Annotated in this window: 217 protein-coding genes and 1 tRNA gene (2 of these 218 only partly in view); 112 read left to right on the forward strand and 106 right to left on the reverse strand. The window is 45.7% G+C overall.

All coding sequences use genetic code 11. The features are described 5' to 3' along the window. Nucleotides 1-71, reverse strand: partial view of a quinone oxidoreductase family protein gene (locus tag BKB51_RS13115; RefSeq protein ID WP_085901555.1) — the beginning only. Its footprint begins 913 nt before the window's first position; the window shows 71 of its 984 coding nt (coding positions 1-71); it begins with the start codon at nucleotides 69-71; its stop codon lies off the left edge, out of view. A 55-nt stretch (nucleotides 72-126) separates the two neighbouring features. Next, nucleotides 127-621, reverse strand: a complete 495-nt coding sequence (locus BKB51_RS13120) for a methylated-DNA--[protein]-cysteine S-methyltransferase (protein ID WP_085901556.1) — start codon at nucleotides 619-621, stop codon at nucleotides 127-129. 153 nt (nucleotides 622-774) lie between these two features. On the opposite strand from BKB51_RS13120, the gene BKB51_RS13125 reads away from it, so the two are divergent. The 8 genes from BKB51_RS13125 (at nucleotide 775) to BKB51_RS13160 (ending at nucleotide 8,179) form a co-directional block, all read left to right on the forward strand. Then, nucleotides 775-1,521: a phosphatase PAP2 family protein gene (locus tag BKB51_RS13125; protein ID WP_085901557.1), complete on the forward strand. Its 747-nt coding sequence runs from the start codon at nucleotides 775-777 to the stop codon at nucleotides 1,519-1,521. Between the two features lie 119 nt (nucleotides 1,522-1,640). Then, nucleotides 1,641-1,892, forward strand: a complete 252-nt coding sequence (locus BKB51_RS13130) for a DUF6489 family protein (protein ID WP_085901558.1) — start codon at nucleotides 1,641-1,643, stop codon at nucleotides 1,890-1,892. Nucleotides 1,893-2,089: 197 nt separating this feature from the next. Beyond that, complete coding sequence (gene mnmE / locus BKB51_RS13135) at nucleotides 2,090-3,439, forward strand: tRNA uridine-5-carboxymethylaminomethyl(34) synthesis GTPase MnmE (protein ID WP_085901559.1); 1,350 nt, start codon at nucleotides 2,090-2,092, stop codon at nucleotides 3,437-3,439. A gap of 155 nt (nucleotides 3,440-3,594) precedes the next feature. After that, nucleotides 3,595-3,783, forward strand: a complete 189-nt coding sequence (locus BKB51_RS13140) for a YqaE/Pmp3 family membrane protein (protein WP_085901560.1) — start codon at nucleotides 3,595-3,597, stop codon at nucleotides 3,781-3,783. A 57-nt stretch (nucleotides 3,784-3,840) separates the two neighbouring features. Beyond that, entirely contained in the window at nucleotides 3,841-5,709 is a 1,869-nt protein-coding gene (mnmG, locus tag BKB51_RS13145) for a tRNA uridine-5-carboxymethylaminomethyl(34) synthesis enzyme MnmG (protein ID WP_085901561.1), read from the forward strand. Then, nucleotides 5,699-6,331 (forward strand): 16S rRNA (guanine(527)-N(7))-methyltransferase RsmG, encoded by a 633-nt coding sequence (gene rsmG, locus BKB51_RS13150; protein ID WP_085901562.1) that lies wholly within the window; start codon nucleotides 5,699-5,701, stop codon nucleotides 6,329-6,331. Before mnmG ends, rsmG begins: the two co-directional genes overlap by 11 nt. Nucleotides 6,332-6,347: 16 nt before the next feature. Next, nucleotides 6,348-7,184 (forward strand): ParA family protein, encoded by an 837-nt coding sequence (locus BKB51_RS13155; RefSeq protein ID WP_245813278.1) that lies wholly within the window; start codon nucleotides 6,348-6,350, stop codon nucleotides 7,182-7,184. A 62-nt stretch (nucleotides 7,185-7,246) separates the two neighbouring features. Continuing rightward, the gene (locus tag BKB51_RS13160; RefSeq protein WP_085901563.1) at nucleotides 7,247-8,179 is read left to right on the forward strand and encodes a ParB/RepB/Spo0J family partition protein; all 933 of its coding nucleotides are present in this window, start codon (nucleotides 7,247-7,249) and stop codon (nucleotides 8,177-8,179) included. A gap of 18 nt (nucleotides 8,180-8,197) precedes the next feature. Here the strand turns inward: BKB51_RS13160 and holA are convergent, their stop codons facing one another. The 5 genes from holA to BKB51_RS13185 form a co-directional block, all read right to left on the reverse strand. Further along, nucleotides 8,198-9,232, reverse strand: coding sequence for a DNA polymerase III subunit delta (gene holA / locus BKB51_RS13165; protein WP_085901564.1), 1,035 nt, complete (start codon nucleotides 9,230-9,232; stop codon nucleotides 8,198-8,200). A gap of 29 nt (nucleotides 9,233-9,261) precedes the next feature. Continuing rightward, complete coding sequence (gene lptE / locus BKB51_RS13170; protein ID WP_125911841.1) at nucleotides 9,262-9,786, reverse strand: LPS assembly lipoprotein LptE; 525 nt, start codon at nucleotides 9,784-9,786, stop codon at nucleotides 9,262-9,264. Nucleotides 9,787-9,805: 19 nt separating this feature from the next. Then, nucleotides 9,806-12,367, reverse strand: a complete 2,562-nt coding sequence (gene leuS / locus BKB51_RS13175; RefSeq protein WP_085901566.1) for a leucine--tRNA ligase — start codon at nucleotides 12,365-12,367, stop codon at nucleotides 9,806-9,808. 147 nt (nucleotides 12,368-12,514) lie between these two features. After that, nucleotides 12,515-13,048 carry a DUF3576 domain-containing protein gene (locus BKB51_RS13180; RefSeq protein WP_245813279.1) on the reverse strand — a complete coding sequence of 178 codons (534 nt, stop codon included), beginning with the start codon at nucleotides 13,046-13,048 and terminating at the stop codon, nucleotides 12,515-12,517. 125 nt (nucleotides 13,049-13,173) lie between these two features. Further along, nucleotides 13,174-14,235, reverse strand: coding sequence for a porin (locus BKB51_RS13185; RefSeq protein ID WP_158090226.1), 1,062 nt, complete (start codon nucleotides 14,233-14,235; stop codon nucleotides 13,174-13,176). A gap of 385 nt (nucleotides 14,236-14,620) precedes the next feature. Here BKB51_RS13185 and BKB51_RS13190 point away from each other — a divergent pair, with 385 nt between their 5' ends. Together BKB51_RS13190 and BKB51_RS13195 are read left to right on the forward strand one after the other, a co-directional pair. Further along, nucleotides 14,621-15,448 carry a sulfotransferase domain-containing protein gene (locus BKB51_RS13190; protein ID WP_085901568.1) on the forward strand — a complete coding sequence of 276 codons (828 nt, stop codon included), beginning with the start codon at nucleotides 14,621-14,623 and terminating at the stop codon, nucleotides 15,446-15,448. 55 nt (nucleotides 15,449-15,503) lie between these two features. Continuing rightward, nucleotides 15,504-16,178, forward strand: a complete 675-nt coding sequence (locus BKB51_RS13195) for a YggS family pyridoxal phosphate-dependent enzyme (RefSeq protein WP_085901569.1) — start codon at nucleotides 15,504-15,506, stop codon at nucleotides 16,176-16,178. A 2-nt stretch (nucleotides 16,179-16,180) separates the two neighbouring features. Here BKB51_RS13195 and BKB51_RS13200 read toward each other — a convergent pair whose 3' ends face one another. From BKB51_RS13200 to ribA, 4 genes are all read right to left on the reverse strand, one after another. Then, nucleotides 16,181-16,747 carry a hypothetical protein gene (locus tag BKB51_RS13200; RefSeq protein ID WP_085901570.1) on the reverse strand — a complete coding sequence of 189 codons (567 nt, stop codon included), beginning with the start codon at nucleotides 16,745-16,747 and terminating at the stop codon, nucleotides 16,181-16,183. An 84-nt stretch (nucleotides 16,748-16,831) separates the two neighbouring features. Then, on the reverse strand, nucleotides 16,832-17,359 hold the full coding sequence (locus BKB51_RS13205) for a L,D-transpeptidase family protein (protein ID WP_085901571.1): 528 nt from the start codon (nucleotides 17,357-17,359) through the stop codon (nucleotides 16,832-16,834). A gap of 71 nt (nucleotides 17,360-17,430) precedes the next feature. Next, complete coding sequence (locus BKB51_RS13210; RefSeq protein ID WP_085901572.1) at nucleotides 17,431-18,468, reverse strand: hypothetical protein; 1,038 nt, start codon at nucleotides 18,466-18,468, stop codon at nucleotides 17,431-17,433. A 189-nt stretch (nucleotides 18,469-18,657) separates the two neighbouring features. Next, on the reverse strand, nucleotides 18,658-19,791 hold the full coding sequence (ribA, locus tag BKB51_RS13215) for a GTP cyclohydrolase II (RefSeq protein ID WP_085901573.1): 1,134 nt from the start codon (nucleotides 19,789-19,791) through the stop codon (nucleotides 18,658-18,660). A 645-nt stretch (nucleotides 19,792-20,436) separates the two neighbouring features. On the opposite strand from ribA, the gene BKB51_RS13220 reads away from it, so the two are divergent. From BKB51_RS13220 to BKB51_RS13230, 3 genes are all read left to right on the forward strand, one after another. Beyond that, on the forward strand, nucleotides 20,437-21,132 hold the full coding sequence (locus tag BKB51_RS13220; RefSeq protein WP_047764063.1) for a response regulator transcription factor: 696 nt from the start codon (nucleotides 20,437-20,439) through the stop codon (nucleotides 21,130-21,132). Nucleotides 21,133-21,197: 65 nt separating this feature from the next. After that, nucleotides 21,198-22,037, forward strand: a complete 840-nt coding sequence (locus BKB51_RS13225) for an MBL fold metallo-hydrolase (RefSeq protein WP_218044037.1) — start codon at nucleotides 21,198-21,200, stop codon at nucleotides 22,035-22,037. A 135-nt stretch (nucleotides 22,038-22,172) separates the two neighbouring features. After that, complete coding sequence (locus BKB51_RS13230; RefSeq protein ID WP_085901574.1) at nucleotides 22,173-23,495, forward strand: adenylate/guanylate cyclase domain-containing protein; 1,323 nt, start codon at nucleotides 22,173-22,175, stop codon at nucleotides 23,493-23,495. A 39-nt stretch (nucleotides 23,496-23,534) separates the two neighbouring features. Here BKB51_RS13230 and BKB51_RS13235 read toward each other — a convergent pair whose 3' ends face one another. The 10 genes from BKB51_RS13235 to BKB51_RS13280 all read right to left on the reverse strand — a co-directional run bounded on the left by BKB51_RS13235 (nucleotide 23,535) and on the right by BKB51_RS13280 (nucleotide 35,135). Then, nucleotides 23,535-24,722, reverse strand: coding sequence for an ABC transporter permease (locus tag BKB51_RS13235; RefSeq protein WP_085901575.1), 1,188 nt, complete (start codon nucleotides 24,720-24,722; stop codon nucleotides 23,535-23,537). Further along, nucleotides 24,719-25,717, reverse strand: a complete 999-nt coding sequence (locus BKB51_RS13240; RefSeq protein WP_085901576.1) for an ABC transporter permease — start codon at nucleotides 25,715-25,717, stop codon at nucleotides 24,719-24,721. The genes BKB51_RS13235 and BKB51_RS13240 overlap by 4 nt, the downstream gene beginning before the upstream one ends. Continuing rightward, nucleotides 25,717-27,633: an ABC transporter ATP-binding protein gene (locus BKB51_RS13245; protein ID WP_085901577.1), complete on the reverse strand. Its 1,917-nt coding sequence runs from the start codon at nucleotides 27,631-27,633 to the stop codon at nucleotides 25,717-25,719. The genes BKB51_RS13240 and BKB51_RS13245 overlap by 1 nt, the downstream gene beginning before the upstream one ends. Nucleotides 27,634-27,688: 55 nt before the next feature. Next, on the reverse strand, nucleotides 27,689-28,240 hold the full coding sequence (locus tag BKB51_RS13250; protein ID WP_085901578.1) for a hypothetical protein: 552 nt from the start codon (nucleotides 28,238-28,240) through the stop codon (nucleotides 27,689-27,691). Beyond that, nucleotides 28,228-29,472, reverse strand: a complete 1,245-nt coding sequence (locus BKB51_RS13255) for a glycosyltransferase family protein (RefSeq protein WP_085901579.1) — start codon at nucleotides 29,470-29,472, stop codon at nucleotides 28,228-28,230. Before BKB51_RS13255 ends, BKB51_RS13250 begins: the two co-directional genes overlap by 13 nt. Next, nucleotides 29,472-30,116: a histidine phosphatase family protein gene (locus BKB51_RS13260; protein ID WP_085901580.1), complete on the reverse strand. Its 645-nt coding sequence runs from the start codon at nucleotides 30,114-30,116 to the stop codon at nucleotides 29,472-29,474. Before BKB51_RS13260 ends, BKB51_RS13255 begins: the two co-directional genes overlap by 1 nt. Beyond that, a complete protein-coding gene (locus BKB51_RS13265; RefSeq protein WP_158090227.1) occupies nucleotides 30,109-31,329 on the reverse strand; it encodes a glycosyltransferase family protein in 1,221 nt (406 codons plus the stop codon). The genes BKB51_RS13260 and BKB51_RS13265 overlap by 8 nt, the downstream gene beginning before the upstream one ends. Nucleotides 31,330-31,331: 2 nt before the next feature. Then, nucleotides 31,332-32,519, reverse strand: coding sequence for a glycosyltransferase family 4 protein (locus BKB51_RS13270; protein ID WP_085901582.1), 1,188 nt, complete (start codon nucleotides 32,517-32,519; stop codon nucleotides 31,332-31,334). A 12-nt stretch (nucleotides 32,520-32,531) separates the two neighbouring features. Beyond that, nucleotides 32,532-33,755, reverse strand: a complete 1,224-nt coding sequence (locus BKB51_RS13275; RefSeq protein WP_085901583.1) for a glycosyltransferase family 4 protein — start codon at nucleotides 33,753-33,755, stop codon at nucleotides 32,532-32,534. A gap of 81 nt (nucleotides 33,756-33,836) precedes the next feature. Then, the gene (locus BKB51_RS13280) at nucleotides 33,837-35,135 is read right to left on the reverse strand and encodes a glycosyltransferase family protein (RefSeq protein ID WP_179188216.1); all 1,299 of its coding nucleotides are present in this window, start codon (nucleotides 35,133-35,135) and stop codon (nucleotides 33,837-33,839) included. 377 nt (nucleotides 35,136-35,512) lie between these two features. On the opposite strand from BKB51_RS13280, the gene BKB51_RS13285 reads away from it, so the two are divergent. Further along, nucleotides 35,513-38,230 (forward strand): ABC transporter transmembrane domain-containing protein, encoded by a 2,718-nt coding sequence (locus BKB51_RS13285; RefSeq protein WP_085901584.1) that lies wholly within the window; start codon nucleotides 35,513-35,515, stop codon nucleotides 38,228-38,230. Between the two features lie 64 nt (nucleotides 38,231-38,294). Continuing rightward, nucleotides 38,295-38,759: a cyclic nucleotide-binding domain-containing protein gene (locus tag BKB51_RS13290; RefSeq protein WP_085901585.1), complete on the forward strand. Its 465-nt coding sequence runs from the start codon at nucleotides 38,295-38,297 to the stop codon at nucleotides 38,757-38,759. A 106-nt stretch (nucleotides 38,760-38,865) separates the two neighbouring features. Here the strand turns inward: BKB51_RS13290 and xth are convergent, their stop codons facing one another. Together xth and BKB51_RS13300 are read right to left on the reverse strand one after the other, a co-directional pair. After that, on the reverse strand, nucleotides 38,866-39,663 hold the full coding sequence (gene xth, locus BKB51_RS13295) for an exodeoxyribonuclease III (RefSeq protein WP_085901586.1): 798 nt from the start codon (nucleotides 39,661-39,663) through the stop codon (nucleotides 38,866-38,868). Between the two features lie 543 nt (nucleotides 39,664-40,206). After that, on the reverse strand, nucleotides 40,207-40,962 hold the full coding sequence (locus tag BKB51_RS13300) for a gamma-glutamyl-gamma-aminobutyrate hydrolase family protein (RefSeq protein ID WP_085901587.1): 756 nt from the start codon (nucleotides 40,960-40,962) through the stop codon (nucleotides 40,207-40,209). 166 nt (nucleotides 40,963-41,128) lie between these two features. Between BKB51_RS13300 and BKB51_RS13305 the strand changes: the two genes are divergently transcribed. After that, the gene (locus BKB51_RS13305; protein WP_085901588.1) at nucleotides 41,129-41,926 is read left to right on the forward strand and encodes a sterol desaturase family protein; all 798 of its coding nucleotides are present in this window, start codon (nucleotides 41,129-41,131) and stop codon (nucleotides 41,924-41,926) included. 5 nt (nucleotides 41,927-41,931) lie between these two features. Here BKB51_RS13305 and BKB51_RS13310 read toward each other — a convergent pair whose 3' ends face one another. The 4 genes from BKB51_RS13310 to amt form a co-directional block, all read right to left on the reverse strand. Next, nucleotides 41,932-42,624: a LolA family protein gene (locus tag BKB51_RS13310; RefSeq protein WP_158090228.1), complete on the reverse strand. Its 693-nt coding sequence runs from the start codon at nucleotides 42,622-42,624 to the stop codon at nucleotides 41,932-41,934. 83 nt (nucleotides 42,625-42,707) lie between these two features. Then, complete coding sequence (locus tag BKB51_RS13315; RefSeq protein WP_085901590.1) at nucleotides 42,708-45,092, reverse strand: DNA translocase FtsK; 2,385 nt, start codon at nucleotides 45,090-45,092, stop codon at nucleotides 42,708-42,710. Beyond that, a complete protein-coding gene (locus BKB51_RS13320; RefSeq protein ID WP_158090229.1) occupies nucleotides 45,092-46,393 on the reverse strand; it encodes an aminotransferase class I/II-fold pyridoxal phosphate-dependent enzyme in 1,302 nt (433 codons plus the stop codon). The genes BKB51_RS13315 and BKB51_RS13320 overlap by 1 nt, the downstream gene beginning before the upstream one ends. A gap of 322 nt (nucleotides 46,394-46,715) precedes the next feature. Then, nucleotides 46,716-48,101 carry an ammonium transporter gene (amt, locus tag BKB51_RS13325; RefSeq protein ID WP_085901825.1) on the reverse strand — a complete coding sequence of 462 codons (1,386 nt, stop codon included), beginning with the start codon at nucleotides 48,099-48,101 and terminating at the stop codon, nucleotides 46,716-46,718. 411 nt (nucleotides 48,102-48,512) lie between these two features. Between amt and BKB51_RS13330 the strand changes: the two genes are divergently transcribed. The 5 genes from BKB51_RS13330 (at nucleotide 48,513) to BKB51_RS13350 (ending at nucleotide 57,889) form a co-directional block, all read left to right on the forward strand. Continuing rightward, complete coding sequence (locus BKB51_RS13330; protein WP_085901592.1) at nucleotides 48,513-50,363, forward strand: autotransporter assembly complex protein TamA; 1,851 nt, start codon at nucleotides 48,513-48,515, stop codon at nucleotides 50,361-50,363. A 35-nt stretch (nucleotides 50,364-50,398) separates the two neighbouring features. Then, on the forward strand, nucleotides 50,399-54,805 hold the full coding sequence (locus BKB51_RS13335; protein ID WP_085901593.1) for a translocation/assembly module TamB domain-containing protein: 4,407 nt from the start codon (nucleotides 50,399-50,401) through the stop codon (nucleotides 54,803-54,805). A 212-nt stretch (nucleotides 54,806-55,017) separates the two neighbouring features. Next, complete coding sequence (locus BKB51_RS13340; RefSeq protein ID WP_085901594.1) at nucleotides 55,018-56,268, forward strand: UbiH/UbiF/VisC/COQ6 family ubiquinone biosynthesis hydroxylase; 1,251 nt, start codon at nucleotides 55,018-55,020, stop codon at nucleotides 56,266-56,268. A gap of 310 nt (nucleotides 56,269-56,578) precedes the next feature. After that, nucleotides 56,579-57,277, forward strand: coding sequence for a hypothetical protein (locus BKB51_RS13345; protein ID WP_085901595.1), 699 nt, complete (start codon nucleotides 56,579-56,581; stop codon nucleotides 57,275-57,277). Nucleotides 57,278-57,304: 27 nt separating this feature from the next. Further along, a complete protein-coding gene (locus BKB51_RS13350; protein ID WP_085901596.1) occupies nucleotides 57,305-57,889 on the forward strand; it encodes a TetR/AcrR family transcriptional regulator in 585 nt (194 codons plus the stop codon). A gap of 14 nt (nucleotides 57,890-57,903) precedes the next feature. Here the strand turns inward: BKB51_RS13350 and BKB51_RS13355 are convergent, their stop codons facing one another. The 5 genes from BKB51_RS13355 to BKB51_RS13375 all read right to left on the reverse strand — a co-directional run bounded on the left by BKB51_RS13355 (nucleotide 57,904) and on the right by BKB51_RS13375 (nucleotide 60,876). Beyond that, on the reverse strand, nucleotides 57,904-58,302 hold the full coding sequence (locus BKB51_RS13355; RefSeq protein WP_085901597.1) for a gamma-butyrobetaine hydroxylase family protein: 399 nt from the start codon (nucleotides 58,300-58,302) through the stop codon (nucleotides 57,904-57,906). A gap of 44 nt (nucleotides 58,303-58,346) precedes the next feature. After that, a complete protein-coding gene (locus BKB51_RS13360; RefSeq protein ID WP_085901598.1) occupies nucleotides 58,347-58,529 on the reverse strand; it encodes a Trm112 family protein in 183 nt (60 codons plus the stop codon). 46 nt (nucleotides 58,530-58,575) lie between these two features. Next, nucleotides 58,576-59,277, reverse strand: coding sequence for an LON peptidase substrate-binding domain-containing protein (locus tag BKB51_RS13365; protein ID WP_085901599.1), 702 nt, complete (start codon nucleotides 59,275-59,277; stop codon nucleotides 58,576-58,578). Nucleotides 59,278-59,357: 80 nt separating this feature from the next. After that, nucleotides 59,358-60,272: a thioredoxin family protein gene (locus BKB51_RS13370; protein WP_085901600.1), complete on the reverse strand. Its 915-nt coding sequence runs from the start codon at nucleotides 60,270-60,272 to the stop codon at nucleotides 59,358-59,360. 160 nt (nucleotides 60,273-60,432) lie between these two features. After that, nucleotides 60,433-60,876: a prolyl-tRNA synthetase associated domain-containing protein gene (locus BKB51_RS13375; protein WP_245813280.1), complete on the reverse strand. Its 444-nt coding sequence runs from the start codon at nucleotides 60,874-60,876 to the stop codon at nucleotides 60,433-60,435. A gap of 256 nt (nucleotides 60,877-61,132) precedes the next feature. On the opposite strand from BKB51_RS13375, the gene BKB51_RS13380 reads away from it, so the two are divergent. After that, nucleotides 61,133-61,207: transfer RNA gene (locus BKB51_RS13380), tRNA-Gly, on the forward strand. Between the two features lie 154 nt (nucleotides 61,208-61,361). Here BKB51_RS13380 and BKB51_RS13385 read toward each other — a convergent pair. Beyond that, on the reverse strand, nucleotides 61,362-62,153 hold the full coding sequence (locus tag BKB51_RS13385; protein ID WP_158090230.1) for a substrate-binding periplasmic protein: 792 nt from the start codon (nucleotides 62,151-62,153) through the stop codon (nucleotides 61,362-61,364). Between the two features lie 260 nt (nucleotides 62,154-62,413). On the opposite strand from BKB51_RS13385, the gene BKB51_RS21310 reads away from it, so the two are divergent. The 3 genes from BKB51_RS21310 to BKB51_RS13400 all read left to right on the forward strand — a co-directional run bounded on the left by BKB51_RS21310 (nucleotide 62,414) and on the right by BKB51_RS13400 (nucleotide 68,949). Then, complete coding sequence (locus tag BKB51_RS21310; protein WP_085901603.1) at nucleotides 62,414-62,620, forward strand: DUF2842 domain-containing protein; 207 nt, start codon at nucleotides 62,414-62,416, stop codon at nucleotides 62,618-62,620. Next, entirely contained in the window at nucleotides 62,620-63,015 is a 396-nt protein-coding gene (locus tag BKB51_RS13395; RefSeq protein WP_085901604.1) for a hypothetical protein, read from the forward strand. The genes BKB51_RS21310 and BKB51_RS13395 overlap by 1 nt, the downstream gene beginning before the upstream one ends. Nucleotides 63,016-64,113: 1,098 nt before the next feature. Continuing rightward, on the forward strand, nucleotides 64,114-68,949 hold the full coding sequence (locus BKB51_RS13400) for an NAD-glutamate dehydrogenase (protein ID WP_085901605.1): 4,836 nt from the start codon (nucleotides 64,114-64,116) through the stop codon (nucleotides 68,947-68,949). Between the two features lie 174 nt (nucleotides 68,950-69,123). Here BKB51_RS13400 and BKB51_RS13405 read toward each other — a convergent pair whose 3' ends face one another. Together BKB51_RS13405 and BKB51_RS13410 are read right to left on the reverse strand one after the other, a co-directional pair. Continuing rightward, the gene (locus BKB51_RS13405; RefSeq protein WP_085901606.1) at nucleotides 69,124-69,444 is read right to left on the reverse strand and encodes a YbjQ family protein; all 321 of its coding nucleotides are present in this window, start codon (nucleotides 69,442-69,444) and stop codon (nucleotides 69,124-69,126) included. Nucleotides 69,445-69,539: 95 nt separating this feature from the next. Next, the gene (locus BKB51_RS13410) at nucleotides 69,540-70,322 is read right to left on the reverse strand and encodes a substrate-binding periplasmic protein (RefSeq protein ID WP_158090231.1); all 783 of its coding nucleotides are present in this window, start codon (nucleotides 70,320-70,322) and stop codon (nucleotides 69,540-69,542) included. Between the two features lie 244 nt (nucleotides 70,323-70,566). On the opposite strand from BKB51_RS13410, the gene BKB51_RS13415 reads away from it, so the two are divergent. From BKB51_RS13415 to BKB51_RS13425, 3 genes are all read left to right on the forward strand, one after another. Further along, nucleotides 70,567-71,241, forward strand: coding sequence for a LysE family translocator (locus tag BKB51_RS13415; protein ID WP_085901826.1), 675 nt, complete (start codon nucleotides 70,567-70,569; stop codon nucleotides 71,239-71,241). A gap of 207 nt (nucleotides 71,242-71,448) precedes the next feature. Beyond that, complete coding sequence (locus tag BKB51_RS13420; RefSeq protein ID WP_085901827.1) at nucleotides 71,449-71,997, forward strand: YaeQ family protein; 549 nt, start codon at nucleotides 71,449-71,451, stop codon at nucleotides 71,995-71,997. An 82-nt stretch (nucleotides 71,998-72,079) separates the two neighbouring features. Then, nucleotides 72,080-72,856: a nuclear transport factor 2 family protein gene (locus tag BKB51_RS13425; protein ID WP_085901608.1), complete on the forward strand. Its 777-nt coding sequence runs from the start codon at nucleotides 72,080-72,082 to the stop codon at nucleotides 72,854-72,856. Nucleotides 72,857-72,917: 61 nt separating this feature from the next. Here BKB51_RS13425 and BKB51_RS13430 read toward each other — a convergent pair whose 3' ends face one another. After that, the gene (locus BKB51_RS13430; RefSeq protein ID WP_085901609.1) at nucleotides 72,918-73,226 is read right to left on the reverse strand and encodes a helix-turn-helix domain-containing protein; all 309 of its coding nucleotides are present in this window, start codon (nucleotides 73,224-73,226) and stop codon (nucleotides 72,918-72,920) included. A 103-nt stretch (nucleotides 73,227-73,329) separates the two neighbouring features. On the opposite strand from BKB51_RS13430, the gene BKB51_RS13435 reads away from it, so the two are divergent. After that, nucleotides 73,330-74,157 carry an 8-oxoguanine DNA glycosylase gene (locus BKB51_RS13435; protein WP_085901610.1) on the forward strand — a complete coding sequence of 276 codons (828 nt, stop codon included), beginning with the start codon at nucleotides 73,330-73,332 and terminating at the stop codon, nucleotides 74,155-74,157. Here BKB51_RS13435 and BKB51_RS20640 read toward each other — a convergent pair. Genes BKB51_RS20640 through BKB51_RS13450 form a run of 4 tightly spaced genes read right to left on the reverse strand, consistent with a single transcriptional unit; the run spans nucleotide 74,092 to nucleotide 76,923 of the window. Beyond that, nucleotides 74,092-74,772: a nitroreductase family protein gene (locus BKB51_RS20640; RefSeq protein ID WP_125911842.1), complete on the reverse strand. Its 681-nt coding sequence runs from the start codon at nucleotides 74,770-74,772 to the stop codon at nucleotides 74,092-74,094. The genes BKB51_RS13435 and BKB51_RS20640 overlap by 66 nt on opposite strands. Beyond that, the gene (locus BKB51_RS13440) at nucleotides 74,765-75,358 is read right to left on the reverse strand and encodes a 7-cyano-7-deazaguanine synthase (RefSeq protein WP_085901611.1); all 594 of its coding nucleotides are present in this window, start codon (nucleotides 75,356-75,358) and stop codon (nucleotides 74,765-74,767) included. Before BKB51_RS13440 ends, BKB51_RS20640 begins: the two co-directional genes overlap by 8 nt. Next, nucleotides 75,355-76,584 carry a PfkB family carbohydrate kinase gene (locus tag BKB51_RS13445; RefSeq protein WP_085901612.1) on the reverse strand — a complete coding sequence of 410 codons (1,230 nt, stop codon included), beginning with the start codon at nucleotides 76,582-76,584 and terminating at the stop codon, nucleotides 75,355-75,357. The genes BKB51_RS13440 and BKB51_RS13445 overlap by 4 nt, the downstream gene beginning before the upstream one ends. Nucleotides 76,585-76,593: 9 nt before the next feature. After that, nucleotides 76,594-76,923, reverse strand: coding sequence for a hypothetical protein (locus BKB51_RS13450; RefSeq protein WP_125911843.1), 330 nt, complete (start codon nucleotides 76,921-76,923; stop codon nucleotides 76,594-76,596). Between the two features lie 339 nt (nucleotides 76,924-77,262). Here BKB51_RS13450 and BKB51_RS13455 point away from each other — a divergent pair, with 339 nt between their 5' ends. Next, nucleotides 77,263-77,847 carry a helix-turn-helix domain-containing protein gene (locus BKB51_RS13455; RefSeq protein ID WP_085901614.1) on the forward strand — a complete coding sequence of 195 codons (585 nt, stop codon included), beginning with the start codon at nucleotides 77,263-77,265 and terminating at the stop codon, nucleotides 77,845-77,847. A 26-nt stretch (nucleotides 77,848-77,873) separates the two neighbouring features. Here the strand turns inward: BKB51_RS13455 and BKB51_RS13460 are convergent, their stop codons facing one another. Beyond that, on the reverse strand, nucleotides 77,874-78,944 hold the full coding sequence (locus tag BKB51_RS13460) for an alcohol dehydrogenase family protein (RefSeq protein WP_198946739.1): 1,071 nt from the start codon (nucleotides 78,942-78,944) through the stop codon (nucleotides 77,874-77,876). Nucleotides 78,945-79,190: 246 nt separating this feature from the next. Then, a complete protein-coding gene (locus BKB51_RS13465; RefSeq protein ID WP_338066537.1) occupies nucleotides 79,191-79,541 on the reverse strand; it encodes a rhodanese-like domain-containing protein in 351 nt (116 codons plus the stop codon). 187 nt (nucleotides 79,542-79,728) lie between these two features. Here BKB51_RS13465 and ftrA point away from each other — a divergent pair, with 187 nt between their 5' ends. After that, entirely contained in the window at nucleotides 79,729-80,736 is a 1,008-nt protein-coding gene (gene ftrA, locus BKB51_RS13470) for a transcriptional regulator FtrA (protein ID WP_085901829.1), read from the forward strand. Between the two features lie 312 nt (nucleotides 80,737-81,048). Here ftrA and BKB51_RS13475 read toward each other — a convergent pair whose 3' ends face one another. Further along, a complete protein-coding gene (locus BKB51_RS13475; RefSeq protein WP_085901616.1) occupies nucleotides 81,049-81,441 on the reverse strand; it encodes a GFA family protein in 393 nt (130 codons plus the stop codon). An 88-nt stretch (nucleotides 81,442-81,529) separates the two neighbouring features. Beyond that, complete coding sequence (locus tag BKB51_RS13480; RefSeq protein WP_125911844.1) at nucleotides 81,530-82,435, reverse strand: leucine-rich repeat domain-containing protein; 906 nt, start codon at nucleotides 82,433-82,435, stop codon at nucleotides 81,530-81,532. A 376-nt stretch (nucleotides 82,436-82,811) separates the two neighbouring features. Between BKB51_RS13480 and BKB51_RS13485 the strand changes: the two genes are divergently transcribed. Both BKB51_RS13485 and tdh read left to right on the forward strand, forming a co-directional pair. After that, nucleotides 82,812-84,002 (forward strand): glycine C-acetyltransferase, encoded by a 1,191-nt coding sequence (locus BKB51_RS13485; RefSeq protein WP_085901618.1) that lies wholly within the window; start codon nucleotides 82,812-82,814, stop codon nucleotides 84,000-84,002. A gap of 105 nt (nucleotides 84,003-84,107) precedes the next feature. Next, nucleotides 84,108-85,139 (forward strand): L-threonine 3-dehydrogenase, encoded by a 1,032-nt coding sequence (tdh, locus tag BKB51_RS13490; protein ID WP_085901619.1) that lies wholly within the window; start codon nucleotides 84,108-84,110, stop codon nucleotides 85,137-85,139. A gap of 104 nt (nucleotides 85,140-85,243) precedes the next feature. On the opposite strand, the gene BKB51_RS13495 is transcribed toward tdh, so the two are convergent. Further along, complete coding sequence (locus tag BKB51_RS13495; protein ID WP_158090232.1) at nucleotides 85,244-85,834, reverse strand: OsmC family protein; 591 nt, start codon at nucleotides 85,832-85,834, stop codon at nucleotides 85,244-85,246. A 96-nt stretch (nucleotides 85,835-85,930) separates the two neighbouring features. Between BKB51_RS13495 and BKB51_RS13500 the strand changes: the two genes are divergently transcribed. After that, nucleotides 85,931-86,548 carry a TetR/AcrR family transcriptional regulator gene (locus BKB51_RS13500; protein WP_158090233.1) on the forward strand — a complete coding sequence of 206 codons (618 nt, stop codon included), beginning with the start codon at nucleotides 85,931-85,933 and terminating at the stop codon, nucleotides 86,546-86,548. Nucleotides 86,549-86,744: 196 nt separating this feature from the next. On the opposite strand, the gene BKB51_RS13505 is transcribed toward BKB51_RS13500, so the two are convergent. After that, nucleotides 86,745-87,713 carry a hypothetical protein gene (locus BKB51_RS13505; protein ID WP_085901622.1) on the reverse strand — a complete coding sequence of 323 codons (969 nt, stop codon included), beginning with the start codon at nucleotides 87,711-87,713 and terminating at the stop codon, nucleotides 86,745-86,747. 181 nt (nucleotides 87,714-87,894) lie between these two features. On the opposite strand from BKB51_RS13505, the gene BKB51_RS13510 reads away from it, so the two are divergent. The 7 genes from BKB51_RS13510 to BKB51_RS13545 all read left to right on the forward strand — a co-directional run bounded on the left by BKB51_RS13510 (nucleotide 87,895) and on the right by BKB51_RS13545 (nucleotide 93,768). Continuing rightward, nucleotides 87,895-88,797 (forward strand): LysR substrate-binding domain-containing protein, encoded by a 903-nt coding sequence (locus BKB51_RS13510; RefSeq protein WP_085901623.1) that lies wholly within the window; start codon nucleotides 87,895-87,897, stop codon nucleotides 88,795-88,797. A gap of 345 nt (nucleotides 88,798-89,142) precedes the next feature. Beyond that, nucleotides 89,143-89,778 (forward strand): LysE family translocator, encoded by a 636-nt coding sequence (locus BKB51_RS13520; RefSeq protein WP_085901625.1) that lies wholly within the window; start codon nucleotides 89,143-89,145, stop codon nucleotides 89,776-89,778. A gap of 179 nt (nucleotides 89,779-89,957) precedes the next feature. Continuing rightward, nucleotides 89,958-90,521: a cysteine hydrolase family protein gene (locus BKB51_RS13525; RefSeq protein WP_085901830.1), complete on the forward strand. Its 564-nt coding sequence runs from the start codon at nucleotides 89,958-89,960 to the stop codon at nucleotides 90,519-90,521. 67 nt (nucleotides 90,522-90,588) lie between these two features. Beyond that, nucleotides 90,589-91,074 (forward strand): cupin domain-containing protein, encoded by a 486-nt coding sequence (locus tag BKB51_RS13530; RefSeq protein WP_085901626.1) that lies wholly within the window; start codon nucleotides 90,589-90,591, stop codon nucleotides 91,072-91,074. Nucleotides 91,075-91,487: 413 nt separating this feature from the next. Beyond that, on the forward strand, nucleotides 91,488-92,162 hold the full coding sequence (locus BKB51_RS13535; protein WP_198946740.1) for a helix-turn-helix transcriptional regulator: 675 nt from the start codon (nucleotides 91,488-91,490) through the stop codon (nucleotides 92,160-92,162). A 60-nt stretch (nucleotides 92,163-92,222) separates the two neighbouring features. Continuing rightward, nucleotides 92,223-92,714, forward strand: a complete 492-nt coding sequence (locus BKB51_RS13540; RefSeq protein WP_085901627.1) for a YybH family protein — start codon at nucleotides 92,223-92,225, stop codon at nucleotides 92,712-92,714. Between the two features lie 148 nt (nucleotides 92,715-92,862). Beyond that, nucleotides 92,863-93,768, forward strand: coding sequence for a hypothetical protein (locus BKB51_RS13545; protein ID WP_085901628.1), 906 nt, complete (start codon nucleotides 92,863-92,865; stop codon nucleotides 93,766-93,768). Between the two features lie 139 nt (nucleotides 93,769-93,907). Here BKB51_RS13545 and BKB51_RS13550 read toward each other — a convergent pair whose 3' ends face one another. After that, nucleotides 93,908-94,546 carry a LysE family translocator gene (locus tag BKB51_RS13550; protein WP_085901629.1) on the reverse strand — a complete coding sequence of 213 codons (639 nt, stop codon included), beginning with the start codon at nucleotides 94,544-94,546 and terminating at the stop codon, nucleotides 93,908-93,910. Between the two features lie 81 nt (nucleotides 94,547-94,627). After that, nucleotides 94,628-95,494, reverse strand: coding sequence for an AraC family transcriptional regulator (locus tag BKB51_RS13555; protein ID WP_085901630.1), 867 nt, complete (start codon nucleotides 95,492-95,494; stop codon nucleotides 94,628-94,630). Nucleotides 95,495-95,523: 29 nt separating this feature from the next. On the opposite strand from BKB51_RS13555, the gene BKB51_RS13560 reads away from it, so the two are divergent. Both BKB51_RS13560 and BKB51_RS13565 read left to right on the forward strand, forming a co-directional pair. Further along, nucleotides 95,524-95,931 (forward strand): DUF2000 family protein, encoded by a 408-nt coding sequence (locus BKB51_RS13560; RefSeq protein ID WP_085901631.1) that lies wholly within the window; start codon nucleotides 95,524-95,526, stop codon nucleotides 95,929-95,931. A 165-nt stretch (nucleotides 95,932-96,096) separates the two neighbouring features. Then, entirely contained in the window at nucleotides 96,097-96,435 is a 339-nt protein-coding gene (locus tag BKB51_RS13565; RefSeq protein ID WP_198946741.1) for a hypothetical protein, read from the forward strand. A 399-nt stretch (nucleotides 96,436-96,834) separates the two neighbouring features. On the opposite strand, the gene purH is transcribed toward BKB51_RS13565, so the two are convergent. The 8 genes from purH to BKB51_RS13605 all read right to left on the reverse strand — a co-directional run bounded on the left by purH (nucleotide 96,835) and on the right by BKB51_RS13605 (nucleotide 107,509). Next, the gene (gene purH / locus BKB51_RS13570) at nucleotides 96,835-98,409 is read right to left on the reverse strand and encodes a bifunctional phosphoribosylaminoimidazolecarboxamide formyltransferase/IMP cyclohydrolase (protein WP_085901632.1); all 1,575 of its coding nucleotides are present in this window, start codon (nucleotides 98,407-98,409) and stop codon (nucleotides 96,835-96,837) included. A gap of 182 nt (nucleotides 98,410-98,591) precedes the next feature. After that, a complete protein-coding gene (locus tag BKB51_RS13575; protein ID WP_085901633.1) occupies nucleotides 98,592-99,449 on the reverse strand; it encodes an NAD-dependent epimerase/dehydratase family protein in 858 nt (285 codons plus the stop codon). Nucleotide 99,450: 1 nt separating this feature from the next. Beyond that, nucleotides 99,451-101,403, reverse strand: a complete 1,953-nt coding sequence (locus BKB51_RS13580; RefSeq protein ID WP_085901634.1) for a polysaccharide biosynthesis protein — start codon at nucleotides 101,401-101,403, stop codon at nucleotides 99,451-99,453. Nucleotides 101,404-101,519: 116 nt separating this feature from the next. After that, nucleotides 101,520-102,371, reverse strand: coding sequence for an MraY family glycosyltransferase (locus tag BKB51_RS13585; RefSeq protein WP_158090234.1), 852 nt, complete (start codon nucleotides 102,369-102,371; stop codon nucleotides 101,520-101,522). A 164-nt stretch (nucleotides 102,372-102,535) separates the two neighbouring features. Then, complete coding sequence (locus BKB51_RS13590; RefSeq protein WP_085901636.1) at nucleotides 102,536-104,332, reverse strand: heparinase II/III family protein; 1,797 nt, start codon at nucleotides 104,330-104,332, stop codon at nucleotides 102,536-102,538. A 15-nt stretch (nucleotides 104,333-104,347) separates the two neighbouring features. After that, nucleotides 104,348-105,007 carry a ribulose-phosphate 3-epimerase gene (rpe, locus tag BKB51_RS13595; protein WP_085901637.1) on the reverse strand — a complete coding sequence of 220 codons (660 nt, stop codon included), beginning with the start codon at nucleotides 105,005-105,007 and terminating at the stop codon, nucleotides 104,348-104,350. 117 nt (nucleotides 105,008-105,124) lie between these two features. Beyond that, on the reverse strand, nucleotides 105,125-106,306 hold the full coding sequence (locus BKB51_RS13600) for a diaminopropionate ammonia-lyase (RefSeq protein WP_085901638.1): 1,182 nt from the start codon (nucleotides 106,304-106,306) through the stop codon (nucleotides 105,125-105,127). 30 nt (nucleotides 106,307-106,336) lie between these two features. After that, nucleotides 106,337-107,509 (reverse strand): amidohydrolase, encoded by a 1,173-nt coding sequence (locus BKB51_RS13605; protein WP_198946742.1) that lies wholly within the window; start codon nucleotides 107,507-107,509, stop codon nucleotides 106,337-106,339. A gap of 117 nt (nucleotides 107,510-107,626) precedes the next feature. On the opposite strand from BKB51_RS13605, the gene BKB51_RS13610 reads away from it, so the two are divergent. Together BKB51_RS13610 and BKB51_RS13615 are read left to right on the forward strand one after the other, a co-directional pair. Further along, nucleotides 107,627-108,094 carry an Lrp/AsnC family transcriptional regulator gene (locus tag BKB51_RS13610; protein ID WP_085901639.1) on the forward strand — a complete coding sequence of 156 codons (468 nt, stop codon included), beginning with the start codon at nucleotides 107,627-107,629 and terminating at the stop codon, nucleotides 108,092-108,094. A 377-nt stretch (nucleotides 108,095-108,471) separates the two neighbouring features. Beyond that, nucleotides 108,472-110,607, forward strand: a complete 2,136-nt coding sequence (locus BKB51_RS13615; protein WP_218044038.1) for a methyl-accepting chemotaxis protein — start codon at nucleotides 108,472-108,474, stop codon at nucleotides 110,605-110,607. 29 nt (nucleotides 110,608-110,636) lie between these two features. On the opposite strand, the gene BKB51_RS13620 is transcribed toward BKB51_RS13615, so the two are convergent. After that, on the reverse strand, nucleotides 110,637-112,016 hold the full coding sequence (locus BKB51_RS13620) for an RsmB/NOP family class I SAM-dependent RNA methyltransferase (protein ID WP_085901641.1): 1,380 nt from the start codon (nucleotides 112,014-112,016) through the stop codon (nucleotides 110,637-110,639). A 183-nt stretch (nucleotides 112,017-112,199) separates the two neighbouring features. Between BKB51_RS13620 and BKB51_RS21115 the strand changes: the two genes are divergently transcribed. Both BKB51_RS21115 and BKB51_RS13630 read left to right on the forward strand, forming a co-directional pair. Beyond that, nucleotides 112,200-112,460, forward strand: a complete 261-nt coding sequence (locus BKB51_RS21115) for a DUF1674 domain-containing protein (protein ID WP_085901642.1) — start codon at nucleotides 112,200-112,202, stop codon at nucleotides 112,458-112,460. A gap of 53 nt (nucleotides 112,461-112,513) precedes the next feature. Then, nucleotides 112,514-112,795 (forward strand): chorismate mutase, encoded by a 282-nt coding sequence (locus BKB51_RS13630; protein ID WP_085901643.1) that lies wholly within the window; start codon nucleotides 112,514-112,516, stop codon nucleotides 112,793-112,795. A gap of 7 nt (nucleotides 112,796-112,802) precedes the next feature. Here the strand turns inward: BKB51_RS13630 and BKB51_RS13635 are convergent, their stop codons facing one another. Further along, nucleotides 112,803-113,723 (reverse strand): DMT family transporter, encoded by a 921-nt coding sequence (locus BKB51_RS13635; RefSeq protein ID WP_085901644.1) that lies wholly within the window; start codon nucleotides 113,721-113,723, stop codon nucleotides 112,803-112,805. Between the two features lie 190 nt (nucleotides 113,724-113,913). Between BKB51_RS13635 and pdxR the strand changes: the two genes are divergently transcribed. From pdxR to BKB51_RS13650, 3 genes are all read left to right on the forward strand, one after another. Then, nucleotides 113,914-115,473: a MocR-like pyridoxine biosynthesis transcription factor PdxR gene (gene pdxR / locus BKB51_RS13640; RefSeq protein ID WP_085901645.1), complete on the forward strand. Its 1,560-nt coding sequence runs from the start codon at nucleotides 113,914-113,916 to the stop codon at nucleotides 115,471-115,473. 206 nt (nucleotides 115,474-115,679) lie between these two features. After that, nucleotides 115,680-116,468, forward strand: coding sequence for an HAD-IIB family hydrolase (locus tag BKB51_RS13645; RefSeq protein WP_085901646.1), 789 nt, complete (start codon nucleotides 115,680-115,682; stop codon nucleotides 116,466-116,468). Continuing rightward, on the forward strand, nucleotides 116,468-117,427 hold the full coding sequence (locus BKB51_RS13650) for a LysR family transcriptional regulator (RefSeq protein WP_085901647.1): 960 nt from the start codon (nucleotides 116,468-116,470) through the stop codon (nucleotides 117,425-117,427). Before BKB51_RS13645 ends, BKB51_RS13650 begins: the two co-directional genes overlap by 1 nt. Before the next feature lie 224 nt (nucleotides 117,428-117,651). On the opposite strand, the gene pgsA is transcribed toward BKB51_RS13650, so the two are convergent. Beyond that, complete coding sequence (pgsA, locus tag BKB51_RS13655) at nucleotides 117,652-118,209, reverse strand: CDP-diacylglycerol--glycerol-3-phosphate 3-phosphatidyltransferase (protein WP_085901648.1); 558 nt, start codon at nucleotides 118,207-118,209, stop codon at nucleotides 117,652-117,654. A gap of 209 nt (nucleotides 118,210-118,418) precedes the next feature. Here pgsA and BKB51_RS13660 point away from each other — a divergent pair, with 209 nt between their 5' ends. Continuing rightward, nucleotides 118,419-119,069 carry a DUF2062 domain-containing protein gene (locus tag BKB51_RS13660; protein WP_085901649.1) on the forward strand — a complete coding sequence of 217 codons (651 nt, stop codon included), beginning with the start codon at nucleotides 118,419-118,421 and terminating at the stop codon, nucleotides 119,067-119,069. Between the two features lie 178 nt (nucleotides 119,070-119,247). Here the strand turns inward: BKB51_RS13660 and BKB51_RS13665 are convergent, their stop codons facing one another. Continuing rightward, complete coding sequence (locus tag BKB51_RS13665; RefSeq protein ID WP_085901650.1) at nucleotides 119,248-119,502, reverse strand: DUF1344 domain-containing protein; 255 nt, start codon at nucleotides 119,500-119,502, stop codon at nucleotides 119,248-119,250. Between the two features lie 304 nt (nucleotides 119,503-119,806). On the opposite strand from BKB51_RS13665, the gene BKB51_RS13670 reads away from it, so the two are divergent. The 3 genes from BKB51_RS13670 to BKB51_RS13680 all read left to right on the forward strand — a co-directional run bounded on the left by BKB51_RS13670 (nucleotide 119,807) and on the right by BKB51_RS13680 (nucleotide 122,275). Next, nucleotides 119,807-120,232 (forward strand): GFA family protein, encoded by a 426-nt coding sequence (locus tag BKB51_RS13670; protein WP_085901651.1) that lies wholly within the window; start codon nucleotides 119,807-119,809, stop codon nucleotides 120,230-120,232. 2 nt (nucleotides 120,233-120,234) lie between these two features. Then, on the forward strand, nucleotides 120,235-120,930 hold the full coding sequence (locus BKB51_RS13675) for a DUF2461 domain-containing protein (protein ID WP_085901652.1): 696 nt from the start codon (nucleotides 120,235-120,237) through the stop codon (nucleotides 120,928-120,930). 544 nt (nucleotides 120,931-121,474) lie between these two features. Then, complete coding sequence (locus BKB51_RS13680; RefSeq protein ID WP_085901653.1) at nucleotides 121,475-122,275, forward strand: DUF5677 domain-containing protein; 801 nt, start codon at nucleotides 121,475-121,477, stop codon at nucleotides 122,273-122,275. 18 nt (nucleotides 122,276-122,293) lie between these two features. On the opposite strand, the gene BKB51_RS13685 is transcribed toward BKB51_RS13680, so the two are convergent. From BKB51_RS13685 to BKB51_RS13705, 5 genes are all read right to left on the reverse strand, one after another. Then, nucleotides 122,294-122,752 (reverse strand): phosphatase domain-containing protein, encoded by a 459-nt coding sequence (locus tag BKB51_RS13685; protein WP_085901654.1) that lies wholly within the window; start codon nucleotides 122,750-122,752, stop codon nucleotides 122,294-122,296. After that, a complete protein-coding gene (locus BKB51_RS13690; RefSeq protein WP_085901655.1) occupies nucleotides 122,745-123,683 on the reverse strand; it encodes a response regulator in 939 nt (312 codons plus the stop codon). Before BKB51_RS13690 ends, BKB51_RS13685 begins: the two co-directional genes overlap by 8 nt. Beyond that, nucleotides 123,680-126,187, reverse strand: a complete 2,508-nt coding sequence (locus tag BKB51_RS13695) for a sensor histidine kinase (RefSeq protein ID WP_085901656.1) — start codon at nucleotides 126,185-126,187, stop codon at nucleotides 123,680-123,682. The genes BKB51_RS13690 and BKB51_RS13695 overlap by 4 nt, the downstream gene beginning before the upstream one ends. Next, entirely contained in the window at nucleotides 126,184-127,434 is a 1,251-nt protein-coding gene (locus tag BKB51_RS13700) for a DNA cytosine methyltransferase (protein WP_198946743.1), read from the reverse strand. Before BKB51_RS13700 ends, BKB51_RS13695 begins: the two co-directional genes overlap by 4 nt. A 567-nt stretch (nucleotides 127,435-128,001) precedes the next feature. Beyond that, nucleotides 128,002-128,367, reverse strand: a complete 366-nt coding sequence (locus tag BKB51_RS13705) for a winged helix-turn-helix transcriptional regulator (RefSeq protein WP_085901658.1) — start codon at nucleotides 128,365-128,367, stop codon at nucleotides 128,002-128,004. 213 nt (nucleotides 128,368-128,580) lie between these two features. On the opposite strand from BKB51_RS13705, the gene BKB51_RS13710 reads away from it, so the two are divergent. Beyond that, on the forward strand, nucleotides 128,581-129,525 hold the full coding sequence (locus BKB51_RS13710; RefSeq protein WP_085901659.1) for an SDR family oxidoreductase: 945 nt from the start codon (nucleotides 128,581-128,583) through the stop codon (nucleotides 129,523-129,525). 33 nt (nucleotides 129,526-129,558) lie between these two features. Here the strand turns inward: BKB51_RS13710 and BKB51_RS13715 are convergent, their stop codons facing one another. Continuing rightward, complete coding sequence (locus BKB51_RS13715; RefSeq protein ID WP_085901660.1) at nucleotides 129,559-130,131, reverse strand: histidine phosphatase family protein; 573 nt, start codon at nucleotides 130,129-130,131, stop codon at nucleotides 129,559-129,561. A gap of 25 nt (nucleotides 130,132-130,156) precedes the next feature. After that, on the reverse strand, nucleotides 130,157-130,471 hold the full coding sequence (locus tag BKB51_RS13720) for an antibiotic biosynthesis monooxygenase family protein (protein ID WP_085901661.1): 315 nt from the start codon (nucleotides 130,469-130,471) through the stop codon (nucleotides 130,157-130,159). A 105-nt stretch (nucleotides 130,472-130,576) separates the two neighbouring features. Here BKB51_RS13720 and BKB51_RS13725 point away from each other — a divergent pair, with 105 nt between their 5' ends. Then, a complete protein-coding gene (locus tag BKB51_RS13725; RefSeq protein WP_085901662.1) occupies nucleotides 130,577-131,473 on the forward strand; it encodes a LysR substrate-binding domain-containing protein in 897 nt (298 codons plus the stop codon). Nucleotides 131,474-131,541: 68 nt separating this feature from the next. Here BKB51_RS13725 and acs read toward each other — a convergent pair whose 3' ends face one another. Together acs and BKB51_RS13735 are read right to left on the reverse strand one after the other, a co-directional pair. After that, nucleotides 131,542-133,482 carry an acetate--CoA ligase gene (gene acs / locus BKB51_RS13730; protein ID WP_085901663.1) on the reverse strand — a complete coding sequence of 647 codons (1,941 nt, stop codon included), beginning with the start codon at nucleotides 133,480-133,482 and terminating at the stop codon, nucleotides 131,542-131,544. A 295-nt stretch (nucleotides 133,483-133,777) separates the two neighbouring features. After that, nucleotides 133,778-135,463 (reverse strand): sensor domain-containing phosphodiesterase, encoded by a 1,686-nt coding sequence (locus BKB51_RS13735; protein ID WP_085901664.1) that lies wholly within the window; start codon nucleotides 135,461-135,463, stop codon nucleotides 133,778-133,780. 218 nt (nucleotides 135,464-135,681) lie between these two features. On the opposite strand from BKB51_RS13735, the gene BKB51_RS20765 reads away from it, so the two are divergent. The 3 genes from BKB51_RS20765 to BKB51_RS13750 all read left to right on the forward strand — a co-directional run bounded on the left by BKB51_RS20765 (nucleotide 135,682) and on the right by BKB51_RS13750 (nucleotide 137,784). Further along, on the forward strand, nucleotides 135,682-135,828 hold the full coding sequence (locus tag BKB51_RS20765; RefSeq protein WP_158090235.1) for a hypothetical protein: 147 nt from the start codon (nucleotides 135,682-135,684) through the stop codon (nucleotides 135,826-135,828). A 55-nt stretch (nucleotides 135,829-135,883) separates the two neighbouring features. After that, nucleotides 135,884-137,116: an MFS transporter gene (locus BKB51_RS13745; RefSeq protein ID WP_085901666.1), complete on the forward strand. Its 1,233-nt coding sequence runs from the start codon at nucleotides 135,884-135,886 to the stop codon at nucleotides 137,114-137,116. A gap of 206 nt (nucleotides 137,117-137,322) precedes the next feature. After that, complete coding sequence (locus BKB51_RS13750; protein WP_085901667.1) at nucleotides 137,323-137,784, forward strand: hypothetical protein; 462 nt, start codon at nucleotides 137,323-137,325, stop codon at nucleotides 137,782-137,784. A 64-nt stretch (nucleotides 137,785-137,848) separates the two neighbouring features. Here the strand turns inward: BKB51_RS13750 and BKB51_RS13755 are convergent, their stop codons facing one another. From BKB51_RS13755 to tsaD, 4 genes are all read right to left on the reverse strand, one after another. Continuing rightward, on the reverse strand, nucleotides 137,849-138,265 hold the full coding sequence (locus BKB51_RS13755) for an EVE domain-containing protein (protein WP_085901668.1): 417 nt from the start codon (nucleotides 138,263-138,265) through the stop codon (nucleotides 137,849-137,851). 122 nt (nucleotides 138,266-138,387) lie between these two features. After that, nucleotides 138,388-138,669, reverse strand: a complete 282-nt coding sequence (locus tag BKB51_RS13760) for a YciI family protein (RefSeq protein WP_085901669.1) — start codon at nucleotides 138,667-138,669, stop codon at nucleotides 138,388-138,390. A 41-nt stretch (nucleotides 138,670-138,710) separates the two neighbouring features. Then, nucleotides 138,711-139,715: an NAD(P)H-dependent glycerol-3-phosphate dehydrogenase gene (locus tag BKB51_RS13765; RefSeq protein ID WP_085901670.1), complete on the reverse strand. Its 1,005-nt coding sequence runs from the start codon at nucleotides 139,713-139,715 to the stop codon at nucleotides 138,711-138,713. Continuing rightward, nucleotides 139,712-140,794, reverse strand: coding sequence for a tRNA (adenosine(37)-N6)-threonylcarbamoyltransferase complex transferase subunit TsaD (gene tsaD / locus BKB51_RS13770; protein ID WP_085901671.1), 1,083 nt, complete (start codon nucleotides 140,792-140,794; stop codon nucleotides 139,712-139,714). Before tsaD ends, BKB51_RS13765 begins: the two co-directional genes overlap by 4 nt. Before the next feature lie 324 nt (nucleotides 140,795-141,118). On the opposite strand from tsaD, the gene BKB51_RS13775 reads away from it, so the two are divergent. The 5 genes from BKB51_RS13775 to BKB51_RS13795 all read left to right on the forward strand — a co-directional run bounded on the left by BKB51_RS13775 (nucleotide 141,119) and on the right by BKB51_RS13795 (nucleotide 147,093). Beyond that, complete coding sequence (locus BKB51_RS13775; RefSeq protein ID WP_085901672.1) at nucleotides 141,119-141,985, forward strand: CE1 family esterase; 867 nt, start codon at nucleotides 141,119-141,121, stop codon at nucleotides 141,983-141,985. Between the two features lie 217 nt (nucleotides 141,986-142,202). Next, nucleotides 142,203-143,153, forward strand: a complete 951-nt coding sequence (gene hemC, locus BKB51_RS13780; protein ID WP_085901673.1) for a hydroxymethylbilane synthase — start codon at nucleotides 142,203-142,205, stop codon at nucleotides 143,151-143,153. 20 nt (nucleotides 143,154-143,173) lie between these two features. Further along, entirely contained in the window at nucleotides 143,174-143,902 is a 729-nt protein-coding gene (locus tag BKB51_RS13785) for a uroporphyrinogen-III synthase (RefSeq protein WP_085901674.1), read from the forward strand. 87 nt (nucleotides 143,903-143,989) lie between these two features. Further along, nucleotides 143,990-145,642 (forward strand): COG4223 family protein, encoded by a 1,653-nt coding sequence (locus BKB51_RS13790; RefSeq protein ID WP_085901675.1) that lies wholly within the window; start codon nucleotides 143,990-143,992, stop codon nucleotides 145,640-145,642. After that, nucleotides 145,642-147,093, forward strand: a complete 1,452-nt coding sequence (locus BKB51_RS13795) for a heme biosynthesis protein HemY (protein ID WP_085901676.1) — start codon at nucleotides 145,642-145,644, stop codon at nucleotides 147,091-147,093. The genes BKB51_RS13790 and BKB51_RS13795 overlap by 1 nt, the downstream gene beginning before the upstream one ends. A 38-nt stretch (nucleotides 147,094-147,131) precedes the next feature. Here the strand turns inward: BKB51_RS13795 and BKB51_RS13800 are convergent, their stop codons facing one another. After that, on the reverse strand, nucleotides 147,132-147,332 hold the full coding sequence (locus tag BKB51_RS13800) for a hypothetical protein (protein WP_085901677.1): 201 nt from the start codon (nucleotides 147,330-147,332) through the stop codon (nucleotides 147,132-147,134). A gap of 326 nt (nucleotides 147,333-147,658) precedes the next feature. On the opposite strand from BKB51_RS13800, the gene BKB51_RS13805 reads away from it, so the two are divergent. From BKB51_RS13805 to BKB51_RS13830, 6 genes are all read left to right on the forward strand, one after another. After that, entirely contained in the window at nucleotides 147,659-148,204 is a 546-nt protein-coding gene (locus BKB51_RS13805) for a hypothetical protein (protein WP_085901678.1), read from the forward strand. 456 nt (nucleotides 148,205-148,660) lie between these two features. Next, nucleotides 148,661-149,869 carry a M24 family metallopeptidase gene (locus BKB51_RS13810; protein ID WP_085901679.1) on the forward strand — a complete coding sequence of 403 codons (1,209 nt, stop codon included), beginning with the start codon at nucleotides 148,661-148,663 and terminating at the stop codon, nucleotides 149,867-149,869. A 170-nt stretch (nucleotides 149,870-150,039) separates the two neighbouring features. Continuing rightward, a complete protein-coding gene (locus tag BKB51_RS13815; protein WP_198946744.1) occupies nucleotides 150,040-150,588 on the forward strand; it encodes a carboxymuconolactone decarboxylase family protein in 549 nt (182 codons plus the stop codon). A gap of 15 nt (nucleotides 150,589-150,603) precedes the next feature. Then, nucleotides 150,604-151,521 (forward strand): RNA polymerase sigma factor SigJ, encoded by a 918-nt coding sequence (gene sigJ, locus BKB51_RS13820; RefSeq protein ID WP_085901680.1) that lies wholly within the window; start codon nucleotides 150,604-150,606, stop codon nucleotides 151,519-151,521. Nucleotides 151,522-151,657: 136 nt separating this feature from the next. Beyond that, nucleotides 151,658-152,524 carry a LysR substrate-binding domain-containing protein gene (locus BKB51_RS13825; RefSeq protein ID WP_085901681.1) on the forward strand — a complete coding sequence of 289 codons (867 nt, stop codon included), beginning with the start codon at nucleotides 151,658-151,660 and terminating at the stop codon, nucleotides 152,522-152,524. A gap of 159 nt (nucleotides 152,525-152,683) precedes the next feature. Further along, entirely contained in the window at nucleotides 152,684-154,651 is a 1,968-nt protein-coding gene (locus BKB51_RS13830; protein ID WP_085901682.1) for an acetoacetate--CoA ligase, read from the forward strand. 85 nt (nucleotides 154,652-154,736) lie between these two features. On the opposite strand, the gene BKB51_RS13835 is transcribed toward BKB51_RS13830, so the two are convergent. Next, nucleotides 154,737-156,650, reverse strand: coding sequence for a hybrid-cluster NAD(P)-dependent oxidoreductase (locus tag BKB51_RS13835; protein WP_085901683.1), 1,914 nt, complete (start codon nucleotides 156,648-156,650; stop codon nucleotides 154,737-154,739). A gap of 179 nt (nucleotides 156,651-156,829) precedes the next feature. After that, on the reverse strand, nucleotides 156,830-157,516 hold the full coding sequence (locus BKB51_RS13840) for an SOS response-associated peptidase (protein WP_158090236.1): 687 nt from the start codon (nucleotides 157,514-157,516) through the stop codon (nucleotides 156,830-156,832). Between the two features lie 255 nt (nucleotides 157,517-157,771). Here BKB51_RS13840 and BKB51_RS13845 point away from each other — a divergent pair, with 255 nt between their 5' ends. Continuing rightward, nucleotides 157,772-158,137 carry a hypothetical protein gene (locus tag BKB51_RS13845; RefSeq protein WP_125911845.1) on the forward strand — a complete coding sequence of 122 codons (366 nt, stop codon included), beginning with the start codon at nucleotides 157,772-157,774 and terminating at the stop codon, nucleotides 158,135-158,137. A 408-nt stretch (nucleotides 158,138-158,545) separates the two neighbouring features. After that, entirely contained in the window at nucleotides 158,546-158,956 is a 411-nt protein-coding gene (locus tag BKB51_RS13850; protein WP_085901686.1) for a hypothetical protein, read from the forward strand. Nucleotides 158,957-159,014: 58 nt separating this feature from the next. On the opposite strand, the gene BKB51_RS13855 is transcribed toward BKB51_RS13850, so the two are convergent. Beyond that, complete coding sequence (locus tag BKB51_RS13855; protein ID WP_085901687.1) at nucleotides 159,015-159,314, reverse strand: PilZ domain-containing protein; 300 nt, start codon at nucleotides 159,312-159,314, stop codon at nucleotides 159,015-159,017. Nucleotides 159,315-159,692: 378 nt separating this feature from the next. On the opposite strand from BKB51_RS13855, the gene BKB51_RS13860 reads away from it, so the two are divergent. Together BKB51_RS13860 and BKB51_RS13865 are read left to right on the forward strand one after the other, a co-directional pair. Further along, complete coding sequence (locus BKB51_RS13860; protein WP_085901688.1) at nucleotides 159,693-160,331, forward strand: glutathione S-transferase family protein; 639 nt, start codon at nucleotides 159,693-159,695, stop codon at nucleotides 160,329-160,331. Between the two features lie 244 nt (nucleotides 160,332-160,575). After that, nucleotides 160,576-161,979, forward strand: a complete 1,404-nt coding sequence (locus BKB51_RS13865) for an MFS transporter (RefSeq protein ID WP_085901689.1) — start codon at nucleotides 160,576-160,578, stop codon at nucleotides 161,977-161,979. Between the two features lie 69 nt (nucleotides 161,980-162,048). Here the strand turns inward: BKB51_RS13865 and recQ are convergent, their stop codons facing one another. Beyond that, nucleotides 162,049-163,887: a DNA helicase RecQ gene (recQ, locus tag BKB51_RS13870; RefSeq protein ID WP_085901690.1), complete on the reverse strand. Its 1,839-nt coding sequence runs from the start codon at nucleotides 163,885-163,887 to the stop codon at nucleotides 162,049-162,051. A 187-nt stretch (nucleotides 163,888-164,074) separates the two neighbouring features. On the opposite strand from recQ, the gene BKB51_RS13875 reads away from it, so the two are divergent. Further along, nucleotides 164,075-164,485: an Hpt domain-containing protein gene (locus BKB51_RS13875; protein ID WP_085901691.1), complete on the forward strand. Its 411-nt coding sequence runs from the start codon at nucleotides 164,075-164,077 to the stop codon at nucleotides 164,483-164,485. Between the two features lie 84 nt (nucleotides 164,486-164,569). Here BKB51_RS13875 and BKB51_RS13880 read toward each other — a convergent pair whose 3' ends face one another. From BKB51_RS13880 to BKB51_RS13890, 3 genes are all read right to left on the reverse strand, one after another. Further along, a complete protein-coding gene (locus tag BKB51_RS13880) occupies nucleotides 164,570-165,286 on the reverse strand; it encodes a Bax inhibitor-1/YccA family protein (RefSeq protein WP_047763945.1) in 717 nt (238 codons plus the stop codon). A gap of 113 nt (nucleotides 165,287-165,399) precedes the next feature. After that, entirely contained in the window at nucleotides 165,400-167,934 is a 2,535-nt protein-coding gene (locus BKB51_RS13885; RefSeq protein ID WP_085901692.1) for an ABC transporter permease, read from the reverse strand. A gap of 5 nt (nucleotides 167,935-167,939) precedes the next feature. Beyond that, nucleotides 167,940-168,674: an ABC transporter ATP-binding protein gene (locus BKB51_RS13890; RefSeq protein WP_085901693.1), complete on the reverse strand. Its 735-nt coding sequence runs from the start codon at nucleotides 168,672-168,674 to the stop codon at nucleotides 167,940-167,942. Nucleotides 168,675-168,961: 287 nt separating this feature from the next. On the opposite strand from BKB51_RS13890, the gene BKB51_RS13895 reads away from it, so the two are divergent. From BKB51_RS13895 to thpR, 4 genes are all read left to right on the forward strand, one after another. Further along, entirely contained in the window at nucleotides 168,962-169,612 is a 651-nt protein-coding gene (locus BKB51_RS13895; RefSeq protein ID WP_245813281.1) for an arylesterase, read from the forward strand. A 2-nt stretch (nucleotides 169,613-169,614) separates the two neighbouring features. After that, nucleotides 169,615-170,787 (forward strand): FIST signal transduction protein, encoded by a 1,173-nt coding sequence (locus tag BKB51_RS13900; RefSeq protein ID WP_218044039.1) that lies wholly within the window; start codon nucleotides 169,615-169,617, stop codon nucleotides 170,785-170,787. Nucleotides 170,788-170,803: 16 nt separating this feature from the next. Continuing rightward, nucleotides 170,804-171,844 (forward strand): NADP(H)-dependent aldo-keto reductase, encoded by a 1,041-nt coding sequence (locus BKB51_RS13905; protein ID WP_085901694.1) that lies wholly within the window; start codon nucleotides 170,804-170,806, stop codon nucleotides 171,842-171,844. Nucleotides 171,845-172,004: 160 nt separating this feature from the next. Further along, nucleotides 172,005-172,568: an RNA 2',3'-cyclic phosphodiesterase gene (gene thpR, locus BKB51_RS13910; RefSeq protein ID WP_085901695.1), complete on the forward strand. Its 564-nt coding sequence runs from the start codon at nucleotides 172,005-172,007 to the stop codon at nucleotides 172,566-172,568. On the opposite strand, the gene BKB51_RS13915 is transcribed toward thpR, so the two are convergent. Both BKB51_RS13915 and BKB51_RS13920 read right to left on the reverse strand, forming a co-directional pair. After that, a complete protein-coding gene (locus BKB51_RS13915; protein WP_085901696.1) occupies nucleotides 172,486-173,445 on the reverse strand; it encodes a DMT family transporter in 960 nt (319 codons plus the stop codon). The two genes, thpR and BKB51_RS13915, sit on opposite strands and share 83 nt — an antisense overlap. After that, on the reverse strand, nucleotides 173,442-173,945 hold the full coding sequence (locus tag BKB51_RS13920; RefSeq protein ID WP_085901697.1) for a low molecular weight protein-tyrosine-phosphatase: 504 nt from the start codon (nucleotides 173,943-173,945) through the stop codon (nucleotides 173,442-173,444). Before BKB51_RS13920 ends, BKB51_RS13915 begins: the two co-directional genes overlap by 4 nt. Nucleotides 173,946-174,540: 595 nt before the next feature. On the opposite strand from BKB51_RS13920, the gene BKB51_RS13925 reads away from it, so the two are divergent. The 9 genes from BKB51_RS13925 (at nucleotide 174,541) to BKB51_RS13965 (ending at nucleotide 182,809) form a co-directional block, all read left to right on the forward strand. Next, nucleotides 174,541-176,148, forward strand: a complete 1,608-nt coding sequence (locus tag BKB51_RS13925) for an ABC transporter substrate-binding protein (protein WP_085901698.1) — start codon at nucleotides 174,541-174,543, stop codon at nucleotides 176,146-176,148. 6 nt (nucleotides 176,149-176,154) lie between these two features. Continuing rightward, on the forward strand, nucleotides 176,155-177,222 hold the full coding sequence (locus BKB51_RS13930) for an ABC transporter permease (protein ID WP_085901699.1): 1,068 nt from the start codon (nucleotides 176,155-176,157) through the stop codon (nucleotides 177,220-177,222). A gap of 2 nt (nucleotides 177,223-177,224) precedes the next feature. Then, entirely contained in the window at nucleotides 177,225-178,154 is a 930-nt protein-coding gene (locus BKB51_RS13935; protein ID WP_085901700.1) for an ABC transporter permease, read from the forward strand. Beyond that, nucleotides 178,151-179,011 carry an ABC transporter ATP-binding protein gene (locus tag BKB51_RS13940; protein WP_085901701.1) on the forward strand — a complete coding sequence of 287 codons (861 nt, stop codon included), beginning with the start codon at nucleotides 178,151-178,153 and terminating at the stop codon, nucleotides 179,009-179,011. Before BKB51_RS13935 ends, BKB51_RS13940 begins: the two co-directional genes overlap by 4 nt. Next, nucleotides 178,998-179,792 carry an ABC transporter ATP-binding protein gene (locus tag BKB51_RS13945; protein ID WP_085901702.1) on the forward strand — a complete coding sequence of 265 codons (795 nt, stop codon included), beginning with the start codon at nucleotides 178,998-179,000 and terminating at the stop codon, nucleotides 179,790-179,792. Before BKB51_RS13940 ends, BKB51_RS13945 begins: the two co-directional genes overlap by 14 nt. Nucleotides 179,793-179,907: 115 nt before the next feature. Further along, on the forward strand, nucleotides 179,908-180,963 hold the full coding sequence (locus BKB51_RS13950; RefSeq protein ID WP_085901703.1) for a dipeptidase: 1,056 nt from the start codon (nucleotides 179,908-179,910) through the stop codon (nucleotides 180,961-180,963). Between the two features lie 42 nt (nucleotides 180,964-181,005). Then, a complete protein-coding gene (locus BKB51_RS13955) occupies nucleotides 181,006-181,374 on the forward strand; it encodes a VOC family protein (protein WP_085901704.1) in 369 nt (122 codons plus the stop codon). 125 nt (nucleotides 181,375-181,499) lie between these two features. Then, nucleotides 181,500-182,048, forward strand: a complete 549-nt coding sequence (locus BKB51_RS13960; RefSeq protein WP_158090237.1) for a PAS domain-containing protein — start codon at nucleotides 181,500-181,502, stop codon at nucleotides 182,046-182,048. Nucleotides 182,049-182,224: 176 nt separating this feature from the next. Then, complete coding sequence (locus tag BKB51_RS13965; RefSeq protein ID WP_085901706.1) at nucleotides 182,225-182,809, forward strand: uracil-DNA glycosylase family protein; 585 nt, start codon at nucleotides 182,225-182,227, stop codon at nucleotides 182,807-182,809. 21 nt (nucleotides 182,810-182,830) lie between these two features. Here the strand turns inward: BKB51_RS13965 and BKB51_RS13970 are convergent, their stop codons facing one another. Then, a complete protein-coding gene (locus tag BKB51_RS13970) occupies nucleotides 182,831-183,262 on the reverse strand; it encodes a metallopeptidase family protein (protein WP_085901707.1) in 432 nt (143 codons plus the stop codon). A 186-nt stretch (nucleotides 183,263-183,448) separates the two neighbouring features. Here BKB51_RS13970 and BKB51_RS13975 point away from each other — a divergent pair, with 186 nt between their 5' ends. The 3 genes from BKB51_RS13975 to BKB51_RS13985 all read left to right on the forward strand — a co-directional run bounded on the left by BKB51_RS13975 (nucleotide 183,449) and on the right by BKB51_RS13985 (nucleotide 185,025). After that, the gene (locus BKB51_RS13975) at nucleotides 183,449-183,760 is read left to right on the forward strand and encodes a 4a-hydroxytetrahydrobiopterin dehydratase (protein ID WP_085901708.1); all 312 of its coding nucleotides are present in this window, start codon (nucleotides 183,449-183,451) and stop codon (nucleotides 183,758-183,760) included. 59 nt (nucleotides 183,761-183,819) lie between these two features. Beyond that, nucleotides 183,820-184,194: a YkvA family protein gene (locus BKB51_RS13980; RefSeq protein WP_085901709.1), complete on the forward strand. Its 375-nt coding sequence runs from the start codon at nucleotides 183,820-183,822 to the stop codon at nucleotides 184,192-184,194. A 162-nt stretch (nucleotides 184,195-184,356) separates the two neighbouring features. Further along, nucleotides 184,357-185,025, forward strand: coding sequence for a substrate-binding periplasmic protein (locus BKB51_RS13985; protein WP_218044040.1), 669 nt, complete (start codon nucleotides 184,357-184,359; stop codon nucleotides 185,023-185,025). Between the two features lie 20 nt (nucleotides 185,026-185,045). Here the strand turns inward: BKB51_RS13985 and BKB51_RS13990 are convergent, their stop codons facing one another. From BKB51_RS13990 to BKB51_RS14000, 3 genes are all read right to left on the reverse strand, one after another. After that, a complete protein-coding gene (locus BKB51_RS13990) occupies nucleotides 185,046-185,987 on the reverse strand; it encodes a DMT family transporter (protein ID WP_085901711.1) in 942 nt (313 codons plus the stop codon). A gap of 81 nt (nucleotides 185,988-186,068) precedes the next feature. Next, nucleotides 186,069-187,325, reverse strand: coding sequence for a class I SAM-dependent methyltransferase (locus tag BKB51_RS13995; RefSeq protein WP_218044041.1), 1,257 nt, complete (start codon nucleotides 187,323-187,325; stop codon nucleotides 186,069-186,071). A 129-nt stretch (nucleotides 187,326-187,454) separates the two neighbouring features. Further along, a complete protein-coding gene (locus BKB51_RS14000; RefSeq protein ID WP_245813282.1) occupies nucleotides 187,455-188,507 on the reverse strand; it encodes an asparaginase in 1,053 nt (350 codons plus the stop codon). A 160-nt stretch (nucleotides 188,508-188,667) separates the two neighbouring features. Between BKB51_RS14000 and BKB51_RS14005 the strand changes: the two genes are divergently transcribed. The 3 genes from BKB51_RS14005 (at nucleotide 188,668) to rlmN (ending at nucleotide 191,306) form a co-directional block, all read left to right on the forward strand. Continuing rightward, complete coding sequence (locus tag BKB51_RS14005) at nucleotides 188,668-189,201, forward strand: RNA methyltransferase (RefSeq protein WP_085901713.1); 534 nt, start codon at nucleotides 188,668-188,670, stop codon at nucleotides 189,199-189,201. A 108-nt stretch (nucleotides 189,202-189,309) separates the two neighbouring features. Beyond that, nucleotides 189,310-189,855, forward strand: a complete 546-nt coding sequence (locus BKB51_RS14010) for an invasion associated locus B family protein (RefSeq protein ID WP_125911846.1) — start codon at nucleotides 189,310-189,312, stop codon at nucleotides 189,853-189,855. Between the two features lie 230 nt (nucleotides 189,856-190,085). Beyond that, the gene (gene rlmN, locus BKB51_RS14015) at nucleotides 190,086-191,306 is read left to right on the forward strand and encodes a dual-specificity RNA methyltransferase RlmN (protein ID WP_085901715.1); all 1,221 of its coding nucleotides are present in this window, start codon (nucleotides 190,086-190,088) and stop codon (nucleotides 191,304-191,306) included. Between the two features lie 60 nt (nucleotides 191,307-191,366). Here the strand turns inward: rlmN and BKB51_RS14020 are convergent, their stop codons facing one another. After that, entirely contained in the window at nucleotides 191,367-192,170 is an 804-nt protein-coding gene (locus tag BKB51_RS14020) for a class I SAM-dependent methyltransferase (protein WP_085901716.1), read from the reverse strand. An 87-nt stretch (nucleotides 192,171-192,257) separates the two neighbouring features. Then, nucleotides 192,258-193,154, reverse strand: coding sequence for a LysR family transcriptional regulator ArgP (locus BKB51_RS14025; RefSeq protein WP_085901717.1), 897 nt, complete (start codon nucleotides 193,152-193,154; stop codon nucleotides 192,258-192,260). A gap of 204 nt (nucleotides 193,155-193,358) precedes the next feature. On the opposite strand from BKB51_RS14025, the gene BKB51_RS14030 reads away from it, so the two are divergent. Beyond that, nucleotides 193,359-194,006, forward strand: a complete 648-nt coding sequence (locus BKB51_RS14030; protein ID WP_085901718.1) for a glutathione S-transferase family protein — start codon at nucleotides 193,359-193,361, stop codon at nucleotides 194,004-194,006. Between the two features lie 118 nt (nucleotides 194,007-194,124). After that, complete coding sequence (locus BKB51_RS14035; protein ID WP_085901719.1) at nucleotides 194,125-194,748, forward strand: LysE/ArgO family amino acid transporter; 624 nt, start codon at nucleotides 194,125-194,127, stop codon at nucleotides 194,746-194,748. A gap of 55 nt (nucleotides 194,749-194,803) precedes the next feature. Here the strand turns inward: BKB51_RS14035 and BKB51_RS14040 are convergent, their stop codons facing one another. Beyond that, nucleotides 194,804-197,056 (reverse strand): methyl-accepting chemotaxis protein, encoded by a 2,253-nt coding sequence (locus BKB51_RS14040; protein ID WP_085901720.1) that lies wholly within the window; start codon nucleotides 197,054-197,056, stop codon nucleotides 194,804-194,806. 280 nt (nucleotides 197,057-197,336) lie between these two features. Between BKB51_RS14040 and BKB51_RS14050 the strand changes: the two genes are divergently transcribed. The 4 genes from BKB51_RS14050 to BKB51_RS14065 all read left to right on the forward strand — a co-directional run bounded on the left by BKB51_RS14050 (nucleotide 197,337) and on the right by BKB51_RS14065 (nucleotide 201,984). Next, nucleotides 197,337-198,713: an MFS transporter gene (locus BKB51_RS14050; RefSeq protein WP_085901722.1), complete on the forward strand. Its 1,377-nt coding sequence runs from the start codon at nucleotides 197,337-197,339 to the stop codon at nucleotides 198,711-198,713. A gap of 123 nt (nucleotides 198,714-198,836) precedes the next feature. Then, nucleotides 198,837-199,148: an ArsR/SmtB family transcription factor gene (locus BKB51_RS14055; protein ID WP_085901723.1), complete on the forward strand. Its 312-nt coding sequence runs from the start codon at nucleotides 198,837-198,839 to the stop codon at nucleotides 199,146-199,148. An 87-nt stretch (nucleotides 199,149-199,235) separates the two neighbouring features. After that, complete coding sequence (locus BKB51_RS14060; protein ID WP_085901724.1) at nucleotides 199,236-200,453, forward strand: NADH:flavin oxidoreductase/NADH oxidase family protein; 1,218 nt, start codon at nucleotides 199,236-199,238, stop codon at nucleotides 200,451-200,453. Between the two features lie 163 nt (nucleotides 200,454-200,616). Further along, complete coding sequence (locus BKB51_RS14065) at nucleotides 200,617-201,984, forward strand: DUF3179 domain-containing protein (protein ID WP_085901725.1); 1,368 nt, start codon at nucleotides 200,617-200,619, stop codon at nucleotides 201,982-201,984. Here the strand turns inward: BKB51_RS14065 and BKB51_RS14070 are convergent. Continuing rightward, nucleotides 201,981-202,883 (reverse strand): LysR family transcriptional regulator, encoded by a 903-nt coding sequence (locus BKB51_RS14070; RefSeq protein WP_158090238.1) that lies wholly within the window; start codon nucleotides 202,881-202,883, stop codon nucleotides 201,981-201,983. The genes BKB51_RS14065 and BKB51_RS14070 overlap by 4 nt on opposite strands. Nucleotides 202,884-203,034: 151 nt before the next feature. Between BKB51_RS14070 and BKB51_RS14075 the strand changes: the two genes are divergently transcribed. The 5 genes from BKB51_RS14075 (at nucleotide 203,035) to BKB51_RS14095 (ending at nucleotide 208,544) form a co-directional block, all read left to right on the forward strand. Next, nucleotides 203,035-203,649: a glutathione S-transferase family protein gene (locus BKB51_RS14075; protein WP_085901727.1), complete on the forward strand. Its 615-nt coding sequence runs from the start codon at nucleotides 203,035-203,037 to the stop codon at nucleotides 203,647-203,649. 104 nt (nucleotides 203,650-203,753) lie between these two features. Continuing rightward, the gene (locus tag BKB51_RS14080) at nucleotides 203,754-205,907 is read left to right on the forward strand and encodes a 2Fe-2S iron-sulfur cluster-binding protein (protein ID WP_085901728.1); all 2,154 of its coding nucleotides are present in this window, start codon (nucleotides 203,754-203,756) and stop codon (nucleotides 205,905-205,907) included. A gap of 167 nt (nucleotides 205,908-206,074) precedes the next feature. Next, a complete protein-coding gene (locus tag BKB51_RS14085; RefSeq protein WP_085901729.1) occupies nucleotides 206,075-207,277 on the forward strand; it encodes an argininosuccinate synthase in 1,203 nt (400 codons plus the stop codon). Nucleotides 207,278-207,344: 67 nt separating this feature from the next. Beyond that, a complete protein-coding gene (gene tam / locus BKB51_RS14090) occupies nucleotides 207,345-208,124 on the forward strand; it encodes a trans-aconitate 2-methyltransferase (RefSeq protein ID WP_085901730.1) in 780 nt (259 codons plus the stop codon). A 135-nt stretch (nucleotides 208,125-208,259) separates the two neighbouring features. After that, complete coding sequence (locus BKB51_RS14095; protein WP_085901731.1) at nucleotides 208,260-208,544, forward strand: DUF3253 domain-containing protein; 285 nt, start codon at nucleotides 208,260-208,262, stop codon at nucleotides 208,542-208,544. A gap of 123 nt (nucleotides 208,545-208,667) precedes the next feature. Here BKB51_RS14095 and folD read toward each other — a convergent pair whose 3' ends face one another. The 3 genes from folD to BKB51_RS14110 all read right to left on the reverse strand — a co-directional run bounded on the left by folD (nucleotide 208,668) and on the right by BKB51_RS14110 (nucleotide 210,782). After that, nucleotides 208,668-209,567: a bifunctional methylenetetrahydrofolate dehydrogenase/methenyltetrahydrofolate cyclohydrolase FolD gene (gene folD, locus BKB51_RS14100; protein WP_085901732.1), complete on the reverse strand. Its 900-nt coding sequence runs from the start codon at nucleotides 209,565-209,567 to the stop codon at nucleotides 208,668-208,670. Between the two features lie 238 nt (nucleotides 209,568-209,805). Continuing rightward, nucleotides 209,806-210,441 (reverse strand): bifunctional nicotinamidase/pyrazinamidase, encoded by a 636-nt coding sequence (pncA, locus tag BKB51_RS14105; RefSeq protein ID WP_085901733.1) that lies wholly within the window; start codon nucleotides 210,439-210,441, stop codon nucleotides 209,806-209,808. 41 nt (nucleotides 210,442-210,482) lie between these two features. Further along, a complete protein-coding gene (locus BKB51_RS14110; protein WP_085901734.1) occupies nucleotides 210,483-210,782 on the reverse strand; it encodes a YggT family protein in 300 nt (99 codons plus the stop codon). A 324-nt stretch (nucleotides 210,783-211,106) separates the two neighbouring features. On the opposite strand from BKB51_RS14110, the gene BKB51_RS14115 reads away from it, so the two are divergent. Beyond that, nucleotides 211,107-212,408, forward strand: coding sequence for an SAM-dependent methyltransferase (locus BKB51_RS14115; RefSeq protein ID WP_085901735.1), 1,302 nt, complete (start codon nucleotides 211,107-211,109; stop codon nucleotides 212,406-212,408). A gap of 118 nt (nucleotides 212,409-212,526) precedes the next feature. Here BKB51_RS14115 and astB read toward each other — a convergent pair whose 3' ends face one another. The 5 genes from astB to BKB51_RS14140 are packed head-to-tail and all read right to left on the reverse strand — an operon-like array spanning nucleotide 212,527 to nucleotide 218,872. Beyond that, a complete protein-coding gene (gene astB / locus BKB51_RS14120; protein WP_085901736.1) occupies nucleotides 212,527-213,876 on the reverse strand; it encodes an N-succinylarginine dihydrolase in 1,350 nt (449 codons plus the stop codon). Nucleotides 213,877-213,880: 4 nt separating this feature from the next. Beyond that, a complete protein-coding gene (astD, locus tag BKB51_RS14125) occupies nucleotides 213,881-215,368 on the reverse strand; it encodes a succinylglutamate-semialdehyde dehydrogenase (protein WP_085901737.1) in 1,488 nt (495 codons plus the stop codon). Then, nucleotides 215,365-216,408 (reverse strand): arginine N-succinyltransferase, encoded by a 1,044-nt coding sequence (locus BKB51_RS14130; protein WP_085901738.1) that lies wholly within the window; start codon nucleotides 216,406-216,408, stop codon nucleotides 215,365-215,367. Before BKB51_RS14130 ends, astD begins: the two co-directional genes overlap by 4 nt. Before the next feature lie 31 nt (nucleotides 216,409-216,439). Next, the gene (locus BKB51_RS14135) at nucleotides 216,440-217,669 is read right to left on the reverse strand and encodes a hydrolase (protein ID WP_085901739.1); all 1,230 of its coding nucleotides are present in this window, start codon (nucleotides 217,667-217,669) and stop codon (nucleotides 216,440-216,442) included. Between the two features lie 12 nt (nucleotides 217,670-217,681). Further along, nucleotides 217,682-218,872 (reverse strand): aspartate aminotransferase family protein, encoded by a 1,191-nt coding sequence (locus BKB51_RS14140; protein WP_085901740.1) that lies wholly within the window; start codon nucleotides 218,870-218,872, stop codon nucleotides 217,682-217,684. 387 nt (nucleotides 218,873-219,259) lie between these two features. On the opposite strand from BKB51_RS14140, the gene BKB51_RS14145 reads away from it, so the two are divergent. Next, a complete protein-coding gene (locus tag BKB51_RS14145; protein WP_085901741.1) occupies nucleotides 219,260-219,748 on the forward strand; it encodes an Lrp/AsnC family transcriptional regulator in 489 nt (162 codons plus the stop codon). Between the two features lie 50 nt (nucleotides 219,749-219,798). Here the strand turns inward: BKB51_RS14145 and BKB51_RS14150 are convergent, their stop codons facing one another. The 7 genes from BKB51_RS14150 to ubiE form a co-directional block, all read right to left on the reverse strand. Beyond that, entirely contained in the window at nucleotides 219,799-220,575 is a 777-nt protein-coding gene (locus BKB51_RS14150; protein ID WP_245813283.1) for a HesA/MoeB/ThiF family protein, read from the reverse strand. Nucleotides 220,576-220,647: 72 nt separating this feature from the next. Beyond that, nucleotides 220,648-221,619, reverse strand: a complete 972-nt coding sequence (gene cysK, locus BKB51_RS14155) for a cysteine synthase A (protein WP_085901742.1) — start codon at nucleotides 221,617-221,619, stop codon at nucleotides 220,648-220,650. 35 nt (nucleotides 221,620-221,654) lie between these two features. Then, the gene (locus BKB51_RS14160) at nucleotides 221,655-222,113 is read right to left on the reverse strand and encodes an RrF2 family transcriptional regulator (protein ID WP_085901743.1); all 459 of its coding nucleotides are present in this window, start codon (nucleotides 222,111-222,113) and stop codon (nucleotides 221,655-221,657) included. Between the two features lie 21 nt (nucleotides 222,114-222,134). Then, nucleotides 222,135-222,593, reverse strand: a complete 459-nt coding sequence (gene dut / locus BKB51_RS14165) for a dUTP diphosphatase (RefSeq protein ID WP_085901744.1) — start codon at nucleotides 222,591-222,593, stop codon at nucleotides 222,135-222,137. Between the two features lie 36 nt (nucleotides 222,594-222,629). Further along, entirely contained in the window at nucleotides 222,630-223,844 is a 1,215-nt protein-coding gene (gene coaBC, locus BKB51_RS14170) for a bifunctional phosphopantothenoylcysteine decarboxylase/phosphopantothenate--cysteine ligase CoaBC (RefSeq protein WP_085901745.1), read from the reverse strand. Nucleotides 223,845-223,939: 95 nt separating this feature from the next. After that, entirely contained in the window at nucleotides 223,940-225,508 is a 1,569-nt protein-coding gene (gene ubiB, locus BKB51_RS14175) for a 2-polyprenylphenol 6-hydroxylase (RefSeq protein ID WP_085901746.1), read from the reverse strand. A gap of 21 nt (nucleotides 225,509-225,529) precedes the next feature. After that, nucleotides 225,530-226,306: a bifunctional demethylmenaquinone methyltransferase/2-methoxy-6-polyprenyl-1,4-benzoquinol methylase UbiE gene (gene ubiE, locus BKB51_RS14180; RefSeq protein ID WP_085901747.1), complete on the reverse strand. Its 777-nt coding sequence runs from the start codon at nucleotides 226,304-226,306 to the stop codon at nucleotides 225,530-225,532. Nucleotides 226,307-226,429: 123 nt separating this feature from the next. On the opposite strand from ubiE, the gene mutM reads away from it, so the two are divergent. The 5 genes from mutM to dnaA all read left to right on the forward strand — a co-directional run. Beyond that, on the forward strand, nucleotides 226,430-227,287 hold the full coding sequence (mutM, locus tag BKB51_RS14185; protein ID WP_085901748.1) for a bifunctional DNA-formamidopyrimidine glycosylase/DNA-(apurinic or apyrimidinic site) lyase: 858 nt from the start codon (nucleotides 226,430-226,432) through the stop codon (nucleotides 227,285-227,287). Between the two features lie 103 nt (nucleotides 227,288-227,390). Further along, nucleotides 227,391-227,717, forward strand: coding sequence for a hypothetical protein (locus BKB51_RS14190; protein WP_085901749.1), 327 nt, complete (start codon nucleotides 227,391-227,393; stop codon nucleotides 227,715-227,717). A 143-nt stretch (nucleotides 227,718-227,860) separates the two neighbouring features. Next, complete coding sequence (locus tag BKB51_RS14195) at nucleotides 227,861-228,637, forward strand: enoyl-CoA hydratase (RefSeq protein ID WP_085901750.1); 777 nt, start codon at nucleotides 227,861-227,863, stop codon at nucleotides 228,635-228,637. Between the two features lie 213 nt (nucleotides 228,638-228,850). Further along, entirely contained in the window at nucleotides 228,851-229,114 is a 264-nt protein-coding gene (gene rpsT / locus BKB51_RS14200; protein ID WP_085901751.1) for a 30S ribosomal protein S20, read from the forward strand. Between the two features lie 506 nt (nucleotides 229,115-229,620). After that, nucleotides 229,621-230,686: the 5' portion of a chromosomal replication initiator protein DnaA gene (gene dnaA / locus BKB51_RS14210; protein ID WP_085901753.1), read on the forward strand. The gene runs 365 nt beyond the window's last position; the window shows 1,066 of its 1,431 coding nt (coding positions 1-1,066); the start codon lies at nucleotides 229,621-229,623; the stop codon falls past the right edge of the window.

A 230,686-nucleotide genomic window follows, 5' to 3' on the forward strand; every position in this document is an offset into this window, starting at 1 on the left:
CCAATCTCAATGTCTTCGTAATGTAGAACTTCCGGTCCGCCATATTCGTAAAATTTAATGCCTTTGTTCATAATACACCTGTATGTGTTATTAAAGCTCAGTTTTTTTGGTTTATTTATTTGTTATTTAAAGCCCGGGAAGATTTGGCTGATTATCTTCAAAATGTTTATAACCTTCGAGAAATAAGAGTTCTTTTTTAGATTTTCCACCTTCGCCACCTGAAAAACCACCAAGCACCTGATTTCCTGCAATAACACGATGGCAGGGAATAATGATTGGAATAGGGTTGGCACCACATGCACCGCCTACTGCTCTTGCAACTGAGCTAACCTCATGGGCAATATCCCCATAGGTTTTTACCTCACCATAAGGAATACGGTACAAGGCTTGCCATACATTCTTTTGAAAATCTGTTCCTTTTGGGGCTAACGGAAGGTCATCAAAATTATTCCGTTTTCCGGTAAAGTATTCTTCTAGCTGCTTTTTACATTTTAAAAGTAATGGCGTAGAGGTTTGTTCATAAAAACTTTTATCACTAATCCATTGTAATCGAATGATTTTATTATCTTCTTCCGCTATATCCAAATAGCCTTGTGGCGAAGTAAAGGTTAAGTGATGCATAGCAGTTCCTGGTTGTCAGACGCTTATAATAGGATTAGGAAAAACGTGTGTATTGCATGGTAACGTTTTTTATTGTTTCGCGATATTATAACAGCATATTTGGTGATGTTTGGTAGAGAATACCAACCGCTAAAATAATTAAGGGCACAATAAGTGAAAAATTCTGATCAAAATCTTTCATCATGGAACTTCAAAAAGTTATTTATGGGAAATCTGATTGTTGGTTTAGCGGTTTATTTTTTTATAGACCATGAATTTAAAACGCCTTGGGATGAACAGATATTTTTCTATTTAAACGGTTCTTTACAAGAAGGTCGCACTCTTTGGAATAATTATTGGGCCTTCACCAATAGCAAAATTTTTGACAGTTTAAGCGGTTTATTTCTCGCGTCTCTCTGTCTTTGGTACATTTTGCTGAACAGGGAAACTTCTTTTCAAGAACGTCTTGCCAGAGTTTTTCTTTTAGTCATTTCTGTTGTTATAACGATGATTATAATTTCTAGAGGTTTTGAGCTTTATTATCACCAAAGTCCATCACAGGTTTTAAGCCCTTTTATTAATATAAATGATCTTGTTTCGTGGATAGAAGTCAAAACAGGGACAAGAAAATCATTTCCTAGCGATCATGCCGCTATTTCTTTTATTTCTGTTATTTTCATGTGGCGATATTTTGGAACTTCTTATGGGATTCTCGTAAGTTGTTTTGCGCTTATTAATGCTAGTCCGAGGCTTGTTGGGGGAGGGCACTGGTTTGGCGATGTTGCTATTGGCGGTGTTTTTTTAGCACTTATGGTTACGATCTGGATGATTTATACGCCAATGCTCACTCTAATCCGTAAAGTTGTTCATTGGTTTTTTGTCAAAGAACCCTTAGCTAGTCTTAGTAAAAATTGGAATTGAATTATTTCGCTACAGAAATGTTTCCCGTGAAACAAAAGTTGATATAAAAATTTGTAATTCTTTTCCTGTAAGTAGGGTATGGTACTGGGAACAGTTTGACCTAAATACAGGAAATACCGATGAAAATCACTTTTGATATAGACTGTACTCCAGAAGAAGCTCGTCAGTTTTTGGGACTTCCTGACGTTTCTGAACTTCAAAAAGAAGCAATAGAAGAAGTTAGAAAAAGAATGTTGGAAACTATTCAATCAAGTGACCCCGAAGCTTTAATGAAAACCTGGATGCCAGCTTCTATGCAAGGCTTCGATCAAATGCAAAAGATGTTTTGGTCACAATTTTCACAAGATGGTTCAACAAAAACTACCAAGTAGTTTTCATTATTTTTCCTTTAAATATATTCGTGCTGCTTTGATCCTTTAGTTTTATAGAAGTTCTGCAGTTCTGCTATGTTATAAAGCATTTTGACCTGTTGTTTGTCTGAGGCTAATGTGCGAATTCCTCTTATATGCGAGCTCTGGTATTCGAGCTCTGGTAAATTGAGCATGAAACTCTTATTGGTTTAGACAAGATGGCTTCCGAAACAATTTTTGCCCTATCAACTGCGCCGGGACAGGCAGGCGTTGCCGTAATCAGAATATCAGGTAGCAAAGCTAAAGTTGTTTTGGAAGAGATGTCATCTTCTTTTCCTGAACCACGTGTTGCTGCACTGATAAAGTTGTTTGATCCCGAAGATAAGGCTGAGCTTGATCGATGTTTGGCGCTTTGGTTTCCTGGGCCCGGAAGTTTTACGGGCGAAGATGTTGTGGAACTTCATCTTCATGGGGGACGTGCGGTTGTTGATGGTACTATTGAGGCTTTGGCTAAATTGCCAAATTTTCGCCCGGCTGAAGCCGGTGAATTTACCCGTCGAGCATTTGATAATGATAAACTCGATTTAACAGAGGTAGAGGGTTTATCAGATCTTATTGCGGCTGAAACAGAAGCCCAAAGAAAACAAGCCATACGCCAAATGGATGGCGAGCTTTCCAAATTGGTAGAAGGTTGGCGAGATCGCTTGGTTCGCATGTTAGCCTATTTAGAGGCTGAAATTGATTTTCCAGATGAAGAGCTGGAAGAGGGTATTTCAACCCAGGTAAAGCACAACATAGAGCAGCTAAAGAGTGATATTAAACATCATCTGGATGATAGCCATCGCGGCGAGCGGTTACGAAATGGTATTAAAATAGCCATTGTTGGTCCCCCTAATGCGGGTAAATCGTCACTTCTAAACGCCCTGGCCCGACGTGAAGTTGCTATTGTTTCTGATGTTGCCGGTACAACAAGAGATATTATCGAGGTTCATTTAGACCTATCTGGTTATCCTGTTATTGTCTCTGATACAGCCGGCCTCAGAGAAATAGAAGAAAATACAACAGACGGAATTGAGCTCGAAGGAATAAGACGCGCCAAGTTACATGCTGAATCTGCTGATTTATGTTTGGCAGTTTTTGATATTGAGGATAGAGATAACTTCGATCAAGAAACGCTAAAACTGTTAGATAAGACAAGTAATTTTGTCGTGATTAATAAATGTGACAAAACTGAAGAAAACCCATCTATTCCTGTTTCTGATTTTGATGTTACTAAAATATCCACCAAGTCAGGTGAGGGGATTGATAGCCTATTAGAAAAGCTGAATACATGGGTTATTTCTAATATGGGACAATCAGGTAGTTCTTCCGGTATTACACGGCAGCGTCATAGATCTGCTTTGATAGAATGTTTGGACTCACTTGGTCGATCTCTTGAGACTGATCTTCCAGAACTTTGTGCAGAAGATTTACGTCTTGCTACACGTTATCTTGGTAGAATTACAGGAAAAGTAGATGTTGAAGAGCTATTAGATGTTATTTTCCGTGATTTTTGCATTGGAAAATAGGCTGATTTAGCTTACATAAGTGAAGTGTTTTGCGAATTATGTTTCACGTGAAACAGGCCATATAGTTATGAATATGGCTGAAAAATAAGTTGAGAATAAAATCGCTTATTATTAACTCATCAAAAGTGTGAAGAGATTTCTTAAGGGAAAAGAGAATGCGTTTACTATTGGCTTTACTTATTCCATGGCTTCAGTTTTTCACAATTGGAAGACCATTTGCCGGAATCATCTGTCTTATTTTGCAGATCACTCTAATTGGTTGGCCTGTGGCTGCGATATGGTCTGTTTATGCTTTGAGTCAATACAATACGGATCAAAAAATTAAAGATGCTCTGGGCAAATAATCTTTAACTTAGTTCTGAGTATTTTTTGTATTCAAAAATATAGCAAAGCGATCAGCTATGAAAAACTATGATGTTATTGTTGTTGGGGGCGGACACGCTGGAACAGAAGCTGCTGCTGCTGCTGCCAGGATGGGGGCTGCGACGCTTCTTGTCACCCATAAAAAATCGACTATTGGGGTTATGTCTTGTAATCCTGCCATAGGCGGTCTTGGCAAAGGACATCTTGTGAGAGAAATTGATGCGCTTGATGGGCTGATGGGTAAGGCTATTGATCGGGGTGGCATTCAATTTCGCGTTTTAAATAGAAGTAAGGGTCCTGCTGTCCGTGGACCGAGAGCACAAGCCGATCGCAAGTTATATAAAGAAGCTATTCAGGATCTCTTGGATGATCAGGAAAATCTGACAATTCTTGAAGCACCAGTTGAAGACCTTATTCTTGATGAAAATGATGTTTGTTGTGGTGTAATTATCGCTTCAGGGGAGGAAATTTTTTCCTCAGGGGTTGTTTTAACAACGGGAACATTCTTAAACGGTTTAATTCATCTTGGTAAAAAACAAATTCCTGCGGGGCGGGTAGGGGATGAACCTGCAATTGGGTTATCAAAAACACTTTCGCGATTTGGTTTTGAATTAGGTCGTTTAAAAACCGGTACACCGGCTCGATTGGATACGCGTACAATTGATTATAGTAATTTGATGGTTCAGCCTGGGGATACGCCTCCTGAACCATTTTCCTATATGACAAAGGAAATTACACAGAAACAGGTAGCTTGCCACATTACCTATACCAATGTTGATACTCACGATATTATTGCTGAAAATATTGAGCAATCACCGATGTATTCCGGCCAAATTGAAAGTAAGGGACCACGGTATTGTCCTTCTATTGAAGATAAGGTTGTACGCTTTAAAGAGAAAGATCGTCACCAAATCTTTTTAGAGCCTGAGGGACTGGACGATGTAAATGTCTATCCAAATGGAATATCAACATCACTTCCTGAAGATGTCCAAGAAGATTTTCTTAAAACAATTCCTGGTCTTGAGAAGGCAAAGATTCTTCAACATGGCTATGCGATTGAATATGACTATGTTGATCCGCGCGAACTACGGCCGACATTGGAAACTCTGAAAGTTCGGGGACTTTATTTTGCTGGTCAGATTAATGGGACAACTGGTTATGAAGAAGCGGGCGCACAAGGCCTCATTGCGGGCGTGAACGCTGCTTTGAAATCTCAGGGATCAGAACGAGACTTTGTATTGGATCGTGCTGATGCATATATGGGGGTCATGGTTGATGATTTGGTGAGCCTGGGGGTTACTGAACCTTACCGAATGTTTACCAGTCGTGCTGAATATCGTTTGAAACTTCGTTCGGATAATGCAGATCAACGCCTAACGCCCATCGGACTTGATATTGGATGTATTAGAGAAGACCGAGCTTCTGTTTTTAATAAAAAAATATCAGAGCTTTCAAAAGCAAGAGCTTTTGCAAAAGAACACTCTGCTACCCCTAATGAGTTGATTAGCTATGATATCAATGTAAATAAGGATGGGCAAAGAAGGTCAATTTTTGACTTACTCCGTTATCCAGATGTCACTATAGAGGTTCTAACTAAAGTATGGCCTGAACTTTCGCAATTTGATCAGATTATTGTGGAACAGCTTGAAATTGACGCTAGTTATGCCGGTTACATTGAGCGTCAGGATGCTGACATCAGAGCTTTTAGAAAAGATGAGGCGCTTAAGCTACCTGCTAACTTTGATTATGCATCTGTGCCAAGCCTATCTAATGAAATTGTTCAGAAACTTAATCAATCAAAACCCGATACATTAGGTGCTGCTTCTCGTATTTCAGGTGTTACACCTGCTGCATTGGTTGCTTTATTAAGATATGTAAGAAGATTAGATAAAAATAATGTTGCTTGATACCACTGGAATTGACGCCTTTAAAAAACACATTTCTGTTTCACGTGAAACAGAGGATAAATTGAAATGTTATGCTGATCTTCTTGTAAAGTGGAACAAGGCCATAAATTTGGTGAGTAAAAATACTTTACCAGACTTATGGACCCGCCATTTTTTAGATTCAGCGCAACTTATTAAATACCTTCCAGAGACGAACCATAAAAAAACAATTGTTGATTTTGGTAGTGGTGCAGGTTTTCCAGCTCTTGTTCTTGCTATATTGGGAGTAGGGGAAGTTCATGCGATGGAATCTGATCTTAAAAAATCAATGTTCTTACGTGAAGTTTCACGTGAAACAGATGCAGGGTTAATTGTTCACAATAACCGTATTGAAAAGCTCGAACCCTTTGCTGTTGATGTTTTTACAGCAAGGGCTTTTGCCCCACTTTCTAAAATTTTTGATTTCTCCCAAGCCTTCTTGGATGCTTCAAAGGCTGAAAAAAATCCCGAATTTTTGCTTTTAAAAGGGCGAAATGTAGATGAGGAATTGACCGAAGCAGAGAAAAAGTGGACTATGAAAGTGTCGAGGTACAATTCTTTGTCTGATGATAATGCGACAATATTGAACCTTAAACTTCTATAACTTGGGGGGATTGGTCATGTCAGTACAAGATATGGATTCAATTTCAAGTAAAAAAAAACGTGAAGCTAAGGTCTGGTCCATTGCAAATCAGAAGGGTGGGGTTGGTAAAACGACAACAACTGTTAATCTGGCAACAGCTTTAGCCGCCTGTAAGAAAAAGGTTTTGATTATCGACCTGGATCCTCAGGGTAATGCGAGTACTGGATTAGGTGTAGAACCTGATGCCCGGCAGCAAAGCATTTACCAGGTTATGATTGAAGGCTTGCCTATCACGCGTGCTGTTAGATCAACAGATGTTCCCCGGATGCATGTTATTTCTTCTGGCGTGGAACTCTCGGGAGCTGAACTGGAGCTTGTGAACCTTGCAGAGCGCGAATTCAAATTGGCGAATGCTATCGGGCCTCTTTTGAATCAGTTTGATTATATTTTGATTGATTGTCCTCCAGCACTTGGTCTGTTGACCTTGAATGCGCTGGTTGCTTCTGATGCTGTTCTTGTACCCTTACAGACAGAGTTTTATGCCTTGGAAGGACTATCTCACCTACTTCGTACTATTGATCGTGTGAAGAGGGGGCTTAATCGCCGTCTTCAAATTCAGGGTGTCGTTCTTACGATGTATGACAGACGCAACAATCTTTGTGAGATGGTTGCAGCTGATGTTCGGGCATTTTTGGGGGAAAAGGTGTTTAACACTGTTATTCCACGTAATGTAAGGGTGTCTGAGGCTCCTTCGCATGGGAAGCCTGTTCTTTTGTATGATGTTGCCTGTGCTGGCTCTCAAGCCTATATCAAGTTGGCTGGGGAAATTCTCAGAAATGAACAGGTTCGTATTACGGAACCAGCTGTCGCGTAATAATAATCGGGTTTATATTCCCGGATAGAATAGATAACAGGGTTAGTTGAGAGGGTCGATTGGTGGCTGAAGCTCAGGATAAACGGAAGAACTTAGGCCGCGGTCTTGCTGCTCTTTTTGGGGATGAGACGGAAGATTATGCATCGCTGGACAAGGTACGTTCAACAAAACAGGTGCCAATCGAACATATTCATCCAAATGCGAAACAGCCTCGTCGTCATTTTGAAGAAGAAGCCCTTGCAACCCTTGCTGATTCAATTGAACAATCTGGTTTGTTACAGCCAATTTTGGTCCGCAGACATCCAGAACTCTCTTCAGAATATGAAATTGTTGCCGGTGAACGCCGTTGGCGTGCTTCTCAACGTGCACAGTTACATGAAATCCCGGTCGTTATCCGTGAACTTAATGATGCTGAAGTTCTCCAGGTTGCTATTATTGAGAATGTGCAACGTCAGGATCTCACACCGATTGAAGAAGCAACAAGTTATCGTCGTCTGATGGACGAATTTGGCCATAAACAGGACGATGTTGCTAAAATTATCGGTAAAAGTCGAAGCCATATTGCAAATATTCTTCGTCTGCTTTCTCTTCCTGAAGAAGTACAGGATCTTGTAGAAAAAGGCGATCTAAGTGCGGGACATGCCCGCGCGCTTGTCGGTGCCGAAGATGCTCTTGATCTCGCTCAGGAAATTTCTTCCAAAGGTCTTTCTGTTCGGGAAACTGAGCGCTTGGCCAAGGCGATGAAGAATGAACTGAAAAGTCCAGAAGAAGACCAGACTCAATTAAAGAAACCAATTTCGAGCTCAAAGATTAAGCCTAGTTCGGGGCCGCAAAAAGATGCTGATACACTTGCATTGGAACGTGACTTGTCAAATATGCTTGGCTTAAAGGTTAGTATTGACTTCCACGGGCAAGGCGGAGCGCTTAAGATCGCTTACGATACGCTGGAACAGCTTGATAATGTTCTGCATCGTTTGACTCAATCTTCAGATTAATCACGCTCTAAAGCACAATTAAGAACGACGTCGTGTTGGGGCGTTTGCTGTTATCTCTAGCAGAGTTCTAGCACAAAGTGTTTCTGCGGGAGCACCTGTTTTTTTGCAACTGGCTTCAGTCTCTAGAAGCATTCCCAGTGATTTGGCAAGAGCGGCAGGTGACCACTTTCTCGCTTGAGCTTTAAAAGGGTCTGCAACTTTCCAAAATAAAGGCGGCCGTAGTGTTGAAACAGCTTTGTCCATTGGGATACCTTGTGTGACCAGACCTGCTGTTAAATGTAACCTTTGAAAATGTCTGGTGACGGCTCTCAGGATGGTTATCGCGTTTTGATTTTCTTGTTGTGCTCGTAACAGTGTCTTTTCAAGTTTCTGAATATTTCCTGTTCCGACAGCGATTGCTAAATCATCCAGTGTTAATGTGGCGGTATCACCGATACAGGCTTGAGCATCATCGAGAGAAATAAGTGAGGAATTTATTCCTTTGTATAGACATAATTTCTGTAATTCTCGGCGCGTTAATCGTCTATCGGTACCAAGATTTGCAACGAGGAAGCCGAGAGCGTCGTTTGAAAGAGAAAATCCTTCTTTTTCAATAGTTTGGCGGATTAAACCAGGTAAGCTTTTTTCATCATCTTTGTAACAAGCGATGGCCGCGGCCAGATTTTCCGTTTCGAAAACTTTTCTAAGTTTGGATCGGCCAGGTAAATCACCACCTTCAACGATGATAAGGGCATCCCCAACGGGATCAGAAAAGTAATCTGAAAAAGTTTGGGCTAACCCATCGCTAGCGGACCGTATTCGTATAACGCGTCTACCACCCATCATCGATATTGCGGCTGCTTCATCGCTGATCAATGAAGGTTCTTTTTTTAAAATATCATTGTCGAGGCTGACCACACGAAAAGGATCTTGAGCATCTTCAACGACTGTATGAAGTAAATTTTGGCTTCGTTCTAAAACCAGTCCCTCATCAGGACCATAAACCAATATAGCTTTTATAATGCTGTCTGGAGACTTTGAAAAACTATCAGCTTTGGCAGCAGGTATTTTCACTTACTTTGAGCCTTATAGGGTTAAACTACTTACTGTAATTTATTGAAGTAAGCGCCGAGCTGTAAAGCCATATCATCAGCTACTTGTCGTAAAACCCGGCTACGAGCAGTGTCCTCCGCTACCAGATTGGCATAGGGGTCATCAAGTTTGTCAAAGCTGTTGGTAGATCTTGCTGTAGATGAAAAAACAATATTATTGCTGGATAAACTAACAAGTGAATATTTAACCAAAATAGTCAAATTTGTTCGTGAAGTTGTATTATCCAATCGTACGGCGAGATCTTTTTCTGTCTCGGTAATCGTTGCTTTTAAAAGATAAAGTGGTTTTCTAGGCTGCCCAAGAGGGTTCATTCTGTCCCGTAACAGATTATGAAGAATTTGTCCGGGGCGATCAGGAAGCGGACTAATTCTAATTGTTTGTAAAGCCTGATGCGAAGAATAACCTGTCTCAGTACTCTTCTTATAAACAGGCTGAAATCCACAGGCAGATAGGCTGATAAGACCCAGAACAAAAGTAACAGATAGACAAAGTCTTTTGGTAAGAATGGACATCATCAAGGCCTTAAAAGCTGATTTATACAACAATATTTACGATACGGTTTTTGACAATAATGACTTTACGAATGTCTTTACCGTCAATAGCTCTTTGAACTCCGGTCTCTGATAGTGCAGCTTGTTTAATTTCATCTTCACTTGCTTCAAGAGTCAGGAAAATTGTCGCCCGTAACTTACCATTAACCTGAACGGGAAGTTTGACGCTGTCGTCTACTGTCAGGCTTTCATCTGCAACGGGCCAGGAAACATTGACGATAAGATCGTTATGACCAAGTTGATTCCATAGCTCTTCAGATATGTGAGGCATCATTGGGGAAACGAGACGAACGAGTATTTCAAAAGCTTCGCGCAAAGCCCAGAAGTCATCATCTTTTGTTGCTTTGAATTGGCCAATGCTATTGGTTAACTCATATATTTTTGCGACAGCAGCATTAAAACGGAAGCTTTCAATGTTTTCACTTATAGAAGCGATAGACTTATGAACCGTTCTTCTTAGTTCTAGAGCCTGAGCATTGAATGCAGTTGGTTGTGACGTATTCACATCCGGAAGGTTGTCTAGCTGTGTTGTGATCAGACGCCACATACGTTGGGTAAACCGCCAAGATCCGTCAATTCCGGATTCTGTCCATTCCATATCACGATCGGGTGGGCTGTCAGAAAGCATAAAAAATCTTGCTGTATCAGAGCCATAACTTCCAATAATGTCTGCTGGATCGATAGTATTTTTCTTTGATTTACTCATCTTGATAGATGGACCGACGTTTACGGTGTCGCCATCAAGAGTAACAAATTCACCACTATCATTCTTCTCTATTTCTTCCGGAGAAAGCCATTCGCCCTTACCGTTTTGGTAGGTTTCATGGCAAATCATACCTTGAGTGAAGAGACCCTTGAATGGCTCTTTCGCAGTAACATATCCACACTTCTCAAGCCCGCGGGTGAAGAATCTTGAATAGAGAAGGTGAAGCACAGCGTGTTCTATACCGCCGATATATTGATCTACGGGTAGCCAGTAATCGACATCTTTACGATCAAAGGCATTGTCATCCCTCGGACTACAGAAACGGGCAAAATACCAGGATGATTCCATAAAGGTATCAAAAGTATCTGTTTCCCTGACGGCTGCTTTTCCACAACAAGGACACGCGGTATGTTTCCACGTCGGATGGTGCGCAATAGGGTTACCCGGCTTGTCGAAGGTAACATCTTCAGGCAACTCAACGGGCAGGTTTTCTTCCTTTTCAGGAACAGCGCCACAATCATCACAATAGATAATGGGAATTGGACAACCCCAATAGCGTTGGCGGGATACACCCCAATCTCTCAAGCGGAATTGGATTGTTCCTTTTCCGTGTCCCAGTTCTTCCAAATGATTGATGACTGTTTTCTTTGCTGTACTAATATCTAAACCGTCAAGGAACTGAGAATTAAACAATGTTCCCTCGCCAGTATAGGCTTCGTTCTCGACGGTAAATATGTTCGGATCTTCATCTTTTGGGAGCACAACTGGTGTGACGGTCAGATCGTATTTTCGCGCAAAATCCAGATCACGTTGATCGTGAGCGGGGCAACCAAAAACGGCACCGGTGCCATAGTCCATAAGAACAAAGTTTGCGACATAAACGGGTAACTCAAGAGAAGAATCCAGCGGATGAGTCACTTTTAAGCCTGTATCAAATCCTTTTTTCTCTGCCTTTTCTATGGCTTCTTCAGATGTTCCCATCTTATTGCACTCGGCAACAAAGGTTTTGAGTCCTTCATTATCAGCTGAAAGTTGGTCTGCGAGCGGGTGGTTTGCTGAAATCGCGCAGAATGATGCCCCGAACAGTGTATCGGGACGTGTAGTGTAAACTTCGATATCCTGATCAGAGTCTTTGATCTTAAAGAAGACTCTGGCACCTTCGGATTTACCGATCCAGTTGTGTTGCATGGTACGGACTTTATCGGGCCATCGATCCAGTGTTTCCAGGCCCTCTAAGAGTTCGTCAGCAAAATCGGTAATTTTGAAAAACCATTGGCTCAATTTACGTTTTTCTACTTCTGCACCAGAGCGCCAGCCCTTGCCATCGATTACCTGCTCGTTGGCAAGCACTGTCTGGTCTACAGGGTCCCAGTTCACCCAAGACTCTTTACGCTCAACCAGACCCTCTTTCAGGAAGTCCAGGAACATCTTTTGTTCATGTTTATAGTACTGCGGATGGCAGGTTGCTATTTCTCGGTCCCAATCAATGGAAAGTCCCATGGATTTGAGCTGTTCACGCATAGCCGCAATGTTTTCGTAGGTCCACTTACCCGGATGGACTCCGCGGGCCATCGCCGCGTTCTCTGCCGGTAGACCAAAAGCATCCCACCCCATGGGGTGAAGAACATTAAAGCCTTTGGCTTTTTTGTAGCGTGAGATTACATCGCCAATTGTGTAGTTCCGAACGTGCCCCATATGAATTCGACCTGAAGGGTAGGGGAACATTTCCAGGACATAATACTTGGGTTTGTTTGTATCTGTTTCGACAGAAAAACAGTTGTTCTCAACCCAGGCTTTTTGCCATTTGGTTTCGGTTTCCTTGACGTTGTAACGGCTCATAATGTTCAGACTTACTTATATATAATATGGGCTTGTGAAAAGCTGGTGACTAACAAGGGTAAAAGGCCACAGATGAATGTCGTTCAATTTCTGCGGCCTTGATTACGGATTGTTCCAGTTCTTACTAATTAAAAAACTGGATTTAATTTATTCACTTGATGCAATGCGTAACTGGCGTGCACGGGTAAGAATTGCATCTTCCAACTCTGTCCCGGTTTTAGGGTCGACCTTGGCGTCAATCCAGCTTCCCGTAACGTCGCGTTGTTGTTTGAAAACAGAAGCCCGTACGCCATCGGCGCGAAGATCGCGGCCAAGAATGAATACGTTAACTTTAAAGCGCTCTGGCTTGGTTTCGTCCGGGCTGTACCAGTCTGTAATAATCACGCCACCAAAAGGATCTGCAGAGGTCAGAGGCATGAAAGCGATGGTATCAAGCGAGGCACGCCAAAGGAAAGAGTTTACGCCAACGCCAGCACCACCGTCCTGGGGCTTGTTATTCCCGAGATCCAGAAGGTTAACACCACCTTCACCACCAAGAATTGATCCGCCATATTTGGCGTATCTTTCATCTGAAGGGTTATCGTGAATAAGGTCTGACTCCTTCCCGCCTTCGCAAGAGAAGAGGAAAAGAGCGAACATAGCAATAAAAGCGAAACGAACAAAAGAGGTGAGGTTGGTCATGCTTCTTCCCGGATTATACCTAATCTGAGAATACTTAACCTAATCTTTATGTAGAAGTACAGTAAAAAGAAAGGCCGGTTCGAAACCGAACCGACCTGTCTTTTAAACTATGTGTTACGTATCAATTAGAATGATACTGCTACACCAGCTTGTAGGTTTGTGAAGTCTTCAGCAGCACCTTCGTATTCGCCAACTGAACCAGCAACCCAAGTGCTCAGACCTGGTGCAATCTGGTAACCAACACCAGCAGAGTATGCTGTGTATTCGATATCAGAACCACCGTCTACGTCACGCTCGGACCAAGCTGCACCGATAGAAGCACTCCAAGGACCAGTTGTGTAAGCTAGACCTACGTCAACAGTATCGATTTCGTCTGAATCTTCAAAGTCATCGTGAATGTAACCAACAGCTGCGCTGAAACCAGCATAACCAACCATGATACCACCACCGACGCCGATGTAAGTAACATCGTCAGAACCAGCTGCAGAGCGCTCTTCAGTAGCAGCAACTAGACCAGCATCAATTGAGAAGTCATTGAAGTTACCAGAGTAGTTGATACCAGCATCAAAGTGGTTATCTACGCCAGTACCATTTCCTGATTCAGTGTTACCAGTATCAGAGTCAGGTGCGAAAGAAACACCAGCTTTGAAACCGTTAAATGTTGGTGTGAAGTAGGTGATTTTTGTATCATCTGATGAGTCGTTCAGATCAGAAGCTGTACGAGCACCAGTTGATTTAGTGTAATCATCGTTACCTAGAACAGAACCAGTGTAGTTACCGTACATACCGAACTGGAAACCAACAGAAGAACCGGAAACCATCAGGCGATCAGCTGCAGAATCTTGATCACCAAGTTCAACGCGACCAAAGTCACCTTCTAGGAAGATGTGGTTTTCATCTGAGTTGTTCTCTGTGTTTTGATCAGCTTCCAGCTCGATGTGCAGACCGTAAGTCAGACCATTATCGGCAGTTGCTGAGTAATCAAGAGCGATTTCAGAGTTAGTGTTGAAATCAACGCCTTTGTTTGTGTCACCACCATCACCTTGTGAGTCGCTATCTACACCAGTAGAAGAAACGTGGAACTGTGTCCATGCGGACCAAACGATTTCGCCATCAGCAGCCATTGCTGGTGCTGCGAAAGCTGCGCCAGCTACAAGAGCTGAACTAGCAAGCAGAACTTTTTTCATTATATTCGATCTCCAAAAAAATATATGAGGCACAAAGCCTTCAATTAACGTGTGCTTTTGTAGCATTAGCTGAAAAAGAACTGCAATACTCGAATCTCATCTAATGTTGTTTTTAAGTACTAGTGTGACATTGATGCAACAAAAAGGATGTTTCGAGGAGGAATGCTAAGGAAACCAGCTGATTTAGCCGGGGTTCAAAGTTTGATCCTGTTCAACACATACGTTATTTAAATAAGTATTCTGGCTATAATAATGGAAAAGAAACTGGCTTCTCTGATCTGCTTGCAGGTATTTTCTAGTCCTGCTAGGTAACTACTTAAATATACCAGTTTGACTTCGAGTATATGTATTTGGAGTCCTTAAAGTTTTAAAACGGAGACAATTAATGCCGGGCATACTCTGGATTGCTTCTTATCCAAAATCGGGTAACACATGGGTTCGTGTTTTTCTGGCTAATTTAATTTTGGATGCAAAAGAACCGCTATCTCCGGATAGGGCAAATGAGGTTTGTGTGAGTGAAGCTAACCGTGTTTGGTATGAGCCCTTCTTAAAAGATAAGCCTTGGGATGAACAAAGCGAACAAGAAGTTGCTGATGCAAGAGAACGGGCTCAAAAAAGGGCAGTTGAGGTTAATAAAAGGGTTGTTTTGCTAAAAACGCATAATTTCTTAGGCGAGTTTTTAAATAAACCACTGTGTTCTATGCATTCTACCGCTGCAGCTGTCTATATAGCCAGAGATCCAAGAGATGTTGCTGTGTCCGGTGCGGATCATTTTGGGGTTTCAATTGACGAAACTATTGAATTGATGAGCAAGACAGGTGCACGAAGCGAAGCTGATGAAAACCTAGTATACGAAATATATAACAGTTGGTCCAATCATGTGAAATCTTGGACTCAAGTTAAGCATAAAAATCTGATAGTTCTTAAATACGAAGATATGCTAGCTGATCCCCACACTGTTTTAGGAGGATTTGCTAAGAAGCTTGGTATTACCAAGGACGAAGAACGTATAAAACGTGCAGTTGAATTTTCCTCTTTTAAGCAGTTACAGGCGTTAGAAGCTGAAAAAGGTTTTATTGAAAGATCCCATAAAAGTGAAAAATTCTTCCGTTCGGGTAAAGCTGGTGGATGGCGGGAAGTCTTGACGGATAAACAACGCTACCGCATTGAGAAAGACCACAAAGCACAGATGAAGCGTTTTGGATATTTATAACTTATAATCTCCTAAAGCTTCCAACTGTGTTTTAACTGAAAACGGTATATTATGTATGTCTGTTGATATTGCCCAAAATCTTAAAAACATTAAAGATCAAATAGAATTCTCTCGGGTGGAGTCTTTAATGGCATCTGAGAGGGTGTCTTTGATTGCTGTTAGTAAAACAAAGCCTGTTGAAGATGTCTTGTCAGCTTATGAAGCTGGTCACCGCATTTTTGGTGAGAATAAAGTCCAGGAAGCTCAAAAAAAATTTAAAGATATTGGGCAAAAAAGAAGAGAAATTGAACTCCATCTCATTGGACCCTTGCAAACAAATAAAGCAAAAGAGGCGATTGAAACTTTTGATGTTATACAAACAATAGATCGACCCAAGCTAGTGAAAGCACTGGCCAAAGAGATAGAGAAGCAGGAAAGAAACCCTGAACTGTATATTCAGGTTAATACAGGTGAAGAACAACAGAAAGCAGGCGTTTTACCCGAAGATTTAAAAGATCTTCTTGCCCTTTGTCGTGATCAAGACCTGTCTATCACAGGGCTTATGTGTATTCCCCCAGTAAACGAAGAGCCTTCATTACATTTTTCTTTTTTGTCTAAGCTTGCACAGGAAAATGATCTTCCAAACCTATCAATGGGTATGAGTAATGACTTTGATTTGGCTGTTCGTTTTGGCGCAACCCATGTAAGGGTCGGCTCGGGCATTTTTGGCGCTAGAGACTATTCTGCTTAAGACTAACTACAATCATCAAAGTTTTTACAATCATCAGACCTTTCGGGGTTTGTGGCTGATAATAATTTTTTGCCAATGAGTCCAACAGTTTTGGCGAAATTTTTAGTGCCGGGCTCAGAATGAATTCTGGCTCTTAAACTGGTTAGGGTTCTGTTATTAACGCAAAAAGCGGCTAGGACCACCCCTTTATCTACAGATGTGCTTTCTAGGGTTTTACTATAACTTTCTCGACAGAGTGAAATCGCATTGCCGCCTTCGGAAACATTAAAGGCCCATTTCATTTGATAAGGACTTTTGTTATTTGTTGTTGTTAAGGGGCTATATTGCGCATTTAACCATTTAGGACCATTTTGATTCAGGGCAGATGAGATGGTCTCTTCTAACGTGGTTTGATTTTGTTTTGTAACAACATTTACCTTGATCGTTTGCCCGTTAGCCGCCAACAGGGCGTCACCTTTTGTATACCCCAATGAATAGTATGTTGAACGTAGAGTGTCATGGTTTGAACCACACCCGGCTAATCCTGTAATTAAAAGACCTGCAGCTATCGTTGAAAATTTTAATTTCATTGCTTTAGCTTTCTAATGTTTTCTATCTTGATCTTAAATATAAGAAGACTTTGAGAATAACCGAGTGTTCTCAAGAAAAGTTTATCAAGCTACTGTGATCCTAGTGTCACTTTTAATAAGAGATAGCAACTCTAATAGGTTATCAAGTGCAAGAGCAACACACCCTTCTGTCGGTGCCAAACCAAGTTTTGATACATGAAGAAAGATGGCTGATCCTCGGCCTGGAATTACCGGATCAGAATTATGACTAAGAAGTCCAATTAGATCATAAGTATTCTCCTGCTCTTTCCACAGAGCTTCGTAGCTAGATGTATAGGGAACAATAACAGCTTGATTGTAATAAGGATCTTCTGGTTCATCACACCAGCCATCTCTTTGGCATAAAGGTGCTATTTCAATGGCTTTGCTAATTTCTTTTCTTTGTTCAAGAGATATGCGATCTGCACGATACAGGATTTTGGTTAAATCCCAGCTCCCGACCGGTGTTTTGCCATCACCTTCAATCTTTTCATTGGCTGGAACGATGCCATTTTTACCAATAGCACAGGGCCAGATTTTGTCACCGAAAGATGCCTGCCACTTACCATTAATTGATTGAACGATGATATCCATGTCTGTACCCGAGATCAGTCCTTAAACATTAGCTGGGCCAAACATACATATTCAGTCTGGATTGTCGAGATTCAATTAAGGCTTTTTAACTGCTGGTATTTATCAAGTCCGTTTAACAGATTCTGTGCAAAATCACTTTCGATAGAAGCAATGGTTTCCTCAGTCGATGGTGCATTATCAGTTCTTGGTAATGTCGTTGGGGATTCTACTTGTTGTGACGTAGATTCGGATGGTCTTGCTTGTGGTAGATGCGAAGTCTGTGCGATCAGAACATTACCACCGGATAGAGGAAACCATTTTCCTGGTTTTGAGGTTGCTAACGTTGTCGATCCCCCTTGTGGAACATTTAAGCTCGCATTTGATGCTCTAATTTGCTGTGAAACAGGTTCCGTAGTTGAGGAGGGCGCTAAGTCATTATAAAGAGCTGTCAATGCTGCTTTTCCCTCGAGAGGAGATGCTGAACCAGGATTGTGGGATGTTGCAGCATTTTCTAACTTTGGCTGTTGAATTGGTGCTGGCGGGATCACAGGTGCTAATTGTGAAAATAAAGGTGTTGTTGCATCTTCGGGATAGGCTTCAAGTGCGGCAGTCTGAACAGGGTTTTCATCTTCATCAGACCCCAGAAAAGCTTCCATGATATTTTCGCCAATGTCTTTCCCGGTGGTTTCTTCGACAATTGAGTTGGCTATTGCTGAAACAAAACCAGTAGGACCACCATAAATCATACCGCCAACTACTCGCGCAGCAGGTTGAATTTCATCGCCAGTGATTTCCCTATATAATGTTGAAATAACAGGAATATGTTGTAACGGGTTTATAACATCCAAAAAGTCAAAGAACCCAAAGCTTTGGTCTTCTTGATTAGAAGGCTGGCTTTCAGAGGCTTCTAAGCCCGTTTTTGCCAATTCACTTTTAAATTGGTTATCTTGTGCTGGCTTATTAGAAAAAGTGGTTTTGTTGTCAGCTTTATTTTCTTGTTGAGGTGGCACCACAGGTAAGGATGTTGTTGTATGAGCAACGTTGCCGGTTTCTATATTGGGGCCATGATGATTGGCAGAACGAATTTGTCCTTTTGGGGTGATTTGTTGAGAATAAAGCTGATCCAACATAAGCTTGATAATACCTGATCGTTAATGCAGGTGTATCAATGCAATGATCGGGCCAATTAATTCAGGCTTATTATGTCAACATTTTCTTCAAATTTATGCACTGGCGGGAATACTTTTCCCAGAGTCAGGCAAAGCTTGCCCATACCAATGTTGATATTTATTAATTCAATGCTTTTGAATGCGTTTTTCTCAGAGCTTATGCCCAAAGCGTGTTGCTTTGGTTTTTAAATAAAACTCATTATGGCCGTTTGAAGGAAAATGATGTGGAACCATTTCGATGACTTCTATACCGCATTCAATCAGGGAAGAAGCTTTTTCCGGATTGTTTGTCAGAAGCCTGACTTCGTCATACCCTAACTGACGGAGCATTTCTGCAGCGGGGATATAAACCCGCTCATCTGGGTCAAAACCCACGAGTTCATTGGCATCAGACGTGTCTGCGCCTCTATCTTGCAACTCATAAGCTCTAAGCTTATTCATCAAACCGATGCCGCGACCTTCTTGCGAAAGATAAAGCAGGATGCCACCCCCCTGTTTTTCCATAAGACTAATGGCACCACGAAGCTGATCGCCACAATCGCATCGTAAGCTGCCAAGTAAATCGCCTGTAAAACACTCTGAATGCAACCGGATCAGGGTTGGTTGATTGGGGTCGGGGTCTCCGATCACAAGGGCAAGGTGTTCGGTGCCACCGTCTTTAGGGCGGAAGGCAACAACGGTTGTCTTTTCGGCGGCTTCAAGGGGAACCTGTGCCGATGCAACTTTTTTCAAGCTATAGGCCGCTGTACTGCGATAACTGGCAATGTCGTCAGCAGAAACGACTAGAAGGTTGTGTTCTTTTGCGAGTTCTGCATCGGTACCGTCAGGCAGGTTCACAAACAGAGCCGCAGGCAGTAGGCAGGCCAGTTTTGTCAAAAGGACAGCATTGCGGGCGAGTATTTCCGGAACTTCTGTGGTTAGGAAGTTATCATGACGTAGGTTGATACCGAGGGGATCATGTACTGGATCAGCAAGATAAGCTGCGGCTTCTGGTGACATTCCGTCCAACGCAAAAGCGATAACCTCTGTTGTATTGATAAGAGGTTCTGCTTCGTTGATCCCAATTGCTGCAGCTCGGCGGGCGGTTAAAAGAAGGCAAGGCTCTGCATTGCTGATATTGCGAAGCCTATCAAGGCTTTCATCCGATGACGTTTCTGCAGCTTGAATCAAGGCAGACTGTCCATCCGGGCGCTGTACAATAACGGCTGCTCCACGACGCAATTCTGCAATGGCTCGCTCAACTGCAGGGAGGATCCTTGCGGCATTTTCTTCTAGCGCTGGCACTGATCTGTTCTTTCGTCCGGCTTGGTTACATTGGTAATCGTAGCTTTTGGTAATGTATATCACCTTAAAACAATGACCCGATCATTATTTAGGGAACACTGTTCTGACATTCCAGATAAATGTCTAAAAGCCACTGCTCAATTATAGCAAAGTACAATAGATGGAAAGAGTGAAAATACGAAGCGAGCAGAAGGGTTTGCGACAGAAAAGATCGTTTTTGTATAGATACTGGGTCGTAAGATATACCTTACTCTCTTCTTTGCTGTTTACTATGCTTTTAGGATAATGCATTAAATCCAGATAGTTAGCTTTTAGATATGCATTACACGGATTGTTTATCTGCTTCCATTTGAAATGTTCTGTAGATTTCACGATATATAAAAGAACATGGTTAAATCTGATAGCTAAAGTGTAACTTTCTTTGTTTATAGCCTCTGCCAGAAAGTTCTGTTTCGCAGATTTTGTGGGTGAGCTTGAATGTCGATGGTGCCAGTGCTATCTAAATAAGTGTTATTTTTAGATAAAAGCTGGTTACTTAATAGCTGTAGGAATAATACAATCGGACCATAAAGTCCGGCACAGGAATAAATGTTGTTAAACAAATACTGTGAAGTAAAACAGGGAAACAGATAAGGGGCCTATGGGATGACAACTTCAAACGGCCGTAGAATATTGCTTGTTGATGATGATGATGCGCTGCGTTCTTCATTAAGAGAGCAACTACATCTACATGAAGAGTTTGAAACAACAGAAGCCGTAAATGGTATGGAAGGCCTGGATAAGGCCAAAGACGATTACTATGATGCGATTTTGCTGGATGTTGGCCTTCCCGACATGGATGGGCGTGAAGTTTGTCGCTTGATGAGGCGCGCGGGGGTTAAAAGCCCGATTATCATGTTAACAGCTGCTGAATCTGATGCTGATACCATTTTGGGTCTGGATGCTGGCGCTAACGATTATATTACCAAGCCATTCCGTTTAGGGGTTCTTCTGGCTCGATTGCGTGCTCAGCTCCGCCAGCATGAACAGAGTGAAGATGCTGTTTTCACCATCGGGCCCTATACTTTTCAGCCCAGTGGTAAAATTCTTATTGAAGGTGAAACACAAAAGAAAATTCGCCTGACAGAAAAAGAAACATCTATCCTTAAGTATTTGTACCGTAAGGGATCTCAGGTTGTCGGGCGGGATACTTTGCTTAACGAAGTTTGGGGATATAACGCTGGTGTAACTACCCATACACTGGAAACTCATGTCTATAGATTGCGACAAAAGATTGAAATCGACCCATCGAATGCAAAGTTATTAGTAACAGAGACTGGTGGTTATCGTTTGGTGCCCTAGCGGTACTTCAGCAAGGATCTGTGAATTTTGCATTTGGCTGTGTAGTAGCCGGGAGATTATGAAACGTGTCGGCAACGAGTGATTTTACAGTAAAATTCTGGGGAGTAAGGGGATCAATCCCTTGTCCGGAAAATAGCCACAGGCGCTATGGCGGGAATACGTCATGCGTAGAGGTTCGCTGTGGAGATCACCATTTTATTTTCGATGCGGGCACGGGTATCAGATCTTTGGGGCAAAACATTTGCTCTGCGAGTGATAAACAGCAAATCGATATTCTTTTCTCTCATACCCATCACGACCATATTATGGGTATGCCATTCTTTGGCCCAAACTTTTACCCCAAAAACAAGGTGCGCTTGTGGGCGGGGCATTTATTGGAACAGAAAAGTAATTTACACGAAATTCTATGCCGTTATATGGCGGAACCTTTATTTCCGGTCCCACCGAAAATATTTTCAGCGAACGTGACATTTCATGATTTTCATAGCGGTGAAACGCTGGAACCTTATCCTGGCCTTAAAATACGAACAACTCCTTTGAACCATCCCAATGGAGCGACGGGATATCGTTTGGAATACAAAGGTAAATCTTTTTGTTATATCACAGATACAGAGCACACTCCGGGGGTGCCGGACCGTCAAATAATTGAACTCGTCCAAGGAGCTGACTGTATGGTCTATGACAGCAGCTATACGGACGAAGAATTTCCTAAATTCAAGGATTGGGGACACTCAACTTGGCAAGAAGGGGCGCGTCTGTGTGATCTGGCAGATGTGAAACAGCTCATTGCTTTTCATCATGATCCCTGCCACAGCGATGATTTCCTGGATATTGAGGCAGAAAAGGCAGAAAAAACGCGCCCGGGAACCCTGTTTGCAAAAGAAGGCCTTGTTCTTAACTTGTAAACGTTTCTGCTCTGATCACGGAATTCTGACCACGGCTTGATCAACCTACCTGTAGAATTGAAAACAGCTAAAGCTTATTTAGGCTATAACACAGTTGATTGCGGTGTGATTGATTAGCATTTCGGGATGATAAAAATGAAGTGGTTTAGCTCGGTTAATGAAACAGCTTTGCCAGAGCGGGTTCTTAAGGCCATTCATGAACAGGAAGATAAAACAGAACGGTTGATTGGCTGGATTCAGCTCGCCGTTGTTTCTATTTTTGGTTCTCTCTATCTTATATCCCCAAAGACCTTTAACGAAGATGTGACTTTTGCACCGGTTCCCTGGGCCTTGAGCATTTATCTTGTTTTGACACTGATACGTATCGTTTGGGCCTATAACTTCCATATGCCTGACTGGTCTCTCGCCTTTTCTGCGCTTTTTGATATGACGCTTTTGATGGTTCTGATCTGGAGCTTTCATGTTCAGTATAATCAACCGCCAAGTTTTTATCTGAAAGTCCCGACCCTTCTTTACGTTTTTATCTTCATAGCGATCAGAGCTTTGAGGTTTGAAGCCAAGTTCGTTGTCATTGCAGGATTATTTGCTGCTCTGGGGTGGGGGGTAATGATCATGTATGTTGTTTCCTTTGATTCCATGGATAGCATGATTACGCGCGACTATGTGCACTACATGACCTCAAATTCTATTCTTCTCGGGGCAGAGTTTGACAAAATCATCTCTATTTTGGTTGTGACACTTATTTTGGCTGTCGCGTTGGTGCGTGCCCGGGCTTTATTGATTAATTCTGTTTCAGAACGACAGGCTGCGCAGGAACTTTCGCGTTTCTTTTCACCTGAAGTTGCCAAAAAGATTGCGGATTCAAAAGACAAAATAATGGCGGGAAGCGCCGAAAGACGTGAAGCCGCAATTATGAATTTGGATATGCGGGGGTTTACGAAGTTGGCCGCCGTGGAATCGGCGGAGATTGTTATGGGCACTCTTGCTGAATATCAGCAGCTTTGCGTTCCGATCATCCAAAAGCACGGCGGATCAATTGATAAGTTTATGGGGGATGGCATCATGGCAACCTTTGGTGCTTCTGTTCCCTCTGAAACTTATGCCGCTGACGCTTTAAGAGCTATGGATGAATTGATGGATGTAACAGCATCATGGCAGCGAAACAACGGTGAAGAAGCACCGCTGGTTAATGGGTCAATTGCTGTTGGACCTGTTCTCTTCGGGGCTGTTGGTGATGATACGCGCTTGGAATATACTGTGATTGGCGATGCGGTTAATCTCTCGGCAAAGCTTGAGAAACATAATAAAGATGTAGGGGTGCGTGCTCTTGCTGATCAAACGACCTATAAAAGAGCTGTCGAACAAGGGTATGAACCCTTGTTGGAGCGAAAGGTCCTGGAAAAGAGTCAGGTTGTCGGTGTTTCGGACACCATGGATCTTGTTGTCATTGCAGATTAGCTTGTGCTGAGAAGAACCAATCTTCTCAGCACAAAAGCGTTATTTATAGGGATCTGCTGCATCACGCAGGCCATCACCCAAGAAGTTATAGCAAAGAACAACCAATATGACGGGTTGAACTGGTAAAAGCAGCCATGGATATAGTACGACGGCACTGATGTTCTGTGCTTCGTTGAGCAGCACTCCCCATGATGTGATCGGGGCTCTTAATCCCAAACCAAGGAAAGACAAACTGGTCTCGCCCAATATCATCATGGGAATAGCGAGTGTTGCAGAAGCGATAAGATGACTGCTGAACGAAGGTAAAAGGTGTTTCCCGATAATTCTTGCATGTGAAGCGCCCATTAACTGTGCTGCTGTGGTGAAGTCTTCTTCACGTAGGCTCAGCAATTTAGACCTGACGGCACGGGCTAGTCCTGGCCAGTCCAGAAAACCCTGAATAATAGATATACCAAAGAAGACCCCGAGGGGACTCCATGTAACAGGCAAGAGGGCGGAAAGTGTCATAAACAACGGCAGGCTTGGGAAAGATTTGAGTATCTCAATGGCCCGCAGAACAAAATTATCGACAAGACCACCAAAATATCCGGCCAAACCGCCAAAGAAAGTGCCAAGCACAAAGCTGATAGCAACACCGATCAAACCGATTGTCAGGGAAATTCTTGACCCATAAATGATGCGACTAAAGACATCACGTCCCAAGCGATCTGTTCCCCAGATGAAAAGGGTTCCGTTTTCAGCCGGGCAAACGAAATGGAAGTCTCCGCTGATCAGGCCAAGATAATCGTATTCCTGATCGCTCCGGCAAAAGAAGTTTAACTTCTGAATGTCAGATGTATTTGGTGTGTATTCCCGCTTTAGGTTCTCCATGTTGAGGTTGTAGTCAAAGCCATAGACAAAGGGGCCTATGAACTCGTCTTCATGGAAAAAGTGAATGGCTTGTGGCGGGGCGTAGATAAACTTTGTTTCCCGGTTGTGTAAATTATAGGGGGCAACCAGTTCTGCCAGTATCGCAACAATATACATGCACAACAGAATAACGCCGGAATAAACCGCCAGTTTGTGTTTTTTGAACTTCCACCACATGATCTGCCATTGTGATGCAGTGAAATAGCGTTCTTGCTGTGGCGTCAGCTTTGTTACTGACTGTGGATCAAAGGGCGCTGGATTGACGTAATGCTCCATGGGTCGTCTTTGGGACTGATGATCTGTTGTATTTTTGCTCATTTTTCAGCTCCTCCGCCCAGACGAATTCTTGGGTCAATCGCTGCAAGAATCAGATCTGAAATGAAGACTCCAATAACAACAAGTGATGCCTCGATGATAAGGAATGATCCTGCGAGATACATGTCCTGACTCAGTAGAGAGTCAACAAGCATCGGACCCGTTGTTTCCAATCCCATGACCACAGCAACGAGAACAGATCCGGAAAGCAAGTCAGGTAGAATTGATCCAATATCAGCGATAAAGGGATTTATTGCCAAGCGAAGGGGATATCTCAAGAGGATCTTGAGCGGTGTTTGGCCTTTAGCTTTGGCTGTAATGACGTATTGCTTGGATAGTTCATCCAGCATGTTTGCCCGTAATCGTCTGATCATACCGGCGGTACCGGAAGTTCCAATTACGACCACGGGAACCCATAAATGCTCCAGCACAGACAAAGCCTTATCCATACTCCAGGGTTTACCGATAAATTCATCATCCATCAGGCCACCGATAGAAGTACCGAACCAGACATTGGCAAAATAAAGCAAGACCAGAGCCAGTAAAAAGTTAGGCGTTGCAAGGCCAATAAAACCGACAAAACTGAAAACATAATCACCGACAGAATATTGTTTTACAGCGGTATAGATACCTATCGGGAAGGAAAGAACATAGGTAAAGAGCGTTGCGGCAAGGGCAAGGACAATCGTGAGGGTGATTCTATCGCCAATAACTTCGGTTACCGGTAGTTCATGTTCAAATGAATAACCAAGGTCGCCCTGTAAAAGCCCGAAAACCCAGTCGAAATATTGTTCATACATGGGTTTATCTAAACCGTATTCAGTACGGAGATAATCAATCTTTTCCTGATCGACGTTTTCACCCTGTGCCTGCATTTCGGCTATTTGTGTTTCAAGATAATCCCCGGGTGGTAGCTGAATCAGGGTAAAGATAACTGCTGAAATAATAAGTAGTGTTGGCACCATGGCCAAAATACGATTGACGATATAGCCCAACATTATGCGTTCTCCCTCATACTTTTTTGAGGGATGGCGTCACACTCAGTGCCTTTATGGACGCGTACATAGTGTCCGCCACCTAAATCAACCATGGTCATCTCGTGTTGATCATTTACAGTAAAAGGCGCTGGCCAGTTTTCCGGCACTGAGGCTTTACCTTCCAGTAAATCTTTTAAATCAAGCGGATGGTCGAGGTCGGGGTCTGGGACTGCAGATACCAACGCCCGGGTATAGGGGTGAACGGGATTTTTAAAGAGTAATTCTTTCGGAGCAGTTTCAACCAATCGTCCTCTGCACATGACGATAATCCGATCCGCAATGTAGTCTATAACTGCCAGATTATGGCTGATGAAGATATAGGTCAGGCCCAAAGCTGCTTTTAAATCTTTCAGCAGGTTAAGAACCTGTGCCTGAATAGACACATCTAATGCCGAAACAGGCTCGTCACAGATCAAAAGGTCGGGTTGTAGGGCCAATGCTCTGGCAATCCCGATACGTTGACGCTGCCCCCCTGAAAATGAATGGGGATAACGATTTATGTGCATTGGTGCCAATCCAACTACGTCCATGAGGCTTTCAACGTATCTTCGCCGCTCTTTAGGGTCTTTCATACCATGTATGAGCAAGGGTTCACCAATTAACTCCTGCACAGTCATGCGGGGGTTAAGGGAACTATAGGGGTCCTGGAACATGAACTGGACGCGTTCACGAAAACCAAAGAGGTCTTTTTTCTCCAGCGCCAGAACATCTGTTGGATTATTATTCTGGTCCCGGAAAATAATTGACCCCTGATCGGGCTTCAGAGCACGCATGATGATCTTTGACAGTGTTGTTTTACCGCAACCGCTTTCGCCCACAAGGCCGAGGCATTCACCACGATTGACAAAAAAACTGATGTCATCGACGGCCAATGCCTTTTCCGATGATTTTTGCGAGAAAAAGCCACCTTTTCTGATCGAAAAGGATTTTGAAATATTGTTTACCTCGAGCAAAGGAGGATCATCTTCACAAATTTTTCGTCTTTGTCTCTTTGCCTTGAGAATAGGATTGTCCGGATGGTGCTCTATTTCACGAATTGGTTTTAGTCGTTCATCCGGTTTCATATCAAAGCGCGGAACTGCGTGAAGCAAGGCTTTGAGATAGGGGTGCTCTGCTTTTCTGAAAATATCTTCCAGCGTACCGCTTTCCATAACCTCGCCGTGATACATAACCACGACTTCATCTGCCATATTGGCAACGACGCCAAGGTCGTGAGTAATCATCAGAACGGACATGTCCAGTTCGCTCTGTAAATCTTTGATTAGCTTAAGAATTTGCGCCTGAATGGTTACATCCAGGGCCGTTGTTGGTTCATCGGCGATAAGCAGGGCGGGGTGACACACCAGTGCCATGGCGATAACAGCGCGCTGTCGTAACCCACCTGAAAGTTCAAATGGATAGGTACGCATAGCCCTGATCGGATCGGGGAACCCCACCATACGTAACATGTCGGTTGCAAGTTCGAGTGCTTGAGCTGAGGAAATGGCTCGGTGCAACTCTAACGCTTCACAGATCTGGTTGCCAACGGTATGTACTGGCGATAGCGAGGTCATAGGTTCCTGAAAAACCATGGATATCCGGCCACCACGGATCTGTCTCATCTGTTTGCTATCAGGGGGGATCCTTGCCAGATCAAGAATTTCGCCTTGTTTTTCAGGATCGGAAAAAAGAATTTCTCCGCCTGCTATTTCGGCTACTTTGGGCAAAATTCCCATAATCGCCTGACTGACAACGGATTTTCCTGATCCTGATTCACCGACAAGAGAAACTGTTTTCCCCCTCGGTACACGAAAGGATACGCCTTTGACGGCGTTCAAAGTTCCTTCTGGAAGCTTAAATGCGACACGGAGGTCTTTGACCTGTAACAGATCGTTCACGATTATACTCTGGCCCCGTTGTTAAACCCTGTTGGCTTGATCGTCTTATATATTTTTATATTCCCGACGTTTGTGGATCCGGCATTTCGCTGCTGCCTTCTGGATCAAGTCCGATGTCTAGCATATTGCCAATGGTGCTAGGGTCAAGCGGCAGGTTGCACTCTTTCGCAAATAGTATGGTTGACCAGACAAGGTATTTGAAACCATACAAGTTGGAATCAAAAGTGAACTTTTGTTCTTTGCTCTTTAAAGTCAGGTGCAGAACGCCTTTGGGTTTTTGGTCACTATCTTTGTCTTTCACAGGGCGTCCGTAATAGCGTAACTCAATGTTTTCTATATCCTTGAACAGAATTTTTCGCTGTTTGAAATCTGTAATTTCAACCTGCTGGCTGTCTAGATTTACGCGTGTTCTGTGACGTCTTAGTGAATGGAAGCCAAAGATAATAAAGATAATGAGTATGGCGCTAAAACAGATTTGGGAAAAAGTGTTGTTCAGACCGTAAATCAGTCCGCCGAGACCTATTGATAAGCCAAAAGCTGTTTTCAGATAATCGAGATAAATATCAAAAAGGGGATACTTGAAACTTTGTGGGGCTATTTGGGGCACTGGATGTCTCTCTTTTTGTGTCTTTTCTCAATTAGCTCTTTGATAAACAGTGTTGTCTTGTCCGTACCGTGAACATCGACTTTTACTTTTGACCCGGACTTTGAAGGCCCCGATTTTGAGGACCCCGATTTCGAGAACAAGGGTTTTTGAACAGCTTCGTTTATTTTTTTTGCCAGATTTTCCGGGGTTAAGTCGGCTTCTGATAGCAGAGATAGTACGCCAGCATTGGCAAGCTTTTGTGCTCTATCCGTCTGTTCACTTTGACCATCTGCTGAAAAAGGGACGACTATCGCCGGTGTCTCGGTCATCAGAGTTTCCATAACGGTGTTATATCCGGCCTGACTGATAGAAAGCTGTGTTGTGGACAAAAGCCTACAAAAATCCGGGCGATTTCGTTCAACAATTATACCATCAGGGGAACGTTTGACGATGTCGTTGAATTCCTGATCAGGTAGATTGTTTCCCAGAAGCAATCGCCAGGGAACATTGTTTAAAGTGGAAAGATCCTTGGCTTTGATGACCGCTTCAGCCAAAGGCAGAGCAACAGCACCTCCGCCTGCAGAAACGAGTACACCCTTTCTATCTTCTGGTGAACTGGTTCTATCACTGGGGTCTCGATTTTGGTCATGCTCAACCACGTAGCCAGTATAGATTATTTTATTTTTAATTTTTGCGGCAAGCGGAAAGCTGTCTTCAAGCGGAACAAAATCTGGATCACCATGCACCAGGACATGATCGATATCTTTCTGAACCCGATCAATAATCCACTCACTCTTTCCCGGGGTTTTATGGGTTGTGAGAATATCGCGGATAGAACTGATAACCGGGATATCCATCGATTTGGCCAGCACAATCAAGGGGTCCAGCTCAAAGCGCATCTGGCGTCTGCCAAAGGGAAACATTTCGATCAAGAGAACGTCTGGTTGAGCCTCGCGAAAAGCTGATAACAGGAGCTCTTTTCGTTTTTCTTTCCACTCATCATCAACGATTGATCCGTTAATATCCTTTAGAACCTTAAAACTGTTATCGGCAGCATGAAGGGCTGGAAGCTGAAAAAGTTCGGCGTTACCAACATCAAGATAGGACACAGGGCGTCCACCTGATGCAAAAAGTACGGACATGCCTGCTTTATCCATGGTTTTGGCAAGTAAAGAAGCCCGTCTGAGGTGTCCGATCCCCAAAAGATACTGAACATAGATAAAAACATTAACCGGGTGTTTGTGGATCTTCATTAGGGGGCTTCTTCTGGGTGGTTTGATGATTTTACGGGTCTTGGGAAGCAATCAATAGGTGATAACAAGCTGATATTCATTGTTTTTACACTGATTTTACCTGCTGAGGAAATCTGAAAAAGATGAGCACAGTTATCTCTTATTTTTTCTTTTGGTTTGCCGCGCATGTCCCAGTTTGTTGCGGCGGCATAAAGCGCTCTTAGGACTCCTTTGTGAGCTACAGCAACAACGGATATGTCTGATTTTCCTATTCTACTTAGAAAAGGTTTCAGGCGTTCTTGGACATCTCTTGGACTTTCACCGTCGGGGGGGCACAGATCCAGCCCAAGGGCTTCCATCTTTTCCATTTCTGGTCCCAATTTTTCCCTCAATTCGGGTAGTTTTTGCCCTTCCCAATTTCCCCAGGACATTTCGATCAGCAAAGGATCAGTCGTAAATTTCTCTTGCCCGACTAGTTTGGCGGTTTCTTGGGCGCGTTGCAAAGGACTGACATACCAAGGCATCTCCATCCATTCCTTTGGAAGTTGCCATTTTTGAACCGTTTCGATGCCCTGTTCAGAAAGGGAAATATCAGATCTTCCCTGCATTCTTTTTTCTGCATTCCAAACGGTTGGCCCGTGCCTGAAGATTAATATTTCAGCCATTTTTTAGAAATTTTTGTAATGGTTTATCATCCAGGATATTTGAAAGGATTGTCGCTGTGTTTTCAGCGCCGTTTGTATTCAAACTGGATGGCGGCTTTTGCCTGTTTTGTAGTGTTTTCTCTATGGCTGTGGCGAGCTTTTCTGCTGTCAGTGTTTCTTCATCTACAAAGGTGAGGGCATTTTGTTCAGATAACAGTTTAGCTCTGAGGGTCTGTTCTGTTTCCAGACCACCGGAATAGGGGACAATGACCCGAGGGCATCCGGCACGCAGAACCTCCATAACCGTGTTGTATCCACCTTGGCTTATTGATAGTGCGCAGTTGGCCAATAGAGAGGTGAAATCTGGTCTTGAGCGTTCAATAATCAAGTTGTTATCTGATTGTGCTCTGTATTTTTCGAATAGCTTTTCCGGCAAGCTATGGCCAATGAGAATGCGCCATCGTTTTTCTTTTAAGACACTTTGTTTTCTTGCATTTAACGCAGCTTCGATCAGCCGCTCGCTGACGGCTCCGCCACCGGTTGAAACCAGGACTTCATCAATGCCATCCGTCGGGTGAGGCGTACCGTCAACTTTTTCATCAACCACGTAACCGCTATAAAGAATCGTATCAGCGATATCCCGGGCGGGATGAAAGGTTTTATCAAAGGGAATTAAATTTTGATCACCGTGAATCAAAACGTGATCAAAATGAGTGTCCACCCAGGCAAGCATTTCGGTAATACGTTCCGGTTTTGGGGCCTTGACCAGAATATCGCGAACGGATGAAATTATTTTACAGGAAAATTCAGATGTTTTCGCCGCTTCGAGTAGAGGAATAAGTTCAAAGCGCATCTGTCGACGCCCAAAGGGAAACATTTCCAACAGCACAAGCCGTGGTTTTGTGTCGTGATAAATATCGACAAGATCTCTGGCTCGTTTAGCCTTGAAGGCTTTATCAATTGGCCGGTCGTTTTGATCCAGTAATTTTGTAAAAAGGATACCATCTGCACGAACGGGATCCAGTTGATAAAATTCTGCACTGCCCGTATCTAGCCCAGGGACATCCATACCACCGGAAACAAAAGCAACCGATAGACCAGCTTTATTCATAGCTCGGGTGAGGGTTGCAGCCCGTTTTTGATGTCCGATACCGAGAAGATGTTGAACATAAAAAAGAACGTCAATGCGTTCCTCAGAATTCTTGGTTTCAGATCTCGTGGTTTCAGGTGTCATTGTCATAGTATCTTGTTTTTCTTGGCATAATCCAATAAGGGTAACCCCGGCTCAATATAGTCTTTTCTGGATGTTGAAAGGATTGCGTCCAGACGCTGTCCTGCTGTCACCAGACTATGCATTGCTTCGACCTTTTGTGCGGCAGATTTTCCCATATCCCTACGACGAACGGGGGCGGTTAGCAAACTTCGCAACGCAGCTGCAAAGGCTACGGGATCTCCGGGGGCTGTCAGCAAGCCGGTTTCGCCATCTGCGACTACTGCCGGGACACCTCCTGTATTTCCTGCGATGACAGGTAATCCACCAGCCTGTGCCTCCAGAAAAGCCAGACCATAAGCTTCGTTAACCGCAGGCCAGGTATAGATATCACATGCGGGAATAATTGTTGTTAGCTCCTCGGGATCAAGCTGACCAGTGTAGGTAATTTTGGTTTTTGGTACCCATATAAAGCTTGCTTCTACGTCAGGTCTGGCCTGTCCATCGCCTACGATAATCAACTGCCATGATAAATCAGGAAGGCCGCGCAAAGCTTGCGATAACACTTTGTATGATTCCAGTTTGTCTCCGGGGCGCATCATGGCAATTGCCAGTAACCATTGTTTGTGCGGGTCCAATCCGTATTTCTCCGCAACAGCCTTACGACACTGTGACCAGTTTTCCCGTTTTGTTATAATTGGGTCGGGAGCAATAAAGGGTGGCAGGGTCCAGTTTCTAACAGTATCGGGTAGGCAGTGTGTATCATGTGGGTTTAGGCTGATAACACATTCTGCCTGATTTACCGCAGCGACGACGGCCTGATGGCTTAAGTCCCAAGGTCCGTTGGCTCGTTTGTTGGCGATAGATGCTTCTATGGGAATGTAGGGAATATTAAGGGCGTCACATACAAGGGGGCCGATCCAGTCCGGCGCTTTGTAATAGAGATGGTAAGTGATCCAGACTTTAGGACGCTGGTCTTTTGGCTTGGATTGAATTTTTTTTATGTATCTTGCGGCAAGCTTTTCGCCAATTTTCTTCAATCTGGCCTGACGATTTTTGTCACCGGTTGCATCTCTACTCCGTAGGTGAGAGGCTATGTGGACGTCGTGCCCTTGAGTTTCTAAGGCTTGGATAAGTAATCTGGCAACGTGACGGTCACCCGATGGCGTTGGATGGTGGGGCGATTTTAGAGGGGCGTAAAAAGCGATCCGCATTCTATCGCCTGACTATTGCGCCGTGAACCGGTTGAAAAGCTGATCTATGCCTTGTTTCATGGAAAACTCACCTCTTACGCGTTTTGCTCCGGCTTGCCCCAGCTTTTCCCTTCGTATGGGATCTTCGATGAGCTTTTTGAGTGCATCGGCTAAAGCATCTGGGTTTTCTGGTGAAACCAATATACCCGTTTCATTGTTAACAATAAGCTCAGGTATAGCAGATATATCGGTTGAAAGGCAGGACAGAGCCTGACTTTGCGCTTCCATAAGCACATTCGGCATGCCATCGCGATCACCATCTTCAGTGATTCTGGATGCTAAAACAAACAGATCTGCTTTTCGGTATTGTTCCAGAACAACCTCCTGAGGTTGCGCCCCCATCCAGGTGATTTTATCGCTAATACCGAGTGATTCAGCCTGGCTTTTCAGATCCTTGCTTAATGTTCCGCCCCCGATATGAATAAAGTGCCAATGTAAAGTTGCAGGTAAAGCAGAAAGAGCTTTGAGTAAATCATCATAGCCTTTTTTTGCAACCGCACGTCCGACTGATATTAAAGTCACACTTTTATCTTCAGAACTTCCATCATTCACTGAGTGAGTGTTGGACGCTTCATCAAAACGATCAAAATCAAGGCCGTGGTAGACTAGGTCTACACGGCTTTTATCCGTGGTTAAGCCCCTTAAATAGTCCACGTTGAATTTTGTACATGTTGCTAACCATTTAATATCAGAAAGTTTTTCCCGAAGCTCCCATTCCGGGGATGTCCATATGTCTTTGGCATGGGCCGATCCACACCAGGGGATATCCTGTATAAAAGAGGCGTAGCGCGTTACTGAAGACGGGGTATGTAAAAAGTGCGCATAGAGCCAATCTACATCCTCTGGCAATTCAGTGGCAAGAACACAGGCTTGAGCGAAACGTCTTATTCGATTTGGGGTGCGGTCGCGCTTAAGATCTTTGATGAACAGGGAAAAGGCTTTTTTGTAACCTGCCAGTTTTCGGGCTTTCCACCAGCTTTTCAAGACTCGTAAAGGCTCTTGATAGATATATTCTGGTAGATAGCTAACAGGCGCTTTGATTTCTTGATGGATGGGATGTGTGGATGTATCCGTGGGATGGCGCAGTGAGACCAGTGACAGATCCAGCCCGCGTTTTTCCAACGCAAGAAGTTCCTGTGCAATAAAAGTTTCAGAAAGGCGTGGGTAACCCTTTAGGATTACGGTTATTTTTTTCATACCGTCGAATAATATCTCTTTTGCTGCTGCATGCTTTTAGTGAGAGGTATTTTGGCGTGGCGCACGATCAGGCAGGTGGGGTTAATTTGTGTTTGATAGTTTGTCGATCAGTCCCAGCTTTGAAAGCTTTGCCTTGAAGCAGTTATCAGCAAGCTTGATGACGTTTTTCTGGCCATCCAGCAATCCGGGTACCACAACATCAGATGGGAGATGCTGTTGTGGTAAATTTCTTAAGGCTGTTGCCATTTTTTGTGGATCGCGCTTGTCATCATTTTCCAGCATACAGACCAAACCGAGTTCCTGTGCACGGCTGGCCCGGATGTATTGTTCCATTCTGGGGACAGTTCTCGGTACGATGAGGGCACGTTTATCGTAGGACAGGATTTCACAAAAGGTATTGTATCCTCCCATACCGACGATGCCGATGGCTCTATCAACCAAACTTTCAAACTGGGCATTAAAGGTGATGGCTTCAACGTTAGGTAATTTACTGGCACGAACCTGAAAGTCATGCTGAAGATCACTATTCATAAAGGGTCCAAGAGCAATCAGCGCTGGATAGGGAAGATCCGGATCGCTTTCATAGGCAGAGAGGACCCAGTCAATGATTTCTTCACCATCGCCGCCGCCGCCAACCGTCACGAGTAAATAGGGCGTTTCTTCACCTATTTTCTCAAGTACAGGCATGGGGACATCACTGCCCCCGGTCCGACGCAGATAGCCAGTATAGGTCATTTTTCGCTGAACAGATGGGGGTAAATCAATGCCATCCAGCGGGTCGCAGATTTGGGGAAGACCATAAACCCATATGTCGTCATAGTATTCTGATAAAGCAGGTGCTGTGTTTTTACGCTCCCACTCAGTAGAGAGAAGATCCGGATCATCCATGACATCTCTGAGACCCAGAACGCAAGGGGTGCCTCTACTTTTGAGTAAGCGAAGTGTGTCTTCTACTTCGCCTCTGAGGCCCAAAGGTTCTTTATCGACAATGAAAAGATCTGGATCATAAAATTCTGCAGTGTGCTTGATAATGGATGATCTGATGCTCAGGGTTTGCTCGATATCTATATGCAAATTAAGCGAAGTATAATCGCCATTTCTCAGTTTGATGACCCCGGGGATACGGACAAAATCCACACGTGCTTTAAATCCGAAAGACCCGATGATCGGTGATCCGGATAAAATCAGAACAGATAAGTTTTTATGTTCTTCTACCAGTGTATGGGCAATTTCCCGACAGCGCCGTAAATGGCCCAGACCAAAGCTATCGTGACTATAGATTAGAACACGGGTACTTTTATGATCATCAACAATATGTGTACTGTCTTGTGTAATGGCTTCGCTCCCCTCGGTAGTGTTGGCGACTATGCCACATTTCATTCCTAGGACCCAAGAAAGAATGTGCCAATCAAGCTATTTGGCATGATTTTTTTCAGGTAGTTAAATTCAATTCAATATAACTATATGTTATTAAAAATATTTTTGTCAGAGTGATATATATTATAACTCTGTGTATTCAGTGTTATTAGATTAGCATCATCTGTTTTTTCAAGGGCTACACAACGAATAACAATGTGTTTATCTCCGTGAGTTTACCTCTATCGGCACTTCGGCTAGGGTGGTTATATCAAGCGTTAAAATTTGTGGGTAGTTTACTCAATAGAATTTAGGACTTATCTTGTAACCTGTTTGAAATACATATGTATTGGACGTGGCTTTAGTTTTATTAAGGCCGGGTACGGGGGATTTGGGGCGCAATGGAACAAAGACTTTTCAAGTATATTTGGAAGCACAGTAAAAAGGATCAGATCAAAATTCTTTTCCTGGTGCTTGCATCCATGCCCTTTTATTTCCTGTCATTGGATTTACCAAAAAGCATCATCAATCGTGCTGTCGACTCTCAGAACTTTGCAGACATAAATTCTACCCTGTCTTTCATGCGGTTTGAGCTTCCTTTTGGGGAAGCAATCTTTGGGCATAAAGTTATTTTATTTGAAGGGTTTGACTTAACGCAAATCTCATTATTGTTCGCATTGTGCTTTGCTTTTCTGGGGCTTGTACTGGTCAATGGGCTCTTCAAGTTTGTTATTAATACTCTAAAAGGCCAACTGGGCGAGCGGATGCTCCGAAGATTGCGTTTTGAGCTGACGGATCGCATCCTTCGTTTTCCTGTTATGCATAGTCGCCGTGTTAAACAGGCGGAAATTGCAACGATGCTCAAAGATGAAGTTGAACCTCTTGGCGGCTTTATCGGTGATGCGATTGTTACCCCGTTCTTTTTAGGTGGTCAGGCCCTGACGGCATTGATCTTTATCATGGTCCAGAACGTTTGGCTGGGCGTTGTTGCGATGAGTATCGTCCTCGTACAGGCTTTTGTGATCCCCAAGCTTCGTAGGCGTATTCTCGATCTTGGACGTCAACGTCAAATGACAGCCCGCGCCTTGGCTGGACGCGTGAGTGAATTGGTCGAAGGCGCTGTTGAAATCCAGTCTCACGATACCAGTAATTATGAACGTGCAGAGATATCAAGCAGACTGGGTAAGATTTTCAAGATCCGGTATGAGATCTATCAGCGAAAGTTTTTTGTTAAGTTTTTGAACAATTTGCTGGCACAGATAACACCTTTTATTTTCTATCTTGGTGGCGGGTATTTGGTGATAACCGGGCAGTTTGAGATCGGTACACTTGTTGCCGTTCTCGCTGCTTACAAAGATTTACCCCCTCCGATCAAAGATCTCATTAATTGGGATCAACAACGAAATGATGTTCAGATCAAGTACGAACAGGTTGCCGAACAGTTCCAGCCAAGCGGTATGATCGATGCTGAAATGCAGCGGCTTGAAGAAAAACATAGCCCGCCGCTGGAAGGCGATATTGTTGCCAGCAATCTGGGTCTTGTAGATGAAAATGAGAACAAACTTCTGGAAGGCATCACCTTCACAGTTGGCGTTGATAAGAAAATTGCCATTGTTGGCAATGCCAGCAGTGGTAAGGAATATCTAGGGTTGCTTCTGGCCAATTTGGTTAAATCGTCTTCGGGGTCGATGAAAATAGGCGGTAAGCCGATGGCTCAATTGCCTTCTGCGATAACCGGACGTCGAATTTCCTACGTTAGCTCCGAAGCTTACCTCTTTCCCTTGTCTGTTATGGACAACCTTTTTTATGGGTTACGAAACTGGATGATCAAAGACTCATCCTGTCTCCCTGACTCAGAGGCTGAATTGCTTCGGGAAAAACAAGAAGCCCTTCGAACGGGGAACATTGCTTTAAACCCAAATGGTGAATGGATTGATTTTACGTCTGCTGGGATAAATGATCCGGCCGAATTGGTTCCCCGGGTAACAGAAGTATTACGCGCTGTTGATTTTGAAGAAGATGTCTATCTTTTTGGCTTGAGTGGAATCGTGGACAGTGAAAATCGCCCGGATATCGCGGAGAGTATTCTCGGGGCGAGAATTGCATTGAAAGAGCATTTGAAAGCGACTGGTGAAGAAGATCTTGTTATCGCTTTTGATCCTGAAAAATACAATAATAATGCAACTTTACGCGAAAATCTTTTGTTCGGAACACCGCGTAAAAAACAGTATGCAGGCAATAATCTTCTGGCGATGCCAATTTTGCGCGAGTCAGTTGAAGAGGCTGATTTAAGAGACAGTATCTATAATATGGGTCTTTCTATTGCCCGTACTATGGTTGAACTCTTTATGGGTCTTCCACCGTCTCACCAGTTCTTCGAACAATTCAGCTTTATCTCTGCTGACGATCTTCCTGAGTTCGATAAGATTGTAAAGCGAGCGGATAAAAGTAGCTTCTCTGAAATATCAGATTCTGATCGGGAAGCCTTGATGTATTTGCCTTTTGATTATGTAGAGGCCCGTCATCGTCTTGGACTTGTGACAGAAGATGTTGAGGCCAAAATTTTGAAGGCCCGTACGATCTTTGCGGAGAAGCTGGAAAGCCGTGATCCGGATGCTGTGGAGTTTTACGACCCGGATAATTATAACTCAGCGGCAAGTATCCAAGATAACATCCTCTTTGGTCGCCTGGCCTATGGACGTGCCGAAGCAGGTGCGACAATCGGGCGGGTGATGACAGAGCTTCTGGATGATCTGGGGTTACGTTCAGAAGTGATCGAAGTTGGACTTGAATTTAACGTCGGTATTGCTGGAAATCGTTTGAGCAGTGTTCAGCGGCAAAAGCTGGCTCTGGCTCGTTCGCTGATCAAGCGACCGGATCTTTTGATTTTGAACGAAGCTGCAGCGGTTATGGATTCTCAAAGCCAAAACAGACTGGTACCGTCTATTATGGAGGCACAGGAAGATCGCGGCATTTGCTGGACATTGCAGAGGGCGAGTCTGTCTCAGCATTTTGAATATGTTATTGTCATGCAGAATGGAAAAGTTGTCGAAAGTGGCCGTTTCGATGAGTTAAACAAAGATGGTAAGGTTTTAAAAAGTCTGATTGATGACGAATAAAGTTACCAAGTAAGCCTAAAGAACCTAACCACAGAGAAACAGATTAAGCGGGGAAGCAGGGTAGATGTCGATTGAACAAGAAGTTGAAGCGTTAAAAAATATTCCGCTTTTTGCGAATATAGATCCTTCCAGGCTAAAGCTTATGGCCTTTGCCAGTGAACGCCTGATTTTTAAAGAAGGTAAAGAGCTTTTCCATCAAGGTGATGCCGGGGATGCTGCTTATATATTCATTGACGGAGAAGCGGATGTCATTGTTGATACAGATGACGGGCCTCTTGTTGTTGCTTCTTTTGCGAAAAATGATTTTGTAGGCGAGATTGCTATTCTCTGTGATGTGCCAAGGACAGCAACCATTAAAGCCAAGTCGGAACTGGTAACATTAAAAATTACCAAGGAACTCTTTTTCAATATGGTGATGGACTTCCCGGAAATGGGTGTTGAAGTTATGCGAGTACTAGCGCATCGCATCGATCACACAACAAGTCAGTTAACCGAAGCTAGAAACGCATTGGCTGACAAAGCGAGCTAAAACTGCACATTCCCTGTTTCTTAGTTTCTCTCGTGCCTTCGTTGATGACATCCTTGCTTCAAGGCCGTTTTCAAGCTGTACTCGGAGAGCTAAAATTAATCTGAGATTAGATGTCAATGTCCACGACGTTTGGGACATGGTCAGAGGGCTTTTCCCAACCGCGTGTATGCCTGACAACTTCAAAGCTCTTCAACGCAGATTTCAAGCTTTGAGTGGCTAGTATGTGGTCCAATCGCCATCCGTAATCTTTTTCAAAAGACGGTTTATAACGGTACCCCCACCAGCTATAGAGAGGTTGATCATCCGGAATAAAGTGACGGCCAACATCAATTAAATTCCCTGATTTTTTGAGATTTGCCATTAACTCACTTTCCAAAGGGGTATGCCCAACGGATTTTAGGAGCTTTTTGTGATTCCAGACATCTTTTTCCAAAGGGGCGACGTTAAGATCGCCAACAAGGATGAGTTTTTTGTCTTTAACGTCCGGTTGTGCGGCCCATTTTGACATTTCTTTAAGAAATTGAAGCTTGTGAGCAAATTTGTCATTTTGTTCCGGGTCCGGAATGGGCCCGCCTGACGGAACATAGAAATTATGAACTTCCAGACCATTATTTAGTGCAACTGATAGATGTCTGCGGTCATCTTTTTCGCACCAAATTATTTTTTCGTGGCTTTCAACGGCATTTTTACACAGGATGGCGACGCCGTTGTAGCTTTTTTGTCCGTGAAAAATAACATCTTCGTAACCCATTGATTTTATATCTGATAATGGGAATTCGCTATCTTGAACCTTTGTTTCTTGCAGGCAGAGAATGTCTGGATTATGGCTATCAGTAAAGTCTTTGAGGTGGCCTAGACGCTGTCTGACAGAATTGATATTCCAGGTAGCAATACGAAGGGACATTAGTTTATTCCATATACGAAACAATTTTATTCCGTATTCGATATGAATTTGTTTCGTATATGGAATAAACGATTATTTTTATTTCTGATGCGAAATGAGATGGGTGTTTATTGAAATTAGTGTCTTTAATTATGCTTTCCGACAACTTTAGCATATAGATTTCTTAAATAAAAGAAAGGAACACCTGATTGGGGGGATAACCAGGTGTTCCCGCTTCTTCGCAGAGTTTCAAGGAACCAGAGGGGGGATTCCAGTTCCTTTAACGTCGCCAGGAGTGAGGTAGGAGGCGACGTGATTCTAAGATAAGCCATCCAGTGGGGATTTCAATGAGCCTGTGGATAAAATTTAAGTTACAGGATTTTATTCTTATGAATGAGTGAATAATTGGAATATAAACCTAAATTAGTAGATGATTCGTGGGTAAAATTGAAACTATCGTTGGGGACTCCACAGGAAACAAAGATTTTTATGACAAGTCAGGCCAAAGTTTATAAAACCAGAAGTGTCTGAAGTTTTGGAAACTGGTTTGGAGATAAGTTAAAATTATTTTGCCCTGTGGCTTACTGCATCTCCAAAGGCTTTGAATATAGCTTTTGATGTTGTGTTATCATTGGCTTTGTATTCTGGGTGCCATTGAACGCCCAACACAAAAGACTTTTGTCCAGGCATGGAAATCGCTTCAACAGTACCATCCTTTGCAACAGCATCGGCGATCAGTCCTTCACCGAGTTGATTTACAGCTTGATAGTGGAGTGAGTTTACGTTTGTTTCGTCGCTTTTAAGTATTTGAAACAAGCATCCTTCCTTTGAAATAGAAATCGTGTGATTTGGACCGTAATCGATTTCCATGTTCTTTGTATCGGGGCTGCTGTGATCCATGCGTCCCGGTATATCTCTAATCTGTGGATATAAACTGCCACCTAGGGCGACATTTAATTCCTGAAATCCTCTACAGATAGCGAGAAGAGGCACTTCCTGTTTAAGTGCTTCCTGTATCAAGGCAAAGGTAGTCTGATCCCGCATTGGGTCATAGGGCTCTGCTTCACGAGAAGGAGCTGTATTATAGCGATCAGGGTGAACATTGCTGGCACTGCCGGTTAGCATAATACCATCCAGTTTTGAAACCAGTTTGGGTATATCCAATAAATCACCAAGCGCTGGGATGATTACTGGCATTGTATTTGATGAGACAGCCACGGCACGTAAATATTTGTCATCGACGGCATGGTAAGGTTTAGGCGTATCTGCTTTGTAAAGGCAGGCTGATACACCGATAATTGGCAGTACTGAATTGGTCATTGGATGTGCAGATCAAATATGTTCATGAAAACTTGATTTGCGATGGTACTGTTTACGCTATTGAGTGCAAGTCCCATATGCCGCCAGACAATAAATAGTATAATAATAGGCAAGAGCAATTTTGATGGAGAGTTAAGGAATGGATATTCAACTGTATGATGTATAAATGGAAAATTTAGTAGAAGTAATATTGGCTTATAAAGCAGGGCTTGTTTTTTTATGGCTCTTATTTCTTTTTGTACTGGAGAGAGCTTTCCCTGTAGCGCCTTTGATAAATAGCGGGGGATGGTTTGAAAAGTATTTCCCGATAAGAGTCAGACGAAATATAGGTCTATGGTTTTGTAATCTAATCCTGTCCCCATTGGTTGTCATTCCGATGACCGCATGGGCAGCAGCGCACATTGTTGGCTGGCGGCCGGAATTTTTATCTGGGAGTGCTGGGCTCATATTTGACCTTATTCTTTTGGACTGTCTGATCTATTGGTGGCATCGCCTGAATCATGAACTCCCTTTTCTCTGGCGATTTCATGAAATACATCATTTGGATATGAATTTGGATACGACCTCAGCACTACGCTTTCACTTTGGTGAGGTTCTTCTATCCGCTTTCATGAGAGTATTTGTTGTTATTATTTTTGATATCACTTTGATATCTATCATTATATTTGAGGTTATTTTACTGATTTCAACGCTTTTCCATCATTCTAATGTGCGATTACCCGATCAGTTTGAGAAAGCTTTATCGCTTGTCATTATTACGCCGGCTATTCACTGGATACATCATCACGCACTTCGGAATGATACGGATAGTAATTATGGGACAGTCTTCAGCTTTTGGGATAAAATCTTCCGATCAAAAAGTAGCACTCAAAGGGTGAGGAAAATGCAAATAGGTGTAGAAGGAGCGCAAGATAAGATCTTCGCCGAACTTCTGAAAAGGCCCTTCAAAAAAAGAAATCTTTAAGGCTTTTATTTCTCAAGTTTTTTCTTCTTTAAATCTAGGTCGTCTGTTTTGAAAACAGATTCATCTATTGCAGCATCATAAACCGGATTTAAAAGCGATACCTGCGTAGTAATGCCTTGGGCGTCAATAACTTCCCATTTTCTAAGTGAAATAGGATTGTCGCTGAATAGCAATGTCATCTGTGTGCCGTCTGACTCACCTTCAGCCCTTATTTCCAACTGAATAGTACTGTCCGCTTCTTGTGCGCTGAGGATTTGAATATCTTTGTGTAGTTCAACTTTTTCACGAATTAGAAACCACAGTGGTGTTTTCCAAAGGGGGAGATAGGTCGACTGTTTAAGCTTTTTATCGAAATAAAGTAGTGTGACCCCATTCGCGATCATGACAATAGGAACGGGCTCGTCATATTCAAAACGCATACGACCTGGGCGTTGGATGTTAACATTTCCTTCGGCCAAACTACCATTACTGGAAATTTGTATAAAGCGTGCTGAAACAGATTTCAGCTCGTTTAAATAGCCTTCTATGCGGCGGACGATAGACACTTCATCGGGGGAAAGTCCTTCCAGCCCGTTGGGTTCATTTGAATCGGCATAGGCTATTGATTTGGTAGACAAGGATGCTCCCGTGAACAGGAGCAGTGTTAAGACAGCTGTCACCAAGGTTTTAACTGAAAATATTTGGGCGATCTTGATCAAAGTTTGATCCTTATAAACCAATAGTTCGATAATACGTTTGTGCGTTGTGTCGCGATTGAAAACAAGACGTATCTCTACGTATTTTATTCATCTCTGTCCGGGACAAGAACTTCGCGTTTCCCCACGTGATTGGCGGATGAAATGACGCCTTCATCTTCCATCCGTTCAATGATTGTAGCGGCTCGGTTATATCCGATTTGAAGGCGTCGTTGAACATAGCTTGTGGATGCTTTTCGGCTTTTAATCACCTCAGCAACAGCTCTGTCGTAAAGTTCATCAGCCTTGCTGCTATTCCCACCACTACTGGATGGAGCTGCTGCGTCGAAATCAGGGCTTTCAGAGTCTTCGGTCGTTACTGATTCGATGTAGTTTGGCATGGCCTGTTTCTTCAGCCAGTTTACGACTTCCTCGACCTCTTCGTCAGTTACCAGTGGGCCGTGGACACGCTGAATTCTTCCGCCTTGCCCCATGTATAGCATGTCACCTTGTCCAAGAAGCTGTTCAGCGCCCTGTTCCCCAAGAATCGTACGGCTGTCAATTTTTGACGTCACGTGGAAGCTGATACGCGTCGGGAAGTTTGCTTTGATTGTACCGGTGATAACATCAACAGATGGTCGCTGTGTCGCCATCATAATGTGGATGCCCGCAGCACGGGCCATTTGTGCAAGCCGTTGAATCGCAGCTTCAATGTCCTTGCCAGCCACAAGCATAAGATCGGCCATTTCATCGACAACAACGACGATATAGGGCAGGGCATTCATATCAAACGGCTGTTCTTCGTGGATAGGCTGCCCGGTTTCCGGATCAAAGCCTGTCTGAACCTTACGTGTCAGAATTTCACCGTTCTTGCGTGCTTCTGCCATTCTGGCGTTGTACCCGTCGATGTTCCGGACACCCAGCTTGGACATGGCACGATAACGGTCTTCCATTTCACGCACGGTCCATTTTAGGGCAACGACTGCCTTTTTCGGTTCGGTCACCACGGGTGCTAACAGATGTGGAATATTATCGTAGACGGACAGTTCCAACATTTTGGGATCGATCATGATGAATTTACATTCATCTGGCGTAAAGCGGTATAAGAGTGAAAGAATCATGGCATTTACGGCCACTGATTTACCAGATCCCGTCGTACCGGCAATCAGCAAGTGTGGCATGCGGGCAAGATCCACAATGGATGGGATGCCGCCGATATCTTTCCCCAGGATAATGGGGAGCTTGCCTTTGTCTTTGTCGTAGTCGCTGGATCCCATCAATTCTTGCAGATAGACGGTTTGCCGTTTGCTGTTTGGCAGTTCTATACCAATTGTCGTTGATCCGGGAACAACGGCGACACGTACCGAAATTGCTGACATTGATCGGGCGACATCATCGGCAAGACCAACAACCCGGCTGGTTTTGGTGCCGGGGGCGGGTTCCAGCTCATAGCGTGTAACGACTGGACCGGGGCGGATTGTGACGATCTCTCCTTTGACACCAAAATCGTCAAGAACCGTTTCAAGCAAGCGTGCGGTTTTCTCCAGTGCGTCTTTGCTAAGACTGTTTTTACCTGAATCACTAGGGGGGTCGTTGAGTATGGAAATCGGTGGCAACTCATATTCGCCATCAACGGTTTCCAGGTTGAGGCGGCCTTGTTCTTCTGCCTTGATCCGTTTACTTGGTTTTGTAGTTTTTGCAGATGTTTCAACGCGGGCGTTGGTAATTTTTTCGTCTTCCAGGGTTGGTTCAATCCGATCTTTCTTTGCCCGCCTGCGGATGGCTTGATCTCTTTTTCCGCGAATATCAGGAGTCTCATCCTCTTCATCGCGATTTCTTTTGAAGGGATTGGGGGCGTTAAAGATATGTTTGATCTGACCTGCTGCGGAGAAGCCAAACTTTAACCCGCGTCCAATCGTTTGCCATTCGTCCTTTCTGAGGGCGACGGCATAGAGGAAAAGAGGGATGGCAATGAGGAATGAAATCAGAGAGAGCACCCAGGATAAATTACTTAAATAGGGTTGTGACTCGTTAAGTGCCAACTGCCCAAATGTGCCGCCCAGATTGGATGTGTGTCCTTGTCCCAGCCATCCTTCTGACTGTGGTAGGCCAGCAAAAGCAATGAAGAGCGCGATGATTAAGAGAGGGATAGTTAAGGTTCTGATCCATGGGTGGCTAAGGCTGTGATCTTTAAAACATCTCCAGCACCAGGCAGCGAGTATAAGTGGCAGGCAATATACGGATAAGCCCACGAAGGGCAGCATGAAGCTGGCGATCTGTGCCCCGTATATACCGAGTAAATTTTCTGCAATATCATCAGTAGCCCTGTTAAATCCGGGGTCTGTAGGGCTATAGGTCGCCAGAGACAGGAATAGCGCGCCCCCTGTAAGAAGTAGTATGAAGCCGAGGCATTCCATAAGGCGTTTTTGGAAAAAGACGCCTGTGCCCTGAGGAAGAAGTTGTACTTTATCTGATTTGGCTGACCGTGCCATTAATTACGAACTCCCAAATCGTTAGCTTCAGAGTTTTTTATACTGGCGAGTAGGTTGCGAATACTTTCAAGAGCCTTTTCCGTAAATCCGGGATCGTACACTAGAGCAAGTCGAATATACCGATCTCCGGGGGATGATCCTGTATTGTTGGCGTGGCTCATATAAGCGCCAGGCATGACACGGATGCCTGCTTCCTGCCAAAGCCGTTTTGTAATCTCTATACCATCACCGACTTCTAACCATAGGCAAAACCCACCGGCAGGAATCTCTACAGGAACGCTTTTCCCGAGGATTTTTTGTGCAAGATCGAAGTTTTTCTTATAGAGCGCACGGTTAACCTCTACATGCTTCTCATCTTGCCATAACCGTGTTCCTGCGGCTTGTATGGGGATGGGAACCCCTGCGCCACCAACTTGACAGGTTGTGTTAATCATAGAGATCCATTTCTCATCTCCGGCAATAAAGCCGCAACGAAGACCAGCAGCGCTTGATCGTTTAGAAAGGGAATGAAAAACCAAAATATTGGCCAAGGGATCAGGGTGAGAGTTGCCTGGAAAACTTGTTTCCAGTTCGGCCGCTATTTCTCCGGCTATTTCTAAAGCTGAATGAGGGGGCGTATCAGTATAGATTTCAGCGTAACATTCATCAAAGACGACAACAAAATTGTACTTTCGAGCCAGAGAAATCAGATCTTTGATTCGCTGGGGATCTGCAACTGCTCCCTCTGGGTTAGAGGGGCTGCAAAGCACGCAAAGCTCGGTTCGCTTTAAGATATCTTCGGGAACTGTCGTGTAATCAGGCAGATAGCCGCTTTCTTTGGTTGCGCTGACGGTTACAACTTCTGCCGCCGCTGCGGCTGCGGCACCAGTATAGACATGATAACAGGGATTGGGAGTAAGGAACACAGGGGATTCTTCACCTTTTTTAGGTGTTGAAAGCACTGTGAGGGCTGTCATAAAAAGCCCCTCTCGAGTGCCGGGAACAGCTAGAACATGTTTGGCTGGATCTATAAAGTTTTCTGGCAGTTTGTAGCGTTGCTGCAGCCAGTTAGCGCTGGCAGAAAGATATTCAGGCGCCCCTTTTGATAGCGGGTATTTTGACCAGCTCTTTGCAGCTTTTTCTATTTCTTCGGCAACAAATGCGGGTGGTTGTGTCTGGGGTTCGCCGATAGAAAGATTGATCACCTCTCCATCTTTCAGGCATGAGCGACCGGCGGGAATATCTTCGAGCAAGGCACGAAGACGAGTAAAGGGATGAAATTCCTGTAATTTTTGGCGGTCAACAAACTGTCGTGTAATCACGTGAACTCTTAACCTCAGACTCTTTAATGTTTTGATCAGCATAAATTAGGTTTTAATTAATGTAACTAAATACCAATTCGGGCAAGAGCGTGGCTAGAGAAAAGAAAATTTTTTGCGCGTTTATTAATCTACTTAATAAAAAGACCGCCTATCACGGGGATGTGATAGGCGGCAAGTTAAGACCCTACTAGGAAAGAGCTCGGATAGCGGTCTGTAGGGCCTAAGGAGGATGAGACGTACCGGAAAAGGGATTAACCGGATGTCTCAGGTGATTTCACGATAGGCTGTGAAATCACCAACTTCAGTGGGGAGACTGAAAACGTTAGACGAGTTTCTGTGAACCTCGTCCAAATTCTGGGTAGGCTTCCAAACCTAGTTCGCTGACATCAAGACCGTTGTATTCGTCTTCTTCGGAAATTCGAATGCCAACAGTTATTTTGAGTAGGATCCAAAGGCCGGTGCTGCAGATAATGGTGAAAGCACCAATGGCAACGATACCGGTTAGCTGGGACACAATGGTTCCAGAACCAAAGATCCCTACAGCCAGTGTTCCCCAGATACCTGCACAGAGGTGAACAGGAATAGCACCGACAACATCATCAATTTGCAGGCTATCAAGCAGGGGAACGGCAAAGACGACGATCGCACCACCAATACCACCGATGATAATGGCCATATATGCGTGGGAAACATCTGGTCCTGCGGTAATCGCGACCAAACCGGCAAGAGCACCGTTAAGAGCCATTGTGAGGTCAATTTTTTTGTAGAGAAGCTGTGTCAGGGTCATGGCTACGACAACACCTGCGGCAGCTGCGATGTTTGTATTCACAAAAACAATGGCCATGGCGACGGCATCTGCTGCTGAACCAAGTGCGAGCTGCGATCCGCCGTTAAATCCAAACCAGCCCATCCACAGAATAAATGTACCGAGTGTGGCAAGTGGTAGATTGGATCCTGGAATTGGTTTTACCCGACCATCTGTTGAGAATTTACCTTTGCGTGGGCCGAGCACAATTGCACCGGTAAGGGCTGCCCATCCGCCGACTGAGTGAACGATGCTTGATCCGGCAAAGTCACTAAAGCCAAGCTCGGCCAGCCAGCCACCGCCCCAGCTCCAGGAAGCCTGAATTGGGTAGATAACGGCGGTTAGAACTGCAATGAATAACATAAAGGGCCAGAATTTTATGCGCTCGGCGAGCGTGCCTGAAACAATGGATGCTGTTGCGGCAACAAAAACCATCTGGAAGAACCAGTCAGACATAACGGAATAGCCGTTTGATGTAACTGCTGTGATCAATTCTTCTGTGCTACTCTCTGCGGAAAGCAGCGCGACTTCTGCGTCGCCCGAATCATAGAAAAAGCTGAAAGTTCCGATAAAGCCACCTTCTTCTACACCTACATACAGCAGATTATAGCCGACGAGATAAAACATAAGGCCTGCAATAGAATAGAGCGCAATGTTCTTGAGACAGATTGCGGCGGTGTTTTTACTTCGAACCAAGCCTGCTTCGAGCATGGCAAAGCCTGCGGCCATCCACATGACTAGAACACCGTTTATCAAAAAAGAAAATGTGTTGAAGACAAAAGCGGTTTCTTCTGTTACCGCCGCTTGTGCTGGTACCGAGGCTACCAACAGTGAGGCCGTTATCGCAGAAAATGCGACAATATTTCTGCAGGATTTTTTGTTGGAATTAAGAAAGCTGGACATTGTTTCTTCCATTATTTGCGTTCTGGGACTGACCTACTAGTTCCAAGAAACGTGCCAACTTTTAAAAAAAATAATATTGTTTAATTTCAAATAGATATAGGTTGTATATGGCACTTGGGTGTGGATTCAAATTGTGCAATGCAAAATAATTAATGTCTAAATTTTAATCACGACATATCAAGTGATTAAAATTTAGACATGTGTGAGATACTCATTTATAAATAGGTAAAAGCCACGATTGAATAGTTGTTTATAAAGCTATAGTCATTGATAGGTAGAGTTTAGGGGAAGTGTTATTCTTCTGTACTAAGGCATTTTATGGGTTAATCCGATTGGGCATGCTGGTTAGAATGAGGCCCAAATAGAACTCCAAATAGAACTATAGTGCAGAAACAACAGGGTGCGCTCTTTATGAGACGATTTAATTTTCTTGGGTATCGTCAAAAATTCCCGGGGATTAACATAACTTTTGTGGGTTTTATCCTGATGAGTTTCGGGGCGTTTTCCCCTGCCAATGCACAGGATTTGTTGTCTATAGATAATTCCGAAACCTATAAGTATGAGGTTTCTATCTCTGGCGATATACAAGGTGATTTGTTGAACCTTGTTGAGGAATCTTCTCGCTTGGAGCAACTTAAAGACAAGCTTCCCTCCAGTTTGGCGGCGCTCAAGCGCAGAGTAAAGGAAGACAGTGAGGGGTTTGATAAGGTTCTGCGCTCTGAAGGTTATTACGATAACTCAATTTCTTATAGTGTTGATGATAGTAAAAAGCCTGTCGGTGTTGCTTTTGAAATTAAGACAGGCCCTCAATTCCTGCTCAATACATTCCGTGTTGTATTTAAATCCGGGAAGCAAATCCCTGCAGCGTTAAATAACGCAAATATTGGAATCTCAACGGGTGTTGTTGCTCGCTCAGAAGCTATTGTCGATGCTAAAAACAAGGCAATTGTAATCTTGGCCGACCATGGGTATCCAGATGCAAAACTGGCTGATCAGGAAGCAATCGTAGATTTTGCAACACAACAAATGGATGTCACTCTCGTGCTTGATGAAGGGCCGAGACTGGTTGTGGGTAATCTGGAGTTCGAAGGCTTGAAAGAAGTTGATGCAAATTATCTGCAGCAACTGGGACAGTGGAAAGCTGGCATACTTTATAACGCAAAGATCATAGATGAACTCCGTCGTAAGTATTTACGTACCGGATTGTTTGAAGCTGTTCGGATGAAACCTCTGGATACAAGTAATGCAGCCCGGAATGGCACCTATGTGACTCCTATAACCTTTGTATTTGTTGAGCGCGAGCATAAATCAATCGGCCTTGGCGCTAGCTTTTCAACAAGTGAGGGGGCAGGAACCCAGTTTTTCTGGGAAAACAGGAATACTTTTGGCCAAGGCGAGAAGCTGCGAGCTGATTTGACGGTTGCCGAGATTCGTCAGCAATTAAAGCTGGGGTTTAACAAGCCAAATTACCTTAGAAATAATCAGAGCTTTAATGCCAACACAAACATCAAGCATGAAGACACGGACGCCTACGAAGAAAAATCTATCAGTGCTTTTGTCGGCATAGATCGTAAATGGGGTAAAAATTGGACTGTCGGCGGTGGCCTTGAACTTGAATTGTCCGAAATTGAAGATGAAGACGATACCGAATCCTTTGCCTTTGCAAGTGTTCCGCTCAGTGCGCGATACGATTCAACAAACGACCTACTAGACCCGACAACCGGCTTTCGCTTTGGCGTGACAGCAACGCCTTATTACGGATTGACGGCGGCTTCTCCGGATTTCTTCAAGACGGAAATTGATGGATCGACTTATTATTCCATTCTGGATGACGACAGGTTGGTTTTTGCAACGCGTGGCAAGATCGGTCTGTTGGCCGGGGATAGTTCCAGCGATATACCGGCAACCAAGCGATTTTATGCCGGAGGTGGTGGGTCAATCCGTGGTTATGAGCATCAAACTGTTGGCCCTCTTAATTCCAATGATGATCCTGTTGGTGGCCGATCTCTTGTAGAGTTTGGGGCAGAAGCCCGTGTTCGTGTAACTGAAGACATTGGTTTGGTTCCTTTCATTGAAGGTGGCAACGTCTACGACAGTGCGACTCCTGATTTTTCTGAGAACTTTCAATGGGGTGCGGGTCTTGGCCTCCGGTACTATACCGCCATTGGGCCGATCCGTTTGGACGTGGCTGTGCCGTTGAACAGACGTGAAGAAATTGATGATGCCTGGCAGTTTTACGTTAGTATAGGGCAGGCCTTTTGAGATGAAGATGAGTCCAAAATGAAAATGGGCCCACAATGAAAATGAGTAAAGGCAAGATTATTGCCTCGATCATCTTTGCTCCACTGGCCCTTGTTTTGATTCTGTTGCTAGGCGGTTATGTTTATCTGCAAACGGATAGCGGTCGGGCGACCCTGTTGGCACAGATTGAGGCAGCGGTAAATGACCCCGCTGGCTTGACCATTGATCTACAACAGCTTGATGGCAATGTCTTTTCCAATGCTCGGCTTGATAAGGTTATCCTTCGCGATCCTAGAGGGGATTGGCTTGAAGGAACCGATCTTGTTCTGGATTGGTCGCCACAAAATTTGCTGTTTGGTCAGCTAAAGATAAACAAGATCTCTGTTGCTTCTCTGGTTATGCAGCGTAACCCGGACTTGCCTCCCTCACCGGAAGAGGCGCAAAGCACATCATCCCCCCTGCCTTTACCAATTGATATAAGCTTGCGTCAGCTTGATGTCGCAAAGATCGATCTCGCCGAGAATATATTGGGGCGAGAGGCTCTGTTAGCAGTATCTATGAAACTTTCTGCGCGGGATGAAGAGGGAATTCTCAGTACTCTTGATATCGACCAGCTTGATGCTCATCAGGGATCTGTGAGCGCCAGGGTCAATTACCATCCCGATGCGGATACTCTGTCCATTGACGCACAGTTGACAGAACCTCAGGGAGGCTTGATTGCACGAGCCTTAAATCTTCCCGACTATCCAGAAGTTAACTTTGCTATCACAGGTCAGGGACCGCTTGTGAATTGGCAGGGGCAGCTCAAAGGTAGCGCAGGGGAATTGTTTAAAACGGATCTGACCCTTTCCAGTCAGGGGCAGGATACGATTACCTTTGACCTTTCTGGCGCAACAGAATTTTCAGAGAAGCTGGCGGGTTCCCTGCCTTTTGTGGATAGCAAACCGATAGATCTGAAGTCGACAGTCCTCTGGGACAAAGAAGATGATCTGATTAGTTTGTCATCATTGGATATTATCAACACAAATCTGAGTGTTTCTGTCGGTGGTAATTTAGATCTGGATAGTGAGAAGGTTGATATCTCTGCGAATGCAGCATTATTACAGGTCGATGCTTTGAATCAATTGATTGCACCTGCTTCCCTTGGGCGCGGGCTTGTTGATTTGGATGTTGCGGGTGATTTCAAATCAATGAATATCGCTATAACTTTTCAGGCGGGGGGCATCAAGCTTAATCCGTCTCCGCAGTCAGATGCCGCAGCGCAGGATGCTTTACGTATCGGGGACATCATTGGGAGTATTAGCTCTGATCTCAATTTAACTTCATTGGAAATGATCCCCGTGAATGCTTCTGCAGCTCTCACAGAAGTCACTGGGCTTCCTCCGCAGGCGGAGAAAGTGCTTGGGCGTAACCTGCGTCTTGAACTTGAGAGCCACTATGTACTCGAAAGCGGGTTATTAAATATTCCGATGTTGCGGGCGAGAGGAGCTTTCTTCAGTGCTGATGTCAGGGCAGCCATGGCAACCCGTGATAATACAGCAAGCTCAAAGATTGCAATCATTCTGGACGATCTTTCCCAACTCGCGCCTATAAAGGGAAAGCTTGTAACCGAGCTAAGCGTACAGAGTCTGGATATTGCAAACCAGATGACGGGTAATATCTCTGTCACAGCTCAAGACCTTGATTTGGGTGATACTGACCTTCAAGAATTGGTAAGCGCGGAACCATCCTTGAGTGCCAATGTCAATTTGGGTGATGGGATCTTCAGGATATCGGATATCGTTTTACCGCTTCCGGTGGCACAACTCGCAGGGTCGGCTGAACTTCCTGCCACTTTTGAGAGCCTTGTAGCTAATGTAAAGATAGAAGCCCCGGACCTTGCTCGTTTGAATAAAGTTGCTGGACTTTCTCTATCAGGATTTGCAAACTTTGAAACAACTCTGAGCGGGTCAATCGGCGATCCAGAGGCAGAAGGAAAGCTGACCGTATCGGCTTTGAATCTGGATCAGAATACAATTGGAAATCTGGCGACAACTTTTAACGCGAAGACGTTAGCGAGTGGGGCAAGTGGCGTTGTTGAATCTGAGCTTCGTGGTGGAGTTCTGCCGCTGGATTTAGCATTTGGATTTTCTTTGCCAGACTATGGGCAGTTAGAAGTCGCTGATATTCTTTTACAAACGGGCCAGAACAATATTGTCGGTTCAGCATCAGTTCCCTTTGATGGTAACCCCCTTATCGCTGATATACGGGGAGATTTGCGCGACATTTCTCCTCTTGGGGCAGCTTTTGGGGCTGATATCGTCGGTGCAGTCTCTACTAAAGCCGTCTTGAGCGAAAAGGGCGGCGCGCAACATCTGGATTTGGGTCTGAAGGGGAACAACCTTTCACCTGATTCAGGGGCCACGGTTATCAGGACCCTGGATGTGGCTGCTACCTCACAGGGGGATTTTAATAATCCTCAGTTGGCGATGACCGCTAACCTGTCCGATGTTTCTGTTCAGGACCGTCTGATTGAACAAGCTCAATTGGACGTTACGGGCGGTTTATCCAATGCAGATTTTACTTTCGCATTGAATAGCTCAATGGCGCCTTCTATTGCTTTGGGGGGCAGTGGAAATCTGATGCTCCCGGTGACAGGGAAAACGACATTGACGCGTTTTAACCTGTCTCAGCTTGATGGCACAATTGCGGAAAAGGTCCTTACCTTGCGTCAAGCTCTTGTGGTGATTCAGGGTCAGGACAAAACCACTGTCGATCCCTTTGAGCTTTCGTTTGATCGCGGGATGATTACAGGATCTGGGGAACTGACAAAATCCAGTGCTGATGCGAAGGTAGAAATCAAAACATTTCCCGTGGATCTGGTCAATCTGGTTGCCCCTGATCTGGAGATTAAAGGAATGTTGGCCGGAAAGGCAAATTTGTCTCTACGTCCTGAAAATGCACAGGGAAGTCTTTTGTTAAAGGCTGAAAATATTAAATTTTCAAGCGATCCGAATACAACGATACCATCGTTGCAAACAACATTATCCGGGACATTAAACAATAACCGTTTTGACTTTAAAAATGATGTAACAGGGTTGGAAAAATCAACGGTTCAGGCCAAAGGATCCGTGCCTCTGCGGGTTGGATTTTCACCTTTCTCAGTCGCGGTCTCTGAAAATCAGCCTTTGACCGGGGATCTTTTGATCGACAGTGAGATCGAGAGCCTATGGGCTATTCTGGCGCTGGATACACAGGAAATGCGCGGGCAATTCCACACTGATCTCCAGGTTTCAGGAACCGTCGCAAATCCGCAGTTGATCGGCTCAGCAACTTTGCGTGAAGGCCGATATGAAAACATTGAATTGGGGACACTCCTCAAAAACATCACGCTAGATGCCGGGTTGGAAAATAGTCAGCTATTGCGATTGAGCCTACAGGCAAATGATAACAAACAGGGAATCTTGAGATCTGAGGGTACTGTTCGCTTTGAAAATTTAAGTAACCCATTGGTTGATTTGGCTATCCAGCTCGATAATCTTGCTGCTCTCGATCAGGATCAGATAGCGGTACAGACCGATGGTAACATTGCAATCAAAGGATCTCCGGCCAGTTTGACTGTCGCGGGTGATATCACAACACGGGAAACCAATATTAATATCGGCAGTGCTGTTGCCCCAAGCGTCGTGGATCTTGAGGTCACTGAAATCAATCGACCAGATCAGCCGAATGCGGGTGATACAAAAGCTGAGAAGGAACAACAACCTTCAAAAATTTCGTTGGATTTGTTGTTGAATATGCCGCGTAAGGTTTTTATCCGCGGCCGGGGCCTTGATTCTGAATGGGAAGGCAGGTTTACGATCAAAGGGCTTGCCCATGCACCGATTATTGAAGGGTATCTCAGTCCGGTCAGGGGACAATTTTCATTTGCTGGGAAAAACTTCAAGCTTCGGCAGGGTAAAATAGCGTTGCTGGGTGGTACTCAGATTGATCCGGAATTGAATCTTTCCGCAATCTACGAAGCTGATAATGTGACAGCTATTGTCTCTATTCAGGGAACAGCATCGAACCCAAAGATCAGCTTCTCTTCGCCTGATGGATTGCCCGAGGATGAGGTACTTTCCCAGGTTCTCTTTGGAAAAGCTTCGGGTAAGCTCTCTGCTGTAGAGGCTCTTCAACTTGCATCGGCCATTGCATCCTTGTCCGGTAAAATAGATTCTGGCGGTGGTGTTTTGGGCTTTGCCCGGGATACTTTGGGTGTAGATGTTCTCACAGCGGGAACAAATTCCGATACGGGATCGCCAGAGGTCAGTGCCGGAAAATACATTACTGATAATATCTATATCGGTGTTGATCAGGGGGCTTCAGCGGACAGTACCAAAGCAAAGGTTCAGATTGATCTGACACCCAATATCACGCTTGAGAGTGAAACCGGACAAACAGCGGATAGCAAAGTCGGCGTATTTTGGAAATGGGACTACTGATTAATTTTATTGAATGAATACCCGTAAGAATCAGTAATTGAAATCTTCAGGATAAATTGTCGCAAATAGTAGTTCGTTGTCGGTTATCTTTTGGCAAAGGCTGAAATCCCTCTTATATAAGAACGAACAAGTCTGGCGCTGTCGGATTACCTTTGTTCTGAATATGTGCCTTACCTTACAAAAGATCCTGAATACAAATGGCTTAAAATAATATGGCTCAAAAAGATCTAAGCGTTGAAGTTCTTGTTGTTGGTGGTGGCCTGGTTGGCTTGACCCTGGGTGTTGCTCTTGCTGGCGCTGGAATGGACGTTGCTGTTGTTGATCGCGAAGAACCTTCTGATCAAAAAGCCACGCCTTTTGATGGGCGTTCATCTGCCATTGCTCTGGGGTCGCAACGAGTCTTTGATCAGGTTGGGTTGTGGGACGGCATGACATGGGCGGCAGAGGCAATTCGCTACATTGAGATTACCGATGGTCAGATTGATCGGGGGGCGTCCCCGCTTTCCATGTCCTATGACTTTAGCGAAGTCGGCGATATGCCGATGGGGTGGATCGTAGAAAATCGTGCCATCAGACTTTCTACACATGCCAAGGCTGCTGAACTTGAAAATCTGCATCATCTGGCACCGCATAGCTTGCAAGAGCTAGAGAGAGATAAGCGCGGCGTTGTTGCGTCACTAGATGATGGAACAAGTATCAAAGCGCGTTTGGTAATTGGCGCAGACGGGCGCGGCTCTCAGCTCCGTAAAAATGCCGGGATTAAGGTATCGGGAACAGATTACCATCAGAACGGTATTGTCTGTACTGTGGTACATGAAAAGCCCCATAACGGCGTTGCTTTTGAACACTTCCTGCCTTCAGGTCCTTTTGCGCTTTTACCCCTGCCTGATAGTGAAGAGGGCGTGCATCGCTCTTCACTGGTCTGGTCGGAAAAAAGAGACCTTGTTGATGGCTATATGTCCATGAGTAATGAAGATTTTGCCAATGAGCTTCATCGACGATTTGGCGAGAGTCTTGGGGCCTTTACTGTAACAGATATGCGTTGGTCCTATCCCTTGAGTTCCTTACACGCCGAACGTTACACGGATACCCGGCTCGCACTTGTCGGGGATGCTGCACATGGTATGCATCCGATCGCAGGGCAGGGGCTGAATCTTGGCCTTCGCGATGTTGCTGCATTGGCTCAGGTTGTTGTTGATGCACGAAGAGTCGGGCTTGATGTTGGGTCTCCTCAGGTTCTGGAAGATTACGCAAAATGGCGTCGTTTTGATAATGTGCTCTTGCTTGGTGCTATGGACGGCCTTGTAAAACTTTTTTCCAATGATTTGGCACCTGTACGGGTGGCGCGTGACCTCGGTCTGGCTACAGTTGACAAAATTCCACCTGTAAAACGTTTTTTCATGAAGCATGCCATGGGAATTGTCGGGGATTTGCCTCGTTTGATGCAGGGTGAGAAACTATAGTTTCGCTTAAATATAATTTCACATGAGTATAAATTCATTCGGTGATTTCAAAGGCACAGATGCTTGGTCATAAAGATGAATAAACTGGACCAGAAAATTCGACTGAAAATTTTACCAGAAAACTCACAAATAAAGCTTTCTGAACCAATGACATAAAATCGCCAGAGTTGGTTGTTATCTTTATGCTAATGTTTGAGAATATAATGTGATATCTCACAAAATATTGAGTATAAAATCTTGGCATAGGCTGGCCTAGCTTGGCCCGGCTTGGAATTGGATGAGTAGAAGTTGTTTGCGCGGAGAGATATCAGTGTCTTTCATAAAAGATGAAATTAAATGGCCTGACAGTATCTTTGCAGGCCTGTTTTTTCTGACCCTGGGCTTGATGCCTATAGATAAGGCTCATGCTGCAGGTGATTCTGTTATTGCCCAAGGTGGAAATGGTGAGGTCTTTTTTGCGGCTTTGCCTGATCAATGGCAGGCGTTGCCCCGTAATACGCAGGCTCAATCAACGACTGCAGAATGGTTGCCGCCCGGGCAGGACGTCAACAACTGGAAAGACATGATTACCGTTCAGGTTTTCCCGGGGTGGGCTGATGGTGACGTTGTCAGCTTTCTGGATGAATTGGCAGCGATCTATAAGCAAAATTGCGAGGTAAGCGGGGCAACACCGCCTCTGAAAGATCAAGTGAACGGTTTTCCGACAGGCTTTCGCTTGATCAACTGTACCCGTGATTTAACGCGCAATACTGGCGAAGTAGCACTCTTTCGGGCAACTGTTGGTCAGAATGCCTTGTATTTGATTCAACATGTTTTTCGCGTGCCTGAATTTGAAATCGGTGCGCAACCCGTTACCAATGAGGCAATGAAGCAGGCTTTTGAAGGTATTCGGACCGGGTGGGCATGTAATCAGAACTCTAAAAAACATCCTTGTCCGCCAAGTTGGCAAAGTTCTTTGTCTAAACTGGACGGCAAGCCATCTGTTGTTGTGATCAAAGCCCAGAATTAACAAAACTAGCGGTACGAACAGAACGTGATGCGGCGATCTAAGAAACGTGACCACCTTGTTGATGTGGCGCTTGGGCTTTTTTACGCTCAAGGCTTTCACGCGACAGGTGTTGAACAGATTATCTCCGAGGCCGGGGTGGCGCGTATGACGCTTTATAAACACTTCCCTTCCAAAGATGATTTGATTATTGCGGCTCTTGAGCGACGTGACGAGCAGATCAGGCAATGGCTTTTAAATTATATGGTAGGACAGGGGGAACCAAGGGACCAGCTGTTATCTATGTATGATGCGCTGGAATTGTGGTTTAACGATCAGGCTTTTCCGGAACATCGTTTTTCAGGCTGTATGTTTATCAATGCAGCTGCGGAATTCTCTGATTACAAGCATAAGGCTCATGAAGCTGCTGCCCGCCACAAGGCTGTTTTAACAAAAGAAATCACAAGTATAGTTGAAAAAGCAGGTTTTTCTAATCCCGATGAAATTGCGGCAGAACTCGTGCTTTTGAAAGAAGGTGCTATTGTGACCGCACAGGTAAGTGGGGATAAGAGTGCGGCCGTACGGGCTAAAAAAATAGCATCTAAACTCTTGGCCAAAGAAATAGTAACCAAGTAATAGCAGCCTTATTTTCAAGGGTTTCTGGAAAGACCCCGTTTTTCCATTTCATCCAGATATGTTTGCCAGATGGTCTCTTGTTCAGTTGCCAGCTTATAGAGATACTGCCATGAATAGATTCCCGTATCGTGCAAGTCATCAAAGGTCAATCTAACGGCGTAGTTTCCAACGGGCTCAATTGCCATAATGCCGACCATACTGCGTCCGGAAAGGATCTGCTTCTGGCTCGGGTGATGGCCTTGTACTTCTGCCGAGGGACTTTCCACCCGAAGGTATTCTGCAGGCAAAGCAAAGTTTTTGCCATTTTCAAAGGTTATATGAAGGGCCCGTTCATCTGATTTATATTTCAGGTCTGTCGGCCAGTGCTCAGTGTGAAAACCCTGGGCATTATCTTCTTGGATTGACTCAGTCATTTATGATTTATCCAGAACCTGTTGATTTACCAGAATCTTTTGATTTAATCGAGTGGTCTGGCTTCGTCAGTAAGCATAACGGGAATGCCTTCGCGAATAGGGTAAGCGAGCTTTGCCTGGCGTGAAATCAATTCCTGATTTTGCGCATCATACTCCAATGGCCCTTTGGTTTCCGGGCATACAAGTATTTCGAGTAATTTTCTATCGACGCGTGGTTCGTTGCTCATAATCTTAATCCATTGTGTCCTGATCTATCTTATAATCAGATCAATTTTACTGTTTGGCAAAGTTTTGGTTACTTTGGTGCACGGCCATATCCATGATTGTTTCCATGATATCTGCACGCTGTATCAAAGTTGAGGCCTCTAATATTGCTTGCTTTTCTGCTGATGAAAAGGGGCAAATCATCGCAAGGGTATTTACCAGGCGATGATTGTTTGTATGTTCGATGGCTTTCCAGTCAGCATCAATATTGTTGACGTCAAAATAGCTCCGCAAACAGGACAAAAGTCGGGCACGGTCTAAGTCTTCGGACTCGGTATTTTCCAGATCCGGGCGATAGGGATTATAGTCCGGAAGAACACGTCTGTAACCAAATTCAGCGGGTGTTTCTTCGGCTACATTATAACGAATTAGACCCTGTAAAGAGATCAGATATCGCCCGTCATCTGTCTCCATGAAGGATGTTATGCGTCCAAGGCACCCGACTTTGTAGAGAGGCATCTTGTCATCATTCAAGATATCTTGATCTAGGGTATCTTTATCTAGAATACCGTGGGCAGGTTTGCTGTTTGGTTGAATCATACCAATGCACCGGCTTTGTCCCAGTGCATGATCAATCATGGTAAGATACCTAGGTTCGAAAACATTAAGCGGAAGCGTTCCCCCGGGTAGTAAAAGTGCGCCTTCCAATGGAAAAATAGGAAGTTCGCTTGGGAGCTCGTTAAACTTTGGGTCGAAGATACCACCGGTCATAGTATGCCTTTTACGACTGTATTATTAGGGGAACCCGCCTTAATTTTTTTGCTTGGTCTATAATCGCGCACTGATCAGTGTTAGCTAAAGAGCAACGAAGATAGTTTACCGCGCGCTTTCATCGTCATGGGATCCATCATGCCCCAGGCTTCAAAAAATTTCAAAAGCTGAATACGCGCTGCATCATCATTCCATTCACGATCATGCTTGATAATATACAACAGATGATCAGCAGCTTCTTCGTGGCTGCCGTTTGCCTGTAGTGCCAATGCCAGATCAAACCTTGATTGATTATCGGTCTGGTCTGTCTCAACCTTGTTCTTCAGCGCAACAACTTCTTCGTTATCAAGGCTCTGACCTGCCAGTTCCAGTTTGGTCACAATTGCTGAAAATTCTGGTTTGATTTTTACATCATCTGGCAGTTGATCAAACAGAGCCTGCGCTTCTTCTTCCATGTTAGCACTAATTTGGCACTCAAGCATACCAATAAGCGCTGGTTCATTATCTGGTACGTGTTCCAGAATTTGACTATAGATTGACATCGCTGCCAAATCGTCTTGATTTTCCCGGGCCATTGCTGCTTGCTCAAGCGCGTCTGCAATAGGGTCGCCTTTAACACCCCCGGTTTTCTGGATCACAGTATCAATAAACTTGGTGATTTCGCTGGGGGGCAGAGCACCGTTGAAGCCATCAACAGGTTGTCCTTGGAAAAAAGCGTATACCATTGGTACGGATTGAACCCGTAACTGTGACGCCAGCATCTGATTTTCATCAATATTGACTTTGACCAGTTTTACAGCGCCTTTGGCTGCCATAACGGCCTGTTCGATGGCGGGCATCATTTGTTTGCATGGTCCACACCATGGCGCCCAAAAATCGACGAGAACCGGTTGGTTCATGGAAGCTTCCATGACATCTTTGGCAAAATCTTGCTGATTGGTGTCCTTGATCAGGTCAGCTTGGGGTGCTGGGGTGCTGCCGATGAGTTCTTCCATAGTTCAATATCCGAGCTTTAAAAGTTTATCCTTGAAGTGCAAAAATCCGGGAAGCAGATAGAGCTTTTGCTGTCCCAAACATTGACTTCAATTGTAGAACCTCAATCCTAGAGAATTTATACCTGACAAGATGAGGTTGAATTACCAGAACTGCAAGGGGTCAAGTTGCGTCTTGCGCAAGTTGTGCCAAATTATCCATATCCAGTTCTTCTGGCGGGTGATCGATCGCGGCCAGAAATTGCACAAGATCTGCAGGCTTGATTGAGGTGGTCATTGTATTGGTCAGGGGGTGCGAATTAATGGGTGACTGCTTCATCATTTGTGAATCGAGAACAACTTTTACGGCGTTGTCTTTATCATTGATTGCGGTAAAGGGCGAAACCGATCCGGGGGTGATGCCAAGAAATTCCATCAACCGATCTGCACTGCCAAAAGAAAGCTTCCCTGCACTCAAGACTTTTCCAAGTAACTTCATGTCGATTTTTCTGTCTTCAAGACAAACCAGAAGCCACATCTGTCCCTTCTTGTTACGGAGGAAGAGGTTTTTTGTATGAGCACCGGGGAGATCGCTACAATGCTCTTTGGATTCTTCAACGGTATACACGGCGGGATGGGTAATCGTTGTCGTTTCGATTCCAAGTGCGTCGAGTTTTTTAAAGAGATCGTCAGGGGTACAAGGGGTGCTGTTGGTGATATTTTTTTGCCTGCGTCTTTATGCAAAATTTGTTTATAATTAAGGGTATGCCTCGTTTTTTGTGTCTTTAAAACAGGAAAGAAGCAAGAAGGATTATTTTTTTGTGAAAAAAGCTCTTGCAAAGTCAAACTTCGTGGCGTAAATACCCCTCCACCAACACAGAGACGCGGGCGTAGCTCAGTGGTAGAGCATCTCGTTGCCAACGAGAATGTCGTGAGTTCGAATCTCATCGCCCGCTCCAGTGTTATATGAAAAAGACCCGGCTTTGGCCGGGTTTTTTCGTTTTAAAATAAATCTTTATGAGAACTAAGCTGAAATTGATCGGCGAGATTTATAAAACAGGCTTTCGGGCAAAAATTTAGAAAAATCGATTATAACACTTCACTTTGAGTCGATTAATTCACCTTCACTTCGATACCTGTCTCCAAACTCCAAAGAGACAAGCTGGGAAGATGTTTACCAAGTATCGCAGCGTGTTTGCCCTCTTTGATAAGTTCGTTCAAAGCCTCCTGCCATTTATTGACCTCTTCCAAAGGCGTGTCCTTTGAGAATGCAAGATACATATCCGCTTGATTGAGGACTGCAATAGGCCTTACTTCCGTGAAGCTCAGGTTGCTTTTTTGCAGGTCGAAAGACATGGTAAGATCAGAGACTTGTAAGGCAGAAATTCGGCCACTTATCAAAAGATCCAACTGCTTGTCGACCTGATGAATGGGGATTAAATTGTGAAAGGATAATTTTGCCAGTGCTTTATGCACGGCACCTTCTGCTTGTAATCCGATACTGTGAAGAGCTTTTAGATCCGAAATATCCTGTCCGGAAAAATCGGATGATTTTCTTATGAAAATGTAATCGCGTACACTGTAGAGTGGGCCAACCCAGTTGAACAGGTTTTCTCTTTCCTTTGTACGAGTGATGGAAAATATACCGGTATTAGGGGTGGAAAGCGCTGTGCGATAAGCCCTTTTCCAAGGGAAAACCTTAGGGGCGCTCGGTGTGCCTACTTTTTTTTGTAAAGCACCGACAATATCAGCGCCAATTCCCTGAAGCTCGTTTTGCTCAAGATAGTTTAAGGGCGGGTAATTTTCTGTGACAAGTTGTATTTCTGATGCTTTTACCTCTGATGTCTTTACCGGGGAAATACTTAAAAACAGTAATAATATTATAAATGAGCGTAACAGTACCATTATATCCTCGATTCCTAAGCCCCCCGATAATCTTATGATCATCAGAGACTACTATAGTATGTTTACTGTTAAAGATACTTTAAAAAAGCTTTGGTTGTCTGGCTCTGATGAACAGGGAAATTCTGGTATATTTTAACGATGATTCAGAGGGAAGTTATCTAATAGAGTGTTTCTTTTTTATGCTGGCTCTTTACCGGTACGCAGGATATAAAATTATCCGTTCTGTTTTGCTTGTATTAACTGTTTAACGAGTTACAGCCTTGGTTAAAAACCTTCTTGGGTATCTACTGTTTTTTATTTTTCTCGGGCTCTATTCTGCGGTGGTTATTTCGATCGGGACAGACTGGCTTCCGGATCATCCTGTTGTACATCTTTTATACTACCCCTTTGTTGGACTTATCTGGGTTTACCCGGTAATTAAAGTGATGTTCTGGATGAAGCGACGGCGTGAAAGGCAAGAGAGTTAATGCAGTTGAACAGGTTCTCATGGTTATCGGTGTGGGTTTTTATCGCTGTAATCGTTGTGGCGCCAAGTGGTGCCAGATCCTTCGATAATCTTGGCCATGAAGAAACCCTGGATTTTTGTGTAACAGAACTTGGTAAACGCATAGGGGCCGAAAATGCCCTGAAGATGGAAGAACACTGTGGGTGTGCTGCGGACCTTGCCCTGAAAAAAACGCCTGATTCTTTGAAGACGCCTTTGGTGCGTCTGGTGCGTCACCAGGGTTTAAGGCCTGAAGACCGTGCTGCACTCAAAGCTGAATCGGGAAATCTCTTTCTTTACATCGCAATGCTCGACAGTCATTGCCCTAAAATTTTGAGCGACCCACAGCTTCAAAAGCTGCTCTTGCCCTCACAATAGAGCCTGCATTCAGCAATAACATCACCCGCTTTATTTTCCAGTTTACTGTGCAAGGACTGTGGTCTGATTTGTTTCATGAACGACTTGCTAAAAGTCGTAAGTTCAAGGGAATGAACTTTTGCTTCCACCAGAAGACAGTATTGGCCTTCTCCTGCCGAGGCAGATAGATCGGCGAGCACATAGCATTGATTAAATGACAATTTATCTCTGATTGCGTCGACGGATAGCGACGGGGCAGAAAAGCTTAGTCTGATAAATCTGTAAGGGTTAGATAGCTTAGAGGAATTAGATCGGCTGTATTGCTGCGGCTGAGCTGAAGTATTCATGATCGGATCTCGTGTGGCGAAGATTTAAACAAGCAGGCATGGTGATGGTCGTTGACATTTTCATGTCCCCGGTCATTCGCGTGCTTGTGTACATTCGCGCAAATATTGCTGTGTCTATCCGATACATGCTCATAGAGTTACCTCTTCTCATGTTTTAATGCAAGTCGCAGATGAACAAGTCACAAAGGTGTCATCCTGTCTTATGTGCCAAAGGTGAGGTCTTGGGAATTTTTTGTGCGTGCTGTTGCTCCCAATATCCGGATTTATCCTTTTCTGGTTCTGTGTAGCCAGTCTTCCGCCTGTAAGTCTTCCACCTCTAGGGTTCATAATCTGTTGGCTCTAGAAGAAAGGAAAATTGTGGATATTTTACGGCCTGAAGGTGTTTCAAGGAAGATTGTGCGGTCGATGGTGACTTTGGTAGTGACGACTCTGGCAACTATGACTCTGATCGAATCTGTTCCGTAACCTGAGGGGCTAAATAGCTTTGATCCATGCCAAAAATAGATAATGCCAATGGACTCTTTTTGTTCTCTTCTATTCGGTGGTTTTATCCTATGCGCCTTAAACTTATGGGCGAAAATAATGTGGATAACTTTACTCTTTTGTAAGTATTGAAAAAATATCCTGTAGGCGACGCATTTTTTACTAACAATGGTCCTGAAATAGGTTAACGTGGTTTGTCCTACACCTTTAAGGGCGGACCTGGGGTGAGGACGTCGAATAGAGCAATAACCTAATAATTAAAAAGCGACAGCGGTCCGAGGAAAGAATAATGGCCATTCATGGCAATGACAGTACATCTGAATGTATTGATAAAGTAGTCAAACTGGTTCACAAAAAAATAAGCGCTGATAAAGCCCAGATGATTGAACAGTTTGTTCGCACTTTTTATGAAAACGTCCCACCGGATGATTTGCGTGAAGAGACAGCAGATAACCTTTTCGGGGCTGCTCTGGCTCTTTGGGGGCAGTTGTTACAGCGCAAAGCCGGAGAAAGTAAAATAAAGGTCTATAACCCACGACCTGAAGAGCACGGGTGGAAGTCGTCACATACCATTATCGAAGTCGTTAATGACGACATGCCGTTCCTTGTTGATTCGGTCACGGCGGCGCTGGAGCGTCTGGATGTTGAAGTACACTTGGTTGTACATCCCGTCCTTAGCTGTATCCGTGATACAAAGGGTAAACTTAGCGCGATAAATTCCAACGGTGGTGGCGAAGGTATCCTGACTGAATCTGTAATGCACATACAGATCAGTGAGCAGGTTGCGGAAAGCCACACCCAGATAGCGCACGAGCTGACCAAAGTTTTTGAAGACGTCAAAGCTGCGGTCGAAGACTGGCAGCCGATGGTGGGCAAGATGGGCGATGTTATCAGCGAGCTCAAAAAATCACCGCCGTCTCTGTCCAAAACTGAAATTAGTGAATCCATTTCATTCCTTGAGTGGATGACTCAGGATAACTTTACCTTTCTTGGCTATCGCGAATACAAATTTGAAGGCGAAGGCACCAATTCAATTCTGAAGGTATTGCCGAATTCACTTGGTGTATTGCGCGATATTGATGTTCACGTTTTTGATGGTTTGAGGGATTTTGGATCTCTGCCCGCAGAAGTGCGGGATTTTATGACCAAGCCTGTTCTATTGCGCATCACAAAGGCGAACCGTCGTTCAACAGTACATCGCGCTGTGCATCTGGATACGATCGGTGTGAAGCGCTTTGATGATAAGGGCAAAGTGATCGGCGAAATTCTTTTCGCGGGTCTTTTAACCTCGACCGCCTATGCCCGTTCACCGAGTGATATCCCGCTTCTACGCCATAAGGTAAAAAAGGTTCTCGACAAGTCCGGCTTCAAGTCCGGTAGTCATGACAGCAAGGGTCTGGCGCATATTCTTGATACTTACCCTCGGGACGAACTGTTCCAGATTTCAAGCGCTGAACTATCCACAATCTCTCACGGCATTCTTCATTTACAAGAACGTCGTCGGATTGCGCTTTTTGTGCGCAAAGATCCTTTCGAACGTTTTGTTTCCTGTTTGACGTACATTCCGCGTGATCGCTTTGATACTGCACTGCGTCGGAAGATCGGAAGTCTTCTTTGTGAAGCCTATAATGGTCAGGTCAGTGCATTCTTTACACACCTGTCTGATACTGTCCTTGCCCGGGTTCATTTCATTATTAAAACCACACGTGGGCAGGTCCCGGATGTAGATGTCGCTGAACTGGAAGCTCGTATAGCTGACGCTGGTCGCTCTTGGCAGGATCGTTTGGAACGAGTTCTGATTGAAGACCGGGGTGAAGAACAAGGTATCCGGGCGATGCGTCGTCTTGGCGCTGCTTTCCCGGTCAATTATCAGGAACACTTTAACGAAAACGATGCGGTTTTTGATATCACCCGGGCTGAAGAAGCACTTGAAGGTGATGGCTTGGCGATGAATCTGTATCGTCCGCTTGGGGCTGATCCCGAGCAGGTTAGATTCAAGATTTATCTACGGGATAATCCGGTTCCATTGTCTGATGTCTTGCCGATGTTGGAAAACATGGGACTGAAAGTTTTCAGTGAAATTCCTTATCACTTTAATTCTCTGGAAACCGGTGAAAACGTGTGGATGCACGACTTCAACATGGTCATATCCGGTGATCAGGAGATTTCTATTTCCCATCTGCGTGAAGGTTTCCACGAGGCCTTTGCCTCTGTCTGGCATGGGCAGATGGAAAACGATGGTTTTAACCGGCTGGTTCTAATTGCGGGACTAAAGGTTCGTGAAGTCACTGTTCTTCGTGCTTATTGCAAGTATCTCTTACAGGCGCGCATTCCTTTCTCTCAAAGCTATATGGAACAGACGCTGGCGAATAATCCAGATATTACCCGGATGCTTGTTGACCTCTTCCTTGTACGCTTTATGGGTAAAGGTACCGAGCGGGACGAACAGCTTGCAGACGATCTCAATAGCAAGATCAATGAAGCGCTGGATAATGTCAGCAACCTCGATGAAGACAGAATTATTCGTCGTTTCCGCAATGTTATCGAATGCACGTTGCGGACAAATTTCTTGCAGAAAACAGAAGAAGGCGATTTTAAAACCTATCTGTCGTTCAAGCTGAATTCGGAAAAAATCACCGATCTACCGCTACCAAGACCCTATCGCGAGATCTTTGTCTATAGCCCGGATATTGAGGGTGTGCACTTACGGTTTGGCCCTGTTGCCCGTGGTGGGTTACGTTGGTCAGATCGGCGTGAAGATTTCAGAACGGAAATTCTTGGCCTCGTCAAAGCACAGCAGGTCAAGAATTCGGTCATCGTGCCTGTGGGGTCTAAAGGCGGTTTTGTGGTCAAGAATCCGCCATCGGCCAGCGAAGGACGCGAAGCTTTTATTGCTTCAGGTATCGAGTGTTATAAAACCTTTATCCGTGGCTTGCTGGATCTAACCGATAATTTGGTGGCTGGCGAAGTTGTACCGCCTGAAAGATTGATTCGCCGTGACGGGGATGATCCTTATCTGGTTGTTGCGGCTGATAAAGGCACGGCAACTTTTTCTGATATCGCAAACGGCGTTTCTGCTGACTATGGCTTTTGGTTGGATGATGCTTTTGCCTCTGGTGGTTCTGCCGGCTATGACCATAAAAAAATGGGCATTACGGCCAAGGGCGCGTGGGAATCTGTTAAACGTCATTTCCGCGAATTGGGGAAAGATATTCAGTCCGAGCCTTTCACGGCGATCGGTGTTGGTGATATGTCTGGCGATGTGTTCGGGAACGGAATGTTGCTGTCTGATCAGACCAAGCTTGTCGGTGCCTTTAACCATCTTCATATCTTTGTTGATCCTGATCCGGATGTGACGAAATCCTTTGCTGAACGCAAGCGTCTTTTTGATCTGCCGCGTTCGTCCTGGACAGACTATAACGAGAAACTGATCTCCAAAGGCGGCGGGATTTTTGATCGTAACGCCAAGTCTTTGAAGATCAGTCCGGAAGTAAAAGCGCTGTTTGGTATTACCGAAGACGAATTGGCCCCCAATGATTTGCTTCGCGCTATGCTGAAATCAGAGGCCGAATTACTCTGGTTCGGGGGCATCGGAACCTATGTGAAGCATTCCAGCGAAACCAATGGTGATGCCGGGGATCGTGCCAATGATGCCCTGCGTCTCAATGGTAAGGAGCTGCGGTGCAAGGTCGTGGGTGAGGGTGCCAATCTGGGCATGACCCACCGGGCTCGTATTGAGTTCGCGCAAAATGGTGGCCGTGTGAATGCTGACTTCCTGGATAATTCGGCGGGTGTCGATTGTTCTGATCACGAAGTTAATATCAAGATTTTGCTCGGTGCTGTCGAACAAGACGGTGATATGACTCGCAAACAGCGTGACAAGCTACTGGAATCCATGACTGATGAGGTTGGTGATCTGGTTTTGCGCGATAACTATCTGCAAAGTCAGGCCATCTCGGTCACGGCCAATATTGGCGGGCGCTTGCTTGACCGTATTGCCCGCTATATGCGGTCTTTGGAAAAACAAGGTCTGCTGAACCGTGCAATTGAGTTCCTGCCTGATGATGAGATGGTTCTCGAGCGCATGAAGCAGGGTCTTGGTTTTGAACGGCCAGAGCTTGCGACCCTTATGTCCTATAGCAAGATTTCTCTCTATGACGAATTATTAAGCTCTAACCTGCCTGATGATTCCTATATGGAAGATACGCTGATTGACTATTTCCCCACGGCCTTGCGGAAAAAGTTTACCAAGCAGATTGGCGAGCATCGCCTGCGTCGTGAAATTATTGCCACGGCGGTGACCAATGACATGATCAACCGGGTTGGTATTACCTTTGTCTATGAGGTGAAAGAAAAAACCGGCATGGCGTCATGCGACATTGCACGGGCCTATACCATCGCCCGTGAAGTGTTTGATATGAATTCGTTGTTCGCGATGATCGAAGGACTGGATAACAAAGCACCTGCGTCCCTTCAGGCAACGCTCCTGGCCGAATGTGGTCGTTTGATTGAACAGGGGACTGTCTGGTTCCTGCGTCATGGGGCTCATCCGCTTGATATCCGTAAAGAGGTCAATTCCTATGGTAAGGAAGTTGGCACCATTGCGGATCAACTGGAAAAACTGCTGTCCAAGGAAAACACGGCGCTTCTGAAAAAGAAAATCGCCAACTTCAAAGGACAGGGTGTTCCGGCTGATATTGCCAAACGGATAGCGGGTCTGCGTCTTTTGACACCGGCCTGTGATATCGTCCGTCTTGCCCATACCCTGAAAATGCCCGTGGATACGGTTGGCAGTACCTACTTCTCTATCGGGGAACGCTACGGCTTTGATTGGTTGCGCAGTGCTGCCGGTCGTCTGCCAAGTGAATCTGCATGGGATAAACTAGCTGTAACGGCAATTGTAGATGATCTCTATGGTCATCAGGGTGAATTGACATCTCGCGTACTTGAGGCAGCTGGAAAAACCGACCGTGTCGAAGCGGCAATCAAAGAGTGGGCTGAATCCAAACGCCCACTGGTAAACCGGACGGAACAGATCCTCGCGGAATTGAACGCCGCCGGAAAGCCGGATTACGCCATGTTGGCTGTGGCCAACCGCCAGCTCAAAAACATGGTATCTTCTTAGGGGTAACTTCGTTACGTTTATTTAGGACTTAAATCTAAAGGCCAGCTTCAATATTGAAGCTGGCCTTTATTATGGCTGATACGTATGTAAGTCGCGGTTCACATAGGGAAAAAGGCCGATGCAACCGCACCGACCTCAATCAAAACCCACATAATGTGTGCATACGAAGTATGCTTAAGCGTCTTCCAGGACCACGGCAGTACCGTTTGCGCTGACCATCAGCATGGAGCCACCGATTGATTCGTAATCAAGGTCCACACCGATAATAGCATTGGCGCCTGCTTCCTGCGCCTGTTCGATCATATCGTCCATGGCGTGATTCTTGGCACCGCGCAGGGCTTTTTCATAACCGCCTGCACGCCCGCCGAGCACGTCGGTGACCTTGGCAAAGAAATCCTTTACGAAGTTAGCGCCGACGATGGCATCGCCGCTGACGATACCTTTATAGGCAACGATGCGTTTTCCTTCGATGGAATCAGTTGTGACGATCTGCATGAAAGTTCCCCGTTTCTATAGTGATTTATTGAATCTGGTTGCTTCTTTATTCATGCCTTTTCTACAAGGACATGGCAATAATCAGTAGAAAAAAATCACCGCGCGGCGCCAACGTATTTTTCGATGACTTGGCGGTCTTTTCCGGCGGCGCGGTATTTTGCGAGTTGCTGGTTAAAGGAATCCCGAAGATTTTGGTTATTAAATCCGACCGATGCCTCTACCTTTGGGAAAACGGCGTGGGCAGAAAATATGTTTAAGTCTCTGCTTTTGTTTTCTTTTCTGTAGAAATAATAAAAGATGTTTTCGTCCAGTACGGCGGCGGAATACCTTTCCCGCAACAGCAGTTCGGGCATGGCGCTGACATTATTTATTTCGTTATAGGAAACGGCGTTATCTGTGGCTTCGGTAAAGACGGGACCAAAATATCCTCTGGCACCGACAAAGGTCACGACGCTGTGGTCGCTCAGGGAGCTGAGACCATTGAATATATAGCCATGCCTGCTGAGGGTAAAAACGGTGGGCTTATAGTCGATAATGGCGTCAGAGGTGTAGTATCCTTCTCTGTCGTCTTGATAAAAAACAGGCACGGCAACATCGGCGTCATCCTGGGTTACCATGGCCAAAGCGCGTTTTGTTGGCACAAAGCTGACGGTGGATCTGTACCCCATCTCATCCAGAACACCGCGCAGAATGTCCAGATCCATACCGCTTTCTTCGGTGGCAATCACATGGGGCGGATAGTCTGTGGCAACAATTCTAATTTCTTGGCTGGTACTGGCCTCTTGCCCAGAAGTTCCGCTTGCGTAGAGGATAAAAAGCAGGCTCCAAAATATAGGAACCACCAAGCCACGACGTTTGAACAAGCTTTGTTTGAACAAGCTTTTCCTCCCAAGATCAGATTTCCTGAAACAATTTTCTTTTTCGGGTACTATATAAATAGATTATCAACTATAGATTAAACTTTGCGAGATGTCGCCCAACATAATCTTCTGCACGCTTGGTTTTTCTGCATACTATTTCTTTGGGTCGATTGGCCCTGTTGCATTATTTCCTTTAGCATGTGTTCTGTGGCGGGTCGCAGCCATAAACATCAAACGATATATTTGGGGAGGGCAGGAAAAAATGATAGATTTCATGTCGTTAGCATCCATCGGACTTGCATTTTTTATTGTTGCTGTCTCTCCCGGTCCGGCAACACTGGCGAATGCCACGGTATCCATGAGCAAGGGGCGTAAAGCGGGCCTGATCTATGGTGCAGGCCTTTCCTGTGGTCTCGGTTTTTGGGGGATCGTTGCAGCCAGCGGTTTGGGCGCGGTACTGCAAAGCTCGGTTTATTTGCTGATGATCCTCAAGGTTTTTGGTGGCTTGTATCTGCTGTGGCTGGCCTTTCAATCGGCCCGCGCGGCGATGAAACCCGATGTTGAAAAGGGAACACCGTCCCCTGATAAAAAGGATATTGTGCATAACTCGTTTATTCGGGGTTGGTTCATTCAGGGCCTCATCCTGAATCTCTCCAATCCCAAAGCTGTTGTGGCGTGGATGGCGGCACTTTCCGTCGGGTTGGATGCCAATGCCAATGCCAATGCTAATGACGGGGTCTGGGCCTATGCGTTAATTGCTGCGACCCTGATGTGTATGGTTATCGGTGTGTTGGTCTATGTGTTTTATGCCGTTATCTTTTCTTTTGGCGGCATCATGCGTGGTTATAAACGCTGTCGCCGCTGGATCAATGGTGCGATCGCCGGGCTATTTACCTTGGCAGGGTTCGGTTTGATCCGATCGGCCTTTATTAGGTAGCTCTATAATCACCGTCCATAATAAGCCGCTTCTCGTGTTGTTAGGTGCTGATATCTTGCTGCGGCGTTGCACAAAGGCGATCCGGCGGCTTGTAGTCTTTTCCGCTTTCCCAAAGCAGCTAATCCCATTAAACAGAACCAGCAAACAAACCCCGTAAACAAACCCAATAAGATCTCAACTCCCCAAAAAGCAGAACAGGCGCACCTCATGGCAAAAAATGCCACCATTTATAAAATCGAACTTTCCGTTGCCGATATGGATCGTCACTATTACGAGACCCATAATCTGACCGTTGCTAAACACCCTTCGGAAACCGATGAACGTTTGATGGTGCGCGTGCTGAGCTTTGCGCTAAACGCCCACGAGCAGCTGGAATTTACCCGGGGCCTGTCTACAGAGGACGAACCCGACCTGTGGCAGAAAAGCCTGAGTGGCGAGATTGATCTATGGATCGCGCTGGGCATGCCGGGGGAAAAGATCGTGCGCCAGTCCTGCGGCAAAGCCAACAAGGTGATGATCTATTGTTATGGCGGCTCCACAGCAGAAATGTGGTGGGAGAAGATCAAGAACAGCACCACCCGGTTTGACAATCTCGAAGTCACAAACTTCTCAAGAGAAGACACCCGCGCCCTGGCCGACCTCGCCAACCGCTCCATGCGTCTATCCGTCACCATACAGGACGGCGACGTCATGGTCGCGATTGACGACAGCACGTTGCATGTAACGCCAATTAAATGGAAAAGCGCGGCTGTGTGAGTGTAATCATCTTTGAGATAATATGTTATCTTGGGCTTGGATCACGAGATCGGTGTAATCTGAAGCAAAGGGGTAGCAGGCCATGGACCAGAAAAATAAAAGGTCAAAGAAAGATCAAATCCGGGCCTTGCTAAAAAGCATAGAGACCGGCGATCCCGCCCCCATTGCGGTGGTGAATGAAGCAAAATACATTCAGCACAACCCGCAAACTCATGAAGGCAGCGAGGGCCTTGCCGCTCTGTTCAAGCGCCTTTCCAAAACGGGACCGAGGGTGAAGATCGTCCGCGCCTTCGAAGATGGCGACTTTGTTTTTGCCCATACGGAATACGATTTCTCACGCCGCAATATCGGCTTTGAAGTCTTCCGTTTCGAAGATGGCAGGGCGGTCGAACATTGGGATAATATCCAGCCCCGCCTGGGTCCCAATCCAGCGGACCACTCCATGATCGATGGCCCCACCGAAGCAACCGATCACGCCCATACAGAAGAGAACCGAAAGCTGGTACAGGCCTTTGTTGACTCTGTGCTGATTAAGGGCGACCTCGATCGTCTGACAGATTTCCTTAACCCACAGTATTTCACCGATCACAATCCCCGCCTAGGCGAAGGGATAGATGCGTTACAACAGGAACTGGCAAGCACCCGCAAAGGACAAAGGCGCATCAACTATCAGCGTACCCACCGCATTCTGGCCGAGGGCAACTTTGTGCTTTCCATCAGTGAAGGCAGCTTTGAAGGCAAACATACCGCCTTTTATGATCTCTTCCGCGTGTCAGAAGGGAAGTTGGTAGAACACTGGGACACTACTGAAAAGATTGCCCCAAAAAGTGAATGGAAAAACAATAACGGGAAGTTTTGAGTGAGAGGGTATCTGAGACCTTGGGTTTAGGTGTTGTGAGTTTCTATAAACATTTTATCCATTAATCTGCTAATGGCTGCAAGGTTTGAATTATTTGAGCCAATATCTCTGACTTTTCTCTACTACTACCACAAAAATTACGAATTGCAGTTGCTACGTTATTGGGGATCGGAGCTTCCTCTGATTTTCGATAGTTTTCGATATGACGCATGATTTTTATAGCGTTCTTACTAACTCGTTTTCCGTTTCCGCTAACCCAGTTAGATATCTGTGATTGGGGAACACCAGTTTCCTTTGAAAGCTCATTTTGACTAAGGCCTGTTTCATCAAGATATTCGATTAATTTTTTTTGAAATACTGAAATATTCATTAGAATAATTATCGCTTTTAATCGTTTTATAGGTATAATATAGATTAAAAGCGATAATATCTAGTGTGTTATTATCTTAAAAGCAAATGACAAGGTGCCCTTGATGCAAAAGGTATTCATAGAATCTGGTTATGGTTTAGTTCAGATGGATTTTCCATCTGATACAAAAGAAGTCTTACCAAGTGTGAAATGGGGCGATGCTACAGGCTTCCCTACAGTTGCTTATTGGCTTTATAAAGTACTGGAGAAACGTTTAACTGGAGATGTAATTACATACAAATTAGGTAATTCTCTTATTGAAGAAATTGGAGCCTGTCTTTTAGGTGGGCATGGAATTCCTGCTGCAAATGGTTTGGCTGCATATGAACATATGCGATCTAAAGGTGCTTTTAATGGAAAAGTATATAGCGAAAATGACCTGTATACATGGTTATCGGAACCGATTAATTTAAATGGCAAGACTTTTAAATATCGTTTTGCTAAACAAAAAGCCAAATATCTTCATTCCGCTTTAGAAAAGACCTATAAGGAGGAGGCGCCAATAATTTCGGGGAAAATACTTCGAGATTGGTTGCTTGATATTAAAGGTGTTGGGCTTAAAACTGCGTCGTGGGTAGCTAGAAATTGGCTTGATGCTGATGATGTGGCGATTTTAGATATCCATATATATCGAGCAGGAATTTTGGGCGGCTTTTTTAAGCCAGAAATGACTATAGAAAAAAATTATCAAGAATTAGAAGAGCAATTTATTTCTCTTGCTCAATCCATGAAGATACGAACATCAGAATTGGATGCTGTGATGTGGTATGAAATGCAAAATTCTTTATCTATTCATCGTTTATTGTCGTTGCAAGAGCCAAGTAACTCACTTGGAATCCGTCAACCCACCGACAACTGCGGTGCCAACCCCGAGCAAATTACGTTGATTTGATAAAGTGTTTGCTTGTTTACGACCCATCAAGCCTAACATGCAAAATGCGAGGTCAAAATTCTCAGCTATAAGGCTTTGAGTGGAGGCTAGAGCCCCAGACTCTCTGAGGGCCAGAAATTCAGCATTTTTATATTTACAATTTAATCTATCTAAATCGCAAATATACCAGATTAAATAAGCTGAATTTGGGCAATCAATTATTTTCTTACATTTTAGTTTGAATTGGCTAGGTATAGTTGTGTCGATGTTGAGTAAATCAAAAGTATGGCAGCGCGAATTATAGACATACCAAGTATCAAGTTCAAATTTGGAAATAATACAATCTATTGTATGCATTGCACCAGCAGAAGGTGTGTTGCGCTTTTCTATTGTCAGCCCAAGTTCATTTACCATTGATTTTTTAGTGCGGCTAGATTGATAGAATAAAGGACTTAACTGTTCGAGTTCTATATTAGAAAAAGTTCTTCTCGACTGCCTAGATTCTATAACTTTGGTAAAGGACTTTAAGGTTGTATCGGTAAAATAAGGTAATTTTACTCTTGAGATAATATTGTATTTTATTGCTTCTAAGGGAGTAACGTTATCTCTTATCTCGACCTCTTTATTTTTAGTCATTATAAAGACCAAGCTCATTTAGTGTAGAGTAATGTTTGTTACAGCCTCTACAGTTAGCGCAAGGTATATTAGCTTTATGGCATGAGTGGCTCCATGCCAACAATTCAAAGGGTATCTTAGAGTTTTTGATTAGTTCAGTAGCAGTCATTTTAATCGCAGGTGCTTCGATCCTAATCCTTCCCTCTTGGTTCACCAAGAGTTGATTTATATTCTGTATAAATTCTGGTGTTCCATCAGTATGATATTGATCAGATTTGACTGTTCCAATCATTATTTTTTTACACTTCTTTTCAACGGCTTTCATCGCGCAGAGTGTGATTAATAATTGATTGCGAAAAGGCCACCAATCACTTTCTGGAGCTAACTCGATAGTAGGTCTGTTGGTTAAATCGCCACTTCCTAACTCAGAGCAATCAATATCAATATTGATTAAGTTAATACTCAGACTCTGGCAAATCGCATGAGAAGCTCTCCTTTCAGCCTCAGCAGCACGTTGTCCATAATTTATGTTAAAAGCTATGTCAGGTTTATACATATAAGCTAAGGCTGTTGAGTCTAAGCCACCAGATAGTAATAGGCTTATCATGTATCCAGCCACGCAAGATGATAGATAGACGATGCGAAGTCGTTAAAGATTTTACAGCCTGAGCCTTCATACATTTTTAATTCTTCATCCTTTGGGTTTTCGGCTAGAATTATCACAGGTTTATTGATGCTTCGAGCATATCCTATCTCGAATAATGTACCAGGGTCTGTGCCGTTGAATAATGAGTACATCACATCGCAATTTTTTATAGCGTCTATATCTTTTTGCACTACCTCTTCTGCAGAGCCAATTCCGATTTCATGGTAAGGAGAAAAAACATCTACGCCGAATGATTCTATTATATGTTTGGCTTCGTTAATCATCCATAATTCAGGTAAAGTAAAAAAAGGTCCAGCTAAATAAACTTTTTTCTTTTTTGAATTAAGTTTGATTGGATCTAAGTTTTTCTCAAATAAATTCAACCCTTCTTCATTATTCATTATTCTATGGCTAACATAATATGCTGCAGCAATACTTGACATTCTAGCTGCGTCGGTAAGGCTTAACTTTTTGATTAACCAGTAAAAAGTAAATGCGGCTACAAATGAGTCGCCTGACCCTATCGGAAATATTGTTTCTGTTTTGTAGGGAGGTACCCAGTTATTCTCGTTTTTTGAGTGAACGAAAACCCCCCTTTGTCCACATTTAACAATTATTGCGGATGCTTTTTCTTTTTTAAGCAGCCAATTAGCCATTATCTCAATGGTGTCTACAGAAGATTTTTCATTTATATAAAATTGAGATAACTCATTGTTATTGGTAACATATATTAAGGTCTCAGCAGTGCTTCCGGTTTCAGAGAATAATATTGGATTATAAGTATTTTGCGGGTCATAAACGGCTACTCTACATTTTACTTTCGGGGTGGTTTCAATCATTCCAAAAACAATAGCAGAATCAAATTCATCACTACTTAAATCAAATGTTGGTAACTTTCCTCGTGTAATATGAGGAGTCACTATAGGCTCTGAAAGAGGGTGGAAGTAATCAAATTTAGTAGTTTTTTTGCAATTACTAACGATAAGTTCACAATTGTTGGTAAATGCGAAAGTTTCTTCTAAAAGGGCTTGGTCATTTGCGGCAATTCTAGCGTGGAGTTTTATCGTTGTTTTAGGGGTAAGCTGAGATAAGCAAAGCGCTGCCCTGCCTGCCGATCCTTGCAGTGTTTTATGCTCAGGCCAAGAGCAATACTCTTTGTAAGTTCCGCCTATGATATGAATATTCATAATCTTCCCCTACGTTGATTCTACAAATATTTTTACGGCAGCTCCAGAAATTGATCGAACTGTTGCCTTGAAGTTATATCCCTGATCTAGGCATTGTTTGAGATTATGTGCCTGACCAACTATTCCGCCTACTACATTGCCCTTATTCAAAATACGGACAACTTCGATAGAATTCATAACAGACAAATCAACTTGTAAAGTATCGCCCAAGTTTAACTTATTCACTTCTCCAAGAACGGGGCTATTAATGTGAGTTTCAAAAGAATAATTGCCGCAATCTATACGATGCCCGCCACTTCCACCTGAGCCAAAATTTCCACTAGATCCGCTGCCTGACAAAACTTCCTCCATATTTAATCTACGGTTTCTCGTCAAATTTGATTTGTTGAAACCACCTACATTCCAAGTTCAATTTATGTGTGATGCTTTTGGAGGTTATGAGGAAGTTCCTAATGAAAACACTATAGTAAAAGCAATCAAATGCAACCTTTGGTGTAAATAATAATAAACTATAAACTGATGACTATGAGGCGATAGGTAGATCAAAAGCTACAGTTTAAAATTCTGAATAAAACTTCTTTTAAGTCGTAATGATTTGCCTCATACCCTCTTCCATCTGGCACCTTGTTTAAAAATCCACTATGGTGGAAATTCCACTAGAGGGGTTTTAGGTAAGGTATGACGACAAAACGCAAGGGTGTTCCGCAGATCGGGGATAAGGTGCGGGATGCGCGCAAGGAAAAGAAGCTGACGCTGGATCAGTTGGCGAAGCTTTCGGGGGTGTCGAAATCCATGCTCTCGCAGATAGAGCGCGGACAGGCCAACCCCACCTTTGCGACGCTCTGGAGCCTGACGCAAAGCTTTGGCATGGATATCTATGAACTGCTAGAGGGCGCGCCGCGCGAGCCGGAAGTGGTCAAGATAGAGGCGGTGCCCGCGAACCTGACACCCACTATGTCCAGCCCGGACGGTAGCTGTGTGATGCGTATTCTCTCCCCCGTTGAAAACGCCGCACTGTGTGAGTGGTACGAACTGAGCTTCGAAGCCGCCGGGGCCTTGCGCTCTGCCCCCCATGCCGAAGGAACCCGCGAACACCTGACGGTGCTGTCGGGCCGGATAGAGGTTGAATCCGCTGGCGACACAGAAACCGTCGAAGCAGGCGGCACCGCCCGCTACCCCGCTGATTGCGATCACGCCCTGATCAATGTGGGCGACGGCAACGCCGTTGCCCTGCTGGTGGTGGAACGTTTACAGGGGCTATAAATTTGGGGTTTTGATCGGATGAGCCATTAGCTATCGGCGTTGACGGTCAACACAATCTTCCCGATATGTTTCTTTTGCTCGAATGATGTTTGTGCAGCGGCGATTTCCGAAAGGGGATAGGTCTCTGCGACCAATGGTTTGATTTTGTTTTCTTCGATCAGCTTGACCAGATTGCCAAAGACTTCCGGTTCCAGAACGGTACAGCCGAAAAAGCTCAAATCCTTGAGATAAAGCGTTCTGACGTCCAGCTCGACAAGCGGGCCGCCAATGGCCCCGGCCACGGCATAACGACCACCGCTTTTCATGACCTCTAACAGTGATGGAAAGGCATCTCCTGCAACCAGATCGATAGCAACATCAACAGAGTTTGCGCCCAGCGCGTCGGCATAGTTTACATCCCGACCTAGAACCTGATCGGCCCCGATTTCCAGTATTTCGTCTGCCTTGGATGGGCTGGTTATGGCAATAACGCTTGCGCCACGGGCTTTTGCCAGCTGAATAGCTGCGGAGCCAACACCACCCGAAGCCCCTGTAATCAGAACGCGATCATGTGGTTGCACGCGGGCCCTTGTGAGCATGTTTTCAGCAGTGGAATAGGAGCAGGGGAAAGAGGCAAGTTCATGGCTTTCTAGGGTGCTTGTCACCTTGTAGGCATGGCGATTACTGACGACGGCATATTCGGCAAAACCGCCATTGCATTCTGATCCGAAATACCATGGTGTCTCCAGCGTTTTTCCCTGAGCTTCGCGAATGCAGGGTTCAATCAGAACGCGCTGGCCAATACGATCCTTTTCGACGCTATCGCCCACCGCAACGATGGTGCCGCAGACATCTGCGCCCTGTATACGCGGGAACTGCAGGGCTTGTCCGGACCAACTGGCATCATCGCTATCTCCGTCACCTTTGGAATACCAGGCTGTGCGTGTGTTGATATCGGTGTTGTTCACGCCGGCGGCTTCGACCTTGATCAGAACGTCGTGATGTCCCATGTCGGGAAGGGCAAGATCGTTACGGTATTCAAGTTGATCAAGATCGCCATGACCTTTGAGGATAACGCCAAACATTTTTTCAGGCATACTTGGTGGCAGGTTTGCCATGATGTCGATCCCTTCGTGGTGCTTCGTAAGTGGATATTCGCATTCCCGATGGTGAGACGAATTGACGATAGCCCCATATATCGCACACGTAAATCGACTAAATTACCCGACCTGTAAAAACTCCATCCTGTAAAAGTTATCGAGAATTAATGAGGCAACCTATACGCAGCGCTGCAATATGAATCGGCCTCCAAATAGGCTGATATCAAAAAATCAGGCCCAAAAAAATATCAGGCCCAAAATAAATTAGGTAATACCTGTGATGAGGTCAAAGCCTTCGTCTTTCCAGCCTTCGATACCACCGATCAGCTCTTTGACCTTATAGCCCAGTTTGGCGAGGCGCACGGCGGCTTTGTTGGCACCGTTACAGTGCGGCCCTGCGCAATAGACAACGAACAGGGTGTCATCGGGATAGTCGAGCATTTTGCGGGCAATGATCTTGCCGTGGGGCAGGTTGATAGCCTTGGGGATATGTCCGACTGCATAGAGATCCGGTGATCGCACATCCAGCAAGACAAAATCCTGTTCCTGCTCGGTCAGCGCATGGTGCGTATCCCAGCAATCGGTTTCCACACGCAGGCGGCGTTCAAAGTGCAACAGCGCTTCATCCGGAGCGGCGGCGGGAACGAGGGCGACATTAGAAACCATTAATCTTTCTCCAAAATCTTCGTGTTCAGTAAGTGATGAAAATGATCATAGGGCGCTTTTTTATGCTTGCCTATTGGCATAAATGACTATATTCATATAAATAATGCCAATTAATTCAGATAGTGAAAAATCTGCCATGAATAAAGAGTCTCGCCAAAAACCAATTCAGAAACAAACTCCGGAAGCGCCGGTTAAAAAGCCAAACCACCTCGTAGCGGCTGTGGTCTATGACGGTCTCTGTACCTTTGAATACGGTATGGTTGTTGAGGCCTTTGGCCTGGACCGGCCCGAGTTTGATAACTGGTATGATTTCACAACCTGTTCAGCGGATAGCGGGCCTTGCCGTGCCATTGGCGGGCTTCAGGTGACGGCGGAAAAGGGGCTAGAGGTATTGGAGAAGGCGGACACCATCGTGGTTCCGGGTTGGCGCTCTGTACACGAACGCCCGCCAGAGGCTTTGTTGGAAGCCATCTGGGCGGCCTATTATCGCGGGGCCAGAATCGTGTCGATCTGTTCCGGCGTCTTTGTGCTGGCGGCGGCGGGAATCCTGCGTAATCAAAAGGTCACGACTCACTGGCGCTATGCGGATCTGTTGGCAGAGACCTATCCCGATTTGCACGTTGATCCCAATGTACTCTTTATTGACGAGGGGCGAATCATGACCTCGGCGGGTTCAGCCGCAGGTCTCGATCTCTGCCTTAATATTATTCGCAGTGATTTTGGTCCGGCAGTTGCCAATAAAGTCGCCAAGCGGTTGGTCCTTCCGGCACAGCGCGATGGCGGTCAGGCCCAGTTTATCGACCGCCCACAGGTGCGTCGGGAATTGGCAATGGATGATCTCTTGGCATGGATCAGAAAGCATCTGCACACCCCACTGCGGGTGGAAGAGCTGGCCAAGCGCGCGCACATGAGCCTGCGCACCTTTATCAGGCGATTCAAGGAAGCAACGGGGCTACCCCCGGCCAAGTGGATGATTCAGGAGCGTCTGGCACTGGCCTGTACCTGTTTGGAAGAAACCGCGATGTCTGTCGAAGAAATTGCCACGCACTGTGGCTTTGGTCTCGCCGATACTCTGCGCCACCATTTCCGCGATCAAATGGGAATCAGCCCGACGCGATACCGCCAGAACTACCAGATTATCTAGCCTGTTGTGGCAGCGCCACGGGCGTTAATCTGGAGTTTGAAACTAAGGGCGTGATTCTTGTGCTGAGGTTGTGCGTTGTCTCTGTGAGTCAGTTCCCGTGGTTCACTCTGTGGTGCGGGCGTTGAGCAGACAGATAGTTAACGTGTGGGCTGATTCAGATTCTTGATTACGAACTCTATGAAGAGACGACAGCTTTTATTTTTGGCGGTGTTCGTAATTTAAAAAGCTAAGGCCTCGAAGATCTCTGAGGGGATCAAGAGGTTGTGTCCTGCTGACGCAACCTAACCGAGAAGATCAGAAGCTGCCTAGTCCCTATTCCTCTGAGCGACCTGTGTCATCACGGTCGCGCGCGTATTGTTTTGCATGGAGAAAGGCTGGCAGTGTTGCCTCACGACGAATGGTCCAGCTTTCATAGGTGGGAATCAATTGGTCAGGCGTATCCAGTGTTCCCAAATGAACTTCAATCTCGTCATCTGTCTGTGCAAAAACTGATGATCCACAGTCTGGGCAAAAATGTCGTCCCTTATAGCCGTGTGTATCTCCCTCAATTGTAACAGCAGCCTGTGGAAACACTGCGGCGGCATAAAAAAGCGCGCCATGGTGTTTTCGGCAATCTATACAGTGACAAACACCAACCCGATAAGGCTTTCCCGAGGCCACAAGCTGGACCTTGCCGCAGAGGCATCCCCCGGTGAACTGTTCCATGTTACGTCTCCTTCAGGGTTGGATCGTTTGTAGATTTACTGGATTTTGTCATGAATCAAGTTTCGAAGGTTCAGATTGTCCCTTGTGACTAAAGATACACGGCACATCCGTTCTCTTCCAGTTCGTCCAGCCAGCGCGGCGGGTTACGCAGACGCGTCCAGCGCAGATCAAGTTTCCTGAGGTTGGGAAGATCCCGCAAGCTGCTTGGAAGTTCTGTAAATTTGTTTGCTCTGAGATCAAGGTGAATCAGATTATGCGCATTACCTAGTGAATCAGGAATTTTTTCAATTCCATTATTGCGCAGATCAAGAACTTCGAGATTCTCCAGATTTCCGATCGCATCTGGTAACTGTGTGATTTGATTTCCCTGCAGATAAAGCTCGCGGAGGGTGACGAGAGTACAGAGCTCATCGGGGAGAGATGTTAGCTGGTTATTATACAGCCTCAATTCTCGTAGGGCTCCGAGATTTTTCACGGCACTTGGTAGACGGTTCAGCTTGTTATCTGTCAGGTTGAGATACTGCAGGGCGGGTAAAGACCAGAGTGATTCAGGCAGGTCGCTGATTTGGCTATTGCTGGCGTAGAGGATTTTTAGCTTTCGGAGTTGCCCTATGGTCCGGGGCAAGCTTTCGAGCGGCTGATGACTAAGGTCCAGTATTTCCATCTCTGTTAGTGTGCCGATTGAATCAGGTAAAGCCTTCAGCTTGTTACCGTAGATATACAGCTCTTTTAGCTGACGCAGTCGCTCAAGACTCTCAGGGCAACGGGTTAGGTGATTACGCCCGATAAAGAGCTTTTCCAGATGTTCGAACGACAGCAGATCTTCAGGGAGTATATCAAGCCCGCAGCTTTCGGCAGCAATATGTTGGATCATGCCGTTTTCCTGCGTGTAGCAAAGCGTGCCGTCTTCCCGGTCACTGATGTGGGGAATTTCACTGACTTTGATCGTCTTCTGCAGGGAAGCAAACGGCCTGTGTATCGGGGGTGAAGTCACCTGTTGTCCTTCTTTTTTATTCTTCTGGCTAATATAGCACGCGGCTTACTTGTAAGTAATTGTGTCACAGTAAAAACAAGACCTGATTCATGTGCTAGTCTGGTATGCCAATCTAGTGTGATAGTATTCTCTATACGAACTATAAGGGAAACAGGAGTCTTGTTGTGGCGAGTTGATGCTCGAACCAGGGTACTGTGGCCAAACCTTACGGGCCAAGCCTATCTTGTGTTTTCTTGTGCAGCGTTTCAGCTAGATCTTGCAGTATGTTTTCAGGTCACGGGCAAAATTCCACACAGTAAGTGGCTTGACGAATCCCTTATACTAGATAATATATCTATTATATTGAACTTCCATTGAAACGGGATCGCGACGGGTTATGAGCAAGTCCATTATCAAACATCTTACGGGTGAAATTGCCACCTTGAAGGAATCAGGTCTCTACAAGGCAGAGCGGGTGATTGAATCATCCCAGTCTTCGGCGATCAAGGTGCAGTCTTCTGGTGAAGTTCTGAACTTCTGTGCCAATAACTACCTTGGCCTGTCCAATGATTCCGGTTTGGTCGCAGCGGCGCAAAAGGCACTGGATGCTTATGGCTTCGGGCTTTCTTCCGTCCGTTTTATCTGTGGTACGCAAGATATTCACAAAGAGTTGGAAAGCCGTCTTTCCCATTTTCTGGGACAGGAAGACACCATTCTCTATTCCTCTTGCTTTGATGCCAACGCTGGCCTGTTCGAGACCATCCTCGGCGCTGAAGATGCTGTGATCAGTGATGCCTTGAATCACGCCAGCATTATCGACGGGGTTCGCTTGTGCAAAGCCAAGCGCTATCGTTATGCCAACAGTGACATGGACGAACTGGAACGTTGCCTGAAAGAGGCACAAGATCAGCGCTTCCGCCTGATCGTGACAGATGGCGTTTTCTCGATGGATGGCTATATAGCCAACTTGCCTGCGATCTGTGATCTAGCGGACAAGTATGATGCACTGGTGATGGTGGACGACAGCCATTCTGTCGGCTTTATGGGCCCAAATGGTGCCGGAACGCCGGATTACTGGGGCTTGCGTGATCGGGTTGATATTATCACAGGCACATTGGGTAAGGCTTTGGGCGGCGCATCCGGAGGCTATACCTCTGCGAAAAAAGAGATCGTGGACTGGCTTCGCCAGCGTTCACGCCCGTACCTTTTCTCCAACTCTCTGGCTCCTGTGATCACGGCGACGACCCTTGCTGTGCTTGATCTGGTAGAAAACGGGCAGGGCCTGCGCGCCAAGCTGGTTGAAAACAGCAACCACTTCCGCAAAGGCATGGCCGAGCTGGGCTTTGACCTCCTTCCCGGTGAGCACCCCATTATTCCGGTGATGATCGGCGATGCGGCCCTTGCAACTAAGTTGGCAGATGCGTTGTTACAGCGGGGCATTTATGTCATCGGCTTCTCGTTCCCCGTGGTGCCAAAAGGTCAGGCGCGTATCCGCACCCAAATGTCGGCGGCCCACACGAAAGAACAGATCGACCGTGCGATAAAAGCCTTCGGCGAAGCCGGAAAAGAACTGGGGATAATTGATTAACCAAATTGTTGGTGCAATTTGGCAAGCCCGACTGGGCGTCCGAGCGCAATACGCTTTCTTCAAGAAGCGGTACTAATTAATCGGCAAAGCCGATGGAGTTTAGATATGAAAACCTTGGCAAAGTTAAAGGCAGAACCCGGGATCTGGATGCGCGATGAAGCCAAACCGGAAATCGGTCCCAATGATGTTCTGATCAAGATCCGCAAGTCGTCGATCTGTGGCACCGATGTGCATATCTACAACTGGGATGACTGGGCCAAGGCAACGATCCCCGTCGGCATGACCGTGGGCCACGAATACGTCGGCACTATCGAACAGGTCGGCAGTCAGGTCTCGCATCTGGAAATCGGTCAACGTGTTTCGGGCGAAGGTCATCTGACCTGCGGGCACTGCCGTAACTGTCGTGCCGGACGTCGTCATCTCTGTCGCAATACTGAGGGCGTTGGTGTGAACCGCACAGGCTCTTTTGCCGAATACCTTTGCCTGCCAGCCAGTAACGTCTTTATTCTGCCCGATGATATTTCTGACGACATCGCGGCGATCCTTGATCCTTTTGGCAATGCGGCTCATACCGCGCTGTCCTTTGATGTGGTTGGCGAAGACGTGCTGATTACAGGCGCTGGCCCCATCGGCATTATGGCGGCGGCAATCTGTCGTCATGTCGGCGCCCGCCACGTGGTGATAACCGATATAAACCCCTATCGTCTTGAGCTGGCCAAGAAGATGGGCATCAAACACGCGGTTAATGTCACGGAAAGCTCGGTTGAAGAAGTCATGTCCGACCTCGGCATGACAGAGGGCTTTGACGTCGGCCTCGAAATGTCTGGCAGCGAACCTGCCTTTAATGGAATGCTTGGCGCCATGAATCACGGCGGTCGCATCGCCATGCTGGGTATTCCTCCCGGACGGATGGGCATCGACTGGAACGAAGTGATTTTCAAGGGCCTCGTGATCAAGGGTATCTATGGCCGCGAAATGTTCGAGACCTGGTACAAAATGGCCGCCCTGATCCAAGGCGGCCTCGACCTGACCCCGATCATCACCCACCACTACAGCATCGACGATTTCCAACAGGGTTTTGATATCATGCGCTCGGGCAATTCGGGTAAGGTGATACTGGATTGGGGACAAGACTAGGAGTTTGCGATCTGAATAACGTTGGTAGATGAATGACCTGAGACAGGTATCTATGCAGCCGCTTTGGATTAACGGCAGCATAGATAGCGTCTTGATTTTGAATTCTAGAGCTTTCTTCCATTTAGAAGAATCTCTGTCGAAGCCGGAACAGCATTAATAACTGTTTGCGCCGCCATACAAGCCTGTTCAGCCACATCGATCATCTTCTTGATCGTATCATCACTTTCCTTAGCCTCGATCAGAACAAAAGTCTCAATTCCCTTGGATAAACCTTCCATTTGCCCGCCCATTTCAGAAGTCATTCCCGGGATGCGAGATTGGAATTTCATTTTTTGCTCAATTTTGATTGAAGAAATATTCAGCTTTAAACTATCTGCATAGCCTTTTAGATGTGTTAGTAGGCAAAAAGCGATGCCAGCAGCTAAGTACGATAGCGGTGCCGGGGCGCTATCGGATCCTCCAATCATTTCCCCTTCATCACATAAAAGTTCAAAAGCGCCAAATGTTGGGATATTGGGCTTTACGTAACCGCGTTTGACGAGGCCAGGACCATTAATGAGCTCTGCAATAACGTGGAGTTCAAGATCTAACCCATCTTTTGTTTTCTTTGCAGGCTGTATTTCAAATGATATGGGCGACGGCATTTTATCAATAGGCTTAACTATTGGCTGATTAATTATTGAATTTGATGTCATTAGGGCTTCTCCTATAGGTTGAGATACGATATCGTATCCATAAATATTCATATGGTACGATTTCGTATCCTTCAACAGGTGGCAAGGAGAAAATTTGTGGGTAAAGATGAAATTGATCTTACCGAGAAACAAATATTAAGGCGTGGCGAGATATTGGATAGTGCGACAAAGTTATTTCTTAATGAAAGTTACGGGCGAACCACAATGGATAATGTGCTCACTCTCGTCGGGGGATCTAAACGTACACTTTATAAGTACTTTCCTAATAAAGAAGCACTTTTTACAGCCATCATAGAACAGGTTTCAGATCGTGTATTATCTGCATTTACGCCGCTACCTCGCGAAGGTACTTTTAGGGAAGCTCTCATAGATATGGGAGCGCGCTATCTACAGGTGATGACTTCTGCGGAATGTATTTCTCTATACCGTGCAATGGTAGCGGAAGCCCCTCATTTCCCTGATTTAGCAGATAACTTCCTTCAAAACGGGCCATGCCGTGCCAGCCAACATCTCGCGGAATATCTTCGTTCACATGCAAAAAATAATAGATTAAGAATTACCGATCCGGATCTTTGCGCAGCTCAGTTTATGGGTGCAGTAAGAGGGAACGTGCATTTTCATGCTGTTTTTAATGGACGAGTCCCAACTAAAAAAGAAACCCGGATGATCTCAGAAACAGCAGTCGAGACCTTACTCAATGGTTGGCGTAAATAAATAGTCTTTTGGGGGTGAGTATCGATGACCGTGAAATGTGCGAGACGTGGTCAAAATGGTTGCTCTGATTCAAGACGCTCTGGCCCGTCCCTGATCATCACTTACCACTACAGTATCAAACTTGTGGCGTGATATCTTGAATTTCGACTGACGCCGAACAGGTTTTTCTTCTGACTTTTGACCGTTTCTATGATTTTCAATTATAACTTGTGTTTTGAGCATATTCAGTTGTTTGTTCAAAGGCATCGCGAGCACTAATTGCGTACCAGTCAGTACTTGTAAATAGGTGCAGTTTTTCATCTCGACCAATTAGAAAGCCTTCTAAAAAGGATTCTCCGTAATTTGGTCTTAGGGTTACTGGAGTGGCTGTTACTAATGATTCTTTGGTTTTCTTGACCAGATAAGCAGTAGAGATTGGGTCGTCATATTGCCCATTGAAAAGTAAATAATTATCTGACATAGCGAAAGTTGAGCAACCAGCTAATTCCGATGTAAAAAACTGTGTTTGAAAATTTTTGGAAATAGTACAGAAGTCAAAGTCACTGTAATAGAAGATGTGAGTACCTTTTGACGTAATGTTCATTGCATAGCAATCATCAATAATCTTTTCAGTGTCGTTAAAGCTCCAGATAATATTTCCTTTTGAATCAAAGCAGTTAACACCAGATTTCCCGATTGGTTTTGTGAAAGGAGGAACGAGAACATTACCCCAACCATAATTTCCACAAATACCTTCATCAAAATATGAGATCCAAATATGATCATCACGATCTATCAAAACCTGCTCAATACCATCCCCGGCAAGGAATTTTAGAATTGTTTTTGTCGTGGGGTTATAAATCATTCCGTTGTAGTCATAATCGTCAACACTCCTGTATTGGCAACGTCTGTCTACAATAAGTAATGAACCATCCGAAAAAATATCGATGATGGGGGCTAAATGAGATCTTGTTATTATAGGCGGAAGTAAAATTTCTATGACTGATGTTTTGCTCTGTTTTACAACTTTATAGTGCTTTTCTCCTGAGTTTGAATTGTCTGAACTTAGTTTTTTCTTATGTAAATAAATGGCGTCACCGTTCAATGTTATAAAATGAGAAACAATATCATAATCGTTATCGAAATTTGGAATCGTGTTAATATGTTCAAGTACGATATCTAACATAGTAATATTTTGTAATGCTTTTTGGTGTGTAGCAATTGAATTATTCAATTCTTGTTTGTGTTTTTTTGGTAATACGCTGCTTTAAAATACATGATTAATTACCAAATCATCGTTACATTTATAATATATCCTGATATCTATTCCCCCGTGTCACAAATAAATTCTGGCTCAGGGCAAATATATGGATAATCTTTCGGCGATGGGCATCTTTGTGAAGGTGGTGAACGAGGGTAGCTTTTCGGCGGCGGCGCGGGCGGCATCACTGACGCCTTCTGCGGTGAGCAAGCAGGTTGGTCGGTTGGAAGATCGCCTTGGGGCGCGGCTTTTTAATCGCACGACGCGGCATCTTTCCCTGACCGAGGTTGGTAAGGGCTTTTATGAGCGCTGTTGTCAGATTTTGGTCGATGTGGAAGAGGCCGAGGATGCAGTGGCAAATCTGCATGCCGCGCCACGTGGAACGCTTAAAATCAATGTTCCCGTGGCTTTTGGGCGCTTGTGGATTACCGAGCTCATTCCCGAATTTATGACCCTCTATCCCGAAATCAAACTGGATCTGAATCTACAGGACCGCTTTGTTGATCTGCTTAGCGAAGGGTATGACCTTGCTGTGCGTATCGGCGATCTGGAAGATTCCAGTTTGATCGCGCGCAAGCTGGCGGCAAACCGTCGGGTGGTCTGTGCCTCGCCGGATTACCTCAAAAAACACGGTGCGCCAAAACACCCGAAAGATCTGGAAAACCACGATTGCCTGATCTATGCCTCACGCGCTTTTCGCAACGACTGGCGGTTTGAAGGGCCGGACGGGGAAGATCTGGTCCATGTCAGTGGCGCCGTAGAAACGAACAACCCCGAAGTCATTATGGATCTGACCTGTAAGAACATGGGCATCAGTCTGTTACCCCTCTGGCTGGTTGGTCCTGCCATTCGCAAAGCCCATATCGTCGAAGTCCTGCCCGATTACCACGTCCCCGACAGCGCCATCTACGCCATCTATCCCCCGGGTCGCCACTTGTCCCCCAAAGTCCGTGTCTTCGTGGACTTCATGGTGGAAAAATTCAACCTGCCCGAAAACCACTTTATCTAGGAGACATTGTCTCCTTTCTTTGTTGACGCTTTGTTCTAAGTTCCGATAGAGTTGGTAAAACACCAACCAAATCAAATTCTTGATTTGGCAAGCCCAAGTGGGCGCCCGCAGCGGAGCGAGGACAAGCATGCGCGGCGCTTGAGCGTAATACGCTTTCTTGAGAAGCGGTATGAATCTTCTTAGCGGCACTTGAGCGTAAATTAAACACCAAAACCAGATTGATGCCCTCAATCTGGCAAGCCCAAGTGGGCGCCCGCAGCGAAGCGAGGAAAGCCTTAGTGGCGCCTGAACGAAATACGTCCTCTTCAAAAGGACGGTAAAAAAACAAAAGGAACTCTCATTCCCATGGATACCTTCAGTGTTCTTTCTACTATTGCTCTGGTGAATATCATGGGCTGGTTATCGCCGGGACCAAACATGTTTGCGGTAATGAGTGCGTCGCTTAGCCAGGGAAGGCGTCATGGCGTATTGACGGGTTTGGGCATTTCTCTGGCGAGTTTTATCTGGGCGATCTTAGCTGTTCTCGGGGTGATTGCATTATTTGATCTTTTCCCTCAAGTGGTACTTGGTCTCCGATTGATGGGGGCGGGCTATTTGCTTTGGTTGGGGTTCAAGGCTTTTAGAAGTGTTCTTACTGTGTCTGATAGTGATATGTCGCTTTATTATTCTGATAACTCTGGTTTTAAAGCTTTTCGTTCCGGCTTTATAATCTGTGCAACAAATCCCAAGGCGGCTTTGTTCTTTGGCTCGGTCCTGACGGCGTTTGTGCCAGCCAATGCCTCAAACGAACTGCTGATAGAAATCCTTATGGTCTGTCTTGTGTTCGGTGTGTCCGGCCATACGATTACGGCGACTGTTTTTTCTACGGACTTTATTGTTCAGAAGTTTGTTGCTGCGCGGCGACAGATTACAGGTGTCTTTGGCGCAACCTTTACCTTGCTCGGCGTTGGCGCAGCTTATGATGCCATAAGGCGGTTTTGATGAAACTCTTAATAAGAATAGAGCGCATATCTCCAAATCAAATACTTGATTTGGCAAGTCCGACCGGACGCCCGAGCTTATGCGAGGACCAGCATGCGCGGCGTTTGAGCGCAATACGTCCTTTTGGGGGACGGTACAAATTTTCTTAGTGGCGCTTGAACGATTATAAAGGCCTTTTGATGAAACTACCCACAAACACGGCACTTGTTATTATCGATGTGCAGCGGGCCATTGATGAAGCTTTCTGGTCGAAGCATGGGCCACGAAACAATCCCGATGCGGAACAAAAAATGGTGGCTGTACTGAAACACTGGCGCGATACCAAGCGCCCGGTCTTTCATATCCGGCACGATAGTGTGCATGCTGATTCTACCTATGCGCCGGGGGCGGAAACTCATGCCTTTAAGCCCGAGGTTATGCCTCTCGCTGATGAAGAGATTATTGGGAAGACGGCGAATTCTGCCTTTATCGATACAACACTAGAACAAATGCTCCGGGATCAGGGGATTGATCACGTTGTGATGATGGGTGTCATTACCAACAATTCTGTCGAGGCAACTGTGCGCCATGCTGGTAATCTCGGTTTTACGACCTATCTTATAGAAGACGCCTGTTTTACCTTTGCCTTTCCCGACTATAGCGGCACCCTGCGATCAGCGCAGGAAGTCCATGATATGTCACTTGCTAATATGGATGGTGAGTACTGTCAGGTCATCAAAGCAGCACAGGTATTGCACGTCTAGCGACAGGCCTTTGGGTCGATCAATGAGCATAGTTGTTTAACGACGATAAAAATAAAGCGGGGGAGCTATGAAAAACTATCTAATCAAAAAACATGATGTAGAACAGATGCAGGGCACGGAAAAAGAGCATTTTCTCAACTCCAATGCTGTGCGTACAAACAAGTCCCTCGGCGATCTCACAGGTCTGACGGGTCTTGGCTTTCATATTATAGAGGTCGAGCCGGGCCGAGAGACAACGGAATACCACGTGCACTATCACGAAGATGAATGTGTCTATGTTCTGTCCGGTACAGCAACGGCCTATATCGGCGATGAAGCCTATCAGATCAGCGAAGGCGACTTTATTGGCTACCGCGCAGGCGGAGAGGCCCACGGGATCACGAATACAAGCACTGAAACCTTGAAGTGCATCGTTGTCGGCCAACGGCTCGCCTTTGACATGGCTGATTATCCGCACAGGGATAAACGTATCTTCCGTGAAGATGGCAAACCATGGCAATTGGTGGACAAAGAAAAAATCGAAACCCCCACCGGCCCTGTGGGCAAAAAATAATAATTTTATTTTTTACCGTCTCTTGAAGAAGACGTATTCTCGTTCAAGCGCCACTAAGGCTGGTCCTCACTTCGTTCCGGGCGTGCGTTTGCACTTGCCAGATCCTTTATAGGATCTGGTTGGAGCTCAATTCTGGGGATAAATTACCATCCAAATTGCGTACTGCAATTTGGCAAGTTCGACTGAACGTCCGAGCTTATGCGAGATAAGCCTTAGTGGCGTTTGAACGAGAATACGTCCTCTTGAGGGACGGTACAAAACTAACCCGGATCCTATCTAGGATCTGGCAAGCCCAAGTGGGCGCCCGAGTTAATACGAGGACAAGCATGCGCGGCGTTTGAGCGCAATACGCCCTTTTGAGGGACGGTAACATTACTTCAAGGGAGGTCAACATTTCACGCGCAGAACGACTTTTGAGTTTGATAGAGGAATTCAGGCGTCATCGTCGTCCTGTTTCGGGTAATGATCTTGCGCAGGCATTGGGTATATCAATCCGGACGCTCTATCGGGATATCGCTTCATTACGGGCGCTGGGGGCAGGTATTGAGGGGGAACCCGGTGTTGGGTATGTGTTGCGTCCGGGATTCCTTTTGCCCCCGGTTATGTTCACGGCAGAAGAAGTGGATGCGCTGGTTCTTGGATCGCTCTGGGTGGCGGATAAGGCAGAGGCACCATTGGCTGAAGCCGCGAAAAAGGCGATGGCAAGGTTAACGGCGGTTATGCCAATAGAACTTGTTGATCGTGTTGAAGCGCAATATGCCGTCGTGGGACAGAGTGAACCATCCCATCAAGAGACAGTTGATATGACGGTGGTGAGACAGGCGATTCAAAACGAACGGAAGCTGCTTGTTCACTATCGCGATGGAGCGGGAAAAAGTTCAGAACGTGTTATATGGCCGTTCTTTTTGATCTATTTTAATGGTGGACGCCTTATTTCTGCTTGGTGTGAGTTAAGGGATGATATACGGCATTTTCGCACGGATCGTATTGAAACTCTTTCTGAAATACCAACACGATATCCCCGTCGTCGACACGACCTCATAAAGCTTTGGCGGGAAGCTGAATCGTGTGAAAACGCCTCAAAATGACTACTGCCATTTTCTGACATGCCAGCGGGTTAGTGTTCTTCCATAAACAGAGGAACACACATGACATCGACAACATTTAAAAGATTATTTTGCCTTGCGGCTTTGCTGCTTGGCACACAGTCAATCCACGCCCAATCGCACAGTAGTCAGGAAACTCAAATCATGGAACAAAATCAGATTCACGCCACAATAGAAACAAATAACGCCGCCGTTGCCGCTGGGGATCTTGAAGGTGTGCTCGCCACTTTTGAACCAAATGGCGTTTTGGTGGGGCAACCCGGAATGATCGCTAAGGGCACACCTGCACTACGGGAAGCTTTCAGTCAGTTTATTGCCATCAATCCCAAGATTTCCATTACAAACCATGACGTTATTCAGGCTGACGATATTGCTATTCATTCTTCGACTTGGAAAATGACAGGGTTGGCACCGGATGGTTCGACTATTGAGCAAAGCGGGTTTTCTGTCGTGGTGTTGCGCAAACAGCCGGATGGTCGATGGTTAATGGTAATAGACAACCCCTTTGCAGATCATCTTTTGCGTAAAGGCTAAGTCGTTATCAAACGTTTATTATTACCCCCTTATAAAAATATTTTCTTATCGCGGGAATAAAACGCGCTCTGTGTTGTAACCCTGACAGGACAAGGATCTCCAATGTCCTGTCAGGGTTATTTTTTTACCGCATAAGGAACAGTCGGGTATGTATTATCATCACACTCTCAAGGCATCATCGTTTGCTAAAAACGGTCTCTCAAAAGGCACGTTTTTAAGTACCTTAATTTTGGTTGGCGCCCTTGGGTTTTCAGGAACAGCACAAGCAGGGGGCAGCCTTTTCCAGAAGCTTAAAAACAACCTGGAAAACGAAGCCACGGAAGAAGTTACAAAAGAAGCGACCAAGTTACTTGGAACCGCAAAAAAAGAAGTTATAGCTGAGACAACGAAGAAAAGTGCAGCCCAACCAACCACCTCGCCTTCGACAGAAGTGGCTGCGGCGGGACAGACGCCAGAGCTTGGTACGCCATCTTCTGATCTGGTGAGCATGACCAAATGTACAGGACTAAAACCGGAAAATATTACCATTGGGTCGTTGGGGGACTATACGTTCCAGCAGGGCTTTAGCAATGAAAAGCGGTCGGGGTTAATTAATCGTCGGGCAGGATCTTTGAGTGATGATTGTATTTTGCCTTCGCTCAATTCCCGCGAGATCGCTTATATGGAAGTTGATGAAAAAACCTTTGATGCCTTGGGCAGTTCTAATGATTGGGAAATGCAGTGCATTAAATCAGGTAATCCGGGGGCGGGTGTCGTCGGGGCGAGTGAGCCAAAAACAGAATATCCTTACACCGTGAACGTGCTCAGTGGTAAAGACATGATGCTACATTGTGGTAATTCAGAAAATGTTGCGGAATGTGCAGAAGGCAGTAATAGCAGTCGCAGTTCCGCCTGGAAGAAAAATCTGAATGCGCGCGGCAAAACCATGCTGAGTGTAATGGCGAACACCAGTACGCTAGCCCCTGCACAGGGTGAAAAGCTTTACTGCCAGTACTACAATAAAAAATCGGGTAACAGCCTTTTTGCTTTTGAATATCTAAGACTGCAAAACTAAAGCTGATTTACGGATTAATCTCTGGATGAAAAAGGGTTCTGGTCTTGTTTATCAGAACCCTTTTGCAGTATCGGTTTCCAGAATTGTCTTCCAGAATATCCTCGGGAATTATCTCCCGAAATTCTTTAAGAAAAATGGCTTATCTGCTCACCGTGACACTGATCATCTTTAGGCCAGCAAAGACCAATGCGGCCCCGGCAAATTTATTCAATGCGTTGGCGAGCCATGCTTTTATGCCGCCTTTAATTCCAATGCGTGTAATGCGCTCACCCATATAGGCATAGGCACTATAAATCGGAATTTGAAGAGCATAGGTTGTGGCCCCCATGATCAGGATTTGCGGTGCGATTGGGCGGTTCAAATCAATAAACTGAGGTAAAATTGCCGTGAAGAACAGCATGGCTTTGGGGTTTGATACCATGATGAACAGGCCCTGTAGAAATAAAGCCGAGCGCGTTTTTTGTCCTTTTTCTGGTGCGATATCTATAAGTGCTGACTTACTAAACAATGCTTTGAGGCCAAGATAGAGCAGAAAAGCAACACCGACCCATTTAATGGTGGAGAAGACGAGGGTTGATGCGAGGATAAGGGATGCAATCCCCGTTGCGGACAGGGTGAAGTAGATCATACCGCCCACGGCAATGCCGAGAATACCGAAAATTGCCCTCCCTAATCCGTCGCTCGCACCCTGTGAGACAACCAGTATTGCCGAAGGTCCGGGGGATGAAATCACCACAGCCGTCGTGATGGCAAAAAGAAGAATAAGCTGGAAGTCCATAATCAGGAACCTGTCGGAAAGAACTATTCGTTAGCGAAGAGAACCAGCTAACAGGATATAAGAGTTATCGTGCAAGCTTTTTTAATTGTTGCAATAGCTTCCCCATTGTCCGGGGCTGATTCCATAAGCCTTTTTAAAATGGCGATTGAGGTGGCTTTGATCGGCAAACCCAACAGCGAAAGCGACGTCGGCAAGAGGTTGTGCTTCTTCGATCATTTTACGGGCAAAGTCCAAGCGACGCATAAGTAGAAAACGGTGTGGACTTGTGCCAAATGATCGCCTGAAATGACGGGAAAGTGCAAAACGATCCATATCCGTTATTTCTTCCAGTTCCTCCGAACGCACATTGCGGAAAGCATTTTCATAGAGAAAGTCTCTGGCACGATTCACCGCTGATATGTTGTTTTTGCCAACGAGAGACTTTGGGCCTTTGGCGTGTCGTACAAGACAATGGGCAATTTGACTGATTGTATCGTCTCTTGCCAGATCACTCAGGTTATTTTCAAGCTCGCCCAAGGCCGCAATCATAGCAGTTTGTAATTCCGGGTCGTCAAGAATAGGGGTCTCGACAAAAGGAAGCGTAACAAAGTTTTCCCCCAAAGCATCACGAATCAAAGATGGCTCTAGATAAAGCATACGATACAGCAATCCCTCGTCTGTACCCGACCCGCCATCATGTAGTTCATCCGGATGCAGCACGATAATCTGCCCCGGCTGACTGTACCGTCGATCCCCGCGATAGCCAAAGGCCTGGATGCCTTGCATCGTTAGTCCCAATGCATAGGTGTCATGGCGATGTGGCTCGAAAAAATCACCTACAAACCGCGCTTGGATGCGGGACAAACCAGACACAGAGGGTGCCGAGATTATTTGTGCAGGCTCAGGGGATCTGCACGAACGTTCAAGACGCCGATTTGCGTTTTCATTTATCTGGTTGTCTTCGTTCACATCAAGAACCCTGAATCAGAAAGACCATTATGTTTGATACAAAAATTGCCGTTGTTTTGCGAGATAATTTACAGCCTTGGCAGGCTTTGAACGTTACCGCGTTTCTAAGTGGCGGGCTTGCGGGCGAAAACCAGACGATCATTGGGGAGGTATATCGTGATCGAGTGGGCAATAACTACAATGCCTTGATTCGTCAGCCAATTATAGTGTTGTCCGCCTGTGAAAATACCCTAAAAAAAATCCACCAGCGATCACTTACGCGGGAAGTCAAATCCTCGCTTTATATCGAAGAGATGTTCTCGACAGGTCATGACGCTGCCAACCGCGCTGTTTTTGCAGAGTATGACCCTGAAGATGCTAAAGTTGTGGGTATTGCTCTTTATGCAGATAAAAACATTGTCGATAAAATTACAAAAGGCGCAAAAATGTACGCGTAGAAATTGGTTTAGGGTGATCAATTTTAGATCAGCTGCCATTTTGTATCTGTCAGTCCTTCGTCAGTTTAAAACGATAATGTCCTATTTAATCAAGACTCAAAAGCAGAGGATGTTAAAAAAATGAGGGGCATGAATTGTTGGGCTGGTCTGATTTCCTTAGGGAGCATGGCTGTTCTTATAGGGGGGTGCAGCAACACAGGCGCGGATTATCGACCGATTGTTGATGGTGGTGCCAGTGCAGCATATGAAAGCGATTTGAGCGAGTGTGCGGCAGTTGCGGATCAGCGGGGGTATTTGAACGGGGATGTTCAGAATGCAGCTTTACTTGGTACGGGTCTCGGCGCCATCGTCGGTGGACTGAGTGATGGCTGGGGCGGAGCCTTGGTTGGGGGCGTTATCGGGGCTGCCGGTGGTGCCGGAGCTGAAGCTTGGGATACACAGGATGAACGTAAACAAATCGTGAAGAATTGTATGAAGGGGCGTGGCCACAAGGTTGTTGGCTAACACTTCATTATTCTTCAGGCCTTCTTGGGAAATGCTGTGCCAACCCGAACAGCGTTTATGGCTTGGTCAGCCAATGGCTCTGTTTCTAATTTTCCCCCAGAAACAGAAGCAAATAATGTTGATCTCCCGTGGCTGATAACCCTAGCTCCAAGGAGGCCTGATCTCGGCGGATTTATTCCAAAATAATATATTAAGCAATATCAAACAGCGTCTTGATGATTATTGCGGGTAGCCAGCAAATAAGTTTAAGGTGCGAAACAGATATCTTTTACGGCGTTTTTTTAGCTCTGCTCAAGATCGATGCTGAAAGCTTCGCGTCTAAACTCTAATCCCAAAAAAATAGCTGCTCCCGAAAGATAATTTCAGGAGCAGCCTTTTTAAATTTGGTACCAATCTGGCTTAGTGGCGGAAGTGGCGCATACCGGTATAAACCATGGCAAGACCGGCTTCATCGGCAGCGGCAATAACTTCGTCGTCACGCATGGACCCACCCGGCTGGATAACCGCTGTGGCGCCGGCATCGGCAGCGGCGAGCAAGCCATCTGCGAAAGGGAAGAAGGCATCGGAAGAGACAACGGAACCAATGGTCCCTGCTTCGCTTAAGCCAGCAGACTCAGCAGCTTCTTTGCTTTTCCAAGCCGCAATTCTGGAAGAATCAACTCGGCTCATCTGTCCGGCTCCAATGCCAACGATCGCTCCATTTTTTGCATAGACGATGGCGTTGGATTTCACGTGCTTGCCAACTCTAAAGGCGAAAATCATATCGGCAATTTCTTGTTCGGTCGGTTGGCGTTTCGTTACAACCTTTAGATCTGCAGCAGTAATGCGTCCATTGTCACGACCTTGCAACAGGAAGCCGCCGGATATGGTTTTCATGTTCATGCCTGTATCTGCCGGATTTGGCATTTCACCGGTAACAAGAACACGCAGATTTTTCTTGGCCGCGAAAATGGCTTTGGCTTCTTCGTCAATGGAAGGAGCGATAACTACTTCCGCGAAAAGGTCAGCAACTTGTGTGGCCGTTGCTGCATCCATTGTTTTGTTGGTGGCTATAATGCCACCAAAGGCACTTGTCGGATCACAGGCGAGCGCGGCTTTGTAGGCGTCACTTAAATTATCTGCCGTTGCTACGCCACAGGGGTTGGCATGCTTGATGATGGCAATTGTCGGAGCATCGAACTCAGAGACGAGCTCAAAGGCGGCATCCGTATCGTTCAGGTTGTTGTAGCTAAGCTCTTTTCCCTGTAACTGCTGTGCGGTGACAACGCCGGGGCGCGCATCAATCGACTTGTAGACCGCGGCTACCTGATGAGGGTTCTCTCCGTAGCGTAGAGATTGCTTGAGTTTACCCCCCAAAGTGGTTTCTTTCGGAAAGTCTACTTTACACTCATTCTGTAACCAGCCAGAAATCATGGAATCATACTTTGCCGTGTGACTATAGGCCGTGGCAGCTAATTTCCTACGGAGTTCTGGTGTCGTAGCTCCGCCATTAGCTTGCATCTCATCCTGCACGAGTGTGTAATCACTCGGGTCTGTGACAATCGTTACAAAACCATGGTTCTTAGCTGCTGCGCGAACCATCCCCGGTCCGCCGATATCAATATTTTCAACGCATGTATCGTAATCTGCACCAGACTTGAGCGTTGCTTCGAAGGGATAGAGATTTACGACAACCAGATCAATTGGCGTAATGTCATGTTCTGCCATGGCATCTGTGTGTGTCTTGAGATCACGTCTGGCCAGGATTCCTCCGTGAATTTTCGGATGAAGCGTTTTTACCCTACCGTCCATAATTTCCGGAAAACCAGTGTGTTTGGATACTTCTTTCACAGGAATACCTGCTTCGCTTAACGTACGTGCAGACCCCCCTGTAGAGAGGATTTCAATTCTTTGGTCCGCGAGAAATCTACCGAACTCGACAAGACCTGTCTTATCGGATACGGAAACGAGGGCGCGACGGATGACGTCAGACATAGCAGTTCCTTGCAGCTGTCTTCCACCCCGGTTGCCCGCCAGGGCGGGAAGTAAAGATCATACAGATGAATTTTATCATCAAGAATGATCAGTGTTGGCCGAAATTTTCTTAGGCGAAGGCACTAATAAACCGAAGGGACGTTGGATGCAATGATTTGGTATGCAGAATACTAGAAAGAAGTTTATTTATTTGACGCAAAAAGGTCTGTCAGCCCTTCTTCAAAATTACGGGGAGTGAGACCTAATAATTGTGTCATCTGGCTGGTGTCGATATTCTTGTCTTCCATAAGTCTCTGGACTTCTTGTGATGTGATGGAAGGTAGGAAAGGGACCCACCGAGTTAAGAGAGCCAATATTTGTACAAGTGTTTGGTTCATTGGTATCACGGCACAATTTGAACCTGAGGCTGCAGCAATTTTCGTTATAAAATTTTTATATGTTAAAGCTTTGGGGCCCGCAATTAGAATACTTTGGTGGATGCATTGTTGTTTATCCATTGCAAGAAGAATTGCTGTAACAACATCTTCAACATGGATAGGCTGAATTAGACTTCTTCCTTTGTTGGGTAATGGAATTAGTTTAAATTTTTTAATGAATAAGGCCATTCTCTGAATGTTGTTCTCTCCTAAAGCGCCATAAATCATGGTTGGATGCAATATAGTCCAAGGGCCTTCCCAAGCTTCAAGTTGCTGTTGAGCATGATTGACTTCCTTTGCAGCTGAATCAGGAAAGGAAGTAAGATGTCGTGTTGAGCCAATTACTATTAGCTGTCTGATTGATGACGGGCAACATTCAAGTATTGCTGATGTAAATCTGGCGTGTGCCAAATTAATAACTATATCATTGGAGCGAATTAAATCTTTGAAGCTATCAGTATTATTTAGGTCAGCAACATATCCTCTACCAGGTAAATGAGATGTTGCGGTTACGTTGCGGGATACATTGATAATTTCATATGTATTTCGGCTTAAGCGGGTACTTAAAATTTGGCCCGTTTTGCCTGATGCGCCAAAAATAATACAGCGGGTTTTTTCTGGCATATCAAACTATTGCCTGGGCTTGTTCTTGTGATTCTGTTTTGGAATCGCTTATACTTTTATGAACGCCGTCGTACTCTGGAACAAGTTGTGACAGTAGCCGTATAATTTCATCGCGTTTTTTATCATGAACCAGTCGCATCATTGTTTCTAAGCTGTGAGCTAGTAATTCTTGATTCACAATTCTGGGCGTTGCAAGCTTTAGACTGTTGTGGGTCGTCGGTACCAGAGGTTCGGTCTCATGGAATAGCTCTTCGTAAAGTTTTTCACCAGGGCGGAGGCCTGTGTATTCTATTGTAATATCTTTGTCGGGCTCAAACCCGCCAAGTCGGATGACTTGCCTAGCAAGATCGACTATTTTGACGGGCTCGCCCATATCAAGAACATAAATTTTACCTGCATCTTCACTGGCTAATGCCGCCCCCATCGTCATGGTCTGTAATACCAGTTCCACGGCTTCTTTTATGGTCATGAAATAACGGGTGATATCAGGATGAGTGACTGTAAGTGGTCCACCTGTTTTCAGTTGACGTTCAAAGAGTGGTACAACTGAACCTGTTGAGCCGAGAACATTACCAAACCTGACAGTAACAAAGCGAGTATTGTTTTCTTTCTTGCCAACAAGATCCATGGACTGACAATAGATTTCAGCCAGCCTTTTGCTGGCGCCCATAATATTAGGCGGGTTAATGGCTTTGTCGGTTGAAATTAAGACCATGGTTTTGACGCCGACACGACGACAGGCATCAGCAGTATTTTTGGTACCTAAAACATTCGTATGAATGCCTTCTATTGGATTTGCTTCAACAAGAGGTACGTGCTTTAAAGCTGCGGCATGAAAGACAAGTTCGGGCTTGAAACGATCAAAAATCTGGTTGAGGCGCGATGTATCTCTGACATCGCCAAGAACACCATCACGTTTTAACTCAGGGTAGTTTTCAGATATTTCCATATCTATAGAATAGAGATTGAATTCGGAGCTATCCAAAAGAACGAGGTGTGACGGTTTAAATGATGAAACCTGTCTTGAAAGCTCTGACCCGATAGAGCCCCCACACCCTGTTATAAGGGCACGTTTCCCCGAAATAAGACGTTCCATTGCTGGGCGATCAAGTTTGGCTTGTTGTCGCCCCAGTAAATCTTCAATCGCAATAGGTTTGACTTCTATTTCAGTTCCCAGATTACTTTTAAATTCAGTCGGATTGGGGAGGCGTTCGATTGATAAATTGTTATTAGCAGCGATCTCATTGATAAGCTGCATGCTATCTCGGTCGATTATTTTTGAAATTACAATTCGCTGTGGTCTCCGATTTGCTAGGGATACTTTGTCCAAGGCTTTTTGGAGCTTGTCTAAAGGCCCCATGATTGGGAGGTTGTGTATTCGTCTACCTGCTTCCAGTCCGGTTGGATCTAATATGCCAACGATTTCGTAGGCACTTGCCGGGTCTCTTGTTATATGTCGAAGGAAAGCTTCGGCAATATCGTCAAAACCGATTAGGAAAACGGGGACTCTTAGATGACTGTCTTTTTCCATCAATCTTCGCATGCCTTGATCTTTCCATATACGATAGATCATACGTGGGCCACCGAGCAAAAAAATCAGAACAAACCAGTTTATCACGAGGGAACTTCTGGGAATATCTTCTAGGCGATTCCAGAAAAAGAGAACTGGCAAAAATAACAACATAATCAGCGTTGAAGCTTTTATGATGTTGAATAGGTCATTCATTGATGCGTAACGCCAGGTACCCCTGTAGAAATCGAGCATCCAAAAAGTAGCAATTCCTATCAAGATGAAGAGGCCCCAAGCGGGAAACAGGCTAAGTGGTGGTATCGCTGCTGCGTCATTAATGTCCATGCGTAATGTCAGAGAAAGCGCAAAGGAGATCGCAAGCATGAAAAGATCGTGCGAAAATGCGATTAACGATTTATTGCGTGAAGTTATAACAAACTTCATATGATATTTTCCTGACGGCAGTATAATGAATAGAAAGACCTATTTAGTTTCGTTTTACTTTACTGGCAATGTTCAAATATGACCAGAAAGCATTCCCTTTGAAAATCAGGCCGATTTTAATTTCTTCTCTTGGTGTTGTTTTTTCTAAGTAACGCCATTGTACTGAAAACGATAATCAGAGAAATGATCAGACTGTACCAAGGATAGTCAGTACTCAGGAAAAATGCCAATGCTATTAGAGCCGTATTGCAAGCTAGAATGATCAAGGAAACGACTTTATGGCTTAGACCATTTTGGACGCCAACCTGATAACAATGTTCTTTATGGGCTTCCCAAACTTTTTGTTTTCTTACTGCTCGTTTTGCGAGGGTCAGAGTTGCATCGCAGAGATAATAGAGGGGCAATATGAAAGCGGCTGCCCACATATCTTTTGTGATAAGGAAAATCATAAACCATCCCAGAATATATCCTAGGGGAATAGACCCGACATCGCCCAAAAATATGGCAGCAGGTTCCCAGTTCCAGATCAAAAAGCCTAAAGTGGCAGCCAATACAAATAGGGGTAAGTAAAGGATGTCAGATTCCCAGGAGTAGTAAGATGCTATGAGAACAAGACCTAATGTTATGCTGGATGTTTCGACACCAGTGATACCATCAATACCATCCATGAAGTTATAGAGGTTAATAAACCAAATCCAAGCCAAAGTAATGAAGAGGTAATCCAGCCATTGCGGAATTATCTCTGGGAACAATTTAATTGACTGTCCATCGTGCGTGATGCCCCATAAACTCGTACAGACAACAATAATCTGAACCAATAGACGGGATTTTGGGGAAAGGTTCTTTAAATCGTCTAACCATGAAATCGCCATAAGGGCGATAGATCCTGCAAAGATAAACCAAAATCCGGGGAGAGGTGTTGATGACGAAGCGCCATATCCAGCCCAACCAAGAAGTATGACACCCATAAGGGCAAGCCCACCTCCGCGAGGTGTGGGGGTTGTATGGCTGCTTCTTTCGTTTGGGTTATCTAGGATGCTTTTTTTTACGAGTATTTTACGAAGCATGGCTGTGGCTATGCATGACGTAAGCATAAAGAATGCAAATAGAGTTAGGATATGGAGGAGTTCTGTCATTGATCCCAAAGATTTGATTGATTGTTTTTTTGTGTAGACTTTTTAGTATTTACTCTGACAAGGGACCAGTTGATTTCTGTGCCGTTGGTACTCGTGATCCCTGAGAGGACGATCTGTTGACTACGGCGGATTTCACCGGATTTTCCGAGATAGATACTCGGTTCCAAAGACAGGTTTGCCCCCTCACAGGAAAATTGCCACCCGCCCCCTTTTTGTAGACTTAATAACACCGCATCGCCACCATTAATTAACGATGCTTTGACATCGGAATGTAAGTGGAAACGTGTTGCAAATTCTTGCCGCACCTTTTCATCAAGTCCGTCAGAAAAGTTTAGACTGTCGCAGCCTTCAATCCCTTCACCTTTTGCGAGAGCGATCAAGGTACGGTTATGAAGAAGGTCAAATTTATTTTGATAGCCATCATGTGACATTTCTAGGCGAGTTTGGCCATTTTGGTCTTCTTCTCTGCGGCAGGTAACATTATCAGGGCGTTTGGCAAGACCGCCATTTGGCGTCAAGTGCGCCGAATTTGTTTCCGCGAGCGTCAGGGTTGTATGGGCAGCTGTTGCCCGGGGTATCCAGCGCCATTGAGGGTGGTTTCTGTGGACGCCACAGTTGGTAATAAGCCGTTCTCGCCCAACAGACATTTCAAAGCTGAGAGTGCCTGCGTGCGCTGTGAGGTCATAGCCAGGCGGGGGCGGAGCCCCTGCATCCACAATTACCATGATCCGCCCGGATTGAAGTCTCTGAAAGCCACTTTGCGGTGCGGCTAACAAAGGCTGTTTTCTGCCTTCCGCTCGACGCAGAACCATGTCAATTTGCCAGCCGTGATCTTCGTTTGAATCATTGAAAAGACACAAACCGCCATCACCATGAAGGAACATTCTCAAAACCGGAGACATGGATTCAATTGCCGAGATTATGGAGCCGGGAACTTCTTTTTTCCCGGCATGCAGTGTTGCCCGTATGTCAATAAGATGTCTTAGAACTTCCAAATGAATGTGGGGGCTTCTTTGTATGTGACCGCCATCGGGTAAAATTTGCAAAGAAAGTTCTTTGCCGAGTAGGCTTAAAGCGCGCTTTAGCCAGATATTTCCTTCGGGTAAACAAACCCCCGCGTAGAGAAGGCCTTTGATGGCGCGAATGAGTTCCACGCCCGTAAGGCCAGCAGGCAGACATGCAGAAAGATACCGTGCTTGTTTTGCAAGGCTGTCATGAATGCGTTGGCGAAGGTCAATGTCGGCAGAGCTTCCTATAAATTCATAGTGGCCAAGCCAGTTGTATAGTCGACATCCCGTTATTGAGGGTTCCCAGGTCTGAGGACGCCACTGATTGTTATCCTTAATCCATAGATTAAGCATTTCCCGAGCTGTCCTTCGAGCCTGATCACCAGCGGCTGCACGCAAAGACCTTAACCAGCTAAAAGAATGAAATTCTTTAACCCAATCTGGTTCTGCGCCGATGGGGTCCCAAAGAGGCGCAGGATTATTGATGATGTATCCTGCTAGTTCAATCTGCCCAGCGAGAATAGCCCTGCCTTTGTTGGCATCTCCCAGCCAGGGATCTGTTGGCGTAAAAGCCAAATTTGGAATGGCTTTGCCACTTATTATCCAGTCATAAAAAGGGCTGATAAGAAGTGGGTATTTTAATTTGTATCCGATTTTCCCGAAGATAACAGGTTTAGGAAGCCTAAAGAGTGAAGCCATACGTTCGGAAACGTTGCTCTGGCCATTTATCCAACGGCCAGAGCTTTTTTTTGTATCCGATTTATGAGTTTGGCTTTGGCCTTCCATAGGCGGATGCTCTTATTACCCTTTTAATTCTTTGATATTATTTGCATAGTTGTCAGGGCCTCCGCGGAAAGTTGCCGTACCTGCGACAAGAAGGTCTGCGCCAGCTTCGACAGCGAGCGGTGCCGTTTCAAAGTTAATGCCGCCGTCAACTTCCAAATCAATATCTTTCCCAAGAGAATCAATTTTATTTCTCAGGGCTGAAATTTTCCCAAGAGCACCGGGAATGAATGATTGGCCGCCAAAGCCGGGGTTTACCGACATAACTAATAGAAGGTCGAGGTCTTCTATAACGTGATCGACAATATCCACAGGTGTGCCAGGGTTCAATGCCAACCCTGCTTTTACGCCCAATGATTTAATGAGCTGGATTGTACGGTGAAAGTGAGGGCCAGCTTCAGGATGAATAGTGATGATATCTGCACCGGCATCAACAAAAGCTTCGATGTAGAGATCGATAGGGGAAATCATCAAATGAGCATCAAACGGCTTTTTTGTTACCGGGCGAACAGCTTTTGTTATGGAGGGGCCAAATGAAATATTTGGGACAAAGTGCCCATCCATAATATCGACATGTATGTAATCTGCGCCAGCCTGATCCAGACGTTGAATCTCTTGTCCTAGTTGAGAAAAATCAGCGGCAAGTATAGAGGGGGCGATACGTGTAGCTTTTTGCATTTATCCGGTTCTTTTATCCGAGGAAGCGAGGCTCTGCTAACAGAGATAATTTTCTCCACTTTGGTAGCAGTATAGCCTCATCTTCGCAAGCAATTGCCAGATAATGTCTGTTGTGAGTTAGCTTGATATGATTTTGTCGTAGAGGGCTTTGTCTGTTGCGCCTTCTGACCCGATCAGCAATATCTGTGAGGTCATGTCGATACCAAGGCTTTTCCGAAGTGCTTCATCCTGAGCAATAACAATGATTGCAGCTAGCCCGGCCACAGCAGATTCCCCGGCAACAATAGCGGGATCATTACCGACTGGTTTTGCGAGTAGTTTCATTGAAGGAGCAATAAGCCTATCTGGGATAGACAGAAAATCGGATGCTTCTTCGCGTAAGATATTCCAGGCCAGAGGAGACGGTTCGCCACAGGATAGCCCAGCCATGATTGTTTCTTCGGTTATATAAACCGAAGTGAGCGTATCTTTGATGGCACTTGCGTAGAGGCAGTTGGCCAAGTCTGGTTCAACAATGATAACACGCGGTGAGTCCTTTCCCCATTTTTGCCGCAGGGCCGCACAAACTGAAGCTGCGAGGCCACCAACCCCACCTTGCAGGAATACATGGCTAGGGGGTGAAGAGAGTTCCTGAGTGATTTCATCTGTCATAACGCCGTAACCGGCCATCACATCGGTTGGTGGTTGAGTATAGCTTTCCCATGATGTGTCGGAGACGATAAACCAGCCGTTTTTTTCGGCATCTGTTTTTGCAATCCGAACCGAATCATCATAATCGCCATCAATGCGAATAACATCGGCACCATAACTTCTCATCGCTTTGGCGCGTTCTTCGCTAACTTCTGCATGGATATATATCTTGCACTCGGAGCCAAACTTTTGAGCGCCCCAAGCTAGGGAGCGTCCGTGATTCCCATCTGTAGCAGAGACAAGTGTGATGGTTTTTGTTAAAGAAGCATACTTACCTGAACGGAGATCAAGCAGGGATGTCTGTTCATTAAACTTATTTCTCAGTTCTCGTTGGAGTACTTTGGCGGCTGCATAGGCACCGCCAAGGGCCTTGAATGATCCAAGACCAAATCTTGGTCCTTCATCTTTATAAAGGATACTTTGTAAATTAAGAGATTGGGCCAGGTTCTCCAAACGATGCAGAGGTGTCGCCACATAGCCATCCCAGGTCATAATTTCATTGGATGCATTTGCAAAATCTTGCGGCGTTATGACGTTATTGAAAGCTTCGCCTGTGTGGTGGGTGTAAGAAGCGTGTTTAATGGCATCAGGAGAAAATGTATCAAACATAAATTTATCCTAGCTAAGGTAATATTAAAATTATTCAGGAAGGCGATTTGCAACAAGTTGTACCCAAAAGGCCGCACCAATTGTCAGAGCATCGTCATTAAAGTCATAATCAGAAGCATGAAGAGGTTTTCCATTAGCGCCTTCTGTTCCGTTGCCCATTAAAATAAAGCAACCAGGCTTTTTTTGGCAAAACAGAGCGAAATCTTCTGAGAATGACATGGGTTCTCGATCGCCTTCAACGTTGTCACTTATTTTCTTTGCGGCTTGAATCGCGATTTGAGTTGGTTCAGCAGAGTTAATCGTCTCAATAAACTCTGTGCTGAAGCTAAAATCTGCTTCGACACCGTGACCTTGTGTTATGCCAATCAAGAGTCGCTGCATATGGGTTTTGATCTGCTCACGATCATCAGGCGTTCGTGCACGAACATCACCTTTCAGTACTGCCGAGCCGGGAAGTACATTTCGACGACCATCAGTGATGAATTCTGTGATGGATACGACAGCACCACAACCCGGGTCCATTTTCCGTGCGACGATTGATTGGAATGCCTGCACTATTTCAGAGCCAACAAGAATTGCATCGACCCCTTTTTGCGGCATGGCAGAATGTCCGCCACGTGCTTTGATTGTGATTTCAAACAGGCTTTCGCTGGAGCAAATTGTGCCGGATCTTGTCGAGAATTCACCCAAGGTGGCCCCGGGTAAATTATGGAGGCCATAGATTTCATCTACGGGAAATTTTTCGAGGAGCCCATCATTGACCATGGCGGCCGCGCCGAGGCCATTTTCTTCATTTGGCTGGAATATGAAAACAACGGTACCGTTGAAGTTTTGTTTTTCTGACAAGAATTGAGCTGCGCCTAAAAGCATTGCGGTATGCCCATCGTGCCCACAGGCATGCATTTTCCCGTTAACTGTTGAGCGATATTGATGAGAACTGATTTCTTCGATGGAGAGCGCGTCCATGTCTGCTCTTAGAGCGATTGCCTGATTTCCACCGCCCTTCTTTAGAATACCAACAACGCCAGTACCACCAATGCCCTCGTGAACTTCCAGGCCATAGGATTTGAGTTCTGAAGCGACTTTCTCTGCCGTCCTGTGTTCTTCGAACCCTAATTCAGGATGACGGTGTAAATCATGGCGTATGTCGATCATGTTTTGTTTTTGATGCTCAAATGCATCTGGCGTGACATCAATCATCATTTAATCCTCTTATTCTGGGGCATAAGGATATAGGGAATAGTTTACTAAATTTATTGAATTATAAATTATTGAATATTAATTTCATAATATTAGAGCTTTTTTGAGGTGAGAAAAATAATGGATGCTTTTGATTATAAAATTCTTTTTCATGTGCAAAAAGATAGCCGTATGACAGCGGAAAAGATTAGCGCTGAAATCGGGTTATCACCAGCGGCAGTTCAGAAGCGTTTGAAACGCCTTAAAGATAGCGGGGTGATCAGGGCAGAGGTAGCGTTACTCGATCCCAAGAAAATGGGACACCCCATGACTGTTATTACTGAAGTCAGTCTTGAGCGAGAAAACCTAAATGTGCTTGATGGCTTTAAGAAGCGAATGCGACAGGCCGAAGAGGTGCAGCAATGTTATTATACAACCGGTGAAGCCGATTTTATTATTGTTTTATTGGTACGGGATATTCAGCACTATGAACAGTTTACCCGGGAGTATTTTTTCGGAAATGCTGAGGTAAGTAAATTCAAAACAAATATAGTAATGGATTCTGTTAAAGTTGGAATGTCTATTCCTATACTTTATGGTAATAGTTAATCATTAAAATGTTTCTATAAATAACTTTATGATTACATTATTTAAAGAATTTATTTTTTATATGATATTCTATTTTTGATGCCATTAACTTAACAAAATATAAATAATATCAATGATATAAAATGACTAATTAAATAAAAAATTAGTGATTTTATTAAATTTCACTGCATTAGATCATTTGTTTAAGCTCTTTTTAAGAATTAATGCATATCATGGTATGCATGGTGGTCGTTGAATTACACGTGCTCAGAAAAAAATAATAAAAGCTGAGGGGGAAGGCGGGCTATTCAACATTAGGCGTTAGGAGGGCCTTGAAGACGATGGAAATCTCTAAACTGTTCGGTATGAGAATATCTAAAAAACTTCCGGTATTATTTATGGTTATATCGGCGATATCAGTTATTGCTGTCGGAGTGTTTAGTGTTTTCAATACGTCAACAACTCTGATGCATCAGGAAGAGCAAATGCTCGATGCATTAGCCGAAGCTCGAAAATCGGCACTGCAGAATTACATAAAATCAATCGAAGAAGACATCCTGATTTCTGCAGGAAATGGCTATGTTCAAAATGCAATGTCGAATTTTTCTCTTGGATTTAGAGATGAAGAGCGTCGCCATAAAGATCCGTTAAAATCACTACATGGTATTTATATCAATGACCCTACAGCGGAAGCGACGAATGCTGAGGGTAATCCTGAAAAAATTGGTGAAAAGCATCTATATAATGGTCCGGCGATTGAGGGCTCTTACCATTCGGATCACCGCCGTTTTCACCCTTGGTTTCGTCAAATGCTTGAGGGCAGGGGGTATTACGATATTTTCCTCGTCGATGTTGACGGTAACGTTGTCTATACGGTTTTCAAAGAGCTTGATTATGCGACGAACCTGAATTCTGGAAAATATAAAGACTCTGGTCTAGCACAGGCTTTTAAAGCCGCCATGAGCAATCAAAAAGCTGGCTCAATCAATTTTATTGATTTTGCCCCCTATGCACCGAGCTATGGTGCTCCGGCCAGCTTTATGTCGACACCGATTATTTCTACAAATGGTCTTCAAGGCGTTTTGATCTTCCAGATGCCAATTGACCGTATTAACGGTGTGTTGCAACAAAACGCCGGGATGGGTGAAAGTGGTGAGACCTATATTGTTGGTGCAGATTATCTGATGCGAAGTGATTCTCGTTTTTCAGAAGAATCAACGATTTTGAAAACAGAAGTTAAGACGGAAACAGTAACAAAAGCACTGAATGGTGAAACGGGTATTTCAATTGTCCCTGATTACCGTGGTATTAATGTTTTATCAGCTTATCAACCACTTGATATTCATGACGTTCGCTGGGCTTTGTTAGCTGAAATTGATGAAGAAGAAGTTCTTATTCCTTCGCATACAGCGGGTTTCTATATCCTGATTATTGGTGTTGGTGTACTTGTCTTGGTTGCTCTTCTCGGTTGGTATTTTGCCCGTTCGATCAGTAACCCTATACGCCAATCTACGTCTGAAATGCTGATGTTGGCGAATGGTGATAAGTCTTTTGATGTATCGGGTGTTGGGCGCACTGATGAAATTGGTGATATGGCTTCTGCGTTACAAACCTTTAAGGAAAATGCCATTGAGCAAGATGAAATGGCAGAGAAAGAGAAAGAGCTGGTTGCTCTGCGTGAACAGAGGACAAAGCGCATTGAAGAGTTGGTCGCTCAGTTTGAATCAGATAGTAACCAGATTCTGACAAGTGTAGGTGCTGCTGCGTCTCAGATGAACACAACATCCGGCGAGATGTCTTCTGTTGCTCAAGATACAGCGCTTCGTTCCAATACTGTTGCGGCTGCAGCCGAAGAGGCGTCAGTAAATGTCCAGACCGTTGCCGCAGCTGCAGAGGAGCTAAGCTGTTCTATTGAGGAAATCAATCGTCAAGTTGGTGAATCAAGTCAAATAGCCAGCGATGCTGTTTCAAAAGCGGATGCAAATATTGCAACGATCAAAGGCTTGGAAGAAGCGTCAAACCGTATTGGAGAAGTCGTTGGTTTGATTTCTGATATTGCCGAGCAAACAAACCTCTTGGCACTGAACGCGACAATTGAGGCAGCCCGGGCCGGTGAGGCAGGCAAAGGCTTTGCTGTGGTTGCCAGTGAAGTGAAAAATCTTGCTAATCAGACGGCCAAGGCCACAGAAGAAATCAGCGGCCAGGTTGATGAAATGCAAAATGTCACCAAATCAGCTGTTACGGCAATTGAGGCAATTGGTAAAACGATTGAATCAATGAACGAGATTTCGGTTTCTATTTCTACGGCGATTGAGGAACAGGGGTCTGCAACGCAGGAGATTTCCCGGAATGTTCAGGAAGCATCAGCGGGAACGGCTGAGGTAACATCCAACATGCAAGGCGTAAGTGAAGCTTCGACACAGACCGGAACGTCTTCACAGCAAGTATTGGAAGCATCTGAAGGACTGGCACGTCAAGCGAATGAGATGCGTAAGAGCGTGGATGAATTCATCCAAGGAATCCGCGCTGCCTAGAGATTAAGTCTTTTAGAGAGATAAATCCTTTAGGCAATTCTTTGAAGGCGGCAGGCGTAAAATCCGTCCATGCCGCCTTCGTCATGTCTGTGGCATGGCAAGCACCTGAGATCACCCTCTTTTGTCAGTAGCATTTCTAGCCAGTCAGCACTTCCAAGCTCTGCTGGTTTGACGGGAACGCGCTCAAAGCTGGCTCCATTCTTTTTGAGAAAACGCTCAATCTGATACTGGCCTTCTTCAGGCTCAAGCGAGCAGGTTGCATAAACCAATGTACCGCCGGGTTTGACCATTTTGGCGCAATTTTCAAGTAGTTCACGTTGCAGATCCGCCAAGGTTTGGATGTCTTCAGGGCGTTTAATTCTGCCTAATTCGGGGTGTTTACGTAACGTACCTGTCGCAGAACAAGGGGCGTCGAGAAGAAGGGCATCAAACTCTTCTTGGGGTTGCCAGGTTGTGGCGTCGGCTTGAATGACTTCTGCGTCAAGCTGAAGGCGTTCGAGGTTTTCGTGTACACGCGTTAGACGCTTTGCCGAAGAGTCTACAGCGGTAACTTCTGCGCCAGCTGTAACAAGTTCGGCTGTTTTCCCCCCAGGTGCGGCACAGATGTCGCCGACCTTTTTGCTTTTGACAGCCCCGAGTAAAAGAACAGGAAGGCTTGCGGCAAAATCCTGAACCCACCAATGACCTTCTTGATAACCTTCAAGGAATACTGGATCGCCCGTACCAGCAGGTAACCGAATGGAGTTGCCAGAGTTAACGACACCTCCGAGTTTCTCAGCCCATTCTTCTGGGGCATCCTTTACGGTTAGATCCAATGGAGCTTCGGCAAGGTGGCTAAGTGAAATTGCTTTGGCGGTTTCTTCACCATAGGTTTCAGACCATTTTTTCCATAGCCAGTTTGGCAGGTTGTCCTGACTTTCATCCATCTTTGCCAGCATATCTTTGCCCTCGCGCGCGAGGCGGCGCAAGACAGCGTTCATGACGGGTTTATTTCCACTAAGTTTTGGTCCTCTTGCAAGGTCCAGACTGGTGCTGACAGCAGCATGGGGCGGTGTGTCGAGATAAAGCAATTGGACGGCACCCAAGCGAATAATATCCCGTACATCAACCATCTTGGCTGGTAAGCGCCGTTTCATGCAGGCATTGATTGCTTTATCAATTTGGCCAAGGCGGCGCATCAGGGTCGAAATCAACAAACGGGCAAAAGCTCTGTCGCGCCGTTCCATACTTTCAAAATCTGCCTTGTTATTATTCAAGGCTTCATCAAGGGTTTGTTGTTCCCGCATGATGTTTTTCAAAAGGTTCAGAACGAGCTTTCTCGGATTAACAGGACGGCCATTTTGAGGTCTATTACCTGTTCTATTTTGTGATCCAGAAGCTTTGGTTTGTTTATTGTGTTTTTCAGTCATGGGCTAGGGTTTACCATGAAAATAGCGGGAAGAAAGAGCTATTTTTGCGCAGGTGCTATGTTCTTGATGAAATATTGATAATGATGCTTGTAAGGTCTTCGTTGAAAGATGCGCGACAAGATGCGTTATATCTTTTGGTTTGAAGGCTTGGCATTATCTGCGTGGCATGCCATATGAGTAGTTATGACAAGATCTTTTACGACACATATGCCTAATCAAAAAGCCAGAAAGAATCACTTTCCGGCACCGGGTGATATCGTTTCTGGCGCGAAGCGTAAAAAAGTTACACCGGATGATTTGGATAAGGCTATGGAAGCCCGACTTGAGCGTGAAAAGCAATTGATGGAAGGCTTGGATAAAAAGCCCGAGATTGGTGGTCCAAGTGGACCAGAGCCGACACGCTATGGTGATTGGGAACGTAAAGGTATCTGTGTTGATTTCTAAGTTTGTTTTATTTGCATAGTTTCTAATTTTTTTAGTCGGAGTAACCAAAAGTTATGGAGCTTCTCAGCCCTTATCGTCGGCGCATCGATGACCTTGATGATCAGATTATGGAGCTTTTTTCTCAGCGTTTTGAGGTCATTCGCGAAGTGGCCGAGTTGAAAAACAAGCATAATATTCCGGCTGTTCTGCAAGATCGTGTAGACGAAGTCCGCGAGAGAAATGCCGAAACCGGTGCAAAAAAGGGCCTTGATGCCGATTTTGTGCGCAAGCTTTATACGCTGATTATTGATGAAGCTTGTGACCTGGAAGATCACTTGATGGGGAATAAAGAGTAAGTGCTTGTCAGCTTGGTCTGGTTCTCAAGCCAAGCTTTTTAATCGGGCGCAGGTTCACCAAGGCAACACCGATCACTGTCATAGTCATGCCGACCAAGGCTGTGGACCTGAAGGTTTCATCATAGAGTACCCACGCCATAAGGGCAGCTGTTGGGGGAACCAGAAAGAACATGCTCGATACTTTCGAAGCTGCGCCTTTGCGGATCAAGATATAGAGAAGACTGATCGCCCCGACCGAGAGAACGACTACCAACCAGAACATGGCAAAAACCATTTCCCCGGTCCAGTTTATGATCATACTTTCAGTAAAATAAGCCAGTATACCTGTGGGTATTGAGGCGGCAGCATATTGAATGACGGCACCGGTGCGCAGGTCCATCTCGCCACAAAAACGTTTTTGATAAACCGTGCCAATGGAAATACCGAAAAGGGCCAGAATGGCAATGCTGACACCTAATGGTGTCCCGAGACCATTTTCAAGCTTTGCCCAGACAACCAGTATCACACCACTAACGCCAAGAATAAGGCCTATCCATTGTCTGGTCGTTATTTTTTCTTTTAGGAATATGCCTGCTGCAAAGGCCACCAGGAGTGGTTGAATGCCGACAATCAAGGCAGCAACACCAGCTTGAAGGCCGAGCTCAATAGAAGCAAAAACACCGCCAAGGTAGGTTGCGTGCAACAGAATGCCGGCGACGGCGATGTGTAGTACTTGCATTGGATCTCTGGGCCATTTTGCTTTCCAGATAAGAGAGATAAGCAATAGTAATCCTACGGCAAGCAGAAATCTGGTGGCGAGGAGAGTCATGGTTTCCGCGTAGGGCAGTGCCATTTTGGCAAAGACAAATCCGGTGGACCAAATCAAGACAAAGGTACAAGGCGCAAGTATGGCGAGAAGATTTGTATTTTCTTGTGACGTGCTTGTCATGAGACTCTGCTTTTGTGCGGATAGATTACATTTTCATAACAAAGTTCGTTGTTGTACGCAGTAGCGATATTGTCAGGGTGCAATTTGTCAGGGGGCAAGCCTGAAATTTGTTTGAAGTTATATTGTAAATTGATCCCAAAAGTATAAGCTATTTTTAATAGTTATAAGGGGCCAGTTTTCGAGGTTAAGAATGGTCGGAAAACCAACAAATACTCCCTTGCTGGATGTTGTTCTGGATAAAGCCAGTGAACATTCCTTGCAGCAGCAGCTTTTTACCCAACTGCGAGAGATGGTGTTAAGTGGGCGATTACAGCCGGGAGAAAGGCTGCTATCAACCCGTGCGCTTGGAAAAGAGTTGGCTTGTTCACGCAACACTGTGCTGGGGGCTTTTGATCAACTGCTCGCAGAGGGCTATCTGGAAGGGGTGAGCGGTTCGGGGACTTATATTTCGAAAGAGCTACCGGATGATATCGGCGTTGTTCCGGCGAGGCCATCTGCTTACTCTCCGTCAGCACCAGAGGTCAGGCCGCGCGGACTTTCCCGTCGGGGAGAGCAGTTGGCGATCATGCAGAAAGAAAAGCGTGCCCATAAAAACTATCCGGCATTTTCACCGGGCATGACAGATGTTGAATCTTTCCCCTTTCCTCTCTGGGCGCGATCGCTTTCCCGTACCTGGCGATATCCAAAAGACGATCTGCTCAGGAATCCTGACCCTTGCGGGTATATACCGCTGCGCAAAGAAATTGCAGACTATTTACGTGTTGCCCGGGGAATAAAATGCGATTGGCAGCAAATAATGATTACCTCTGGTGCCCGACAGGCGACCGATTTTATGGCGCGGATTCTTTTGGATTCAGGCGATACAGCATGGTTTGAAGAGCCGGGTTATCCCGGATTGAAGGGACCATTACATTCAGCGGGCGTCGAAATGGCCTATGTGCCGGTTGATGAAGAGGGGCTCTCGGTTGAAGCTGGCCGTGCGATGGCAAAAAATGCACGAATGGCGGTTGTCTCGCCATCGCACCAGTATCCTTTGGGGGTGGTCATGTCTCTGAGGCGGCGGCTTGAATTGCTTGATTGGGCCGAAGAGAATAATGCGTGGATATTGGAGGATGACTATGAAAGTGAATTCAGGTTTTCCGGTAAGCCGATATCTTCTCTGCAGGGGTTGGAGGCGGAAAAACGGGGACATCTTCAGGAGGGACATATCCAGAGGGCTTCCCGAGTGGTTTATCTCGGTTCCTTTTCCAAAGTCCTGTTCCACGTTTTACGGTTGGGGTATCTCGTCGTGCCTGAGCATTTGGTTGATGCGGTGAGTTCGGCGCGGATGTTGATGGATGAGCGTTCTTCCCTGCTTGCCCAGCCTGCGCTTGCTGATTTCATGGCAGAAGGGCATTTTTCGTCGCATATCAGACGTATGCGCAAGGTATATGCACAGCGTCAGGAAATGCTTGTGAAGGGAATAGAAAATTATCTGTCCGAGTATCTTGTTATAAATCCCAATATCGCCGGGTTGCATATTACGGCTTATTTTACGGAGGCGGCTTGTCGTAAAACAACAGACCGTGAGATTGTTGCCGAGGCTGATAAGGTGAATATTTCGGCCTCGCCACTGTCTCTTTTCTACAATGATAAAACGTTAGCTAGGCAAGGACTTTTGATGGGGTACGGGGCATGTCATCAGGATCAGATTGAATCCGGCTGTAAACGGTTGGCGTCTGTGTTTGAAAAGTTGATGTCCAAGGTGTGATGCTGGGCAGTAACATCAAGGCAGTAACATCAAGGCAGTAATTCGGGGCTGTAATTAAGGTGCGTTGTAATAACCAAGGCCCCGTTCTTTCCTTTTTCTGCTTCCCCCTGTACACATGAGCTTTGATTCTAAACAGGTAATTTGCAGGGCTATTGTTCAGTGCTTATGACATCAATGATTTTAGCCCTAATATTTGCGGAGCCGACATGAAACCCTTATGCGATTTCCCCCGGGCTGTGAAAAGCCAGATTCGCTATGTGCTGACAGATATTGATGACACAGTTACGACAGACGGTCGGCTTAGTGCAGAGAGCTATGTGGCGCTGGAAAATCTGACAAAGGCCGGGTTTAAGGTGATCCCGATTACGGGCCGTCCGGCGGGGTGGTGTGATCATTTTGCCCGTATGTGGCCGGTTGATGCTGTCGTTGGGGAAAATGGCGCATTTTACTTTCGCTATGAACATCATGCCAAAAAAATGACTTGTCGCTTTTGGAAGGAAGAAGAAGAACGCGCGGAAGATCGCAAGCGTATCAATCAGTTGCGCCTGTCGATCCCTCTGGAAGTTCCGGGCGCAGGAATCGCATCTGATCAGGACTATCGGGTTGCGGACCTTGCTGTGGATTTTTGTGAAGATGTTGTGCCGCTTGGTCAGGAATCAATCGACAGGATTGTCTCGCTGTTTGAAGAGGCAGGAGCCAAGGCAAAGGTAAGCTCTATTCACGTGAACGGCTGGTTCGGCGACTATGACAAGCTATCCATGACCGAGGTTCTGTTCCGTGAAGCATATAGCCTGGAGCTGGATCAGGTTCTGGATCAGGTTGTCTTCTCGGGTGATTCGCCAAATGATGCACCGATGTTCGCGCGGTTTCCGCACTCTGTCGGTGTTGCCAATGTGAAGGACTTTGTTGGCAGAATGCCCCATGAGCCGACGTGGGTTACCAGCGAGCGGAGCGGCAGGGGATTCGTTGAACTCGCAAATATGCTATTGAGCTGATGTCTGACTTTGACCTTGATCTGCGCGCGCTGGATATCTTTGTCACGGTTGTTGAAACGGGGGGCATGACAGCGGCTGCCCAGCACAAGGATATCTCGCAATCTGCGGTTTCTCAGGCTGTGGGTGCGTTAGAGAAAAAGATGGCTGTGCAGCTGATGGATCGCTCCGTACGTCCGCCGGCTTTGACTCCGGCGGGGCGAACCCTGTTTGAGCGGGCGAAGTCGCTGCTGGATACGGCGCGGGAAACATCCTTTCTGGTCAGGGCCTATCAGCAGAGATCACTGCCAAGGCTGAACGTGGGCATGGTTGATTCCTACGGGACAACAGTTGGTCCTCATCTGGTGAGCGGCTTGATGGATGAAGCTGTGGAATGGTCTGTGTGGTCCGGCCTGACAAAGCTGCACTTCAAACGGCTCTTTACCCGCGAAGTTGATGTGGTGATAACCGAGGGCAGTATTCCGTCGGATGAACGCATTATCTCGCACCGCCTGCTGAAAGAGCCGTTTGTTCTGGCGTTACCAGCCAGTTATGACAAACCGGTTGAAAGCCTGAGCCAGTTAAATCAAGATCTGCCCTTGGTGCGATACAGCTCCCGATCTTTGACGGGGATGAATATCGAGAACCATTTGAGGTCGCTTGATATTATTGCGCGGCGTCGGTTTGAATTTGATACCGCAGATACAACTTTGGCAATGGTTGCCGTCGGGATTGGCTGGGCGATTACCACACCGCTGTGCTTGTTACAGGCAAAAACACATCTGCATAATATCCGTTGTGAGCCACTGCCCGGTCCTGCTTTTTCCCGGAGTTTGATGCTGGCCACGCGCCGTCATGAACTTGAATCGCTGCAAAAGATGATAAGCGATATCTCTCGCGATACTCTTGCGCAAAAATGTATGCCGGAAATCGCGCAATTCGCCCCGTGGGTAACGGACAAGATTGAAATTGGGGAAAAGTAATCAGGCCAGAATTATCAAATCGATATCGGGCTGATTATGCAAATATAATTGTTTAGTCCAACTTTTCGTAAGACGTAAAGAAAGAAGGGTCGAATAATCTTCACCCATGATCAGATGCCTCATAAAACGGTGAGGACAAGATTGAAATCGGTGAAGATTAACAAGGCCAAAACCTTCAAACAGATATCTAACCGTTCAAGTAGATAGTAGGAACTGGGAAGTGCTTAGTTGGCTTCCCGCATGGATTTGATATAGCCCAGCGCGTAGTCAATACCGGACCATGCTGTCACAGCTGTTGCGATTGCCAATAGCCAGAATGAGACTTGTACCGTATCCATATACTGGCTGAAAAATCCACTTAGAGCATAGAGGCCGACTGTCCAAACCTGTGCACAGGCCTGAACGATGGCTTTGATCTTGCCGCTGGATCTTGCGGCCATGGTAAAGCCCTGTTGCTGGGCAAAGATTCGCAGGTAAGAAACAACGATGTCCCGGGTGATGATGATGGCAACGAACCAGACAGGAATCCAGCCGATCCCCAAGAAGCCGATAAAGACCATGGCGCGATAGAGACTGTCACTCATGGGATCAATAATCATGCCCAGTTTGGTGACCTGTCCATAGCGACGGGCGATATGACCGTCTGCCATGTCTGAAATCTCTGCAATCATCATGACGACGATAGCCGCAAGTAAATATGATTGTGTTCCCTGTAGGAGAAGATAAATGACGACAAAGCCTGCGCCACTTCTAAACACACTAAGCCAATTGGGAAGATTCATGCCGTTGCTGCCCTTTGCATGAGATAGTTTCAAGGTCCTCTGGTTTCCGCTATCTCGTGAAAGGCGGATTTTTGTCCGTGGACTATAGATAATTTTGGTTTATAACAGTCGCTAAGAGCGGTCACAAGGACGATAAAAAAAAGATCGCCAAAAACAGTACCAAAAGCGTTACCAAAAAGCGTTAATAGAGGGCGTTTGTAAAAGTCTAAATGAGATTCTGGTTCAAGAAGAAAATTCACGCCCGTAATAAGAAGGAAACCATTGCCGGTTTGCTTCGTCTTCTCTATTTCCGTCTCGTTATTCCTGTTTTGCGGTCGGTTGATCAGCCTGAAATCGTTGCGCGTGGTGTCATGATGGGGCTGGCCCTTGGGATGACACCGACCGTAGGTATTCAGCTTTATAGTGTTTTTATTGCCTGGTGGTTTTGCCGCTACGTTATCAAATGGCAATTCAGCCTGATTATTGCCATGGCGTGGTCCTGGCTTTCTAACCCCATCACCATGATCCCGCTTTATTATCTGTACTATATCACGGGTCGATTAATGCTGCTGGATTTTGATGGCGAACAGGATTTTGAGAGCTTTTCACGGATGATGGGGGAGCATTTGACACTGGACGGGGGCATTTGGGAAACGGTGGTTGAGGTTACCCACTTTATGCTTGAGCAGGTTGGAACTTCAATTTTGGTCGGGTTCCTGCCCTATAGTCTGGGTCTTGGTGCCTTGGGGTATTGGGTGTCTTTTAAGCTGGCAACACGCTATGCCGAAGCCAGAAAAAGGCGACTTGCCGGGTCCAGAGAGAAGCTCAAGAATCCCGACGAAGAGAACCCTGATATAGAGAACCGGGACATAGAGAACTAGTTTCCCAAGCAATAATAAATTCTGAAATGAATAAACCAGCCCGGAAATAAATAAACCGACCCGGAAATGAATAAGCCGACCCGGAAATGAATAAACCGATAAGAGCGAATGGGGTTTGGTTTCGCTGACTTATCGGCCTATTCAAGTAACTAAGTGTGCTTGGTTAACAAGCTGTTATTTAAGAAGCTGGCGCAATGTTGGTAACCAGGTTTTTACCTTCTTTTTCATCATAAGTCAGAACAACTTCTGTACCAGGCTCCAGGCCTTCTACTGTCAGGCCGTTAACAAGCTCCATCACAGTACCGTTTTCAAGGATAATTGTGTTTGTTGCCGGGTCCGCAGTCATAACGCGACCTGTCATTTCGGCTGCACTTGCGATTGATGCAGATGCGATAAGACCAAGAGCGATAACACTTGAAAGTAATTTTTTCATTGTCTGTTCCTTTGTTGACAAATTGAGTGTGTCGATAAGCAAAAGTTAAGTTGTCGCCGGGCATTTGAGAAGGAACAAGAAGAAGACAAAGTTGGGTGCATCTTTCGAGCATTCCTGTGTCAGAAAAAAGGTAAGTGTCTGAAATATGGCAATTATCTGTGTTAGCGATCATGATTTCTTATGAAAGAAGGCAGAAGGGTGACATTTTGTCTGTTGCTTGCCATAATTTAGTAACTTTTATTATGCAAGTTACTAAGCCTTAATTAGAAACAATGATCACAAAATATAATTACTGGAGACAGAAATGACTGAAATAATCGAAGGAGGATGCCTATGCGGGCAAGTTCGATATCAGGCGAGTTGTACAAAGCCGCTTGTTAAAGTGAATTGCCATTGTCGCGATTGCCAAAAATTAAGCGGTAGCCCTTATGTTGCTGTGATGGGCGTGCCGGAAAACAGTTTTTCTGTCACCGGCGATTTGAATTGCTTTGAGCATCAGGGCGGAAGTGGTGGTACGATGAAAAGCTATTGCTGTTCGAAATGTAACAGCCGAATCTATGGGACGCCGGAAATTGCCAAAGGGATGGTTTTGATTGTCGCAATGAGTCTGGATAATCCGGAATTTTATTCAGCTGATGCAGATATGTTTGTTAAACAGGCTGTATCCTGGGATATGATGAACAGTGAAATTCCAAAGTTTGATGGCAGTATGTTTCGACGAGGGGGATAAAAATGAGTACTGACTTTACGGGTTTTCCCAAAGCGGGGTTTGAGTTTCTCGACGATCTAAAAGAAAATAACACCCGGGATTGGTTCGCCGAAAACAAAGCGCGATACCGGGAAACGTTGCAAGATCATCTGCTGGATTTTATTCAGGCAATGGTCGAGCCGCTTGCTGAAATTACCCCTCATTTTGTGGCCGATGCCCGTCGCAATGGCGGGTCGATGTTCAGAATCCACCGTGATGTCAGATTTTCGAAAGACAAGCGGCCCTACAAAGAACATGCGGCGTGTCATTTCCGTCATTCTTTGGGCCGGGATGCCCATGCACCGGGTTTTTATGTTCATCTGGCAACGGATGAGGTGCTGTATGGCGGTGGGATCTGGATGCCGCCAAGTGATGCACTTTATATGATCAGACGCGCAATCGCTGATCGCCCAAAAGAATGGGAAAAGGTTTTATCGGACCCCAAAATACGCGATGTTTTCGGTGAAATCGGCGGCGATGGACTCAAGCGTCCACCAAAAGGTTTTTCAGCAGATGAGCCACATATCAAAGACCTTAAGCGAAAAACCTTTTTCCTCATGCATCGGACAACTCCAAAAGCAGCTCAACGTCCAGAGTTTTTAAGCGAGGTGGTTGAAGGATTTAAAACGGCAGCGCCCCTGATGAGATTTCTGTGTAAGGCCGTTGATGTTCCTTTTTAGATGTACCAATCAGAATGCTTAGGTGTAACGACCTGCAATCATCCATCTCAAACGACAATAAATTGTGACTAATAAATCAGATCATGATTTATAGCTGCTTAGTGCCAAAAGCAGACATTAGCTGAATTTTAAGCGAACGACAGCTCCGAGCCCTTTTAATACCTGCAACATAGCTTTGCGCACTGATATTTCCGGCCCAAAGCTGCCGTTCATTCTAACGACCTATGCGGCAGTGAAGCTTCCCCGAACCAGACAAGAACTGATTAGAGCAGCAACACACGAACAACCGCATGCTGTCGCTACTTGACTACTAGGCAAGACAGTAGAAAGTGAAAAGGCAGGTGACTTAGAAACTAAAGGCACCTCACGGGAAGGCTTAATAAAAACTTCCAAAGTCTGGTTCAATGAGTGATAGATAAGCTGCTGAATGCGGAGTCCGTGCATGACGATTTATTGACCAATCAAGTGATAAAGAGAGAAATGCTTGAAATTTTCGAATGAGTTAAATGAGATCCAAGACGCCACGGTGGCTGGAATTTCAGTTATGCGCGATAGCATTAGCCTTGCCCTCGGTGAACATCTGGATGATCAACCAAAGTTCAAGCGAACCGTATGGGGGCTAGTTCTGTATCAGTCCGAACGAAGTCAGGTAGTTTCTTACTTGGCCAGTTCGAACTTTGTTTGGGATGCAGAGATGATTCTCAGGTCCTTCTACGAAGCCAACGTGAAGATTTGGTACTTGTGCAGCCTTCAAGGGGCGGACCGGGAAGCTGCGGTCGAGGAATTTTGGGGAGCCTTTCTCGATGTGCATGCACACAAACGAAGGGTAAAAGCGGGGTTGGTAAAATCCGTCTCCCAAAATTTACGCCGAGAGTTCCATACAAAGATTTTCAGCGCGTTGGAGGATGACAAGATCAACCAGTTTTATGAGGGTAACAAAAAAGATCGTCGTGACGTTGAACAACGTTGGTCGTTTTCATCCTTGATAAAGAAGCTGGAAACGACACCCAAGAATATCTTGGATTTTTCGAGCATTCGCGCACTTGAACATTCGTTTGGATTACAAAGTCATTTACTGCATGCAGATGTTAGCGCTTTGGATCTTATGCATGACCGCAAAATCCGTTCAGCTGAGGAACTAGAAGCGTTGACTGGTTCCCACGTATGTCGAATTTTTTCTGATCAAATTTCAATCTGGGCGATGACATCGATTGCCGTCTGGTCGGCGACAGGCACCAAGTGCCCGAAGGGGGATGAGATAGCGAGTACTGTCGATAAAGTACACAAACTCATACGCCCGTTTTCAGAAAGATTCGAAGCATCTCAATCTGATTCTTACCAGTGAACCGAATACACGCTGCTACTAAAAATTTCCCACATCGCATTGAAGGCACATGACGCCATTTCGCCGCCACATGTCTACAACTTGTTGTCTGTCGTCCACGACGAACTCGATCAATTTCCCCTCTGAGATTAGGCGATCGTGAATATCTTGTTTTACGCGATGGTCAGCGCGGTAATCTCCATCAGCTCGCATAACAAGGCGACCAAATGGGATTTCATTCCAAATTAGCCAACGTTCTGTAATACTGCGGTATCGCTCGCTTCTCCCAGACGCCAAAATTAATTCATACCGCCCAGCAATCCATAGAGTCATATAGAGGCTAACAACTGGTGCATTTGGCGTATCATCGCCCATCAACTCATTGAATTTGCTCCAATTTGGTGGATCAGCTTCTAGATAAGGCCTGCGATGGTTGATATCAGCTAGAGTTCCATCGACGTCAAAAACAACGACGTTTTTCTCTTGTTCTTTAGTCAAGCTTACCTGCGGCGATCAGATTCAGCAGCTCCTTTAAGGCGTCTTCACACGCAATCATTTCCTGCCTAAGCTTACCAAACTCTGCGTCGCCATAACTGATATTCTCGTGACCCTCAAAAACGACCTTTCCGTCCTTTTCGATTGCACGCGCGTGCCCCAATCTGTTGCGATGGTCTAACAGATCAGAATAGCCCTGAGCAACTTCGCGCTGAGGGCCAACTTCGGGGCATTTTCGTTTAGATCGAGTCACACTATTCAGGACGTTAAATCGTGATTTGGAGGGATATCCATGGCTCGACAAAATCTTTCGAACGTCTTCTTCGGTCTGCATTTTGCCGACGTCTTCGGAAAGCGAAGTTTGCATAGACACCAATTTATCAAGAACTTTTTCACGTATTGCGCTCTTACTATCACCTTGAAGCTGACCCCAGCGGGTGGCAATGGCATCAATTACATGCCGATCGCAATTCGCAACTGATGCCATCGCAAGTCCGCGCATATTGTTAGTGTCCATCACCTTTTTTATCGTCGTTTCGATAACTCTCATGATGTTGGTTGATATGTCTGTGTCTCGGTTAAAGTAGTACACTCCATCTGATGTTCTACTCTTATAGAGAGCGTCGCGTAGCACGTTCATCTTGCTAACCGAATAGAATACTACTTCCGTAAGAACTTTGTGGTCGTGTCTAATTTGACGGATCAACTCGTCACCATTCACGTCTTTCCCACCTGTTTTCTGGAGGTCGAAGTCCATGAGGATGAGATCAATCTTCGGATCTGAAACAAGCTGGGGGAGGTTTTCGCCATTTGCTTGATTATCAACAAACAGTCGAAAACCAAGGTCATCCATTTTCAACTCAAGTATTTCTTGAACAGGCTCCAGCCAATCAGACTTATCCTCAAACCATAGAATTGAATAATCAAGCTTCATTTCGCAAATTCCATTTTGAAAGTAATTTTTCTGTCATCATCTACTACAGCGGATAAATGCCCGCCCAACTCAGCTACTAGTTCCCTAGCATGATTTAATCCGAGCCCTGAGCCATTGGTTGTCGTAACACCTTTTTTGAAAATTTCCTTTGGATCATCAAACTTTTGATGCAATCCAATTCCATTGTCCTCAATTCCTATCAAAATAGTATTTTTCTTAGGGCTAGAAAGTTTGAATTTGATTTTTTTGGCTTCAGCCTTCTTCGAATTATGAACAAGATTATCGATAACGATGAATAGCTCGATTGGCCTGAAGGTAAGTTCAAACGCGGAGGCGTCATTCTCTACAGTCATGTCAATGCCGTCTCCCGTAAAAACGGAGCAAATATTTTCAATGTATTGTGGGATAAACAAAGATAGGTCTGCTGTTGTTTCGTCGCCATCCAGCGTAAAGTTTGCCTTAGTTGAAAAATTCACAATCGACTTAATTTTGTTGTTTGAAAGTTCGACGCGATCGACAAATATTTGCCGATCAGTTTCGAGGAATTTGCCCTTCGAGATCTTAATCCGTGCAAGGTTAATCTGTTGAGTGATGGCGTCTGAATACCCACCTATATGATGTAAGTAATTGACAAGGCTCTGAAAATCGTTTGTATCAAGAGCCGTGAAAAAGCTGACTTTCTTCTCCGCATCCGCCGCCTTTTCTTCGGCAGCTTTGGCTCTTTCTTCAGCATGCTCTCGGCCAGCCCGTTCGTCATTGGCTTGTTGCTCAGCTTGTCTCTTCGCTTTTGCCTCTGCTTCAGCTTTCTCTTCTGCAACCTTTCGTGCTTCTCGTTCAGCTCTTGCTTCAGCCTTGGTTCTTTCTTGTGCTTCAATCAGTTCGGCGTGGCGCCGTTGAGCCACCCCAAGCTGTTCAATGAGGTCAGTGTCCTTGGTTCTTTCAGCAACGTGTTCAAGTGCCTTCATCGCCAGAGAAAAGTCTGAAGATTTCTCATCAAGTATTTTCAAGAATCGTGGAGAATAGCTTACGATCTCGACATCTGGGCTCTTCGTTAGTCCAGAAACAACTTTTATTATCCTTGCCCGTGCAACGTCGGTTTCCATCCCGGCCAAGTCGAGACGACTTGTGTCAAGCTTATCAATCCAATTAACGTTGACGACGTATCTTTCCAATAGACGTATACAGTACTGTATAAAGAACTTTTCAAGCTCCTCGTACTCAGGTGTCCGGATCAACCCCCCGTCACGGCTTGTAACCTCTCGGAACACTGGGCGTCCGTTGCCAACAACATCAATCCTACCAACGACTTCTCTTGTACCTAAATATCGAGAGCGCCCTTGGTTCTTTCTTGTGTCCAGTCCAAACGTATCGACTCTAGGCTCACCTATCGGAAAGACCCTAAATCCTTCATTGAACAGAAAGACGTGACCAAATTGCGTACTTTGCTGCCCCATGAATCTAGTGAAAACCTGCCTCGCAGCAGTGTTCAGGTAGTGAACTTCAACATCCACCGATGTTCCCTTGAGCCCTGGGAAGTCGTTTGGCTGAACAAATTCAACAATTAGTTCGCCTCGGTCATAGAGTCTGCTCCGGACCTTGTTACCATCCTCTATTAGGGATACTTCTACGTTAGTTGTATGCTTTGAAATTTTCTTGAAAACAAAATTCTGGACCTTGCCGTTAACCACATTCATGTAGTGGGTCGGAATATGGTCGATGGCTTCAGTTTCGCTTGAAAAGTGTTCTCCAAGAAAATCTTCTATTATTTTTTGATGCTCTTCAGAGGCAATAACCTTTTTGTCAGCCTCCAGTTCCTTAGACGAATGCAAGTAAACCTGAAGGTCATTCTTTATACCAAACGGGTTAACCAACTTTGCTAAAGAAGCTTTCAAAGAGAGGATTTTCGAACGGGGCCAACTTGATCTAAAACCTGAAATTCTTAGTACCGTACCATGGCGAAATTTGGTCGTCAGAATAGGAGGTAATGGAACAGAATCTTCTTCAGAGCTCTCTACGGGAATACTCTCAAACTCTTTTTCTGAGTTGCCCTCGAAGTTTGCCCAATTCACCTGGATCAGCGAAATCTTACCATTTTGCTGGTCAACTGCTCTTGTATACAGATCCAACTTGGCTCCAAGTCGGTCACATGAGAACCTTCCTATCCCCTTATTTCCAGCAAACCCGCGCCGATGGCGAGTGATGCGGTCCCTAAAGTCATCAGTTAGGTCAGATAAGGCGTTGATTTCACCTTCTTCGCGATCCGTCCGCTTGGCTGAAAAGCCCAGAAAAAGCCACTTCTCTTCAATTTCCTTAGGCGACATTCCTTTCCCATCATCGATGATGAAAATTTCATCTTCTTCGAATAGGATATCAACACGAGAAGCCACTGCATCGAACGAATTTTTGACCAATTCAAATATGGCTACAAAATCGTCAGTGATAAGTTCACGACCAACTATGTCCTTCAGGCCAGTGCTGATTTTGAAATGGAATGGGGGACTCATGTAGGTGATACGCTCTCTTGGCCATGGAGTACTGATAAAACTAGTTTTCCCAGAGCTTCGGCCATTAGAGGCGGAACGGCGTTTCCAACCTGCGTATATCTGGGGCACTCGTCCTTCCGTCTGGCCCCGCCAGTCGTATATTTCCCATGAAACGTAAACCAGTCTGGGAATGATTGAATTCTGGCGCTTTCTCTGACTGTCAGTATCCTTGGCTCACTGTAGTGAAGGAGATCATCAGGAAGCGTCGTTATTGTTTTTGACATTTGGTCAGGATGTAGGGGAGTAAAACACTGCTTCTTCATATTATAGTGGTCCCTAAATTCTTTCGATAGTGTCGAGCCTTTAGGGCATTTTTTTAGTATATCGTTGAAGCGAATAACCGTGTTCGGTCGGTGCCTGGCGAGCCGCAAGCTATTTGGAGTCGATCCATTTCGTGCACCCCTTCGCATCAATTTTTGGAAAGGCGTAGGCGATGTAGGTGGGGTATATCTGATTTCATTGAAGCCAGATGTCTCTTGGCTTTCGGCAACTCCACATACAGCAACTTCGATGTCGGATATTGCTTCTCTGACTGTTATTTCATGCCCGTTTAATCCACAGTTTTTTCTGAATGCTGAAGCGAATTCTTCTAATTCATGAAACGGGTCTTTTGAGTCCCAATCCAGCTTAAGATCGCTGCGAGCGGCAAGTAGGATGAATCTAGGTCTTGGTTGCGGCACACCAAACAAGGAGGCGTTTACTACTTTACTGAATACCTGATACCCACCCCACTCGAAGCCTTCTAATTGCTCCCGGATTTTATCAGCGTGCACATCGCCACCAGCATCATCGAAAGATGAAGAAAAACCTCTCACGTTTTCAAACAGTAGGTATTTAGGTCGGACTATGTCAACAAGCTGAATGTACTCGTCCTTGAGCTTGTTTCTTGGATCCTTGGCGTTTCGTTTCCCTGCAAACGAATAGCCTTGGCATGGGGGTCCACCCGCAATCAGATCAATCTGCCCTCGTAGTTTCGGCAGATAATACCCGTAGTCAGATATCAGCGTTGAAGTCGTCGTTGGTTCTTGAGGGAGCCACTCGGGCCAAGAAAACCGAAGTTTCCTGCGACCGATCAGGTTTGCCTTCAATGTCGCAAACGCATCTTCATTCTTCTCTATTGCAAACACACCGTCCCAGCCTGCTAAGAGCAGGCCAAGTGAAAGACCGCCGCAGCCGGCAAATAGATCTATGAACTTGGGCTTAGTCAAATGTGTTTTCCGTTCAATCGGGCTGTATTATCTAGCGTTGGTGTCGAATGGCCTTTTTGTCAATCTAGTGTAAGAACATACCTCAGGCAACTCATGGTGAAAGGTTCTCAATCATTTTTTGCAGTTAGCACGTATGGCATTTGCAGTTAGCACGTATGGCAACAGACTTCATGGCAATAAAAACAATTCAATTAGACTCAACATGCCTTCAAATTGTTTTTTTCAAAAGCCATCAAAAATATCTGCTTTACGTGGGGGGCTAGCCATACCTTATGCACTTGCAGCGAATAGCTGCTTCCCGCCCAGTTAAGCGATTGGTCGATATTTGAGTTTAGTCACTATGTTCTAAGAATTGTGGTTCCGCCATCTGAACGGTGAGGACCGCTTTGGGTTGGTTGCGGAAGTTCGGTAACAATTCAAACATTATATAAAATTAATTGATGCACAACCTTTGGTGTTATTGCGCTTGTAAATTAATCGGTCGTTTTCTTAACGCTGTAGTCGTTTCAAAAGCCCGATAAGTGCGGTTTGAAGCTCTGATGATTGCGGTTCGTTAAAGCTAGTTGATCAATCGGGAGATTCGTTCTTGGAAGTTCCTTTGTTCAGCGCATCCAATGGTATCTCGGTATTCTCAATATGTTCCAGCCCCCAGGTTGTCACTTCGCGTATGAGCGGGCGGAGACCTTGTCCCTTTTGAGTGAGGTGATATTCATAGCGTGGTGGGTTATCCTGATAGGATGTTTTTTCAATAATACCTGATTGCTCAAGGCGCTTGAGACGATCAGCAAGAATGTTTGTCGATATCTTTTCTGGAGAACTCAAAAATTCTTTGTATTGGCTTTTACCAAAAAACATCAGGTCACGAATGATGAGAAGGGTCCAGCGATCACCCAGAATTTCCAGTGTTTGGGAAATAGGACAGGTTGATCGCATTGGTCGCTTTCTGACGAGAGTTAGATGGCGATTTTAATCGCTGTTGAAGAGAGAAAAATCAGCTCATAGATAGTCTATCATTTTACTGGGTTCAAAATAAAAACAATATCCTCGCCAACAGTTCTAAAAGAATACCTTCGTGCGTCTTTTTGTTTCTTGATTGCCCGGATCAGGAGAGAGATAAGGATACGTCTAATCTAAAGGGAGTTTGAGATGTACCTTGTTGCAGATGCAGGTGGCCCCATTGGACGCGCGGTAACAGAACAGTTAGTTGGACAAGGACAATTGGTTCGGGTTTTAACTGCGGATGCCGCCTGTCGTGATTTATGGCGTGGGCGTGGGGTTGAGGTAAATGAAGGTGACCCCAAACATGCAGCCAGTTGGACAAAGGCACTTTCCGGGGTGCAGACACTCATTGTTATCTTCCCGCCCTTTTTAAGTGAAGAGGGTTTGTTGGGCACTGTGGATGACTATCGATCAGCCTTGATAGATGCGCTTTCTTCCGGTGGTTCTGATTTTCGGGCTGATCATGCGCGAGAGATAAAAATTGTGCTGTTATCAGCTATGGGCGCAGAAAAAAAACTTGGTTGGGCGGATACGCTCGGGCAGTTGGAAAGCGATCTCAAAGACATTTGTGAAGACCTGACGATCATCCGGACTGCTTTTATTATGGAAAATCTGGCGTCCGGGATGGCGATGGCCAAACACCATTCTGTTCTTCCCAGCTTTTTTATTGAGAAACAAAGCTATGCGATGGTGGCACGAAACGATCTTGTCAACATTCTGGTATCGGCAGCTCTTGACCCGCTTGCAGGGTATAGTTTGCTAGAGCTGCATGGGCCAGAAGCCTATAGTCTGGACGATATCGTTGAAGCCGGACGTAATGTTCTGAATAAACATATCGCATCTCTGTCGTTGCCCGAAGATGACTGGCTCCAGATCATGATGGATCAGGGACTGGACGAGAGTGCTGCTGTGTTGTGGCGTGATTATTATAGTCAGATGAATCAGGGAAATATCACAAGTGATCCAAAGGCAACCCCGATTGCCGGGGAAAGCAAGTTATCGGATGCTCTATTTCAGGTTTGGAAGGTGATGCGTCAAAAAGAACGCGCGGCAATCGACCCGGATAAGAAGGTATATGAAGGCTTGGTTTAAAAAGAGTATATAAACCAGGTACAGAGTTTAGATTTATGCGCCGATAAACTCTGTACTCCAACTGTCTTTACCTGAAGTTGGAGGGTGTATGAGAAGCGGGCATGCATTTCCCAAGTCGATGTCATGGGTGATATTTGCTGCCTCTGCGATGGGCCAAAAAACAGCGCGGTGCGCCACGATGAGGGGCACACCGTTGTTGTTCAGAATATCATTTACTACGTTGAGCACCCGGTTCGAGAAACTGAGATAGTTTTCTGCATCTTTGGGTGTTACTCCCTTTCGCCAATTGGCATCGACTTCCGGGTCTGTTTTAAGCTGGCCTTCTAAAGAACCATAATGGCATTCTTGTAGCGCCAATGATTCAAGCAAAGACACTTTGTGGATCTCATTAATGATTTCTGCGGTCTTTTTTGCTCTGCTCAACGTGCTGGTATAGATCGCAGTAATATCTTCGTTCTTTAGAAGGGCCTGTGCCTGATATGCCTGTTGAATGCCTTCGTCGTTAAGCGGGATGTCACGCTGTCCCTGATAACGCTTTTCTTTGTTCCAGTCCGTTAGACCGTGCCTAAGAAAATAGAAGGGTTTTTCAAGTAGCATTTGGGGCATTTATCAATTCTGATCAAAGTATCTGTCAGGAAAAATTTACTAAGCCTGACTCTTGATGGGGTGTCAAAACATCTATCTTCAGGCTGCTCATATCAATAAGAGGGATAAGGTTTTGCAGCGAGTGTTTGCTCGCCATCAAATCGTTTGATTGATGGGCATCTTCTTTGGTGTCCCAATAGTAAATATCCATCCACAAACCGTCATCATCTTTTGAGAGGGACTGATACCTGAATCCGGGTAGTCTTTCGAGGTCGGGAACCATTGCCTGAACGGCATCAATCATCTGTTGGTCCGTTACGTTTGGTGCCGCTTTCCAGCTCACAATCTCAACAACATACATCGTCTTGTCCTTTGGGTTCGTGTAAATGACGAGGCATCATATTGCTTAAATAAACGAGAACAATTACCATAATTGATAAGTGTTTATTCTCATTTTGGAACGAATATGGATTCATTTCAGCGCGCTTTGATTTTTAAAACGGTTGTGGAAAATCATACGATGGCAGCGGCGGCACGCATTATGAACGTCAGCCCGTCGGTTATCAGCAAACGGATCACAGAACTGGAAGCTGCGATGGGGGTGCAGCTGTTAAGGCGAACCACTCGCCGGATAACCTTAACCGAGGCCGGAAGCAATTTTTACCATCGCATGGTTTCTTTGCACGGTCAGTGGCAGACCTTGTTGGATGAAACGCAGGATCTGGGGCAAAATCCGCGGGGTCGTCTTACGCTTGCGGCACCTTCGCCCCTGTTGAATAGGGTCTTGTTGCCGGTTCTGGGATCTTTTTTGAAAAGAAACCCTGACATTGATATTGAATTAAAGTCTGCTGCGTACGAAACCCTGCCTATGGCGGGGGTTGATCTTTCTCTGGCACGGCAGATTGATGATTTTGATTCCATGGCTTATGTGGGGCGGCGGCTCTGTCGCTATTATAATCAGCTTTTTGCCAGCCCGGGTTATCTGGCTGAGAGCAAACCCTTGTCTGAAAGCAATGATCTGAAATCACACGCATGTTTGTTATATGGTGAAAACATAAAGGCGACCACCTGGCACTTTGATTGTGGAAATAAAGCTGATGTTGCCGTTGATGTTTTTGGACGGCTTTCCAGTAACAATACAGAAGCTTTGATTGCGGCGGCTTGTCAGGGGCAGGGTATTGCCTATATTCCGGCATTGATTATTCAAGACGAGATTGAAAGAGGTGATCTGGTGCCGGTTCTGCCAGATTTAAAAAGCAAAATCTTTGAAATGTGGTTCTATTATCAAAAGCTTGATTTTGTGCCGTTGAAGCTGCGTGTGTTGCTTGATTTCTTGAAGGAACAATGGAAAGAGCCAGCTTGATTGAGGCGGCCTAAAACAAAAAAGGCAGCTCCTGCGAAGCTGCCTTTCTGATGTAAACGAAGAATAGTTTACTTGTTCATTCTGTTTTCAATAAGATCATCAACGACGGATGGATCTGCCAAAGTGGAAGTATCCCCCAAGCTGCCATAGTCATTTTCAGCTATCTTACGCAAAATACGGCGCATGATTTTACCAGAACGGGTTTTTGGCAATCCGGGTGCCCATTGCAACATATCCGGTGTGGCAATCGGGCCGATTTCTTTTCTGACCCAGGTAACAAGCTCTTTGCGTAACTCGTCACTAGGCTCTTCACCCGCGTTCAGCGTTACATAGGCATAGATACCCTGGCCTTTAATTTCGTGCGGATATCCAACCACGGCAGACTCAGCGACCTTGGCATGGGCGACAAGAGCTGATTCAACTTCGGCTGTTCCCATGCGATGACCAGACACGTTGATCACATCATCAACACGTCCTGTGATCCAGTAATAGCCATCTTCATCACGGCGACAGCCATCACCAGTGAAGTAAAGACCATCATAGGTGGAGAAATAGGTCTGAACGAAGCGGTCGTGATCTCCATAGAGGGTCCGCATCTGTCCGGGCCAGGAGTCAGAAATACAGAGATTACCCTCTGTTGCACCTTCTAACGGTTTTCCGTCGTTATCAACCAGTAGCGGCTTAACGCCAAAGAACGGACGTGTTGCAGAGCCTGGTTTCAGAGGAGTCGCCCCCGGTAGTGGTGTAATCAGAATGCCACCTGTTTCAGTCTGCCACCATGTATCGACAATCTGGCAGCGACCTTCACCAACGACCTGATGATACCACATCCATGCTTCCGGATTGATCGGTTCACCCACAGTGCCAAGAAGACGGATTGTTGATCGAGAGGTTTTCTTGACGGCTTCCAAACCTTCACGCATCAGGGCGCGGATAGCCGTCGGGGCCGTGTAGAAGATGTTGACCTTGTGTTTGTCACAGACTTCCCAGAAGCGCGAAGCTGTCGGGTAGTTCGGCACGCCTTCAAAAACAAGCGTTGTCGCGCCATTGGTCAAGGGACCATAGACGATGTAACTGTGGCCAGTAATCCAGCCAACATCGGCCGTACACCAGTAAATATCACCGTCGTGATAATCAAAGACGTACTTGTGTGTCATTGATGCATAGACGAGATAGCCGCCAGTTGTGTGAAGAACGCCTTTTGGCTTTCCGGTTGAACCGGATGTGAAGAGAATGAAAAGCGGATCTTCGGCTTTCATTTCTTCAGCGGGGCACTCTTTGTCTGCTGCGGCGCAGGCTTCATCCCACCAGACGTCGCGTTTGTCGTCCCAGTTGATATCACCACCCGTGCGTTTGACAACAAAAACGGTATCGACATCAGGGCAGGATTCAAGCGCTTTGTCTGTATTGGCCTTGAGGGGTACTTTGCGTCCGCCACGTAACCCTTCGTCAGCGGTAATCACACAATTGGATTCACAGCCTTGAATGCGGCCAGCAAGTGCGTCGGGTGAAAATCCACCAAACACAACGGAGTGAACGGCACCAATTCGCGCACAGGCCAGCATTGCATAGGTGGCTTCGGGGATCATCGGCATGTAGATGGTGACGCGATCCCCTTTTTTCACGCCGCGGGCTTTCATGGCATTGGCGAAACGGCTTACGTGATCATAAAGCTGTCCATAGGTGATGTACTCATGTTCGCTGGGGTCATCACCTTCCCAGATGATTGCCGTGTCATCTTTTTTTGTTGGCAGATGACGATCAATTGCGTTGTAGCAGACGTTTGTCGTGCCATCTTCGTACCAGCGAATATGAACATCGCCGGGGCCATAATTTACGTCTTTTACCTTGGTAAAGGGTTTAAACCAGTGAATGCGTTTTCCATGTTCAGCCCAAAATGCTTCGGGGTCTTCGATGGATTTTTGGTACATTTCAAGGTAACGGGGTTCATCTACCCATGCTTTTTGGGCGAGGTCTTCCGGTACGGGAAAAACAGTGGCGTCCGACATGCTTCGGTCTCCCTATATTATTATTTATTGTTGCGCTGCTTTATTTTTATCAGCGGTTTTTTGTTCGCAGGGATTATTTACGGAATTTCCTGATTTCTCAAGGGCAATTTGGAAATAATCGATAAGCTATTGTCCTGTTAATGAAAATTATGTTGCGATGCAGCATCTGTTGATGAGCATATTTGCGAGGGTCTTGCTTGTGGATGATCGTCTTTGAGAAGGCTGCATAATTAACTATCAAAGTAAAAGATAGCTATGCAGAAGGACGATGAGTGGTGCGGAGCGATGCGAGACCTTAGGACCAGGTTTCGGTTGTTTCACCACGGCGAACAACTGTACGAGGTTTGTCAGGCTCCTCGAAAATACTGATGTCATTACAGGGGCGGCCAAAATAATAACCTTGTCCGAAATCAACATTACAGTTGATTAGTAATTGAGTCGTTTCTTCATCTTCAACCATTTCAGCAACTGTTTGTGTCTTGAGCTTCCGGCACAGATCAGCAATGGCTTTGAGAATATGGGCCGATGTTTCGTCTTCCAGGGCATCGCGGACATAACTTCCGTCAATTTTCAGAACATCAACCTGGAACTGGCGGAGATACTGAAGCGAGGCTTCGCCGACTCCAAAATCATCGAGACATACTTTGTGGCCAAGCTTGCGAAGGGTCTGCATTGCTTCATTGGCAATAACCGGATCCGGAATTCTTGTTGATTCTGTAATTTCGAACAGCAAGGCTTCTGGTGTGTCTTTCAAAGGATCCAGCAAAGGGACTAGCTGTTTGATGAAATCGGCATCGCCTATGGAAGCTGCGGACAGGTTTATGGCGATTGAACGGTTGAATTGTTTGCTGGGATTGTTCTGTATCCACTTGATCGCTTTTCGACAAATAGCAAGATCAAAGCCCTTGATAAGATTCAAGTCTTCGGCTGATCTTATGAATTCTTGTGGAGACCCGGTTTCATCATTTATACGGGCCAGAACTTCATAGTGATGGATTGCGCGTGTTTTCAGATCCACAATAGGTTGGAAGACAATCATGAAGTCGCCACCTTCGGTGACTCTGATGATACGCTCGGCCGTTTTTTTGATGCGCGCCAGAATTTCCGGAAGTGAATGTGCCAGATCTTCCAGGCTGAAATTTTCGCTTTGATCGTGGGCAAATTGCTGAATCATGAAACTCAGGGCCTGAGCCGCATTTCCCCCTGAGATCCCACTGTCAGCAAGGGCGATACTTGCCTGTTCAACCTTCAGACCAACGCCTTGGGGATCAGCTGCTTTTACCTGTTTTGAGATTTCATCAGTTAGCTTGTCTATGTCCAGATCCGGGCGGCTGATCAACCCGTATTTACCATTCCCAAATGAAGCAGCTGAATTGGCTTCTGATGAACTTGCGCGAAGGTAGCTGTTGATTGTCTCTGACAGCTCTTGTCTGGCATCTTTATCCAGTTTTTTTGCGAACTCATCATAATTTTCAAGTTCGATGAAAGTGAGTTTGTCTTCGGGGTTGGTTTTCAGATGTTCGGTCGCTGTTTTCCCAAAACTGACACGATCATGAACCACAGCGCCACCTGCCTGACGATTTGTTTTTGGCGAGGTTGCCGCAATAGCTGAAGGAAGTTTGCAGGATAGGAAATAATGCTTTTCCAAATCCTCTACATAGTATCCGGTCAGTGAAAGAGGCTGGGCTTTGCCCGATTTGTTTTTAAAATCGATGTTCATCGGGTCTGGCCTGACGCCCCCGACCATGCCGGAAAGAAGGTGTTTTAAAACCGGTTCTTCGTGAGACAGAACCAAGTCATCTATGGGCATGCCGATAAGTTCTTTTATTGAGCGGCCGAATATGGATTGGGTTGCACCGCTGACAAAAACAATTTCATGTTTTTCAGAGAGTTCAAGCAAAAGGTCTGCTCGACAAAAAGCAAACGCGAGAAAACGATCACGTTCCTGGCGTAAGGAACTTATCAAACTTTCGTTGCCCATGTGGTCCCCGGGTTTTTCCTGCCTTCTTATGTCTGAAAGCGCGATAGTAATTGTTCAGGTTAAGCCCAAGAAGTTAAAGCAACGTGAAAACACTTATAGGTGTAAAATTGTATTTCATAGAATCTATAGGTGATTTTGATATGGGATTATAAAATCTTGGGTTAATGATTAGATTGATTCAATTGGTGATTTTTGCTGCAGGGAGTATGATCAATATTATGAAACCTGTTATAAAACATCTTTTGGTTATTTTAATCATTCTGGTTGTTTGCCTGACGACGATCCTGATCTTCCCCGGATCTTTGGAAGCTTTCGGCGCTAAATTCTGGGATGCAGCCCTATGGATTGGGAGCTGTTTTTCCTGACGGGTAAAATTTAGCTCTTCCTGCCTGTTCCCACCCTCCTGTGTGAGTGAATTCTATGACACGAACTGATAAAGCGATTTCATCTTCAAGGCCGATCTGGGTTGTTTTGCTCTCAGGATGCCTCGTGCTTTGTTTGGCCTTTGGTGTCAGGTCCAGCTATGGCCTTTTTGTCAAACCCATCTCGGACGAGTTGAGCTGGGGGCGGGAAATTTTGGCCTTTTCTTTGGCCATCCAAAACTTGCTTTGGGGGGCTGCGCAACCTTTTGCTGGTATGATTGCGGATCGTTATGGTGCCGGGCGCGTATTGGCATTGAGCGCGCTGGTTTATGCTGGAGGCATCATTCTTGGCGTGATGGATTATTCGCCGATTGCATCTCATATGGGGCCGGGCTTCTTTGTTGGTATTGGTTTAAGCGGAACAACCTTTGGTGTTGTTTTGGCTGTTATCGGGCGATCTGTTTCGGAAGACAAGCGCTCTTTGGCGCTGGGGATTGCAACGGCGTCGGCTTCTTTGGGGCAGTTTCTTATCATTCCCTTGGGAAGTAGCCTGTTACAAAGCTTTGGTTGGCAGGATGCCTTGTTAATCCTTGCCGGACTTTTGATGTTGATTGTACCCGCAGCTTATTTTTTACGAGGCGTTTCGCCGATCTCTGACGTTTCCGTTGATCAGGGTGCAGATATGTCTATGTCGGCGGTGTTAAAAGAAGCTTCGAGGCACAGAGGATATTGGCTATTGATCGCTGGCTTCTTTGTTTGTGGTTTCCATCTAGCCTTTATAACGGTCCACTTCCCGTCCTATGCCATTGATAAAGGTCTGGCACCGGAAGTGGGTGCCTGGACACTGGCGCTGGTTGGATTAGCGAATATTTTTGGTTCCTATACCGCGGGTGCTCTGGGTGGCGCTTATCGTAAAAAATATCTGTTATCAGGTATTTATATTGCCCGCTCTGTTGCAATTCTTGCGTTTATTTTAGTGCCAGCTTCGACGGTTTCATTTCTTGCTTTTGGCTTTGTCATGGGGCTTTTGTGGTTGAGTACTGTTCCGCTAACATCCGGTCTTGTCGCCCAGATTTTTGGGCCGGAATATATGGGAACCTTGTTTGGTTTTGTTTTCTTTAGTCATCAGGTCGGAAGTTTCATCGGCGTGTGGCTGGGGGGGGTGTTATACGATTCAACGCAATCCTATGATCTGGTCTGGTGGATTTCTATCTTTCTCGGCGTCTTCGCTGCTATTGTTCACTGGCCGATTACCGATCAACCTTTACGTAGATTCTCTCAGGCGACCTAAAGGGTAAGACAAGGTTTTAAAAGACAAAACTACTATTGGTTGAATTGCTTTGTCCTATTCTTTTCTTTGCACTTGATTAAGGTTTCATCCTGTAAACTAGATGATAATATGCCTGAAACTCAGATCGGATCCAGATTGGATAATTGGGATCAAGTAGTGGTCGTTTCAGAAATATACAGGACGTTAAAGTGGAAGTGAAATTGCATATGCCAACCAACAATCTGAAGCCCAAGGTGCCATCCGAAGGTGGCCCTGAACTTGAGGACATCGTTGAAAAAGCAGAGCAGGCACTCTCAGAGATGGAAGGTGACTATGAAGTCCTGGTTAGTGAAGAGATCACACGTATTGATGAGTTTCTTCAAACGGCCAAAGGTGATTCTGCCAAAGCTGCTGACTCTATAAAAGAGATCCACGTCATAGGCCATAATATCAAGGGGCAGGCAGCAACCTTTAGCTATCCGCTTTTGTCGATGGCTGCAAAGTCACTATGCCATTTTATTCAGGAAAATGCTGAAGCCGCAGGCGAGCGTCTGGACCTGATCGAAGTTCATGTAAACACTATGCGGATTATCATTGCACAAAAGATCAAAGGCGATGGCGGCAAAGAAGGTCAAGGGTTGATAACAGCTTTGGAAGAAGCCGTTGGCAAGATTTTAGCGAAAGATTAGATCCGTTTATCTAATACAGATTGACAGCATAACCTTGCATCAAAGCTTTGTATTTGTGGCTTGTTTAAGCAGGCTTCGTTTCACCCATCCCACAGATAATGTTCCACTCTTTATCCCTTACGGGCATGACGGAAAGACGTGATTGTTTGATAAGAGCCATTTCCTGCAATTCGGGATGAGCTTTGATTTCTTCTAAACTGACTGGCGTGGTCATGGGATGAAGCGTTTTGACATCAACCATCCCGAAGCGCCCGGATTTATCGGTATGATCGGGGTAATATTCTTTACAAACCTCGACGATGCCAACGATCTTTTTTTCTTTCACAGAATGATAGAAAAAAACACGGTCACCTACCTTCATCGCCTTCATATTGTTCGATGCCTGATAGTTGCGAACACCGTCCCAATGCTCAACATCTTTGGCAACCTGATCTTCCCAAGACCAACTACCGGGTTCTGTTTTCATCAACCAGTATGCCAAAGTATCCTCCTTTTTAGGCTATATCCATAAACAGAATAACACTGCTCGCCGGGTAAACAAGCAGTGCTATTGGTATGCAGAATGATAATCCACTCAAACAAAGATCTACAGTGATCTTAACCTTATTTTGGCAGGGCCTGTTTCCAAGGCGTGATTGTTACCTGCTCGAAAAGGCCAGCTTTGTTGTAGGGATCGTTGAGGGCGAATTCTTGAGCGGCAACATCGGTATCAAATTCGAGGATCAAGAGGCTACCGGTCATGCTTTCATGATCAACGCCCAAAGTTGGACCAGCAACGACAATGTGGTCGATAAACTTGTTGAGGTATTCCAGGTGGGCCGGACGGTTCTCGGCACGGACGTGGGCGTGATCTTTTTTATCGACACATGAAAAAATAAACTTCATTGGGCGTTTCCTACTGCTGGAGAATCAAGGTTTTAATTTCTTTAGGCCTCTGCTTTTTGAGGGCGGGCGAGGAGTTGGGCGATGGTTTCGTCAATATTAGCGTTGTTGTGCAGAATGTCACACACGGCACTACAGATCGGCATATCAATAGAGAGGCTCTGGGCTAACTCCGTCACCGATTTACTGGAGCTTAATCCCTCGGCGACTGTAATCCGGCCCTTCAGGTAATCCTGTATCGCGATACCTTCGCCTAAAGCTTTACCAAGGGCGTAGTTTCTGGATTGCGTGGCTGTACAGGTGAGGGTGAGATCCCCCATTCCTGAAAGGCCCATGAGGGTTTCACGTCGACCACCTTTTGCGAGGCCAAGCTTTACAATTTCTGATAGACCACGGGTAATCAGGGCAGCACGAGCATTATCGCCAAGTTTTTTGCCTTCGACGATACCACAGGCAATTGCGATGACATTTTTTACTGCACCGCCAATTTCGGCCCCGATAGGATCAAGAGACTGGTAAATTCTAAAGGAGCGATTGTTGAGTGTCTTTGACAGAGCCTTGCCTAAACTCTCATCTGCACAGGCAAGAGTAACCGCAGTAGGCAGTTTGTTGGCAACCTCAATAGCAAAGGTTGGTCCTGAGAGGACGGCGATGGGATTTTGCGGCAGTATCTCCGCGATCATCTCAGTCATGAGAAGCCCGCTTTTGATTTCTACCCCTTTGGTGCAGAGAACGAGCGGAGTTTTTGGATCTATTTGGTCTTTACCGGCCTCTAGAACCACACCCAAGTGTTGAGAAGGTACAACCAATAAAAGGACATCACAGTGCCGAAGGGCTGATGTTTCTGCTGTCGCCGTAATTTTAGGGCTGAGGTTTGCACCCTTTAGATAGAGTTTGTTTTCATGATTTTTGTTTATATCTGAAACAACATCTTCATTGCGTGACCAGAGGATAACATCGTTTCCTGCTTCTGCTGCAACAGCAGCAAGAGCGGTACCCCAAGCACCGGCTCCAAGGACGCCGATTTTTTTTTGATGCTTGTCTGTCATGATTTTGACGCCTCTACGCCTGTGAGTTGGTCAAGCGGCCAACGGGGGCGGGGGGCGAAATCCAGTGAGTCTGTCAGCCCCAGGCGCAAACGCTCTAACCCAGCCCAAGCGATCATAACACCATTATCGGTACAGAGCTTAACCGGTGGGGCCAGTAAGCTGGTATTATATGTATCCGTGAGCTCTGTAAGACGTGAGCGCAATGTCAAGTTTGCGGCAACACCGCCTGCAACGACCAATGGTCCGGGGCGACCATAGGTATCCTGAAAGACTTCCATCGCTTTTTTGCAGCGATCAACAAGGACATCGCCAACAGCCATTTGAAATGAGGCCGCGAGATCGGCTTTGTCCTGTGTGCTCAGGTTTGCGATATCCGGTTGTTGATTATTTTCATCACTGGCGCATTCAAGAATTTTTTTGCGCACGGCTGTTTTCAAACCGGAAAAAGAGAAATCACATCCCGGACGCCCCTTCATCGGACGTGGAAGATCAAAACGTTTAGGATCTCCATCTTTGGCAATCTGTTCGATCATAGGCCCCCCGGGATAGGGAAGCCCCATCATCTTGGCGGTTTTATCGAAAGCTTCGCCAACGGCATCATCAATGGTGCCGCCCAATCTGGTATAGCGCCCTACATCTTCAACGGCGAGAAGCTGACAATGTCCGCCGGAGACAAGAAGAAGAAGGTAAGGAAAGTCGGCTGCTTCTTTTTCGGTGAGACGGGCGGTCAAAGCGTGCCCTTCCAGATGGTTCACTGCAAGGAAAGGGAGCTTGCGCGCGGCAGCGATTGCCTTGGCTGTCATCACACCGACAAAAACGCCACCGATCAGGCCAGGACCTGCTGTTGCTGCGATGCCATCCAGTTGATCAAAGTCCAGATCGGCTTCTTCCAGCGCAGATCTGATGAGGCGATCAAGGTGGTTCATATGGCTGCGTGCTGCAATCTCGGGAACGACACCACCATAGGGCTTGTGCTCTTCCAACTGGGTAAGAACCTTGTTGGAGAGAATGTTGTGATCACTATCAACAATGGCGGCTGCTGTTTCGTCGCAGCTGGTTTCAATACCAAGTACTTTCATGCTTTTTAAATCGCCATACTTTCCAATTTGGCGCTTTCCAATTTGGCAGAGTTATCAGAGCTGAGTTATTTAGAGAGGCAATATCTAATTTTTCAGCTTTAGCTCATAGTTCAAAATCTTTTTGTAGAAAATACCATTCGCAGCATTTCGGCAAGGTTTCACTGTTGAAATCTTGGGTAATCAGTCTTTTGAAGGATAAAAGCTCTGCCCCTTTTGAACGTGCATAACTAAAAGTTGTTTTTCTGTGAGGTGGAAAAGTCGCTGGGGTGGTTTACTTAACTAATAAGCCGCCGTTTGTTCGGATATTTTTAAATAGGGGATTTTATGAAACGAATTGAAGCTCTTGTCGTTGTTGGATTGTTACTTGGCGGGCTATTTCTGGCTTCCCTGTCTCAAGCCGCAGGGCCACAAGCTGGGAAGCAAGTCGATTCTAAGGTTGAGGAAATGGTTCTGGAGAGCGGGCGCTATGTGATCGTGATGCCGGAGATTAACAAAAGTGAAGAGCCTTATCCGACACTATTTTATTATCACGGTTATGGGCAGAGTGCAGATCTTGTGCTGAAGAATCAGGCTTTGCTAAAATTAGCTTCTTCACGGGGCGTCATGCTGGTTATTCCGGATGGTCTCAATCGCAGTTGGTCCAATGTTGGCGCGCCTAGTGAACGTCGGGATGAAATTGCCTTTACCAAAGATATTCTAAGGGATGTGGAATCTCGGCATGATGTGGATAAGTCCCGTCTGTGGGCTTCCGGGTTTTCCCAAGGCGGTTCAATGGCTTGGGATGTCGCATGCTATATGGGGGAAGAATTTTCTGCCTTTTTCCCTATCGCGGGTTCGTTCTGGCGTCCCCATCCTGCTGACTGTGAAAATCCGGTCAATATTCGTCATATTCACGGATTGGCAGATCGTGTTGTTCCGATGGCAGGACGGCCTATCGGTGCGCGGTGGCATCAGGGGGATGTGAAAACCGGCGTGCGTATCTGGCAAGAAACCAACCGCTGTGAAGCCGATCCTGAAGTTGTTTCTTTTGAGGATATGTCCTGTGAGATCTGGCGTAGATGTGGAACGGGCAAAGAGATGGAACTCTGTCTCCATAACGGGGGGCATAACATTAAAATGAAATGGTTAGCTCAAGGCATGGATTGGGCCGAAAGCTTGAAAAGTGCAACCGTGGGCGAGGGCAGTCTGTAAGCGGATTTTTGGTCAATCGTATTTTCAACCGTATTTATAGGGCTTATACCGTTGTATGCTGTCGTCTTGGGCAGATTAAATCTGCGTCGGTTCGCCGCGTAATGTACTCACCATAAGAATTGTCGAAAGGTAACTGAAAGAGTAAGGTGCGCTTAATTGAACTATTCTCTGGATAAATTGATTTATCCAGTCTTACAGGAACGCATGGCAATAATTTATGACTGATAATCCGATTCTTCGTCTTGGTACCCGCGGAAGCCCTCTCGCTCTGGCACAAGCTTTTGAAGTTAAACGTCTGTTACTAGAAGTACATTCAGATCTGAAGGATGAAGAGGCTGTCGAGATTGTCGTGATTAAAACTACTGGCGATATGATTCAGGACCGAGCGCTGTCCGCAATAGGTGGTAAGGGACTTTTTACCAAAGAGATTGAAGATGGCCTTTTGGATGGCAGTATTGATATCGCCGTACATTCGATGAAAGATGTGCCCACGTGGTTGCCTGACGGGTTGGAAATTTCCACGGTTCTGGAGCGCGAAGATCCTCGGGATGCGCTTTTCTCATCAAAAGCAAATTCGTTGGCAGAACTTCCGAAAGGTGCGGTTGTCGGTTCAGCTTCTCTGCGCAGACAAGCCCAGATCAAAGCAAAGCGGCCAGATTTGGAAGTTATTACCTTTCGTGGATCGGTTCAGACCAGACTACGCAAGCTGGAAGAGGGTCAGGTAGATGCCACTCTGCTTGCTGTTGCTGGCTTGAACAGACTGAAGCAATCCGATCTGATTACAGCGGCACTTTCAACCGAAGAAATGTTACCGGCGCCAGCCCAAGGTGCTGTTGGTCTAGAGGTCAGAACGGGGGATGATCGTATCCGTGCCTATGTTGATGCCATTCATCATGAGCCGACAATGCACCGAATCACGGCTGAACGTGCTTGCCTTGCGGAGCTGGATGGGTCTTGCCGGACGCCAATTGCTGCGCTTGCTGAAATAGAAGGTGATGAGCTTCATCTTCGTACGATGTTGGCGGCTACAGATGGCAGTGAAATTTTTACGACTGAGCGGCGAGGTCCTATATCATCAGCCGAGGAAATGGGTCGATCTGCGGGCCGGGAACTAAAAGAGCAGGCCGGAGAAGAGTTTTTTAAAACACTGGAAGAGCAGCAACTCTGATTTAATCAAAGAGGTCATTAATGATCACTCACCTTGTCACGCGCCCGCAAGCGGATCAGGAGCCTTTTGCTTCTGATCTTCGCCAGCTGGGGCGCGAGGTGTATTTTGATGCCGTTTTTGATATTGTATTTCGGGATTCGGCCGAATTGGATCTCGCCGAATTGAATCTCTCTGGCGTACAGGCTGTTCTTTTTACCTCTGCCAATGGTGTACGTGCCTATCAGTTAAATAGTAAGGACCGCTCCTTACCAGCCTTTTGTGTGGGGGATAGTTCTGCGGCAGCCGCACGTAAGAACGGATTCGAAAAGGTTTATTCCGCTAATGGGGATGTAAGTGATTTAGCTGAGCTGGTTCGTACAAAGCTAAAACCAAAATCAGGAACTTTGTTACATCCCGCAGCCTCAAAAATAGCAGGGGATTTACAAACTGATCTTAGTCAGTCCGGTTACGCCTATCGCCGTGAAATTTTGTATGAAGCTATGTCGTCAACAGCATTGCTCCAGCAGACAGGAAACCTATTAAAAAACAATAAAATCAAAGAGATAAGCTTTTTTTCACCACGATCTTCCAAAATATTTTTGGCGTTAATAGCCCAAGAAAATCTACTCCCCAGCTTAGAAGGTTTAACCATCTATTGTTTGAGTAAGGCAGTTGCCGATTGTTTTGATGAAATACCGGGGCTTAAGCTTTTGGTTTCAAAGCAGCCAAACAGGGCTGATATGATAAAGTTAATTGCATCAACCAAATAAGTGTACGTACGTACTGGATTTTACCTTAACTCTGGCGCATAGTTTCCTTAATGACGTGTTTAACCATATGGATTAAACACAATCTGGATGACAGAGGATACTATGGTCAGCAAACAGGGCGACAAATCAAACAAACCGACAACGGACTCTTCTGTAAAAGATGAGAACAAATCGCTTGATAAAGGAGCGGTTACTGAAAGTCCGACGCAGGAAATTATTAACGCCTTTGGTGGTCTGAGGCCTTTGGCCAGCAAATTGGGAATTGCTGTTAGTACAGTACAGGGGTGGAAAGAGCGCGATTCCATTCCCTCTGCCCGTCATGAAGATATCCTAAAGGCTGCGGCGAAAGCCAAGATTACGCTTAATGTAGCACGGGTTCGTGAAAGTGATCTTTTGCTGTCAGATGAAGCAGAGCAAGATGCTTCTACCGATAAGTCGGATATCAAATCTACGCTTAAAGCGACAAGCTCAATACCTGTATCCGGCTCAAAAGCAGCTGTGGGTGACAAAAGTGATGACGCATCTGCAAGCACGAACATTGAAAAAGATAATGACGTTGATCATGGGCAAAACGAAGCTGGTGAAGAGCTTCCGAATACGCAGACAGTTGTCGCCGTTAAAAAGGGCAGCAGTCTGAACAGTTTTTTCTACGGGGTTGGGTTCTGTGCGCTGGCAATGGCAGCGGCTGTTTTCTTTCGAAGTGAGTGGCTGCCCCTTGTTGAGAAGATTCCAACATTCGGGGCCGACGGGGAGACAGCCAGTGTCAGTTCGTTAGAAGAGCGGATTGCAGGGTTGGAGCAAGATGTTCTTAACACGCAAAACAAGGGTGTAGATCAAAATCGTTTTTTAGCACTTTCAGAAACAGTGCGGACGTTAAAATTACAGCAATCCGAGCTTGAGCGACAATTAAATGGCCTGACCAGCGGTGGTGTGGTTGTCACATCAAGTGATGCTGATAAGGATCTGGTGGATGCCCTTCGGACAGAGCTGGAACAAACCCGCCAACGTCTCGATGTCATCGAGAGCACAGGCCTTGCGTCTTCATCTGTCGGGGATAGTCTTAATGCGACCTCTGTTCAGCAGTTGGCATCAATCCGGACGCAAATAAATGCACTGGTATCCGAAGTTGAAGGCATGAAGACTGGTGCTCCGGTTTCATCCCCGGCATTGATTTCAGGGATTTCAGGGCCCGCAACTGGTGATGTTTATCTTGCTCTTGGTGTTTTACAGCTACGCGATGCCTTGCGCGGATCTGGCCCTTTTGTGAAAGAGCTGGACCTTGTCCGTGCCGTTGCCCCGGAAAACAGCACTATTCGCGAACTGGTGTCTCCGCTTTCTTCTTTTGCAGCTGTCGGCTTGCCTAGTTTGACCGATCTGAGGGCGAGTTTCCCATCTGCTGCACGCGATGCGCTCTCGGCTGATAAAATTGCGGGCGGGCAGACCTGGGTTGATAAAGCGATTGGTCGTGTTACGGACGTGGTTTCAATACGCCCGATTGATATTCTTGATGGACAGGGAACTTCCAGTGTCTTGGCCCGGGCGGAAAACTATCTGAAAGACGGTGATCTATCGGGTGCTTTGCTAGAGCTTGAAAACCTCACTTCTGCGGCGACTTCGGGAATGCAAGATTGGCTTCTACTGGCCAGTCAACGCCAAGAAGGGGAACAAATCAGTCAACAATTGGCTTTGCTTTTGATTGGTGTCACGGCACAGGGTAGCGGTGCTGGAGGTATTGAATAATGAAACGGACACTGATTTATTTTCTTAAGCTGGCGATTGTTCTAACGATTGTTATATGGATTGCGAACCGTCCTGGTCTGGTTTCTATCGACTGGATTGGATACCGTCTGGAAACAACGGTTGGGGTTCTTTTTCTTGCAGCCGTTGCTTTGGCGATATCTGCCGCATTTCTTTACCGTTTTTGGCGTAGTCTCATCAACGCGCCAGCTCTTTTTGGCCAAGCCCGGCAAGATAATCGCAAGAAACGTGGATATAAGGCTTTGACCCATGGCATGGTTGCTGTGGCTGCTGGCGAAGCTAATACAGCGCTTGCGATGGCCCGCAAAGCTGAAAATCTGTTGTCTGATGAACCCCCTCTGACCATGCTTTTGTCTGCTCAGGCAGCACAATTACAGGGAAATGAAGAGGCCGCGACCAACTATTTTAAAGCCATGTTGGAGGACAAAGAGACTCGTTTTCTTGGGCTCCGTGGGCTCTTGATGCAAGCACAACGCCGGGGTGATTTTGCCGAGGCATTAGAACTTGCAAAGCAGGCACATGCCCTAAGTCCTAAAACACCGTGGGTTCAGGAGAGTTTGTTCGAACTCTCGGAAGCAACAGGACAATTTGCGATTGCTGATCAGGCTTTGAAAGAAGGGGCCAAGACAAAAAATCTTACCTCTGCAGAAGCGGCGCGGAAACGGGCTGTTGTTAAACTGCAGCAAGCTTTGAAAGCAAATGATCAGGGAGAACTTCAGGCTTCACTGACTTTTGCCAAAGAGGCGTACAAGCTGGCACCTGATCTGGTCCCTGCTGTGGCTTTTCTTGCTGAAGCCTATAATCGTGCAGGGAGAATCAAAGATGCTGAAAAAACACTGAAAAAAGCATGGAGTAAACAACCTCACCGTGATCTTGCCCGTATGTTTCTAACACTTTGGCCTTCTGAAAGTAATGTTGAGCGAGCCAAGCGTCTGGGGCAGATGGTTGCCCAGAATAAAGATCACTATGAAAGCCATATTGCATTGGCGGAAGCTAATTTATCGGCGAAACTGTGGGGCGAGGCACGACGTCATCTGAAACAGGCATCCGAGCAAGGTGGTCCTAGCCGTTTGGTGTGTCGCTTGATGGGGCGCCTGGAACAGGAAGAACATGGGGACAACCGTGCGGCTGCGGAATGGTTCGAAAAATCGGAAACCGCGCTTATTGCCCACAACTGGGTTTGTGAATCCTGTGGGGCAATTGCTGAAAATTGGCAAGCTCATTGTGGTGATTGTGGCTCTTTTGATTCCTTGGCCTGGAAACGTCCGACAATTCTGACAGAAGAAAACGCGATTGGATCAAAAGGAACTGCCCCAAAGGTAATTGGAAAAGCAACAGGCACATCGCTGGTGCTGGAGAATACTGAAAGCAATGAAATTGTGATTGCCAAGCCAACCGAGATTGAAGGGGCAGCAAGAGAGACCGGCGCTTAGGACCTGTTTTGAAGAACCGTTGTTTCCAAGAGAAGAAGTTATTGTTGAGGACGTAGATCCAACGCAATGACTTCTTTTTTTGCCTGTTCGTCATCGGTGCCTGACATAGCAGCAAGAAGCATTGCGGCAGCAGTTACCCCCTCTTTGTGTGCCATTAGGAGTGATTCGCTTCGTGACAAGGCTTCGGTGACAGTTTCGAAATAAGCCTCTTCAATCATTTCTTTAGTTGCTGAATCCAAAGGATCTACCTCTTACATGTTCCAAAATGAAAGAGCTTTCGGCAATGAGTGTCTTTTCCATTTATATAGTATTGTTTTTTAGCTGAGGGAGTGATGCCCTGTGACCTGTTTCCCTGCGGTGAAACTTCCCGGAGTCTGATACCTTGTGGGTTGCGTTTGTTCTGGTCCTTTTTTAGCAGGCATATTAGGGATGAATGGGTTATATTTTTGTTAAAATATAATTTCCAAATTCTTGAAAGATAGGGCTAACAGCAGGTTTTAGATGTTTTATTAATTATTCATAATTATCATGTGCTTATCAGATAAACTGCTTTAGATTATTTACTGTGAAAAAAACCAACTTCTCCTTGATTTTAGTTTTTGTCAGCCTGATTTTCGTCATGATTTCAAAGGCCTATGCTGATGCAAATCCTGTCAGCCTTTTCAAAGAAAAGTTAGAAACTTCTGTTAGCAATAAGCGTGTGCTTATGGTTAAGAACGAGGAAAAAATTTCGAAGTTTAGAATTATGGATCTCGAAAAATTACCTCTTTATGAAGTGTCACTGCCGCCAATCTGGGAGAATGAGGCTGGAAAGTATCAGGGTGTATTGTTGTCTGATATTTTTAAAACCTCGGGAATAGCAGATATCAGGCAAGTTAAAATGGTCGCCCTGGGTGGGTATGCGATTGATTTGACGCCTGCGAAGTGGCCTGTGAGTTGCCTGTTTGTCGCGACACGATATCAGTCACGTGAGATCAGAGTTGAGAGAAAGGGGCCGATCCGCCTTCTTCTGCCTTGTATGATCAAGGAAAAGGACGGCGAGACGAATTACAGAGAAATCTCTACCGTAAATTGGATCTGGAATCTAAAAGAGATTCACATACTCGATTAATATCAACGCAAAAGAATTTTGAAGAGTTTCGGTTCCTGTTTGCAGGAATCTGAAGCACGTATATTCTTATTGATCAAGCCAGTCCAATTATAAGGTATTGTTTTCCTTTGCTATTAAGGAAAGTAAACGTAAGTCATTAAAATATATAAAAATTTACACAAAATTAGCCTAATAAATTCTTGTTGCACGGGTGTTATCATTTGGCCTAAGCAGGGGTGATTACAGCGATTGTGTGCGGCTGGATGATGGCAGCTTGGCATACAATTCTTTCACGCCTGAGCCACAACTTTTCCCTTAAAAGCTTGCTGGCTTGCGTGTCGAGGGTCACCTTCCCCCGAAGGTGGCCCTCATTTATTTATAATACTAATGCTTAGATTGATATTATAAATTATTTTTATGAATGGCTTTTTGATACCAATAGGATGAAAATTAATTTCCTTAATATTGGAGTCAACAATGGAACGCACACTGCGCATCCGTAACGGAGAAAAAGTACGAGGCACATTTTCCAGAGCAGAAATGGAACGCCGTGTTGGTAATCTACGTCGGCATATGGCTGATAATGATATTGATGCCGTGGTATTAACCTCTTACCATAATATCAACTATTTCAATGACTTTGTGTATTGTGCTTTTGGCCGTCCTTATGGTCTGATTGTCACCCAGGACAAACATATTTCTGTAACGGCGAATATTGATGGTGCGCAGCCGTGGAGACGCAGTTTCGACGACAATGTCATCTATACGGATTGGCAAAAAGATAACTATTTCTTTGCGATTAAAGATGAGCTATCGGGACTAAGCCTGAGCCGTGTAGGTCTGGAATTCGATCACATTAACATCGATAATAAAAACAAAATGGCCGCGGCTCTTGGCAGCCCGGAATTTGTAGATATCGGTGCACCGACAATGCGGATGCGGATGCTGAAATCCGCTGAAGAAATCGAAATTATCAAACATGGTGCAGCAACGGCTGATATTGGTGGTGCAGCCTGTGCAGAAGCCATCGCCGTTGGTGTTCCCGAGCATGAAGTTGCACTCCACTCAACACAGGCAATGATCCGTCACATTGCTAAAACCTTTCCCGATGCAGAGCTTATGGATACCTGGACCTGGTTTCAGTCTGGCATCAATACAGACGGTGCCCATAATCCCGTGACCAGCCGGAAGATTGAATCAGGTGATATCCTGAGCTTGAACTGCTTTCCGATGATTGCCGGATACTATACTGCGCTGGAAAGAACATTGTTTGCCGAGTATGCATCTGATGCGCATATGAAATACTGGAAAGCCAACGTCGAAGTGCACGAAGCTGGTCTGAATTTGATTAAACCTGGTGTCCGTTGCTGTGATATTGCACTTGAGCTCAATGAAATCTTCAAGAAGCACGATATGTTGCAGTATCGAACCTTTGGATATGGTCACTCTTTCGGGACGTTAAGCCATTACTATGGTCGCGAAGCCGGACTGGAACTTCGTGAAGATGTTGAAACTGTATTGGAACCGGGTATGGTTGTTTCTATGGAACCAATGATCATGATCGAAGAGGGTAATTCCGGTGCTGGCGGTTACCGTGAACATGATATTCTGGTTGTGGGTGAAAATGGTGCTGAAAACATCACCAAATTCCCTTATGGTCCGGAGCATAATATTATCAGTAAATAAATATCTTTCCTTGTCTGAGAGTTCCTCGGCTTGAAATTGATTCAGTCAAAAATTGATTCAGGCTGAAATGCTCCATGCATTGGAAATGCAGATGTCTCAAAACTTTAAACCCGGCATATCAGTGCCGGGTTTTCTTTTTGGTGAAGGATTTAAACAGAGGATGTCACATTATGGGTTCACCAAGCGTCATATTCCTGAAAACAACATTCGGAATAACACAACAAAGGAATATGATGATGACGACTTCTTCTGTACCTCTTTCTTCTACGTCTCTGGCTTCTGTGTCTCTGGCATCTGAAAAACCTGTTATGCATGAAAAAAATGACCCAAAGTTAATAGGGTATCTGGGTCAGGTTCATGTGATGATGGCAGAGCGTGGTTTGGAACATTCTCTTTCTGCACTTATTGAACTGCGTGCGTCCCAAATAAACCAATGTGCCTATTGTGTTGATATGCATATCTCAGACGCGCGAAAAGCGGGGGTTAGTCAGGACAAGCTGGATAAAGTGATTGTCTGGCGTCATGTGGACGTATTTTCTGAACCAGAGCGGGCCGCGTTGGCCTGGACCGAAGCGTTGACAACATTTGATCCAAAAACAAATTATGCGAAACTTCGTTCTGAGTTACGGCAACATTTTTCTGACAAGGAAATTACATTAATTACGACAGATATCGGGATGATCAACCTGTGGAACCGTGTACAGATATCCAAGCATTGATATGGGGGTGTCCCTATGAAGCTTGAAAGTAAAACAGATGTGTTTGAGCAATCGCGATCCCGGCTTATGGGGCTCGCGTATCGCTTGCTGGGGTCTGTAAGTGATGCACAGGATATTGTGCAGGATACCTATCTGAAGTGGATCTCATACTCTGGCCCGGAGATCGAAAACCCTGTCGGTTGGTTATCACGTGTTTGTACAAACCGTTGTCTGGACCAGCTAAAGTCGGCTAGTCATCAAAGGCTAGATTACGTAGGGTCATGGATACCGGATCAAATTCAAACGGAATTTGAATCTAACGTAGAAGAACAGCTAGAAATAGCTTCGTCTTTGACAACAGCCTTTCTTCTTTTGTTGGAAAGGTTGACGCCTAAAGAGCGCGCAGCATATTTGTTACACGATGTGTTTTCGATGCCATTTGATGAGGTGGCGGGTGTTCTGGATATGCAATCTGCTAATTGTCGTAAGTTGGCGACACGTGCTCGCGAGTATGTGGCAAAAAACAATGTGCGGCATGTGCCGGAGAAGCAGCACCAGGAAAAGCTGTTAGAAGCTTTTCAACAGGCAATCAAAACCGGGGATGTCGGTGGTCTGGGAACAATGTTACGGGCAGATAGTGATTTACGTGCGGATAGTGGCGGCAAAGTTCAGGCTGTACGCGGTGTCATTGTTGGTCATGATGCGATCTGCCGCTTTATTGAAGATATTTTATCCCACGCATGGCGGGACATGACGATCACGACTTATCTACTTAACGGTGCTTTAGGTTTGGTGATTGTGGATGAAGGTAAAACGCATGCGGCGCTATCGTTCGGATATGATACAGAAGGGCAGATCAGCCAAATATATATCATGCGACATCCCGGCAAACTGAAACAGATGATTTCGACCAAAGGAATTTTGTCAATCTCAGGGGCTATATCCTGGGAATGAAACCCTTCACGCAGCTATTCATCAGGGGTGAAAGCTCGTTTATGGCGAACAGGCTTTGTCACTGTATAAAATATTGATAAGCTTTGCTTCATCTATAAAACGAGCTCAGATTGCCAGATAATGTGCTTTTTACGCCATGATTAATATTCCCACCGATCTGTTACGTACCTTCTCTACTGTGAATGATTTGGGAAGTATAACCCGTGCCGCAGAGACTTTGGGCCGCTCTCAGCCTGCGATTAGTCTTCAGCTGCAGCGGCTGGAAGATCTGTTGGAAATATCACTTTTCAATCGGAGCGGACGGAAGATCTCGTTGACGGAAGAAGGGGAAATTCTGCGTGGGTATGCCAAGCAAATTCTGGCGCAGAACGATGAGGTTATTTCGAGGTTGAAAACCCCGAAAGTGGGGGGTGTTGTCCGGGTCGGTTTACCAAATGATTTTGCCGTTTCTTTGTTGCCGACAATTCTTGGCGGATTTACCAGTGCCCACGACGGAATCACGCTGGAAGTCGATTGTGGAATCAGCCGTGATCTTATCCAGGCCGTAGATAAGAATGACTACGATGTGGTCATCGCCCTTTGTGCAGATACACCGTCACCTTCGTTGGCAAAAACATGGTCTGACCGTCTGGCGTGGGTTGGGAATGGCGACATTGCGTTGTTATCGCAAGATACCCTGCCTTTGATCGTTTATCCGCAAGGGTGCATCTATCGACAACGATCGGTAGATGCCCTGAACCGAGCTGGAAAAAAGTGGCGCATATCCTATTCCAGCCCTAGTCAATCAGGCATCGAAGCAGCGGTAAAAGCGGGCTTGGGATTGACTGTTTTGTCTGAAAAAACAGTACCTGATAGTCTGGAAGTTGTGCCTGTGGAAAGCGGGTATCCTGGGTTGGCAGATGTTGAGGTTGGTCTCTTTTATCGTCAGGGTGATTTAAGTGAGGCCGGGTTGCGGTTGGTCAACTATATTACGGCTTCAATGGATGAGCTGCATCAGGAATAGGCACTAAGGCATCTGTTGAGTTTTTGACGTAATCTTAATTATTGGCTCGTCCAAAGTGCGCATTTATATGCCATCCCTTGACGGTTGGTGTGCGGTGCAGCATAAATGATCGCTAGTCAAAATCGATACATAAAAAAATATCAGGGAGCGACAGGCGATATGACTTCTGTGACCAAACCTCAGTGGGTACCAAGCGAAGATCGTGTGCAAAATGCGATCGTCACCGACTTTATGTCCTGGCTGGATCAACAGGGTAGAGCAAAGGTGACTAGTTTTGCTGACCTGCATCAGTGGTCTGTGAAGAACATTGCCGATTTTTGGTCTGCGACTTGGGACTACCTTGATCTTCCCGGGGAAAAAGGCGGTCACATCTACACGCGCAATGATCAGGATATCAAAGCCAGTGCATGGTTTTCCCAGTCAAAAATCAACTTTGCAGAGAACCTGTTGCGTTATCGCGGTGAACAGGAAGCGCTGGTTTTTTGGGGAGAAAAGGGGCGTCAGAGATCCCTGAGTCGGGACGAACTTTACAATGAAGTTTCCCGTCTTGCTCAAGCGCTGAAAGCACAAGGGGTTGAGCCCGGTGATCGTGTGGCCGGATTGATGCCGAACATGCCGGAAGCCATTATTGCGATGCTTGCGACAACTGCCATCGGTGGCGTTTGGTCATCTGCCTCACCGGATTTTGGTGCTCAGGGAATTCTGGATCGTTTTGGCCAGATTGCTCCGAAAGTTTTAATCGCCCCCGATAGCTATGACTATAACCTGAAAAATCACGATGTTTTGGGTAAGGTTACAGAGGTTGTCAAAGAAATTCCAGACATCGAAAAGGTTGTTGTGATTTCCTGGTCGGGTGCGGATCTGGATTTATCCGGGTTGCCAAAGGCGATCGACATGCGGGATTTTGTGGATCCTTTCCTACCCACAGAAATAGCCTTCTCCAGACAGGGTTTTGATCATCCCCTCTACATTATGTTCTCTTCCGGAACCACGGGGGCACCCAAGTGTATTGTTCACCGTGCAGGTGGCGCGCTGATGAAACAACTTGTTGAACACAAGTTCCATGGTGATTTGAAAGAAAATGATCGTCTGTTTTATTTTACCACCTGTGGATGGATGATGTGGAACTGGTTTGCCGCTGGACTAGGCTGTGGCGCAACTCTGATCTGTTATGATGGATCACCATTTGCGGGGAGCCCGACAATCCTTTTTGATCTGGCGGAAGAGGAAAAGGTAACCCATTTTGGGACGTCACCAAAGTATCTGGACACTTTGAAAAAAGCAGGTGAAAGCCCGATTGAGAACTATAAATTGCCAGCACTTCGGGCAATTTTTTCAACTGGATCTCCGTTGTTACCTGAGGGTTTTGACTTTGTTTATGAGCATGTGAAAAAGGATGTTCAGCTGGCGTCCATTGCGGGTGGAACAGATATTCTGGGCTGCTTTATGCTTGGAAATCCTATTGGGCCTGTGTATCGCGGTGAAATACAAACACCTGCGCTGGGCTGTGCAGTTTCTGCCTTTAGCGATGAAGGTAAGCCGGTATCCGATGATCGGGGTGAATTGGTTTGTACGGAACCCTTCCCATCCATGCCGCTTTGTTTTTGGGGTGATGAAGACGGATCGCGCTATAACAAAGCTTATTTTGAGCGCTTTGATAATATCTGGACCCATGGTGACTTTCTGGAAGTCACAGAAAATGGTGGCCTGATTATCCATGGGCGTTCTGATGCAACGCTTAATCCCGGGGGAGTCCGTATCGGTACAGCCGAGATCTATCGTCAGGTCGAAACACTGGAAGAAATTCGTGAAGCGATTGTTGTTGGCCAAAATTGGGACGGCGATGTGCGCGTGGTTCTTTGCGTTATTTTGCAGGACGGTGGCGAGGGTCTCAGCGAAGAGCTGATTAAGAAGATCAAGACCAGAATTAGAACCGGTTGTACGCCGCGTCATGTGCCGGCAAAGGTTGTTGCTGTGTCAGATATTCCAAGGACAAGGTCGGGTAAAATCACCGAGCTGGCCGTACGCGATATCATTAACGGGCGAGAAGTGGGCAACAAGGAAGCGCTGGCTAACCCTGAAGCTTTGGATCTCTATCGAAATATTCCGGTATTACAGGAAGACTAGCTGTTATTTAGCCTCAGGCACCCGATGTACGAGACAAAGGATGCCTGTTATAGGTTTAATAAGATCGTTAAGCGTTACTGCAGAATCAGAGATCGACCTCGATATCACTTTTGGCAAAGCTACAGCAGGCGAGGAATAGATTGTTTTTTGTATCTTCTTCGCTGAGTGCCATCGCGTTTGGTGCTGTAATCTCACCGTGTTTCAGCTCGCTTTTACAGGTTCCACACAGACCGCCCCGACAGCTATAGGGAATATCTATCCCTGCGGCTTCTGCAGCATCTAGAACGGCTTGGTTTCCTTTGATTTCTGCGGTCACTCCCGATTTTGAAAAGTGAATTGAATAGCTTGCAGTTGATCCATCTTCGGGTGGCAGTGTTGGTTCTATAGTGAAACTTTCCTGATTATACTGATCTTCCGGAAGGCCGCTGTCTTTGAGGTGGTTTTGTACTGCTGTCATAAATTGGTCAGGGCCGCAGACGAATACGTCCCGTTCCAGATAGTCTGGGCAAACTTCTTTTAGCATCTTGGGTGAAATTCGACCCTTGATGCCATGTTCTTCCAAACGGGAGGATGGGACACCTTGAGTGGTGTTGTAAGAAAGCTCTAACCCAGGAAATTGCTTTGAGAGCCATGATAACTCTGACCAGGCAATAAGGTCATCAATGGTGTGGCCGGAATGATGGAAATGGACATCATAATCAAGACCCGTGTCCGCGATAAAGCGGGTCATGGACAGCATGGGTGTTATGCCTGATCCGCCAGAAATCATTAGAATCTTTTTCTTCTGGTTATCTTCAAGATGGAAAACGCCTGCAGGGCCCATAGCTTCTACACTAGAGCCAACGGCTACATGATCATGTAGCCAATTGGAAACACGGCCACCTTTAACCCGTTTGACTGTAATTGTAATCGTATCCGGGCGTGAAGGTGTGGATGAAATGGTATAGCAACGGCTAACGACTTCGCCGTTAATCGGAATATGAAGGGTTAGAAACTGTCCGGGTCTATATGAAAACCGCTTTACCGGATCAGATGTGAACTTAAAGGTTTTTACATCGTTGGTTTCATCAATAACCTGCACACACCTTAGCAATATCGGATTTTGATCAAAAGTCTCCGCAGGTCCAGGTTTCAAGTGGGCAGTAATACGGGATGATTTTGATTTCCAATTATCGATATAATGTGGTTTGGACTTGGTTTTTAGTATTTCAACAGGATCCCCGACCTGAATAGTTCCTGTATTCAGGGGAATCATATTTTCCCCGAAAATGACGTCCTTCCCATCGGGGACTTGGCGAAATTCGGTGAGCGTTTTTAGAGGTTCAAGAACTTTATCTGCGGTATGTGCAAAGGGATCAACGGTTGTAAAGACACAGCGCGAGCAGGGCTTAGGCAATTCAAACCTTACATCACCAATCCTGATTAAGGACCAGCCATCTTCTTCGAAGGGCAAAGTACCACTAACAGTAATGTTAGGGCGAAAGTTGGCCATGGAAACAGGGGCAAGTAAACGTCTGTTTAACTCACCCAGTGAACTCTCAGCAGTAATGAGAAGAGGAAAACCATCAGCAAACCCGACATCATTTTCGGGATGTTGTTTGATAAAGCGTTCAGATCTGTTGCCAAAGTAGAGTAGTTTCATTGGCTCGCCGAGGAGATCACTTATCCATCCATCGGCTTGAGGACCACATTCCTGCCCAATAAGATCCGTGCCCCATACATTACTATTTTGATATTTATCAGCGAAACTTTCGGGGGTAAGAGTGATAGGCTCTTTATCTTCGTGATTCAGGGTTAAAAGCGCGCCATGATAAACGCTCTTGATTGCTGTGATCTTGGGGTGTGTTCGCCCGGTAACAAAAGTGCCATCGGGTTTCGTGATTAGATATCGACGGTCCCCAGCCAGACCCGCTGTCAATACAGATGCCTTGGTCATTGAGATGCCGGCAACAGATTTAACGGGATAAATCAAGAGATCACTGACAACTGCTTTCGACATTATAGGGCCTTTTGTTGGGTGGAAATTTGTAAGGACGTCTGATGATAGTCATCTGTTTCCAAGGAGAACAGGGCTGGATGGTAGATATCTTTTTAAAATATATTTTGAGGTCAGATTTTCTGTGTGAACGAAAATTCTGCCTCTTTATGATTGTTTTGAGTTACTTCATTGGCAAGAAGTTAAAAGAGTTGGGCTTGCTGGAGTTGTGATTCGTGACAAGCAGGACCTTCGTTGCGAGCATTGTTCACATAGCTGGTGACGGGTGTTGCTTTGAGGCTGTTGATCGGGAGCGGTTTTAATAGATCCTGCCCCCCTTTGAAAAGCCATGTATTGTAATCTTTTCTTGGCACAATTACAGGCATTCGGTGATGTATATGACAAATGTCGTGATTAGCTTCAGTCGTTAAAACGGCACAGGATTGAACCTCACTGCCATCTGCGCCCAGCCAATCATCCCAAATCCCAGCAAAAGCAAAGGGCGCATTGTTCGTCTGCGTAATGTAATAGCCTTGTTTCGTCGTGTTACCTGTTTTCCCTGAATACCCGCTTTGCCATTCGTAAAAGCCGTCGGCGGGAATCAGGCAACGCCTGCCGCGAAAAGGACCTTTGAAGGATGGCTTTTCATTGACTGTTTCGCTACGGGCATTGTGCATAGGCTTGTTGAGGTTTGGTTCTTTAACCCAATTTGGAATCAAGCCCCACCGATGGAGTGTAAAGTGCCTCTTTTTATCCGAACCCAGTATGACAACAGCAACGGGTTGGGTGGGGCAGATATTGTATCGTTCTTCGAGGTTCGGGCGTTCGGGAAAGCCTATAAGATCACTTAAGTCAGCGATAGGGGTGGTTAGAGCAAAGCGTCCGCACATATTCAGAAATATCAATCCTTGAAAATTTATGTCTAACTTACCAGCTTTTGGGCTGGAGGAAACCATCTCTTGCGTTGTGATGCTCTGTTGTATTTTGTAGCTGGTGAATCCCAGAGTTTCATTTTAATGCTTATTGATCTATACCCTTGTTTTGAAACGAGGGGCTTTCGATACGAGATAACCTCTAATAACGACTTTTGATGCGAGATCGAACCGATGATTTTTGGATTTTTTGGCAGGAAAAAAGAAATCCATATGATCGATGACGGATTGAAACGCGCAGGGACATTCAGCGCAGTTGTTCCAGATTCTGTAAAGCTGACTTTGTGGCGCTTGGCAAAAGATCGGGGACTGTTGAAAGACAATCCAGAAGCGACCCTCCATGATTTGGCAGGATTTTTAAGTTACTGTATTCTGGGACAGGAAGACTTTGAAGATTTTAACGGCCCTGATGACGCAAAGGAAATGCTGCGTCGGTTAGAGATGGTCAAGATTTTCGAAGATGGCATTGATGCAGAAATTGTCCTGTTAACTCTTCACGCTGGATTGGCTGATGAAACCACAGCCGGTCAGTATTCAATAGAAGCGGAAGCTGATTCCGCTGATGGCGTTCAGAGTTAGGATGAGTTAAGTAAGATTTCCTCTGGGAATTTTCTCGGATAATAAGGTGGAGAGCGCTTCTTTTGGCTAAAGTGTTTTACTATATGATGTGGATATTTTTTATCCCCTTTATCATGTTGCTTAATGTGATTGAAGGAAAAGGGAAGTATCCCGCAACACAGTCAAATTGCCGTAAGAACCGAGAGCCAGAAAATCTAAAGAAAAAAACCAAAGAAAATTAATAAAGTTTACTGCCCATAAACGAGAGTTGGCGTATAATGCGCAGCTTGGAAATAGATTAAGGGAATTAAGACCATTAGCGAGGGATTTTCAGAAGCGGAACGGATCAGGTTCCACAACCTTCTACAGGTTGCAGCGTTAAGCCCGTACGACGGAGAGCGAGAGAATGCTCTTGCTGCGGCTAAACGTATGGCAGCAAAGCACAATATGTCTCTGGAAGAGGCGGCAGAAGGTGGCCCGAGGGATGAGCCAAAGCAGAAGGCGCGTCCGGCCTCTTATAGTATGTCTGCTACGGAACGTGTTTTTTCTAATTCGCTTCATCTGATGGATTCTCACCTCGAGCAAGAGAAAGCTCGCCATGAAGCCGCGTTAAAAGCTGCTTATGAACGGGGATTGGCGAAAGATGACAAACCCCAGAAATCATTGGCCAGCCCAGTGAAGGTCAGAAATAAAAAACCGCGCGGTATGCCACCAAAAATTCACGCGGCTGTTCTGTTGAGGGAAACAGAACTAACTATTCGTGAGATTTCCAGTATTACGGGGTTGGATGTTTATAAGATTACAGCAATGAAACTTAAGAATAGAAAACCGGCTGCTTAGGGTTTTGAGATCATAAACAGAGCCTGTGTTCAGCAAATTTATTGAAAATTAGAGTCTGTTAAATATTGCCAAAGAGGGCTCCTTGGCGATGATCGTGGAGTGGTGCACTGTGTGGGTGTCTGTCTCTGAACTGTACACCAACACCATCCCAGGCATGTCGAACGACTGTACCAGAATATCTGCCCAAACTGCTTAAGTCGAGCTCAACAACAGTACCAATCGGCGGACGGCAAAAAGTTTCCAGGAAAAGACCATTCCCCGATAAATTTTGGACAGAACAGGGGTGCCAAGAACCATCAATACCCAAAGAGGCATTATCCCCGGCGGCATATCTTTTATATTGGCGATTTTCGATCATCTAATATACGTGCACCCAAACTAATTACGTCTGATGATTCTAGGTACTAATCCTTACCAATTCCTTTCGAATAGGGGCTAATTACTCTGGAACTTGTGTGATTTTTGTGAACTTTGAATCCTATGCGTGTATTTGCGATTATTGATCACGTCGTTGTGTCGGAATATCTGCCTTATCAATGTCATTATATCTTGACCGAAAAGCTGTGATGGATGATGTGTTATATAGCAGTTTTACGTCACTCTTCCTTATCATTGCTCTCTTGTCTGTGTTGATTAATGATCGAGCCGAAATCACGACACTTCTGTCTTTTGGCTTTGAGGAAAAGTTACTTAAAACTGCTACAGGTGATTTGTTTAAGCACAGGAATAGCGTCAAATGTATAAACTGCACTACTATCCCGGCAACGCGAGTATCGCACCACATATGTTGATGGAAGAGCTGGGCGTTGATTATGAACTGGTCTATGTGGACCGCAATAAACAAGCCCATAAAAGCCCGGAGTATCTTGCGTTGAATCCCTCTGGCCGTATTCCAGTGCTTGAGGACGGTGCGATGGTGATTTCAGAGACCGCAGCAATTTGCTTGCATATTGCCGATCGGCATCCGGAAGGTCGTATGATGCCCGATATTGCAACGCCGGAACGTGCCAAGTTTTATCAGTGGCTGATGTTTTTGACCAATACGATTCAAACCGAGTTTCTGGTTTATTATTACTCGGAACGTTATAGCAGTGATGTATCGGATGCGCCGGCTATTAAAGCAGCGGCTGAACAGCGCCTTATAAGTTATTTTGACATTGTTGAGACCCAGCTTGGGAAAAAAGGCCCCTATATGATGGGGAAAGCAGTTTCATTTTTGGATTTCTATCTTTTAATGCTGTGTCGCTGGGGACGCTTCCTATCTACAAAGCCTAGTGAGATGAAACATCTGGGTAAGCACGTCAAATTAATGAGTAAGCATCCGTCTGTTCTAAGAATTTTTGAACAAGAAGGCTTGGAAAAACCATTTGCTTAAGCAAAGGGTTTGAGTTTTTTGACCTTTATGGCGGTTGGTGACCAGTCATCAACCGCTGTTTTTATGTCTAAATTACAAATACTTGATATATAGAGCTTATAGTTATTTCTCTTTTATTCTGCCGGAGTGGTGAATAGAGAAGTGAAAAGTCGCAACTAAGGTAGAATTATCTTAATAAATATTCTCTAGTGGTAAGAATGGAATTTGGTCAGGCATGAGTGCCTTGTGCCTAGGGGAATAATAAATGTTATCAGCAATCACTAATTCTTGGGCGCTTTTAATTGGCATTGCTTTTTTGATGCTGGGCAATGGCCTGCAAAGCACTGTGCTGAGTGTTCGGGGGTCTATGGAAGGCTTCTCGACCGAATCAATCGGTGCTGTGATGACCTGTTATTTTATCGGGTATCTTGCTGGATCATTTGTGACGCCTAAGGTTCTTGCCAATGTCGGCCATGTGCGTGTTTTTGCAGCATTGGCTTCCCTGTCTTCTGCATCCGCTTTGTTACACGCTGTTTTTATCGATCCCTATACTTGGGGGGCGATGCGTCTTATCACCGGATTCTGCTTTGCTGGATTATATATCGTCGCTGAAAGTTGGCTAAACGATAGCTCAACCAATGAAACCCGCGGACAGCTTTTGGCCGTTTATATGGTCGTGGTTTATGGTGCTATGGGATTAGGGCAGCTACTGATTAATATTTCTGATCCCGGTAGTTTCTTGCCGTTCATTTTGATGTCAGTGCTGGTTTCCCTGGCCCTTATTCCCACAACCTTGACGGTTGCACAGGTTCCAACTTTTGAATCTCCGACACCTGTTGGTCTCAAACGACTTTTCAAAATTTCTCCATTAGGTTTTGTTTGTGCATTTGGCGTGGGTGTTGTTCAGGCTCAAATTTTTGGCGCTGGGGCTATCTATGCCAAAGAACTGGAAATGGATACGGTTGATATCTCTGTTTTCATGGCCACGATGTCTATCGGCGGTGTCGCGTTACAATGGCCAATTGGCAAGGTTTCGGATCACTTTGACCGACGTAAAGTTCTAATTACCGTAGCACTGCTTGCGGGGTTGATTGGTATTTCAATGGGCTTTTTCTCTGGTCCTGAAGCGACGGGATGGTTTCTGGGGAGTGCCTTTTTATTCGGTGCGCTGTGCCTGCCTTTGTACTCATTGGCGATTGCGCACACCAATGATTATCTGGATGCATCTGAAATTGTTGGTGCTACCAGTGCGTTGATTGTTATCGGGGGGATCGGCGCAATCGTCGGACCTATCATCAGTACATTTTTGATGGGGCAACTGGGACCAAATGCCTTTGTGTACAGTATGTCGGTAACCTTGTTAATGATTACTGCCTTTGGTGTCTTCCGTATGACGCAACGTAGCTCTGTACCTATTGAAGAACAGGGTGATTACATCGGGATGCCTGCCGAATCATCCACCATGGTTGTTGCCATGACGCCAGAGGGTGAGGAGTGGTATGAGGAAGTGATCGCCGAAGCCGAGGGTGAAAGCACAGGCTCTGCAGTTGGCGAGGAAGAAGCCGAGTCCGACATTCTGGAAGATGGCCCCGGATTTTGGGAGGAAGAAGCTCCGTCTGAAGAGGACGTCTCTGAAACCGATAGTGCGGTTAAAAGTGGTCAAATTTAGCGCTTAACTAAGGGCTACGAGACGAGTAATAAAGCAAAAACCAGACATCAACGAAAACCAGCTAAGCTATTATCGGTTTTCGTTGATGACCTCCAGGAAGATATCCGCATAACGTTCGAGTTTTCGTTTGCCGACGCCCGGTACATTTGCCATATCACCGAGGTCAACCGGACGGGCCATAACCATTTCCAAAAGAGTCTTGTCGTTAAAGATCACATAGGGAGGTACACCCTGATCTTTGGCCAGTTCAAGGCGCTTTGCCCTCAAGGTCTGGAACAGTGCTTCGTCTTTTGGATCATCAATTGTTGCCGCTGGACCAAATGATTTTTTATAGTGGCTGCGGAGAGATGCACGGGTTTTCTTTGTTGGGTCTCGGCGGAAATGGACCGTTTTTTCGCCTCTTAAAACCGGGCGGCAATCTTCGCCTAGTTGGAAAGACCCGTGCCCTTCCATATCCACTTTCAGATACCCCAGAGCAACAAGTTGGCGGAAGATGGACCGCCATTCCTGTTTCATAAACTCTGCGCCAATACCAAAAGTACTTAGTTGGTCGTGACCCAGCTTTTCAATGCGTTCTGTTTTTGCCCCCAAGAGAACATCAATCACATGTGCCGAGCCAAAAATCTGACCAGTACGATAGACGGTAGAGAGTGCTTTTTGTGCGGCTTCTGTGCCGTCGAAGCTCTCAACCGGAGTCAGGCATGTATCGCAGTTACCACAGGGCTCAATGGGATTGTCATCAAAATATTCCAATAGTACTTGTCGGCGACAGCGGGTGGTTTCGCAAAAGCCCAATAAGGCTTCCAGCTTTCTGTTTTCAATCCGTTTTTGTGCTTCTGGTGCATCGGATTGTGACGCCATATGATAGAGTCGGGCGACGTCGTTCATGCTATAGATCATCCAGGCCTCTGCCGGAAGACCATCACGTCCTGCACGGCCAGTTTCCTGATAATAAGCTTCCAGGCTTTTGGGTAGATCGAGGTGGATAACGAAGCGAACATCGGGTTTGTCGATGCCCATGCCAAAGGCAACCGTGGCCACCATGATTACGGCATCTTCTTTGAGGAAACGATCCTGATTACCTGATCTGATGTCTTTGGAAAGGCCGGCGTGGTAGGGCAGGGCATTGAAGCCTCTTTCGCTCAAGGATTGAGCAATTTCTTCTACCTTGTTTCTGGACATGCAATAGATAATGCCGGACTGGCCAGAATGTTCGCGCTCTAACAGATCTGTCAGTTGTTTTTTAGGTGCAGCCTTTAAACCAATCTTGTAACGAATATTCGGTCGATCAAATCCAGCAACAAATGCGCGGGCTTCGCTTAAATGGAGACGCTCTTTGATATCTTGTCTGGTTGGTCCGTCAGCGGTTGCGGTTAGGGCAACTCGGGGAACCCAGGGAAAGCGTTCCTTTAAGAGGCTGAGTTGCAGGTATTCCGGTCTGAAATCATGTCCCCATTGTGAAACACAGTGAGCTTCATCAATGGCAAAGAGTGACAGGTCGCATTGTTCTAACAGATTGAGGAAGCCATCGGTGAGAAGCTTTTCCGGTGCCACATAAACCATATCCAGTTCGCCGGATCGCATACCGCGTTCCGTGGCGAGTATTTCGCTATAGGGAAGTGTGGAGTTCAGGGCAGAAGCTTTGACCCCGAGCTGTTGAAGTGCCGTAACCTGATCCTGCATAAGGGCAATCAGAGGGGAGACAACAACCGCAAGGCCGGGGCGACAGAGTGCGGGAATCTGATAGCACAGCGATTTACCGCCACCCGTTGGCATCAAGACAAGTGCATCGCCACCATCTATGACATGATCAATGACAGCTTCCTGGTCTCCACGAAAGCTATCGTAGCCAAAAATACGGCTAAGAATATCCTGGGCAGAAGGTATTTGAGGGGCGAGCGCATCCATGCTTGGCTTATAGCCAAGTCTTTCGTGGTCGGTCAAAAAGAGTTTGTTAAGAGATTGTCGAGTATTTTAGTGAGGTACTATGTTTTTCACGTGATCGTTGAGCTCTAAGTACAGATTAGTTTGTTGCCAATATACCATATAAATACGTATTTTTGCTTGCCAACGATAACATGTAAAGGATGCCGACGTGTCTGGAACAGGCCAGGAGACTTATGCGGATACCGAGCTTGCCGAGCTCTACCGGGCGGGGATGGAAGAAAATTTCTCTACTTTGGCTGGTATTCTAGAGGAAATTAAAAACAATCCGAAAGATGCATCTAGGGCGATGGATCAGGCCCGAAGTATTGTTCATAATATGAAGGGACAGGGTACCAGCTTTGGATTTCCCCTGATGACACGTGTTAGTGACAGCTTCTATGAGTTGCTAAAGCATCAGGCCCAACAGAACGTGGTTCATCTATCGACCCCGAAACTTTATGAGGCGCATCTCAAGGCTTTACAGTCCATTCTAAGCAATGAAATATCGGGTGAGGGTCCGGAAATATTTCAAGAGGTCGCTGCCTCGCTTAAAGAGAAGGTCGCGCAAATTATTCAGTAAGTTGTTTGTGATTTACGAGTAGATATCAAAAAAGCCCGACGAAGTTATCGTCGGGCTTTTTATTATGACTTATATCAGTATCGCTTATTCGCGGTTACCAAAAAGCTGTAGCAGGAACAGGAACATGTTCAGGAAGTTCAGGTACAGTGAAAGGGCACCCATAATAGATTTTTTCTGGGCAACTTCCGAATGGTCACTTTCCATATACATCAGTTTGATGCGCTGGGTATCGTAAGCAGTAAGGCCTGCAAAAATCAGAACACCAAGAATGGAAATGACAAAACTCAGACCTGAGGAAGCCAGGAAGATGTTAACGATACTGGCAATGACAATACCAATCAGACCGATAGTCAGGAAAGAGCCAAAAGCTGAAAGGTTTTTCTTGGTGGTATAACCAACAAGGCTCAGCCCAGCAAAAGATGCTGCCGTGATAAAGAACACACGGACGATGGACTCACCTGTGTAAGCAATAAAGATGTAGGAGATCGAGACCCCCATCAACACCGAAAAGACCCAGAAAAGAAGCTGGGCTGTAGAAGCGGCCAGAGCGTGGATACGGGCGCTTAGGAAGAATACCATTCCCAATGGGGCCAACATTACAACCCATTTAAGCGGGGTGCCATAAACGAGTTGTAAGAGTTCTGGGCTCTGGGATACGCCGAAAGCAGCAAGTCCGGTAATGAGCAGGGCAATTGACATATAGTTGTATACGCCAAGCATGTATTTGCGCAGACCAGCATCAATGTCGGCCGCTGTTGCTTGGCCATATCCAACACTGCGTTGTGTGGAACGGTCGATCATAAGAAACCTCGTTTCGTATTTACGTAAAAGCTGACCCTAATATTGGGTCTTGTTGTTTAAAAATCAACAATAATCGGGTTTTTTAGTCGGATATTATTCCTTCTACCGAAAATTTATTCATTTCGTAACAATGCAGCGGGGCGTTGTCGCAGTGCACTCCACGTTCCGGCATAGCCACAAATCAGTGTTGCTAGCAGAGCCAGCAAGGGAGTGAAGAGAACAACTTCGGTAAGTAAGGTGAACTCAAGGCGAAGGATATAGACCGTAATTGCCCAGGAAGCCGCAGCACCAATGACAACAGCAACCATGGCTGAAATCAGACCTAACATACCAAACTCCAAAAAGAAGGTTGCTGCAAGGGATCGTCTGCTGGCACCCAGTACCTTCAAGACAATCGAATCGTATACCCGGCGGCGATGTCCCGCGGCAACGGCACCCCCAAGCACAAGGGTTCCTGCGAGCAGTGCCACAACAGCAATAACAGAAAGCGCAAGTGCTACGTGACTGAGTAGTTCGGTCGCGGCCTCGAGTGCTTCTTTTACACGGATGGATGAGACGTTTGAAAATTGATCTGTGACTTTGATTTCCAGTGCGTCTTCTATTTCAGGCAGAGCCTTAACTGTGGCGATGTGTGTTTGTGGTGCTTTGGACATCAGACCGGGAGAGAAAACCATTACAAAGTTGATTTCCAACCCGCCCCAGTCGATTTTCCTCAAATTTGCGATCTCGACATCAATAGGACGCCCCAGCAAGTTGATTGTCAAACTGTCGCCAATGGTAAGCCCCAGTCCTTTCGCAACAGCCTGATCAAGAGATACCAACGGTTTGCCGTTATAATCTTCGGGCCACCAGTCTCCATGAACGAGTTTGGTATTCTGAGGCATTTCGGCGGACCATGTCAGACCGCGATCACTGCGAAAGACCCATTTGATTTCACTTGGAATCTCTAGTTCTGAAGGCGGAGTGCCATTTACGGCTGTAATCCTGCCCCGCATCATGGGCACGCGTCGTAGCTCGTTAACACCAGCTGTGTTTTGAACGAGCTTATCAAAATCTTCGACCTGCTGAGGCTGAATATCAATGAAGTAAAAACCCGGTGCTTCTTCGGGCAGGCTTTGTGTTACGGCCTGCCGGACATTCCCCTCTAATAGCGCGACGATGACAAGAACGGTAAGTCCCAGTCCCATGGACAGGATAACGCTTGTTGTTGGTGCACCTGGTCGATGAAGGTTCGCAATCGCTGTACGGAGGGCTGGGTGGGTTGCCCGGGGTAGAAATTTAGTCAGCTTGGTTATGAGCCATCCAACGCAGTTATAAATAGCGAAGGTACTGATTGCACCAACAATAAAGAAACCGGCAATTTTAGGATTACTGGCAAAGGTAATCGCCGTCAGTGCCAGAAGGATGGCGCTAAAAGTTAAGGCGACCATTGCCTTAGGCGTCGGACGCCCGGTAATAGGAGATGTTAAATCTCTGAAAAGCCGCGCAGGAGAAGTTTTTCCCGCTTTTGACAGCGACCAGATTGAGAAGGTGAATGCGGTGAGGAAGCCGAAAGCCGCTGCCAGTAAAAGAGGTTCGGCATAAAATTGTGCAGCAATTTCCCAGCCAAGAATGTCTTTGGCAAAGGCGCTGGCAATAAATGGAGCCGATGCGCCAGCTATCAAGCCTGTAATGGTACCAATCAGCGTGAGGAAAAGTATTTGAATCAGATAGATTTGGAAAATTAATCTGGAGGGTGCTCCAAGACATTTTAATGTAGCGACTACACCGACTTTGCTGTCCATAAAGCTTTTCACCGCATTTGCGATGCCAACACCGCCAACAAGTAGCGTTGCCAAGCCTATAAGTGTCAGATACATGCCCAGCACATCAATGAATTGACTGATACGCGGTGCGGCCTTTTCCGAGCTTCTAATCCGCCAACCTGCTTCTGGGAAGGTTGTGGTAATGGTTTCCTGAAAAGCTTTGAGATCTGTTTCGATGGGCAAAGCCAAACGATAATCGTACCGAACCATACTGCCGGGTTGAATAAGACCTGTACCTTCAAGACTATCCCCGGACACCATGACCGTTGGCCCGTAGGTAAAGGCGCGCGTTGAAAGGTCTGGCTCTTTTATAAGTGAAGCGCGTATTTCATAGTGCCCATTGCCGACAACGATCTGATCGCCTACTTCAAGGTTGAGCTTTCGCAAAAGGTTTGGGGCGAGAACAGTGCCCCAGCCTTTATCGGTTTTTGTCAGAGCGTCCGAGAGCGGTATATTGGGTTCAAGGATGACATCGCCATAAAGAGGATACACGTCATCAACTGCACGTAGCTCGATCAGAGTTCGTTTGCCGCCTTCAACCGCCTGTTTTCCCATGGTGCGCATTTCACGGACAAGAGAAATTTCCCCTTTGTCCTGAAGCCAGTTTAGTTGTGCGTCCGAGGCTGTCCTATGAACCAGGTTAAGCGCGATGTCACCCCCCAAGAGGTTACGCCCATCATTGCGCAGCCCCTGTTCAATGGATGCGGATATTGAACCAACGGCGGCAATGGCAGCTACGCCTAAAAACAAACAGGCCAGAAAGATACGAAAGCCTTTTATGCCACCGCGGAGTTCGCGAAAGGCATAACTGGCAGCAAGAGAGAAAGGTAAGCGTTTTGACATAACAATCAGCCCTGTGACGCCATAGTTGGTGTGGCATCCTTGGCCGTTGATCGGGTGGTTTCTTCTTCTAGCTGTCCATCCTGAAGCGTGATTGTTCGGTTGCACATTGCCGCTAGTCGCGGATCATGGGTGATGAGAATCAGGGTCGTGTCATGATCTTTTTGTAGCTTGAAGAGAAGTTCAATAACCATTTCCCCAGTTGTGCTATCAAGGTTGCCTGTGGGTTCATCGGCCAGCAGAATTTTGGGCTCAGCAGCAAAGGCCCGGGCAAGAGCCACTCTTTGTTGTTCGCCGCCGGAAAGTTGCCCGGGGAAATGATCCAGTCTGTGACCCAATCCCACAGCTTCGAGCCTTTCCTTTGCACGTTTTAGCGCATCAGGCTTGCGCGCGAATTCCAGAGGAACAGCAACGTTTTCCAGAGCCGTCATTGTTGGAATGAGATGAAAATCCTGAAAAACAATGCCGACGGCGTCTCTGCGAAAACGTGCGAGGGCGTCTTCGTCCATCTTTCCCAGATCATGCCCGTCAATTTCAACACTACCGGATGTTGCCGCTTCAAGGCCCGCCATCAACATCATCATTGAGGATTTTCCAGCACCAGATGGCCCGACCACAGAGACGGTTTCTCCTTTGTCTATATGCAGGTTGATATCTTTGAGAATATCAACTTTTCCGGCCAATGAGCTCAAGGTCAGATTGACATTGGAAAGACATACAAGATTTTTTGAGCCCGAGGTCATGATAAGAAAGACTTTCTCTGCATTGTCATAAAGCTTTGATCAGAAACCTATATGGTAGTGGATATCAGGATTTCAATCATTGAGATAATTTGTACTCGATTTCCATAGGTTAAAGAACTGTTATAAAATGATAATGTTGAAAATGACCTGCAAAAGCTTAAAAAGCAAAATTACAGGAAAATAGTCAGGATATCGTGAACAAGGCTTGTTCCTTTAAGATATCGAACATATTTCAGAGTATAGTATGTAATGGTAGTTGCTTTTATTGGAAATGATTGATCCTATAGATGATGATTAAATTTCTTTGCAGACGTTTATTCCGTCTCGTTCCCTATTTCTTTATTACTCTTTTACCCGCCAATTTATCCTATGCAGAAACGCCTGTTAAACTTCTGGCTTTTGGGGATAGTCTGACCCATGGTTATGGGTTGGAGGCGGGGGATACTTTTCCTGAACGCTTACAGGTTGCTTTGAGCGAGGCCGGATATAATGTCACAGTTATCAATGGGGGGAACTCTGGCGATACTTCAGCATCAGGTCGATCACGTCTGGATTGGGCCCTGTTGGATGAAGCACAGGTCGTTATTGTTGAACTTGGCGCAAACGATGGACTGAGAGGGTTGGAGCCGTCGCAAACCCGAGAAAATCTTAGTCAAATTATTGCCGGGTTCAAAAGTTCAGGGGCCAGAGTGCTTTTGACCGGAATGCAGGCCCCGAGGAACCTGGGCACTGAATACGTAGCTGATTTTGACAATATTTATCCGGAGTTGGCAGAAGAATATAACGTTGCCTTTTACCCTTTCTTTCTGGAAGGGGTGGCGCTTGACCCCACATTGAATCAGGCTGATGGTATCCATCCAAATCGGCAGGGTGTGGATTTAATTGTTCAGAATATCTTACCTTATCTTGAGCCTTTGCTTGAGGAAGGGAAAGAATGAATATGATGCAGGAAGCTCCGAGATTTAAGGCAGCTTTTTCTTCTTCGCCGGATTGGTCGAAAGCCTGTGCAGAGATTCTGAATGGCTTGGGTGATCTGCCACCAGAAGCGAATTTGGGTTGCATCTATGTCACGGATGTCTTCGCGGATGACTTGTCGAGTATTTTGACTTTTTTAAAGACAAAAACAGGCCTTGATAACTGGACAGGAACAGTTGGGATCGGGATTGGAGCAAATGCGGCAAATCAACTCGGTCGTTTTTCTGCCGTAGAACTATATGACGAACCGGGCGTAAGCGTTATGGTCAGTTCGTTTCCATCCGGTTCGTTCCAGGTGTTTGAATCAGGGCAAATGGAAACGGACGAAGGTATCAAGCTTGCCGTAACTGGTGAAGGTGTTGAAAAGTGGCTTGAGACAAACACACCTTATCTCGGGTTGATTCATGGTGATCCACGCCACTATGATCTTCCTTTGCAGATTTCTTCTCTTTCAGCAGGACTAGAGACCTATCTTGTCGGGGGCTTAACTTCTTCACGTGGCGAGTTGCCACAAATAGCCAATCACATAACGGATTGTCCTTTATCTGGCGTTTTCTTCAATGATTCCATTCCTGCGGTCACGGGACTAACCCAAGGCTGTACCCCGATAGGCCCAAAGAGGACTATTACATCAGCGGACGAACAGCAGATCTATACAATTGATGGACGCCCTGCGCTGGATGTCCTCAAAGAAGATATCGGAGAACTTTTGTCACGGGATCTGAGTAAGATTGGTGGCTACATTTTTGTCGGATTTCCGGTTGAAGGCAGCGATAGTGATGACTATCTGGTACGGAACCTGATGAGTATTGATACCAGCGATGGTTCCCTAAACATTACGGAAGAAGTGATGGCAGGACAGCCGGTCTTTTTTTGTCGACGGGATAATGAGGCGGCCCGAAAAGATCTCAATCGTTTGCTGGATGATATGCGCGCACGTTTACCGCGCTCTCCCAAAGCAGGGCTGTATTATTCATGCTTGGGGAGAGGGCAGGCACTATTTGGACCCAATTCAGAAGAGCTCAATATCCTGCGCCAGGAATTCGGGGATATGCCGTTGGTGGGATTTTATGCCAACGGTGAAATATCCCACGATCGATTGTATGGCTATACCGGGGTTTTGACGCTTTTTTATTAAAGCTATTGAGGACGTGATGAAATATACAAAGCTTGGCCGCACAGATATTAAGGTCAGTGAAATTTGCCTGGGGACGATGACCTGGGGAGAGCAGAATACACAGGCTGAAGCCTTTGAGCAGATGAACTATGCGCTGGAGAAGGGGGTTAATTTTTTTGATACCGCTGAGATCTATGCAGTGCCACCAAAGGCAGAGACCTATGGCCGTACAGAAGAAATAATCGGGAATTGGTTTCGGGAGAGCGGCAATCGAGAGAAAGTCGTCCTTGCATCAAAAGTGGCAGGTCCAAGTGCCGCGCAAACCTATATTCGGGGAGAAGTCTCGCGATTTAATCGAAAACACATTGTTGAAGCGCTTGATAACTCGCTCCGCCGGCTCCAGACAGATTATATTGATCTTTATCAGCTTCATTGGCCGGATCGAAATACCAATATTTTTGGCCAGCTTGGTTTTGAATACCGGGATCAGGAGCAAATTACTCAACCGGAAGAAACTCTGAGTGTACTCGATGAGTTGGTTAAGGCTGGTAAGATTCGACACGTAGGGCTTTCCAATGAAACGCCATGGGGAACGATGCAGTTCTTGAAACTTGCCGAAGAAGGGCGAGGGCCGCGTATGGCCTCTATTCAAAATCCCTATAGCCTTTTGAATAGAAGCTTTGAAGTTGGTCTTGCCGAAATTTCCATGCGAGAAGATATTGGTTTGCTTCCTTACGCGCCGTTGGGTGCAGGTAGTTTGACGGGTAAATATCTTGGCGGGGCACGGCCAGAAGGTGCCCGGATGACACTTTTCCCGGATAATACGCGGTACATGGGCGAAAGAGGGCAAGCGGCTATTGCTGATTATATAGATCTGGCTGAAAGGTACCGTCTTGACCCTGCACAGATGGCTTTGGCTTTTGTACGCTCACGCCCCTTTGTGACTGCGCCGATTATCGGAGCCACAAAGATGGCACAATTGAAGGTAAATATTGAATCAGCTGAACTTGATCTTTCAGAAGAGGTTTTAACGGAAATTGAAGAGCTGGGGCGTAAACACACAATACCCTGTCCATAAATGATGAGGTTCATTAATGGCGGTTATTTTGTTAAGCCTGTAATTTTGAAGTAAGAATTTAATATAGAGCCAACATCGTTGTTGAAACTCTTTTAAGAGTAGACCTTTAAAATCAGGGTGTTACAGCAACGGTTTTGCTATTTGTTTACAGGAGGTACCCATGCGGCTGTTCAGTGCCATTGCTCTTCCAGAAGAAGCAAGATTACGGCTTATGGGGCTTTGCCATGGACTACCCGGACAGCGGTGGGTTGCCCCTGAAAATTTTCATATCACGTTGCGATTCTTTGGTGATTTAGACGGTGCGCAGGCCAGGGATCTGGATGATGCTTTTAGCAGGTTGTATTTTAATCCCTTTCCAGTTCGATTAAGCGGGATTGGTTTTTTTGGCAAGGAACATGGCCCGAGAATGTTATGGGCTGGGGTAGAGAAAACACCTGAAATCTCTGATCTCCGCCGCAAAGTGGAATATGCAGCACAGTCCATCGGGATAAAACTTGAGCGAGAAAAATTCACGCCTCATGTGACGCTTTGTCGTTTTAAAAGTAATCCCGGTCCGGCGTTTGGTGCGTATTTGCGGGATAATAATCTCTTTTCGCACCCTGAATTTACCGTCGAAAGTTTTGGTCTCTATTCCAGCAAGCTTACACCGTCGGGGGCGTGCTATTTTCTGGAGGCTGACTATCCAGAACCGTTTTATTCCTGGACCGAGACTCTCGATATATAATATAGAGACCGCTGGCGATTATAATGCTTGCGCCCAGCATAACGTGGGCCTCGGGTATTTCATCCCAAAATATCCAGCCGAAAATTAACCCCCATATCAACATGGTGTAATCAAAAGGCGCGATAACAGCAGCGGGAGCATAGCGATAGGCTTGTCCGGTCAAAAAGTGTGCGGTTGTGGCAACAGCTGCCATACCCATTAGCATAAGCAGATCTGTATTACTGGGGAGTGTCCAGGAAAAAGCTTCCCAAGGTAAAACAAGCGATGTTGAAGCCAGACAAACAGTTGTAACCGTTCCCCAGAAAGTCATGCCCGATGAACTGCAATGATGGCGGAGTTTTCGGGTCATGATCATGAGCAATGCATAAACAAATGCAGCGATAACCGGTAGAATTGCTGCGGGCTGAAAGGTATCTGTTCCGGGTTGCAAGATCACGAGGACACCACCAAATCCGATGAAGACAACGGCCCAGCGGTGAAAACCGACTTTTTCTTTCAGAAAAATTACGGAAAGTACTGTTGTGAACAGGGGCGCAACAAAGGCGATGGCAAATACTTCTGCCAAAGGCATAAAGGGAAGCGCTGCATAAAATGACCCGGCAGCAAAAATAATCAGGGATGATCGTGCCAGTAAAAGGAGCGGTCTGTCAGATTTAAGAGTGGCAAGCCCACCTGTTTTGGCAACGAGGGTGATGGCAAGCGGCAAGCTGAACAGGTTTCGAATCAATATGACACTGATGATGCTGTAGGATGCAGTTAGCCATTTGGCGATGCCATCCATAACAGATGTACAGAAGACCATCAAAATTGCCAGTATGATCCCAAGCATAATTCGGTCTTCGTGTGTTTGTTGTGACGTCCCTGTTGATGTACTCATTCTGAAGATGTGCCCGTTTTAATGTCGTTGATTTGTGTTTCCAGGTGCTTCACAAGGTGGGAGACACCGGTTTCAATGACATCGAGCATGTCTTCGTAATCTTGTGGTCCGCCATAATAGGGATCTTGAACTTCTTTGGTGTCGAGCTGACTGTAATCCAGAAACATCTTTATTTTGCTCTGGTATTCAGGGGGACATTTTTCATGAATGATTTCACGATGGGCAAAATCCATGGCAAGAATCATGTCAAAAGTTTCAAAGTCTCTTGCTGAAAGCTGTCGCGCCCTCAGATCAGAATAATCATACCCTCTTTTCGCTGCGAGCTTCAGGCCCGTCGGGGTTGGTGGTTCTCCTATGTGGTAGCGATGTGTACCAACAGAATCTGTTTCTACAAAAGCATCCAGCCCTTTTTCCCTAAGCTTATGTCGTAAGATGCCATCTGCGGCTGGGGAGCGACAGATGTTACCTGTGCAGACAAAGAGAACTTTATGCTTTTTCATCTCTGAAATGTTCCTGTTAGGGCTTTTCTACCCTCATAGTTTATGTCTTTGGACTTATAGGGCCTGTTCGAGGTCTTTATTAAGAGAGTATCGTTTTTGCAATGAACTAATTGATTGGTCCTGGATCAAGTTACGCTTACTAGATCGCAAGTTTGATTAACTGTCTAGGTGTGATTGTATAGGCTTTTGGGTTCAAGAAAAAAATAATGAAAATTATTTGGTTCAACCAATTTTTTAGATATGTAAATCAATATTCTATTACAAAGAATTTTTTACAAAACACTTCATGCGCGTAATTTTAAAAAAAATCTAAACCTTCCGATTCTCCTGAATATTTGGCGCAACGTTGGTGGTGTATATTGGATAATATTAGTCGTATTTAAAAGGATTACTGATTTTGTTTCTCAATTTTTAGTTGAAGGTTGAGCGTTGATTTTTAGCGATTTTCTATAGTTTTCATCCTGTTAATTTATTTTCGTGGCGTTGACAAAAGTCTCGATTACGGCAACGCTATTAATGGCGACGCATAAAAATGAACTGAGAATCAAGAATCAGGTTTTCCAAAAAGCGGCGCATCTAATACAGGGAGTCCAAAGTGAAGATAAAGAATTTACTGAAAGGTCTGGCTTTTGCCACGGCTGTTTCTGTTTCTGCATTATCGGCGACTGCTACTTATGCTGGAACACCTAATAATGTCCTTGTCGTTGCAGATAGAATTGACGATATGACATCTCTTGATCCACACGATCTGTTCGAGTTTTCGGGCACGGATTATGTGAATAACGTTTACGATAAACTTGTAAGTTTTGACCCTAAAAACTTGTCTAAAGGCTATCAACCGGGGCTGGCTGATAGTTGGACTGTTAGCGAAGATGGCAAAACCTTTACATTTAAAATTGCCAAGGGACGCAAGTTCCATTCGGGTAATGATATTACAGCTCACGACGCGGAATACTCCTTACGCCGTGTTGTTATGTTGAAAAAGACACCGTCTTTTATTCTGACTCAGTTTGGGTTTAATGAAGAGAATGTCGAAGCTGCAATCAAAGCGACGGATGATTACACTCTGGTTGTGACAACGGATGAAAAGTATGCGCCGTCTTTCGTGTTGAACTGTTTTGCAGCGGCTGTTGCCTCAATTGTGGATTCAAAATTGGTCCAATCCAATGAGGTCGAGGGTGACTGGGGTAATAAATGGTTACAGACAAATTCTGCGGGTTCGGGTGCCTATTCACTGGTTAAATGGAAACCAAGCGAGTCCTATCGTCTAAAAGAGAATGCGGACTATTGGGCTGCAAAGCCAGCAATGAAGAGTATTATCGTGCGTCATATACCTGAATCAGCGACTCAACGCCTCCTTCTGGAAAAGGGTGACGTTGATGTTGCCCGAAACCTCAACCCCACTGATGTTGAGGGTATTTCCGGTAATTCAGACTTAGCTGTAGATAATGATCTGCGCGGTCGTATCATGTATATTTCCATGAACCAGAAAGATCCTATTCTTTCTAAACCAAAAGTACGCGAAGCTCTGCGTTATCTGATCGACTATGATGGAATGGTTAATTCCTTCCTGAAAGGTCAATATGTTGTTCATCAGGCATTCCTGCCTTTGACCTATATGGGCGAACTGAAAGACAAGCCATTTAAACTGGATATTGAAAAGGGCAAAAAGCTTCTTGCTGAAGCTGGGCATGCTGATGGTTTTGAAGCTGAAATAATCGTGCGTAATGCGCAAGAGCGTATTCAGATTGCACAATCTATCCAAAATACTTTCAAGCAAGCTGGTATTAATATTAGCCTGACTCAAGGAACTGGTAAGCAGATTTTGGGTAAATATCGTGCGCGTGATTTCCAGATTTATGTCGGTGCCTGGGGTCCGGATTATCCTGATCCGCATACAAATGCTGACACATTTGCATCTAACCCAGATAACCGTGACGAAGCTAAGTTAACTGGTAAACTGGCTTGGCGGAATTCATGGGATATTCCAGAAATGACGGCTTTGACCAAAGCTGCGGCCCAGGAAACAGATGGTGCGAAACGTGCTCAGATGTATGTTGATATGCAAAAAGAGCATCAAATGACGTCACCGTTCGTGGAGATGTTCCAGAAAAATGAACAGACTGGTCGTAGCGCCAATGTTCAAGGCTTCTACACAGGATCAGCTGTGACAGGAGTTTATTACTGGACCGTTACAAAGTAGTATCTGATGAGTGATGCTGTTGATACAGCGACGCCGAAGCGGCGCGGGTCTTCCGTGCCGCTTCTAAAGCGTCTCAAGAGTTTGATTACAGTGCTTCTAACTGTGCTGCTCACTTTAGTTGGCCTTTTGTTTGTTACTTTTATTATTGGCCGTGTCATGCCTGTCGATCCCGTTTTGGCGATTGTTGGCGAGCGCGCATCGCAAGATATTTATGATGCGGCATACAAATCTTTGGGATTGGATAAACCTCTCCTAGTTCAGTTTGGCATTTTCCTAAAACAGATTGCTCAAGGTGATTTTGGTATTTCCAATCTCACAGCAAGGCCTGTGTCCGAAGATATTGTGCGTGTTTTTCCTGCAACTCTGGAGTTGGCGACAGTTGGAACTATCTTTGGGGTGCTGTTTGGCGTTCCTATGGGCGTTATGGCGGCTGTAAACGAAGGAAAATGGCAGGATCAGGTCGTACGATTTGTCGGCCTTTTTGGCTATTCCATGCCTATCTTCTGGATTGGGCTTGTGGGCTTGATTATTTTCTATGGATTGCTTGACTGGGTCGGTGGACCGGGACGTCTTGATGTCTATTACGAAGATGTAATTCCCGTTGTGACTGGATTGATTCTGGTCGATAGCCTCATAGAGGGTGACCTCGATATTTTTTGGAATGCCTTCTCACATATTATTCTTCCGGCTTCTATTCTTGGATACTACTCACTGGCTTATATCAGTCGGATGACACGATCCTTTATGCTTGAACAGCTGTCCCAAGAATACATTACCACCGCCCGGGTCAAGGGACTTTCCGAGCGAACCGTTATCTGGCGACATGCGTTGGGGAATGTGATGATTCCATTGATAACCGTGATCGCGCTTTCCTATGCAAACCTTCTTGAAGGGTCTGTTCTGACAGAGATTATTTTTGCCTGGCCGGGACTTGGTTCTTATCTGACGACCGCTTTGCTGTCGGCTGATATGAATGCAGTGATCGGGGGAACCGTTGTTGTCGGTTTGATTTTCGTGGGGCTCAATCTTCTGTCTGATTTCTTGTACAAAGTTGTTGATCCGAGGGCGCGTTAAGTATGAGCATAGATACAACACCCCATGATCAGGGAATGAAAGGCTGGTTAACCAGTGAATCACCTGAATCACGCTTCCATGCCCAGATGGTACAGCTTTATGCCGGATGGCAATCCCTTGTTGCAAACCGTCTGGCTTTCCTTGGTTTTATGATCATTGTTCTGTTGGTTTTGGTGGCTATTTTTGCGCCCCTATTAGCAACACATGATCCATCTATTCAAAACCTGAAGGCAACATTGCTTCCACCGTTCACAGATGGACATATTCTGGGAACGGATGATTCTGGACGAGATATCTGGAGCCGAATTATATACGGATCACGGATCACGCTATTTATCGTAGCGTTGGTTGCGTTTACCGCCCCGGTTTTTGGACTTTTGGTTGGAACTGTTTCCGGTTATCTCGGTGGTTGGGTCGATACTGTCCTGATGCGTATTACAGATATTTTTCTGGCATTTCCAAGACTTGTTCTGGCCCTTGCTTTTGTTTCTGCGTTGGGGGCCGGGATCGAGAATGCAATCCTGGCCATATCCTTAACGGCTTGGCCACCCTATGCTCGTATCGCACGGGCAGAAACACTGACAATTCGTAACAGTGATTATATCGCCGCCATTCAGCTTCAGGGCGCGGGGCGATTACGTATCATCCTAGGGCATATCTGGCCCATGTGCATGTCTTCGCTCATTGTTCGGGTGACACTGGATATGGCGGGAATTATCCTGACGGCTGCAGGGCTTGGTTTCCTTGGTCTCGGAGCACAACCGCCGAGTCCTGAATGGGGGGCTATGATTTCATCCGGGCGTCAGTTTATTCATGATCATTGGTGGATCGCAACCATGCCAGGTCTAGCTATCTTTATTGTTTCTCTTGGCTTTAATCTGCTTGGTGATGGTCTGCGCGATATTCTCGATCCAAAGAAGGCACAGTCATGAGTAAACCACTTTTGGAAGTTGAAGATCTCTGGGTTCGCTTTGCATCCAAAAAGCGTGTTGTCGAGGCCGTGCGAGGAATTTCGTTTTCTGTTGGTCGCGAGCGTGTGGGTATCGTTGGTGAGTCCGGGTCAGGTAAATCCATGACAGGGCGATCAATCCTGCGTTTGATTCGTCATCCCGGCGAGGTTGAGGCTAAGAAAATTCATTTTGACGGTCAGGATTTACAGGCTCTTAGCGAAAAGGAAATGCGGGATGTCAGGGGGCATAAAATCTCTCTGGTTATGCAGGATCCGAAATTTTCACTTAATCCTGTGATGAAAGTCGGTGATCAGATCTCTGAAGCTTACCGGGTTCACACGAATGCATCGAAGGCAGAGGCCAGAAGCAGATCTATCGACATGTTGAACGCGGTGCAGATTCGAAACCCCGAGCGGGTTTATGATAGCTACCCGCACGAGGTTTCCGGCGGTATGGGACAACGCATTATGATTGCCATGATGTTGATCCCGGAACCGGACTTGCTGATTGCGGATGAACCAACATCAGCTTTGGATGTAACGGTTCAACGCCGTGTTTTACAGATCATGGATAAATTGGTCAAAGAGCGCGGCATGGGCCTGATTTTTATTAGTCATGATTTAAATCTCGTCGCGTCCTTTTGTGATCGCGTTATCATTATGTATGGCGGCCGGATTGTTGAAACCTGTCGGGCGGATGAGCTTCAGAACGCAAAGCACCCCTATACACGTGGTCTGTTAAACGCATTGCCAGATATCCACCGACCTAAAGATCAACTGTCGGTTCTTGAACGTGACCCGAAATGGATAGAGGATCCCAGTGTCGATGCCTTCCTCTGAAAATATGATGTCAAAACAAACACCTATTGCCCTGGATATTCAGAGCCTGAATGTCTATTTTGGTGAGGGTCATGAAAGGTTTCGTGCTGTAAAAGATGTTTCCATTTCGGTTGCCGCAGGGGGATCGTATGGCCTTGTTGGTGAATCCGGATCTGGAAAATCTACCGTACTTCGTGCTGTAAGCGGCCTGGTAACCAACTGGGACGGAACAGTTGCTGTGAATGGTGAACCGATCAGTAAAAAGCGGGAAATGGCTTATTGCCGGACGATTCAGATGGTCTTTCAGGACCCCTACGCATCTTTGCACCCCCGGCATAGTATTGATCGGACACTGTCCGAACCTTTAAGGCTTCATAAATTTGATAATATTGATGACCGTGTGAATCAGGCGTTGGTCGATGTTGGTCTGGGAGCATCTTTTCGGTTTCGCTTTCCCCATCAGCTATCTGGTGGACAGCGCCAACGTGTCGCGATTGCCCGTGCCCTGATGCTTGAGCCAGATATTTTATTGTTGGATGAGCCGACATCTGCACTGGATGTGTCAGTTCAGGCAGAAATTCTCAACCTGCTTTCAGACATTCGAAAAAAACGACAACTAACTTATATTCTCGTGACACATGATCTCGCAGTTGTTGCACATATGTGTGATGAAATTGCCGTTATGAGCCACGGCGAAATCGTTGAAGTCATGGGTGTCGAGACAATGCGAGATTCGAAACCTCAGCATGAATATACCCGTGAACTTCTCGAAGCCAGCGAAGGCTATCAACCCGAAGCATAAATCTGCTGAAAGTGGGTTTGTCGGGGGCCGTCTGCGAAGATAAGTTTATTATGATGTGTCAGATTTTATGCCAAAGCTTTAATGGCAGCTGTTTTATATGTAGCAGGATAATTTAATGCCAGATTCAGTCATTCCCGTATTTGATGGACATAATGATACACTGCTTCGGCATGTTATGAACGCAGGGACGGCAAAGGAAGTGTCTTTTTTTACGGATAATAAAAAAGGACATATAGATCTGCCAAAAGCACGGAAGGGTGGTTTGCGTGGCGGACTTTTTGCCATGTTTGTGCCTTCAAAATACGATGATGAATCAGGTGTTCCTTTTGATCCTGAAGATCCTGCCAACTTTGCTCCTATAGATCAGCCGGGGGCTCTTAATTTTACCAATCGCATGTTCGCAATGGCTCGTCGTTGGGAGAGAAAAAGCGATGGCCAGGTTGTCATTGTAAGAACCATAGCCGAAGCGCGATCAGCGATGTCCGAAGGAAAGTTGGCGATGGTTATGCATATCGAAGGGGCAGAAGCTATCGATAAGGATTTCTGTGCTTTGGAAGTGCTTTACGCAGCGGGATTAAGATCTATCGGCCCTGTCTGGAGCCGAAAAAACATCTTTGCGGATGGGGTTCCGATGGCCTTCCCAAGCTCTCCGGATACGGGATCTGGTTTGACGGACACGGGGCGCGAGTTGATTGTGAACTGTAACGACATGGGGGTCATGATTGATTTGTCACACATCACGGAAAAAGGGTTTTGGGATGTTGCTAAGCTATCGACCAAGCCTTTGGTTGCTTCACATTCCAACGCACATGCTTTGAGCCCATCGGCACGTAATCTGACAGACAAGCAGTTGGCTGCAATTAGAGAGAGTCGGGGGATGGTCGGTATTAATTATCATGTTGCCTTTCTGCGCGGGGATGGGGCTCATGATGTGAATACCCCAATGGATGTGCTGGTCCGGCATGCTGCTTACCTTGTCGAGAAATTAGGTGAAGATGGCGTGGCGCTGGGGTCTGATTTTGACGGTTGTTTGGTCCCTGATGCTATAAAGGATGCGACTGGATTACCCAAGTTGCTTGAAGCGCTTCGTCAATCAGGGTTTGGTGAAAAGTTGATCAACAAGATTGCCCATGAAAACTGGTTGTCTGTACTTGAACGAACAGGGATCTGATAGTTCTGTTTGACCGGATTTCATAACTTGAGGGGACGTACTTTGAATTGGTTAAGTCTGGATCATGTGCAGTTAGCTATTCCTGCCGGGAGTGAGGATGTGTGCCGATCTTTTTATGGCACGATCCTTGGGTGGCAAGAGGAGCCAAAACCTGAAAGTTTGGCCGGACGGGGTGGAGTATGGTTTCGCACAGATGCTTTTCGTATCCATTTGGGAGTTGATAAGGATTTTCATCCAGCAAAAAAAGCGCATCCTGCTTTTCTTTTGGAAGATCTGGATGCCTTGGCGGAAAAAATGACCGCTCATGATGTGGTTGTCGAGTGGGACAATAATCTGGAAGGTTACAAAAGGTTTTATGCAGATGATGCCGTAGGCAATCGTTTAGAATTCATGCAGAAGAAAGATGGATAAATTAATTTTCGTTTCGAAGGTGTAACGAAAATTAATTTCGCTTATATTTCATATAATTGACCTTGAATTTTGTTGTCAATTTGATCATGATTTTTTGATCAGCAGTTTTGGTTCTCAAGGCTGTCTTGTTCCAACTGAAAATAACCGGGAAAAATTTAATCCGGATAAATATAAAGGTATTGGAAGAGTTGTTATCTCCGCCTTTACATCGTGCAACTGCTGATGCCAGCGAGTTGAAAAAACCTCTTAAGAGCTTCCTGGAGTATTGGGAAGAGAGAAGAGATGCTAAAGCTGTTTCCGTAAAATTACCCAGTAAAGATGATATGGATCCCTTAGATCTCAGGGGGTTGCTGAATAAAGTTATGCTTTTTGAGGTTCTTGACGGCGGGAAAGATTTTAAAATTAGAATTTGTGGTCAAGAAGTCCGGGAAACCTTGACCGTTCCTGTTAAGGGGGAGCTTCTAAGTGATCTGGAAAAACAAGGCGTTGTCGTTGCGGATATGGACGCATTCCAATTCGTTATTTCGAGCTGTGAACCTTTGTGTGAAATTAATCGTTCCATGGCCGCAGTGGGTCGTCCACATGTAAATTTTCAATCCGTTGTTGTTCCGCTTTCAACGGACGGTACTTCTGTTGATTTCTTGATGGGTGCTTACGTATACGGGGAAAACTGATTGGAAAGTTTCTTTATCTATAAACGAAACCAGTCCCCCAAGAACAAGTACGCAAAACCCTTCATTTATAATATGCCATCGGGAAACAAGTCACATTGAGTTGATAGGCTGGTGTCTTCCTTTCGGTTATAAAAAACGTATGCTGAAAACTCTTCTATGATAAAGAGGCAGCTTTAATGAAAGATGGCTTGGAAAGCTTGCTAAAGGAAGTGCGAGAGTGTCGCCATTGTGACAAGGACCTCCCTCTGGGACCGCGTCCTGTTGTTCAGATTTCTCCAAGGGCAAAAATCCTGATTATTGGGCAGGCACCTGGCACAAAGGTACATGAAACGGGTATTCCGTGGAACGATCCCTCTGGCGATCGTTTACGCGAATGGATGGGGATTGAGAAAGATATTTTTTATGACCCGGAAAAAATTGCGATTATGCCAATGGGTTTTTGTTACCCCGGTAGGCTTGATAAAGGGGGCGATGCACCCCCACGCCTAGAATGTGCCCCCTTGTGGCATAATAAACTGCTGGGCACATTACCAAATTTAAGTATTACGCTATTGGTTGGGCAGTACGCGCAAAAATATTATCTGGGCAAGAAAAAGAAAAAAACACTAACCGAAACAGTTAAAGCCTGGGAAGAATATCAACCAGATTATTTTGTCACGCCGCATCCAAGTTGGCGTTCAGCTATGTGGTTGAAGAAAAACCCGTGGTTTGACAGCGATGTGCTACCTATACTCCGCAACCGGGTGCAGAAACTTATTTGAGAGTTTTTAAGGTAGCTTTCTTTAAGAAAGGCTGACGGTTCTGCTTTCCATCTTGTCCATATCATCTTCTGACATGCCAAAATAGTGTCCGATCTCATGGATCAAGACATGACGGACAACCTGGTTCAGGTCTTCGCCATTTTCACACCAAAAATCGAGGATAGGGCGACGGAAAAGAAAAACAGTATCCTTTTCTTCGTTCAATTCTCTGCTTTGCTGTGTCATGGATCGGCGGTCGACACCTTGATAGAGACCCAAAATCTCGAAAGGTGTTTCGCAGTCCATAGCTTCCATCATGTATTCTGAGGGAAAATCCTGAACTTCTATCTTCAATTGACTGGCGACATCTCTGAGCTCATCAGGCATATGCGCATAGGCTTCACGCGCCAGAGATTCTATATCACTGATCTCTGGGGGAGTCGTAAAACGTTCTATGTTATGAAGCTGGCCCATTTTTTCTATCCAGTTAACCGAGGACGGCAATAGGCATAGATTCAAAGGCGCTGTCAATCTTAAAGTCCAGTCGGCTGACCTTAGGAAAAACCAAGATCCTTTTTGCACAATCACCGTTCATCTATAAAACCATTCTATGCTATTGTTAAAAAAAGAACAAATTTCAGAAAAACAGGATCATCAATTATGCCGGAACGCAAAATTCCCACAAAGCTGTCTGATAGCGAACGAACGAACCTTCTTCAGGAATTGGAGGGATGGACTCTGGAAAGTGACCGGGATGCTATTCGCAAGGTTTTTACTTTTAAAACCTTTAATCAGGCTTGGGGCTTTATGAACCGCGTCGCCCTTGTTGCTGAAAAAATGGGGCACCATCCTGAATGGTTCAATGTTTATAACAAGGTGGATATTGTTCTGACGACACATGATTGCGATGGCCTGTCCGCCTTGGATGTTGAGCTAGCCAAAAAAATGAACCTTTTTGCGTCTAAAGTTTAAGTAACTTATGGAAGGGCAAAGGGGTTGTAATCGTCCCTTTACTCTCTCATCTTTGGGATATGAGATTTATTCAACTTCGCAAACCAGATCCCGAGGACGCAGAGCCAGCTCTGCTGAGCGCGGATGAGAAAGTTGTTAAAAAAGGCTTTTTGAGGAAGTTAAAAAAGGTCGCTTTAAAAATAACTTTTTCAGAAAAGCTTCTGGCAGCATATTTTTGTGCGACTGATCGCAAGACCCCATTAAAAGCGAAAGCGATATTGATGGCTGCGTTGGCTTATTTTGTGGTGCCTGCCGATTTAATTCCTGATTTTATTATCGCTTTTGGTTTCACAGATGATATCTCGGTTCTTATTACAGCAATAAATTCAGTGAAGAAACATATAACGGAAGAACATGCTGAGAAAGCGCAAGCTTGGCTTGATGTGAACGATTAATAGCCTCTTGGTTGATGCTCTTACCGAGTTTTTGTGTGATTTTAGGTATTTTCTAATTCTTTTAGCATACAGTAGTATTACAAACTGAGAATACTCAGGGAAAAAGGTATGATTAAAAGGTTGTTATTCTGTTGGCTCGTTTCTTTTTTTATGATTGGAAATGTGAGCGCGACAGAATTTTATACAGAGGACTTTCCTCCTTATAATTATCTGGAAAATGATGAACTAAAGGGGATTGGGCCAAAAATTATCAAAGAGTTGGCGCGCGAAGTCGGAGAAGAGCCCAAGATAACGGTTCTTCCCTGGGCGAGGGCCTATAAGTATGCGCAGGAAATGCCAGATGTTGGTATTTTTTCGATCGTCAGGACGCCGAAGAGAGAAGATGTTTTTCAATGGGTTGGTCCAATTTATACCGTTCGTATTGGACTTTATACTGTTAAAGAAAACATGAGCCTTTATCAGGGGACGAACGAAGAGAACCTGGAGCAGGCGCGCAGGGTCGGTGACATTGCTGTTCAACTGGGCGGCGCTGGTGAAGAGCTATTGACGACCCTAAAGTTTCAAAATTTGAACAAGATTGTGAATATTAACAAGGCTTTGTTCTTATTACTAAAGGGACGATACGATTTGTTGGAAACATCAGATGCTTACATGGCCTATATGGCAAAGGAAGAGGGTGTTTCTGTGGACGTTGTAAGTGAAGCTGCTTTTATCGGGCAATATGATATGTATCTGGCTTTTTCCAAAAGCACACCGCTTACAACGGTCCAGAAGTGGCAAAATGCACTGGATCGGATCCAGAAAAGACAAACGGCGCAAAACCCAAGCTAATTATAGATCGTTTTATCTCTTTATAACGTGCCTCGAGGAGCATTACTTGCAGGTTTGACGGTATTGCGGCTTGATAGTTGCGCGTCAGCTTTTTTACGAATACTTGCTTCACGTTGTGCGATATAGATTGCTGAAGTTGCGATAATACCCCCACCGATCCAGGTCCATATGTCTGGAATTTCTCCAAATGCCAGGAAAGCCATAAAGGCCATAAAGGGGAGGCGGGCATAATCAAAAGGCATAACGGCAGAGGCATCAGCAATTGAAAGTGCCTTGGTAATCAGCAAATTGCTGAGAGCACCGAGAACCCCCAGCCCAATAACGGCATACCAGATATCGGTACTTGGCCATTCCCAAACAAAAACAGCAGGCAGAAATGATAAAAGAGTCATAAAAATAGTTGTGTAGAAAACAGTGACACTGGAAGAGTCTGTTTTGGTAAGAGTTTTAACAAGCATGACTGATCCGGCCATTAATAATGCGGCTAAAACCGGTAAAAATAATAAGGGGCTGAAGTCTCCAAACCCGGGCCGTACAATGACGAGAACGCCAACAAAGCCCATAATTGTCGCGCCCCAGCGACGAAGTTTAACATCTTCTTTAAGAATAAGAGCCGCACCAATTGTTGCGAAAAGAGGAACTGTAAAGTTTAAGGCCACGGCCTGTGCCATTGGAAGCCAGCTTACAGAGGCAAACCATACAAGCATCGCAGAAATGCCAACAACGGAACGCAAAAAATGTAATTTAAGGTGCTTTGTTTTAAGCTCTTTGAACCCAATCTTATGCATCCAGGGAAGCATAAAAATAAAGGCAAAGAAGTTGCGGAAAAAAGTGACTTCGAACAGGGGTAACTCTTCTGCGGCAATGCGGACGAGTAAATTCATAACCGAAAAGCCGAAGGTCGCAAGAACGACCAAAAGAGCACCTTGTAAAGGCGCGGGTATATTTTTGAAGCGGGACATAAATTCAGATGCCTTGGCGGCTAGAGAAGACCTAAAGCCTACTGCACCCAAAAGAGCTTGTCATGTTTTAAGTGAATAATTTCAATTATCTTCGTACCTTAGAAGCAGGTGGTTCAAATCATTGAACACAGTGTAAAACTCTTTGAATTGCTGCAGAAATTTATCCCATTCCAATCGTGTATCCAGTTCTTTTAGCTCTGTAAAAATCTCGGATAGGCTCTTTTTACCATTACATCGTTTTGCAATTGCAGCAGACAGACGCGGTAATGGAAGATTGAGCGGAATACCGTCCAGATTACTTTTAAGCGAGGAAGTTTTCTTCAGGCTTTCGGCAATAACATCAGGCTGCATTTCGCGGAAGACAGGGATTACTTTTTCTGCTTGCGATAGATCAGCAATGGTATTTTTCTGGTGAGACAGATAGAACACGTGAAGCTTTATGTTACTGGCAAGTTTTTCAGCGACAGCGGCTTGTTCTATCGGTGCTAATGCCTTGGCATGTTGAAGAAGTTTAGCGTCTTTTACATAAGTATCAATTTTGTAGCGAATTGGTTCAACAAAAGCTGCGAGCTCCAACCCTGATGACGCGACAAGATCGGCAACCTGAGGAACGGTGTAAGCTCTGTCACAGCTGTGTAAAAGAAGATCGACAAGCTCTGCATCACTTGCTTTGTGATCAATGACAAAGGAGTTGCGATTAAAGCTGTTGGTTGGAGGAAGCTTTTCCAAAAGGCGGCGGGCCAGTTTTACTTTTTCGGCTAAACCAGAACAATCTTTGCTGAGGCTGCGGAGAAGATCCTGCATTGGATATACGCCTTCACGACCGTATTCCCCATAAACCATTATCCCCATGCCACCGTCTTCTTTGAGAACAGAAGTTAAGGCCTGCAAGCCCTGTTCAGGTGAAGTGAGGTGGTGCAGGACACCACAGCAATCTATGTAGTCAAACGGCTCTAGGCCAAGACTTGGTAAATCGAGTAATGATCCGCTCAGGAAGGTTATGTTGTTTAAGCCGCGTTCTTTTGCTCTGGCTTCAACAATGGTGCGTGATGCCGAAGAGAGATCAAGATAGGTAACCTGTCCCGCTTGACCTTTTCCATCTTCTGATGCATCGGCAAGCTGTTGCGCCAGCATAATGGTTGCATCACCTGTACCGCCACCGGCAACCAAAGCCCTAAAAGGCTTGGAGAAGTCTCGTTTACCAGCAAAAAGATAGTGATTGAGTTCTGCGAGATTGCTTGGGGAGCCTGTAATCAAGCGTTTCTGTTCATCCGCGGGATTTCTGGACGGATAAGGATAGGCTTCGTATTGATCTTGTACTTCGGGTTGAACGGTCATCTTGGCCAAGCCGATTCCTCTGGAAGGTTTCTGGGGGGCTGATTTATAAATGGTGGCTGTTGTATGCTATTCACTGAAAGAAATCTCCCCTCTTAAGGGAAATAATTTAAGAGAGGAGGCATTGTTTATTTAGAAGCGAACGCTCTGCGCTGCGCGAACCTGACCCACCTGTATGCCGGCACGATTAAACAAAGGAGGTTCTAATACGTCCTTCATTGCCTGTGCGGTTGCATCGTCGATGACCTTCAGATGCCTTAAAATCATACCTATAACGGTCTCGGCTGAACGCGTAACACCGTCATCCGCTTTTAGAGCGATGCCGAGACCAAGCTCTGGAATAATGCCGGTGTAAACGCCTTCGGCGCCGGTTTTGATCAAAGCACGTCCCTTTGTTGCTTCGACGATTTTTGTGCAAAATCTATCTGAACCGGCAATCATAAAGGGTTCTGCTGCAATGGCTTTGTTTATTCGCAGGCAAGCTTCTTGGCGGGCTTCTGGCTGATCTGAAGGATCTGCAAAGCGGGCCATTGCCAGTGCAATATTGGCAAGGGGGGCACCAATAACTGGTATACCGCACCCATCTACGCCGCGGGGCGCATCGCCCAGATCCATGCCACACATGGTTTCCATTGCGCCAAGGATGCGTTGTTGCAGTGGGTGCTCATACTTTACATAGCCTTTGAGATCGTAGCCCAATTGCTTACAGACTGTCAGAAAGCCTGTGTGTTTGCCTGAACAGTTATTATGCAGGGTTGATTCGGAACCACCACTTTTCAAGAGATCGACCATTGAGGGAATATGGTAGGGAAGGTGAGATCCGCATTCCAGATCGTCCTCGGTGCAGCCAATTTTGGCCAACCACTTTTTGACGGTTTCAACGTGTTCTGGTTGTCCATCGTGACTGGCACAGGCAATAGATATTTCTGCATCGGTCAGATTGAAAGCATCCGCGGCTCCACTTTCAATAAGTGGAAGGGCTTGCATGCATTTAATGGCCGAACGTCCATAAGTAACTTTTTCGTAGTCACCGCCAGATAAAACAACCTTTCCGTCTGTATCGACAACCGCATAAGACGCACGATGGATGCTTTCGACCATATTTCCCCGGGTCACTTCGACCATAATCGGGTTATTTTGACTCTCATTTGAGGATGAGCTGTTGTTTTTTGTTAAATCCGACACTAGAAAACTCTTATGTTAAGAATATGAGGCTCAATTCAGAAGCACTCTGAACTGAGGGGCTCAACCACCCACTGTTTTTTGCGCTGGCATTATAGGCGCAAAATAATGAAGATTAACAGGCTTAAGAAGGACCTGAATTAAGACTATGGCAGAGAGAACCATGAGAGGATTTTTTGGCATGGGGGTCGAGGGCGGCAGCAAACCCATGAATCTGGGGAATCTGCTTCGGTCGGCGCATAGCTTTGGGGCAAGTTTCTTTTTTACTGTTGCACCACATTATGATGCAAAACAGGTTAAGCAATCTGATACTTCGGATGCGGCAAAGACTTTACCGCTCTATAATTTTGACTCTGTTGAAGAAATGGTACTGCCAAAGGGTGTGCAGTTGGTTGGTGTTGAGCTTACAGACGAATCAATTGAGCTACCAAGTTTTCGCCATCCTACGCAGGCAGCATATGTACTGGGACCTGAAAAGGGATCGTTGTCGCCGGAAATGCAAGAGCGCTGTGACTTTATTGTGAAAATTCCGATGAAGTTCTGTGTGAACGTTGGTGTTGCGGGCGCAATTGTGCTTTATGACAGATTGATTTCCATGGGGAGGTTCCCGGGGCGTCCCGTTAATCCACGGGCCGAGGCTGTTCCTTTGCCCAAACATGTTCAAGGTGGCCAGATCATTCGAACAAAAAAAGAGTAACAGTCTGGACGAAATTAAAAGACCTGCCTTAGAATTACCTATTTTATGGTTTAGTGGTGAGAATTAAGAAATATTACCGCGCAGAGTATTAGTATAACTGGGAAGATAATGAGTAAGCTATTGTCGATGAAATCCGCCATTCCTATGGCTCTTATGGTATCTGTATCCTTCGGCCTGTCCGCGTTGACTGCGACGACAAGCTCTGCCCAGGGAATTAAAGCTATTGGACAGCACAAGGACTGGACTTCTTACAGCTATACCGAAAATGGTCATAAAGTCTGTTTTATGAACTCGGTTCCCAAAAAAGCTGAAGGTAAGTACAAGAAGCGCGGCGATATCTATCTGGTTGTATCCCACAGGGCTGGCGAAAAACGCTGGGATGAGATTTCCATTCAGGCTGGTTACAGCTATCGCCCGGATTCTCAGGCAACTCTCAGTGTTGGTAAAAACAGCTATAAATTCTTTACCGCTGGTGACAGTGCCTGGGCCTATAATCAAGAAGATGACCAGAAGGTTATCAACGCGATGATCAAAGGATCCAAGCTTATTGTACGTGGTGTTTCTGGCCGTGGCACAAAAACCAAAGATACCTATTCTTTAAGTGGTTTTTCAGCAGCTTACCGCGCCATTAATCAGGCATGCGGTAAAAAATAGTATCTGCGATACCCTCTGTGTGACTATTCTTACTGGAATAAAATAGTCACTACAGGATTGATAAGGTTTTTTCGAATACCTTCATATCTTCGGGTTCTTTGGGCACTTTTAACCAATGTAAGCGGCTGTTATGCAGTTACTGCAGGGCGAATCCGCTTGAACCCGGCAGTGACTCGCTTTATTTAAGCCTCAATCGCAGATAAAATATCTGCCATAAGGATTGATGAGCTATGACCACAGCACCGAAAATCACAGAAGACACAGCAGAAAGTAATGCTCAAGCGCAAGATAAGAGTGCGCAAGACAGCAATGCTGGCTCTAGAGGACATGCGAAAGCTTTTGCGCCGCCTGCGTCGCATTCAGTTGATGGTCGTAAGATTCTGGTCGGGCTGTCCCGTGAAGAGCTGGAAGCCGAAGTTCTCAGCCTTGGTGAAGCGAAGTTTCGTGCGAAACAACTGTGGCAGTGGATTTATAATCGCGGCGCAGCGTCTTTTGAAGAGATGACATCCCTGGGTAAACCCTTTCGGGAAAAGCTGGAAGCTGGATATGTCGTGGGGCGTCCTGAGATTGTAGAAGATCTGATCTCTGTTGATGGAACGCGCAAATGGCTCCTTCGTTTTCCGGATGGAAATGAAGTTGAGACTGTTTTTATTCCCGAAGATGATCGTGGCACACTCTGTGTTTCATCACAGGTTGGCTGTACGCTGACCTGTAAGTTCTGTCACACAGGTACACAACCACTTGTTCGTAATCTGTCCCCCAATGAGATTGTGTCCCAGATTATTCACGCCAGAGACGCCATGGAAGAATGGCCGAGCTCTGCGCCCGGCCGTAGGGTGACAAACATCGTGATGATGGGGATGGGGGAACCGCTTTATAACTATGAGAATGTTAAGGCAGCTTTGAATATTGTCATGGATGGGGAAGGTCTGACTATCTCCAGACGGCGTATTACGCTTTCGACATCTGGTGTTGTGCCTGAAATTCGGCGCTGTGGCGTGGATCTGGGGGTGAATCTTGCGATTTCTCTTCATGCCGTAGATGACGAGACCAGAAGCAAGATCATGCCGATCAATAATAAGTATCCCTTAAAAGAGCTGTTGGATGCTTGCCGTGAATATCCGGGTGTCAGTAATTCCCGCCGCATTACCTTTGAGTATGTCATGCTCAAGGATGTGAATGATTCCATGGAAGATGCGAAGAAGCTGCTTCAGCTTCTAAAAGGTATTCCGGCCAAAATTAATTTGATTCCTTTCAACCCATGGCCGGGATCATTTTTCGAATGTTCTTCGAATAATCAAATTCGCCGTTTTTCGAATTACCTTTTTGAAAAAGGTGTGTCGGCACCGATCCGTACCACACGGGGCGAAGACATTCTTGCGGCCTGTGGTCAGCTAAAGTCTGAATCCGAAAGAAAGCGTAAAACAAAAAAGCCCTGCGCCGCGGAATAGCAAAATTAAAGAAAAGGTTCGTTTGTGCGGACCTTTTTTCATGAGAGGCTAAAGCTAAAATTATCCCTGTTTTTGCATGATCATATTAAAGCCAAGAGGCGGTTTGGCTTCTTGGTGCTCCAGATCCATACAGAAATTTGAAATATCCCGATCAATTTCCCGGATGTAGTTTAAACTCATATCCAGATTGATCCCCGCCATCAGAATGTCATCCATCTTGTGTTGGAAGCTGTAGCTGGGACTTGATTCGTATTCGACGTGCCCGAAGTAATCCAGGCCGTCGGTATCTTTCCAGGGGTCTTGTTTGAAATATGAATAAAGTGGCCTGGATACGCCCTGATTATCAGCCTCATACATCAGTAGGACAGGGTGCATTTCTTCGGCTACGTAATATCCGCCAGGTTTAATCAAGCTGTGGATGACCTTGAAAAATGCAGAGAGGTCTGGCATCCAACTCATAACGCCAACGGTTGTTAGGACAATATCGAACTGTTCAGAATACTGATCTGGAATGTCGTAGACATCACTGACAAGTAATTCCATTCTGTCTTGATAGTGTGCTGCTGTGATCAGTTCGGTTCCCTGCTCGATAAAGGCTGAAGCGGCATCAACACCCAAACCAGAACCAGCCCCCATCTTCAGAACAGACAGTAAATCTTTGGCATTGTTACAGCATATTTGAGCCACCCGCTTTCCCTTGAGATCCAAGCGGTTCAAAGTTTCTCTGAGTTCGGGTTCCAAAGCGTTGAAATCAGGTCGTGTGACGTCCTGTAACAGCGTTCGCTGATTTTTCTCTTCATGCCGTGGTGCAGCTTCATTCCAGGAAACACGGTTCGCTTCGGTATAAAATTTGCGATCTTGCATTGGTTTTGGTCTTTATTCTTTGGGCATAATTTAAATATGTGTCGTGATAATGCTGTCACAGCATGGCCGGTTGCAAGACTAAATAGCTTAACAATCCGAAAGCGGTGTCAGCACACGCTTTGCTTCTGAAACCAGTGCTTTGGTTAGGCCCTTCATCATGTCGGTGTGTAAGTTCCAGATATGCCAATAAAGCGGAACCGGAATTTTATGATCAGGGTCTATCGGGACCAAATCACCGCTGTCTATGTAAGGCTGCCCTTGTTGATTGGGAATAAGGCCATAGGCAAAGCCTTTGAGCAAAGCATCAACAAAGCCGTCACAGGCCGGGATAAGGTGGTGTGGGAAGTCTGTTATGCCGAACTTTTGTTCCAGATAGCGATGTTGCAGAGGGTCCTTGCGATTGAAGACAGCAACAGGGGTGTTTGCTGCATTGTCTTTATTCAGGCCCTTTGGTGCATAGTGTTTTACAAACTCTGGTGAAGCCAGAGGCTGGTAGATCATCTGCCCCAAGGGGATACAGCGGCATCCCTGAACAGCGAGGGGGCTACCGCTGATGCAGCCAAGAACTTCGCCAGTTCGTAAAAGGTGATGGGTCTGTTCCTGATCATCAACTTTGAGCTCCAACAATATTTTATTTGTTGCAGTAAACTCTTTAACCGCACCAAAAAACCATGTGCCGATGGAGTCTGCATTTAAGCCGATGGTGAGACTGGTAAAGCCTTCGCTATTCTGGTTTTTGAGATCTTCATCCAACTCATTTTCAAGCAGGCTTACTTGTTTATAGTGTTTAAGTAAGCGCTGGCCAGAGGTTGTTGCTGTTAGCGGGGTGCCCCGAACCACGAGAGTTTGCCCAAGACTGTCTTCGAGCTGTCGTAACCTCTGTGAGACTGCGGATTGCGTAATAAACAGTTTCTGGGCGGCTTTTTCAAAACTACCTTCTTCCAAAATGGCGTTGAGCGTAGCGAGTTGTCGATAATCAAACATAAATTAGTTCTGCTAATATTCATATGGTTTCATAAGATTTATTGTAAGCTGCTTTTTGCGTGCTGAAAAGGTGTGTCGAATAACGACAAAAGCCAGACAAGTTCTGCCAATTATTGTGTTGTGGGTGGCGAGGAAGGTATTTGTCGATCATAGTATGAACACTCATACTATTTTTCCCCTCAAGGCTTATCTGGAGAGGTCGTTATGTCAGAAATACAGCTGATTATTGCCAACAAAAACTATTCATCCTGGTCTTTACGTCCCTGGATTGCTCTGAAGGTGAAAGGAATTGAGTTTGAAGAGGTTTTTTCTCAATTTGATGAAGCTACCGGACACAAGCATTTTGCAGAGTTTTCTCCAACCAAAAAAGTGCCTGTTCTAAAAGATGGAGAGCTAACTGTTTGGGAATCTTTGGCGATACTTGAATATCTCGCAGAGAAGTTTCCTGATGCGGGGTTGTGGCCTGCTAAACAATCTGACCGTGCGATAGCCCGATGTATTGCCAATGAGATGCATGGTGGATTTATGTCTCTAAGAGCAGAGTGTCCCATGAATATGCGTCGCAAGGAAGAAGCGATCAATGTTTCTGAAGGCGTCCATAAAGATATCGGGCGTATTGTTGATATCTGGCGCGATTGTTTGGAAAAGTCAGGTGGCCCTTTTCTTTTTGGTGAGTTCTGTAATGCCGATGCAATGTTTGCTCCGGTTGTGAACCGCATAGCCAAGTATCAGTTAAGTGATGATCCCGTTGTTAAACGCTATTCTTTGGCAATGACAGCGCTCCCCGCTTGGCAGGAATGGGAAAAGGCAGGAATGGCTGAGCCCTGGGTTGTGCAGGAAGATGAAGCGTAATTAGAAATATTTATGTAGTATAAATATTATTAGCATTACTTGTTTCGTGTGATTGCTTAAATTAAAGCCACTGAGATCAGCACTCAGTGGCTTTAATTGATTTAGCAGGAATGGGATAATGTTCGGGATTGTTGCACCCTTTTTAAAAGGAATGGGCATTGGTGCCGGGTTGATTATCGCGATCGGGGCACAGAATGCTTATGTTCTCACCCAGGGACTTCGCCGTAATAATCAATATCTTATTGCCTCTCTCTGCAGCCTTATTGATGCGTTACTGATAACTATTGGTGTCGCTGGTATGGGGGTGCTGATCACATCAACCCCCTTGCTCCTGGATTTTGCTGTCTGGGGTGGTGCTCTTTTTCTTTTTGTATATGGGGTGAAAGCCTTCAGATCAGCTTTAAATCCTGATGTTCTGACTGCTGAGCAGGATCGGGGACCTGATACTCTTATCAAAGCGGTGCTAACGACTCTGGCTGTTAGCTTGCTTAACCCGCATATCTATCTGGATACGGTGATCCTGTTGGGATCTATTGGCGGGCAATATCCAGTGGAGACCAGAATATGGTTTGGATTGGGGGCTGTTGTCTCATCTTTTGTCTGGTTTTTCTCGCTCAGCTTGGGTGCGCAATGGTTGGCTCCCTTGTTCAAGCGGCCGATTGCATGGCGTATTCTTGACAGTTTTATCGGCATCGTCATGTGGGCAATTGCACTGTCATTGGTAATACAAGCTCTGTCATAGGATAGGAAAAAGCCCCAAGCAAAAAAGATGCTTGGGGCTAGATTTGATCATGATGTTACTGTCCGCGAACCGAATTGAGAAATTGATCCACATTTTCTGTTAACAGAGAGCTTTCTTCATCAATCTTCTGGACGCCATCGATGACCTGTCCCATGGATTGATTAGTCTGGTTCAAAGCTGTTGAAACCTCTTGCACGCGTTCTGCAATGACCGAACAGTTATTTGCAGATTGATTAACCGTCTGACTGATTTCTCGCGTCGCACCGCCTTGTTCTTCAACAGCGGTGGAAATTCCGCCGGCGATATCATTGATTTCTTTAATGACGTTATCAATTTGTTCTGCCGCATCGCCAGCGCTGCTAATTTCGCTTTGAATGTTACCAATCAGAGAGCGAATATCTTCTGTTGCGGATGTCGTCTGGTTTGAGAGGTTCTTTACCTCGGCAGCAACAACAGCAAATCCTTTGCCAGCTTCGCCAGCGCGTGCCGCTTCGATGGTTGCATTCAAGGCAAGAAGGTTTGTTTGCTCGGCAATGCCACTGATCATGCTGATAACATTTTCGATCTCTTGTGATCCTTCATTAAGGCGTGAAATGTTACCGTTCATTGTTGCAGCACGTTCAACCGCACTGTTTGAACAATCGGTTGATTTGTTCACCAGATTGGAAATTTCAGAAATTGATGCCGAGAGTTCTTCGGTCGCTGCGGCAACAGTGGAAATATCATTAGACATGGCTTCACTTGCGCCACTGATTTCCTGTGCTTCTTTTTGCGAGCCTTCAGCAAGGCTTTGCATTTCTTTAGCTTGATCACGCATTACAGTGACATTGCTGGAAAGAATGCCAATGGATGAGCCGACAGAGGCGTCAAAATCATTTGCCATCTTTTCCGCGTTAAGGCGCTTTTCTTCCTCTATGCGTGCCTGGCTGAGTTCTTGCTCTTGCTTTAGAGCTTCTGCTTCTCTTGAAACATTACGTAGTTCTGCCAGAGCAAAACCCATTTTGCTGATTTCATCATTACCATTGCGCATTATGCGTGTGGTGAGATCCCCATCAGCAATCTTTTCCATGGCCTGTACAAGCCCCATCAAACGTCTTAGCAACGAGCGCACGACATATAGCCAACCAATTAGCACGGATACAATTAAAGCTGCGGCAGCAAGGGCAATCATAATGATTTCAGTTTGCTGTGATGAGGCCTTGTTTTCCTTTGCTGTGGCAGCAATTCCAGATTCAGTATTATTAACCAGTTCGCTTATCTGACCTGACAGGTTTTCTGCGATTGCTCTGGTTTCTTCCATAATTGTATTGCTTTTGTTTTGCGCAGTTAGTTCTGCTTTACGAAGAGCAAAGATATTGTCTTGTAGATCGCCTTTACTGCCAAGAGTGAGCAGGCTTTGGAATAGCTCGGAAAGCTTATCAACTTTTTGAGTTTGGGCGAGTTTTGAAAGCGGTGTCGCCATGGACCCTAAAGATGTCAGGAAGAGTTGTTCTATTTGTTCAATATCTTGCAAGCTATTGGTTTGTCCGCCTTCTGCAAGAAGGCCGATAAGTAGATTGGTTGATCCTTTAAAATCCAGAAGGCCTTGTTGCAGTTGGAAAAGCTGGAGTGGTTCGCCTTCACCATCAATAACACCAAGCCTGACTTTTATTAAATGTGGTGAAACTTCTTTGGCAACAAGAGCACGGAAGGAAGAGAGTTCTTTGCCGAGTTCTTCTCGACGTAGTGCATAAGCCTGTTTTTCATTCCCGAGCTCGCGAAGCTCATCAATTTTTGGACCAATGTCGCCGAGGCTTTTTTGGATATTGTTAAGGGTTTCAGGGCTAACATTTAATTCGCCTAAACTGGAAAGGTAGCCTTGTGCAGACAGAATAGAGCTCTGTAATTCTAAAAATCTTTGATCTCTTTGTGCTGTGTCTGCCGCTGATTCCAAAAGAGGTGCTGTTGCAGCCAATCTGGATATCTCTTCTGAAAGTTTAAGAGCGGCAGTGATGGCTGGAACAGTTTCTTCTGTCAGGGCTTCCTGAGTTGCGGAGAGTTTTGTTAAGTTGTACCAGCTGATGAAGCTCACCAAAATTGTCATGGCAGCAACAACACCGAATGAGAGTATCAGGCGTTTACCAATACCAAATTTTATGTGTGGTGCTTTCTCTGTGGTTTGAGCGGTGTCAGTTCTCTCTTGAGTGTTTTGTTCGGTATCGTCACCCTCAGTTGTGAGATCATCGGTCAAGTCTGGATCAGGTATGTTGTTTATTTGATCTTCCCTTCCGTCCTCTTCATGGGAATTTTTAGTAGTCGGGACGTCCATACTTCTTACTCCTTAACCGCACAATCTTCGCATTTATTGAATTCTGGCCAGAAGCTTAAAGGGCAAAAGGTAAATAATTTGTCACGATGGTTAAAATTTTTGATTTTCTTGCAAATTAATAAAATAATTGTTTAAAAACAAATAATTATTATCATTGTATTTTTTATCGTATTTATTAAAGAATTTCTTTCTTACGCTTTCTTTAAGAAAGGATTCTTGATGTATCCCCCCTGGGAGGATAATATAAAAGGCAAGCCTATCATTCTGTAAGACCTTTATTATGCTCACTGTTCTAAACAACAAGACTTACCGAAATTTGTTTGCCGCTCAGATTTTGTCTCTTATGGGCAGCGGACTAACAACGGTGGCGCTTGGTCTTCTTGCCTATGATTTGGCGGGGGCAAATGCCGGAGCTGTTTTAGGGACTGCGCTGGCACTTAAAATGGTTGCCTATGTTGGGATTGCTCCCGTTGTTGGCGCATTTGCGGATAGAATACCGCGTAAAAGCTTTTTAGTAACGTTGGATTTATGTCGGGCAGGGATGGTATTGTTTTTGCCGTTTGTGACTGAAGTCTGGCAAATCTATCTATTGGTTTTTTTGTTTCAGTCATTCTCTGCCGCCTTTACGCCGACTTTTCAGGCGACGATACCTGATGTTTTGCCGGAAGAGCGCGATTTTACAAAAGCTCTTTCGCTTTCACGTCTGGCTTATGATCTCGAAGCTTTATTGAGCCCACTTTTTGCCGGGTTGTTGTTATCGATTATGAGCTTTCATTGGTTGTTCATGGGAACAATCATTGGTTTCCTGGCTTCTGCTTTTCTTGTTGTCTCTGTTGTTTTGCCAAAAGTTGAGGCAACGGAAGAAGAAAGAAACTTCTTCAGGAAAGTATCTCGGGGGACAAGAATTTATCTTGCGACACCTCGATTACGGGGCTTGCTTGCCTTGAGTTTTGCTGTTTCAGCAGCTGGTGTCATGGTCATTGTAAATACCATTGTTTATGTGCGTGAAGTCCTTGGCGGCAGTGAAAGTGATGTCGCCGTGTTTCTTGGTGCAGCAGGCCTGGGGTCGATGTGTGTGGCCTTGAGCTTGCGGAAAATACTCGATGAGTTTGAGCCGAGATCCATTATGCTTTTGGGGGCCGTGGTCTTGCTAGCCACCCTTATTGTGGGCTCTTTGGAACTGACCTATAGCCTTGCTTTGATTGTTTGGTGTTTGATCGGGGCTGGGACTTCCCTGATCCAAACGCCGGGTGGTTTGTTATTAAAACGTTCTGCTCATAAGCAGGATCTCCCCGCATTATTTGCCAGCCACTTTGCCTTGTCGCATGCCTGTTGGCTTATTACCTATCCGGCAGCGGGCTGGTTGGGCTTATATTTTGGACTATCAGAAACGTTCCTTGTCAGTGCTGCAGGTGTTTTGGGTGGTTTGATCGGTGCAATTGCCCTTTGGCCGGCAAAGGATAGTGCTGTGTTAACTCATGTGCATCCTGAAGTGTCTCATTTACATCTGCATACACATGATGAACATCATCAACACGACCATGAGGGATGGGAAGGCCCGGAACCACATCGTCACCCCCATTATCATCCCAGACAGATACATAAGCATGCCTTTGTAATTGATAGTCATCATGAACTTTGGCCAAATAGAAATTAAACCCTAAGGTAATAGGTTTTTGCGGAATACTTTAAGGTTATTTTGTTTCGGATAATCTTGTTAGAGGAAGTGTTCTTGAATATTTGTGTTGACATAAGATAAAATATCGATATATTTCGATATATGGATTATGATAAAATAGAAAAAATAGTTGCCGCGCTGAATAACCCAGTCAGACGCAATATTCTTTTTTGGCTTAAAGATAGGTCAAACTTTCCGCCTGCGTTGCCAGAGCATAGTGATCTGGAAGGTGTATGTGTTGGCTACATTCAAGAGAAGGCCGGATTATCACAATCTACGATTTCAAGCTATATGAATCTGTTAAAGCAGGCCGGGCTTGTGATTTCTGAACGTCATGGGCAGTGGACTTTTTTCCGTCGTGATGAAAAGAGTATCCAAGCATTTTTAGGCGCAATTGGGAAAGAGCTTTCCTAGTGTGATTTTATCGTAAGGTTCCAATCTGGTGTGTTGAGTTTAAGTATAAATATCGAGAAATTTAGATATTCAGAAAAAAGGGTTGAAATGATTGCAAATTCTTTAAAACTGCCAAGCGGTGCAGTATTGCCCAATCGAATTGTAAAATCAGCGATGTCAGAGGCTTTGGGAGATGACTTCAATAATCCGTCTGATGGTTTGATCAATATATTTCATCGGTGGGGGAAAGGAGGGGCTGGTCTTTTGATCACCGGGAACACACCAATTGACCGTTGGCATCTGGAACACGCTGGAAATGTTGTTTTGGACCACCATACTGATATCAATCGTATGAAAAAGTTAACCTCAGCGGCTAAAAGTGGTGGCGCTTATATTCTGGCACAGCTGGCTCATGCTGGTCGGCAAACACCTGACACCATAAATGCGCATCCAATTTCAATGTCGAATATTCGATTAGATCTCCCTGGATATGGAGAGCCGAGAGCTGCAACAGATACTGACCTTGAAACAGTAATCACACAATTTACTGAATCTGCATGGCTTGCGAAAGAAGCCGGGTTTGATGGTGTGGAAATTCATGCTGCTCATGGTTATCTGTTGAGCTCATCCCTATCGCCCAGAATTAATACACGTGATGATCATTGGGGAGGATCGCTGGAAAACCGTGCTAGACTTTTGCTTTCTGTTATCCGGTCCGTTCGTGCGCGAGTTGGGCAGCAGTTTATTGTTGCTGTTAAGCTCAATTCTTCTGATTTTCAAAAAGGCGGGTTCAGTCACGAAGATAGCATTGAAGTTACTAAAATGCTTCAGGGCGAAGGTATCGATTTTCTTGAGATATCAGGTGGAAATTTTGAAACACCAGTCTCTTACCAACATACTTCAAGGCAAGAGAGTACAATTGCTAGAGAGGCTTATTTTTTGGAATACGCCCGTGATATCAAAAAATCACTTAATATTCCTATCATGGTAACAGGTGGGTTTCGATCACGTGCAGTAATGGATAATGCGTTATCTAGTGGGGCGACGGATCTGATAGGGATGGGGCGTCCGTTCATTATTGATCCTGAATTTCCTGAAAAACTATTAAAGGGATTAATCGATATGGCACCAGCTATGGAACGAGATTTTCCTCCGGCAGGAAAATTGCCCCGAGGTGCTGTCTTGAATTGGTTCTGCCATCAGTTGTCGCTTCATGGAACTGTTGGTGATTCAAATCTTGCGTTGCCTATTGTTGATGGTCATGAACGTTATCTTGTTGATATGCAGAATTTAACTAAGAGAGTTCTTAAGGCGCGGGGGAAATAGCATTTTTTGAACTCGTGTGTTGTAAATACTGAGAAGGCTAATCAAGCATCAGCAAAGCACTGACATTCGCTCAAGCTAACGTCACAGAACTGTGACGCGCTGTGTTTTTACCCCGTAATGATCTCTGCTTACCTTGAGAGTGTTCGAAGGTCGCGAGGATATTATGGTCTTTATTTCTACACGAAGGGTTTTTGCCCTACTGTTGTCTATGTTCCTCTGTGTGTTGCCACTGCACCTTCAGGCTCAGAGTGTTCAACATTCCCCTCTTCTTGTTGAACAGAGCCTGCAGGTTGTGGTGGGTAGTCGTGAAGATCGGGATAAAAATCTTGCGATTTTCGAACAACGAGGGAAGACAGATGTCGTTCCTGCTTTGATACAAGCGCTTCGTTTTCAACCCAATAGCACTCAACTTAGATCTACACTGGTTTCCTTGACGGGGCAGCCGGATCAGAGTTGGGGCGATTGGATGCTTTGGCAGGAAGAACACCCCGAGATTAAGCCCTTTGACGGCTTTGATGTATTCAAGGCCCTTGTGACCCAACTGATCGATCCGAATTTTGCAGATTTTCTTTATCCGGGCGTACGTCATTCTATTCGTTTAGAGGAAATAGCATGGGGTGGTGTACATAAGGACGGTATTCCGTCGCTGGATAATCCAGGAATGATTCCCGCGACAAAAGCCGACTATATGCGCAATGATGATCTGGTATTTGGCATTTCCATTAATGGTGATACCAGAGCTTATCCGTTACGCATTATGAACTGGCATGAAATGTTCAATGATGTCATTGGGGGAGTTCCCGTTGCCTTGGCTTACTGTACACTTTGTGGGTCGGGTATTTTGTACGAAACCGATCTTGGAGACGGAAAAGAACCGATGATTTTTGGGTCATCTGGTTTTCTTTATCGTTCAAACAAGCTTATGTTTGACAGGCGAACACATTCTCTGTGGAACCAGTTTACCGGGCGTCCCGTTGTCGGAACTTTAACGGGAACAGATCTGGAGCTTAAAACCCGGCCCGTGACCATTACAAGCTGGGAACAATGGAAAGCTCATCATCCAAAAACAACAGTTCTGGATATAGATACAGGTTATCGAAGAGACTATGGATCCGGTGTGGCTTACAGAGAGTATTTTGCCTCACCGGAGCTCATGTTTCCGGCTTTGGTAGATCAAAGTGAAAATGCGGCAAAATCCTATGTTTTTGTTCTTCGTTTACAAGGCAAAGAGCAGGCTTGGCCGCTCTCGAAATTTCGCGATGGCCACGTTATTCAGGATAACTTTGGTGGGCAAAAGGTTATCTTGATCGGGAATGGGAAGACCAGAACGGTTCGGGCCTACGCCGGGAATGGAGAAGCTTTTTCTCTGTCTGGAAAAGCAGATTATCTTGAAGGCGATAGCGGCAGTTGGGAGATTACGGAGGATGCACTGGTTTCTGACGATGGTCATAAACTGAAACGCTTGCCGGGACATATTTCTTACTGGTTTGCCTGGAACAATTATAGCCAGTCCGGGGCCTTTGCCGATTAGTGTTCGACCTTGTCGGATCTTTTGAAGTGCAAGGCAACATGATCAACAAAGGCCTTCACCCGCGGAGCAAGGTGCCGTCGATGTGGATAGATCACATAGGCGCTCCTGTCATAAGCTTCAAATCCCTCAAGGACACGCACAAGGCGACCTGCGGTAAGATCTTCTTTGACTGTAGAAATTAAACACATACCAATACCGTGACCTTCTAAGGTCATTTTCCTTATTGGTTGTGCGGCGTTTACACGTGCACGGGGTTTGATGGTTAGCGCCGTCTTTTTTCCATCGACAATAAAGTCCAATTGATTTGTCGGACTTATGGTTGATCCAAGAATACAATCGTGATCGATTAACTGATTAGGGTGTGTTGGTGTTCCCCGTTCTTTTAGATAATCAGGGGTCGCACAAAGCAGATATTTGTATTTAGCGAGGTGTCGGGCAATTAAGCTGCTATCGTTGAGAGCACCCAATCTTACCGCGACATCAATCCCTTCTTGAATGATATCTACGGTTCTTTCTTCCAGCCTTAAATCCATAGTAACTTCGGGGTGAAGTTTCATGAAATCATTGGCACAATCGACAACGATTTCTTCACCCAGGACTCTGGGAGCAGTAACACGAAGATGTCCCTTTATGGTATCGGTTTGCTCGCTTACGAGATCATGCAATTCATCGGTTTGTTCGATGATTAACAGGCATCGATCATAATAGGCTTGTCCGATTTCTGTGACGCTTACTTTACGTGTTGTGCGGTTAAGCAGACGTGCTTCTATTTTTTCTTCGAGCCTTTTTACATGCTTGCTGGCAAGCATTGTTGAAATACCCAGCTTTTTTGAAGCTGCAGTGAAACTACCGTGTTCCACGACTGCGGCGAAAACACGCATACTCTCAAGTGTATCCATAATTATATCTATTTTGTTTATAATTATGTTCATTATGTATGGATAGTAAATGGATATCTAGTGAATTATCTTATTTTCAGAAGGACGGATACCTCTCCGTTTCTCAAGCGAATGACTCCAATTTTGATTTAAGCCTCTAAGGATTAGAAGTATGATTAAATTATATCGCCATGCACTTTCCGGTCATGCGCATCGGGTTGAACTGTTTCTCTCTTTGCTGGATCTTGAGTATGAGTTAGTTGACGTGGATTTGATGGCTGGTGCTCATAAAGATGCAGATTTTTTGAAAATGCATCCCTTTGGGCAGGTTCCCGTTCTAGATGATAACGGTGTTGTTTTGTGGGATTCTAATGGCATCCTTGTTTATCTTGCCCGAACGTATGGTGGTGAGGCCTGGAGCTTGGGTTCTGCACAAGACGAAGCTGCCATTCAGGGATGGCTTTCTATCGCAGCTGGCCCGATTGCAGCTGGTCCCGCTTCGGCGCGGTTGGTAACTGTATTTGGGGCAAATCTTGATCATGATGTTGCGAAAACTCGTGCGACAGCGCTCTTTGAAACAATGGACAAGATCCTTGATGGACAAAGTTATTTGATTGGCGAGAAGGTAAGTATTGCGGATGTTGCTGCTTATACCTATATCGCTCACGCTCCTGAAGGTGGTGTTGTCCTTGATCCCTATCCAAATATCCAATCCTGGATTTCCAGAATTGAAGCTCTGCCAAATTTTGTTGGTATGCAAAAAACACCTTTGAATGATGCGGCCTAATCAAAGGTTTATATGAGAACTCTGAACATAAGTGACTGATTCAGAGTTCTCTTTCCATTCTGCCCATTCTGCCAAGAAAATAAGAACGAATAAGGAGTTCAGCTATGAGCACATCCTTTTTTGATCCCGAAACAACACCTTTTCACGAAGGAGAGTTGGCGGTTCAGCGACGCTTGGGTGTTCTGGAGAATGTTCATCACTACGCCCCTAAATTTGTTCGCAATTTTTTACCGGACCAACATCGTGAATTTTATGGGCAGCTGCCACAAATTGTTGTTGGATCATTGGACCAAAAGGGGCGCCCATGGGCATCAATGATTATTGGTCAATCTGGCTTTATCACTTCACCTGATCGAGAAACGCTGGTTATTGATAACGCACCTTTACCGGGTGATCCCCTGTCAGGAAATTTGGAAATCGGATCTCCGTTGGGTTTTTTAGGCATTGAATTCCATACGCGACGTCGAAACCGTCTGGCAGGTAAAGTGCAGGGCCGAACAGATCGAAAGGGATTTTCTGTTAAGGTTGATCAGAGCTTTGGCAACTGTCCGCAATATATTCAAGCACGTATGCCTGTCGATGATGAAAAATCAAACTCAAAAGTCCTACAAACGATTGGGCAGAATTCGGGAAATCTTTCTGAGAGCTTGAGTAAGACCGCTAAAGGGATAATTGGCAAAGCGGATACTTTTTTTATCGCGTCAGCGTATTTCCCGGATAACAGTGATCATCGGTTTGGTGTGGATGTGTCTCATCGTGGCGGCAAGCCCGGATTTCTGAAAGTCGTTGATGAGGAGAGGTTGTTGTTTCCAGATTTTTCGGGAAATAACCACTTTAATACTCTCGGAAATATAGAGGTTTATCCAAAAGCAGGGATACTGGTTCCCGATTTTGAAACGGGTGATCTTCTCTATATCACAGGGCAGGCTGAAGTTATCTGGGATGGTCCCGAAGTAAGGGCATTTGCCGACGCTCAACGTCTTGTCGAGATCAAGGTGGAAGAAGTACGGCTTGTTGAAAAGGGCCTGCCGACGGCCTGGAAATTTGAGAGCTATTCCCCTTCTCTTGATCTAACGGGTACTTGGGAAGAAGCGGAAGAGGTACTCTCTACTTCAAAGGATCGGAATGCATGGCGGCGTTATGTGGTTGCTAAGATAGAGAAAGAAAGCGAAAGCATTTCATCCTTTTACCTTGTCCCGGAAGATAAAAAGGCACTGGCTGACTATGAGCCGGGCCAATATTTACCGATCCGGATCAATGTGCCGTGCGGTCCATCCAAGGAAGAAGATAAAGAAGTAAGAAGGACCTATACAATCTCGAATGCTTTTAACGGTCGTTATTATCGCCTTTCAATCAAGCGCGAAGAAGCTGGATTGGTTTCCCGGCATTTCCATGATCACATGAAGCCCGGAGATATCATTGAAGCGCAAGCGCCGCGCGGTGATTTTTATCTGGATAAGGAAAGTACGCGTCCTGTAGTTTTTCTCTCTGGCGGTGTCGGTGTGACGCCAATGATGGCCATGGCTGAAGCTTTATTGGAACAGGAGAAAAAAATTCCTCGTGGGCGTAAAATCCATTTCATCCATGGAGCACGAAATGGAACTGATCATGCCTTTGGAAAATATACGAATGCCCTGTCGATATGGTTTGACTGCTTTGATGTATATAATGCTTATTCTCAGCCGGGATCTTCTGATGTTTTGGGTAAAGGTTTTCAAGCCCAAGGGCGTGTTGATTTAAATTTATTGAGAGAGCATCTATCTCTTGATGATTACGATTTTTATCTCTGTGGCCCTCAGAAATTTATGCAATCTCTCTATGAGGTTCTCAGTGTGTTGGGTGTGCGAGAGGAACGTATTCGCTATGAGACTTTTGGTCCTTCAATGGTGCTTAAATCTTCGACGGGGTTAAAGACGGGTACAGCAGAAAATAGCGGCAGCCTGGAAATGGCAGATCAAGGCGATCTTCCTCAAGAACCAGTGATGGTTCGGTTTGCGGTGACAGATCAAATGGCAGAATGGTGTCCTGAAAAGGGAAGCCTGTTACAATTGGCCGAAGAAAACGGCATATCTCCTGACTTTTCCTGTCGATCCGGGAATTGTGGAGCTTGTGTGACGAAGCTGAAATCTGGTGCTGTCAGTTATCCGAAAGGTTATTCAGCAGAAATTGCAGACGATGAAGTCCTTTTATGTTCTGCTGTGCCACAAAAGCCGGTGGGGTATTCTGATGACGATAGTGAAGTGGTGTTGGATCTCTAGCAAATAGACTAATTTGATTAGGTAAAATAATTGCATTTTTCACTGTAATTCCTGCGGACAATACTTGCTCTGGATCAGGATTTACCTATACTCCCGGCAGATTTACCGAAAAACGGCACTTATGCCTTCTTGCGGCATGGCCACTATTTGCAGAGGCGTGAACTCTTATGGGCGATATCAAAAAAGTCGTACTTGCCTATTCAGGCGGACTTGATACTTCAGTTATTCTGAAATGGCTTCAGGAAACTTATAATTGCGAAGTTGTGACTTTCACAGCGGACCTTGGTCAAGGCGAAGAACTGGAGCCAGCGCGAAAGAAAGCTGAAGCTTGTGGCGTTAAAGATATCTATATCGAAGATGTGCGCGAAGAGTTTGTCAGCGATTTTGTCTTCCCGATGTTCCGTGCCAACGCTGTTTACGAAGGCGTTTACCTTTTGGGGACCTCAATCGCACGTCCGTTGATTTCCAAGCGTTTGATTGAGATAGCTGAAGAAACAGGTGCAGATGCTGTTGCTCATGGCGCAACGGGTAAAGGAAACGATCAGGTTCGTTTTGAGCTAAGCTGTTACGCGCTTAACCCGGATATCAAGGTTATCGCCCCTTGGCGCGAATGGGATCTGACATCTCGTACCAAGCTGATCGATTTTGCTGAAAAGCATCAAATTCCGATCGCAAAAGACAAGCGTGGCGAAGCACCGTTTTCTGTTGATGCCAACCTTCTGCATACGTCTTCAGAAGGTAAGGAAATGGAAGATCCTTGGATCGCCCCGGGTGAACATGTTTATCAGCGTATTGTTTCGCCAATGGATGCGCCGGACGAAGCAACTGAGATCACCATTGAATTCAAAAAAGGTGACGCCGTTGGAATCAATGGTCAAAAAATGTCCCCTGCTGAAATCCTTACCAAGTTGAATGAACTTGGTGGTGCAAATGGTATCGGACGTCTTGACCTTGTTGAAGGCCGTTTTGTTGGCATGAAATCTCGCGGTATCTACGAAACACCTGGCGGAACAATTCTTCTGGCCGCACACCGTGCGATCGAATCAATTACGCTTGATCGTGGCGCGATGCATCTAAAAGACGAACTGATGCCGAAATATGCCGAACTTATCTATAACGGTTTCTGGTTCAGTCCAGAGCGTGAAATGCTACAGGCTATGATCGATAAGTCACAGGAGCATGTCGAAGGTAATGTACGTTTGTCTCTCTACAAAGGTAATGCGATCGTTACCGGGCGTGAGTCTGCAAAGTCACTCTATAGCCTTGAACATGTAACCTTTGAAGAAGATACAGTTTATGATCAACGTGATGCAGAAGGCTTTATCAAGCTGAATGCCCTGCGGTTGAAGCTGCTAAATAAACAAAGATAATTTCATGATAGATTTTTGACTAAAAAGCCCTGCGATTGCGGGGCTTTTTGTTTTTGGGAGAAATATTTTGAAAACCGACTGGAACACAGATCAGTATCTTCAGTTTGAAGACCTTAGGACACGTCCAGCTTATGAGTTACTAAACAGGGTAGCCATTGATCAGCCAAAGAAGGTTATTGATCTTGGCTGTGGTCCCGGTAATTCAACAGAGCTTTTGCAGGCAAGGTTTCCGTCTACCGTTATTTCTGGCGTGGATTCTTCACCAAAAATGCTCGATGAAGCAAGAAAGAGATTACCTGATGTTACGTTTTCTCTTGATGATATCGCGACCTGGAAGCCGGAAGAAAAAGCAGATGTTATTTTTGCCAATGCTTCGCTTCAGTGGGTAACCGGGCATAGCGATTTGTTTCCTCGTTTGATGCAGTGCCTCAATACTGGTGGAATCCTTGCTGTACAGATGCCGGATAACCTATCCGAGCCAACTCATGCTCTGATGCGGGAAACAGCGTCGGAAGGGCCGTGGGCAGAGAAACTGTCGGAAGCGGTAAAATCGAGAGAAACCATCGGAAGCAGTGCGGATTATTATAATTGGCTTGCCGATCAATCCGAAGTTATTGATATCTGGCGCACCAGTTATGAGCATGTTCTTACTGATGCAAGTGCTATTGTTGACTGGGTTAAATCAACGGGTCTCAGACCTTTCCTCGATCCCCTCAATGACCAGGAAAGGCAAGCTTATCTGGAACAATATCTAGACAAGATTAAACAGGCTTATAGGCCGCTCAGGGATGGTCGCGTTCTTCTGACTTTTCCGCGATTATTTATCGTTGCCCAAAGGAAACTTTGATAAGCTATCTTAATTCCATGGCTTAATCCCATGCCTTAACCGCAAAGCTGCTAGGCAAAGGCGTGTGCAGATTGTCATTGCTCCCGGGTGAGATTCACGTTAGTGAAGGCGCCATTCTTATGAAGAGAGATTGATATGAGCGACGAGAAGAAAAAAACTGACGACCCGATTGCGATTTTTATCCTTGGGGAACTCTATGGGGCTGAAAACGCAGTTAGCCCTGATGCTCTTGCGCGCGCTTACTACAAGCCTCGTGCAAAGAAAGAAGATCGCCCTGATGCATGGCGCAAGTATCTGCCTGCAGTACGTCAGCAGGCTCTGCATCTGGCGCGCACGGGCCGGATCAATATTATTCGCAAAGGCGAAGTGGCTGATCCGAAGGCACCGATCAAGGGGCTGTTCAAGCTTGTGATTGCTTAAGAGCAAGATTTAACATGCTGTGTTTGGCTTGAGCTTTTTTAGCGCCGACGAAGATAATAAATAAAAAGCCCGGAACTGAAACTCAGTACCGGGCTTTTTTTATGGCTATTTCACAGCGAAACCTTAGAGAAGGTTTGGCTCTTTCAATCCGTTTTGGCGACTTGCAGCGGTCAGTGTGTTTGCAAGAAGACAGGCAATTGTCATCGGACCAACGCCACCTGGAACCGGTGTAATTGCACCAGCATGTTCCATCGCTTCAGCTGTTGCGACATCACCAACGAGTTTGTTTTTGCCATCAACTTCAATGCGATTGATCCCAACGTCGATAACGGTCGCACCAGATTTGATCCAGTCACCTTTGACCATCTCAGGGCGTCCAACAGCGGCAACAACAATGTCAGCCTGACGAACAACGTCTGCTAGATCTTTGGTGCGGCTGTGCGCGATGGTCACGGTGCAGCTTTCCTGTAGCAGAAGCTGGGCCATTGGCTTGCCAACGATGTTGGAACGACCAACAACAACGGCTGTTTTACCAGAAAGGTCACCAAGATGATCTTTCAACAACATGATAGAACCAAGTGGGGTACAAGGAACCATTGGCGCGCTTGCGCCACGTGCGCCAGTTGCCAAACGGCCAGAGTTGATCACGTGGAAGCCATCAACGTCTTTGTTTGGATCAATGGCATTAATGATTGCGTGGTCATCAATATGATCAGGAACAGGCAACTGAACAAGAATACCGTGAACAGCAGGATCGTTGTTGAGCTCTTCTACTTTCGCCAAAAGCTCTTCCTGAGTTGTTTCCGCGGACATTTTGTGTTCGTAAGAATTCATGCCTGCTTCAAGGGTCTGTTTGCCTTTACTGCGAACATAAACCTGGCTGGCAGGGTCTTCACCAACCAGAACAACGGCAAGACCGGGTGTTAGATTGTGATCGTTTTTCAGGCGGGTAACTTCTTCTGCAATACGGCCACGAAGGGTCGCTGAAAATTTTCTGCCATCAATAATTGTCGCAGTGGACATCATAGGTCTCCTTGATTGATCCCTGTGCCGATTGATAGCAGGGATCGATTGATCTCTTTGTCATCAGATATCAGTGTCAAAGCCAAACAAAACCCAGCTTGAGTGAGGGTATAGCACAGGTATTCTTGACTTCTGTTTTCGTGGTTTTATGGCTTTAAGTCTGGCGATGCAATGACTTATCGCAAGCCAAGATGGGCTTTCTGTTTTGAATCGTGAATTGCCTGATCGGATAATCCGGTTAAAGCTCGTCAGAGCTCAGGATTTCAACGCCGGATTCCCGCATGTGCGTCATGGCCTTAGCCAGTGATCCATCCAGATCAATTGCTCGGCAGGCATCAGCAATTACAAAGGTCTCGAACCCCTGCTTGATGGCGTCTATTGCTGAATAGTACACACAAAAGTCAGTTGCAAGGCCACAAAGGAAGACTCGTTCTATCTCGCGTTCTTTTAAATATCCGGTGAGGCCAGTCGATGTGGTTTTGTCGTTTTCGTAAAAGGCAGAGTAGGAATCGATTTCTTTGCGAAATCCTTTGCGCAGGATCAGTTCTAGCGCATTTTTATTGAGATCTTTATGCAGGGTAGATCCGTTCTCTCCCTGAACACAATGATCAGGCCAGAGAACTTGTTCGCCATAACTGAGTTTGACTGTGCCGTATGGAGCTTGTTCTTCGTGGGATGAAGCAAAAGACAAATGTCCCTCGGGGTGCCAGTCTTGTGTTGCAAGCGCGTGGGGGAAGCGTTCAATCAGCTTGTTTACCACAGGGACAATGGCTTCTCCCTCTGGGACCGCCAATGCTCCCCCGGTACAGAAATCGTTTTGAAGGTCGATGATCAAGAGGGCATCGCGGCTGCTCAAATCGAGAGAATGGGACATAGTGCGATACCTTCTTTGTTAAAAGTCAGATTTAAGCTGTTTTACGCAAAGCTGATGCGAAGGTTAATCAGCACATTCTGTAAGAATATGATGATCAGCAAAAGAACGATCGGGGACAAGTCCATACCACCGATACTAGGGATTATGCTTCTGATCGGGCGAAGTGCAGGCTCGGTTAAACGCCAGAGGAACTCCCCGACCATGCTGACAAACTGGTTATGGGTATTGATCACGTTGAAAGCAACGAGCCAGCTCAGAATAGCCGAGATAATAACGGCCCATTTAAAGAGATCGAGTGCAATAACAAGTACAGTGATCAAAGGTCCCAGAATAATATCCATCGTAAACACATCTCAATTGGTTGGGAGGTTGCTGGCAATATTGAATTCAGAACAGACTACATAGCTGTTCCAAGGGATTCAAGCCAAGCTATCACCTCGGGATTTTTTACGTGTTAAATCGTACGCTTCTTTTGCAGCTAAATAGGATTGGGTCAACAAAATTACAAGTAGATGGAGGCCTTTGGCGCCTTGTCGTGTCATCTTTGAAACAGGTCTTGAGATAATTGATCTGTCCCTGACAGAATATTTGCGTTGCCTATTTTGCTTGGGTAAGCTGATGGTTGAGTGCGGTGAAATCTTGTTTGATTTATCAAAGGATTAGTGATGTCTGTTATGGGGCAGGACCGTTCGTTAGAGGGTGTTAGAAAAGCACTTTCGCATCTCCATGAAAAGCTGGGGTTAGATTTCTCTTTTCAGCTTTGGGATGGCTCTCTTATTCCCCCTTCTGATGATGAAAAGAACAATCTGCGGTTAGCGCTGACTGACAGGATGGTTTTAACCAGATTGCTCCGGCGCCCAAAGTTAAAGACGGTTATTGATCTTTATCTTTCTGGGGGATTGGATATTCGCGGCGGCACGCTTTTTGATCTGGCTGAGCGACGTCCAAAGGGCAAAACCAAAAAACTCATCAAGAGCCTGAATAAAAGCTTATTATTACGAAATCTCTTTCCACTTCTTTTCGCACGAACGGAACAACAAAACGTTCAGTTGGACGGGCAAGGCGAGACGTCTGGTCGAGGAAGCAAACAAAACGATATTGCCTATCACTATGACGTATCGAATAGATTTTATGAGCTCTTTCTTGATCCCGAGATGGTTTATACCTGTGGGTATTTTACGGACTGGGCCAATGATCTTGCACAGGCACAGCACGACAAGCTGGACATGATCTGTCGTAAGCTGCGTCTGAAACCAGGGGATCGTTTGCTGGATATCGGGTGTGGATGGGGCGCGTTGATCTGCCATGCGGCTGAAAACTTTGGCGTCACCGCTGTCGGGGTTACTCTGTCCGAAGAACAGTTGGCGCTGGCACAGCAGCGTATTAAAGAGAAGGGACTTGAAGATAAAGTCTCGGTCGAGCTCAAGGATTTTCGTCTGTTAGAGGGAACTTTTGATAAAATTTCGTCCATTGGCATGTTTGAACATGTGGGGATAGAAAATCATCGAGAATACTATCTGACCGTAAATCGTCTGTTGGAACCACGCGGAATTTATCTGCATCATGCGATTACCCGCAGAGGAAAAACAAGTGATGCGAAATTCAATCGAAAGCGCCCTGAATATAACTCTATGCTCAAATATATTTTTCCGGGCGCGGAAGTTGATCATATAGGTATGACCGCGAGAAATCTTGAAGCACATGGTTTTGAGGTCCATGACGTCGAAGCATGGCGCGAGCATTACGCCAGAACAACTGAGCTGTGGGCGCGTCGCTTGACTGAACGAAAAGAAGAAGCGATTGCGGAAGCTGGCGAAGAGCGTTATCGCCTCTGGGTACTTTACCTCACTGGTGTATCGTTAGCCTTCACGCGAGGAACTCTGAATATCTTCCAGACCGTCGCCACTAAAAGAACCAAGGGGCTTTCCGGAATTCCGCCAACACGATCTGATCTTTATCGAGATTAACCCGGTTAGAAAAAGACTAATCTTGGAATTAAGTATGACTCGAAGAGTCAAAAAAGATCCCGAGTGATACGATGATCACTCGGGATAAAAGAAGCTTAAGTCAGGACGGGAATCCGACCTAAGCCCGCTGGAAATCGTATAGCTTTCCAAGATTTAGAATGTCGGTTAGCTCTTGTAGAGCCGTCCGAACTTCATAGAAAAGTGCTGGATCTTTGATGTCATCAGGTGAAAGTTCATCCCGATAGTGTTTTGAGACCCACGTCTTGAGGTCTTCATAAAGGGCATCATCAAGCAGGACACGTGCGCCCAGATTGCTTAAGTCGTCGTTACTGAGGACAACACGCAGTCTAAGGCATGCTGGGCCGCCACCATTTTTCATGGATTGGCGAAGATTGAAGAACTCAACATTACTGATGGCACCACCCTGCTGAACAAGATCTTCCAGGTATTTTTTGACCCTGGGATTTTCCTGACACTCAATAGGCGCGATCAGTGTCATAGAGTTACTGCCACTGCCCGAAGGGGAAATCAGCTGGCTGTTGAAGAGATAACTTTGCACAGCATCTTCAACAGATACCTGATTATCGGGAACCTCGACAAAAATCATGTCACCGTTCGGGAGCTTCCTGTTCAACTCTTTCTTGACATCATCAGTATTCAGGAAGGCCTTTTCGTGATGGAACAGAACACGTCCGTTACCAACCGAGATTACGTCGTTGTGGAAGACACCCTGATCAATCACGTCGGGGTTCTGTTGTGCATAAACAACCCGATCTTCGGTCAGGCCATGAAGACGGGCAACGGCCTGACAGGCTTCTAGCGTTTGCCGAGCCGGGAATTTTTTCGGACCCGGTGCATCTTTACGCAGGGCTTCGACACCATAAACGAAGAATTCTACGCCGGGATCACCATAGTTGGCACAAAAGCGTGTGTGGTTTGCAGCACCTTCATCCCCGAAATGGTGGCTGCCGTGTAGGGCAGGGTGATGAGCAAAGCGGCTCTCATCGGCAAAGATCGTCTGTAGCGTACGCCCTGTTGTCGGATGCTCAATAGAGCGATGAAACATGGAGATCAGGTTTGCCGGGGTGAAATGTGTTCTGCCGTCCTTTGTATCCGGACGCGGAGATACTGTTCCCGCATTGGCAACCCACATTGAAGAGGCAGAGCATGTTCCGGCAAAGAGAGCCAGGTTTTCCTCTGCCGCTTTCGTGAGGATATCACTTTCGTTCCCACTGTAACCCAAGCCGCGAAGGGTTGGCAGGTGAGGGCGTTCCTGTGGCGGTAAAACCCCCTGCTTCATGCCCATATCTGCCAAGGCTTTCATTTTCTCCAGCCCTTGCAAGGCGGCACCTTTAGGGCTTGAAGTTCCTTTGGCTGACTTATCGGATGCTATGTTGCCATAGGAAAGACCTGCAAAGTTGTGTGTCGGGCCGACAAGGCCGTCAAAGTTAACCTCGTAATAGGTCATTGGCTTATCCCTTATCCTGTAGGGTGATCCCAGGTGTCAGCTGTGCGGGCATGTTAAGCGTATCGGCCTCAAGAGAAGCAACAGGATAGGCAGCATAGTCAGCGGCATAGAACGCACTTGGACGATGGTTACCACTGGCACCAACGCCGCCAAAAGGTGCTGATCCACTGGCACCTGTAAGAGGACGGTTCCAGTTCACAATACCGGCACGGCTTTCGACCCAGAATTTTTCCCAAAGATCTTTATTGTCCGTTAGGATGCCAGCTGAAAGTCCAAAGCGGGTGTTGTTGGCAACATCAATGGCTTCGTCAAAATCAGCAACGCGGATGATTTGGAGGAGAGGGCCAAAATATTCTTCGTCTGGTAGGTCTTTGATGGCTGTAACGTCTATCAGGCCAGGCGTTAAAAATGGTTTGCCATCATAAAGACGTTCCAGGCGCTTGATAACTTTACCACCCATTTTCTCAAGATTTTCCTGTGCGGCAAGGATACCGTCCGCCGCAGCATTGGAAATCAAAGACCCCATAAAAGGCGGATTTTCCTGATCATCCTGTCCGACTTTGATACCATCAATTTGCGATGACAGTGTTTCGATAAATTTATCGCCTTCAGCCCCTGTTGGAACGATCAATCTGCGGGAGCAGGTGCAACGCTGTCCAGAGGTGACATAGGCTGATTGTATGGTGTGATAAGCTGCAGCTTTATCATCGCTTGCCTCCATAACAACCAACGGGTTGTTACCGCCCATTTCCAGAGCCAGAATCTTACCGGTTTTGCCTGCGTATTGGCGGTGTAGCAGTTCACCCGTTGCTGAGCTGCCTGTGAAAAAGAGGCCGTCAATGCCATCATGTCCGGCGAGGGCTATACCTGTTTCCTTGGCTCCCTGCACCAGATTGAGAACACCAGCAGGGAGTCCGGCGTCATGCCATGCCTGCATCATAACTTCGGCAACCATCGGCGTCAGATCGCTGGGTTTGAAAACGATCGTATTACCCGCAATCAAAGACGGGACGATATGCCCGTTCGGAAGGTGACCGGGGAAGTTGTAAGGGCCGAATACGGCGACAACACCGTGCGGTTTATGCCGCAGGGTTGCTTTCAGGCCTTCACCCATTTGATTTTCATGATCGCCTGTACGTTTTTCAAAAGCGTCGAGAGACAGGGCAACTTTGCCGATCATTGCGGCGGCTTCGGTTTTGGTTTCCCAAAGTGGTTTCCCGGTTTCCATTGCGATTGCAACAGCGATATTTTCCTGACGCTCTTTGAGGAGATCCCTGTATTTTGTGATGATTTCAATGCGACTGTCTAATGAGGCAAGCGCCCATCCACGCAGCGCAGAACGTGCCGCGATAATTGCATCATTTACATCATCAGTTGTTGCTGAGGCAGCTTGCCAAATAGTTTCGTTGTTTGCAGGGTTGGTCGAGGAAAGGACACTACCTTTGCCATCGCGCCATTCGCCATTGATATAAAGTTTCTGTGCTAGGCTCATGACTTGTTCTCCCGGAATTTTACGTAGCGTACTTCATCACCAGCTTTAAGGCGGAGTGCGTCGATCGTTTCTTGTGTAAGTTTGATGGACTGTGTGTCGTCTAGCTCTGCTGGCTGAAGACACATGCGATAGGCATCAATGTTGGTATTACTGATCATATAAAGATTTGATTGATCTTCTGCAGCAGCCTGTTCCGTTGTGCCGTTAACCGTGGCAACGCGGCTTGATTGCAATGTTTTAATATTTCTGGTTGGCACCTCGACAGATGGGCCGCCGTCAAAAACATCGACATAACCGTTAAAGTTGAAGCCTTCTTTTTCCAGCAAACGCAAAGCGGGACTGGATGATTCGTGCGGCTTGCCGATAACTTCCTGTGCTTCGTCCGGTAGCAGGTCGATGTAGATTGGATATTTGGGCATCAAATCTGAAATGATCTGGGTGCCCTTGACGGAAGAGATCTTGTCAGCGTTCTCAAAAGCAATACCAAAGAATTTGCCACCGAGATGATTCCAAAAGGGGGACGAACCATCTTTGTCCTGCCAGCCGCGCATTTCGGCCATTACCATATCGCCAAAACGATCCGGGAAATCCGCCAGAGTCAGATAACGGCATCTGGAAAGGAACTGACCGATACCGGGCTGACGATATTCTTTGGAGAGATAAAGAGATCCGATCTCGGTTGCGCCAGTGTAATCATTGACCAATAGCATGACCTTCATCTTGCGGGTTGTTTCCAACTCGGACGAGGCATTGACCAGTGTTGATATCTTGTAAGAATAAAAAGGATGTTTTAGTCCAACCCCGGCGTATAGAGCCGTGGTGCCAACTGCTTTCTGGGTCTTCGTATCCTCTAGAACCATGAAGTAGATTTCACCTTGTGGTCCCATTGCGGGTGTCTTGAAGCTGGCTTCTGAACGGGTAAGTTTTTCTAGCCAGGCGCCTTCGTTGGCTGGCATGGATGTCATGCCTGTTCCCACAGCGTGGGACAAATCCATAAGATCGCCGAGATCACTTTGTCGCGCGGGTCTGATAATTAACATTGGGACGTTTTCCCCGGATTTGTCAGCCGAATTAGGCTGTGGTTGTACGGTCGGGCCAACTTGCTTCGCCTGCTGCCAGTTTAAAGAGCAGGAGAGCAGAAAGTTTGGCGCGTTCACTCAGACTGTCGATCAGCAGGAATTCATCTGTACTGTGAATTGCCCCACCACGAACACCGAGAGTATCTATATTTGCAAGGCCAGCAGCTGCGAGGTTATTGCCATCGCAACATCCGCCTGTCGCTTTTGCCTCTGTTGAAAGGCCCAGATCATCTCCACAGCTTTTTAACAGGGAAAAGAGTTGCTGGTGGGCCTTGTCCATGACTTTTGGTTGCCGCCCGAAAGAACCATGTAGTTCAAGTGAAATACCATCGGCCTGACTGATTTCATCAATGATCTGTTGCAGTTTCTTTTCTGCCCAGGCCTGTCCTTCGGGGCTTGGAACACGAATGTTAAAGCGACATAGCGCAAAGTCGGGAACCACATTGTTGGGACCGCCGCCTGTGAGCTTGGCAACGTTAATGGTGACGCCTTCCATTTGACCGTTCAGGCCATCCAGAAGCGAGATCGCACGGGCGAGGGCTGCGATGGCATTCCTGCCAAGGTGATGTTCCCGTCCGGCATGCGCAGCACGTCCACGGGCAATCAGGGCAAAGTTACCGCTGCCTTTTCTTGCGCCAGCCAATGTGCCATCGGCCAGTGCCGGTTCAAAGATCATGCCGACATCGGCGGCTCTGGCGGCTTGATCCAGATGTTGTGCTGACGCAAAAGAGCCGATCTCTTCATCGGGATTAATAATAACCTGCCAGCCGACGTTACCTGCATAGGGGCTGCGCTCAAGAGCCTGTAAGGCCGTGAGCATCACAACAATACCACCTTTCATGTCAGCAACGCCGGGACCATTAATGGTGTTTTCATCAAGCTTGGTACAGTGCTGGAAACTGTGGTCTTTGGGGTAAACGGTATCGCTGTGTCCAACGAGAAGAATGCGTCGATTGGCGTTTGGCCATTTTGTAAGACGAAGCAGAGGACCGCTTTCGCTTTCAACAACCTCACCATTATCAAGGACATCTGTGCGAGATGGTAACTCAAGGCGTTCTTCTTCAGCACCTAACGATGATGCAAAATCAGACAGACGGTCGATGACCTTTTCAATTCCCGGAATATTCGCGCTTCCGGAATTGATTTCACTCAGCGCCAAAACTTCCGAAAGCATATTGTCCTGTTGCGCATCGATCCATTCGAGCAAAGGAGTATAAGTCATCGACCGTTTCCCTTAGGCTGTCAGTTTCGTGCAAACACGATCAAGGATTTCAATCGCAGTATCCAGCTCGTCATTAGAGACGTTGAGCGGCGGCAGGAAGCGGATCTGATTGTCACCAGATTTTGCGCAGAGCATGCCTTCGCTTCTAAGTTCAAGGAGTACATCGCCATTTGGAATCGCGCACTTGAGGCCGATCATCAGGCCAAGGCCATGAACGGAAACCAGCGCTTTTGGATGTTTTGCGATAAGCTCTTCAAGCTGGGCACGAACTTTGTTTGATTTTTCTGTGACGGAAGCAAGGAAACCATCTTCCATCAAGAGATCCATAACAGCATTTCCAACAGCACCAGCAAGAGGATTACCGCCATAGGTGCTGCCGTGTGTGCCGAAGACCATCGCTTCTGCTGCTTTGTCATTTGCCAGACAAGCACCTAGTGGAAAGCCACCGCCAATGCCTTTGGCAAGGGACATAACATCAGGTTCGATGCCAGACCATTCATATGCAAAGAGCTTGCCTGTACGACCCATGCCGCATTGAACTTCGTCAACCATCATCAGAATGTCGTGCTTGTCACAAAGCGCGCGAATGCCCTGAAGGTATTCTGCCGTGCCGGGACGAATGCCGCCTTCACCTTGAACAGGCTCAAAGATGACGCCAGCCGTTTCGTTTGTGATGGCGGCTTCCAATGCTTGCAGATCACCAAAAGGAACCTGATCGTAGCCTTCATCTTCCATCAGGAAGCCAGCTGTATGCGCAGGATTCCCCGCGGCAGCAATTGTACCAAGTGTCCGGCCATGGAAGGCGCTGGACATACCAATAATACGCTTACGTTCCGGATGACCTTTGGCTTCTTGATATTTACGCAGGATTTTCAGGCCACATTCGTTGGCCTCTGCACCCGAGTTGCTAAAGAAAACTTTTGATGCAAAAGAGTTGTCAGTCAGGCGTTTTGCGAGGGTTTCGGATTGTGTGACCCGGAACATGTTGGAACAGTGCCAGAACTTATCTGCCTGATCTTTCAGCGCAGCAACCAGATGAGGGTGCGCATGACCAAAGGCGCAAACTGCAATCCCGCTATAAAAGTCGAGATACTTTTTACCATCTTCTGCGTAAAGCCAGGTTCCTTCACCTTTTTCAAAGGCGATGTTTGGTGGGTTGTAGGTGGTCATCATGGCTTCGCGGCCAGGAAGAACGTTAGACATTATGTGCTCCTTTGGTGGATCCAAGCCTGATTTCTAATCAGGCATCCCAGTATATTACCTGTGTATTACGCAATGTTTGGCGAGTTTGTCGGTGACGGATTTTCTACCGCCTTTGTTTCGCTCAGTTAAATAAGCTTATCGCAGAATCTGCCGAAGGTCTTATCGAAGTCATTCTATTTTACTGCAGATACTGCGGTTTTAATGAGCAATACCGAATTATATTTTGTTTTGTTCTTTGCAATAGATAATTTGAACGATTGTTAGCGTTTTGATTAATGTTTAAGTCTGATGTATAGAGAAAATAAGGATTTATAATGTATGATCCCTTGTGCCTCTAGAATGAAACTGCGTTCTATAATGTATGATTTGATAAAAAAAGGCTTGTAAATGTCGTTTAGTCAGCAACTGGATCGAATAGATCAAAATATTCTTTCGATTCTTCAACAAGAAGCCCGTATAACCAATCAGGACTTGTCTGATCGGGTGAATTTATCGCCAAGTTCTTGCTTGAACAGAGTACGTAAACTGGAAGAGCGCGGTTTTATCGGTCCCTATTTCGGAATGATTGACCTTGAGCGGGTATGTCGATCTGTCATGGTGATCGCGACTGTGACCTTGAAAGATCATAGCCGGGATCAATTCAAAGCGTTTCAGGACTATGTGCAAAAGATTCCCGAAGTGGTCGAGTGTTATATGGTCAGTGGGTCTTTTGACTTTTGCTTACGGATCGTGGCCCCTGATATGGGGCGCTATAATGAAATAAACGATTATCTACTGGATGCGACTGATACACCGGGTGTGATGAATATTAGCAGTCACGTGGTATTGAATACTTCCAAACACTTTTCCGGCTATCCGATCGAAAAACTTTTATAGAAGACCTTATATTAGATGGCTTATGTCGGATGACTTATGCTTGAATGATTTTATACAGACCCACACAGGCTACAGGCTGGATCGCGCTTGGTCTTCATTTTGTGAAATGATGTTCCCAAAGAGTCGTAGAGCAACAGGCTGTTACTCATGCTCTCGCCAATGCCCAGTAATTCCTTGATAACTTCGACGGATTGCAGGCTGCCCATTGTGCCAGCCAGTGCGCCGAGCACGCCAACATCAGCGCAACTGCCTTTTTCCGCCACCTGTTCGTTACCAAAAAGACAGCGATAACAGGGGTTGTCACCTTCTTCGAATGCCCGGAAGGTCGTCAATTGGCCATCAAAGCGCATGATTGCAGCAGAGACCAACGGAACCTTTTGCCGATAACAAGCATCATTAACCAGATAGCGGGTGTTAAAGTTGTCACATCCATCGGCCACCAAATCATACTGAGCAATCAGATCATCAATGTTGTCTGAATCCAGACGGAAGTGATGTGGTCGAATATCTATATCCGGGTTGATCGCGGTCAGGCGGTCCTTTGCAGATTGCACCTTGGCGTGATCAATTTGGCTTGTGTCGTGTAAGACTTGACGTTGCAGGTTTGACAGGTCAACAACGTCGTCGTCGACAACACCGATTGTCCCAATGCCTGCAGCGGCAAGATAGAGTAGAAGAGGGGAGCCTAATCCCCCGGCACCAATGACGAGAACTTTGGAACGAAGAAGCTTTAGCTGTCCTTCTTCGCCCACTTCTGGAAGGACAAGATGTCGGGCGTAACGATCAATCTGATCGTCGGTTAGCTCGTCTTCCAATTGTTCATTCACGCTTATGATCCGTTTTCTTTATTTGTGCTTTTATCTCAGGGTGTGCCCTTTGTTTACTTGATTGTCCGAACATTACCCGTTTTCAAAAAGATCTGTACTGAGATACCGCTCGGCAAAGGAAGGCAGAATGGTGACAATCTTTTTGCCGATCATTTCGGGTCTGCCGCCAATTTCCAAGGTGGCAGCCAGAGCAGCACCGGAAGAGATCCCGATCGGTAATCCTTCGAGAGCAGCCGCTTCACGGGCTGTTCTGAAGGCGGTGTCATTTCCTATCCGTATGATTTCATCAATTAGCCCGGTGTCGAGAATACTTGGGATAAAGCCCGCACCGATACCTTGAATTTTATGAGGGCCGGGCTGTCCACCAGAAAGAACAGGGCTGTCTTCTGGCTCGACTGCAACCATTTTGACATCAGGGTTTAATTCTTTGAGGACTGCACCCACACCCGTCAGGGTGCCGCCGGTGCCAACGCCGCAAACAACCATATCGACCTGACCAGCGGTATCATGCCAGATTTCTTCGGCTGTTGTGATCCTGTGGATTGCCGGATTGGCTTTGTTCATGAACTGTTGAGGCATAACTGCTTTGGGCAATTCCTTGACCAATGCTTCGGCACGGGAAACTGCGCCGCTAATTCCCAGTGCGCCATCTGTCAGGACCAGTTCTGCCCCGAGATAGCGCAGCATTTTACGCCGCTCGGCAGACATGGTTTTGGGCATTGTCAGAATTAGTCTGTAGCCTTTTGCCGCGCATACAAAAGCAAGAGCGATACCTGTATTGCCGCTTGTTGGCTCGATAATAACGGTATCTTTGTCCAACTCACCGGATTCTTCTAGCGCTTCAATCATGGCAAAGCCTATACGATCTTTGATCGATGCCAGGGGATTAAAGAACTCACACTTTCCGAGAATTTCCGCTCCAGATCCATGTGCGTCGGCAAGTTTTTGCAGACGCACAAGCGGCGTCGCACCGATCGTATCAAGGATAGAATCGTATATTTTGCCTCGGAAAGAGGAAGATAAGGTGTTGTTTTTGGTCTTCATGGTTTCTCGCTATACGACCCCAAGAGACCGCCTGATTAAATGCTGAAATCAGGCATTGCGGCTGTGGCCTCGCTGGGAATGTTTTGTTTTCTTGCTTCGTCGCAAAGTTGTTCAATGGTTATTTTGTCGAAACGCTCCATTATTTCCCTTTGCATGTCAACCCAGATAGGTCGAACGACGTTGATACCAATGTCAGATCCTTCATTGTCGCGGGCAGGATCTGATGCGCCTTCCAAGTCCCTGACAACACGAATAATTTCGCCAACTGTTATGCGACGCCTTTCTTTTGCCAGACGATATCCGCCCCGTGGGCCACGTTGTCCGGCAAGAACGCCATTGTGTACCAGTTGTTGGAGTACCTGTTCAAGATAGCGTCTGGGAATGCCTTCCCGACGTGATATTTCAGTTGATCTTACAGGTGCCGAGCCTGCGTGATAAGCAATATCTACAACCGCCTCTATTGCAAAGAGTAGCTTTTTTGATAGCCGAAGCATTTTTTTGTTTCCCAGTCCCTTTTATTCCTGAGCAAAGACGCCTGTTGATCCAAACCCACCTTCGCCACGTGAAGTGGCATCAAGTGACGTGGCTGAGGACCAGCTAGCCTGAATACAAGGGGCTATCACCATCTGAGCTATTTTTGCGCCTCTTTCGATGGTGAAGGTTTCCTTGCCAAGGTTCATTATTATAACGCCGATTTCTCCGCGATAGTCGGCATCGATTGTCCCCGGTGTGTTTACCAGGGTTATTCCGTGTTTTAGTGCAAGACCTGATTTTGGTCTGATTTGAGCTTCGTACCCGTTGGGCAGAGCTATTTTAAGTCCGGTGGGAACCAACAGACGATCACCGGATGCCAATTCAATGGGATTTTCAATGGCAGCAAGAAGATCCATGCCCGCTGATTGTGGCGTGGCATAGGAGGGAAGAGGTAAGCCTTCTCCGTGAGAGAGTTGAACGATCGATATTTCTACGTTCATACAGTTCTTCCTGACATACTTGTTAATTGTTAATTATTAAACGTTGAGAGTTAAGTGGTCTGCGATACGCTTGGACAGTTTCTTTGCCGCAGCGTCTTTAGTCATTTTATGCCATTGGTCTACGCCGTTTTTATCAATCAAAAACAGTGTATTTTCATCTCCACCAAAAGTTCCTGTTGCAGGTGATACATCGTTTGCCAGAATCCAGTCACATCCTTTTCTGTCCCGTTTTGAGATAGCATTTTCGGTGACCTGTTCCGTTTCGGCTGCAAAGCCGATGACAAGGCCCGGACGCTTTGGTCCTGATTGTGACAGTGTTGCCAGAATATCGGGATTTTGAACAAAATTAAGCGTTGGGGCTTCGTCGTTGTTTTTCTTTTTGATTTTTTGTTTGCTTTGTTCCGCTACACGCCAATCTGCCACAGCTGCGGCGAAGATGGCGATATCTGCTGGCAGAGCTTTCTGACAGGCAACCAACATCTCTTCGGCGCTGGTGATAGAGATAAATTTTACGCCTTGAGGAGGTGAGAGTTGGGTCGGCCCCGATACCAAGGTGACCTCAGCTCCCAGTTGTTCCATGGCTTGCGCGATGGCATAGCCTTGCTTCCCGGACGAATGATTCGCGATGTACCTGACAGGGTCCAGTGCTTCATGTGTTGGCCCTGCGGTGACAAGTGTTTTGATCCCGGCGAGTGGTTTTTCAGAAGGGGCAGAAAAATAAGCTTCGATTGCACCAAGAATTTCTGCTGGTTCCGCCATACGCCCGGGGCCAAATTCTCCGCAAGCCATGGAACCTTCGTTGGGGCCAATGACCTTTACACCGCGATTTATAAGCGTTTGTAAATTTTCCTGTGTCGCAGGGTGTTCCCACATGCGTACATTCATTGCCGGGGCAATAAGCGTATCTTTATCCGTAGCAAGCAGAACCGTGGACGCTAAATCATCAGCGCGCCCCTGAGCCATCTTGGCCATGAAATCAGCACTTGCGGGGACGACAACGATTAGATCGGATTGACGCGAAAGTTGGATATGCCCAATTTCGGTTTCATCAGTGAGCGAAAAGAGGTCGACAAACGTCTTTTCGCCCGTCAGTGCCGAAACGGAGAGTGGCGTCACAAACTCTGATCCGGATTTGGTAAGGATTGCACGCACAGAGACATCGCGCTCTTTAAGGCGGCGAATTAACTCCAGAGACTTGTATGCTGCAATGCCACCAGTAACCACCAGTAGAATGCTTTTGCCAGATATCATTATTAAACGTACTATTTCACTGTAAAATTGCGTAAATTAACATATTAATTTTTTGGATAAATCACTCAGTTGTCAACAGTAGATGTTAATAAATGTTAACTATTGAAAAATATAAAATTTACAGCAAATCCAATGGAGAATGTAAAACTGGCAATCGCAATGATGAAAGCCCACTTCGCAGTCCCGCTACTTTCGTTGTGGAAATCCTGTATGGTTTTGTTGTGTAGTCGTAACCCTTGTTGAGAGAAAATGCCAGATGCAACTTCCAGGTTATGAACCAGTTTTGGAAGCGTTTTAAGGCTGTCTGCCAGTGTCGTAACACTTTCTTTTACAATTGCTTCTGGTCCTCTGTTCTCGATAATCCACTCTTCGACGAGTGGTTGAGAAATAGACCAAAGGTTAAGGTTCTCTTCTAGACCCCTGCTGACCCCTTCGGCCATGACCATATTTTTTTGCAGCAAGAGCAGATGGGGCTGAATTGTCATGTCAAAGGATTCGGCAAGGTGAAGCATTTGCCCAAGAAGTCTGGCAAAAGAGAAATCGCTTAAATCTTTTCCCATAATCGGTTGGCAAACTGAACGCAGGGCCTGGGCAAAGGTTTCTATCTTTTGATTCGGCGGGATCATGCCAGCAGCAACGTGTGCTTTGGCCAGTTGCAGATAGTCCTGTTTCAAGAGGGCAATGAGCATGTCGGCAAGGAAATGGCGTGTGGATTTGTCTATTCTACCCATGATGCCGAAGTCGACAGCAACGATTCTACCGTCATCGCCGACAAACATATTACCCGGATGTTGGTCTCCGTGGAAAAATCCGTCCCGGAATACCTGATTAAAGAATATGGCGGCAGCTGTCGTAAGAACTTCTTCCAGATCGTGTCCGGCATCAAGAAGAGCCTGGCGATCATCCAATGGAATTCCTTCTATTCTACTCATTGTCAAGACGCGACGAGCTGTTCTGTCCCAATCTATCTCTGGCGTGTCATAGGTGTAATCGTCGGCAAAATTATCGCTGAGCTCGCAAGCTGCAGCAGCTTCCATACGCAGATCCATTTCAAGGCGCACAGTCTCGTGAAATGTTTCAACGACTTCGGTGAGTTTGAAACGCTTTAATCCCGGGCGTGTTTTTTCAAGTAATCCGGCAAGGCTATAAAAAAGCGTCAGATCTTTTTTGAAATCCTCTTCGACACCAGGCCTTAAAACTTTAACGGCAACGGGGTCACCATCCAGTGTTTCTGCAAAGTGTACTTGGGCAATGGATGCTGCTGAAACGGGTGTTTCATCAAAGGAAAGAAAGAAGTCATCGATTTCGCCGTGTAGTTCTTTTTCAATGATAGCAATCGCGCGCTTGCCATCAAAGGCGGGCAATTGATCCTGTAGATGGGCAAGGTCTTCGGTAAATTGATCGCCAAGAATATCTGCGCGGGTAGAGAGGAACTGACCAAGTTTAATGTGGCTGGGGCCAAGTTCTGTTAACGCAGCAGCGAGCTTTTGTCCGGGGCGCAGATTTTTATTTTTTCTGGATGCTTTACGGGCAAGCCACACAGCAACAGCGGCTAGTTTCCCGGGCACTAGGTGTCTTTCTTCAAGAACAGCCAAGGCATCATGGCGTGCAAAGACACGGGCAATTTGGAAAAGACGTAAAAGAGTCGCTATGTTTTTGAACATCAAATGTGCTTCATTGAAATATTAGATACGCCATCCGCAATGTATAGCGGCGACCCCGCCAGTGTGGTTTCTGTAGCTGCATTGCTCGAAACCTGCGGATCGCATCATAGAAATCAAGTCATCTTGTGGTGGGAAACGACGAATTGATTCGGCCAGATACTGATATGATTCGCGATCGTTCGCGACCAGTTGTCCCATGTTCGGCAGAATTTTAAAGGAGTACTGGTCGTAAATCTGATCCAGAATAGGCAAAACAACCTGACTGAATTCAAGGCAGTAGAAACGCCCGCCAGGCTTCAAAACGCGTTTCGCCTCTGCCAAAGCGCGGTCGATATGGGTAACGTTCCTCAGGCCAAAGGCAATGGTGTAGGAATCCATACTCCGGCTTGGGAAGGGAAGACTCTCTGCGTTACCACAGGTCCAGCTCAATCCCTTTAGGATGCCATGGTCAATGGCGCGATCTCTGCCGACAAGCATCATATCAGGTGTCAGATCGCAAACTGTCACAGGGCCTGCTTTGTCACGTCCCACACGGTCAATAATCCGCATTGCAATGTCACCGGTTCCACCCGCAACATCCAGATGAGCTTCGCCCGGTTGTGGATTAACCCAATCGATCAGGGATGCCTTCCATAAACGGTGAACGCCCCCGCTCATGAGGTCATTCATTATGTCGTATTTGCTTGCGACACTTTCAAAAACACCACGAACGCGGTGTTTCTTGTCATTTACGGAAACCTCTTCGAACCCGAAGTGAGTCGTGCCTGCCGAAGATTGTTTGTCTGTTCTATTTGCCATTAGAAAGTTCCAACTGCGAAGCTCTGGAGCAGTTATATTGCTGTGGCTTGTGTAAAGCGCTTTAGTGTTTCTGCTTGAATGATATAGTACTGCTGCCTGTCGAACGCAAAGGAAAACAAGGATATGCCAGAACTGCCCGAAGTCGAGACTGTTATGCGTGGCTTACGCCCTAGTCTTGAAGGGAGTATTCTCAAAAAAGTCACACAAAGGCGAAATGATCTCCGCTTTCCCTTGCCAGAAAATATGGCTGAGAGATTGACGGGGCGCAAAGTCGAGCAGCTCAAGCGTCGAGCAAAGTATGTTCTTGCGCATCTTGATGATGAGATGGTGTTGTTTTTTCACCTTGGCATGTCTGGTCGCGTGACAATTCTGCAGGGCGATCAGCGGCCTCCACTGGGTGCGCATGATCATATTATTTTTGAAACAGACGATGGTGACGAGATCAGATATTGCGATCCACGTCGGTTTGGTATGATGGATCTTGTCCATGTCAACGACTTGGACAGTCACAAGGCCTTTAAGGATCTGGGGCCGGAACCTTTGGGCAATACTTTTAACGGACCGGATTTTTACGCGCGGATTAAGAACAAGAAAACGAATATTAAAGCAACGATTCTGGATCAACGGGTTGTCGCCGGAATCGGGAATATTTATGCCTGTGAAGCGCTGCACCTATCGGGAATTTCTCCGGAAAGGCAGGCGCAAAGTCTGACAACGGTAGAGGCTGATCTTTTGGTGGTAACCATCCGGGATGTTTTGAATAAAGCGATAGAAGCCGGGGGGTCCAGTTTGCGTGACTATGTTCAGGCATCCGGAGAATTGGGCTATTTTCAGCATTCCTGGTCCGTTTACGGGCGCGAAGGTGAGCCCTGTCGGCGGTGTACAGGTGAAGACGGTCGTAAAGACGGCACACAACTCCTTATTGAACGTATTCAGCAGAACGGGCGCTCTACTTTTTATTGCCCGATCTGTCAGCACTAAGGTTGCGATGATGATGGTTGATTTAATGAAACGAATATTTTCGACTTTTTCCCGGGTATTATTTTTTAAGGTACTAAGCGCATTCTTTTTGTGTGGGGCACTCATGAGCTCAACTTCTGCTTTAGCATCAGAAGGGGGCTTTTTTACAGGCAGTGGTGGCGTGCCAATTGTTCCGGGTATGGAAGAAATGGAAGAACTTGGGGTTGTCTTTGATAAGCCAGAAGGACGCATTGTTGAAGCCTTTGCTTCGGGCCATCTATCACAATCTGATGTACGTGAGTTTTACGGTCGCGCATTGCCACAGTTGGGCTGGGCTGTCGTTGGTGAAGGATTGTTTGTACGCGAGGGTGAAGTTTTGAAGATCGAGATTCTGGAAGGTGTGGAAAACAGCAGATCGATTCTGCGAATTATTCTCGCGCCCTCGCAATAAACATACGGCACTCTTTGCCCGAAATATGTGTGCTTGGAGGGTGTGTAACCCCGAGTGTGTACAGAAAAAACGATAGAGAATTTATGATATTGCTCACAGCGGGTATGAAACCGGGCAAATCTGAAACCAGGAGCTAACCAAAAATGACATATGAATATATTGCCGTGGAAAGACATGATCGCGTTGGCCTTATCAAGCTTGATCGCCCAGAAGCTTTGAATGCTCTGTGCGTTGGCTTGATTGACGAGCTTGGTCGGGCTGTTTCAGAGTTTGAAGCCGATGATACAATCGGATGTATGGTTGTTACGGGGTCTGAAAAGGCTTTTGCTGCTGGTGCAGATATTAAGGAAATGGTGGGGAAGGATTTTCAAGCGGCTTATCGGGAAGATTTTATTACCGATGACTGGGAGGTCTTGGCCAAAACAAGAAAGCCTGTGATCGCGGCTGTTGCTGGTTATGCGTTGGGTGGTGGTTGTGAAGTTGCCATGATGTGCGACTTTATTATTGCTGCGGATACGGCAAAGTTTGGACAGCCTGAAATTACCATTGGAACGATTCCCGGTGCTGGCGGTACGCAACGCCTTACCCATTTGATTGGTAAGGCGAAGGCTATGGATATGTGTCTAACTGGTCGCATGATGGATGCGGAAGAAGCGGAACGTAGTGGTTTGGTAAGCCGGGTTGTTCCGGCAGCTGATTTGATGGATGAGGCCTTGGCGACAGCGAAGAAGATTGCAGGATTCTCTTTGCCAGTGACGATGATTGCTAAAGAATCCGTAGATAGGGCTTATGAAACAACCCTTGCCGAGGGACTCCGTTTCGAGAGACGGGTTTTTCATTCAACCTTTGCTTTGGAAGATAGACGTGAAGGAATGACAGCTTTTGTTGAAAAGCGTAAACCAGAGTGGAAGCACCGCTGATAAGGCCTGAGCTAAGGCGGGCTACGTTATGTTTGCCTATTGGTTCCGGTGTTGAAAATTGGATAGCCAATAGGCAAACGATGGCATTAAAACGGTGTATTACGTCATTGTATGTTCACAAAACTGACTCATCACGCTTGACGAACACACAAGGCACCGTTATAACGCCGCAACTTTCGAGATTCATTATTACTGAAGAATAGGCGCCTATCGATGGCTAATCATCTTTCTGCGAAAACCCGGATCCGTCGTAACGAACGTCGTTACGAACTGAACGCATCACGTCTCGGCCGCATTCGCACTTTTGTTAAGAGTGTTGAAGCTGCGATTGGCGAAGGCGACAAAACTGCTGCTCAGGAAGCTTTCAAAGCTGCTCAACCTGAAATGCATCGCGGCGTTCGTGCCGGGATTCTACGCAAAAACACAGTTGCTCGTAAGCTGTCCCGTTTGAACGGACGCATTAAAGCTCTGGGTTAAGTTATCCTACCCATTTATAGGATGGGGCGGTTAAAAAGTCGTGCTCTTTTGAGTGCGACTTTTTTTATGTGGAGTCGCTTGGATTCTCCGTAATTATTGGAAATTTGAGTTGTAATTTTATTGCTGGAAATATTGAGGCTACTAGATTTAGTAGGTCGTCTTTTTGGCAATACCCAAGGACTGAGTTTTTGTAGAAAAAATGTCATGTTCTTGATCTGATCGTGTTGCATGAAATGCTATTGCCGAGTACATTACATCCTCTCGGGAAGGGAAATTCATAATTAAAATATGATTTGCTCTGCATAATATTTCTGCGAGTTAAGGTTATTCCGTCCTTGATATTTAAGAGTGTAAGTAAAGCCTAAAATTTTACTGATTTTGGGGTCGGTTTTATTTGTGTTTACACGAGGTTTATTGGGTTCGTTTTTAATAGACATAATTTTGAACTTGATAGTGACGGTTAATGCGTAATTTTTATTTGTTTGTAGGTACGGGCGGGGAGGCATATGGCTCAGAGTGAGGTGATTTTATCTTTTCAGCAACAATGGGATCGTGTGCTCGGAAGGCTGCGTACCGAAGTTGGCGAAGCTGCTTATCGTAGCTGGTTGAAGCCGCTGTCATTATTGTCTGGGGATGAATCCTTTGTTCGTATGGCTGTACCGACACGTTTCATGCGTGATTGGGTTGCCAGTAACTATCAGGATCGGATTCAAGCGCTTTGGCTTGAAGAAATCGGTACTTCTGCTGATGTAGAGATTGTTGTTCTGTCTCCGTCTCGCCCGGTGCCAAAACCTGCTTTGGTTGATGTTAAGGATGAACCCGAGGTCGTCCGCGCTCAGGAAAAAGAAACATCTGTTCCTAATGAAAAACCTGCTTTGCCTGTTGAGGCAGTGCAAGTACAGGATGTACAGCAGATAACGGGATCACTGGATCCGCGATTTACCTTTGAAAATTTTGTCGTCGGTAAGCCAAACGAGCTTGCCTATGCTGCGGCTCAGCGTGTTGCTGATGCGGAAGCTGTGCCCTTTAATCCTCTTTTTCTCTACGGTGGTGTGGGGCTTGGTAAAACGCACTTGATGCATGCTATTGCGCACCAAATTCGTAAAGCGCACCCTGAGAAGAAAGTCATTTATCTCTCTGCTGAAAAGTTCATGTATCAGTTTGTCCGTGCTTTGCGGACAAAAGACACCATGTCTTTCAAGGAGCAATTTCGGTCTGTTGATGTGTTGATGATCGATGATGTTCAGTTTATCGGTGGGCGGGAAGCCACGCAGGAAGAGTTTTTCCATACCTTCAACGCGTTGGTTGATCAAAACCGTCAGGTTATTATTTCTGCGGATAAAAGCCCTTCTGATCTCGAGGGTGTTGAGGAGCGAATGAAGTCGCGCCTTGGGTGGGGGTTGGTTGCGGATATTCATCCAACAACGTACGAACTTAGATTGGGTATCCTAGAGTCAAAAGCTGAGCAGCTGGATGTTGAAATTCCGCAAAAGGTGATTGAATTTCTCGCCCATAAAATTACATCTAACATCCGTGAGCTAGAAGGCGCGTTGAACCGTATCGTTGCCCACG

The sequence above is a fragment of the Kiloniella majae genome (assembly GCF_002118315.1).
Taxonomy (GTDB): Bacteria; Pseudomonadota; Alphaproteobacteria; order Kiloniellales; family Kiloniellaceae; genus Kiloniella; species Kiloniella majae.

Excerpts from the sequence above, each read along its gene's own strand:
- BKB51_RS13120 (WP_085901556.1), bottom strand. The coding sequence starts at position 621 with ATGCATCACTTAACCTTTACTTCGCCACAAGGCTATTTGGATATAGCG.
- BKB51_RS13130 (WP_085901558.1), top strand. The coding sequence starts at position 1,641 with ATGAAAATCACTTTTGATATAGACTGTACTCCAGAAGAAGCTCGTCAG.
- mnmE (WP_085901559.1), top strand. The coding sequence starts at position 2,090 with ATGGCTTCCGAAACAATTTTTGCCCTATCAACTGCGCCGGGACAGGCA.
- BKB51_RS13140 (WP_085901560.1), top strand. The coding sequence starts at position 3,595 with ATGCGTTTACTATTGGCTTTACTTATTCCATGGCTTCAGTTTTTCACA.
- mnmG (WP_085901561.1), top strand. The coding sequence starts at position 3,841 with ATGAAAAACTATGATGTTATTGTTGTTGGGGGCGGACACGCTGGAACA.
- rsmG (WP_085901562.1), top strand. The coding sequence starts at position 5,699 with ATGTTGCTTGATACCACTGGAATTGACGCCTTTAAAAAACACATTTCT.
- BKB51_RS13155 (WP_245813278.1), top strand. The coding sequence starts at position 6,348 with ATGTCAGTACAAGATATGGATTCAATTTCAAGTAAAAAAAAACGTGAA.
- lptE (WP_125911841.1), bottom strand. The coding sequence starts at position 9,786 with ATGATGTCCATTCTTACCAAAAGACTTTGTCTATCTGTTACTTTTGTT.
- leuS (WP_085901566.1), bottom strand. The coding sequence starts at position 12,367 with ATGAGCCGTTACAACGTCAAGGAAACCGAAACCAAATGGCAAAAAGCC.
- BKB51_RS13180 (WP_245813279.1), bottom strand. The coding sequence starts at position 13,048 with ATGACCAACCTCACCTCTTTTGTTCGTTTCGCTTTTATTGCTATGTTC.
- BKB51_RS13185 (WP_158090226.1), bottom strand. The coding sequence starts at position 14,235 with ATGAAAAAAGTTCTGCTTGCTAGTTCAGCTCTTGTAGCTGGCGCAGCT.
- BKB51_RS13190 (WP_085901568.1), top strand. The coding sequence starts at position 14,621 with ATGCCGGGCATACTCTGGATTGCTTCTTATCCAAAATCGGGTAACACA.
- BKB51_RS13195 (WP_085901569.1), top strand. The coding sequence starts at position 15,504 with ATGTCTGTTGATATTGCCCAAAATCTTAAAAACATTAAAGATCAAATA.
- BKB51_RS13200 (WP_085901570.1), bottom strand. The coding sequence starts at position 16,747 with ATGAAATTAAAATTTTCAACGATAGCTGCAGGTCTTTTAATTACAGGA.
- BKB51_RS13205 (WP_085901571.1), bottom strand. The coding sequence starts at position 17,359 with ATGGATATCATCGTTCAATCAATTAATGGTAAGTGGCAGGCATCTTTC.
- BKB51_RS13210 (WP_085901572.1), bottom strand. The coding sequence starts at position 18,468 with ATGTTGGATCAGCTTTATTCTCAACAAATCACCCCAAAAGGACAAATT.
- BKB51_RS13220 (WP_047764063.1), top strand. The coding sequence starts at position 20,437 with ATGACAACTTCAAACGGCCGTAGAATATTGCTTGTTGATGATGATGAT.
- BKB51_RS13230 (WP_085901574.1), top strand. The coding sequence starts at position 22,173 with ATGAAGTGGTTTAGCTCGGTTAATGAAACAGCTTTGCCAGAGCGGGTT.
- BKB51_RS13235 (WP_085901575.1), bottom strand. The coding sequence starts at position 24,722 with ATGAGCAAAAATACAACAGATCATCAGTCCCAAAGACGACCCATGGAG.
- BKB51_RS13240 (WP_085901576.1), bottom strand. The coding sequence starts at position 25,717 with ATGTTGGGCTATATCGTCAATCGTATTTTGGCCATGGTGCCAACACTA.
- BKB51_RS13255 (WP_085901579.1), bottom strand. The coding sequence starts at position 29,472 with ATGAAGATCCACAAACACCCGGTTAATGTTTTTATCTATGTTCAGTAT.
- BKB51_RS13260 (WP_085901580.1), bottom strand. The coding sequence starts at position 30,116 with ATGGCTGAAATATTAATCTTCAGGCACGGGCCAACCGTTTGGAATGCA.
- BKB51_RS13265 (WP_158090227.1), bottom strand. The coding sequence starts at position 31,329 with ATGACACCTGAAACCACGAGATCTGAAACCAAGAATTCTGAGGAACGC.
- BKB51_RS13270 (WP_085901582.1), bottom strand. The coding sequence starts at position 32,519 with ATGCGGATCGCTTTTTACGCCCCTCTAAAATCGCCCCACCATCCAACG.
- BKB51_RS13275 (WP_085901583.1), bottom strand. The coding sequence starts at position 33,755 with ATGAAAAAAATAACCGTAATCCTAAAGGGTTACCCACGCCTTTCTGAA.
- BKB51_RS13280 (WP_179188216.1), bottom strand. The coding sequence starts at position 35,135 with ATGAAATGTGGCATAGTCGCCAACACTACCGAGGGGAGCGAAGCCATT.
- BKB51_RS13285 (WP_085901584.1), top strand. The coding sequence starts at position 35,513 with ATGGAACAAAGACTTTTCAAGTATATTTGGAAGCACAGTAAAAAGGAT.
- BKB51_RS13290 (WP_085901585.1), top strand. The coding sequence starts at position 38,295 with ATGTCGATTGAACAAGAAGTTGAAGCGTTAAAAAATATTCCGCTTTTT.
- xth (WP_085901586.1), bottom strand. The coding sequence starts at position 39,663 with ATGTCCCTTCGTATTGCTACCTGGAATATCAATTCTGTCAGACAGCGT.
- BKB51_RS13300 (WP_085901587.1), bottom strand. The coding sequence starts at position 40,962 with ATGACCAATTCAGTACTGCCAATTATCGGTGTATCAGCCTGCCTTTAC.
- BKB51_RS13305 (WP_085901588.1), top strand. The coding sequence starts at position 41,129 with ATGGAAAATTTAGTAGAAGTAATATTGGCTTATAAAGCAGGGCTTGTT.
- BKB51_RS13315 (WP_085901590.1), bottom strand. The coding sequence starts at position 45,092 with ATGGCACGGTCAGCCAAATCAGATAAAGTACAACTTCTTCCTCAGGGC.
- amt (WP_085901825.1), bottom strand. The coding sequence starts at position 48,101 with ATGTCCAGCTTTCTTAATTCCAACAAAAAATCCTGCAGAAATATTGTC.
- BKB51_RS13330 (WP_085901592.1), top strand. The coding sequence starts at position 48,513 with ATGAGACGATTTAATTTTCTTGGGTATCGTCAAAAATTCCCGGGGATT.
- BKB51_RS13335 (WP_085901593.1), top strand. The coding sequence starts at position 50,399 with ATGAAAATGAGTAAAGGCAAGATTATTGCCTCGATCATCTTTGCTCCA.
- BKB51_RS13340 (WP_085901594.1), top strand. The coding sequence starts at position 55,018 with ATGGCTCAAAAAGATCTAAGCGTTGAAGTTCTTGTTGTTGGTGGTGGC.
- BKB51_RS13350 (WP_085901596.1), top strand. The coding sequence starts at position 57,305 with ATGCGGCGATCTAAGAAACGTGACCACCTTGTTGATGTGGCGCTTGGG.
- BKB51_RS13355 (WP_085901597.1), bottom strand. The coding sequence starts at position 58,302 with ATGACTGAGTCAATCCAAGAAGATAATGCCCAGGGTTTTCACACTGAG.
- BKB51_RS13360 (WP_085901598.1), bottom strand. The coding sequence starts at position 58,529 with ATGAGCAACGAACCACGCGTCGATAGAAAATTACTCGAAATACTTGTA.
- BKB51_RS13365 (WP_085901599.1), bottom strand. The coding sequence starts at position 59,277 with ATGACCGGTGGTATCTTCGACCCAAAGTTTAACGAGCTCCCAAGCGAA.
- BKB51_RS13370 (WP_085901600.1), bottom strand. The coding sequence starts at position 60,272 with ATGGAAGAACTCATCGGCAGCACCCCAGCACCCCAAGCTGACCTGATC.
- BKB51_RS13385 (WP_158090230.1), bottom strand. The coding sequence starts at position 62,153 with ATGGTACTGTTACGCTCATTTATAATATTATTACTGTTTTTAAGTATT.
- BKB51_RS13395 (WP_085901604.1), top strand. The coding sequence starts at position 62,620 with ATGCAGTTGAACAGGTTCTCATGGTTATCGGTGTGGGTTTTTATCGCT.
- BKB51_RS13400 (WP_085901605.1), top strand. The coding sequence starts at position 64,114 with ATGGCCATTCATGGCAATGACAGTACATCTGAATGTATTGATAAAGTA.
- BKB51_RS13405 (WP_085901606.1), bottom strand. The coding sequence starts at position 69,444 with ATGCAGATCGTCACAACTGATTCCATCGAAGGAAAACGCATCGTTGCC.
- BKB51_RS13415 (WP_085901826.1), top strand. The coding sequence starts at position 70,567 with ATGATAGATTTCATGTCGTTAGCATCCATCGGACTTGCATTTTTTATT.
- BKB51_RS13420 (WP_085901827.1), top strand. The coding sequence starts at position 71,449 with ATGGCAAAAAATGCCACCATTTATAAAATCGAACTTTCCGTTGCCGAT.
- BKB51_RS13425 (WP_085901608.1), top strand. The coding sequence starts at position 72,080 with ATGGACCAGAAAAATAAAAGGTCAAAGAAAGATCAAATCCGGGCCTTG.
- BKB51_RS13430 (WP_085901609.1), bottom strand. The coding sequence starts at position 73,226 with ATGAATATTTCAGTATTTCAAAAAAAATTAATCGAATATCTTGATGAA.
- BKB51_RS13435 (WP_085901610.1), top strand. The coding sequence starts at position 73,330 with ATGCAAAAGGTATTCATAGAATCTGGTTATGGTTTAGTTCAGATGGAT.
- BKB51_RS20640 (WP_125911842.1), bottom strand. The coding sequence starts at position 74,772 with ATGACTAAAAATAAAGAGGTCGAGATAAGAGATAACGTTACTCCCTTA.
- BKB51_RS13440 (WP_085901611.1), bottom strand. The coding sequence starts at position 75,358 with ATGATAAGCCTATTACTATCTGGTGGCTTAGACTCAACAGCCTTAGCT.
- BKB51_RS13445 (WP_085901612.1), bottom strand. The coding sequence starts at position 76,584 with ATGAATATTCATATCATAGGCGGAACTTACAAAGAGTATTGCTCTTGG.
- BKB51_RS13455 (WP_085901614.1), top strand. The coding sequence starts at position 77,263 with ATGACGACAAAACGCAAGGGTGTTCCGCAGATCGGGGATAAGGTGCGG.
- BKB51_RS13460 (WP_198946739.1), bottom strand. The coding sequence starts at position 78,944 with ATGGCAAACCTGCCACCAAGTATGCCTGAAAAAATGTTTGGCGTTATC.
- ftrA (WP_085901829.1), top strand. The coding sequence starts at position 79,729 with ATGAATAAAGAGTCTCGCCAAAAACCAATTCAGAAACAAACTCCGGAA.
- BKB51_RS13475 (WP_085901616.1), bottom strand. The coding sequence starts at position 81,441 with ATGGAACAGTTCACCGGGGGATGCCTCTGCGGCAAGGTCCAGCTTGTG.
- BKB51_RS13485 (WP_085901618.1), top strand. The coding sequence starts at position 82,812 with ATGAGCAAGTCCATTATCAAACATCTTACGGGTGAAATTGCCACCTTG.
- tdh (WP_085901619.1), top strand. The coding sequence starts at position 84,108 with ATGAAAACCTTGGCAAAGTTAAAGGCAGAACCCGGGATCTGGATGCGC.
- BKB51_RS13495 (WP_158090232.1), bottom strand. The coding sequence starts at position 85,834 with ATGACATCAAATTCAATAATTAATCAGCCAATAGTTAAGCCTATTGAT.
- BKB51_RS13505 (WP_085901622.1), bottom strand. The coding sequence starts at position 87,713 with ATGTTAGATATCGTACTTGAACATATTAACACGATTCCAAATTTCGAT.
- BKB51_RS13510 (WP_085901623.1), top strand. The coding sequence starts at position 87,895 with ATGGATAATCTTTCGGCGATGGGCATCTTTGTGAAGGTGGTGAACGAG.
- BKB51_RS13520 (WP_085901625.1), top strand. The coding sequence starts at position 89,143 with ATGGATACCTTCAGTGTTCTTTCTACTATTGCTCTGGTGAATATCATG.
- BKB51_RS13525 (WP_085901830.1), top strand. The coding sequence starts at position 89,958 with ATGAAACTACCCACAAACACGGCACTTGTTATTATCGATGTGCAGCGG.
- BKB51_RS13530 (WP_085901626.1), top strand. The coding sequence starts at position 90,589 with ATGAAAAACTATCTAATCAAAAAACATGATGTAGAACAGATGCAGGGC.
- BKB51_RS13540 (WP_085901627.1), top strand. The coding sequence starts at position 92,223 with ATGACATCGACAACATTTAAAAGATTATTTTGCCTTGCGGCTTTGCTG.
- BKB51_RS13545 (WP_085901628.1), top strand. The coding sequence starts at position 92,863 with ATGTATTATCATCACACTCTCAAGGCATCATCGTTTGCTAAAAACGGT.
- BKB51_RS13550 (WP_085901629.1), bottom strand. The coding sequence starts at position 94,546 with ATGGACTTCCAGCTTATTCTTCTTTTTGCCATCACGACGGCTGTGGTG.
- BKB51_RS13560 (WP_085901631.1), top strand. The coding sequence starts at position 95,524 with ATGTTTGATACAAAAATTGCCGTTGTTTTGCGAGATAATTTACAGCCT.
- BKB51_RS13565 (WP_198946741.1), top strand. The coding sequence starts at position 96,097 with ATGGCTGTTCTTATAGGGGGGTGCAGCAACACAGGCGCGGATTATCGA.
- purH (WP_085901632.1), bottom strand. The coding sequence starts at position 98,409 with ATGTCTGACGTCATCCGTCGCGCCCTCGTTTCCGTATCCGATAAGACA.
- BKB51_RS13575 (WP_085901633.1), bottom strand. The coding sequence starts at position 99,449 with ATGCCAGAAAAAACCCGCTGTATTATTTTTGGCGCATCAGGCAAAACG.
- BKB51_RS13580 (WP_085901634.1), bottom strand. The coding sequence starts at position 101,403 with ATGAAGTTTGTTATAACTTCACGCAATAAATCGTTAATCGCATTTTCG.
- BKB51_RS13585 (WP_158090234.1), bottom strand. The coding sequence starts at position 102,371 with ATGGGTGTCATACTTCTTGGTTGGGCTGGATATGGCGCTTCGTCATCA.
- BKB51_RS13590 (WP_085901636.1), bottom strand. The coding sequence starts at position 104,332 with ATGGAAGGCCAAAGCCAAACTCATAAATCGGATACAAAAAAAAGCTCT.
- rpe (WP_085901637.1), bottom strand. The coding sequence starts at position 105,007 with ATGCAAAAAGCTACACGTATCGCCCCCTCTATACTTGCCGCTGATTTT.
- BKB51_RS13600 (WP_085901638.1), bottom strand. The coding sequence starts at position 106,306 with ATGTTTGATACATTTTCTCCTGATGCCATTAAACACGCTTCTTACACC.
- BKB51_RS13605 (WP_198946742.1), bottom strand. The coding sequence starts at position 107,509 with ATGATGATTGATGTCACGCCAGATGCATTTGAGCATCAAAAACAAAAC.
- BKB51_RS13610 (WP_085901639.1), top strand. The coding sequence starts at position 107,627 with ATGGATGCTTTTGATTATAAAATTCTTTTTCATGTGCAAAAAGATAGC.
- BKB51_RS13615 (WP_218044038.1), top strand. The coding sequence starts at position 108,472 with ATGGTTATATCGGCGATATCAGTTATTGCTGTCGGAGTGTTTAGTGTT.
- BKB51_RS13620 (WP_085901641.1), bottom strand. The coding sequence starts at position 112,016 with ATGACTGAAAAACACAATAAACAAACCAAAGCTTCTGGATCACAAAAT.
- BKB51_RS21115 (WP_085901642.1), top strand. The coding sequence starts at position 112,200 with ATGACAAGATCTTTTACGACACATATGCCTAATCAAAAAGCCAGAAAG.
- BKB51_RS13630 (WP_085901643.1), top strand. The coding sequence starts at position 112,514 with ATGGAGCTTCTCAGCCCTTATCGTCGGCGCATCGATGACCTTGATGAT.
- BKB51_RS13635 (WP_085901644.1), bottom strand. The coding sequence starts at position 113,723 with ATGACAAGCACGTCACAAGAAAATACAAATCTTCTCGCCATACTTGCG.
- pdxR (WP_085901645.1), top strand. The coding sequence starts at position 113,914 with ATGGTCGGAAAACCAACAAATACTCCCTTGCTGGATGTTGTTCTGGAT.
- BKB51_RS13645 (WP_085901646.1), top strand. The coding sequence starts at position 115,680 with ATGAAACCCTTATGCGATTTCCCCCGGGCTGTGAAAAGCCAGATTCGC.
- BKB51_RS13650 (WP_085901647.1), top strand. The coding sequence starts at position 116,468 with ATGTCTGACTTTGACCTTGATCTGCGCGCGCTGGATATCTTTGTCACG.
- pgsA (WP_085901648.1), bottom strand. The coding sequence starts at position 118,209 with ATGAATCTTCCCAATTGGCTTAGTGTGTTTAGAAGTGGCGCAGGCTTT.
- BKB51_RS13660 (WP_085901649.1), top strand. The coding sequence starts at position 118,419 with ATGAGATTCTGGTTCAAGAAGAAAATTCACGCCCGTAATAAGAAGGAA.
- BKB51_RS13665 (WP_085901650.1), bottom strand. The coding sequence starts at position 119,502 with ATGAAAAAATTACTTTCAAGTGTTATCGCTCTTGGTCTTATCGCATCT.
- BKB51_RS13670 (WP_085901651.1), top strand. The coding sequence starts at position 119,807 with ATGACTGAAATAATCGAAGGAGGATGCCTATGCGGGCAAGTTCGATAT.
- BKB51_RS13675 (WP_085901652.1), top strand. The coding sequence starts at position 120,235 with ATGAGTACTGACTTTACGGGTTTTCCCAAAGCGGGGTTTGAGTTTCTC.
- BKB51_RS13680 (WP_085901653.1), top strand. The coding sequence starts at position 121,475 with ATGCGCGATAGCATTAGCCTTGCCCTCGGTGAACATCTGGATGATCAA.
- BKB51_RS13690 (WP_085901655.1), bottom strand. The coding sequence starts at position 123,683 with ATGAAGCTTGATTATTCAATTCTATGGTTTGAGGATAAGTCTGATTGG.
- BKB51_RS13695 (WP_085901656.1), bottom strand. The coding sequence starts at position 126,187 with ATGAGTCCCCCATTCCATTTCAAAATCAGCACTGGCCTGAAGGACATA.
- BKB51_RS13705 (WP_085901658.1), bottom strand. The coding sequence starts at position 128,367 with ATGCGATCAACCTGTCCTATTTCCCAAACACTGGAAATTCTGGGTGAT.
- BKB51_RS13710 (WP_085901659.1), top strand. The coding sequence starts at position 128,581 with ATGTACCTTGTTGCAGATGCAGGTGGCCCCATTGGACGCGCGGTAACA.
- BKB51_RS13715 (WP_085901660.1), bottom strand. The coding sequence starts at position 130,131 with ATGCCCCAAATGCTACTTGAAAAACCCTTCTATTTTCTTAGGCACGGT.
- BKB51_RS13720 (WP_085901661.1), bottom strand. The coding sequence starts at position 130,471 with ATGTATGTTGTTGAGATTGTGAGCTGGAAAGCGGCACCAAACGTAACG.
- BKB51_RS13725 (WP_085901662.1), top strand. The coding sequence starts at position 130,577 with ATGGATTCATTTCAGCGCGCTTTGATTTTTAAAACGGTTGTGGAAAAT.
- acs (WP_085901663.1), bottom strand. The coding sequence starts at position 133,482 with ATGTCGGACGCCACTGTTTTTCCCGTACCGGAAGACCTCGCCCAAAAA.
- BKB51_RS13735 (WP_085901664.1), bottom strand. The coding sequence starts at position 135,463 with ATGGGCAACGAAAGTTTGATAAGTTCCTTACGCCAGGAACGTGATCGT.
- BKB51_RS20765 (WP_158090235.1), top strand. The coding sequence starts at position 135,682 with ATGAAACCTGTTATAAAACATCTTTTGGTTATTTTAATCATTCTGGTT.
- BKB51_RS13745 (WP_085901666.1), top strand. The coding sequence starts at position 135,884 with ATGACACGAACTGATAAAGCGATTTCATCTTCAAGGCCGATCTGGGTT.
- BKB51_RS13750 (WP_085901667.1), top strand. The coding sequence starts at position 137,323 with ATGCCAACCAACAATCTGAAGCCCAAGGTGCCATCCGAAGGTGGCCCT.
- BKB51_RS13760 (WP_085901669.1), bottom strand. The coding sequence starts at position 138,669 with ATGAAGTTTATTTTTTCATGTGTCGATAAAAAAGATCACGCCCACGTC.
- BKB51_RS13765 (WP_085901670.1), bottom strand. The coding sequence starts at position 139,715 with ATGACAGACAAGCATCAAAAAAAAATCGGCGTCCTTGGAGCCGGTGCT.
- tsaD (WP_085901671.1), bottom strand. The coding sequence starts at position 140,794 with ATGAAAGTACTTGGTATTGAAACCAGCTGCGACGAAACAGCAGCCGCC.
- BKB51_RS13775 (WP_085901672.1), top strand. The coding sequence starts at position 141,119 with ATGAAACGAATTGAAGCTCTTGTCGTTGTTGGATTGTTACTTGGCGGG.
- hemC (WP_085901673.1), top strand. The coding sequence starts at position 142,203 with ATGACTGATAATCCGATTCTTCGTCTTGGTACCCGCGGAAGCCCTCTC.
- BKB51_RS13785 (WP_085901674.1), top strand. The coding sequence starts at position 143,174 with ATGATCACTCACCTTGTCACGCGCCCGCAAGCGGATCAGGAGCCTTTT.
- BKB51_RS13790 (WP_085901675.1), top strand. The coding sequence starts at position 143,990 with ATGACAGAGGATACTATGGTCAGCAAACAGGGCGACAAATCAAACAAA.
- BKB51_RS13795 (WP_085901676.1), top strand. The coding sequence starts at position 145,642 with ATGAAACGGACACTGATTTATTTTCTTAAGCTGGCGATTGTTCTAACG.
- BKB51_RS13810 (WP_085901679.1), top strand. The coding sequence starts at position 148,661 with ATGGAACGCACACTGCGCATCCGTAACGGAGAAAAAGTACGAGGCACA.
- BKB51_RS13815 (WP_198946744.1), top strand. The coding sequence starts at position 150,040 with ATGGGTTCACCAAGCGTCATATTCCTGAAAACAACATTCGGAATAACA.
- sigJ (WP_085901680.1), top strand. The coding sequence starts at position 150,604 with ATGAAGCTTGAAAGTAAAACAGATGTGTTTGAGCAATCGCGATCCCGG.
- BKB51_RS13825 (WP_085901681.1), top strand. The coding sequence starts at position 151,658 with ATGATTAATATTCCCACCGATCTGTTACGTACCTTCTCTACTGTGAAT.
- BKB51_RS13830 (WP_085901682.1), top strand. The coding sequence starts at position 152,684 with ATGACTTCTGTGACCAAACCTCAGTGGGTACCAAGCGAAGATCGTGTG.
- BKB51_RS13835 (WP_085901683.1), bottom strand. The coding sequence starts at position 156,650 with ATGTCGAAAGCAGTTGTCAGTGATCTCTTGATTTATCCCGTTAAATCT.
- BKB51_RS13840 (WP_158090236.1), bottom strand. The coding sequence starts at position 157,516 with ATGTGCGGACGCTTTGCTCTAACCACCCCTATCGCTGACTTAAGTGAT.
- BKB51_RS13845 (WP_125911845.1), top strand. The coding sequence starts at position 157,772 with ATGATCGATGACGGATTGAAACGCGCAGGGACATTCAGCGCAGTTGTT.
- BKB51_RS13850 (WP_085901686.1), top strand. The coding sequence starts at position 158,546 with ATGGCAGCAAAGCACAATATGTCTCTGGAAGAGGCGGCAGAAGGTGGC.
- BKB51_RS13855 (WP_085901687.1), bottom strand. The coding sequence starts at position 159,314 with ATGATCGAAAATCGCCAATATAAAAGATATGCCGCCGGGGATAATGCC.
- BKB51_RS13860 (WP_085901688.1), top strand. The coding sequence starts at position 159,693 with ATGTATAAACTGCACTACTATCCCGGCAACGCGAGTATCGCACCACAT.
- BKB51_RS13865 (WP_085901689.1), top strand. The coding sequence starts at position 160,576 with ATGTTATCAGCAATCACTAATTCTTGGGCGCTTTTAATTGGCATTGCT.
- recQ (WP_085901690.1), bottom strand. The coding sequence starts at position 163,887 with ATGGATGCGCTCGCCCCTCAAATACCTTCTGCCCAGGATATTCTTAGC.
- BKB51_RS13880 (WP_047763945.1), bottom strand. The coding sequence starts at position 165,286 with ATGATCGACCGTTCCACACAACGCAGTGTTGGATATGGCCAAGCAACA.
- BKB51_RS13885 (WP_085901692.1), bottom strand. The coding sequence starts at position 167,934 with ATGTCAAAACGCTTACCTTTCTCTCTTGCTGCCAGTTATGCCTTTCGC.
- BKB51_RS13890 (WP_085901693.1), bottom strand. The coding sequence starts at position 168,674 with ATGACCTCGGGCTCAAAAAATCTTGTATGTCTTTCCAATGTCAATCTG.
- BKB51_RS13895 (WP_245813281.1), top strand. The coding sequence starts at position 168,962 with ATGATGATTAAATTTCTTTGCAGACGTTTATTCCGTCTCGTTCCCTAT.
- BKB51_RS13900 (WP_218044039.1), top strand. The coding sequence starts at position 169,615 with ATGATGCAGGAAGCTCCGAGATTTAAGGCAGCTTTTTCTTCTTCGCCG.
- BKB51_RS13905 (WP_085901694.1), top strand. The coding sequence starts at position 170,804 with ATGAAATATACAAAGCTTGGCCGCACAGATATTAAGGTCAGTGAAATT.
- thpR (WP_085901695.1), top strand. The coding sequence starts at position 172,005 with ATGCGGCTGTTCAGTGCCATTGCTCTTCCAGAAGAAGCAAGATTACGG.
- BKB51_RS13915 (WP_085901696.1), bottom strand. The coding sequence starts at position 173,445 with ATGAGTACATCAACAGGGACGTCACAACAAACACACGAAGACCGAATT.
- BKB51_RS13920 (WP_085901697.1), bottom strand. The coding sequence starts at position 173,945 with ATGAAAAAGCATAAAGTTCTCTTTGTCTGCACAGGTAACATCTGTCGC.
- BKB51_RS13930 (WP_085901699.1), top strand. The coding sequence starts at position 176,155 with ATGAGTGATGCTGTTGATACAGCGACGCCGAAGCGGCGCGGGTCTTCC.
- BKB51_RS13935 (WP_085901700.1), top strand. The coding sequence starts at position 177,225 with ATGAGCATAGATACAACACCCCATGATCAGGGAATGAAAGGCTGGTTA.
- BKB51_RS13940 (WP_085901701.1), top strand. The coding sequence starts at position 178,151 with ATGAGTAAACCACTTTTGGAAGTTGAAGATCTCTGGGTTCGCTTTGCA.
- BKB51_RS13945 (WP_085901702.1), top strand. The coding sequence starts at position 178,998 with ATGCCTTCCTCTGAAAATATGATGTCAAAACAAACACCTATTGCCCTG.
- BKB51_RS13950 (WP_085901703.1), top strand. The coding sequence starts at position 179,908 with ATGCCAGATTCAGTCATTCCCGTATTTGATGGACATAATGATACACTG.
- BKB51_RS13965 (WP_085901706.1), top strand. The coding sequence starts at position 182,225 with ATGAAAGATGGCTTGGAAAGCTTGCTAAAGGAAGTGCGAGAGTGTCGC.
- BKB51_RS13970 (WP_085901707.1), bottom strand. The coding sequence starts at position 183,262 with ATGGGCCAGCTTCATAACATAGAACGTTTTACGACTCCCCCAGAGATC.
- BKB51_RS13975 (WP_085901708.1), top strand. The coding sequence starts at position 183,449 with ATGCCGGAACGCAAAATTCCCACAAAGCTGTCTGATAGCGAACGAACG.
- BKB51_RS13980 (WP_085901709.1), top strand. The coding sequence starts at position 183,820 with ATGAGATTTATTCAACTTCGCAAACCAGATCCCGAGGACGCAGAGCCA.
- BKB51_RS13990 (WP_085901711.1), bottom strand. The coding sequence starts at position 185,987 with ATGTCCCGCTTCAAAAATATACCCGCGCCTTTACAAGGTGCTCTTTTG.
- BKB51_RS13995 (WP_218044041.1), bottom strand. The coding sequence starts at position 187,325 with ATGACCGTTCAACCCGAAGTACAAGATCAATACGAAGCCTATCCTTAT.
- BKB51_RS14005 (WP_085901713.1), top strand. The coding sequence starts at position 188,668 with ATGAGAGGATTTTTTGGCATGGGGGTCGAGGGCGGCAGCAAACCCATG.
- BKB51_RS14010 (WP_125911846.1), top strand. The coding sequence starts at position 189,310 with ATGAGTAAGCTATTGTCGATGAAATCCGCCATTCCTATGGCTCTTATG.
- rlmN (WP_085901715.1), top strand. The coding sequence starts at position 190,086 with ATGACCACAGCACCGAAAATCACAGAAGACACAGCAGAAAGTAATGCT.
- BKB51_RS14020 (WP_085901716.1), bottom strand. The coding sequence starts at position 192,170 with ATGCAAGATCGCAAATTTTATACCGAAGCGAACCGTGTTTCCTGGAAT.
- BKB51_RS14025 (WP_085901717.1), bottom strand. The coding sequence starts at position 193,154 with ATGTTTGATTATCGACAACTCGCTACGCTCAACGCCATTTTGGAAGAA.
- BKB51_RS14030 (WP_085901718.1), top strand. The coding sequence starts at position 193,359 with ATGTCAGAAATACAGCTGATTATTGCCAACAAAAACTATTCATCCTGG.
- BKB51_RS14035 (WP_085901719.1), top strand. The coding sequence starts at position 194,125 with ATGTTCGGGATTGTTGCACCCTTTTTAAAAGGAATGGGCATTGGTGCC.
- BKB51_RS14040 (WP_085901720.1), bottom strand. The coding sequence starts at position 197,056 with ATGGACGTCCCGACTACTAAAAATTCCCATGAAGAGGACGGAAGGGAA.
- BKB51_RS14050 (WP_085901722.1), top strand. The coding sequence starts at position 197,337 with ATGCTCACTGTTCTAAACAACAAGACTTACCGAAATTTGTTTGCCGCT.
- BKB51_RS14055 (WP_085901723.1), top strand. The coding sequence starts at position 198,837 with ATGGATTATGATAAAATAGAAAAAATAGTTGCCGCGCTGAATAACCCA.
- BKB51_RS14060 (WP_085901724.1), top strand. The coding sequence starts at position 199,236 with ATGATTGCAAATTCTTTAAAACTGCCAAGCGGTGCAGTATTGCCCAAT.
- BKB51_RS14065 (WP_085901725.1), top strand. The coding sequence starts at position 200,617 with ATGGTCTTTATTTCTACACGAAGGGTTTTTGCCCTACTGTTGTCTATG.
- BKB51_RS14070 (WP_158090238.1), bottom strand. The coding sequence starts at position 202,883 with ATGGATACACTTGAGAGTATGCGTGTTTTCGCCGCAGTCGTGGAACAC.
- BKB51_RS14075 (WP_085901727.1), top strand. The coding sequence starts at position 203,035 with ATGATTAAATTATATCGCCATGCACTTTCCGGTCATGCGCATCGGGTT.
- BKB51_RS14080 (WP_085901728.1), top strand. The coding sequence starts at position 203,754 with ATGAGCACATCCTTTTTTGATCCCGAAACAACACCTTTTCACGAAGGA.
- BKB51_RS14085 (WP_085901729.1), top strand. The coding sequence starts at position 206,075 with ATGGGCGATATCAAAAAAGTCGTACTTGCCTATTCAGGCGGACTTGAT.
- BKB51_RS14095 (WP_085901731.1), top strand. The coding sequence starts at position 208,260 with ATGAGCGACGAGAAGAAAAAAACTGACGACCCGATTGCGATTTTTATC.
- folD (WP_085901732.1), bottom strand. The coding sequence starts at position 209,567 with ATGTCCACTGCGACAATTATTGATGGCAGAAAATTTTCAGCGACCCTT.
- pncA (WP_085901733.1), bottom strand. The coding sequence starts at position 210,441 with ATGTCCCATTCTCTCGATTTGAGCAGCCGCGATGCCCTCTTGATCATC.
- BKB51_RS14110 (WP_085901734.1), bottom strand. The coding sequence starts at position 210,782 with ATGGATATTATTCTGGGACCTTTGATCACTGTACTTGTTATTGCACTC.
- BKB51_RS14115 (WP_085901735.1), top strand. The coding sequence starts at position 211,107 with ATGTCTGTTATGGGGCAGGACCGTTCGTTAGAGGGTGTTAGAAAAGCA.
- astB (WP_085901736.1), bottom strand. The coding sequence starts at position 213,876 with ATGACCTATTACGAGGTTAACTTTGACGGCCTTGTCGGCCCGACACAC.
- astD (WP_085901737.1), bottom strand. The coding sequence starts at position 215,368 with ATGAGCCTAGCACAGAAACTTTATATCAATGGCGAATGGCGCGATGGC.
- BKB51_RS14130 (WP_085901738.1), bottom strand. The coding sequence starts at position 216,408 with ATGTTAATTATCAGACCCGCGCGACAAAGTGATCTCGGCGATCTTATG.
- BKB51_RS14135 (WP_085901739.1), bottom strand. The coding sequence starts at position 217,669 with ATGACTTATACTCCTTTGCTCGAATGGATCGATGCGCAACAGGACAAT.
- BKB51_RS14140 (WP_085901740.1), bottom strand. The coding sequence starts at position 218,872 with ATGTCTAACGTTCTTCCTGGCCGCGAAGCCATGATGACCACCTACAAC.
- BKB51_RS14145 (WP_085901741.1), top strand. The coding sequence starts at position 219,260 with ATGTCGTTTAGTCAGCAACTGGATCGAATAGATCAAAATATTCTTTCG.
- cysK (WP_085901742.1), bottom strand. The coding sequence starts at position 221,619 with ATGAAGACCAAAAACAACACCTTATCTTCCTCTTTCCGAGGCAAAATA.
- BKB51_RS14160 (WP_085901743.1), bottom strand. The coding sequence starts at position 222,113 with ATGCTTCGGCTATCAAAAAAGCTACTCTTTGCAATAGAGGCGGTTGTA.
- dut (WP_085901744.1), bottom strand. The coding sequence starts at position 222,593 with ATGAACGTAGAAATATCGATCGTTCAACTCTCTCACGGAGAAGGCTTA.
- coaBC (WP_085901745.1), bottom strand. The coding sequence starts at position 223,844 with ATGATATCTGGCAAAAGCATTCTACTGGTGGTTACTGGTGGCATTGCA.
- ubiB (WP_085901746.1), bottom strand. The coding sequence starts at position 225,508 with ATGTTCAAAAACATAGCGACTCTTTTACGTCTTTTCCAAATTGCCCGT.
- ubiE (WP_085901747.1), bottom strand. The coding sequence starts at position 226,306 with ATGGCAAATAGAACAGACAAACAATCTTCGGCAGGCACGACTCACTTC.
- mutM (WP_085901748.1), top strand. The coding sequence starts at position 226,430 with ATGCCAGAACTGCCCGAAGTCGAGACTGTTATGCGTGGCTTACGCCCT.
- BKB51_RS14190 (WP_085901749.1), top strand. The coding sequence starts at position 227,391 with ATGAGCTCAACTTCTGCTTTAGCATCAGAAGGGGGCTTTTTTACAGGC.
- BKB51_RS14195 (WP_085901750.1), top strand. The coding sequence starts at position 227,861 with ATGACATATGAATATATTGCCGTGGAAAGACATGATCGCGTTGGCCTT.
- rpsT (WP_085901751.1), top strand. The coding sequence starts at position 228,851 with ATGGCTAATCATCTTTCTGCGAAAACCCGGATCCGTCGTAACGAACGT.